This window comes from Kribbella yunnanensis, from assembly GCF_039529655.1.
In the GTDB taxonomy this organism is placed as follows: Bacteria; Actinomycetota; Actinomycetes; order Propionibacteriales; family Kribbellaceae; genus Kribbella; species Kribbella yunnanensis.
On record NZ_BAAANF010000004.1, the window covers coordinates 154664 to 380972 of the forward strand.

A 226309-nucleotide genomic window follows, 5' to 3' on the forward strand; every position below is an offset into this window, starting at 1 on the left:
CGGCACAGCAGGAACCTCGGGCAAGCTACCCGACCCGGGCCGATCCCCAGCCCAATCCGCGCGATGTGCAGCCTCACCCGCAAGCCCCGCCCCGGCCAGGCCCTCAACCCCCGTGTGGCTAACGCTTGACCCCGAGTCGACCTCACCCTCAGCTTTAGCGTCAGCCTCCGGACCGGCCGAGCGGGCCACCAGTTGGTCGATCAGCAGGTCGCGCGACCGCCCGCGCAGGTGGAGCAGCACGAACGGGTCGGAGTCGAGCAACCAGGCAACCTGGTACGCCAGCCCCGCAGCGTGCTGGCATGGCAGCTCCCACGCGTCGCACGTGCAGCTTGGGTCGAGGTCGCCGATCCCCGGCAGCAAGCCGATGCCGACGTCCTCCGCCGCCTCGACCAGGTCGTGCGGCATCTCACCGTCTAGTAGAGCTGCAATGTGCCCGGCTCGTGCCGCGATCTGCTCCAGGAACTGGTCCCACTCGGCCTCGCTGAGCTCGTCCACTCGAACGGCGACCTCGTAGGTGTCATCGGGGGAGTAGACCGTCGCGCCGATCCGCCCCGGGCTGATCGTGATCGTGCCGACGTGCCCGGAGTTCGCGTACCGGCGGCCTTTCTTGAGTTGGGTGTTGTCGAGCGAGGTGTCCTCCAGCGCCTGGACCCACGCCCGCGCCCACCACGACTGCCCGCGCGTACTCCGCCGCTGAGCCGGAAACGCCGGATAACCCTGTGCCGTACTCATCGCAGACCTCCCCGCAGCTCGACCAGATCAGCAAGCTCAGCATCCGAGAGCTCGGTCAGCGCCGCCTCACCGCCGGCCAGAACGGCATCGGCCAGCTCCCGCTTGGCGGCGAGCATGGCCGCGATTCGGTCCTCGATGGTGCCTTCGGCAATCAACCGGTGCACCTGCACCGGCTTGGTCTGCCCGATCCGGTACGCCCGGTCGGTCGCCTGATCCTCGACCGCCGGATTCCACCACCGGTCGTAGTGCACGACATGATCGGCCCGCGTCAGGTTGAGCCCCGTTCCAGCCGCCTTCAATGACAACAAGAACACCGGTACGTCGCCCGCCTGGAACCGCTCGACCATTTCCTCCCGCTTCCGCACCGGCGTCCCGCCGTGCAGCAACTGGGTAGCGATCCCACGCCCGGCGAGATGACGCTCGAGCAGTCGCGCCATCGCGACGTACTGAGTGAAGACGAGCACGGCGCCGTCTTCCGCGACGATCGTCTCGAGCAGTTCATCCAGCAGTTCGAGCTTGCCCGAACGCCCGGTCAGCCGCGCGTCCTCGCCTTCCTTCAGATACTGCGCCGGGTGGTTGCAGATCTGCTTGAGCCCGGTCAGCAGCTTCACGATCGCGCCGCGGCGCGCCATCTGGTCGCTGGCCGCGATTGCCGACATCAGCTCGCGCACGGTCGCCTCGTAGAGGACAGCCTGCTCCCGCGTCAGCGAAACGGTCTGATCCGTCTCGGTCTTCGGCGGTAGCTCCGGCGCGATCCCCGGATCGGACTTCTTCCGCCGGAGCAGGAACGGCCGGACCAACTTCGCCAGCCGATCGGCGACCTCTTCGTCCTTGTCCGCCTCGATCGGTGTCGCCCACTGCGTCCGGAAGGTGCTCAGCCGACCAAGCAGCCCAGGCGTCGTCCAGTCGAGCACCGCCCAGAGCTCGGACAGATTGTTCTCCACCGGCGTACCGGTCAGCGCCACGCGTGCCTGCGACGGAACCGTCCGCAGCGCCTTCGCCGTACCCGAGGATGGATTCTTCACATGCTGTGCCTCATCGGCGACCACGAGCCCCCACCGATGCGCGCCCAACCGAGCAGCGTCGCGCCGCAACGTCCCGTACGTCGTCAGCACGAATCCGTCCTCGGCCCCTTCGAGCGACCGCGCCGACCCGTGGAAGCGCCGCACCGCGGTCCCAGGCGCGAACCGGTTGACCTCCCGCTCCCAGTTCCCAAGCAAGGACGCCGGGCAGACCACGAGCGTCGGACCGGCCGTCCCGGCGGACTCCTGCCGATGTAGGTGCAGCGAGATCAGCGTGATCGTCTTGCCAAGACCCATGTCGTCGGCGAGACAACCGCCGAGACCGAGCGACGTCATCCGCGCGAGCCACCGCAGACCGCGCAGCTGGTAGTCGCGCAGCGTGGCCTGCAACCCGGCCGGTACGTCGATCAGGTCGTCAGCGCGCTCGGGATCAGCGATCCGGGTCCGCAGCTCGGACAACCAGGCCGTGGGCTCGACCTTGATCTGCCGCCCATCGACCTCGGTGGTCCCGGTCAACGCCGCGCTCAGCGCATCGATCGCGGTGACCGGTTTGAGAATGCGCTCCCGCGCCTTGCGCGCAAGCTCAGGGTCGATCAACATCCACTGATCACGCAGCCGGACCACAGGCCGGGTCGCCTCCGCGAGCTTGTCGAGCTCGGCCTCGGTCAGCGGATCGTCGCCCAGGGCGACTTGCCAGCGGAAGTCCAGCGTCGCGTCGCCGCCGAAGAAGCTCGGCAGATCACTCGGCCGGTGCTCCGGAGTGGTGATCGCCGCCCGCGCCTTGAGGTCGCGCCCGAGACTGCGCGGCCAGTGCAGGTCGATCCCGGCAGCAGTCAGCCGCTGCCCAGAACCAGCCAGCAGATCCGCGACCTCTTCGTCGGCCAGCTCCAACTGATCCGGTACGGCGGCGTCCAGCAACCGCGCGAGCGGTGACCAGCCCCGCCCGGCCCGGCGGATCGCCAGCGTCGCGTCGATCCGCGCTCGCGGTCCGAACCCCGGTACCTCGGCGGCCCAGACGTCGTCCGCATCCCGCACCAGCGTCGGATCCTTCAGGCTGTGCAGCTGGACGACGGCATGAAAGGTCTGGGACTCCGACATCTCGATCCGCAGCGAGACCCGCACGCCGCTGTCGAGCCCGACCGACACCTCATCGGCCCAGCGCCGCAGACCTTTAGCCGGCTGCGGAGCCTTCGCCGCGAACAGCCCAACCCCCTGCGCCTTCGCCGCGGCGGGGGAGCGCGGCATCCCGTCCGCCACCGCATCCCAGAACGCCCGCACCAAACCCTCGGCCGCGAGCTCGCCGCTGAAATCGGTCGGCGGCATCGCCTCGGCCAGCGCGACCAGCCGCGTCACGTCGGCCGGCTCCAACGGCCCCATCCGCCAGGCGTCGTACCCCTCGGGTGAGACGCCCGGCAACAACTTGCCGCGGGCAACCAACTGCAGCGCCGCCACCGCGGCCGAACCCCAGAACGCCGCCGACGGATGCGCACCCGGCTCCCGCCGCATCCGCCCGAGCATCGGTACGGCGTCCGCCACCGGCACGCTGATCGCGCGCACCGAGCTCACACCCGCCCCGGCCATCGTGCTCGAGCCCGGCGCCCCGCCCGACCCGACTGCTATGTCGAGCCGGACCTGCTCACCGACCCCGAGCGGCAACTCGCCGCCCTCGGGATCCCAGAACACCACCCGACCGTCCCGCGGTGGATCCGCAGGCTCGAACCCGACCGCACACCCCGACAACTCAGACAACCGCACTCCCAACCGTCCCGACAGCCTTGACCCCGTCACCGCAGCTATGTCAGACCGTGAGCACCTCCGCGTCGCTCGGCCCGGCGCCGGGCTGCTCGAACTGAGTTCGGTAGAGCTCTTCGTAACGGCCACCGGCCGCGAGCAGGCTGGTGTGCGTACCTTGCTCGACGATGCGGCCGTCCTCGATCACGAGGATCTGGTCGGCGGCGCGGATGGTCGAGAGGCGGTGCGCGATGACGACCGCCGTACGTCCGGCGAGCGCCTCGGTCAGCGCAGCCTGGACCGCGGCCTCGTTGGTGGAGTCCAGTGCTGCGGTCGCCTCGTCGAGGATGACGACCCGCGGCTGAGCCAGCAGCAGGCGCGCGATCGTCAACCGCTGCCGCTCGCCACCGGAGAGCCGGTAGCCGCGCTCACCCACGACGGTGTCGAGGTCGTCGGGCAGCGACCGGATCAGGTCCTCGAGCCGGGCCCGCCGCAGCGAATCCCACAGTTCGTCCTCGGTCGCCTCGGGACGCGCGAGCAGCAGGTTCTCGCGGATCGAGTCGTGGAAGAGGTGACCGTCCTGGGTGACCATGCCGAGCGTCTCCCGCAACGACTCGGCCGACACATCCCGTACGTCGACATCCGCCAACCGCACCGACCCCGAATCCACGTCGTACAGCCGGGGGATGAGCTGGGCGATCGTCGACTTGCCCGCACCCGAGGAACCGACCAGTGCGACCATCTGACCGGGCTCGGCCCGGAACGTCATGTCGTGCAGGACCTCGACCCCACCGCGGGTGTCGAGCTTCGCGACCTCTTCGAGTGAGGCGAGCGAGACCTTGTCGGCCGACGGATACGCGAAGTGCACGTTGCTGAACTCGACCGAGACCGGGCCCTCGGGGACCTTGCCGGCGTCCGGCTTGTCTTGGATGAGCGGTTTGAGGTCGAGCACCTCGAAGACCCGCTCGAAGCTGACGAGTGCGGTCATCACCTCGAGTCGCGCGCTCGCCAGTGCGGTGAGCGGCGCGTAGAGACGGGTGAGTAGCAGTGCCATCGCGACCACGGCGCCGGCATCGAGCTGGTCGCGCAGCGCGTAGAAGCCGCCCAGTCCGTAGACCACGGCGAGCGCCAGTGCGGACACCAGCGTCAACGAGGTGACGAAGATCCACTGCACCATCGCGGTCCGCACGCCGATGTCGCGCACCCGACGAGCCCGCGACGCGAACTCCGCCGACTCGCGTGCCGGTCGCCCGAACAACTTCACCAGGGTCGCACCAGGCGCCGAGAACCGCTCGGTCATCTGCGTGCTCATGGTGGCGTTGTAGTTGGCCGCCTCGCGCTCGAGTGCGGCCAGCCGGCTGCCGACACGCCGGGCCGGAATCACGAAGATCGGCAGGATCACCAGCGCGAGCAGCGTGATCTGCCACGAGACGCGCAGCATCACGACGAGGGTCAGCGCCAGCATGACCAGATTGCTCACCACGCCGGACAGCGTGTCGCTGAACGCGCGCTGCGCGCCGATGACGTCGTTGTTCAGCCGGGAGACGAGCGCGCCGGTCCGCGTGCGGGTGAAGAAGGCGATCGGCATCTTCTGGATGTGGTCGAAGACCGCAGTCCGGAGATCGAGGATCAGCCCTTCACCGATCCGGGACGACAGCCAGCGGGTGAGCATGCTGATCCCGGCCTCCGCCACCGCGATCACCGCGATCAGCACGGCCAGGCGCAGCACTGTCCCGACGGCCTGGTGATCGACGATGGCGTCGACCACGCGGCCGGCCAGCACCGGCGTCGCGACCGCGAGCACCGCCGCGCCGACGCTGAGCACGAGGAACGAGATCAGCTGCCGCTTGTGCGGGCGCGCGAACGCGAGGATCCGGAGCAGGGTCTCCTTGGAGAACGGGCGTCGGTCGTCTGAGGCGTGCATGGCGTGGTACAGCGAGTTCCACGCGGTCATTTCCATACTCACAGCGGGCTCCACAGCATCGGTCGATCGGGTGAGTCGATGATTCCGTACCTCACCGACAGTTTCCGACCGTATGACCTCAACAAACCTTGAGGTCAATCTCCGATCGAACTGAGTACAGTGTACGAAGAATAGCTTAGACTATCCGGTCCGGGAGAATCACGCACATGAGCCAGGAGTACAGCGGGAGCGGGGATCCGGCGAAGAGCCTGGAACTGCTCTGGCGCCGACGCCCGCAGCCCACCCGCGGCCCGAAGCCGGCCCTGACCGTCGAGGGCATCGTGGAAGCCGCGCTCCGGATCGCCGACGCGGAGGGGATTGCCGCGATGTCGATGCGCCGGGTCGCCGATGAGCTCGGCGCCGGCGCGATGACGCTGTACCGCTACATCCCCGGCAAGGGCGAGCTCCTCGACGTCATGCTCGACACCGTGTACGGCGAGCTATCGAAGCGCGTCGTACCGGGAGACTGGCGCGCCAAGCTCGACGAGGTGGCTCGGGAGAATCGGGAGCTCTACCTGAAGCACCCCTGGATGCTTCAGGTCGCCGTCAGCCGGCCGCCACTCGGTCCGCAGGTCATGGCGAAGTACGAGTACGAGCTGGCCGCGGTCGAGGGGATCGGGTTGACCGATGTCGAGATGGATGCGACGGTCGCGCTGATCAACGGCTATGTGCATGGCGCGGTCCGGGCGGCGGTCGAGGCGCGGCAGGTCATCCAGCACTCGGGGATGACCGACAAGCAGTGGTGGCTGGCGCATGTGCCGCATTTGGACCGGATCGCCGACATCGACAGCTACCCGCTGTCGACGCGGGTCGGAAGTACGGTCGGGGAGGAATTCGACGCGCCGTACGACTCGGATCACGCTTTCGAGTACGGCCTGGCCCGGCTGCTCGACGGGGTCGCGGCGCTCGTGGAAGATCGCTCGTAAATACAGTTGTGAGTGAGTACTCACTCAGTTAATGTCGTTCGGGTGACACCACGAGCTACGCCTTTGCCGCCGGACGAGCGCCGGGCCGCGATCATCGCGGCGGCTTTGCCGTTGCTCGAGGAGCACGGATCGGACGTGAGTACCAAGCAGATCGCCGAGGCGGCGGGGATCGCCGAGGGGACGATCTTCCGCGCGTTCGGCAGCAAAGAGTCGCTGATCGACGCGGCGATGGCCAAGGCCTTCGACAGCAGCGGCCTGCTCGAGGAACTGCTGGCCGTCGACCCGGCGCTGCCGCTGCGGGAGCGGATGATCGCCGCGGTCGAGGTCGGCCAGCGGCGGCTGCGCGGGGTGTTCCGGTTGATGTTCGCGATGCGGATCGCCCGGCCGCCGGACCCGAAGCTGCAGACGCCGATGGACGAGGCACGGCGTAAGCGGCAGTCCGATCTGGTGAACCTTGCCTTCGCCGACCTGCTGCGCCCGGACGCGGACCAGTTGCGCTTCTCGCCCGAGGAGGTCGTGCGCCGGCTGCACATGATCACCTTCTCCGCGACCCACCCAATGATTTCCGGCGGCCAGGTGCTGACCGCCGAGGAGATCGTCGACTTCGCGCTCGACGGTGTCCGCACACCACTCAGGGGATGATCGATGTTAGTTCGACTCTTGCGTACGCACCTGCGTCCGTACGCGGGATACCTGTCCCTGGTGGTCGTCCTGCAACTGGTCGGGACGATCGCCTCCCTCTACCTCCCCAGCTTGAACGCCGACATCATCGACAACGGCGTGGCCAAGGGGGACACCGGTTACATCATGAGCACCGGGGGCTGGATGCTCGGTGTCAGCCTGATCCAGATTCTCTGTACGGTCGTCGCGGTGTACTACGGGGCCAAGACGGCCGCGCTGTTCGGGCGTGACGTCCGGGCCGCGGTGTTCCACCGGGTCGGCGAGTTCTCCGCGCGTGAGGTGAACCAGTTCGGCGCGCCGACACTGATCTCGCGCAGCACGAACGACGTCACCCAGGTGCAGATGCTCGTCGTCACCACCTGCACGATGCTGGTCGCCGCACCGATCACGATGGTCGGCGGTCTGTTCATGGCCATCCGTGAGGAGGCCGGTCTGGCCTGGCTGGTCGCCGTCGCGGTGCCGCTGCTGGCAGCATCGATCGGGCTGATCGCGAGCCGGATGGTGCCGCAGTTCCAGCGCATGCAGAAGTACGTCGACGGTGTGAACCGCGTGCTGCGTGAGCAGATCACTGGTATTCGGGTGGTCCGGGCGTTCGTCCGCGAACCGCACGAGACCAAGCGTTTTGCCTCGGCCAATGCGGATCTGACCGACTCCGCGACGCGGGCCGGCCGGCTGATGGCCCTGGTCTTCCCGGTCGTGATGCTGATCCTGAACGTGTCGAGTATCGCGGTGCTCTGGTTCGGCGCCTCCCGCGTGGAGAGCGGCGCGATGGAGGTCGGCGAACTGACGGCCTTCCTGAGCTACCTGATCCAGATCCTGTTCTCGGTGATGATGGCGACCTTCGTGATGATCATGGTGCCGCGGGCCTCGGTCTGTGCGGACCGGATCTCCGAGGTGCTGCAGACCGATTCGTCGGTGCGTCCGCCGGCCACGCCGATCAAGTCGTTCACCGGACGCGGTCAGCTGAGTCTCGAGCACGCCTCGTTCAAGTTCCCGGGCGCGGCCGAGCCGGTACTGCGTGACATCAGTTTCGTGGCATCGCCGGGGCAGACGACCGCGATCATCGGGAGCACCGGCGCCGGTAAGACGACGCTGCTCTCGCTGGTACCGCGGTTGATGGATGCCACCGAAGGCCGGGTGCTGGTCGACGGGATCGACGTACGGGAGATCGAGCCGGAGGCGCTCTGGGAGCGCATCGGGTTGGTGCCGCAGCGTCCGTACTTGTTCTCCGGGACGGTCGCGAGCAACCTGCGGTACGGCAATCCGGAGGCGACCGACGAAGAGTTGTGGGCTGCGCTGGAGATTGCCCAGGGCAAGGGCTTCGTCGAGGCGATGCCGGCGGGACTGGAGTCGCCGATCGCCCAAGGCGGTACGAACGTGTCCGGTGGTCAGCGGCAGCGGCTGGCGATCGCGCGGGCGCTCGTTCGTAAACCCGAGATCTATCTGTTCGACGACTCGTTCTCGGCACTCGACCTGGCCACCGATGCCCGCCTGCGGGCGGCACTGCGGCCGGAGACCCGGGAGGCGTGTGTGGTGATCGTGGCGCAACGCGTCTCCACGATCGTCGACGCCGACCAGATCATCGTGATCGAGGACGGCGCGATCGTCGGCAAGGGCCGGCATGACGAGCTGCTCGACACCTGTCCGACGTACGTCGAGATCGTCGAGTCCCAGCGTTCTGCGGAGGAGGCAGCATGAGCGAGGAAGCGGCTGTCCCTGAGGGGAAGCAGACTGTGAAGGCGACCGATCGGCCGAATACCGGCCGGGCGTTCGGGCCTCCGGGAGGTATCCCGGGGGACAAGTCGATGAACTTCGGTCCGTCGGCCAAGCGGCTGCTGAAGCGGCTGCGCCCACACCGCCTGAAGGTGTCCGGCGTCGTCGTACTGGCGATCTTCAGCGTCGGCCTGGCGGTGCTGGGGCCGAAGATCCTCGGTCGCGCGACTGACATCATCTTCGCCGGTTTCATCGGCAAGAGGTTCCCGAGTGGAATGACCAAAGAGCAGGTCATCGAGCAGACCCGTGCCTCCGGCAACGGCCGGCTCGCCGACCTGCTGCAAGGTGTCGACCTGATCCCGGGGATGGGGATCGACTTCGATGCCCTGCGCAACGTTTTGATGCTGGTGCTGGCGCTCTACATCGGTGCGTTCTTCCTGTCCTGGATGCAGGGCTACATCCTGAACGGCGTCGTCCAGCGGACCGTGTTCGACCTGCGGTCCGAGGTCGAGGACAAGCTGAACCGGCTACCGCTGAGCTACTTCGACGGTGCGCCGCGCGGTGAGCTGCTGAGCCGGGTCACCAACGACATCGACAACATTTCGACCAGTCTCCAGCAGACGCTGAGCCAGCTGCTCACCTCGCTGCTGACGGTGATCGGCGTACTGACCATGATGTTCGTGGTCTCGCCGTTGCTGGCGCTGATCGCGCTGGTGTCGATCCCGATCTCGATGATCGTCACCGCGGTGATCGCGAAGCGGTCGCAGGCGAAGTTCGTCGCCCAGTGGCGGCACACCGGCGCGCTGAACGGCCAGATCGAGGAGGCGTTCACCGGGCACGAGCTGGTGAAGGTCTTCGGCCGGCAGAAGGAGATCGAGGCGTCGTTCAAGGTGAAGAACGACGAGCTGTACCAGGCCGCGTTCGGGGCGCAGTTCATCTCCGGTCTGATCATGCCGCTGATGATGTTCGTCGGGAACCTGAACTACGTGGTGATCGCGGTCGTCGGTGGTCTTCGGGTTGCGTCCGGCCAGCTGTCGCTGGGTGACGTGCAGGCGTTCATCCAGTACTCACGCCAGTTCACCCAGCCGCTGACTCAGGTCGCCTCGATGGCGAACCTGCTGCAGTCGGGCGTCGCTTCGGCCGAGCGCGTCTTCGAGGTCCTCGACGCCGAGGAGCAGGTGCCGGAGGACGCAACCCCGGAGACCGTCACACAGGCCCGCGGCAGGGTCGAGTTCGAGCACGTCTCGTTCTCCTACAACCCCGAGTCACCGCTGATCACCGACCTGAGCCTCGTCGCCGAACCCGGCATGACAGTCGCAATCGTCGGCCCCACCGGCGCCGGCAAGACCACCCTGGTCAACCTGATCATGCGCTTCTACGAGCTGAACGGCGGCCGCATCACCCTCGACGGTGTCGACATCACCGAGCTGACCCGCCACGACCTCCGCTCGCGCATCGGCATGGTCCTCCAAGACACCTGGCTCTTCGGCGGCACCATCCGCGACAACATCCTCTACGGCAACCTCAACGCCACCGAGGACGACATGCTCGCGGCCGCCAAAGCGACGTACGTCGACCGTTTCGTCCACAGCCTCCCCGACGGCTACGCCACGGTGATCGACGAGGAAGGCAGCAACGTCAGCGCCGGCGAGAAGCAGTTGCTCACCATCGCTCGCGCCTTCCTGGCCGACCCCCAACTGCTGATCCTCGACGAAGCCACCAGCTCGGTCGACACCCGCACCGAAGTCCTGGTCCAAAGGGCCATGGCCGCCCTCCGCTCCGACCGAACCAGCTTCGTCATCGCCCACCGCCTCTCCACCATCCGCGACGCCAACCTGATCCTGGTCATGGAGAACGGAGCCATCGTCGAACAAGGCAACCACCGAGAACTCCTAGCCATCGACGGCGCCTACGCCCGCCTCTACAACGCCCAGTTCAGCGGCGCCGTAGCCGACATAGACGCCGCCCCCGTCCCCGCAGGCCCAGCAGGAGCCCTCCGCAGCTGAGGACCGACGCGCTCTCGCCGTTCATGACCAACCGGAGTCATGAACGGCGCGACGCGTCCGGCCCGTGCAAGAACTAGCTCATGGCTTGGTACGCCGCTGCATTCGCGTGGTGAGTGATCCATTCGCGGAAGGCGGCGGGGGCGGAGAACATGGGCATGTGGTCGGCGTGGGGGAGGACCGACAGGGTGGCGGTGGGGGCCTGGGCGGCTAGGCGGTGGGCCCAGAGTTGGGTGCCTTGGAAGTCGTGTTTGCCGACTAGGACGTGGATCGGGGGTTGTAGTTCGGCGAAGCGGGTTTTGATGGGTGGGTCCAGTTCTTGGTTGTGGGCTACCGGCATGGTCAGGATGCGCGCGTTCGCGACGGCCAGGGCGGTGAGTAGGCGGCGGTCGGGTTCGGTGACTTGGGGGCACCAGCCGTCGATGTCGTGGGCGGCTGCGGCGGGGATGCCTTCGGTTTCGAGGAGGTCGGCGATCTCGGCGAAGTGGGTTCGCATGATGACGCGGGCGGCCTCCTCCTCGGGCGTCGGGTCGGGGAACTCACCGAACGACGGCGCTAGCGCGCACACCCGTTCCACGCGTTCGGGGTGTCGGTGTGCGAACGCGAGGGCGCGACGACCGCCGTCCGACGAACCGATCAGGACGGCGCGGTCGATCTCGCCGGCATCCAGTACGGCGAGCAGGTCCGCGATCTCGTCGTACGGGCCGCACGACACGGATGACAGGCCGTTGTCGCGGTAGTCCCAGGTGGTCACGCGGGCGAACTTGGCCAGCCACGGGACGGTCGAATCCCACATCCGCGTGTCGGCCAGGCCGCCGTTCAGGAGGACGACGTCGGGGCCGCCATCGCCGTGCTGTTCGCAGTAGAGGTAGCCCTCAGAGACCTCGACGTAATGTCCGCGCATGCCCCGCAGTGTGGACGCCCACGGGGCAGGCGCGCATCGGGAAGATTCCCTAGATGCCGCGGGCCAGACGCCGTACGGCGAGTTCGGCCAGCAGGGCTGCGGCGTCGGGGAGGACGGAGTCGTCGAAGTCGGCCAAGGGGGAGTGGTTGTCGGCCGCCTTGTCGGGTTCGGCGGAGCGGCAGGCACTGAGGTTGACGTAGACGCCGGGGACCTCGTTGAGGACGTAGGAGAAGTCCTCGGCGCCGCAGCGCGGGTGGGCGCGTTCGCGGAAGCGGTCGGCGCCGAAGAGGTCGATGATGGTGTCGCGGGCGAAGGCGAATTCGTCGGGGTTGTTGACGGTGACGGGGTAGCCGATCAGGTACTCGACCTCCGCGACCAGCCCGTGCGCGGCCGCCATCGACTCGACCAGCTGCGTCGACGTCTGCTGAATCTTGGCCCGGGTCTCCTCCGAGAACGTCCGCACGGTCGCGTCGAAGAACGCGTCGTCCGGAATGATGTTCTCCTTCGTACCGCCCGCGATCCGCCCGACGGTCAGCACCACCGGATCGAACACATCGAACTGCCGCGTGATCATCGTCTGCAGCGCGGTCACCATCTCGCAGGCCACCGGAATCGGGTCCTTGCCGCGGAACGGCGTCGACCCATGCGTCCCCGCGCCGACGACACGCACGTGGAGCTGATCGGCCGCGGCCATGAACGAACCGGGCCGGCTGCTCCACATCCCCAGCGGCTGCACCGCGGAACCGACGTGCAGGCCGTAGGCGGCATCCGCCCGCCGACCCGCGGCGTCGAGGACGCCCTCGCGGATCATGATCGGCGCGCCGCCGCTGGTCTCCTCGCCGGGCTGGAACATGAAGACCACGTCACCGGTCAGCTCAGCCTGCATCGCCGACAGGACCTTCGCGGCGCCGACCAGGCCGGCCACATGCAGGTCGTGGCCGCAGGCGTGCATCATGCCTGGGTGCTGCGACACATACGGTACGTCGACGCGTTCGGTGACCGGCAATGCGTCCATGTCGCCGCGGAGCAGGACGACTGGTCCGGGACCGCCGCCTCCTCGCAGTACGGCGGTGACCGAGGACAGCTCCTTGCCGAGCGTAATCTCGAGCGGCAGACCGGCGAGCGCGTCGAGGATGAGCTGCTGACTCTTCGGCAAATCGAGGTCGTACTCCGGCACCTGGTGCAGGGCGCGGCGCAGGGCGATGATCTCGTCGCCGAAACTCCGGGCGAGATCCTGAGTGGCCGTCACGACTTCGGGCCGAGGTTGAGGGCGGTCATCACCCGCTGGGCGCTGCTGCCCAGCTCCAGCAGCTCGACCAGGTCCAGCCAGCGCTCGGGGTCCTGCACCTGCCGCGGGATCGAGAAGTTCGCGACGGTCACCGGCGCGTCCTTGGCGACCGCGACCACCTTCGGCGCGACATCGAGGTAGTCGGCCGCGTCCAGGATCTTCCGCTTCACCGACGCCGACATCGGCGTACTGGGGTCGGCAGCGGCCGCGCGGATACTGTCCAGATCCCCGTACGCCGTGATCAGCGACGCGGCCGTCTTCTCGCCCACCCCCTTGACGCCGGGCAGCCCATCGGAGGCGTCACCGCGCAGAGTCGCGAAGTCGGCGTACCGGTTCGCGGGGATCTCGTACTTCGCGAGCAGCGCCTTCTCGTCGTACACCTCGGCCCGCCCGACCCCCTTGGCCGCGGTGTAGACGACCCGCACGCCACGGCTGTCGTCGATCAGCTGGAACAGGTCCCGGTCACCGGTCACCACATCGACCGGCATCTGCGCCTGGTGCGACAGCGTTCCGATCACGTCATCGGCCTCATGGTCGGCCGCGCCGACGATCGCGATCCCGAGCGCGTCCAGGCAGGCGCGGATGTACGGCACCTGCACCTCCAGGCGGTCCGGAACGTCCTCGACCTGATCACCCTTCGGCGACACGTACTCCACCCGCTGCGCCTTGTACGACGGAATCAGGGCGACCCGCCACGACGGCCGCCAGTTGTCGTCCCAGCAGGCGACCAGATGGGTCGGACGGTGGTTCTCGACCAGGCGGGCGATGAAGTCCAGCAGCCCGCGGATCGCGTTCGTCGGCGTACCGTCGGCGGCCTTCATCGTGTCCGGCACGCCGAAGAACGCGCGGAAGTACAACGAGGCGGTGTCGAGCAGCATCAGCCGCTGTCCTGTCCCAGGATCCATCTCAGCCATGAGGGGATGCTTTCATGCCGGGGTCTCGCGGCAGTAGGGTCTCCAGGATGGAGGACCTGGACCGCAAGATCGTCGGCCTGCTCGCATCCGACGGCAGGATGAGTTTCACCGACCTGGGCAAGGCCACCGGCCTGTCCACCTCTGCGGTGCACCAGCGGGTGAAGCGCCTCGAGCAGCGCGGCATCATCCAGGGGTACGCCGCCCTGATCGACCACACTGCCCTCGACCTGCCGCTCAGCGCCCTGATCGCGATCCGCCCGATCGACCCCTCCCAGCCCGACGACTCACCCGAACGCCTCCGCGACGTCCGCGAGATCGAGTCCTGCTACTCGGTCGCCGGCGACTCCAGCTACGTCCTGATCGTCCGCGTAGCCTCACCCGCGGCCCTCGAGAACCTCCTCGCCGTCATCCGGGCCCGCGCCAACGTCTCCACCACCACAACCATCGTCCTCAGCACCCCATACGAACGCCGCCCCCCAGCGCTCTAACGATCCCGCGCGGACCGGTCGCCGAGATCGTCGACCCATTCGTCGGCGCTCCGGTGGTCGGGGAGCGGAACGCCGGCCTCGGACCGCCAGAGCGCATCCGCGAGGACCGTGCGCAGGTGCCACGCCATGATGACGGGGTGGACGGGCGCGTGCGGTGGGGGCGGCGGGGGTGGGGAGGTGACGTAGGGTCTGGGGATGCGTCGGGTGCTTTTGAGTGATTTGTTCAGCACGTTGATTCCGGGTGGGGATGCCGAGCGGGGGGTGCTGAATGAGGCGATGGCTCGGGTGCTGGGGGTGGATGCGGCTCGGTTTGTTCGGGAGTTCGATGCGGCTGCTTATGAGCGGTTTACCGGCGTGTACGGCGACCTGGAGACGACCGTTCGGTTGATTGCTGAGCGGGCCGGTGGGGATCCCAGTGACGAGCAGGTGCTGGAGGCAACTAATCTTCGGCGCGGGCTTACTCGGCGGCTGATGCAGGGGCCGCCGGCGGCGACTCTTGGGACGCTGGCGAAGTTGCGTGCTGAGGGGTGGCGGATCGGGTTGGTCAGCAACATCACCACGGAGACTCAGCTGCAGTGGGGCGACAGCCCGCTCGCGCCGTACTTCGACACGACGGCCTTCTCGTCTGAGCTTGGTGCGGCCAAGCCCGAGCCGGCCATTTACCTCGCCGCGTGTATGGCGCTCGGTGTTGCGCCCTCCGAATGCGTTTACGTCGGCGATGGGCGGGACAACGAGTTGTCGGCTGCGGCGGCGCTCGGTATGCATACGATCCGCACGCTGGAGCACTCCAACAGCCACCCGGCTTGGCCTGGTGAAACCATCAACACGTTTGCCGAGCTACCTGCTCTCATCGTGGCGTGAGGCGGCTCGCCGTCGGTGCCAGGTGAGGAGGGCTATGAAGAGCAGCAGGGCCGCGAGGGAGCCTGCGCCGGCTGCCAGGCCGAGGCGGGTACCGGGTGGGCGGTAGGTGCAGGCGATCTCGGAGGCGCGTGGTCCTACGGCGACGGTCAGGAGACCGGCGTGGTTGATCGGGGTGGTTGGTCTGCCGTCGACGCTGCAGCGCCAGCCCTTGATGCTGATGACGGCGACGGTGACTGTTGCAGCGCGGCCCGGTAGGCGCTGGATGCGGATGTTGTGGCCGCCGACGTCTACGACTCCCGGCGCGGATTCCGTGAGGTCGCGTACGGCGGCGGTCAGGCGAGCACGGTCTAGGCAGGCCAGGGCGCCGCTGGGAATGGTGGTCCGCTGGTGCGCCTTGATGTCGACGCGGACGTTGCCGCTGGTGTCGGCTGTGCCGACCCTGGTCACGGGAGCGCCGCTGTAGATACCAGGGCGCCGGTCGCGCAGGGTCGGTTTCCAGGTCCCGTCGATCAAGAGGTCGACGTACTGGGGCGCGGTGAGGTAGACCTCGGCACCAGGCTGGCACGAGGCGACGAGACTCGCAGTGGCGCCAGGTTCGATCTTCAGCGGGGACACCGGAGGCACGGTGTAGACGTCGGCTCCGAGAGCGGTTTCCTGAACGCCGTACGGACCGGGATCAGACGACTTCCACGGGGAAGCAGGGCGGATCGTGACCAGCGGCGCCACCGCGTCCTGCGTTACCAGCTTCGGACCGCGGAGCACACGGCCGCGGATCGCGAAGACGGCGTCGACGACGGGGTTCTCAGGATCATAGAGAGCGCGTCCGTACGACGTGTAACCGAATCCCAGCGCGATCAACGCGCGCGTGGTCGTGTGAGGGATGGTGCTCGAGTAGTACTGCGATCCCTGCCCACCCACCAGCATCGGATCGTTGAACGTCAGCGACTGCCCCGGCGATGTCCGATGCCGCGGCCAGTCATCCATCGACTGCACTAGCGACCGCACCTGCTCGTGATCAGCACCCCAGAACGCCGCATTCGACAGCCGCGGGTACCGAGCGGCATCGATGGCCACCGACGACGCCGTCACCTCCGCCAGCACAGCGGCGATCAGAACCGCGACCGCACCCCACCGCAACCGTCCAGGTGAGCGACTGAACCACCAAGCCACCACCGCGACACCGATCAACACCGGTACGACGACGCGCGTGGTCGGCGTGATGTGCCCGACGTCTCGCGTCCACACGTAAAGCCCGAGAACGAGCACCGGGGGAGTGAGAGAGATCACGAGAGAGCGCGATCTCGTGATCTCACTCGCGGACATCCAGCCGAGGATCACGAGCATCCCCGCGATCACGAAGGCCTGCCGGTACGAACTGCCTTGGGGCGTATCGAACCCGTGCCAAGCCCGATGCGTGAACGTCACCTGCATGCTGACCACGGTCAGCACAACCGTCAGCGTCCAGACCAGCCGCTGTCGTACCGCGATCGCCCGGTTGAACGGGAAGCTCAACGCGAGCAGCAGCATCACAGTACCCACGGCGAAGCTCGGGCTAGTGCCGACACCCTCAGTGCCGGCCAGCAGCCGCGACAGGAACTCCCGCATCCCGGCCCGCTGGAACTCCTGCGGCGGACTCGGCGTCGCAGCCTGCACCAGAGCGAACGTCGGCACCAGCAACGGCGCCGCCAGACCGATGCCCAAGGCAACCGCTACGACACATCGCACGCCGCCGGTCAGCCGATCCCGCCAGGTCGATGAGGTCGTCAGGAGACGTGCCAGGGTGACGATCCCGGCCCCGATCGTTGCCATGTACACCGTGTAGAAATGCGAGGTCCACAGCAGCGCGACGACGATCGGCGTGACCACCATCGCGACGATCGACCGCTTCTGCAGGATCCACTCGCACAGCAGACACAACACCGGGAACGCGACCATCCCACTCAGCCAGATGGTCATGTACGCCGCATCGTCGATCGACCACGAACAGGCGCCGTACGACGTCCCGGCCGTCACCGCGATCCAGACCGGCCCGCTCGGCCGGATCATCCGCAAGTACGCCGTCATCGCGCCGGCCCCGATGCCGATCGCGGCCGTGGCGATCAGGAACAGGGCGAGGTCGATCCGGTCGCGCGGCAGGACGAACGCGATCCAGGAGAGCGTGGAACCGACGTACGCCATGAAGTCGCCGATGAACGGTACGCCGAAACCGCTCTGCCAGTTGAACACCAGATCGCCCGCGGCCTGGCCGGTGACGACGTCGCGCAGGTGCGCGGCCATCGGGATGAACTGCTGACCGAGGTCGTTGGTACTGCGGGTCCGATCGCCGAACGGGTAAGTTCCGCGGATGATCCCGCTGAGGACGAACGTGGCGGAGGCCGCAGCACCCGCAACCATGGCTGGCCAGTAGCGCCGGGCCCGCATCCTCAAAGATCCCCCTCGATCGCCTTGTGCCAGACAAATGCAATGGAGGCACCGAGAGGTTGCAGGAGCCACGGAAGTGATCGCAGCCGCTCGGTTGAGCCTGCCGCCGGGTGCCCGGGAGATCGCTCTCCGTGACGTTTCCAGGATGCTTGTCAGGACCAGAGACGGTCGACTAGCGTGGTTATTAAAGCCGGTTAGATAATTGGTTGGGGTCGATGGAGACTGCTCCTGGGGCCGCTCATGCCGAGCGGTCCGCGAACCAGGTCGCCTGCCTGCGATGGCTGGCCGAGGCCGGGGTCGCGCAGACGGTCGGCGTGATCGCCGCCGAGACGGGGTTGTCCCGTCCGACGGTGCACGCCGTACTCGACGATCTCGTCGAAGCCGGACTCGTCGAGCCCAGCAACGCCGCGTCCGCCGGACCCGGACGACCAGCGAGATCGTTCCGGTTCGTCCGCGAAGCCGGTCTCGTCGCCGGCGTCGACATCGGGCCGCGAGGCGTGCGGGCGGTGCTCTGCGACCTTGCGGGGGACAGGCTCGGGTACGCCGAGCTCGCTCGCAACAAAAGCACTGTCGACGTCGTACGGAACGCGGTCGAGGCCGCGGCCAAAGAGTCCGGGACCGATCTCGACCGGCTGCGCGCCGTCGGAGTCGCACTGCCCGGTGTCGTTGAGGAGAGCGGTCGCCTGCGAGCCAGCCTCGTGCTGCCAGAGGTGGTCGGTGAGCCGATCGCAGCAACCGTCGCGACCGAGCTCGACTGCCTGGTCACCGTCGACAACGACATCAAACTCGCGGCCCTGGCCGAGCAGCGCGGTGGCGCCGGCCGCGGGCACTCCGACGTTCTCTATCTGCAAGTCGGCAACCGGCTCTCGCTGTCGATCGTCCTCGACGAGGAGATCCGGCAAGGAAGCCATCGCCTGGCCGGCGAGCTCGGCGCCCAGCGCGGCATGCGCTGGACCCGCAACGCGCAACGCGGCCAACTCGTCTGGACGTCACACCCGACCGGAGAGGCCGTGCTGCAGGCAGCCGCCACCGGTGATGCCGACGCCAAGGCCGAGATCAAGGATTTCTGCGGGCAGATCGCCGGCCGGATCGCGACGGTACTGCTGGTCGTCGACCCCGATGTCGTCGTCGTGCGCTGCGGCGGCGCCGCCGAGAGTACGGCGCTACTCCGCCCGCTGGAAGCAGCTGTCGCGAAGGAACTCGTCGTTCCGGAGCGATCGCCGTTCGTCGCCGCTGCCTTGGGCCGTGAGGCAGCGGTGCTGGGGGCAGCCGGTCACGCGTTCGACCGGTTCGGCCCCGCCATCTACGGCGTCCGGAACTATCCGAGTCCCTGGCACAAGCTCACGCATGACGAAGAGAGGAACTACCAGTGAAACTGGGAGTCAGTTCGTACAGCTTCAGCAAGCTCATGGCCCGCGGCGAGATGGACCTGGTCGGGGTCGTGGACTGGGTGGCGGCCTCCCCGGCCGAGCACCTGGAGATCGCCGCCCTCGGCGATGACCTGCTGACCGACGACAAGCTGGTCGAGACCGTGGTGAAGGCCGCGGGCGACCGCGGTGTCCCGATCCTGAACTACCTGATCGGCGCCGACTTCCGCGAAGGCGACAGCAGCGAGATCGACCGCGTCCGCCGGCACGTGGACGTCGGGCACCGGCTCGGCGCGCGGCTGTTCCGTCACGACGTCCTGCCGTGGGGTTGGCGCGAGGCGAACCAGGCCGAGTTCGAAAAGGTCTTCCCGCAGCTGGTCGAGGGCGCCCAGGTCATCGCCGACCACGCAGCCGAACTCGGCATCACCACCACGGTCGAGAACCACGGCATGTCCATGAACGGACACGAGCGGATCGCCCGCCTGGTGCACGCTGTTGGCCGCCCGAACTTCCGCGTCACCCTCGACCTCGGCAACGGCCTCTGCGTCGGCGAGGTCCCCGGCCGGACCGTGTCCGGTCTCCTCGATGTCGCGGCCGCCGCGCACGTCAAGGACTTCCACATCCGCCGCTCGATCCCCAGCGACGGCTGGCTGAAGACCCTGGCCGGCGACTACCTGCTCGGCACCATCCCGGGCCACGGCGACCTCGACCTGCGCGCCCTGCTCGCACTCGTCGCCACCAAGCCCGACCTGCCCGTCACCCTCGAGTTCGAAGGACTCGAAGCGGCTCCCGGCGCGGTCGAGCTCGGCCTCAAGAACGTCCTCGCACTGGCCGAAGGAGCCTCCTGACCATGACCACCAAGATTGCCGTGATCGGCCTGGGCACGATCGCCCAGGAACACGTGAAGGCCTACCAGAAGAACCCCGGCGCCGAGGTGGTCGCGCTCTGCGACATCGACATCGAGCGGGTCAAGCAGCGCGCCGAACAGTTCGGCGTACCGCGCGCGACCGGCAACGTCGACGAGATCCTCGCGGACTCCGAGATCGATGCCGTCAGCATCTGTGTCCCGAACAACCTGCACGCCCAGATCGCCGAGGCCGCTCTGCGCGCCGGCAAGGACGTGCTCGTCGAGAAGCCGATGAGCGTGTCCGTCGCCGAGGCCGAGTCGTTGGTCAAGGCAACCACCGAGACCGGCCAGGCCCTCCAGATCGGCTATGTACGGCGGTATGCGCCGAACGCCCTGGTCGCGAAGCGGTTCCTGGACGAGGACGAGTTCGGCAAGATCTATGCCGCCCGTACGACGATCCTGCGCACCGCCGGTAATCCCGGCGGCTGGTTCGGCGACAAGGACGTGGCCGGCGGCGGACCGCTGATCGACCTCGGCGTACACGTCGTAGACCTCTGTTGGTACCTCATGGGTCAGCCGGCCGCAGTCGCCGTGTCGGGCGCGACCTTCGACCCGATCGGTGCCCGGGACAACATTCAGAACCTGTCGCGCTACCGCGCGGCCTCGGCCACCCGCGTCAACAACGTCGAGGACTACGCCACCGCGCAGATCCGGTTCGACGGTGGCGCCGTACTGAACGTCGACGTCTCCTACTCGCTGCACACCCGCAACGAGACCGCCGTGCAGTTGTTCGGCGAGAAGGGCGGTGTGGAGATCGAGCCGGCCCTGCACATGGTCACCGAACGCCACGACACCCTGCTGCACATCGAGCCGCAGATCGACTCCCTCGGCTTCGACTTCACCGTCGGGTTCGCGAACCAGATCGAGAACTTCCTGCGCATCTGCCGCCGCGAGATCCCCGCCGACGCCCCCGCCGAACACGGCCTCGAAATGGCGCGCATGCTGACCGCCATCTACGAGTCGGCGGCTACGGGATCAGAGGTGAAGATCATCCACTGACGAAGAGAACGCCTTCGGTGCCACCCCCTGCATTGATGGCACCGAAGGCGAGTCAGATCAGCGGGAGGAGCTTCTGGGCTTCGGCTGCTTCGCGGGAGGCGGCGGCGCGGGACTCGGCTTCGGCGAGGGAGTTGCCGGCGTGCTGGTTCCACCAGGCCTGGCCCTCGGCGGGGAGGGTGTCGATCGGGTCGTAGTACTCGTAGGTGCGGTTCAGCGCTTCCGGGTCCTGCTGCTCGATACCGGTGCGGTAGTTCTTCTTCCAGTACGAGATGCCGCGGACCTCGTCGTACTCCGACAGTTGGTGCACCCAGCGCTTGCCGACGTACGGGACGTCGCAGACGATGCGCGGGGTGGCGAAGCCGGGGAGGTAGCCGAGGATGCCGTGCTGCAGGTGCTGGGCTTCCTTGACCGAGACGCGCCAGTGCTCGGAGAACGGGATCATGTCGCACATGTAGAAGTAGTACGGCGTGATGGTCGCTCCGTCGAGCAGTGCGAAGCAGAGGTCCAGCAGCTCGGGGATCGAGTCGTTCACGCCGCGCATCAGGACGCCCTGGTTGCGGACGTCGCGCAGGCCGGCCTCGAACATCGCCTTGGTTGCCTCGGCCACCAATGGGGTGACGGACTGGGCTGCGTTCACGTGGGTGTGCATCGCGATCATCACGCCACGCTCGCGGCCCAGCGTCGCGACCCGCTCGACGCCGGCCCGGACGTCATCGGACAGCCAGTGCTGCGGCATGCCCATCAGCGCCTTGGTGGCCAAGCGGATGTCGCGGATGTTCTCGATGTCGAGCAGGCTGGTCAGGAAGGACTCGAGCCGCGGCCAAGGCATGTTCGCCACGTCGCCGCCGGAGACGACGACGTCACGCACACCCGGCGTACGGCGCAGGTAGTCGAGCATGTCCTCGACCCGCTGACCCGGCTTGGTGACGAACTTCAGCTTGTCGATGACCGGGGTCGAATTCCCGACCAGGTCCATCCGAGTGCAGTGACCGCAGTACTGCGGACACGTCGGCAGCAGCTCGGCAAGGACCTTGGTCGGGTATCGGTGGGTCAACCCCTCCGTGGCCCACATCTCGTGCTCGTGCAGCGAGTCGCGCGTCGCATGCGGGTGCGACGGCCAGTCGCTGCGGCGGTCCGTGAAGACCGGCAGCATGTAGCGGCGCACCGGGTCGGCGTAGAACGCCTCGGTGTAGTCGGCCGCGCCGTTCGGAACGATCGTGTTCAGCATCTGCGGCGGGAGCAACATCGACATCGTCGCGCGCTCGGCCTGGTCCCGGGTGAGGTCCTCGTAGAACCGCTCGTCGACCAGGTCGCCCATCACGTCGCGCAGCTGCTTGACGTTCTTCACGCAGTGCGAACGCTGCCACTGCACCGAGCGCCACTCCTCGGCCGTGACGGCCTTCCAGCCGGGCAGCCGGGTCCAGTCCGGCTCCACGAGCTCGGCCCGCCGATAGGCGTAGGGCTGGCCCGCAGCACCGTCGGGGTCGATCAGGTCAGCCGGGCTGATCAGGTCGGTCACGAGTCCTCCGGGGGTTTCCGCGCGATGTGGTCAGATGTGAGGATAGCGATAGAACTTCCCCTAGAAGCAACAGTACGCCGTAAGAATTCTCGTCACACTGATCTTTCAGTAGTATTTTGCCCGACCGTTCAGAGGAGGACAGGTGCCGTCGAGCCCGGTAGGACTACACCGCGTGATCACCCCGTACGGCGTGTTGCCGCAAGCCGCCGAGCGGTTGGATGCGCGCGCCGAGATCTGGCCGGACGAGGTCCGGATCGCGATCGAGCGGCTGAACCTGGACGCAGCGTCGTACCGGCAGCTGTCCGGGGCTCATGACGGCGATGGTGATGCCATCCGCCGCGCGGTGCTCGAGATCGTCGAGGCTCGCGGCAAGATGCAGAACCCGGTGACCGGCTCGGGCGGGATGCTGGTCGGTGTCGTGGACGAGGTCGGACCAGAGTCGCCGCTGGGGCTCGCGGTGGGTGATCGGGTCGCTACTCTCGTGTCGCTGACGCTGACTCCGCTGGCAATCACCGACGGGCTAGAAGGCTGGGATGGGCAAGGGGAGCAGGTTCCGGCGGCCGGGCACGCGATTCTTTTCGCCCGCTCGATCGTCGCGAAGTTGCCGGATGACCTGCGGCCGGAGTTGTCGCTGGCGGTGATGGATGTGTGTGGAGCGCCGGCGCTGACCGCGCGCGTGGTCCGCTCGTATGTCGACAAAGGCACTAAGCCTGTCGTGTCAGTAATTGGCGGCGCAGGTAAATCCGGCTCGCTGTCGCTGGCGGCTGCTCGTGACGCCGGTGCTGCTCGGACGATCGGGATCGTGCCGGTTCAGCACGAGGCCGACACGTTGAACGCGGCTGGTCTGGCTGATGTCGTCGCCCTCGCCGATGCGCGGGATCCGGTCGCTTTGAACGCGGTGGTCGAGGCAGCCGGGGGACCGGCTGACATCACGGTCGTGTGCGTCGATGTCCCCGGGTGCGAGCATGGCGCCGTACTGTCGACGGCTGCGGGCGGGACGGTCATCTTCTTCTCGATGGCGACGTCGTTCTCGGCTGCTGCGCTGGGTGCGGAGGGGTTGGCGGCGGACGTGACGATGCTCGTGGGGAACGGGTATGTGCCCGGTCACGCGGACTACGCCTTGCAGTTGTTGCGGAACGAGCCGGGTGTCCGCGGTCTGTTCGAGAGCAGGCTGGACGAGGATTAGCCCGTGCGCACACTTCTGACGAACGGTTCCGTCTACTCGCCCGCCGACCCGCATGCCACCGCTATCGCCTTCGACGACGGGGTGGTGACGTGGCTCGGCGACGACACCGGAGCCACCTCGTACGCCAACGGTGCCGACGAGGTGATCGACCTCAACGGCAAGCTCGTCACCCCCGCCTTCGTCGACGCCCATGTCCACACGGTCGGCACCGGCTTCCTCCTCAACGGCCTCGACCTGACCGGCGCCCGGACCTTGACCGAAGCGCTCGACCGGCTGGCGGCTCACGCGGCTGACCTGCCGGCGGGCGCAGTCATCGAGGGTTCGAACTGGGACGAGACCCGCTGGCCCGAGCACCGCCCGCCGACCGCCGCCGAGCTCGACCGCGCTGCGGGTGGTCGCCCGGTGTACCTGTCGCGGGTGGACGGTCACTCGGGTGTGGTGTCGTCCGCGCTGGTCGCGGCGGTCCCGGGGCTTGCGAGCCGTGAGGGGTACGACGAGAGCGGGCGCGTCGAGCGAGCCGCGAACCACGCCGTACGGGATGCGTTGTCTGAAAGTGTCACCACTGAGCAAGACGTACTGAAGGATGCTCGTACTGCCGTCCAGGCAATGGCTTCACAAGGCATTGGAGCCTTCCATGAGATGGCGGCTCCCCACATCGGGCCGCGGTGGGAGCTTCCGCTCGTGCGACAGGCGGCCGACGAGATCGGCTTGCACTCCACTTTGTACTGGGGTGAGCCCGGCGTGTTCGAGGTGCTTGACGAGTACGGCGTCGTTGGGCTGGCCGGGGACTTGAACGCTGACGGCGCACTCGGGTCGCGGACTGCGGCTCTGCGCGAGGCGTATGCGGACCAGACCGACCACCGTGGGCACGCCTACCTGACGCCTGAGCAGATCGCCGAGCACGTCATCGCGTGCACCGAGCGGGAGATCCAGGCCGGGTTCCACTGCATCGGCGACCAGGCTCTCGACAACATCGCGCGCGGGTTCGAGCTCGCCGCCGAGAAGGTCGGTGCGCAGGCGCTCGTCGCCGTACGGCATCGGCTCGAGCACGTCGAGATGCCGAGCCCGGAGGCGATCGCGACCTTCGCCCGGTACGGCGTCGCTGCGAGCGTGCAGCCGATGTTCGACGGACTGTGGGGCGGCCCGGACGACATGTACGCCGAGCGTGTCGGCGACCGCTGGCAGGGGATGAACCCGTTCGCGTCGCTGGCCCGGGCTGGCGTCGTACTGGCGTTCGGTTCGGACTCGCCGGTGACGGAGCTCGGCCCGTGGGACGCCGTACGGGCGGCAGCGTTCCACCACAACCCGGACGAGCGCATCACCGTGCGAGCCGCGTTCCAGGCGCATACCCGGGGCGGCTGGCGGGCGGCGGGTATCGACGATGCGGGGGTGCTCGCGCCGAATATGCCGGCGACGTACGCGATCTGGCAGAGCGAGGCCGACCTCGTCGTCCAGACCCCGGATCAGCGGGTCGCGGCGTGGTCGACCGACCCGCGCGCCGGCGTACCGGTGCTGCCTGATCTGTCCGAGGGCTCGCCAGTGCCCACTTGTTTGCGGACCGCGGTCGGCGGTCGCATCGTGTACGACTCCGAAGGATGGACCCAGTGACACGTGCGGTGAAGAAGCTCGACCTCGATCCGGTCACCGTCCGGAAGGCTCGCAGTCTGGCTCGCAAGGCCGGGCGGCCGATCGTCAACCTGGCCAAGCAGCACACGACGGTCTCAGTCGAGCGCGCCGTACTGCGGTTGGCCGGATTGGCCGGCGCGGACTCGGAAGGCATCCCGTGGGTGAACCGCCTGGCGGACACCGTCCGGGCGGATGTCGGGCTGGAGCACGGGTTCGCGCTGCCGGTCTGGGACGCGTTGCTGCGTGGCGAGGCCGAGGACCTGAGCGTGCTCGCACAGAAAGCGGCCTCGGGTTCGGTGACGTTCCGCCTGCCCGAGGGCCGCGACGCCGTACGAGCGAGAGCCGCGGCGCGGAAGGCCGCGGCCGGTGGACTGAAGCTGATCGACGGGCGGCGGCGGGAACGCGACCGGCTGATCAAGAAGCACGGTGATCCCGAGCAGCGGCCGTGGATCTACCTGATCGTTGCCACCGGCGACATCTACGAGGACATCCCGCAGGCCCAGGCCGCGGCCCGGGCCGGCGCGGACATCATCGCGGTGATCCGGTCGACCGGGCAGTCGCTGCTGGACTACGTGCCCGAGGGCGCGACCCGCGAAGGGTTCGCCGGGACGTACGCGACCCAGGAGAACTTCCGCCTGATGCGCGCAGCGCTCGACGAGTCGTCTCGCGAACTCGGCCGCTACATCCGGCTGACCAACTACGCGTCCGGCCTGTGCATGCCGGAGATCGCGACGCTGGCCGGTCTGCAGCGGCTCGACATGATGCTGAACGATTCGATGTACGGGATCCTGTTCCGCGACATCAACCCGATCCGCACCTTCGTCGACCAGCGGTTCAGTCGGCAGATCCACGCCCGCGCCGGGATCATCATCAACACCGGCGAGGACAACTACCTGACCACGGCCGACGCGGTCGAGGCCGCGCACACGGTGACGGTCTCGCAGTTGCTGAACGAGTACTTCGCCAAGGAGGCCGGGCTTGAGGACTGGCAGCTCGGGCTCGGGCACGCGTTCGAGATCACCCCGGAGATCCCGGACTCGTTCCGGATGGAGCTGGCGCACGCGATGCTCGCCCGGCAGTTGTTCCCGGACGCGCCGCTGAAGTGGATGCCGCCGACCCGGCACATGACCGGCGACGTGTTCCGCGGCTACCTGCTGGACGGTTTCTTCAACCTGGTCGGCGCGATGACCGGGCAGGGCATTCTGCTGGTCGGCATGATGACCGAGGCGGTCGTGACGCCATGGATCTCCGACCGCGACCTGGCCCTGCAGAACGTCCGCTACGTGTTGGGTGCCGCCGGCAACCTTCACGAGGACTTCCACCCCGCACCGGACGGCTTCATCGCGAACCGCGCCCGCCAGGTGCTGGGGGAGTCGGTCGACCTGCTGGAGGAGATCGTCGACGACGGTCTGCTGAACGCGATCGGCGACGGCACCTTCGGCCTGATGAAGCGCCCGCAGGACGCGGGTCGCGGTCTCGACGGTGTGGCTCGGCGTTCGAGTGAGTACTACAACCCGGCCATCGAACTCCTCGAGGAGGCGCAGTGAGCATCATCCGGCCGTACGGAGACACCACCGGGGACGGGATGGTGCAGATGTCGTTCACGCTGCCGATCCCGCATGACAAGCGCGCTGAGGGTGCCGCGATCCAGCTCGCGAACAAGATGGGTATGGACCCGGCGCTCGTCGTCCACGCCAAGCCGATGGGACCGGACTTCACCTTCTTCGTCGTCTACGGCCCGGTCAACCACCTGGTCGACACCGACAAGGTCGAGGTGATCGAGCGCGACTACCCGCTGCTCTCGCCCAAGGAGGTGAACCTGTCGGTCCGCAAGCACCTGCGCCGGCGGCTCACCATCGTCGGCGCCTGTATCGGTACCGACGCACACACCGTCGGCATCGACGCGATCATGAACATCAAGGGGTTCGCGGGGGAGAAGGGCCTGGAGTACTACCGCGAGCTGAAGGTCGTGAACCTCGGCGCCCAGGTCGCCGTACCGGAGCTGGTCCGGCGGGCCAAGGCCGAGAAGGCCGACGCGATCCTGGTCTCGCAGGTGGTCACGCAGCGCGAGGCGCATGTGCTGAACACCAAGGAGATGTCGGCGGCGTTCCGCGAGGCGTACGCCGAGAACGCGCGACCGGTGTTGGTTGCCGGTGGCCCCCGTTTCACCGAGCAGATGGCTGGTGAGCTCGGCGTCGACCGGGTGTTCGGGCGCGGCACCACACCGGGCGAAGTGGCCAGCTACCTGGTCGATGCCCTCGTCACCAAACGTCAACCTGTGAAGCGGAGTGCATAAAGGTGTCAAAGGCAACTACCGGGCTGACTGTCACGCATCGCCGCTACGTCCCGTACAGCCACGCGCACTATGCCGGGAACCTGGTCGACGGCGCCTACGTGCTCGCGTTGTTCGGTGACGTGGCAACCGAGGTGTGCATCCAGGCCGACGGCGACGAGGGCCTGTTCGCGTCGTACTCCGACGTCCAGTTCCTGCAGCCGCTGCGGGCCGGTGACGTGGTCGAGGTGCAGGCCACCATCACCCGCGTCGGCACCCGCAGCCGCGACCTCGAGTTCAGCGCGTACGTCGTCTGTCGCGGCCGGCCGGACCGGTCCGAATCGGCCGCCGAAGTGCTCGCCGAACCCCTTGTGATCACGCGCGCGAAGGGCACTGTCGTCGTACCGGTTGGGTGACGAATAGTTGCCCTAGGTAACAGTCACGTGGAGTGACACAGGTGTAACTCTTTGCACGACAGGCGAAAGTGTTACAACGACCCAAAGAGGCCGACGGAGAGGTTGACACCATCGTCGGCAGCGAGCATCGTTTTGGGAGTCGTCAGACCCCGTTGGGCCATTGGTCACACGGAGTTCGGCCACCGGATGATCCCGCGACGCTGACCAGGCCAGTGCCAGGCTTGAGTCGACGGGGGCTGAGATCGCCGGTGGTTAGCCCCCCGCGGGGGCAGAGGTGGAAGAGGTTCGGCGCCCAGTAGACAACAGCTGCGCGGTTCGCATCCAGTGATCCGGCAGTTGGTCCGAAGGGCGCCGAGCCTCTTTCCTCTTTTGTGTCCCGATAGAGTTGTCGCGGCCGGTGGTGCCGGTGGTGAGGACTAGGGAGACGGCGTGGACCGGTTGAAGGCTCTGGGGCGGTTGCTGCCGCGCATCGTGGTGGCTGTGGCGGCGGGTATCGCGCTCGGGTACGCCTTCGAACCCCACACCCATCCATGGCTCGCGTTCATCGCCCTGCCATTGTTCTTCGCCGCCCTCAGCGGCGCTCAGCTCTCCTCGAAGGCCGGGTTCCTGATCGGAGCCGGCTTCGGGATCGCGTACTACGCGACGCTCGTTCCCTGGCTGAGTGTCATCGGCGGCGACGCCGCGATCGCGCTGTCGATCCTCGAGGGTCTGTTCTACGCGGTCTTCGGCGCCTTCGCCGTACGGGTCTTCCGGCACAAGCTGTGGGCGCTGTGGATCCCGTGCCTGTGGGTCGCGACCGAGTTCGCGACCGCGTCCGTACCGTTCGGCGGATTCCCGTGGGGTCGGCTCGCCTGGGCGTTCTCGGATTCCCCGCTGGGCAGACTTGCGGCGTACGTCGGAATCCCGGGCCTGAGCTTCGTCATCGCCGTACTGGGTGTCCTCGTGTACGTCGTGTTCCGGCAGGCGACGCGGTTCCGGATCCGGGTGCTGGCCGTGATTGCCGGCGTGGCGATCTTCGGTGGCAGTGCGCTGATCAACCTGTCCACCGACGGCAACGGCAAGACCGTGACCGCGGCGATGGTCCAGGGCAACGTGCCGGGCAAGGGGCTGGAGTTCCTCGGCCGGGCCCGGACCGTCACCAAGAACCACCTGACCGCGACCCTCGAACTCGAGAAGCGCGTCCAGGCCGGCGCCGAGGCGAAGCCGGACATCGTGATCTGGCCGGAGAACTCGACCGACATCGACCCCTTCAAGGACGACGAGACCCGCGCGGACATCGAGCAGGCCGTGAAGGCCGTCGGTGTACCGATCCTGGTCGGCGCGGTCCTCGAAGGCCCCGGCCCGAACGAGCGGCAGACCACTGGTGTCGTCTGGGACCCGCAGACCGGACCCGGCCAGGTCTACGCGAAGCGGCACCCGGTGCCGTTCGGTGAGTACATCCCGTTCCGCGAGCAGCTGCTGCCCTACATCAAGCGGCTGGAGATGGTCGGCCGGCAGACGGCCCCTGGCAAGGTTCCCGGCATCGTGCCGATCCGCGGCGTCACCTACGGCGACGTGATCTGCTTCGAGCTCGCCTACGACAACGTGATCGCGGACGTCCTCAACGGCGGGGCGCAGGTCCTCGTCGTACAGACGAACAACGCGACGTACGGCGGCACTGGTCAGCCGGAGCAGCAGTTCGCGATCACGCGGATGCGCGCGATCGAAACCGGCCGGACCGTACTCATCGCGTCCACGAGCGGCATCTCCGGTGTCATCCAGCCGAACGGCAAGGTCGAGCACAAGTCCGGCCAGTTCGTCTCGGATGTCTATGTCGCGAAGGTCCCGGTCCGCGACGGCAAGACGCTGGCGATCCGGCTCGGCGCCTGGCCGCAATGGATCCTGACCGGCCTCGGCCTGCTCGGCATCGTGCTGGCGCTCGCAACCCGCCGCCCGGCCCGCCCGCACGAGCCGCCGGCGGCCAAGCCCGCACGGCAGAAGGTTCCCGTCTAGCGCTTGGTCCGACTCCGTATCCTGGGCTGAAGCAGGAGAGGGGTAGAACATGGGCTGGTTGGTGGCGCTCGCGCTGCTCGTGGTGCCGATCGTGGAGATCTACGTGATCATCCAGGTCGGCCAGGTGATCGGTGGCTGGCCGACGATCGCCCTCTTGGTCGCCGAGAGCGCCTTCGGCGCCTGGCTGATCAAACGCGAAGGCCGCCGCGCCTGGGCCGCCCTCCAGTCCTCCTTCGAGACCGGCAAGATGCCCGGTCGCGAACTCGCCGACGGCGCCCTCGTCCTGATCGGCGGCACCCTGCTGCTCACCCCAGGCTTCGTCACCGACATCTTCGGCTTCTTCTTCGTGCTCCCGTTCACCCGGCCGCTAGCCCGTCGCGCCCTCACGGCCTTCCTAGGTCGCCGCGTCACCCAGCTGGGCGCCAACGGCCTAGGCGGCCTGGGCGGAGTCCCCGGCTTCGGCCCCGGAACACCCGGCTCCAACGGCCCAGGCTTCGTCGGCTTCGGCCCACCGACCGGTCCCACCGGACCACGCTCGTCGGCCGACAACGTCGTACAGGGCGAAGTCATCGACCCCGACCCGCCGAAGTAGCCCAACCCCCTTCCCAGCACCCCCTGCTATCCCAAGCCGCCCCGGCCACCAGTGGTGGCGCGAGACAGGAAGTGATGGCGTGAGACCTGTGGCATTGGGTCTCCGGCCAACGGAAGGTGTCTCCGGCCACCAGTGGTGGCGCGGGCGGGCGGGGTGCCGGAGCTGCTCAGAGGACGGCGAGGTCTACCGAGATGTGGAACGGTACGGCGGTTTTGATCTCGCCGGTGAAGACCTCGGTGTCGCGGTAGCTCTGGCTCGCCGGATCGAGCACGTAGGTGTAGACGATCGGGAGGCCGGTGGCGGCTTGCTCGATCCGCCAGTAGAAGCCGATACCGGCCTTCGCGTACTGGTCGACCTTGACGATGCGGTCGGTGGTTTCTGAGCCGGGGGAGACGACCTCGACGACCAGGAGCACGTGCTCGGGTCGGGTGGGGGAGATGTCGATGGTGTCTGCGCGATAGACGACGACATCCGGGCGCCGGTTCGTCAGCGGTGAGTCCTGCAGCCGGACATCGAAGTCGGTGTCCGCATTCCACTCCGGACCGGCCGCCTGATCCAGCGCGTTCGCCAGCAGACGAGCGATCCGGTTGTGACGTTTGGAGGCACTCGGCGCCACAGCGACTATCCCGTCCACGATCTCGATGCCGGCGCACTGCTCGGCGGTCCACGAGTCGTACTGCTCGGCTGTGATCTGCGTGTGCATCCACGCCGGAGCGACCATGTCAACGGCCACGGCGCACCTCCCTCGGATCCGCGACGGCAACACCACTACCTTCCTTAGCGTACCTGGGGAGGTACGGCGAAGGGGCCTTTCCCGGTGAAGGCGAGCTCGGTGAAGCGGGTCGCCATCAGCCGGTGGGATTCCGCGTCGGGGTGGAGGTCGTCGGGGAGCGGGTGAGCGGGGGTGTCGGCGTCGCCGTACAGGTCGCGGCCGTCGAGGTAGTGCAGGTTGGGGTCGGTGGTGGCGCGCTGGGCGACGATGGTGGCGAGGGCGGCGCGGATGGTGGTGAGGGTGAGTTTGCCGGCCGGTACGTCGGCGGGGTCGCCGTCGGCGGTGAAGGCCAGGCGGCCTTCGGCGAGGGCGGCCAGGTCCCAACCAGTGGGGCCGGGGGTGTCCTCGTGGATCGGGCACAGGATCGGCGAGATGACGAGCAGCGGTGTCGTCGGATGGCCGTCGCGGATCGTGTCGAGGAAGCCGTTCACCGCCGGGATGAACGTGCGCAGCCGCAAGGCGTCGGTGTTCACGACGTTGATGCCGGGCTTCACGCTGATGAGGTCGGCCGGGAGGTCGCGGATCGTGCGCGCGACGAACGGCTGGACGAGCGCGCTGCCGCTGAACCCGAGGTTGATCAGCTCCACCTCACCCTGCGCCGCGGCCAGCGCCGGCCAGGTGCCGGTCGGACTGGCGGCGTTCGACCCGTGGCTGATCGAGCTGCCGTGATGCACCCAGGTACGACGACCATCAGCCGCGACGGGTGAGATCGGAGCGTCGGTCCGCAGCGCGACCAGCTCGGTGGTCTCGTCATGCGGCAACCAGAGCTCAACCGTCTTGTCCGCGTCGCCCAGGTTGGCGAAGCGGACGGTTGTGGGCTCACCCCGGCGTACGTCGGCGGTTCCGGCCAGCAGGTCGACGGTCATCACGTCGCCTGCTTCGGCGGTTTCCTGGGCGGTGAGCGTGCCGTCGATCACTAGGTCGTAGACGCCGTCTGGGCGTGGGGGAGCGCCCACGTAGTCGCGTTTGGTGGCGACCACGTCGAGCTCGATCACACTCGCCTGGGTGCGGAACGCCAGCCGCACGCCCGACGGCTGCGACTCCGCACCGGCGAGCTGCGGGTCGTCGTACTGGCGTCGCGCCCAGCCAGGCAGCCGGTGCGGTACCAGACCACGGTCGGACTGCGTGAGCTCAACTACGCCACGCAGCAGGGAGAGAGTGATGGGGGTGGTGATCATGACGTGGTCCAGCTCCGGAGAAGTAGGTCGAGGGCGTCGAGAATGCGCGGCCAGCTCTCGTCGCTGGCAGGGGAGGAGTGAGCGAACGAGCCGCCCAGCTCAAGGCCGATATAGCCGTTGAAGACACTGCCGAGCAGCCGGATCGCGTCCGTCTGAGCCGGCTCATCCAGGTGGTAGCCACGCAGTACGGCGCGGGTCAGCTCGGAGTGCCGTCGCCCGGCGTCCACCGCGGGTGAGCCGGGATCGACCCGGTACTGCGAAGCGGCGTACCGGCCGGGGTGTTCGCGGGCGTAGTCGCGGTAGGCCGTGGCCAGCGCCACCAGCGCATCGCGGCCGGCTCGCCCGGCCACCGCCTCAGCCGCGCGATCGGCCATCTCGTCGAGGGCCACCTGAGCGATCCGCGACCTGAGGTCGTGAGCGCCCCGGACATGCGCGTACAGGCTCGCGACCTGGACGTCGAACCGCCGGGCCAGCGCCGACGCGCTGACCTGGTCGAAGCCGATCTCGTCCGCGAGCTCGGCGCCGGCCCGGGCCAGCCGGTCCGGAGTCAAACCCACTCTTGCCATAACTCATTATGGGCAAACCTAAAGGCTTTAGGCAAATGAGTTCATGAAGAAGCCCGGATCGCGCCATTGCGACCCGGGCTCCTCAGCAGTACGTCAGGCGGTGCGCTTGGTCCGGTGCAGGTGCGCCGGGCCGATCTCACCCTTGCGGAGCAGGTCCACGCGCTCGGCGAGCAGCTCCTCCAGCTCCGAGATGCTCCGGCGCTCGCGCAGCATGTCCCAGTGCGTGCGGGCCGGCTTCTCCTGCTTCGGCTCCGGCTTCTCACCGGTCGAGCGAGCGGCCTCGCTGCCGCAGTGCGGGCACTCCCAGATCGCGGGCACCTCGGCGTCGTGCGCCATCGTCACCTCGACCACGTGACCGCGCGGGCAGTCGTACGTGATCATCTGGCGCGGCGCGAACTCGACACCGCGGTCATCCTCGAAGCTGACCCCACCCAGCCCCGAACCACGCAGTACGCGATTAGACATGTCAAACCTCCGAGATCGTCATCCGTGCCAACGGTCGGCCGGCCCGGATCATTCCCATTTTGGCATGCCCGAGCGATATGTACGCACCTGACAGCACCGTCATGACCCGCTGTCATCAGGCGTGCACAGATCACGGTGTGTCGCGGGCACCCGTACTACTGACGCGCGAAGTTCACAGTCAGTTGCCAGGAAGCAGGCACTACTTCCTCAGCAACCGTCTCTAGCTTCAGGTCCCATGGTGCTACCCCGCCACAAACTCCGTGGCCTCAGTCTGCTCAATGTGGCCCTGGTGGCCATCGTCGCCGCCATCGCCGTCACGGCGTACTTCCTGTTCTTCCGCAGCGATCAACCTTCCGCGGCAGCGACCCGCCCGAGCGTGGCAGTGACCCGCGGCGACGTGATCGCGAGCGTGAGTTCCAGTGGGACGCTGGCCAGTTCGCAGACGGCCTCGCCGCAGTTCGAGACCTCCGGCACGGTCACCCAGATCCTGGTCAAGGTCGGCCAGGTGGTCGCCAAGGGGGCCGCGATCGCCAAGGTCGACCCGGCCTCGGCCGAGCGGCAGCTGCGGATCGCCGAACAGAACCAGATCGCCGCGGCCAACTCCGTCACAGCGGCCGAGGAGTCGCTCGACGACGCCGAGGACGCCAAGGAGGCCGCCGACGAGGCGTCCGCCTCACCCACGCCGACAGGTCAAGCTCAGGCACAGGGTCAGACCCAGACGCAGAACCCGGAAGTTGCCGTCAGCAACGCCGAGGCGTCGCTGGCCCGGGCGAAGGCAGACAAGGAGCAGGCCGACCAGGACGTCGTGGCCGCCAAGTCCGCGGTCGCCGCGACCACACTGAAGGCGCCGATCGCCGGCACCATCACCGCGATCAACGGCTCGGTCGGGTCGGTCGCCGGGTCGAGCAGCGGTTCAAGCTCAGGCAGCACCGGCGGCTCGGGCTCTGGCTCGACCTCAGGTCAAGGGTCAACCTCCACCAGTACGACGTCCGCCGCCGGCACGGGCTTCGCCGACATCTCCGACTTGAAGGCCCTCCAGGTCTCGGCCGCGTTCCCCGAAGCCGACGCGATCAAGATCAAAGCCGGCCAGTCCGCCACCGTCACCCTGAACGCCGAACCCGGCACCAACCTCACCGCGACCCTGGCCTCGGTCTCGCCGACCCCGACCACCACCAACGGCGTGGTCTCGTACTCGGCCACCTTCTCGCTGGCCAAGCTCCCCGCGAACGCCCGAATGGGCCAGACCGCGAACGTCACCGTCCAGACCGCCAAAGCGACCAACGTGCTCTACGTCCCGAGTACGGCGGTCGTCACCAGCGGTACGACGAACACCGTGACGATGGCCGACGGCACCAGCCGCGAGGTCGAGATCGGCATCAAGGGCGGCAGCTTCACCCAGATCAAGACCGGGCTGAACGAGGGCGACCAGGTCGAGCTCCTGCAGGGCACGATCGGCGGCGGCACCGGGCAGACCGGCCAGGGCCGCACCGGCCAAGTCCCCGGCCAGTTCCCGGCAGGTGGCGGTCAGTTCCCGGTTCAGCGCAACGCCGGTGGCAACCGGTGAGCGCTGACGCCCTGATCGACATCCGTGGGGTCACCAAGACGTACGGCGCGGGGGAGACCGCCGTACACGCTCTTCGGGGTGTCTCGCTGCGGGTCGAGGCCGGCGAGTACGTCGCCGTGATGGGCTCGTCCGGTTCCGGCAAATCGACTTTGATGAACATCCTCGGCTGTCTCGACGTGCCGACTCGCGGTGAGTACTTCCTCGACGGCAGCAACGTCGCCGGGCTGACCGAGGATCAGCAGGCTCTCGTCCGCGGCCGCAAGATCGGTTTCATCTTCCAGTCCTTCAACCTGATCCCGCGCACGACCGCGCTGGCCAACGTCGAGCTCCCGCTCACCTACGCCCACCTGCGCCGCGCAGAACGCCGTACGCGAGCCAACCGTGCCCTCGAACTCGTCGGCCTCTCGGATCGAGCCGGTCACCGCCCGAACCAGTTGTCCGGCGGTCAGCAGCAACGGGTCGCGATCGCCCGCGCCCTGGCCACCGGCCCGCGGATCCTGCTGGCCGACGAGCCGACCGGCAACCTCGATGCGCACTCGACCGACGAGGTCCTCGGCATGTTCGACGAGCTGAACGCCGAAGGCCGGACCGTCGTGGTGATCACCCACGAGAACGACGTCGCCGCCCGGGCGCGCCGGCTGATTCAGGTCGCCGACGGCCGGATCGTCGTCGACGAGGTGACCCGCTGATGTCACCTCGCGATCTCTTCGGGGCCGCCCTGCGCGGCCTCAGCGCCAACAAGCTGCGCTCCCTGCTGACCGTGCTCGGGGTCTCGATCGGAGTCGGAGCGGTCATCGTGCTGGTTGCGGTGGGCAACGGTTCCGGGAAGGCGGTGCAGAGCCGCCTGGAGGCGATGGGCACGAACCTGCTCACGGTCTCGACCTCCGGTGGAGGCGGAGGGTTCGCCCGCGGCCAGGCTGGTCCGTCGGCGCAGCAGTACGCGCTCACGCTCGACGACGCCACCGCGCTCGCCGATCGCCGCCTCGCCCCGGACGTGGCTTCGGTCGCCCCGGTGATGACCAGTTCCGGTACGGCGACCAACGGCGACACCAATTACACGATCAACCAGGTGATCGGTACGACGCCGGCGTACCTCCCGGCCACCAACACGCCGGTCGGTTCCGGGGAGTCGTTCACCCAGGAGGACGTCGACGCGACCGAGCGCGTGATCGTGCTCGGGCAGACCACCGCGACCGAGCTGTTCGGACGCGCCCAGGCCGCGGTCGGTCAGACGGTCAAGCTCGGCGCGGTCGACTTCGTCGTACGGGGTGTGCTCGCCAGTAAGGACAGCACCGGGTTCAACGACCCGAACGCAACCGCGATCGTCCCGATCAGCACGCTGCGCGCGACCCAGGCCGGGTACGGCGCGCTGAGTCAGATCGTCGTCCAGGCCGCCGACAAGGATCGAGTCGACCTGGCGCAGGCCGAGGTCACGCAGTTGCTGACCGCGCGGCATCAGGTTCCGGCGACCACGACCTCACCGTTCCGGATCACCAACTCGGCGCAGATCCTGCAGACGAGCCAGGACACCGCGGCGACCTTCACCGCGCTGCTGGCCACGGTCGCCGCGATCAGCTTGGTGGTCGGCGGGATCGGGGTCACGAACATCATGCTCGTCACCGTCACCGAGCGGACCCGGGAGATCGGGATCCGGAAGGCGCTCGGTGCCCGGCGGCGGACGATCCTCGGTCAGTTCCTGATCGAGGCCACCCTGCTCAGCCTGATCGGCGGCGCCGTCGGAGTGGCGGCCGCGCTGATCATGACCCAGTTCCAGCTGGCCGGAGTCACCCCGGTCCTGGTCCCGTCGTCGATCGCGCTCGCCCTCGGCGTGTCCGCCGCGGTCGGCCTGTTCTTCGGCAGCATGCCGGCGCACCGAGCCGCCGGTCTTCGTCCCATCGACGCACTACGTCACGAGTGAGAGGCACTACCCGATGAGTAACCAGACGCCCGATGAGTTCGCCCAGATCGGGTCCGACGAAGAGGTCGACGCGGCACTGCAGCCGAAGAAGACACTCAGCCTGCCGACCGCGACCGCCGTACTGGCTGGTGTGGTGGTTCTCGCGATCGGCCTGGCCGGTGGTGCCGGGCTGCACGCGGCCTTCGCGTCCGACAGCACTCCGCAGCAGACCGCGGCGGGTCGCGGTCCTGGGGGCGGGTACGGCGGGGGATTCCGCGGCCAGGGCGGTCAGGGAGCTGGGGCCACCGTCGGCACGGTCGTTTCGGCGACCGATTCCCAGCTGGTCGTGAAGACCCAGAGCGGTGACGTGACGGTGAAACTGACCGGCGAGACCGACTTCGAGATCACCGCCAAAGGCAAGGCTAGTGACCTCAAGGCAGGCGAGCAGGTCGTCGTCACCGGCCAGAACACCGACGGTTCGGTGACGGCCAGTTCTGTCCGTCAGGGCGGCACCTTCCCGGCCGGCGGCTTCCGTACGCCGGGCGCGACACCCTCGCGCTGATCTCGGCCAGTCATTGACCCACTCCCTTGGAAAGCGCTATCTTCCGACGAAATGAGGTGCAAAAAGTACAAATTTGGGAGTGGGCGGGATGTCTAGGACGTTGAAGTGGGTGGCGGTCGGGCTGGGGGCAGCCCTGGCCGTCGGGGGTTGCGGGAACACCGGCGCGGCCAAGACCGAGCAGGATCCGAAGGCCGCGCTGGAGCTGTGGACGCGGACGACCCCCGGTGGTGACGGCGAGAAGGGGATGAAGAAGCTGGCCGCCGCCTTCGAGCAGGCGACCGGCCAGAAGATCGAGGTCACCGCGATCTTCGACGACTTCGAGACCAAGCTGTCCCAGCGCGCCGCGCAGAAGGACCTGCCGGATATCGTCATGAACGACTCGTCCCAGCTCGGCACGATGGTCACCCAGGGCATCGTCCGCGAAGTCGACCCGGCCGCCATCAAGAACAGCGACCAGCTCCTCGAGTCCGCCCTCGCCGCGGCCAAGTCCGGCGACGGCAAGATGTACGGCGTCCCGTACTCCGCGCAGGCGTCCGCACTGCTGATCCGCAAGGACTGGCGGGCGAAGGTCGGTCTGCCGGCTCCGACCGACCTGACCCAGTTCGTCGCGCTGGCCAAGGCGTTCACCACGAAGGACCCCGACGGCAACGGCAAGAACGACACCGCCGGACTCGCCGTACCGGGCTCGACCAAGCGCGGCTATGCCTCCTGGTACTTCTCGAACTTCCTCTGGGGCGCAGGCGGCGACTTCATCGCCAAGCAGGCCGACGGGAAGTACAAGCCGGCGATGTCCACGCCTGAGTCGGTGGCCGCGACCAAGTGGTTCCGCGACCTGGCCTGCACCGAGAAGGTCATCCAGCCCGGCGCGGCGACGATGGACACGCCGCCGACCAATGAGTCGTTCGAGTCCGGCCGGGCCGGCATGTACGTCGTCGGTCCGTACTTGATGCCGCGGTTCGACGGGAGCCTCGGCAAGGACAAGTACGAGGTGGTCCCGGTTCCCAAGGGTGTCAGGGACTCGACGGTGCTGGCCGAAGGCGGTAGCGCCTACCTGATGGCCGGGTCGAAGAACGAGGCCGGGCAGAACGCGTGGGCGTCGTACATCATCTCGCCGGAGGCGCAGAAGCTCGGGATGGCCGGCGAGAAGGCCTTCAACGTGCAGTTGCCGGTGAACAAGAGCGTCGACGTCACCTCGGTGCGCAAGGACCCGCGCTGGAAGGTGTACGCCGACGTCTACCGCGAGCACAGCCGGTACGCGCCGAGCATCCCGAACTGGACGCCGGTCCGGCAGGCGAGTGCCGACACGGTGAACGCGCTGATCGCCGACTGCAGCCTGGATGTCGCCGCCGAGCTGACCAAGCTCGACGGCAAACTCGCCGAATCCCTGAAGCAGCAGGGCATCGGCGCATCGTGAGTGTCCGTGAGGCGGAGGCCCGACCGGCGGGGCGGGAGCCGCTCGCGGCAGGAGGGGTGGCGCGGCGGACTCCGTCGCGCCGCCTCGGCCGCAGCACTGGTTCCTGGTGGATCCCGTGGCTGTTCCTGGCCCCGGCGCTGATCCTGTTCCTCTGCTTCAAGTTCATCCCGATGGCCCAGGCCATCTCGATGTCGGTGCAGGAGGTGCGGCCCTACCTCGGCAACCTGTGGGTGGGGTCGGCGAACTACAGCGAGATCCTGTCGTCGGAGGGCTTCCGGTCGGCGACCTGGAACACGATCGTGCTGGCCGTCGGGCAGACCGCCGGATCGATGGTGCTCGGGTTCGTGCTGGCGCTGCTGGTGGAGGGCCAGACCCGCAAGCTCAGTTTCATCCGATCGGCGGCGTTCTTGCCGGTCGTCGTACCGATCGCCGTGGTCGCCGAGCTCTGGCGGATCATGTACCACCCGACCGGGGACGGTCTGCTCAACCAGGTGCTGGGGCTGGTCGGGCTCGGCCCGTCGGGGTTCATCAACGACCCGGACACCTCACTCGCGTCGATCGTGGTGACCGGGGTCTGGCGAGGCGCGCCGTACGACATGATGATCTTCCTCGCCGGACTGGCCGGGATCGACCGTGGCTTGTACGAGGCGGCGGTCGTCGACGGCGCCTCGACCAAGCAGCGCATTCTGCACGTCACCTTGCCGGGGCTGCGGCCGGTGTTCGCGATCCTGTTCGTGCTTGCGGCTGTGCGCGGGTTCCGAGCCTTCACCGAGGTCTTCCTGCTCACGAACGGCGGGCCGAACGGCTCGACCGAGGTCCTGATGACGCTGATCTACAAGCTCGGCTTCGAGCAGAACCGGCTCGGGATCGCGTCCGCGGGCGCCGTACTGCTCTTCCTCGCGACGCTCGTCCTGACTGTCTGCGTCCAGCTGCTCCGAAGGAGGCGAGTCGCATGACCGACACTGCTCTCGGCCTCACTGAAAGCAAGAGGCCCGCGGCCCGCGTGGCGCGGACGGTGATCTACACCGGCCTGTTCGTCGTGTTCGCCGGACCGCTGCTCGCGCTGCTGGTCAGCTCGTTCAACCACGTCTCGGATCCGACCCAGCTGAGCGTGATCCCGAAGAGCCCGACGCTGGAGAACTTCAAGGTCGCGTTCGATCACGGCGTACTGAAGTATCTGCTGAACTCGTTCTTCGTGGTCGGCTTCGGGCTGCTGCTGCAGGTCGCGGTCTCGGTACTGGCCGGGTACGCGCTGGCCCGCAAGATCTTCCCTGGGATGACGCTGGTGATGGTCGCGATCCTGGCCACGATGATGCTGCCCGAGGAGATCCTCGCGCTGCCGCTGACGTTGGTGCTGGCCGACGTACCGCTGGTCCACCTCAACCTGATGGGCACGCTGGCCGGGATGATCGTGCCGCTCGGGGCGTGGGCGTTCTCGATCCTGGTGATGACCGAGTTCATGAAGGATGTGCCGCGCGAACTGGAGGAGGCGGCCCGGATCGACGGGGCCGGCGAGTTCCGGATCTTCGGGCAGATCATCCTTCCGCTGTGCAAACCGGCGCTCGGTGTGATCGGGGTCTTCGGTTTCACGATGATCTGGGATCAGTACCTGCTGCCGTTGCTGGTGGCAACGAATTCCGACTCGTACACACTGCCGCTGGCACTGCGGACGCTGCGGATCGACCCGGTGGTCACCCCGGGTGTGGTGATGGCGGCCTCGCTGCTCGCCCTGCTGCCGTCGGTGACGGTCTTCCTGTTCTTCCAGCGTTCCTTCGCCCGCGGCCTGACCGCTGGCGCATTGAAAGGGTGAGACTCGCATGAATCGCCGTACGTTTCTGGCTACCGCCACTGCTGGAGTCGCTTTGAGTACCGCCGGTGTCCGCCCCGCCGCAGCGGTGGACCGTCGGCACGTCCGTTCACTTGACGAACTGCGCCGAGCCCTCGGTACGGCGGGACCGGGCACCGTGATCACCGTTGCCGACGGCATCTACCAGGTACCGGCCGGGCAGCCGATCGCGATCACCGGCCTGCGCGGACGCCCGCACCGGCCGATCGTGATCCGCTCGGAGTCGACAGGTGGCGCCGTACTGACCGGTGAGAAGAGCTTCGTACTCACCGGCGCGTCGGACATCACGATCGAGGGGTTCGCGTTCCGGCAGAGTACGACGTTCGAGCTGCCGCCGGACTGTCGCCGGATCCGGCTCACCCGCAACGACTTCCAGCTGGCCGACATCGCCGGTGTGCACTGGGTGATGGTGCGGGCCGACCACACGACGCTGGACCACAACGCGTTCCACGGGAAGACGACGCTCGGGATCTACCTTGGCATCGAGGGCGCCGGGTCCGACCAGATGGCGCAGGGTGTGCATGTCTACCGCAATCATTTCAGCGACCACAGCTTTCCTGGTGACAATGGCGGTGAGCCGATTCGGCTGGGCGTTAGTCCGCGCGCGCTCTCGACGGCGGGCGCGCTGATCGAGTCGAACCTGTTTGAGCGCGCGAACGGCGATCCCGAGGCGATCTCGGTCAAGTCGTCGGGGAACGTGATCCGGCACAACACGATCCGCAACAGTTTTGGCGGGATCGTGCTGCGGCACGGGAACGGCAACCGGGTCGAGGGCAACTACCTACTCGCGGGCAAGAACGGGATCCGGATCTACGGCAACGACCACCAGATCGTGAACAACTACCTGGAGAACATCGCCGGTACGGCGGTCGTGCTCGGGAGCGGGAACGTCCGCGACCACTACCCGGGTGAGCCGCCGACGTCGCGGACCGGCAACGACGCGCCCGACGGCGTACAGATCGCATTGAACACGGTTCTCGACTGTGACAACGCGGTGAGCGGGGAGAGTCACCGGACCCTCCCGCCGCTGGGTTGCACGATCACCGACAATCTTCTGATGGGCGATCGAGGGCAGTTGATGAACATGCCGTTCCCGGACGGCGTCACCTGGTCGGGCAATCTGCACTGGGGCGCGGCTACGGACGGGAACGCGCCTGTCGGCGGGTTCCGCCGGGCCGATCCGCGGCTGGTGGCCGGTCCGGATGGCATTCGGCGGCTGGCCAAGGGGAGTCCGGCGATCAACGCCGCCACCCGCAGCTACCCCGATATCGACACCGACCTTGACGGCGACCGCCGTACCGGCCGGGCTGATGTGGGGGCCGACGAGTACTCGCGCCGGGCGCACTGCCGCCGTCCGTTGACCGCCGGCGATGTCGGACCGCACTCCGCATGAGTACGACGCCCTCGGCCGAGACCGTGGCGAGCCGCCGGGACGAGGAGTTGATCCGGACCCAGCTGGATCGGCTCCGGCTGGATCTCGTTGTCGCGGCCCGGATCACCAAGGTGCATCGGGGCTGGTCGCGGCCGCTGGTGCCGGACCCGTTCTCGCGGCTCTACCTGATCCTCGAGGGCGAGGGCCGGCTGGTCGTGGGGGACCAGGAGCTGTTCCCGAAGCCGGGGGAGCTGTGTTATCTCCCGGCCGAGGTGCCGGTGTCGTACGAGACGATCAGCGACAACGTGTTCCGCAAGCACTGGCTGCACTTCTCGGCGCAGATCGGTGAGCGCGATATCGGCGAGGTGCTGACGTTGCCGTACATCGTGCCGAGTAAGTCGCCGGACGAGGCCGCGTGCCTGTTCGAACAGGTCGGCGCGGCCGATCGCGACCCGCCGGGGTTGGCCACGCCGTTGCGGGTGCGGTCCGCGCTGACCGCGCTGTTCGCGCACTACCTGGACAGCGCGCCGCCCGGGTCGATCCGGCTCGCGCACCAGGAGACCAGCGAGACCAGCGTTGTGCAGTACATCCAGCAGAACCTCGGCAACCCGCTGACGGTCGAGTTGCTGGCCGCTCAGTTCGGGCAGGATCTGGCGACCTTCGTCCGCCGGTTCCGGACCGAGTTCGGTCTGTCGCCCAAGCAGTACATCAAGCGCACCCGGATCGAGTGGGCTCAGCGTGAGCTCACCACCACGAACCGCCCGATGGAAGAGATCGCCGCCGCGGTCGGAATGGACCAGTCGTATTTCTCGAAGGTCTTCCGTCAGGTCAGCTCGGTCACCCCGAGCGCCTACCGAAAGCTGTACCGCCCACGCAGTTGAGGAGATCTGTCATGAAACGTCGCACCTTCCTGGCCGGCGCCGTCGGCGCGATCGGCGCCACGGCCGTCGTGGTCAGATCGGCCGAAGCCGCTACGGTGACCTCGCTGGCCGCCCTGCAGTCGGCCATCAACGCGGCTACCGCCGGGACCACGATCACCCTGGCCAACGGCTCGTACGCCGTCGGCTCCAGCGGCATCACGATCACCGGCCGCAACGGCACCACCACCTCGCCGATCACCATCCAGGCCGAGAGCCGCGGCGGAGTGACGCTGACCGGCTCGAAGAGTTTCGTGTTCTCTCATTCGTCGAACATCACGATCAGCGGGTTCGTGTTCAAGCAGACCAGCTCCTTGGATCTCGCCGCCGGCTCGAATCGGATCCGGCTGACCCGCAACGAGTTCGCCCTCGGCTCGGCCGCGAGCCACTCGGTCGTCGTACGAGGTGACGACGTGAAGATCGACCGCAACATCTTCCGCGACAAATCCACCGTCGGCTGTTACCTGGTGATCGACGGTCCCTCGAACAACGACCCGCAGAACGAGACCATTGCCCAGCGCACCTACATCCTGCGCAACCACTTCCGCGACCACACCTTCAGCGGTCTGAACGGCGGCGAGCCGATCCGCCTCGGTACCAGCGGCCGCGCCCTGGCCGACGCCGACGCGACCGTCGAGTACAACCTGTTCGAGCGCTGCAACGGCGACCCCGAGGCGATCTCGGTGAAATCGTCCGGCAACACGATCCGCTACAACACCGTCCGGTCGTCCGTCGGCGGCATCGTGCTGCGCCACGGCAACAACAACCGCGTCGAGAGCAACTACATCTTTGCCGGTGACAACGGCATCCGCATCTACGGCAACGATCACCTGATCGTGAACAACTACGTCGACAGCGTGGACAGCGCCGGCATCATCCTCGGCTCCGGCAGCGAACGCGACCACACCCCCGGCGAGTCCGAGGACGATCGCAAGGGCAACGACGCCCCCGATCGCGTCGTCATCGTCCTCAACACCGTGCGCAACAACGGCTCCGGCATCGACGGCGAGAGCAACCGCACCGTCCAGCCGCTCGCCTGCCAGATCCGCGACAACCTCCTCGTAGGCACCAGCGGTTCGCTCACCAACCTGCCTTACCAGTCCGGCATCACCTTCTCCGGCAACATCCTCTGGGGCTCCGCCTCCAACGGCACCATCCCGACCTCCGGCTTCACTCGAGCGGACCCCAAACTCACGTCGAACTCCGACGGCGTCTACCGCCTCGCCTCCGGCAGCGCCGCCATCAACGCGGTGAGCGCGAACCACTCCACCCGAGTAACCGACGACCTAGACGGCCATCCCCGCACCGCGCCGTACGACGTAGGCGCCGACGAATACTCAACCGCCACCCCCACCCGCCGCCCCCTAGCGGCGGCGGACGTAGGCCCCACCGCGGTCTAGTACGTGATCTCGGTCGTCGCCGCCCCGAAAGCCCTCAGGACGGCGGCACCGAACTCGGCCGCGTCACGCCAATCGGGCACCACCACCGGATCGTCCTGCCCTCGGACGATCTCCGGCGTGCCGTAGTTCGCCTTGTGAATGACATAGAGCGAGATCTCGTACGAGTCCGGGCTACCGTGCAGCCCGATCTCGAGCGACTCGCGGTAGAAGGTGGTCCAGTCGATGCCGCCCGCGAAAGCGAGGAACTTCTCCAGCTCGTGCCGAGGGTCGTCATCAGTTGTGCCCGACAAGCAATCGAGCGCTTTCGCCACCGCCACTCCCATTGCGTAGGCCCCAGCCTCCGCCGAAACCCTGGCGAAAGGCTCAGTCGTGGCGATACCACTCCGGTCCGCCAAGTACCGACCGGAATGCCAGAAGAACTCGCCCCGGAAGAGATACCCACTCAGCATGACGCGCGCCGGCGGCTCAACCTCGTCCGGCCCGAACCCACCAACCTGCGTCCGCCACGAACTGCCGGCGCTGTCGTCCAGGCTCGCCCCCAGCAGCGGCCCAGCCAAGTCCTGCGCCGCCCGCGCCCGCCGATCCCGCAACAACATGATCGACAGGACGTGCTCCGCAAAGATCCCCCGAAGCAGCTCATCCGGACTCCCCAGCCCAAGCTCCACCACCTCGAACCACGCCGTCAGCAGAGTCTCGTCGTCGCTCTTCAGCCCATCCGCGAAGATCTCATCCACGAACACCTCGCCGATCAGCTCATCCGCGGTCGCACCCTCGGAGTACTTCAATACCCGGACAGCCCAGATCGCGATCAGGTAGTCCGGAAACCGCTGCTCCAGAAACTCAGGAAGCGACCGGCAGGTCAGTGGTTCACTCATACAGTGCCGGTGCTGTGGGACTGTAACTCCAAATCGATGAGAATCTCCGCGACCTGCCCATCGGCATCAGATCACGGTGGGTTGGGTGTTGCCGGCCTCGTCGATGCCTCGGCGCATGTCGACGCGGGTGAGGAGGATTAGGCCGACTAGGAAGAAGAGGCCTAGGGCGACGATTGCTGGGCGGTAGGAGCCGGTGATTTGGTGGACTAGGCCGAAGACGAGGGTGCCTAGCCAGGAGGTGCCGCGTTCGCCTGCTTGGTAGAGGGAGAAGTACTCGGCTTCGCGGCCTTCCGGGATGAGTTGGCTGAAGGCTGAGCGGGACAGGGCCTGGGTGCCGCCGAGGACGATGCCGATCGCGACGCCCATCGCGAGGAACGGGACGACCTGGCGTTCGGGGAGCAGGAAGCCGGCGATCACGATGACCATCCAGAGCACCAGGCCGCCCATGATCGTGCGCTGGCTGCCGAAGCGGCGGGCGAAGCGGCCGAAGGCGAGGGCGCCGAAGAAGGCGACGAACTGGACGAGCAGGATGGTCATGATCAGGATCTGCGTCTCGAACCCCAACTGCTTCTCGCCGTACGTCGAGGAGACCGAGATGACCGTCTGGATCCCGTCGTTGAAGAACAGGTAGGCGACGAGGAACAGCAGGGTCATCGGGTAGGCGCGCATGTGGGTGAGCGTGGCGGCGAGTTGACCGAAGCTCTGCTTGAACAGACTGCCGCTGCGCACCGGTACGACGTTCGTCGGCGGCCGGTTGCGGAGTTTGAGGAACGGGAAGAACGTGAACGCGCCCCACCACAGGCCGGCGCTGAGCAGACTGAGCCGGACTGCGGTTCCCTGGCTGAGGCCGAGGGCGTCGTGAGCGGTGACGACGCCGAGGTTGATCGCGAGCAGGATGAAGCCGCCGAGGTACCCGAACGCCCAGGCGCGCGACGAGACGTCGTCGCGGTCGTCGGGCGGTGCGATGTCGATCAGGATCGAGTCGTACACAACCATCGACGAACCCAGACACAGGTTGCCGATGAACAGCAGCAGCGCCCCGAGCTCCCATCGACCGCCGCCGACGAAGACCATGCAGCACGCCGCCAGCGCACCCGCCCACGCGAAGCCGCACATCAGCAGCTTCTTGCGCTCAAGCCGGTCCGCGATCGCGCCGACCACCGGCAGGAACAACGCCGAGATCAGGGTCGCGACCGTGACCACGTAGAAGGCGAGTGAGCCGGGGGAGATCCCGAGCCCGAGTACGTCGAGATTGGTGTGACACGGCTTGTCCGACGTACCGACGTACCCGCAGGCTGCTGTCTCGGCGACCGACGTCAGGTACGGCGCGAACAGCACCGTGCCGACCGTGGTGACGTACCCGGAGTTGGCCCAGTCGTAGAGGCTGAAGCCCCAGTACTCCCGCTTGTCGACTCCGGCGGGGGCGGAGAGAAGTCCCATGCGCAGAGTGTGGCAGCTTCCCGGGACCAAGAAGAGGACCTTGTCAGGAACGTGACCCTGCCGCGTCAGCCGCCGCCAGCCCGCCCTGGTTATTGCGATGCACAAGGACAGGACGTAGTTGTCTACGCATACGCCGCCGCACGCCTGTGTCCGGGGCCGGTGGCCCCGAATCGGGGACACCTCCTGTCGTTAGGGCCATTGGCCTCGTTCGGTGAGGACGTCGCGGAGGAGGTCGGTGCGGTCGGTGATGAGGCCGTTGATGCCGGCGTCCAGGAGGCGGCGCATGGTGGCGGGGTCGTCGACGGTCCAGACGTGGATCTGCTTGCCGGCGGACTGGGCGCGGTCGATCAGGCCGGGGGTGAGGACGCGGAGGGACTTGTACTTCTCGGGGATTTGCAGGCAGGCGCCCTTGGACGGGAGCGCGATCGGGAGGAACCGCAGGAGTGCGGTTTCCAGGTCGCCGTAGCCGGTGCAGAGGCGGGGGCCGAGGAGTTTGCGGATGCGGCGGACGCGGGACTGGGAGAACGACGAGACGCAGATCCGGTCGATCGCGTTCGCGGACCGCAGTACGTCGGCCGCCGGGGCGAGGCCGTTCTCGGCCTTGATGTCGAGGTTGAACCGGATGTCGGGGAAGTGTTCGAGCAGGTCGTCGAGGCGGGGGATCGGCTCGTGGCCGTTGATCTTGGCCTGGCTGACCTCCGACCACGGCAGCTCGGCGATCACGCCGGTCCGGTCGGTGACCCGGTCGAGGACGTCGTCGTGGAACGCGATCACGACACCGTCGCTCGTCGCGTGCAGGTCGGTTTCCAGGTAGCGGTAGCCGAGGCCGACGGCGTGCTCGAAGGCGTGCAGCGAGTTCTCGTAGCCGATCAGGTCCGGGTGCTTGGCGCCGCCGCGGTGCGCCATGGCGATCGGACCGTCGTGGTCGAGGTAGGGGTACACGTCAGGAATTATGTACCGTTTGGCTGGTGACGGTACTCAGCCCCCGCCCAGACCTGTGGACCCTCGACCCCGACGTGGTGCACCTGAACCACGGCTCGTGGGGCGCCGTCCCGCGCCGTACCCAGGAGGTCCTGAGCGCGCTGCGCGCCGAGGCCGAGGCGAACCCGATGGTGTGGTTCCGCTCCGTCCCCGCCCGGCTGACCGCCGCCCGCCTCGAGCTCGCGGCGTTCCTGGAGGCCGATCCGGACGGCTTCGCGCTCGTCCCGAACGCGAGCGCCGGCATCACCGCCGCGTTCGCCACGGTGCCGATCCCGAGTGGTAGCCGGATCGTCACTACTAACCATGTGTACGGCGCCTCCCGGTTCGCCGCCGAGCGAGTTGCGCGGGCACGGGGTGCGGAGCTGCTGGTGGTCGACCTGCCGATGCAGGCGGACGTCGACACGGTGATCGCGCTGATCGAACCCGCGCTGGTGGGCGCGTCGGCGCTGCTCGTCGACCACATCAGCGCTGCGACCGGGACGATCCTGCCGGTTGCACGACTGGTCGAGCTTGCGCACGATCGCGACGTACCGGTCATCGTGGACGGTGCGCACGCGCCTGCGCTGATCGACGCACCGACCGGCGATGGAGCTGACTTCTGGACCGGCAACTTCCACAAGTGGCCGGCTGCGCCGCGGGCGACGGCCGGGCTGGTGGTGGCCGAGCGGTGGCGCGAGGCGTCGTACCCGTTGATCACTTCATGGTCCGAGTACGACGAGCGGTTGCCGGAGCGGTTCGACATGCAGGGCACGCAGGACTACGCCGCCTGGATCGCGGCGCCGGAGTCACTCCGGGTGCTGGCCGATCTGGAATGGTCGGTACGGCGGCCGCAGATCACCGCGATGCTCGAGGAAGGGGCACGTCTGGTCGCGAAGGCGCTCGGTACGTCGGTCGGTGAGGTGGCCAACCCGGCCCCGACCCTGCGACTGGTCGAGCTGCCGATGGTGGTCACCGACGCCGAACCCTTCAAGGAGCACGTGTCGCGCGAGCTGCAGATCGAGATCACGCTCACTGGCTTCGAGGGCCGCTCGTACATTCGGCTCTCCGCGCACGCCTACAACACTCCCGAGTGCTACCGGAAACTGTCGGAGGGCCTACCTAGAGTCCTCGGGTGAACGATATCCAAGCTTCGTACAACGCCGCGGCCACCGACTACCACGAACGACTGAAGGACTTCGTCGCCAAGGGTGTCGCCGAGCGCATGATGCTCAGCTACTTCGCCGAAACCGTGCAGCCCGGCCCGATCGGAGACCTCGGCTGCGGCACCGGCCGCATCACGGCCCATCTCGCGGCGGCCGGTCTGGACGTGTTCGGCATCGACCTAACTCCAGGCATGATCGCGGTAGCCCGCGAGGCCTACCCGGACCTGCGGTTCGAGGTCGGCTCGATCTTCGACCTGGACCTGAAGGACGACGAGCTGGCTGGCGCCCTCCTCTGGTACTCGCTCGTCCACACAACCCGCGACGAGCTGCCAACCGCGTTCGCCGAGGTATACCGGGTGCTGCAGCCGGGTGGACACCTGGTGTACGGCTACAAGGCGGCCCCCGGCGCCGGATCTGGGGCGGGCGCCGATCGCCTCACCACCGGGTCTGGGTCGGGTGCCGCGAGCTACCACCTCGCCTCGGCTTATGGCCATCCCGTCGACCTCGACGTTTACCTGCAGGAGCCGGCGGACGTGGCGACGCTCCTGGCTGATGCTGGTTTCGAGGAGGTGGCCACCCTCACCCACGCGCCTGAGTGGGGTGAGAAGCAGCCGCAGGCTTATGCGCTGGTGCGCAAACCGGTTAGGCCGTGACGAGGTCTATTGAGTCGAGTTCGGCGAAGCAGGTTCGGAAGGTGAACTTGAAGGTGTTGGCACCAGCCTTCAGGTTGACGTCGAGGGCTCGCTGAGTCCACGCCTCCCACCCGTACGACGGGTAGTCGACCACCACCGCGGCTGCGCCGTTCACGCTCAGGTTGTGTGAGCACGGACCACCCGTCCCGTTCCCACCACGGATGAACACCCGGAAGTTCCCGGCGTACGGCGCGTTGACCGTGACAGTCGCGGAACTCGTGGCGTCGTCGATCCACCCCGCCTTGCCGTTGTTCGAGGCCAAAGGAGTCACCGCGCTGTGTGCTTTCCCGGCGAACACAGCGGTCTCGGCCTCGAAGCGGATGATTGGTGAGCCGTGGAGAGCGGCGTACCACTGCGCGGCCAGCTTGGTGTTGCCGCTGTGGGTGAGGTGGATGCCGTCGCTCATCACGTCAGTCGCGGCGAGCGCGCCCCGGCTGTCGACGAAGTGGACCTTCTTTCCCTCGGCGGCCAACTTGCCGACCACAAACGGGAGCTGGTTGTTGAAGGCGGCCGCCCGCGCGTTGGCCCCCGCCTCGGTCATCGGCCCGACAGTCGACACATAAACCGCCAGATCCGCACGTACGGCGTACAAGGTCCGGATCAGGTTCTCGAGCCGGGCCGGCGCGGTCGCCAGGTTGAGGTTCTGCAGCACGTCGTTGGCGCCGGCGTGCAGCAGGACGGTGTCCGGCTGATAGGTCTGCATCCGCTCGGTCGCGACCTGGGTGAGCTGGTCGATCACCCACCCACCGTGACCCTCGTGATTGCGGTCCGGCAGATTCGCAGGCGTCGCATCGGTGATCGAGCCGACGAGGTCCACCGGCTGCCCCGAACTCGTGAGCATCCAGTACAGATCCGTCCGATAACCGCCCGGGATGCTGCCCGCGGTCGTCGACGATCCCAGCGGCATGATCTTCACCGGGTCGGCGGCCACCGCCGTCTGCGGAGCGGCGGCAGTGAAGGGGAGGAGAGCGGGCAGCATCAACAGCCCGGCCAGGAAGCGTCGCATGCGAGCACTGTCCCAGCCGGGCGTCGCTCCCGGTACACCTTCGATCGACGTCGAATGGACTCAGCCCTTGACAGCTCCGGCCGTCATCCCGGCGACGATCTGGCGGTTGAAGAAGAGGAACATGATCAGCGGCGGGATCGTGATCAGCAGGATGTTCATGAACAGCAGGTTGTACTGCGTGGAGAACTGACTCGAGAAGTTGTAGAGCGTCAGCTGGACAGTCGCGTTCCGGTCGCCGGGCAGGAAGTAGAGCGGGTTGGTGAAGTCGTTGAAGACGTTCACCGACTGCACCACCACAACTGTCACCACGACCGAGCGCAGCAGCGGGAAGATCACCCCGAAGAACAGCCGCAGCGGCCCGGCGCCGTCGATGATCGCAGCCTCGTCCAGCTCACGCGGAATCGTCGACACGAACGCCCGAAACAGCAGGATGCAGAACGACAACCCATACGCGATCTCGATCAGGATCAACCCAGGCATCGTCCGGAACAGCCCGAACTGCTGCAGTACCCAGATCGTCGGTACGACGGCCGGCGGGATGATGAGTCCGGCCAGCACCAGGAAGTTGATGAAACCGTTCCATCGACTCTTCCGGCGTTGCAGGACGAACCCGGCCATCGCCGCCAGCACCACCATCCCGGTCACGCTGGCCACTGTCAGGATGGTCGAGTTGATGAACGCGATCACCAGCATGTAGTCGCGGGCCTCGACCACTTCGATGAAGTTCTGCACGAACCGGAACTGGTCCGGCCAGGAGAAGTCGAGCAGTGCCGACTGCTGCCGGTCCTTGACCGCGGTCAGCACGATGAACGCGAACGGGACCAGGAACACGACCACCGAGGCGACGATCGCGACCGCGCTCAGCGCGAGCTTGCGACCCGGCCGGTGGTTGACCAACTCCGCCGTACTCACAGCTCCACCTCCCGTCGATTCAGGAACCACGACAGCGGCAGCACGACCGCGGTGACCACGACGAACAGAACGACGTTCCCGGCCGTCGACAGCCCGTAGAAACCGGCCTGGTACTGCTTGTAGATCACCGAGGCGATCACGTCCGAGGTGAAGCCGGGACCACCGCGGGTCATCGCCCAGATCAGGTCGAACGACCGCAGCCCACCGATCAGCGACAAGATGATCACGGTCACCGTGGCCGGGCGGGACAGCGGGAGCACGATCCGCCGGAACGTCTCCCACGAACCGGCCCCGTCGACGCGCGCAGCCTCGACGTACTCGCGGGGGATGGAGACGATGCCGGCGATGTAGATCAAGGTGGCCAGGCCGACGCCCTTCCAGACGTCGACCGCGGCCACCGAGAGCAACGCCCACTTCGGATCGGTCAGCCAGCCCGGTCCGTCGATGCCGATCACGCTCAGCGCGCCGTTGATCAGACCGCGTTCCGGGTTCATCAAGACGGTGAAGGTCAGTCCGACACCGATCGTCGAGACCAGCACCGGGAAGAACACCACCGACCGAAGGTAGCCGCGGGCAACGATCTGCGAGGTGAGCAGTACCGCGAGCAGTAGCCCGAGCACGACCTTCGACCCGGACGTGACGACCGCGTAGATCAGCGTGTTGGTGAAGCCCTTGACCAGCGCCGGCTCCTGGAAGAACAGCTTGAAGTTGTCGAACCCGATGAACTTCGACTCGAACAGACTCCACCGGGTCAGGCTGAAGTAGAGCGAGGCGAAGGTCGGGACCAGGAACAGCACACCGTAGATCAGTGCGGTCGGCAGGTAGAACCAGTTCGAGTAGGGGCGGTACACCCTCACCATCCCGCCAGCCCCAACTGTTGCGCCTGCTTCTTCACATCGTCGTCGTACCGGGCCGCGCCGTCCTTGGCCTTCCGGATGCCGGAGCCGACCTCGACGGTGATCTGTTCGAGCGACGGGCCCTTGACGGGTGAGAGGAACTCCAGCGCGAGGCTGGATGCGCCCGGCTTGTCGAGGTACGGCTGCATGTCCTTGATCGCCTGCGGTACGTCGGTCGGCAGCGTGCACCCCTTGACCGCGTACGGCCCGGTCGGGGGCGCGGCCTTGGACAGGGAGGCGCACCCTTCGGGACTGGCGAAGAAGGCGAGGAACTTCTTCGCCGCCTCGAGCTTGTCGCCGGTGGTGGTCTTCGGGATGTAGTTGCCGTTCGGCGTCCAGACCGTCAGACCGTTCTTGCTCGCGTCGTCACCAGGCAACGCGAACAGGCCGACGTTCTTGGCCGCCTCCGGATAGGTGCCGACCATGTTCGCGATCGCACCGGACAGCATCGGGTAGTGCGCACCCTTGCCCTGGGCAAGCATCCGCAGGCCGTCGGGCAGTTTCGCGGAGGCGAAGTCGGTGTTCTCGTAGCCGGCGTCGTGCACGGCCTGGGTGTGCTCGAAGCCCTTGAGGGCCGCGGGGGAGGTGGCGTACTTCGCCTGGTTCTTGGTGTACCGGTCGGCGAAGTCGGGCTCGGCGGCGGACACGTTGTGGAAGTCGCCGAGCACGAACAGCTGCGACGTCCAGGTCTCACCGTAGGTCTGGATGACCGGCGCGACCCCACCGGCCGCCTTGATCTTGGCGTTGTTGGCCATGAACTCGGCCCAGGTCGTCGGGATCTTCAGCCCGAGCTTCGTGTAGACGGGGATGTTGTAGAGCACCGCGCCGCCCTGGTAACCGCCGGTCGGTACGCCGTACACCTGGCCGTCGGCGGTCACCGTCTTCTTGAAGTTGTCGTCGAGGTCGTTCACGTACGGCTGGTCGCTGATCGGCACCAGGTTCTTCTGCGGCGCGATCGCCTGGAACAGCGATCCGGTGTTGTAGCCGAACACCTCCGGCATGTCACCGGTCGACAACCGGGTCTTCACCAGGTTGTCGCCCTCGGCGCCGGCCGGGCGAGTCTCGGTCTTGACCGTGATCCCGGGGTTCTTCGCGGTGAAGTCCTTGATCAGCTGATTGGCTGTCTTGATGTCCTGATCCTGATTGCCGATCAGGTAAGTGATCGTGACCGAGCCCCCACCCGAGTCGTCACTGGAACCGAGACTGCCCGCGCTGCACGCGGTCAGGGCGAGAGAGCCGGCCACCAGTACGGCGGCTACTCGCATGTCTGGGCGGAACGTCATCATGACCTCCTAGGGGATTGGTGCGATGAATCAGTGATTGAGAAGGGCCTCGAGAGCGGCCCTCACGGCGGCGGGATCACCCGCTGCCTCGGCGAGCCCGGTGGCGGGCTGATCGAGATAGCGCTCCAGCCGCGCCGCCAGAACGGCGTCGTCAGCCGAGAAACCGCTCTCTAGTGATCCGGTCACGACTGCGCCCCAGGTCGCCTCGTGATCGATCAGCTGCCGAACGGTCGGATCCGCCGGCAGCTCCGCGTTCCCGACGTACGGGTCGGCGGCCGTCCACTCGTGGGTACCGTGCCCGACCTCGACCGGCTCACTCGACCCCGGTACGTCGACCTGCGCGCGAGCGCCGACCGGAACGGTCACGGAGAGCGCGATCTCGCCGTTGCTCCGACGCCACGCCACCGCGGCCTCGCCGTACGGCGTGAGGTGCTTGGCGGACGCGTTCTCGAGCTGTCCCGTGATCAGCGGCCTGATCGCGAGAGAGCGGTATCCCGGATCTTTCGGCGCGAGACCGGCGACCCGGCGATGCATCCAGTCGGCGACCGCGCCGAGGGCGTAGTGGTTGAACGACGTCATCTCGCCGGGGTTGATGCTGCCGTCGGGGAGCATGCTGTCATAGCGCTCCCAGACCGTGGTCGCACCCATCGTCACTGCGTACAGCCAAGACGGGCAGTGTGTCTGCAGCAGAAGGCGGTAGGCGAGGTCGGGATGTCCGGTATCGGCCAAGGCATCGGCGATCAGCGGAGTACCGACGAAACCGGTACTGATCCGGAAGCTCGCGGTACGGACCAGGTCCGCGAGTCGCTCACCGGCCCGCAGCCGCTGGTGCTCGGTCGGGAGCAGCGCCCACTGCAGAGCAAGCGCGTAGTTGGTCGCGGCATCGCTCAGGACGCGTCCGCCTTCGGTCGTGTACTCGGCGGCGAATGCCTGCCGCACGCGCGCCGCCAGGTCGGCGTACTGCGCGGCGATCTCGGCGTCCCCGACCACCTCGGCGGCCTGGGCAACGACCTCGGCCGACCGAGCCAGATGCGCAGTCGCGAGTACGTCGGGATCGGCCTTGGCGCGGAACGGGTTCTCCGGCGGCGCGGTCGGGTCGAGCCAGTCGCCGAACTGGAAGCCGCCCGACCACAGCAGGTTGCTACCGGCCAACGCCGTCAACTTGTCCACCCAGGCCCGCATACTCGGCAACTGCCGAGCGAGCAGTCCCGCGTCACCGGTCCGGTGGTAGAGCACCCACGGCACGATCGTTGCCGCGTCACCCCATGCGGCGGTGGCCGGTTCCGGATTGCGCAGGACGTCCGGGATGACGAACGGCACCGAACCGTCCTTCATCTGCTCGGCCGACAGATCGGCCAGCCAGTTGCCGAGGAATCCGGCGGTGTCGAACAGGAAGCTCGCGGTGGGGGAGAAGACCTGGATGTCGCCGGTCCAACCCAGCCGCTCATCGCGCTGCGGGCAGTCGGTCGGAACATCGACGAAGTTCCCGCGCATACCCCACACGACGTTCTCGTGGAACTTGTTCAGCAGCTCGTTCGACGACTCGAACCATCCCGTCCGGCGCAGATCGCTGCCGACGACGACCGCGGTCAGATCCTCGAGGCGAAGGTCCGGTACGACGGTCACCTCGGCGTACCGGAAGCCGTGGAAGGTGAGCGGGGAGTCGAGCACGACCTCGTCCGGGCCGGCCAACACGTAGGTGTCAGTGGCCTTGGCCGTGCGCAGCGGCCGCACACCGAGCTCGCCGTTCTCAAGAACCTCGGCATGCCGAACGACGATCTCGTCGCCGGCCACACCACCTCGCACGGTGAGCTGGACGCGGCCGACGAGGTTCTGGCCGAAGTCGATCAGCGTCTTCCCGCTCGGAGACACAGAGAGCGCTCTCGCCGGGAGTTTCTCGGTGATCCGAACCGGCGGCCCGTCCGGGGCCACGAGCAACCCGAGATCGGCATCGAGAACGTCGACAGGAGAGGCGGTTCCCGGTGCCCGGCGCAGGTCGGTGCGCTGACCGTCGTACAGATCATCGGCCAAGATCGCGCTCTCTCGGGCGTTCCAGGTGTCATCGGTGCCGAAGGTGTGAACGCGGCCGTCGCCAGTGGTGACCTCAAGCTGCGCGAGAACCGCGAGCCGCGTGCCGTACACCTGAGACTGATCACGAAAGCCGAGCCGCCCGCGATACCACCCGTTGCCGACCAGGAACTCAAGCTGGTTGTCGCCGGCCTGGACCAGATCCGTCACGTCGTACGTCTGATAGCGCAGCCGATGCTCGTACGCCGTCCACCCGGGCGCCAGCTCGTCGTCGCCGACGCGACTGCCGTTGAGCTCCGGAATGTAGATGCCGTGCGCGGTGACATAGAGCCGGGCCGCGGTGATGTCACCCGGAAGGTCGAGGGAGGCGCTGAGCAGGGGAGCGGGAGAGCCGAGAGCGTTCTCTCGCGGGCTGATGAAGCGCGCACTCCAGTCATCCGGACTGAGCAAACCGGCCTCGACACGAGCCGACTCACTCCACGGACTCCAGCCGTCGGCACCACGCACCCGGATCCGGACACCCACGCGTTCCCGCGGGGCCAGTGGCTCACCAGGCCACGGGACAAGCACTTGCTCGGCGGACTCCACGACGTACGACTGCGTCGTCGTACCGGTGATCTCGACCTCGTACGCCGTCTGCGCGTAGTCGGCGGGTGCGGTCGCGATCTGCCAGGACAGTCGTGGGGTGGCAGTGCCCAGTCCGAGCGGGACGTCGGTCCGGTGTTCGAAGCGGATGCTGCTCGGTGCGGCGAGATTCGGCATGAGGCTCCAACCGTTGCGAATGAAACGATTCAGAGCCAGCTTGCTGTGGTCCGGCGCGGAGAACTAGCCCGGAGTGCACGAGACCTAGCACGAAATGAACCTCGGCCCCTATGGTGAGGCATGGGCGACGAGCCGGTGCGGCATCGCGGCACCCTGCTGCACTTCATCGACGGGGCGATCGTGCACGCGGGCCCGCATCTGCACGCCGAATCGCACCCCTTGCACACGCACAGCTTCTTCGAGGTCGCGCTGGTGATCGGCGGCACGGGTGTGCATCACAGCCAGGCCGGGCGGCAGCGGCTGGAGCTAGGTGACGCGGTCCTGTTGCGGCCCGGGGTGTGGCACGAGTACGTGCAGTGCGACGATCTCGAGGTCTACAACTGCTGCTTCTCGGCAGACCTGGTACGGCGTGAGCTGGCCTGGACCCGGGAAGATCCGCTGCTCGGGTATCTCCTGTGGACCGGACCGTTCTCCGAGCAGCGCCGCGGCGTGCTGAGCACACACCTGGAGGGCGAAACCTTCGCCGAGGCGAAGCGGCATCTGGACGGACTCCGGTCGTTGCGCAACCAGCCGCTCGGCCGGCATCGCGGTGATCTGATCGGCTGGCTGTCGCTGTACCTGAGCTGCCTGGCCCGGACGGTTGCCGAGCGCAACGATCTTCGTCCGCAGACGCATCCCGCCGTACTGGATGCGATGCGGTTGCTGGAGGCCGACCCGGCGCGGCCGTGGACGCTGACCGATCTGGCCCAGGAGCTGCACCTGGCGCCGGGCTATCTGGTGCGGCTGTTCAAGTCGGCGACCGGACTGCCGCCGATGGCCTATCTGTCGCGGCATCGCGTGGAGCTGGCAGCGGTCCAACTGCTGCACACTGACCTGCCGGTGAGCCGGATCGGGGAGGCGGTCGGCTGGCCGGATCAGAACTACTTCGCCCGCCGGTTCAAGTCGCACTTCGGGCTGAGCGCCAGCACGTATCGACAACGTTTCAATACGCCGAAGCGGTTCGTCACGTCGAAGGTCAGCTCCTCCGGCTCGTGATCAGCAGCTCCAGGCCGTCCAGGATGCGCTCGAGACCGAACTCGAGCCCCTGGTTGCTCTGGCCGGCCGACTGCAGAGCGGTGGCCAGGCTCGGGAAGCGATCGGCGTGGGTCGTGAGGATCTCCGCGAAGGCCCCGACGAACGCCTCCTCGGTGAGTCCCTGACGACCGCCAGGCTGTGAGGTGGTCTGCAAGGCGAGCGTGCGGACATGGCCGGCCAGCACCAGGATCGCATCAAGCTGCTCACTGCCGTTCAGGCCGGAGTCGGTCAGCGCCTGGACGCCGCGCTCCATCCAGGTCAGCTCGTTCGGACCGACCAAGCGACGGCCGATAGTCGACAGCAGTAACCAGGGATGCCGCGTGAATCCCTCGTAGAGGTCCATCGACCAGGCGTGCAGCGCCTCGCGCCAGGGGAGCTCGGGGCGTTCGGGTGGGGCGCCCATCGCAAGGTCGCTCATCACCGCGACCAGCTCGGCCTTGCCGGGGACATGCCGGTAGAGCGCCATCTTGGTGACCGGCAGGTCGTCCGCGACCCGCTGCATCGACACCGCGTCGAGCCCCTCGGCATCGGCGATCCGGATCGCGGCCTCGGCGATCCCGGCCAGCGTGACCGCCGGCTTCGGACCGCGACTCGGCGGCTGGGCCGTGCCCCACAGCAACTCGGTCATCCCGGCGGTGCCCTTCCCTGATCGGTTGATCTGTGTCTACCATACACATTATTGTGTCCACCGGACACAGTTAACTGTGAGGAGCAGATGCGATGAAGATTCTGGTGTCAGGAGCGAGCGTGGCCGGTCCGTCGGTCGCCCTCTGGCTGGGCCGCGCGGGACACGACGTCACGGTCGTCGAGATCGCCCCCGCACTACGCAAGGGCGGGTACGCCGTCGACTTCCGGGGCGAGGTGTTCCTCACCGTCCTCGAGCGGATGGGCGTCCTCAAGGATCTTCGCGAGCGACAGACCGGCGGTACGGCGATGCGGTTCGTCGACGAGTCGGGTCGGCAGCTGATGCGGTTGCCGGCCGAATTCGCGGGCGGCGAGCTCGAGGTCCTGCGCTCCGACTTGTCCCAGGTGCTGTACGACCACGGCCGCGACACAGCGGCGTACCGGTTCGGTGACTCGATCGCGAGCCTGCACGAGACGCCGGGCGGGGTGGACGTGACGTTCGAGAGTGGGCTGGAGGAGACGTACGACCTGGTGATCGGTGCCGACGGCATGCATTCGGTGGTGCGCAGGCTCGCGTGGCCGACTGAGCAGGTGACCGAGCGTCATCTGGGGTACTACGTGGCTGGCTGGGAGGTCCCGAACACGCTCGGCTCGGTCGAGGACTCGTTGCTCTACAACGTGCCTGGCCGGATGGCCGGTGTTGGTGCGGACAGGCGCGATCCGTCGCTGGCGGGGACGCTGTTCGTCTTCAAGTCGCCGGTGCTGACCTATGACCGACGCGATCGCGACCAGCAGAAGGCGATCATCCACCAGCACTTCGCCGACCTCGGCTGGCGCGTTCCGGAGCTGCTCGCGGCGTTGCCGTCGGCAACGGAGTTGTACTTCGACTCGATCAGCCGCGTGCACGTGGACCGCTGGTCGACGAACCGGGTCGTGCTGCTCGGTGACGCCGGGTACGGCGCAACCTTCGGAGCACTCGGCACCGGTACGGCGGTCGTCGGGGCGTACGTCCTGGCGGGGGAGCTGGGCGTAGGTCGCGAGGGTGCGTTCGAGCGCTACGAGGCCAGGTTGCGCAAGGCGACGTCGACGACCCAGGACGGCAGTCAGTCAGGTCGGTTCATGGCACCGCCGAGCAAGTTCGCCATCACCGCCCGCAACCGGATGCTGAACAACCCGTTCCTGTTGCGGCAGATGATCAAGCTGGCTCAGAAGATGAGCACGCTGATCGAACTCCCGGACTACTCAGTGGAGCAGGGGCAGCTTGTGCAGGAATGACTCCCACGAATCCGGCAGCCAGCCGGGAACGCCGAGCACGGCCATGTAGAGCCAGATCGCGATCAGCACGCAGCAGAACAACGCGATGGTGCCGAGCGTCTTCAGCCAGGCGGGCTGCTTGCCGGTCCAGGCGGTCAGCGCCTTGACCCAGTCCTTGACCTTGTAGAGCAGCCGTTGGGCCCACTCGAACTCGCTCGCCAGGACCGCGAGACCCGCGATGAACAGCGGGATACCGCCCGGTCCGGGCAACCAACCGGTCAGCGGAGCCGCGATGATCAGCACACCGCCGACCACGCCCACCACGATGCGGTAGATCAGATGCTTCTTCGGATTCGCCCGGATCCGGCGCCGCCACTCCCACCGGTCGTCTTCAGCGTCCAAGGTGATGTTGTGATCAGTGCGGTCGGGACTGTCGTGCTGCTCGGCCACGGAACCACCCTACGTGCTGACCCGGCCGAAATCCCGGAAATAACGCTGACGAATCAGGCGCGCGCGGCGCGGCCGAACTCCCAGTGCCACGGCTCCTCGCGGCTGCCACCTTGCTCGGCCCATGACGGGTGCACCCAGCCGAATGCGGAGGCCTGGGCCTTCATCCAGCGGTACTGCGTGGTGCCGAACTTGTCGATGCCGCCACAGAGGTCGATCGCGACGCCCCAGCCGTGGTTCGACGTACCAGGAAGGGCGGCCAGGGACGGCTTGCGTGCGTACAGGCTGACCTGGGCCTGGTACGAGCGGTAGGAGTCGGTGATGCAGAGCGACTTGCCGAAGGCCTTGCGGTACGACCCGGCGAGCTGCAGGTAGGCCGCGGCGGCGTCGCAGCGCAGCATGTGACCGTTGCCGATCGCACACAGTTTGCTGGACGGGATCATGCCGTTGCTGTAGCCGCCCCAGCCGGTCGTCGCGGAGCCGGTGGCCAGGAACGGCATCGGGTTGACCGGGTCGCCGCCGATCCGGACCTCGAAGTGCAGGTGCGGGCCGGTGGAGTTGCCCTCGCTGCCGACCGCGCCGATCCGCTGACCGGCGACGACCTGCTGACCGTCGGTCACGTTGACCTGGCTGAGGTGGGCGTAGAGGGTTTCGAACCCATCGCCGTGATCGATCCGGACCAGGTTGCCGGCCCAGCTCGGGTGCTCGACCCGGACAGTGCCGGCGGTGACCGCACGGACCGGCGTACCGATCGAGGCCGGGAAGTCCTGGCCGGTGTGGAAGCCGCTCGACCACATCGCGCCGGACTGACCGAACGGCGTACCGATCTCGTAGGTCCCGTCGGCGAGCGGCCACGTCCACGCACCGGTGCCGACATTGACCGACGTACCGGTGTTGCCGCAGCGGAAGTTGACCGCGTTGGTGCCTGCCGTCGGCGCGACCTGCGCTTTGGTGGGGGCGCCGAGGGTCGGGCGCAGGGCGGCCCAGAGGTTCTGCGGGACCGGCGTCACGACGACCGAGCCCTTGGACTCGTCGGACGCGATCATCTCGTCGTTGTCGAGGGCGATGCCGATGTGGACCAGGCCGAGCGACCGGCTGCCCATCAGCATGATGTCGCCGGGCTGGATCTGGTCCGGCGGGACCTGCTGGTAGCCGGGGTAGACCTTGCTGATCGTGTTCGGCAGTTTGGCGAACGGCGCCCACGCGGCGCGGGTTGCGCCAAGACATCCGTACTGGTCGGGGCCGCTGGCATCGATCGCGTACGCGCGGCCGACCAGGTTGAAGGCCTGGTTGACTGCGCGGATCGTCTCGGACGACAGCACCCGAAGGGTCTTGCCGCCGACCGTCACCGATGCTGCCCCGGGGACCGGCTGACCACCGGCGACGAGTGGGCTCAGGCCGGCCGGGAGCGTGGCGGGGTTCTTGATCGTGGCGGCGGGCGGTAGCGCCACCTTGGCCGTGGTGAGCTCGCTCAGGTAGGCCTGCCAGCGCAGAAGCGCCTGCTGGTTGCGGGCCAGCTGGAGCTGCCTCGACAGCTCGGACGCGCCGTCCAGCTCCGGGAGCTGGTCGATGGCACGCGACGCGGCATCGGCCGCCTTCTGCTTCACCTCGTTGCCGAGTTGCTGTGCCCGCTCCGCCGCGGCCTTGGCAGCGCCGCGCTTGCTGCCGGCCTCGGCCTTGGCCTTGTCGGCCTCCGCGCCGGCGTTCATGGCCTTGTTGTACTGCGAGGTCTGCGTCGTACCGAGCTGCTGGATCGCGGTCTGCCGGTCGGCGATCTCCTGCAGGTTCTCCGCGACCGGCGCCAGCGACCACAGGATCGACTCCGCACCGAGCTGAGTCGGTACGCCGAGCTGGTAGGCCTGCGCGGTGATCACACCGAGCTTGCGGCGCTCCTCGTCGGCCCGGCCGGTGGAGCTGTTCGCCGTGGTCTCGGCCTTCTTGGCGGCGGCCTCAGCAGCCTCGGCCGCCTTGAGCGCGTTCGTGTAGGCGATGGTCGCCTTGGCGAAATCAGCCTGCAGTACGGCGGCCTCGGCCTGGAGCTGCTCGAGCGAGCGTTTGACGTCCGTGACGGAGGCAGGTGGGGGAGGCGTGGGCGTGCCGGCATAGGCGGGCAGCGCCACCACTGCCAGCACCGTGCCGAGCGCCGCGAACCGCAGCCCCCGACGGTTCCCCAGAACCATCAGGCTCCCCATTGTCGTCTCGCCTCACTTGCGCAGGCCGGACGAGCCCCCGCGCTGCCCCAGCGTAAGCCGCGAACGGTCCTGACGAAACCCCACTTCACGCAGTGTGACCAATTGGACCACCAGCCTGCCCGATCGTCACTGTGCTGGGGCGACCGACTAAAGTTCAGGTCATGGCCTCGCACTTTGACGTTGTTGTCCTCGGCGCAGGTCCGGGTGGGTATGTCGCGGCGATCCGCGCGGCTCAGCTCGGGCTCAAGACCGCCATCATCGAGAAGAAGTACTGGGGCGGTGTCTGCCTGAACGTGGGGTGTATCCCCAGTAAGGCGCTGCTGCGGAACGCGGAGCTCGCGCACATCTTCCGGACGGAGGCGAAGACCTTCGGTATCAGCGGTGAGGTCAGCTTCGACTTCCCGACCGCCGTCCAGCGCAGCCGCAAGGTCGCCGACGGCCGGGTCAAGGGCGTCCACTTCCTGATGAAGAAGAACAGCATCACCGAGTTCGACGGGTGGGGCTCGTTCACCGACGCGAACACCATCGACGTGACGCTGAACGACGGTTCCTCGGAGACCGTCACCTTCGGCAGCTGCATCATCGCCACCGGCGCCACCACCAAGCTGCTGCCGGGCACCCAGCTGTCCGACCGTGTGGTCACCTACGAGGAGCAGATCCTCACCGAGGACCTGCCGGGCTCCATCGTGATCGCCGGTGCCGGCGCGATCGGTGTCGAGTTCGCGTACGTCCTGGCCAACTACGGCGTCAAGGTCACCATCGTCGAGTTCCTCGACCGAATGGTCCCGCTGGAGGACCCGGACGTCTCCAAGGAGCTCGCCCGCGCCTACAAGAAACTCGGTGTCGACGTCCTCACCTCCACCCGGGTCGACTCGATCGACGACTCCGGTTCGTCGGTCAAGGTGACGGTGACCGGCAAGGACGGCGCGCAGAAGACGATCGAGGCCGACAAGGTCATGCAGGCGATCGGCTTCCAGCCGCGCGTCGACGGCTACGGCCTCGACAAAACCGGCGTACAGCTCACCGAGCGCGGCGCGATCGGTATCGACGGTCTCTGCAAGACCAACGTGCCGAACATCTTCGCCATCGGTGACGTCACCGCGAAGCTGATGCTCGCGCACGCCGCCGAGGCGATGGGCGTGATCGCCGCCGAGACGATCGCCGGCCACGAGACCATGGAGCTCGACTACGCCATGATCCCGCGCGCCACCTTCTGCCAGCCGCAGATCGCCAGCTTCGGGTACACCGAGGAAGAGGCGAAGAAGCTCGGCCACGAGGTGAAGGTCGCCAAGTTCCCGTTCACCGCCAACGGCAAGGCCCACGGCCTGAACGACCCGAACGGTTTCGTCAAGGTCATCAGCGACGCCAAGTACGGCGAACTCCTCGGCGCGCACCTGATCGGCCCCGAGGTCACCGAGCTCCTCCCCGAGCTCACCCTCGCCCAGAAGTGGGACCTCACCACCAAGGAACTGGCGCGCAACGTCCACGCCCACCCAACCCTGTCCGAGGCCCTCCAAGAAGCCTTCCACGGCCTCGAAGGCCACATGATCAACTTCTGATCACCCCCGACCGGGCGCCCGCGGATCCCTCCGCCGGCGCCCGTTCGCACACCCCACCACCGCCTAACGTCCGAAAGACCGGAGAGCCCGTCTCCGGACGCTCGGACATTAGGGAAGTCACGAGAACGCGGCTGCCGAATCCCCATCCCCAAACCGTTTTGGGGTGGATCTGCGACGGATTCGGGGGGTGGTTCCTCCCCACATCCTCCGCGGACGGTGCGATCCCCTCCCCGAACCGGTTTGGGGAGGAAACTGGGCCGGTCAGGGCGAACATCCACCCCACTCTCCAGCGACGGTCACTTGTCAGGCGACGGGAACTCAACTTCCCCAGCCATAGCCCGGCAACCCCAGGCAACGTGGAGCCGCGGTCGCCGACCTCGCCATCCACCTCGGCCACCGCGGCGCCCAGCCATGCTGTCTTTGTAGTCGGCCGGAAGTGGTGATCAGCCACAGCGCACGTCCCCGGCCGAGAACCTTTCGGCCTGCACCCCCGACTCGACCGCCAAAGGCGGCCGACAAAAACCACAGGGCGAGCCGAGTAGATGGCTGGGCGGGATGGCGAGGTCGGCGACCGCGGTTCCACGTTGCCTGGGGCTGACGGGCTCTGGCTGGGGTGCGGGATGGTCGAGATCTGCGCTGTCCGATGGATTTGGGGGACTCGGTGACGAGAATCCATCGGATAACGCATCCGGGCAGCCCGGGACCCCGAGATCGCGGGCGCGAGTCAGTTTGAGCACCCATCAACCACATGACCCCCGTCGAGACGGTTGAGCCGTGCTCAAGGTTGGCCGGCTGGCTCACCTTGAGCACTCGTTGCCCATTGTTTGGCGGCGTGCATGGTTGAGCCATGCTCTAGGTCGGCTGGCTGGGGCACCTTGAGCACCGGTCGACCATCGTTTGGCCGCGTACGTGGTTGAGCCGTGCTCAACGTTGTACTGGGTCGGGACTTGGTGGGGTGCGGAGGTGGCGGGCGGTTAGGGCGGCGGTGGCCAGGAGGAGGGCGGCGCTGACGGCGGCTGAGAGGTGGAAGGCGTCGGTGAAGGCATCGCGGGCCGCTGGTACGGCGAGGGCTTCGCGCGTGAGGTCGGTTGCGCCGGTCTGGTGGCGGTAGGCGACGGTGATCAGGCTGCCGAGCAGGGCGATGCCCAGTGCGCCACCGAGCTGGGGAGCTGTCGAGGCGATGGCTGCGGCGGTGCCGGCGCGCTCGGTGGGGGCGGCGCCGATGATGAGGTCGGTGGCCAACGCCATGGTCGGCGCGAGACCGGCCGAGATGATGATCGAGCCGGTGACGAGTAGGGGGAGTGGGCCGGTTGCGATCAGTACGCCGAAACCTGCGACCGCCAGCGTTAGTCCGCCCGCGATGACTGTGCCCGGGGCAATCCGGCGAGCCAGTCGTGGCGCCAGGAGGGATCCCGCGATCGTGCCGACGGCGGAAGGTGCAGTCCAGAGACCCGCGGTGAGCGGATCGAGTCCGTGCACGAGCTGCAAGAACTGGGCGATCGCGTAGTTGACCGCCCAGAGAACGAAGATCGCCAGACCGAGCGCGATCGACGCCGTACTGAAGACGCGACTGGTGAAGAGTTGCAGGTCGATCATCGGATCGGGCAGCCGACGCTGCCGGACGACGAACACGACGCCAAGGATCACTCCACCAGCGACAGCGGCCAGCCATTGCCAGGCGAACCCGTCTGCCGCCAGGTGCTTGAGCCCGTAGACGATCGGCAGGATCGCAGCCATCGACAGCACCGCGCTCAGCGGATCGAGTCGCTTGCCGCCCGGAGCGCGGTACTCTGGCAGCAGCCGTGGACCTGCGATGAGCAGCGCGACCATGATCGGGACGCCGATCAGGAACACCGCTCCCCAGTGGAAGCTGTCGAGCAGCCAGCCACCGACGAGCGGCCCGATCGCGGTACCTCCGGAAACGCTGGCGACCACGATCCCGATCGCGACACTGCGCTGGGCCGGGTTCTTGAACATCGCGGCGACCAAGGCGATCACCGAAGGCATCAGCGTCGACCCGGCGACACCCATCAGAGCCCGGGCCGCGATCAGTACGCCGGGTCCGTTGGCGAATGCGGCCAGCACGGAGGCGACGCCGTACAGGGCAGCGCCTCCGAGCAGCAGTCGGCGCCGGCCGATCCGGTCGCCGAGTGTGCCCATCGTGATGAGCGAGCCCGCGAGCAGGAACGCGTAGACATCGACGATCCAGAGCAGTTCGGAACCGCTGGGGTGCAGGTCGGCCGCGATCGAAGGGAGGGCGAGATGGGTCACGGTCAGTTCGAGCGACGCGAGCAGGGCGGGCAGCGCGAGCACGCCCAGCCCGACCCACTCTCGTCGCCCGGCACGGACAACCTCAACGTTGGTTGATGTCATGCCGACGAGCATCAACCCTCAACTTAAGTTGAGGTCAAGGCCGCGCGGAGTTTCGGGTACCCAGGCGCGAGGTCGGCGAGAATTTCGGCGGCCTGGGGAAATTGGCGTGAGGTGAGGGCGAATTGCAGACTTCCGAGCGTTCGGGAAAGATCGGCGGCAACAATTGCGGCCTCGGCCTGACCGATCGCAGCCAACCAGATCGACGCATCGTTGAGACGCCGTACGCCGGCCGGTCCCGCGAGACCGGCCAGGTGGCCGCGGATGCCGTCGTCCTCGGCGGCGAGCAGCGCGGCCATCTGTTCGACGGCTTGCTGTGAGTCGCGAGCCAGCCAGTCGCGAGCGTGTGGAAGCGACGCGCGCAGGGCGTCCTCGACGGAGACTTCGCGCTGGCGCTCGAAGTCGGTGCGGAGGATGTAGGAGCCTTCTACCGAGGTGATCTCGTCCGCTCGCCAGGCTTCGAGAAACTGCCGGATCGGTAGCGTGGCATAGGGAAATCCGTCCGGATCGTGGAAGACAACCACGTCATCCGTGACCTCGACGACGACCACCCAGTGGTCACCGCCGACGGCCTTGCCCGGCGACCACGGCTGGTGCGTGAGGAGGCCGATGTCGACCGGGCCGACGAGCGCTGGGCAACTCTCGCGCAGCCTGGCCAAGGCCTCCTCAGCAGATCCGCCGGACGTCCGCTGGCAGGTCCAGCCGAGCAGGTCGATGGCTCGGTCGAGGCCGAGGTCAGGCTGCCAGCCGGGCGGATCGAACCAAGGCAGCCCGGTGTCCTCGATCTGCGCACCGAACGGCGAACCGGTCAGCACCTCGACCGCTGTCATCGGTACGTCGCGAATGATCATTGCCAGGGAATTCGCATAACAATAGGCGCCGGAGCCCAGATAATTCGTCGTCATGCGCAGATAGTGGCATTCTCGGAATTCATTGTCACGGGAAGCGGTAGAAGGTCTGCAGTGGCTCACCGGGGTAGTGGATGTGCAGCGCGAGTCCGGGAGCGGCGTCGGTGTCGACGATCGTCCCGCTGGCCGGGGCAGGCTCGAAGGGGAGCGTGACGGTCGACCGGATGCCAGGTGCGCCCAGGACCGGGTGACCGGCGAAGGTGGTGACGACCGGGTTGTGCACATGGCCGGTCAGGATCGCGGTGACGGTCTTGTCGACGAGGACGGCTTCGAGCGCTTCCTGCGAACGCAGCAGCCACTGGTCCATCACCGGGTGGTGCATGACGAGCGGCGGGTGGTGCATCGCCACGAACACCGGGCCGTCGAACGGCTCCCGCAGTACGGCGTCCAACCAGGCCAGCGAGTCCTCGGAGAGCAAGCCGTGGTCCTCACCAGGCACCGTGCTGTCGACCAACACGAACCGCGCACCGGCAGCCTCGCGCAGCTGATGAATCGGGTGCCCGTCACCGGGGGAGTCCAGGTAGTCGGCAAGCCCGACCCGCAATGGCGAGCTGACATCGTGGTTCCCCGGCAGCACGAACACCGGTACGCCGGTCGGCAGCTCGGCCGCCAGTTCGTCGTACTCGGCCGGCAGTCCGTGATCGGCCAGATCCCCACTCACCAGTACGACGTCCACCGGCGTACTGAACTCGCGCAGGTACGCCGTGATCCGTCGCAGCCGATCGCGGGGCGTGGAGGTCCCGTCCAGATGAGGGTCACTGAGGTGTGCGATGACGATCATCTTTCGACCCTAACCGCAGAACCCGGTCGGCAGATCGCTGCACGGGACGAGTCCGCCGCGCTCCAGGACCGGACGAGCCTGCGTCGAGCCGATGTAGTCGAGGAACGCCGCGGTGAGCGACTTCGGGTCGGGCGTCTTGTAGGTGTAGGCGTGCTCGACCTCCCAGAACCGGTACGACCGGTCTTCCACCTTCGCGGTGTCCGGTGCGACCTTGTCGATCGTCGCGATCGAGATCTGCGGATACTTCCGCGCGCTGCCGAGTTCGGCGTACCCGATGCCGCCGTCGATCTCGTTGACCCGGGTGAGCAGCTCCTCCGTCGTACCGACCTCGCAGCGGTGGTACTTCGCGACCGCGTCGTCGTCGCGAGCACAGTCGTCGGACGAGATCCCGAGCTCCTGATCACCGGCGAGAACCTTCTCCCGGAACACCCGGCGCGATCCCGAATCCGGACCGACCCGGCTGACCATCCGGATCGGCAGGTCGCGGCCGCCGAGCTGCTTCCAGTTGGTGAGCTTGCCGCTGTAGATGTCGCGCAACTGCGTCGTACTGACCCCGGTGACATCGGCCGATCGGTTGACGACCACGGCGAACACGACCACCGCGACCGGTTCGCCGCGCAGCTCGGGCGCGCTCTCGGCAGGGCCGTCCGACATCGCGATCTGCCGGCTCGCCTGCTCTGCATCCTTTGAGCCGAGTTCGGCGAGGCTGCGGACGCCGCTGCGGCTCCCGTTCGCGGCGATGGTGATGTCGGCGTTCGTGCACTCGGCGGCATAGGCCGTCCGCAGCTCGCGCATCGTCGGCTCCACCGCGGTCGAGCCGATCACCCGGAGCTGACCGGACGAGCAGTCGTCCGGCGGCTTGAGCACGTCGACGAGGAAGAACGCGACGAGCGCCCCGACCAGCATCAGCGACAGCGCGCCGAACAGCAGCGTACGGCGACCCGGTCCGCGCGGCCGCGGTTCGTGGTACACCCCGCCACCGGTCGAGCCGCCGGCCAGGTAACCCGAGTGGCTGACGCCCTGACCGGTCCCCGACAGCACCAGCAGGAACTTGAAATGGTCGCCCCGATTGATCGCGATCCGCGGCAACACGAGCTTGCTGGTGTCGACGAAGTTCGCCGGTGACAGCCGCCGTTCGAGCATCTCGCCGAGCGAACTCGGGTGCGCCTCGGTCACCTTCAGCCCGACGATCTTCCGGTCGGGGAACGCGAAGGCGACCTTCTCGTGCATGTCCTGCGGGCCGATGTCCATCCCACCGGCGTTGTCCAGCCGCAGCAGGACGATGCTCGGATCCGTCACCACCGACCCCTGGTGACGGACCTCGACATCCACCATCCGCTGGGTCTGATCGGCCCGCGGATAGACCCCGATCCGCGCGTCCACCTGCACGCGGTAGACCAGCCGCTTGCGCCGCAGGACATAGCGGTCGACGAGCCAGGCGATCGCCGTACCGATCAAGGCAACGGCAGCGATGACGGTTTCGAGATTGACGGACGCGAAACCAGAGAAGTCGAACAACGTGCCCCCACTTCAGCGAAGGCAGGACGCTACTCGCCCGCGGTGAACGCCCGCTTACCGCGCGATGACGCGGAGGCGCTCGATCGTCTGGGTCAGCACGGTTTCGAGTGGGGTCGCCGAGACGCCGAGGACGGCCGAGGTGTGGGTGGCGTCGAGCAGCAGCGGATCGTTGTCGAGGTACTGCATCTCGATCAGCTCGGCCATGATCGGGTCGTCCTGACCGAGCCGTTCGAGCTCGGCCGGCGAGATGCTGGTGAGTTGCGGAGTCGGCGCCTCCGCGAGCCTGGCCAATTCCACCGTCAGAGCGCGGACCGGCAAGGTCGAGGTGGACGGGACATGCCAGGCGCGTCCCCAGGCATCGTCATGGCGAGCAGCGGCAATCATCGTGCGCGCGGTGTCCTCGACGTACGACCAGCTGTGCTCGACGTCGAGCTCGCCGGGATAGGCGGCGGCGACACCTGCCAGCACGGCCGGCGGAACGATCAGGTTGTAGACCGACATGGTGTCCGGGCCGAGGAAGTCGCTCGCGCGGATCTCCGTCACTCGGGCGTCACTGGCCAAGGCGTCGTCCCACATCCGTGCGCGAACCGAACCCTTGACCGTGGTCGGCGCCGAGGGCTGGTTCTCGGTGATCGGGCCTGCGACCGGACCGTACGCGTAGAGATTGCCGAGCATGACGTAGTCCGCGCCGGTGCGCTCGGCGGTGGTCAGCATGCCGGCCGCGAGTGGTGGCCAGTCGCTCGGCCACCGGTCGTACGACGGCATCGCGCAGTTGTAGAGCGTGGTTGCGCCCTCGCACAGGCTGGTCAGCTGGTCGACTGCGGTGGCGTCGGCGGCGACACGTTCGATTCCCGGGTGGTCCGGGCCGGAGCCGCTCCGCGTGACGAGCTTGACGCGCTCACCATCGTCCGCGAGCAGCCGAGCCAAGGCCCGGCCGGTCCCGCCGGCGCCGACCACGACAGAGAAGGTCATGTGCATCTCCCGAAGAGTTGTTGGAGCTCGACCCTACGAAGGCAACTCACGCCACGGACATGGTCACAACGCTCCGCGACATATCCAGCCGTCTAAGCTGAGGACGTGGACGTGCTGAGCGACGTACTGACTGCCCTGCGAACCGGACGTCCGCACGCGGCTCGAACCGAGGAGCAGGCTCCGTGGGGGATCCGGTTCCCGCCGAGCGATGGTGCCGGGTGCCACGTGTTGCTCGAAGGGTCGTGCTGGCTGCTTCCGGCGCGTGGCGAGCCGATCCGATTGAGCGTCGGCGACGTGGTGTTCGTGCCGCACGGTGCGGGCTATGCGTTGGCCGACCACCCGGACAGCTCGCTGACCGAGTTCCAGTTCGACACCGCGCCGGCGGCCGATGCGGTCGGGGCGCAGGGCCCGGCGATCAAGCTGCTGTGCGCGGCGTACTACTTCGACCGATCGAGCAGCCATCCGCTCCTCGACGAACTGCCGGAGGTCGTGCATCTGTCCGGCCGGCATCCGTCCTTGCGCGCGGCGATCGACCTGCTGGCGAGCGAACTCAGCGATCCCCGAGCGGGCTCGTCCGCGATCTTGGCGGGACTCGTCGACATGCTGCTGATGTTCGTGCTGCGCGCCTGGTTCGCGGACGAACGGGCCACCGAGGGCTGGGCGACAGTGCTGGCCGACCCGGTGCTGATGGCGTCGCTGCACGGTATCCACGGCAGTCCGCAGCATCCCTGGACGGTGGCTGAGCTCGCCTCGCTGTCCGGGTTGTCGCGGTCGAGTTTCGCCAAGCGGTTCACCGACACGGTCGGCCGGACGCCACTCGGCTATCTGACCTGGTGGCGGATGACGCTGGCCGCGCGCCGGCTGCACGATTCCGATGCGCCGCTGCGCGCGATCGCCGCGCAGATCGGGTACGGGACCGAGTTCGCACTCGCCAAGGCGTTCAAGCGCGAGTACGGCGTCGCTCCCGGGGAGTACCGCCGTACCCGCCTTACCGCATGATGACGCGCCGGGGGAGGGCTTGGCCGGGGGCGAGGCGTCTGCAAGATTGGCGGCATGGCTGAACAGGTTGACGTGGTCGTGATCGGGCTGGGTGTGGGCGGCGAGGAGGCCTCCGGGCGGCTGGCCGAGGCGGGGCTGAACGTGGTGGGGATCGAGCCGCGGCTCGTTGGCGGTGAGTGCCCGTACTACGGGTGCATCCCGAGCAAGATGATGATCCGCGCGGCCAACCTGATCGCCGAGACGCGCCGTGTCGACGGCATGGCCGGTACGGCGTCGGTCCAGCCGGACTGGGCTCCCGTGGCGAAGCGGATCCGCGACGAGGCGACCGACAACTGGAACGACCAGGTCGCGGTCGACCGGCTGGTGAAGAAGGGCGTCACGTTCGTCCGCGAGCACGCCACGATCACCGGGAAGCGCACGGTGAAGGCGGGCGACCGGGAGTTCGAGGCGTCGAAGGGCATCATCGTCGCGACCGGCACGGTCCCGCTGGTGCCGCCGATCGACGGCCTCGCCGGTACGCCGTTCTGGACGAACCAGGACGCGATTCGGGCCGAGACGTTGCCGGCCTCGTTGGTCGTGCTCGGCGGTGGCGCGATCGGGGTCGAGCTCACCCAGGTGTTCGCCCGGTTCGGTGTGGCCGTGACCGTGGTCGAAGGCGCCGAGCGAATCCTGTCGATGGAGGAGCCGGAGTCGGGCGACCTCGCCCGCGAGGCGCTCGAGCGGGACGGCGTCGTCATCAACACCGGCGTACACGCGTCGAAAGTTGCGCACGACGGCAACGAGTTCACGATCACGTTGGATGACGGCCGCACGGTCAGCGGCGAGAAGTTGCTGGTGGCAACCGGTCGGCGGGTCGACATCAAGGGCCTCGGCCTGGATCAGGTCGGGATCGACGCGGACGCGCGCAAGATCGAGGTGGACGAGCACGTCCGGGCCGCGGACGGTGTGTGGGCCGTCGGTGACGTGACCGGGGTCGGCGCGTTCACGCACACCGCGATGTACCAGGCGAACATCGCCGTACACGACATCCTCGGCACGCAGGATGCGCCGCTTGCCCGGTATCACGCGATGCCGCGAGTCACCTTCACCGATCCGGAGATCGGCGCGGTCGGGCTCACCGAGAAGCAGGCTCGCGAGCACGGGCTGAATGTCGCGACCGGTTCGACGCAGATCCCGTCGTCGTCGCGCGGCTGGATTCACAAGGCCGGGAACGAGGGTTTCATCAAACTCGTGGTCGACACGGATCGCGGCGTACTGGTCGGTGCGACCAGCGCGGGGCCGACCGGTGGCGAGGTGCTCAGCGCGCTCGCGATCGCCGTACATGCCGCCGTACCTGTGCACTCTCTGCAACAGGTCATCTACGCGTACCCGACGTTCCACCGCGCGATCGGTGATGCCCTGAAGGATTTATAACGATCCCTGTTGCGATTCGATCGCAAAAGGACGAAGAATGTGCGCGTGCATGTTCCTGATGGGTTCTTCAACGCCCCGACGTCCGTCGCCACCGGCCTGATCGCGGCCGGTGCCGTCGGTTTCAGCCTGCAGCGCGCGAACCGCGAGATCCGGGAGACCGGTCCCGCGCTGGCCGGGCTGACCGCGGCCTTCGTGTTCGCGGTGCAGATGGTGAACTTCCCGGTCGGCGCCGGCACCAGCGGTCACCTGCTCGGCGGTGCGCTGGCGGCCGCGCTCGTCGGCCCGTGGACCGGCGTACTGGTGATGTCGACGGTGCTGCTCGTGCAGGGTCTGCTCTTCGCCGACGGCGGCCTGACGGCACTCGGTACGAACATCACGCTGATGGGCCTGATCACGGTGCTCGTCGGGTACTTCCTCACCCGCGCCCTGCTCCAGGTGCTGCCGCGCCGGACCGGGAGCGTCGTACCGGCCGCGACCGTCGGTGCACTGGTCTCCGTACCGGTCGCAGCGCTGGCCTTCACCGGCCTCTACGCGATCGGCGGCGCGGTCGACATCCCGCTCGGCAAGCTTGCCACCGCGATGGTCGGCTGGCACATCCTCGTCGGCATCGGTGAGGCTGTCATCACCGCGGCCGTCCTCGGTGCGGTGGTCGCGACCCGTCCCGACCTCGTGTACGCCGCTCGCCACCTTCAGCAGGACCTGATCCTGGTCGATGCCGATGGCAACACTTCCACGGTCTCGCCGGATAAGCCGATCGCCGCCAAGCCGGCCGGTCGTTCGCTCGGTATCGGGGTCGCCATCACGCTTGTTGTTGCCGGTGGCGTCAGTCTGCTGGCCAGCGCCCATCCTGACGGGCTCGAGTTCGTCGGCGCCAAGCTCGGCTTCGAGAGCGCGGCCAAGGACTCCGCGGTCGCGGGCAGCCCGCTGGCCGACTACGGCGTGAGTGGCATCGGCAACGCGCAGGTCTCCGGTGCGCTCGCCGGCATCATCGGCGTACTGGTCACGATCGCGGTCGGCCTGGCCATCGCCAAGGTCGCGTCGCTCCGCACGAACAAAGCGTCGTGAGCGGGGACGGCCTGCTCGTCGCGGTCGACAGCAAGGTTCACCGGATCCCGGCGCAGGTGAAGATCGTCGCCCTGTTCGTCTTCGTCCTGGCCGTCGTCTCCACCCCAGCCGCCAACTTCTGGGCCTTCGCCCTGTACGCCGCCTTCCTCGTCGCCGCACTCGTGGTTGCGAAACTCCCGGCGCTCGTGGTCTCCCGGCGGCTGGCGGTGGAGACGCCGTTCATCGTGTTCGCGCTGCTGCTCCCGTTCGTGGCGACGGGACCGACGGTCGACGTACTCGGCGTGCAGTTGTCGCAGTCCGGCGTACTCGGCGCGTGGAACGTCCTGGCGAAAGGCACGCTCGGAGTGATCGCCGCGATCCTGCTGTCGGCCACGACCGGCCCGCGCGAACTGCTCGCCGGACTCGAACGCCTGCGGTTGCCGTCGACCCTCGTGGCGATCCTGTCGTTCATGGTTCGCTACCTGAGCGTCGTCTCCGACGACCTGCACCGAATGCGGATCGCCCGGGAGTCCCGTGGGTACGTCGGCGGCCGAGCCGGACATCTGAAGGCGATCGCCGGGGGAGTGGGCGCACTGTTCGTCCGCAGTTTCGAGCGTGGTGAGCGGGTGCACCTGGCGATGCGGTCGCGCGGTTACACCGGCCGGATGCCGCTGCTCGGCGAGGTCGGTGCGACGCGGGCCCAGTGGCTCGAAGGGTTGACGATCTCCCTGGCTGCGGTGGCCGTCGCGGTGGCGGCTAGGGTTGTCGGCTTGTGAGCGGTCCCGCGATTCATGTCGAACGTCTTGTCTTCGCCTACCCCGACGGGCGGCAGGCCCTGTACGGCGTCGATTTCACCGTCGAACGCGGTGAGCGCGTGGCGCTGCTCGGCCCGAACGGCGCCGGCAAGACCACCCTCGTCCTGCATCTGAACGGGATCCTCGGCTCGGTCGCCGGTGGTTCCGGCAGCGGGCGGATCGAGATCGGCGGGACCGGGCTGCATCGCGACCACCTGCGCGTGATCCGGCGGAAGGTCGGTCTGGTCTTCCAGGATCCGGACGACCAGCTGTTCATGCCGACCGTGCGTGACGACGTCGCCTTCGGACCGGCGAACCTCGGTCTGCGCGGCGCCGAGCTCGACGACCGAGTCCGTGAAGCACTGGTCCAGGTCGGTATGCAGGATCACGCGGACCTCGCGCCGCATCACCTGTCCTACGGCCAGCGCCGCCGGGTCGCGGTCGCGACCGTGCTCGCGATGCGTCCCGAGGTGCTCGTCCTCGACGAACCGTCGAGCAACCTGGACCCGGCCAGCCGGCGCGAGCTCGCCGACATCCTGACCGGTCTCGATGTGACCCTGCTGATGATCACCCACGACCTCCCGTACGCCCTGCAACTGTGCGAGCGGAGCCTGCTGATGGACAGCGGCCGGATCGTCGCGGACGGCCGGACCCGGGACCTGCTCGGCGACGCGGACCTGATGAGCGCGCACCGGCTGGAACTGCCGTACGGGTTCGACCCGCTCTCGGTGCCCGGACCCGAAGGCCGCTGACCTACTCCAGAAATACGCGGCCAGTTTCTTACCAAGACCTTGTCTGTTACCCGCGAGTCGGCCATCGTGACTTTGAGTACTTCAGTCGCCACCCCTCGCACCCAAGGCGGTCCGCCCATGAAGTCCATCGTCAGTGCTCTGTCCGCCGCGGCCCTCGGCGCCGCGACGCTCCTCGTCCCTGGTGTCGCCCACGCCGCGGTCAACTACGTTGCCCTCGGCGACTCCTACGCCTCCGGAGTCGGCACCCGTACGTACATCTCCAGCAGCGGTTCGTGCCAGCGTTCGACCAAGGCCTATCCCTACCTCGACGCCGCCCGGCTCGGCGCGAACCTGACCTTCGTCGCCTGCTCCGGCGCGCGCGTCGCCGACGTCACGAACAACCAGCTCAGCGCGGTCACCAGCGCGGCCAACCGGATCACCGTCCAGGTCGGAGGCAACGACGCCGGCTTCTCCTCAGTGATCACCGAATGCGCCAAGCCGGCCTGGCTCGGTGACTGCGACACCGCGATCAACAACGCCCAGGCCACGATCAACAACACGATCCCTGGCCGGCTGAACGGTCTCTACGGCTCGATCAAGAGCCGCGCATCCTCGGCCAAGGTCATCGTCGTCGGTTACCCACGCCTGTTCAACGGCACCGACTGCAACGCCGGCACCTTCTTCAGTCCCGCCGAGATGACCCGCCTGAACCAAACCGCCGACCTCCTCAACTCGAAGATCGCCAATGCTGCGAGTGGAGCCGGCTTCTCCTTCGTCAACCCGACCTCCGCCTTCATCGGCCACGCCGTCTGCGGCAGCCCCGAATGGATCAACGGCCTCTCCAACCCCGTCAGCGAGTCCTACCACCCCAACATCGCCGGCCAAGCCGCCTACGCCAACCTCGTAGCCCCCGCCCTCACCAAGGACTGACCCACAACGTCCGAAGGACCCGCAGGCCTGGTCTCCGGATCGTCGGACGTTAGCTCCCCCTTCCACGTAACGTCCGAACGATCCGCAGGCCTGGTCTCCGGATCGTCGGACGTTGCGCGGGTGGCGGTTACTCGGTGGCGACGTATTCGCGGAGGTGTTCGGCGGTGAGGGTGGGGCTGGACTCGACCAGGTCGGCGGGGGTTCCGGTGAAGACGACTTGGCCGCCGTCGTGGCCGGCGCCGGGGCCGATGTCGATCAGCCAGTCGGCGTGCGCCATCACGGCCTGATGGTGCTCGATGACGATCACCGTGTTGCCGTCCTCGACCAGCTTGTCGAGCATCGTCAGCAGCGCGTCGACATCAGCCAGGTGCAACCCGGTCGTCGGCTCGTCCAGGATGTAGATCGAACCACTCTTGCCCATGTTGATCGCGAGCTTCAGTCGCTGGCGTTCACCACCGGACAGCGTGGTCAGCGGCTGCCCGAGCCCGATGTAGCCGAGCCCGACGGCCGACAACCGGTCCAGGATCGTCCGGGCCGGCCCCTTCACGAAGAATTCCCGGGCCTCGGTCACGGTCATCCGCAGTACCTCGCTGATGTTCTTCCCGCGCAACTTGTACGCGAGCACCTCGGCCGTGAACCGCGCCCCGTTGCAGACCTCGCAGACCGACGCGACCTCGGCCATCATCGCGAGATCGGTGTAGACCAACCCAATGCCCTTGCACGACGGGCACGCGCCGACCGAGTTCGCGCTGAACAGACCCGGCTTCACGCCATTCGCCTTCGCGAACTCCGCCCGGATCGGATCGAGCAGTCCGGTGTACGTCGCCGGGTTGCTGCGCTTGGAACCGCGAATCGGCTCCTGCCCGGCCACGATCACCCCCGGCCGACCGGCCAGCGAGCCGTGGATCAGCGAGCTCTTGCCCGACCCCGCCACCCCGGTGACCACGGTCAGTACACCCAGCGGGATGTCGACGCTGACATCGCGCAGGTTGTGCAGGTTCGCGTTCTCGATCACGAGCTTCCCGGTCGGACGCCGTACGTCGTCCCTCACAGCAACGCGGTGATCCAGATAGCGGCCGGTCAACGTGCCGGACCGCTTCAGCCCGTCCAGGTCACCGGAGTAGCAGAGCCGACCGCCGGACAGACCGGCTCCCGGACCGAGGTCGACGACGTGGTCGGCGATCCGGATCGTCTCCGGCTTGTGCTCGACGACCAGCACGGTGTTGCCCTTGTCGCGCAACTGGATCAGCAGGTCGTTCATCCGCTGGATGTCGTGCGGGTGCAACCCGACCGTCGGCTCGTCGAAGACATAGGTGACGTCGCTCAGGCTGGAGCCGAGGTGCCGGACCAGCTTCACTCGCTGCGCCTCACCACCCGACAGCGTGCCGGATTCGCGATCGAGGCTGAGGTAGCCCAGCCCGATGGTGACCATCGAGTCGAGCGTCTGCCGCAACCCGTCGAGCATCGGACCGACACCGGGGTGCTCGACTCCGGCCACGAACTTGGCGAGATCGCTGATCTGCATCGACGAGCAGTCGCCGATCGTGCGGCCGTTGATGGTGACCGACCGAGCCGCCTCGTTCAACCGCGCACCGCCACACGACGAGCAGGTCTCCTGCCGAACCGCGCGCTCGCCGAACGCCCGAGCTGGGGCCTGCATGGTGTCCAGATCCTTACCGACGTACTGGCGCTTGACCTTCGCGGCGAGTCCTTCGAAGGTGAGGTTGCTCTTGCCGATCTTGACCTTCATCGGTTCCTGCCAGAGGAACTGCTGCCAGGTCTCGGCCGAGTAGTCGCGCAGCGGCAGCTCGGGATCGAACAGACCTGACTGCGAGAACAGTTGATACCACCAGGTCTCGGGCCCGTACCCCGGCACCTTGATCGCGCCATCCTTCAAACTGAGGTCCCGGTCGACGAGCTCGTCGATGTCGAGCTCGGTGGTCCGGCCGAGACCCTCGCAGACCGGGCACATCCCCTCGGCCCGGTTGAAGCTGAACGCCGAGGGCGGCCCGACGTACGGCGTACCGGCGCGACTGAACAGGACCCGCAGCATGGTGTGTGCGTCGGTGGCGGTGCCGACCGTGGATCGGGAGCTGGCACCGATCCGCTCCTGGTCGACGACAATGGCTGCGGACAGGTTCCGCAGGGCGTCCACGTCCGGCCGGGCCAGACTGGGCATGAAGTTCTGGATGAACGCGGTGTAGGTCTCGTTGATGAGTCGCTGGGACTCGGCGGCGATGGTGTCGAAGACGAGCGACGACTTCCCGGACCCGGAGACTCCGGTGAACACCGTCAGACGGCGTTTGGGGATGTCGAGCGAGACGCCGGCGAGGTTGTTCTCGCGGGCCCCGCGGACCTCGATCAGGTCGTGGCTGTCGGCGGCCGGGTGACCGGCTGGAGCGGTCGAATCGGTGGCAGGCATCCTTCAATCCTCCCATTGAACCGCCGATGAAGACTTTCTGCGCGAAGCCATCGCTCACCCGGGCCGGAAAGTTTCGACACAGCGTGAAGGATGTGAGAATGTCCGGCATGCGAGCCACCGTGAAAGACGTCGCGAAACTGGCCGGGGTGTCCCCGAAGACGGTCTCCAATGTCATCAACGGTGTGGTGTTCGTCCGGCCGGAGACCCGGGCCCGGGTCGAGCAGGCGCTGAGCGAGCTCGACTACGTGCCGAACATGAGCGCCCGCGGCCTGCGCAACGGCCGGACCGGCATGATCGCCCTCGCCCTCCCGGACCTGCTCCGGCCGTACTCGGCCGAGATCGTCCACCTCGTCGTCGAGCTCGCCCACGAGCGCGGCTGGGGCGTCCAGATCGAGCAGACCGCAGCCGAGCCGCGCCGCGAATTCGAGCTGCTGTCGAAAGCCCGCGCGTACCTGGTCGACGGCCTGATCCTCAACCCGGTCAACCTCGACGACAGCGCCGTACTGTCCGCCGGGCCGCTGCCGCCTCTCGTCCTGATCGGTGACGTCGATCAGGACCTGGTCAGCCAGGTCGCGATCGACAACGTCGCCGCGGCCCGTGACATGACCCGGCACCTGATCGCCCGCGGCTGCCGCAGGATCGTCGCCGTCGGTACGCCGGAAATCCCGCGCGGATCCAGTGGAGCCGGCGTACTGGGCAGTGCCGCCGAAGCCCCCGGTACGGCGGCCTCCCGGCTCCGAACCGCGGGTTATCGCCAGGCGCTCGAGGAGGCCGGCATCCCGAACGACCCGGCCCTGGAGATCGGCCTGGACCGCTGGCGACCCGAGGGCGCGGCCACGGTCGTGGGGAAGTACCTGGCCGAGCGCGAACTCCCCGATGCGTTCTTCTGCTTCACCGACACCCTCGCTTCGGGCGCGCTGTCCGCGCTCTGGAGCGCCGGCGTCGCCGTACCCGATCAGACGCTGGTCGCCGGGTTCGACAACGTGCTCGAGAGCCAGTTCATGATCCCGCCGCTGACCACGGTCGACTTCGACCGGCGCGCGTTCGTCGGCGCCGCGCTCGAGCTGCTCGAGGAACGGATGGCCGACAAGAACGCCGCACCCCGCCGCGTGATCGTCCCGCACCGGGTGATCGAGCGGGTCAGCACCACCCGCTAACTCGAACACGTTCCGGCAAAAACACACACAAACACTTGTCAACGTATTCCAACGATGTAATCATCCAGAAATCCCTGCGAAGGAGACTGGATGAGTGCGTTGGAACGGCGGTTCTCCCGCCGTCGGTTACTCGGTACGGCGGCCGCGGTCGCCGGTGGTGGCGTCCTGGTCGGATGCTCGCCCGGAGCGTCCCGGTCGGCCGCCGACCTCAGCTACTGGCACCTGATGACCGGTGGAGACGGGATCGTGATGGCCGGCCTGGTGGACGCCGTCAATGCCCAGCACCTCGGCTTCAGTGCGACCCAGACCGTGCTGGCCTGGGGCCCGCCGTACTACACCAAACTCGCGATGGCCTCGGCCGGCGGCCGGGCCCCGGACCTCGCGATCATGCACGCGTCGCGGATCGCGGGCTATGCGCCCGGCGGCCTGCTCGAGCCATGGGATCTCGACCTGCTGGCGGAGGTGGGGTTGCGCGAGAGCGACTTCCCGCCGCTGGTCTGGCAGAAGGGCCTGTACGACGGGAAGCTGTACTCGATCGCGCTCGACACCCACCCGTTCGTGCTCTACTACAACACCGAGCACGCCGAGAAGGCCGGTGTCACCGACGCGCTGCAGACGATGAAGTCCCCCGAGGAGTTCACCGAGACCGCGCGCAAGCTGCAGAAGGTGACCGGCAAGCACGGTCTGTCCTACGGATACCTCGGCGACGGCTCGCAGATGTGGCGGCTGTTCTATACCTTCTACCGCCAGCAGAACGCCGAGATGAAGCTCGTCCCGGGGCAGAAGGCCCAGGTCGACGAGGCCGCCGCGGTGAAGGCGCTCAAGTTCGTGCAGTCCCTCCTGGACGACACGATCGCCACCAAAGCCGGCGACGGCGGTACGGCGACCAGTGAGTTCCTGCACGGTGAGAGCGGGATGCTGTTCGGCGGTGTCTGGGAGCTTCCGACGCTCAAGGAATCGAAACTGCAGTTCGACGCGCGTCCCATTCCAACGTTGTTCGGGACCGATGCGGCGTACGCGGACTCGCACACGTTCGTGCTGCCACGGCAGTCGAAGCTCGATCCGGAACGACGGCGGCACACGTACCAACTGGTCGCCGAGATCCTCAAGCGGTCGGTCAAATGGGCCGGCGCCGGCCACATCCCGGCGTACCAGCCCGTGGTGAAGAGCCCGGAGTACCAGGCGCTGAAGCCGCAGTCGAACTACGCGGACATCCCGGAGTACGTGAACTACGACCCGGATGCGTGGTTCGGGGGTGCCGGGAGCGACTTCCACCGGTACTTCGCGGAGAACGTCCAGAACGTGTATCTCGGCAGCGGTGATCCCGAGGCGGGGTTCGCCGGATTCGTGAAGCGGCTGAACGTGCTGCTCGACCGCCCACAACCGGTATGAAAGGCGATCTGACGATGTCGAACCGACGTGGCGAGAGCCTCACCGGATGGGCGTTCGCGGCACCGTTCGCCGTACTGTTCGCCCTGTTCCTCGTGGTGCCCGCGATCTACGGGCTCTACCTCAGCTTCACCGGCGAGACGCTGACCGGCTCGGGTGGCGATCTGCTCGGGTTCGCGAACTACGCCGAAGCACTGACCGATCCCGACATGTGGCGGTCGCTCGGCAACACCTTGTGGTTCACGGTTCTGAGCACGGTTCCGCTGGTCGTGTTGTCGCTGGCGTTCGCGTTGCTGGTGAACCTCGGGCTGCCGGGGCGCTGGCTGTGGCGGTTGTCGTTCTTCCTGCCGTACCTGCTCGCCTCGACCGTCGTGGTGATGTTCTGGTCCTGGATGTACAACCCGAAGCTGGGCCTGATCAACGGCGTGCTGGCGGAGTTCGGGATTGCGCCGGTGGCGTGGTTGCAGGATCCGAAGGTTGCGATGATCTCGGTCGTGGTCACCACGTTGTGGTGGACGATCGGCTTCAACTTCCTGCTGTACCTGGCGGCATTGCAGAACATTCCGGAGCAGCAGTTCGAGGCGGCCGCGATCGACGGCGCCGGCAAATGGCGGCAGCTGTTCTCGATCGTGATCCCGCAGCTGGCGCCGACGACGGGCCTGATCCTGACATTGCAGATTCTCGCGTCGCTGAAGGTCTTCGACCAGATCTACATGCTGACCAACGGCGGTCCGGCCGGATCGACCCGTTCGGTCGTGCAGTACATCTACGAGTCCGGCTTCACCGGCTACCGCTTCGGCTACTCGTCGGCCATCTCGTACCTGTTCTTCGCCATCATCGTGCTGGTGTCGCTGGCGCAGTACAAACTGATCAACCGCAGGAGCGCCGTATGAGCACCTACACGTTGTCACGTGGCATCAAGCGCGGACACAAGCCCGGCGAGAATCCTTGGAGCATCTCGCGGATGGTTGCCCTGCTGGTGCTGGCGTTCCTGGCCGCGACCTGGCTGGTGCCGTTCGCCTGGGCGGTACTGACCTCACTGAAGAGTGAGGCGGACGCCGGTGCCTCGTCGATCAGTCTGAGTCCGCCGGACGGGTTGGGTTTCGATGCCTACCGCAAGGTGCTGGAGGCCGGCAACATCCCGGCCTGGGCGTGGAACAGCCTGCTGACCTCGGTCGCGATCACGCTGATCACGGTCGCGACCTCAGCGCTGGCCGGCTATGCGTTCTCGCGGATCTCGTTCCGCGGCAGGCGCTGGCTGTACGCCGCGATCATTGCGGCGATCATCATTCCGCCGCAGCTGCTGATCATCCCGCTGTTCCGCCAGATGCTCACGTTCAATCTCGTCGACACCTACTGGGGCATCATCCTGCCGCAGGCCTTCGCGCCGGCGATGGTGCTGATCCTCAAGCGCTTCTTCGACCAGATCCCGATCGAACTGGAGGACGCGGCGAGAGTCGACGGCGCGAACCGGTTGCGGGTGTTCTGGTCGATCGTGCTGCCGTTGTCCCGCCCGATCCTGGCCGCGGTCGCGATCTTCGTGTTCATCGGTGCTTGGAACAACTTCCTCTGGCCGTTCATCGTGACCACCGACGCGGACCTGATGACGTTGCCGGTCGGGTTGCAGACGGTGAAAAGTGCGTACGGCCTGCAGTATGCACAGAACATGGCCTCGGCAATTCTCGCCGCACTACCGCTGGTAGTGGTGTTCCTGTTCTTCCAGCGCCAGATCATCAAGGGCATCGCGACCACCGGATTCGGCGGCCAGTAAAGGGTTGCGAAGGTTTGCATGACAGAACAACGTCCGTACGGAAACTGGACAACAGTTCCGGAACCCGGGATTCCTGAACTCATCCCTTGAAAACCTCGTCACTCTCAGCAAGGCTTCACGGATCACTTCCGCGTCGTTTCCGGGTGCGGACAGGACGGGGGAGTGTGCGGCTGCATGGAAACACGGGCCGCGCCAACTGTCACTCGGGGGTTGTAACGACAAGAAGGGGGAAGCGTGTCAGCGATGACAAGGCTCGCCGAGCAGTGCCGTGATGTGAGGAGTCACGGCAACGGAGGACTCGGACGGGCTTCGATCCAACCAGCGGTCTGCACCGGCATCCACGAGGTGAACTCGTCGATCCCGTCGGTCCGGCCGCGACGCGTGGCGGTGCTCAGACTGAGCAACGGTATGACCACCACGCTGCGGCTCGGCGAAGGCGCCACGGCGCCGGAGCGAGGCGCCACCGTGTTCGTCCGGGGAGGCCGGGGGATGGGCGATTCGCCTGCCTCAGGTGGGGTCATCCTCGCGTCGGCCGCACCGCACTGAACACACACAAGGTCCAGATCACTGGGCTGAATCAGTGACTCGCCGGTCTCAGGTCCCAACGCCGAGCTGAGGCCGGCAAGTCCCTGCCGAGGCCCAGAGGCGTGGCCTGTAAGGGTTTCTGACCGCTCACTCGGGGATCGGAGCGGTCAGCGCACGGATCTCGATGGGGGAGAAGCGCGCCTCCGGAAGTTTCGCCGCCAGTTCGGTCGCGCGCTCCAGCGAACACTCGACGAGGTAGTAACCGGCCAATACCTCCTTGGCCTCGGTGAACGGACCGTCCGTCACCGCCGGTACGCCGTCCTGCAGCTGCACGACTCGTGCGCCGGCGGTGGTCAGTCCGTCCGAGGCGACGAACTCCCCGGCCGCCCGCATCTCGGCCAGGAGAGCGCGATGAGCGCCGTACACCGCGTCCATTCCCTCGGCGCGCATCGCTTCCCAGGTTTCGGTGTTCCCGTAGATCAGCAGCATGTACTTCATGCCACCAAGCTACTGAGTCACCAGGTCGCGCCGGCCGGGGCCCGGGTGACGGCGTTCAGGCGGTTGAACAGGTTGGTCAGGCTGATCATCAACAGGATCGCAGCCAGTTGCGTCTCGTCGTAGTGCTCGGAGACAGCTGCCCACGTTGCGTCGGACACCGGGTCCGGCCGGTCCGCGATCCGGGTCGCTTCCTCGGCGAGTGCGAGTGCGGCGCGCTCGGCGTCGGTGAACAGGTCGGACTCGCGCCACGCGACGACCTGGTGCAGGCGCTCATCGGTTTCACCGTTCTTCAGCGCCGACTTGATACCGCCGTACACGCAGGCGGAGCAGCCGTTGATCTGGCTCGCCCGCAGGTGGACGAGCTCCAGGACCGCGCCCGGCGCCCCGCCTTGGTGGACGGCCTTGAAGATGTTCTGGATGCCCTTCATGGCGTCCGGCAGCAGAGCGGTCGGGTTGGTCAGACGAGCAGTCATGGTGGTAACTCCTGGTTCCGTTGGGGTGTCTTCACTCCCTCGACGGATCCCGGCGCCAGGATGTGACAGCGGTCTGCAGATCTTTTCGGACGCGGTCCTCGACCGATACGGTCACGTCCGAATACTGAGCCGTCAGGCAGGCCGGTCCGGAATATTCCGCCCGCACCAGCGCCGCGTGGACGGCCGACCAGTCGGACAGGCCTTCGTCGGCCTGCCCGAACTGCGTCTTCCCGTTGTCGAGATATTTCGCGTTCTTGAGATTCACGATGCCGAGCCGGGCGGCTCCGAGCTCGATCGTGATCGCCGGATCGTCGCCGGCGAGCGCGTCATGTGCTGCGTCCCAGACCAGCCGGAATCGCTCCGGAAGCCCGTCCAGCAACTGCATGACACCAAGGGTCGACGACACGAACCTGCCGTGATGCGGCTGGACGCCGACCTGGACGTCATACCGCTCAGCCAGTACGACGGAAGCTTCGAGCTGCGCGCGATTCCGCCGTACCGACGCCGCGTAACCGTCGTCGCCGAGCGGCGCCATGATCCGGATCATCGGAACCCCGGCCGCCGCGCAGGCGGCGAACACCGGCTCGGTGAGGTCCGAGGCCACGCTGATCGGCTCGATGCCCTCGTCGCGCAGTTGCTTGGTGAACGTCGGCAGCTCGGCCTCCGCGGTCGCCGTCGTCACGTACGCCGTGTCCCGGACCGGGACCTCCGCGCCGGCGAACCCGAGCCCGGCGATCAGCCGGCCGAGTTCGTCGCCGGGCAGCCCGGCCCAGGGTTTGGTGAAGACGGACCAGAGATACGTCATACTCAGCGGCCTCCCAGCCCACTCATGGTGATACCTCGGACGAACCATCGCTGTGTCAGGAAGAACAGCACGATCAGCGGCACGGTGGTGACGGTGGCGGCCATCAGCAGCAGGTTCCACTGGGTGCCGTTGGTGTCCTGGAACACCTGCAGCCCGACCGACGCCGTACGGGTCGCGTCGCTGTTGGAGATCACCAGTGGCCAGAGCAGGTTGTTCCACTGACCGATGAACTTGAAGACTGCCAGCGTCGCGATCGCCGGGACTGCCAGTGGCACGATCACGCGGACGAACGCCTGCCATCGGTTCGCGCCGTCCAGCCGGGCGGCCTCCTCGTAGTCGCGGGGGATGCCGAGGAAGAACTGACGCAGCAGGAAGACGCCGATCGCGGTGAACGCGTGCGGCAGGATCATCCCCGGCCAGGTGTCGATCCCGTGCAGCTTCGCGACCAGCACGAACTGCGGGATCAGCGTCACCTGGGACGGAATCATCAGCGTGGCAAGGTAGATCCCGAACAGCCAGCTGCGGCCGGGGAAGTTCAGCCGGGCGAACGCGTACGCCGCCAGTGCAGCGGTCAGGGTCTCCAGCAAGGTGGTGCCGGCAGCGAAGTAGATGGTGTTGAGCAGGTACTTGCCAAGCGGGACCAGGTCGAACGCGCGGGTCAGATTCTCCGGGTGCCAGGTGCTCGGCCAGAACGATGGTTTCGCCGCCATCGACTCGGCATCGGACTGGAAGGCCACGAGCCCCATCATCACGACTGGAACCAGTGTGATCGCGGTGACGATGAAGCAGGTGAAGATGATCAGCTTCTTCTGGATCTGACTAGTTGTCATAGTGCACCAGCTTTCGCTGCATGGTGAACTGGGCCGCGGTGATCAGCACGATGAACGCGAACAGCACCAGCGACTGAGCGGCGGCGTACCCCTGGTCGTAGTTCTCGAAGCCGGTGCGGTAGATGTACATGACGAGGGTGGTGGTGCGGGTGCCGGGACCGCCGTTCGTCATGATGAGCGCCTGGTCGAACACCTGGAACGAGCCGATGATCGACGTCACGATCACGAAGAACAACGCCGGTGACAGCATCGGCAGCGTGATGTTGCGGAAGCTTTGCCAGGCCGACGTCCCGTCCACCCGGGCGGCTTCGTAGAGCTGTTGCGGGATCGCTTGCAACCCGGCGAGGAAGACGACCATGCCGAAGCCGAAACTCTTCCAGACGCTCATCACGATCAGCGCCGGCATCGCCCAGGTGTCCGAGATCAGCCACTGCGGCCCGCTGATACCGAACCATCCGAGCACGGCGTTCACCAGGCCGTCGTGCGGGATGTAGAGCCAGATCCAGACGAACGCGACCGCCACCGTGATCGTTGCGTACGGCAACAGCAGCAGCGAGCGGAAGACCGCGACCCGCTTCAGACCCTGATGGAGCAACAGCGCAAGCGCGAGACTGATCAGGATGGTGAGCGGGACACTCAACAGCGTGAAGTACGCCGTATTGCCGAGCGCGGACCAGAATGTCGGATCGGGACCGAGCCGGGCGAAGTTGCGCAGCCCGGCCCAGGTCGGTGCGCTGAACAGGTTCCAGTCGAGCAGCGAGATGACGCCGGCCGCGACGACCGGTCCGGCGGTGAAGATCAGGAAGCCGATCAGGCTGGGCAGGATGAACAGCCAGGCAGTCAGCGACTCACGGTTGCGCCAGCGCGGGGTCGGTTTCGAACCGGTGGTGCTCGTTGTGGGCGGTGCGGCCGCGGGTGGTGCGGTGTCGACGGCCATGGTTCACCCCTTCCTGGCGGTGGCTTGGCGGATGGTGTCCTGGTGCTGACGCATCAGGATGTCCAGGCGGGGAGTGAGGCCGGCGATCGCGTCGCTGACCGGGACTTGGCCGAGGAAGGTTCGCGGCAGGTCCTGGCCGAGCAACTGCTTGACCTGGTTCCAGTTGGTGGTGACGTCGAACGCGTGCCCGCCGGCGAGCTTGCCGGCCAGGATCTCCTGGACGATGCCGAGGTTGTCCGGTGGCGCCTGGAACGCGCTGCCGGCGCTGCGCCGGGCCGGATTGTTGCGGCCGGCCTTCGCGTAGATGTCGAGGGCGCCGGTGCTGGTGAGGGTCTTGAGCAGCTTCCACGCGAGGTCGAGTTCGGCTCCCTCGCGCACCCCCGATGGAATCGCGAAGCTGGATCCTGACACCCGCGGCGTACTCCCGGCGGCTCCGGCCGGGAACGGGATCACGTCCCAGTCGAACTTCGCCTTCCGGACGTTGACGACCTGCCACGGGCCGTTCTGCATGAAGGCGACGTTGCCCTGGATGAAGTTGGACAGCGAGCTCTCGGTGACCAGGTTCTTGATCGGCGGCGTGACCTTGTCCTTCACGAACAGGTCGATGACGAACTGGATCGCCTCCATCGCCTCCGGCTCGTTGAGGATGCTGCGGTCGGCCGCGTCGTTCATCACGTTGCCGCCGGCGCAGTAGATCCAGGAGACGAGGTCGTCGATCGCCGGGGCGCAGGTGAAGCCGTACTGCTCGCCCGGCTTCGTGAGCTCCCTGGCCAGCTCCCTGAACGTTGCCCACGGCATCGGCTCGGTACGGGACGGCAGCGGGATGCCTTGCTTCTGCAGCAGCGTCTTGTTGTAGTACATGACGGTCGGCGCGACGTCGAAACCGATCCCGTACGTCTTCCCGTTGAACGTCGAGATCCGGCGGCTGGTCGGATAGAAGTCGTCGAGATCGAAGTCCGGGTCGGCCGCGATCAGGTCGTCGAGTGGCCGGTGCGCACCCCGGGCCGCGTACGTCGGGATCAGGGTGCCGTTGATCGCGGTGACCAGGCTCGCGGTCCCGCTGACGAGTTGCAGGTCGAGCTTGGTCGGGTAACCGCTGGACGGGGTGAGGGTCGGGACCGACTTCACGCCGAGCTGCTGCTCGACGTACTGGCTGAAGTCCTCCCAGACCTTCTTCTCCGCGGCGCTGCTCGACCACATCGCCCAGGTCGCAGTCCCGGCCGGTGGACCGGTGGAACAGCCGGTGACGGCCGCCCCCAGGCCGGCCAGTCCGGTGAGTTCGAGAAAGCTGCGGCGGGACAGCTTGGCTGGCATGGCTCTCCTCGATGCTTCTGACTAGTGGAAGGCGAGGTCGATCGACTCGGCGCGGATGCGCTCCTCGTCGACCTGAACGCCCAGGCCTGGGGCGGTGGGGACCGTTGCGACGGCCTTGGTGATGGTGAGCCCTTCGACATACAAATCGGAGAGCAGTTCGGGACCGTTGAGCTCGGCGGGCAGCGCGAGGTCGAGCTGGCTGAATACGTGGAGCGCCGCGGAGAACGCGATCCCGCAGTCGGTGAGCCCGCTGGCGAGAATCTCGAGACCGCCGGAGAGCGCTGTCTGGGCGGTCTTGAGCGCGTTGCGCAAGCCGCCTGCCTTGCAGACCTTGACCACGACCAGGTCGGCCGCCTCCAGGCGGATCGCCCGGGCGAGGTCCTGCGCGGAGAAGCTGCCCTCGTCGATCGCGACCGGAAGATCGATGAGACTGCGCAGCCGGGACATCGCCAGCGTGTCCGTGCTCGGAACTGGTTGCTCGACGCAATGGATTGTGTGGACGTCGCGGGTGCGGTCGAGGAGCTGCTTGAGCGCACTCGGCCGGTAGGACTGGTTGGCGTCGAGCCACAGCGGTTTGCCGCCGGCGACCTCGGCGACTGTCCGGATCGCCGCGGCATCAGCGTCCAGATCACCACCGATCTTCACCTTGTACGCCGCATAGTCCGAGGACTGGATCGCATGATCGCGAACCGTGTCCTGGTCACCGACCCCGATCGCTGAGCAGAGGGGGATCTCGTCGTGCACTTTGCCGCCGAGGAGAGCGTGCACCGGGATCCCGGCGAGCTTGCCGGCTGCGTCGTGCATCGCGACGTCGACGGCGGCGCGGGCGAACGGGAAGCCGTTCGAGACTGCCGGGCTGAGTCGCTTGGCGGCGCGCTGGTGGAAGAGCTCGACGTCGAACGGCGTGAGGTCGAGCAGGATCGGCGTCAGATGCCGGCGGATGATGACGGCCATCGTCTCGGCGGTCTCGTAGCTCCAGCTGGGGAGCGCTCTCTGCTCTCCCCAGCCGACCACGCCGTCCTCGGTCGTCAGCTTCACGAAGACGACCGCAGCGGCTTGATCCGGCCGGGTGTCCGGTGCGCCGACAGCGCCGCTCCCGAGGACGAACTTCCGTGCGAACGGCACGGCGACCGCAAAGACCTCGACCTGTCTGATCTTCGACATGACAGTCCTCTCAGGCCCTTAGGCCGCGATCGACCAGACGGCCGGGTCGACGAAGCTCGGTCCGCGCGTGCCGTGGTCGATCCACTGAACGGCGTCGCCGAGCACGTAGCCGGCGAGAGCGAGGTGACCTTCGGCGGTGTCGCCAGCGATGTGTGGGGTGAGCAGGAGGTTCGCGTTCTGGAGAACGCTCTCTCCGAAGCTCGGCGGCTCGGGGTCGTAGACGTCCAGAGCGGCGTACAGGCGGCCGTCGAGAACGTGGTCCAGCAGAGCCTGCTGGTCGATCGCGGGTCCGCGCGAGGAGTTGACCACGACCGCGCCGTCGGGGATCCGGCCGATCAGGTCTCGGGTGATCATGCCCTTGGTCTCCGGGACATTCGGGACATGAACGCTCAAGAAAGCGCTCTCTACCGTCTCTCCGAGGTCGGCCGTCCGCACGCCGAGCTCGGTCGCGCGCTCGGGTTTCAGGTAGGGGTCGTAGACGACGACATCGCAGCCGAATGGCTTGAGCAACGTGATGAGTGCTCGCGCTGTACTGCTCGCACCGATGATCCCGACCTTCGCACCGGCCAGCTCATGACCGCGGAACCCGGTCTGCTTCCAGCCGCCGGCCCGGATCGCGCCGTCGAACCGGGGGAGCCTGCGCGCTTGGGTGAGCATCGCCGCGAGGCAGTACTCGCCGACCGACCACGCGATCCGCGGTCCCGCCGAGAACACGGCGACGCCCTGGTCGAGGATGGCCGGGTCGATCAGGTTCTTGACCGTGCCGGCTGCGTGCGCGACCGCCTTCGGTCCGGTTCCGCCGGACCACAGTTCCTTGCTGAGTGTCGGCGTACCCCAGCTGGTCAGGAGCACGTCGGCACCGGCGGCCAGTTCGGGAACCGCGGCCGGATCGAGAGCGGCCGGCTTGGCCGGGTCATCCGGGCCGGCCAAGTGCTGCTGGGTGGCCCAGACCACCTCGAACCGCTCGTCGAGCAGGCGCCGGGTCGCGGCGTCCACTACATCGGCGGCGCGCGCCGGGGACATCAGCGCGGCGAGTCTCAGGCCGGAGTCCGGCACAGATTCAGGCACAGGGTCAGCTCCTCAGCTTGGTCGGTAGCTCGACGGTAGGCGCTTTCCGTTATGCAGGTCCAAGCCCGATTTCGCATGAACCGATACCGTGCCGGTATGGATCTCTCGCTCCAGCAGTTGCGTGGCTTCGTCGCCGTCGCGGAGGAACTCCACTACGGCCGCGCCGCCCAGCGCCTGAATCTGACCCAGCCGCCGTTGACCCGGCAGATCCAGGGCTTAGAGCGCTCTCTCGGTGTCCGGCTCTTCGATCGGACCGGCAGGGGAGTGCGGCTGACCGCCGCCGGCGACGCGTTTCTCGACCACGCCCGGCGCGTCCTCGCGTTGCTCGAGGTCGCTCCGGAGGCTGCCCGTCGTGCGGCGGACGGTCACACCGGAACGCTCCGGATCGCGTTCACCGCGATCGGGGCGTACGCCGTACTGGCGGACTTCCTGACCACCGTCGGCAAACACGCGCCGGCTGTGACGGCGGAACTCACCGAGCTGGTCAGTCCGGATCAGTTCGAGGCGCTGGCGAAACTGGAGATCGACATCGGGCTGGTGCGTCCGCCGATCCCGGATCAGTTCGCGTCGGTGCTCGTGCACTCCGAAGATCTGGTGCTCGCCGTACCGGCGGATCATCCGCTGGCGGTCGGCGACTCGGCGGTGACGCTGGCCGATGTCACCGAGGAATACATCGGGTACAGCCCCGAGGGATCGCAGTACCTGCATGACATCTGCGCGGCGATGATCGGCATGGATCGGTACGCCGTGAGTCAGTTGGCCTCGCAGGTTCCGACGATGCTCGCGCTGGTGCGGGCAGGGTTGGGATGTGCGCTGATCCCGCGGTCGATCATGGCGATGCGGGTCGAGGGGGTCAGCTACCGTGAGCTGGACGCGTCCGACGCGCACTCGGTGACGTTGCATGCTTGCTGGAGTCCCGACAATCCGAACCCAGCTCTGCAACGACTGACGGCAAGCTTGACTTCGAGTGCGCTCTAGCTCGTAGGCTCGAGCCATGACTGGACAGCACGCGATCGGCTCGGGATTCGGGCACGACAGCACCGCGGACGACGTACTCGCCGGCATCGACCTGACCGGCAAACTGGCCGTCGTCACCGGTGGATACTCCGGCCTCGGCCTGGAGACGACCCGCGCCCTGGCGAAGGCCGGCGCACACGTGGTCGTCCCGGCCCGCCGCCCAGACGCAGCCAAGGAAGCGCTCTCTGAGATCTCCGGAGTCGAGATCGAAGAGCTGGACCTTGGTGATCTCGAGAGCGTTCGCGCCTTCGCCGACCGGTTCCTCGCGTCGGGTCGCAGCATCGACCTGATGATCGACAACGCCGCGATCATGGCCTCGCCGGAGACCCGGATCGGTCCCGGCTGGGAGGCCCAGTTCGCGACCAACCACCTCGGGCACTTCGCGCTGGTGAACCGGCTGTGGCCGGCGCTTGCCGCCGATGGCGGTGCGCGGGTGGTCTCGGTGTCGTCGACCGGTCACCGGCGTTCGGACATCCGATGGGACGACCTGAACTTCGACCAGGGCTACGACAAGTGGGAGGCGTACGGCCAGGCCAAGACCGCCAATGTCCTGTTCGCCGTGCAGTTGGATGCCCTGGGCAAGGATTCCGGCGTGCGCGCGTTCGCACTGCACCCGGGTGGCATCCTGACCCCGCTGCAACGGCATCTGCAGCACGAGGAGATGGTTGGCTACGGCTGGATCGATGCCGACGGCAACCCGGCGCATCCGGCATTCAAGTCCCCCGAGCAGGGCGCCGCAACCACAGTCTGGGCGGCGACCTCACCGAAGCTCGAGGGTCTCGGCGGGCTGTTCTGCGAGGACTGCGAGATCGCCGAAGTCTCCACCGACGACACCCCGGGTGTCCGTCCGTACGCCATTGACCCGGCGTCGGCCGCACGGTTGTGGACGCTCTCGGCGGAGCTGACCGGAGAGAACGCGTTCCGGTAAGGTCGGTCGAAGGGGTGCTGTGACCGTCGCTTCTGTTCCATCTGCCGACCTCGGCGCGATCATCAGCCGGCTGCGCGCGGCCGGCTGCGTCTTCGCCGAGGACGAGGCCGCGCTCGTCGCCGAGACCGCGCGCGACGCGGCCGAACTCGACGTACTGACTGATCGCCGGGTCTCCGGGGAGCCGCTGGAATACGTCCTCGGCTGGGCATCGTTCCGCGGACTGCGGATCGCTGTCGACCCCGGCGTGTTCATCCCACGCCGCCGTACCGAGTTCCTGGTCGCGGAGGCGCTGCGAGTAACCGAGCCGGGTGCGGTCGTCGTCGACCTGTGCTGCGGCTCGGGTGCGCTGGGCGCGGCTGTCGCTGCTGAACAGCAGGTGTCACTCCACGCTGCCGACATCGAGTCGGCCTCAGTGCAATGCGCCATGCGCAATCTCGCGCCATCGGGTGGAGCGGTCTACCAAGGCGACCTGTACGACGCGCTGCCCGCCGAGCTCCGCGGCCAAATCGACGTACTGCTGGCGAACGTGCCGTACGTGCCGACCGAAGAGATCCGCCTGCTACCGGCAGAGGCTCGCCTGTACGAACCGCACGTGACGCTCGACGGGGGCCCGGATGGGCTCAGCTTGCTGCGGCGGGTGGTCGCGCAGGCGCATGAGTGGCTGTCGCCTGGCGGGCATGTCTTCGTCGAGGTGAGTGAGCGCCAAGCGCCGTTGGCTTGTGGGGTGTTCGTCGAGCACGGTCTGGCCGCCGAGGTCACGGTCGACGAGGAGCTCGGCGCGAACGTTGTCCACGGCACCTATCTCGGCTAGGGCGCGCGTCGAGCACCTTGTGAGCGTGGTTGCACTCTCATGCGTTGACAGATACCTTGTATCGCAAGGTAGTTGACGAGGGAGACCCGAAATGAGCGCTGACCGGCTGGTCGAGGCGTACCTGAAGGAGCTGGCCACGGCCGTCGAGGCGTTGCCGGCGGAGCGCCGTACTGAGCTCATCGCCGATATGAGGACGCACATCGCAGAGGCACGCGCCGAGGGGGCGACCTCGGACGGCGACGTGCGCGCTGTGTTGCAGCGACTCGGTGATCCCTCCGAGATCGTCGCCGCAGCGACCGACGGCCTGGTCCAGGTCGAGGTCCCGCCGCGCCTTCGTCCCCGGGACTTCGGCGCGGTGGCGCTGCTGCTCATCGGGCCGTTCGTCCTGGTGATTGGCTGGCTGGCCGGCGTCTGGCTGCTGTGGACCTCCGACCGCTGGACTCGCGGCGAGAAGGTGATCGCCACCCTGGGCTGGCCGCTCGGGTACGGCGCCGCGATTGGCATCGAGATGACCGTGGCCTTCCCGCTCATGCTGACGCTCGCGATCGCGACCGTGATCACCATCGCGCCGGTCGTCCTGCTGCTCAAGAACGGCCGCGCGGGACGCTCCGCCACCCGGACCCGACTCGCCGGTGCCACACCAGCAACCTCCTAGTTGCCCAGAGGGGCAAAACCTGTTCCTGGGTTCTGGGGTGAGCCGGAATGATGGGTGCGCTATGGGTAAACACATCGCGTTCCTGACCATCCCGGCCGCCGGGCACCTCAATCCGACCCTGCCGCTGGTCGCCGAGCTGGTCCGGCGAGGCCACCGCGTCAGCTATGCGACCGGACCGACGTACCGGAGTGCGGTCGAGGCTGCCGGCGCGACGATGGTGGAGCTCGATTGGGTGCCGCGGCCGCTGAAGGTGTCGCCGGGCGGGCAGACGACGGCTGACCTCAGCGCGATGCTGACCGGGTACGTGCGGGCCGCGCGGCCGTTGATGCCGGTGCTCGAGAAGTGGCTGCGCGACGATCGGCCGGACCTGTTCTGCTACGACATGATGACGTTCATCGGCTCGATGCTGGCGGACAAGCTCGGGTTGCCGGAGGCAACGACGGTCGCGAACTTCGCCACCAACGAGCACTTCGATCTGACTCCGTCGCTCATCCCCGCGGACTTCGATCCGGGGCATCCGGCGTTCCAGGAGTTCCTGGCCGAGCGCTCTGCGTTCGCTCGGGAGTTCGGCGTACCGGTGGACAAGGTGGCGGCGGCGGGAGCGGTTGCTCCGCTCAATCTGGTGTTCATTCCGCGTGAGTTCCAGATCGCGGGGGAGACGTTCGACGAGCGGTTCCACTTCGTCGGGCCGGCTATCGGCGCGCGGGTACCGACGGCGGACTGGGAACCGCCGGGCTCGCCGCTGCTGTTCATCTCCCTCGGTACGGCGGTCAACGACCGCCCCGACTTCTTCGCAGCCTGCACCGAAGCCTTCGCCGGAACCGACTGGCAGGTCGCAATGGCCATCGGCGACCAGGTCGACGTTGCCTCACTCGGTGAGCTCCCACCGAACTTCGACGTCCGCCCATACTTCCCGCAACCCACGGTCCTAGCGCACGCCGATGCCTTCCTCACCCACGCCGGCATGAACTCGGTGATGGAGTCCCTGCTCAACCAGGTGCCGATGGCCACCTACCCCCAAACCCCAGAGCAGCAAGCGAATGCGCGCCGGGTAACCGAACTAGACCTAGGCCAGCAACTCCCCGACCTCACCCCCACTTCACTCCGCTCCACAGTCGACGCCATCGTCGCCGACCCAGCCATCCGCAAGTCCCTAGCCGACATGCACGCCCACCTCACAACAGCCGGCGGCCCAACCCAAGCCGCCGACGCCATCGAGGCACAGCTAGCCCTCTGATCTGGCACCCCACCGACAACCGCACCATCACCCCGGCGCAGGTCCGCCGCGCGCGACCGAAGCCACCGTGGCGAGTGCGACAAGTGTGCTGCCGACTGTGACCTTCGGGTCGCTGGCAATCGGTTGCCGACGACACGGTCCGCACAGTCGGCGATGGGCGGCCGCCCACCACTCCTCCGCCTGGTCACTCCGGTGGGGGCGGAGACCGGCGACTGAAGCCACCGTGCCGGCGGCGGGTTCTGCCGCGAGCCGACGCATGTCAGGCGGGCGAGTTGCGGGTTTAGATGCGGCGTTGGGTGTGGAGGAGGTAGTCGCGGCGGTTGAGGGGGTTGTGGTCGGTGCGGGCGCGGTGGGGTGGGGTGCCGACGACGGGGTAGTAGTGGGAGAAGGTGGATTCGAGGACGCCTTCGCCTCGGGTGAGGCCGGGGAGTTGCTGCTCGAGTTGGTAGACGGCGGCTGCGGGGATCGCGCCTTCGAGGATCGAGGTGCCGGCGGCGAGGGCCGGTACTTGGGGGATTGCTCGGAGACGGGCGAGGGCGGCCAGCACTGCACTCGTGGAGTCGGTGGGGACCTCGAGTTGGAAGCGGTGCATGGGCTCGTGGACCGACGTACCGGCTTGTTGTAGGGCGGTCATCAGGACCAGGGGAGTGAGGTTGCGGAAGTCCCCGGCTGTGCTGGACATGCTCTTGTCGAAGACGGCGTGGGAGTGACTCTGCCGAGCCGAGTATCCGGAGTGCGTCAGGAACACCCGCGCGTCCGGGATCTGCCAGCCGTGCAGACCTTGAGAGAGCGTTTCCCGGACGGTCTCTTCGACTGCCTTCATGAAGGCGTACGGCATCGACCCGAGTTCGACTTCCAGTTCGAAGGTGACGCCGGCATCTACCGGCGCGGGCTCGATCCGCAGTCCGATCGTTGCGAGGAACGGGTTGCCGTCCTTCTTCTTGATCTCGAACGCCGAACCGGTACCGCTGACGCGCTCGACGCAGATCGTGGTGGTCTCGTGGAACCCGACCTCGATGCCGAACTCGGCCGCGAGCGTGGTCTGGATGACCTCCTTCTGGACCTCGCCGTAGAGCGAGACCGAGGTCTCCTGACGCAGGTCGTCCTGTCGCACGTTGATCAGCGGATCCTGCTCGGCGAGCTGAGAGAGCGCTTCCCGAAGCTTTCCCTGATCGCCGAGCCGCTTCGGCGTCACCACGGTCTCCAGCGTCGGCGGCGCGAAGAATCCACCGGCGTCGGCGTGGGCGGGTGGCTCGTCGGTGTAGAGCTGGTCGCCGATCCGTACGTCGGGCAGTCCCCAGACCCGGGCGATCTGGCCGGCCGCGGCCTCGCTGGCGATGACTGCTTCGCCCTCTTCGAAGACGCGCAATCCGGTGACCTTCGCCTGGCTGGCGCCGTACCGGACGCGGTCGCGGATCCGCAGTGCGCCCGAGAACATCCGGACGTAGGCGATCTTCTCGCCGGCTGCACCGCGCTCGACCTTGAAGATCTTGCCGTGGAGCGCTCTCCCGGCCGTTCTTGCGGTCGGCAACAGTTCGCGGATGCCGTCGGTGAGTGCCTGCGCGCCGGTTCCGGTGATCGCGGATCCGAAGAACACCGGGTGCACGAGTGCTTGTCCGGTCTGCTGGATGAGTGCTCGTCGGAGCGTGTCCGGAGAGAGCGCTTTCTCGTTCTCCACGAATGTTCTCAGGAGGGCGTCGTCGTTCTCGGTCAGTACCTCGAGCAGGGCACCTTGCGGATCGGCGGCCGTGAATGACGCGGTGCGGGTACCGAGGCCGGTGACTGACCCCATCGGTACGACGGACGGCGAGAGTTTGTCGGTGATCGCTTTCAGCACACCGTCGTACTGGGCGCCGGAGCGGTCGATCTTGTTCACGAAGATCAGGGTGGGAATGCGGAGTCGCTGCAGGGTGCGCATCAGCACGCGTGTCTGCGCCTGCACGCCTTCGACTGCGGAGACCACCAGTACGGCACCGTCGAGCACACTCAACGCCCGCTCGACCTCGGCGATGAAGTCCGGGTGACCGGGGGTGTCGATCAGATTGACCGTCACCGGATCGACGTCGCCGATCGTGAACGACACGACCGCCGACTTGATCGTGATACCGCGCTGACGTTCCAGCGTGAGCGAGTCGGTCTGGGTACTGCCGTCGTCGACGCTGCCGACCTCGTCGATGACTCCGGCGGCGTGCAGCAGCCGCTCGGTCAGGCTGGTCTTACCGGCGTCGACGTGCGCCAGGATGCCAAGATTCAGTACTTTCACGCGACCTCATGTCCTCAGAGCGGATGTCCTTTCCTTCCACGACAGACATGAAGCGAGCTCGCACAATGCACTCCTTGACTAGGGTTTCTCGAACATCCCGAGTACACCAACGACACCGACGATCGTCCAAACGTTTTAGCCCGCGGCTAAAGGAGCGCCTATGCAGACAGCTGAAGCCGGCACGTACGCCGCCGCAGTCCTCGGACCGATCGAGTCCGTCGAACCCGTGCAGGGTTTCGTCGGCAACCAGACCTTCCGCATCCACGCCGCGTCCGGTGCCACCGCCTACCTGAAGACCGGTACCGCGATCGCCGCCGAGGCACACGCCATCCAGCAGGCGGAGGCGGTCGGCGTACCAGTCCCCGAGATCCTCGCAACCAGCCTCGGCCAACCCCAGTACCTGATCCTGGCCGAGGTCTCAGGCGAGCCGTCCGACGATCCGAAGGTGCTGATCCAAGCCGTCCACGCACTCCGCACCCTGCACGAAATCCACTACCCCGAGGCGGACGCGGGTGGTGATGCCGGTGCCGACTGGGCCGGCCGGCTGAGCCTGCTGATCGACGACCTCGACAAGCTGAAGGGCGTCGTCCCCGACGAACTCGCCCACCGTCTCCGCGTGACGATGCCACAGTTCATCGCCGAAGTGGCCGACGTACCGGCGTCGCTGCTGCATGGCGATCTGCATGCGCGGCACCTGTATGCCGTTGATGGCAAGCTCACCGCGATCCTCGACTGGGGAGATGCCTGCTACGGCGATCCGCTCTACGATCTCGCCCGGCTCACGATGACAGCCAACCCGGCAACCGTTGTCGCGACCTACGGTGGGATGCAGAACGAGAACCTGCAGAGAACGCTCTCTTGTTACCGGATCTTGTGGTCGCTTGCAGCACTGCACGCGGAGCATGCGGCTGGTGGGGACTGGTTTGAACCGCATGTACGGCGGATCGCCGCGGAGCTCAGTTGATCAGGGTGCCGATGTGTTTGCCGTTGCTGATGGATGCCGCGGCCGCGGGGCGGTCGATGTCGAACACGTGGAGAGGCAGGCGGTGGTCGCGGGCCAGGATGAACGCGGACTGGTCCATCACGCCGAGACCGCGTTCGATGACCTCTTCGTAGCTGAGGTGGTCGAAGCGGGTCGCGTCGGCGTTGGTGTTCGGGTCGGCGTCGTACACGCCGTCGGCGCCGTTCTTGGCGACCAGGAGGGCGTCGGCCTCGAGTTCGACGGCGCGCTGGACGGCCGGGTAGTCGGTCGTGGTGAACGGCTGACCGTTGCCTCCGGCAAGGACTACGATCGAGCCCTTCTCCAGGTGCCGGAGTGCGCGCATCCGGATGTACGGCCCGGCGATGTTGTTGATCGGCACCGCCGTCATCAGCCGGACGCCGTGCGTACCGAGCGCCGACAGTCGGCCGCGGAGCAGGACCGCGTTGATGACGGTACCGAGCATGCCGATGTTGTCGGCCTCGACGCGATCGATACCCCAGTCCTCGGCGCGGTTGCCGCGGAACACGTTCCCGCCGCCGACGATCACCGCGACCTGTACGCCGGTGGCGCGCAGCGCGATCACCTCGTTCGCCAGATGGGTGAGCCGGTCGCTGTCGAACCCGAACTCGTCACCCCCGGCGATCGCCTGGCCGGACAACTTGAGCACGAGCCGTCGGTACATGCTGCTCCGTTCAGAAGGCGGTGCTGCAGATGTACCACACCAGGACGGATATTGTCGGCGGATGGTTCTAGCCTGCTCGTAAGCAGAATGTTGGGAGCGGGAAATGGACGTGTTGAGCGTGCAGGCGATCCAGGATGCCGGGTTGGCGGACTGGAGCAAGCTTGCGTCGGCGTTGCATGCGCGGTTCTTGGTCGGGTCGTTCGCGGACGGTGTGGCGTTTGCGCAGGCGGTGGGGGAGGTTGCGGACGGCCACGACCCGGACGTGCGGGTGACGTCGTCGTTCGTGGATCTGAAGCTGCTCACGCCGGGCTCGGTGTATCGCCAGAAGGATGGGACCGAGTTCACCTGGTCGTCCGTGACGCAGCTCGACCTCGATCTCGCGCGGGAGATCAGTGCGTTGGCCGCGGAGCGTGGTTTGAAGGCTGATTTGGACGGACTCTGCGTGGTGGAGCTTGGCCTGGATACCGCCGATGCCGCGGAGATCGGCCCGTTCTGGTCCGCGCTGCTCACTGGTGACCCGGCGAACTACGACCACCCCGAGGTGGTCGACCCGACCGGACGGACGCCGGCCATCTGGTTTCAGAAGACGACCCCGCACGAGACTCCGCGTCAACGCTTCCACTTCGACATCTGGCTGCCGGTCGCACAGGCCCCCGCCCGTATCGAGGCTGCGCTCGCCGCCGGGGGCACCCTCGTGTCCGACGAGGATCCGTCGTTCACCGTGATTGCGGACGCCCAGGGCAACCGGGCCTGTGTCTGCACGATCAAAGGCCGTTAAATGGGTGGGCTGACGATGCTGGAACTAGCTACTGTTTGAGCGAGAGCCGCTTCTGAATGCGGCACCAAGGAGGTGCGTCATGGCTTGCATGGCTATCCGGTTGCGTGCCAACTCCTCCTGCTGATCTACCGGACCGGTTGGTACGTCGCGGCGTTCGCCGCGGGTCCCGTGCGCTCTGCGCACCCCGTACCAGCCGAACCGGAGCTTTCTCATGTCCTCCGTGGACACCCAACTGCATGCTGTCCTCCTGCGCGCGCTCAACGGCATCAAGTACGACGTACTCCGCACGCGCGCTAATGAATTGTCCGCCCGCTACCGCAACGCGGCGGTCGCCGACGCGTCACCCGGTCTGCGGGACAACCTCGACTGCCTCGCGTACGCCGTGGTCCGGATGCCCGCGACGTATCGGGCGATCCAGGCTGCGCTGCGAGCCGCCGACCTCCATGTCGGCGCTGCCGGTACGCACCTCGACCTGGGTGGTGGAACCGGTGCTGCCGCCTGGGCCGCCACCTCGATCTGGCCGGGCATCGAGACCCAGATCGTCGAACGCCAACCGGCCGCGATCGCACTGGGTCGTCGGCTGGCCGCAGACACGCCCTGTAGTCCGTCGCCGCAGTGGTCGCCTGGCGATCTCCGCGACTGGCAACCGGCCGATCTCCGCGGCTGGCCGTCGGCAACTCCCGTGGATCTCGTGACGGTCGCGTACGTCCTCAATGAACTGACGGCACCGACTCGCCAGCACGTGATTGCTGCGGCAGCGGTCTCCGCGGACACGATCGTGCTGGTCGAACCTGGCACACCACGCGGGTATCGCCACATCCTCGAGGCCCGGGACCAGCTGATCAGCCTGGGGCTCACGATCGCCGCTCCCTGTCCACATCAGCTCGACTGCCCGCTCGTCGAGCGGGACTGGTGCCACTTCGCCGTACGGCTGCCACGCACCGAACTGCATCGGCGGTTGAAGGACGGCGTCCGCAACTACGAGGACGAGAAGTTCAGCTACCTGGTCGCGACCCGGAGACCGGCGAGGCCGGCGGCCGCCCGGGTCCTCACACCGCCGGTCCGTCCGAAGAACCAGGTGCTGCTCACCTTGTGTACGGCGGATGCCCGGCGCACCCAGGCCCGGATCCCCAAGTCGAGCCCGGAGTACCCAGTCGCCCGAGCCGTCGCGCAGGGAGGTTCCTGGCCGGCTCAGAGGTCGTAGCCGCCGGAGGCTTCGAGGGTTTGGGCGGTGATCCAGCGGGCTTCGGGGGAGAGGAGGTAGGTGATTGCAACGGCGACGTCTTCGGATTCGCCGATGCGGCCGAGGGCGGTGTTGTCGGCGATCGGTGGGATGAGCTCGGGGTGTTGGGCGAAGGCGTCGCCGCCTAGGCGGGTTCGGGTGACGCCGGGGGCGACGGCGTTCACGCGGATGCCGCGGGTGCTCAGTTCCTTCGCCAGGTAGCGGGTGAGGACGACCTGAGCGCCCTTGACGCTGCCGTAAACCGAGTAGCCGTTGGACGGCCGCGAGGTGAGCAGGCCTGCCGAGCTGGTGGTGAAGACGACGGATCCGCCATCGGCGATCAGGGGAAGGAGGGTTTGGGTTAGGAAGTACGGGCCTTTCAGGTGGACGCCGATCATCTGGTCGAACAGCTGCTCGGTGGTCTCCTCGAACGGGACTGGCGGCTGGCCGACTCCGGCGTTGTTGACCAGGAAGTCGAACGTGTCGCGTCCCCAGCGGTCCTGCAGTGCGGCCGAGATCGCCTTCCGGAAACCGGAGAGCGCTCTCTGGTTACTCACGTCCAGGGGCAGGGCGATCGCCGTACCGCCGTCTTTCTCGATCCGGTCGGCTGTCTCCAGGCCGCGGTCGGGGCTGCCGTGGTAGGTGAGGATGACGCCGGTGCCGCGTTTGGCGAGCTCGAAGGCGGTGGCCTGGCCGATTCCGGAGCTTCCGCCGGTGATGACTGCGATTTGCATGATTGCGCCTGTCTCCTGCAACGTCGTGGTTGGTTACCACTCCAGTGAACGTTGCGGGGCAGGTGTTTCCGTAGACCAATGCTCGCCAGGCTTTGCACGATCCTGTCAGGAGGGTCGGCGCGCGACGAATCCCGTCTTTTCGTCCGCGACGAATCCGCAGGCTCGGTAGTAGGCATGGGTCGACTCGCGCTTGGAGCCGGTCAGCAGCATCACCTTGTAGCAACCGGCATCCCAGGCGGCGTCCAGCGTGCCGGCCATCACCGCCTTGCCGATCCCGGTCCCGCGGCGCGGCGCGGCCACGATCACGTTCTCCACGACGCCGTACGGCGCTGCTCCGCGCGTGAGGTTCGGGATGATGTTCAGGTACGTCGAGGCGATCGCCACGCCGTCCTCCTCGAACAGGAACAGGCGCATCCCGGGCGTCGCCAGGATCTCGTCGTACACCGCCTGCGCGCGGTCATCCGCAACGACTGGGTCGCCCGGATGCAGCTCCCGATAGAGCTGCATCACCCGAGCAAAGTCCGCTGCCCCAGCCTCACGAAACATGGGCCTGAGCCTACTCAGCACAGAGTCGACTCGAGAGGATGAGCGGCTCCCAACCGGCCGCCGTGCGATGGTGGGACGCGCTCAGGTGCAGGACAGAACGGTTGCCCGCAGCAACATGCTGGATCACCGGCCAGCCCAGCGCCGAGGTGTCTTCGGGAACAAGGTCAGCCGGATCGATCCACGCAACCTCCTTGATCCGAGAATCCGTCGTACGCAACTCCGCCGACGGCTGCGGCACAGCCTCGAAGTACACGATCCCCACACCACGACCCCGCCAGCGATGCACGCAGTCGGCGACGATCCGCCCAGGCGTGACCAGTACGCCGGTCTCCTCGACCGTCTCGCGCATCGCGGCTTCGGCTGCCGACTCGCCGGGCTCAACGTGACCGCCCGGGATCTCCCAGCGAACAACGCCCAGCCGTTCGTGCCGAACCATCAGGAGCCGTCCAGCCGCGTCAACAGCGCAGCTGAACGCCGTAAGGCGCAGCGGCAGGTCAATCGGGCGGGCAGGCAAAGCGGTCAGTCGGCGTCGAGGAACGTGATCACGGTGTCGAGCACCAGCGTGGTCCGCCCCAGCCCGTTGAAGTGCGTGGTGCCGGGGAACACGGCCAGCTGCGACTTCGGTACGCCGATGAAGTCCCCGTTGACGTCGCCACCGCGCAACTGCTGGAAGCGGACGACGTGCTCGAGTTTCATCGCGTCGCAGTCGCCGGCCGTCATCAGTGTCGGTGCCGCGATCCCGCTGATCTCCTCGTCGGACCAGCCGTCGACATCGCCGATGAACGCGCCGAGCTTGTTCAGCAGCTCCTGCAGATGCTCGTGATCCGGATGCGGCGACTTGGCCAGGTAGTCCGACTCCATCGGCGTACCCGCGATCATCTCGACCTTCATCTCGCCGACCGCCGCGTTCTCCGGCCGCATGCCATCGGGGCGGAACGACGTCGACGAGATCACCGCCTTGCGAACCAGCTCCGGATGCTTGATCGCGAGCTCCAGCGCAACCGCTCCACCGACACTGAACCCGAACAGATCCACCTGCGGTACGTCGAGTTCCCGCAGCAGGCCGACCACGTCGGACGCGAGAGCCGCCGTACCGAGGGGTCGGTCGATGTCGTTCGTCCGCCCGTGCGCCTGGAAGTCCAGCGCGATGACCTGGCGGCCCTCGGACAGCCCCGGCAGCAGTGGGCCGAACTGCAGGTCGATGTTGAACAATCCACCGTGCAGCAGCAGAAGTGGCGTACCGCCTGAGCCGTGGATCTCGTAGTACAGGTGCAACCCGTTGACGTCTGCATATCCCGTTTCCATGCTCACAGCACCCCCACCAGAAGACAGAACGGATGTCCGGCCGGATCGGCCAGCACATACAACGGTTCGGACCCTACCTGGGTACGGTCCAGCAAGACCCGCGCTCCGAGCTGCTCCGCGTGCAACCGGTGCAGCTCCAGCGCCTCGGCCGTCGGTACGGCGAAGTCGAGGTGCATCTGCATCGGAATCTCGGGCGACGGCCAGGTGGACCGCGGGAGCACGTCTGTGCGCTGTACGGCGAGTTGCCGCCGGCCATCGGAGTCGACAAGCACGAGCCAGCTGTCATCATCCGCCGTACCGTCCGTCGGCGGTTCGTCGCCCGGCCGGTACTGCAGACCCATCAGCTGCCGATAGAACTCCGCGAGCCCTCGGGCGTCCTCAGCGTCCAGCGCAGTGTGCATGCGCTGCGGACGCGTCACCTCGTCGATGTCGAAGCGGACGATGACCAACTCGTCCTCCGGTTCGAGCGCCGGATAGTAGTCACGCAGCCCAGCCAGTACGGCGTCCGCCCCGGGGAAGCCGTCTTCGCGGGCCTCGTCGTCACTCACCGTCGCGACGGTCTTCGCCAGAACCGAGGTGATCACCCCCGGCAACCGGACCTCCGGCTCCGATTCGAACACCAGCACCGCCGGTCCGACCTCGACAGGGTCCTGGAAGCGCATCGTGATCCGCTTGGCTCCGCTCAGTACGGCGCGTAGGTGTGCCGCCCGGAATCGCAGTTCCTGGATAGCCATACCGCCCACCCTGCCAGATCGAGGTGGTTCCGCAGCAGCCGTCGGCCGTGACAGGATCTCGGTATGGCGGGGAACTTGAGCTCATCGAGGAAGACGGCGGAGGAGCAGAGGCTGGAGGACCTGGTCCGGCTACGGCGCGTGCGGGACCGGATCGACCGGGAATACGCGCAGCCGCTGGATGTCGACGCGCTGGCGCGGGGCGCCGGGATGTCGTCGGGGCACCTGAGCCGGGAGTTCAAGCGGGCGTACGGGGAGTCGCCGTACAGCTACTTGATGACGCGGCGGGTGGAGCGGGCGATGGCGCTGCTGCGGCACGGGGAGATGAGCGTGACCGACGTGTGTTTCGCGGTCGGCGGTTCGTCGCTCGGGACGTTCAGTACCCGGTTCACCGAGCTGGTGGGGATGTCGCCGAGCGCCTACAAGCGGGAGGTCAGCGCGGCCGCGGCGGGGTTGCCGTCGTGTGTTGCCAAACGCGTGACCAGACCGATCAGGAATCAAGAAGCAGACCAAGCTGCACCGCACCTACTGTGATCGACATGACTCCTACTGCAGACATCAAGATTCAGCACAGCTTCCTTCCGCACACCGACCCGGACGCCTCCGCGGCCTTCTTCCGGGACCTGCTCGGCTTCGAGATCCGGATGGACGTCGGCGGCGGCGCGATGCGGTGGATCACCGTGGGGCCGGTCGGTCAGCCGGACACCTCCGTCGTCCTGCACCCGCCGTTCGCCGACCCCGGGATCACCGAGGACGAGCGCAAGACCATCACCGAGATGATGGCCAAGGGCACCTTCGCCACCCTCGTGCTGTCCAGCCCGAACCTCGACGAGACGTTCGAGAAGATGGTTGCCGGGGGCGCCGAAGTCGTCCAGGAGCCGACCGACCAGCCGTACGGCGTGCGCGACGCCGCGTTCCGTGACCCGGCGGGTAACCACATCCGCATCAATCAGCAGGCCTGAGACCCCCCGCCTGAGACGGCACTGACCTGGAGAACCGCGAATGACCGAGCATGTTGCCGACAGCCACGATCTGATCCGGGTCGTCGGCGCCCGCGAGAACAACCTGAAGGACATCAGTGTCGAGATCCCGAAGCGCCGGCTGACGGCGTTCACCGGGGTGTCGGGCTCGGGCAAGAGCTCACTGGTCTTCAGCACGATCGCCGCGGAGTCGCAGCGCCTCATCAACGAGACGTACAGCGCGTTCCTCCAGGGGTTCATGGCCAACCAGTCCCGCCCGGACGTCGACGTACTGGACGGGCTGACCACCGCGATCATCGTCGACCAGGAGCGGATGGGTGCGAACCCGCGCTCCACGGTCGGTACGGCGACCGACGCGAACGCGATGTTGCGGATCCTGTTCAGCCGGCTCGCGAAACCGCATGCCGGCCCGCCGACGGCGTACTCGTTCAACGTGCCGCGACGGATCGCGACCGGCGCGATGGTGAGCGAGAAGGGCGCCGGGTCGAAGCAGGTCGTCCGCGAGGCCGTGTACGCCGGCGGGATGTGCGCGCGTTGTGAGGGGATGGGGTCGGTCACCGACTTCGACCTGACCGCCTTGTACGACGCGGAGAAGTCGCTGAACGAGGGTGCGTTGACCATCCCGGGGTACAGCATGGAGGGCTGGTACGGGCGGATCTTCCGCGGCGCCGGCTACTTCAACCCGGACAAGCCGATCAAGAAGTACACGAAGAAGGAACTGCACGACCTGCTGCACCGGGAGCCGACCAAGATCAAGGTCGAGGGGATCAACCTCACCTACACCGGGATCATCCCGCAGATCCAGAAGTCGTTCCTGAGCAAGGACGTCGATGCGATGCAGCCGCACATCCGGGCGTTCGTGGAGCGGGCGGTGACGTTCACGACCTGCCCGGACTGCGGCGGTACGCGACTCAGCCAGGACGCGTTGGCCTCGAAGATCAACGGCAAGAACATCGCCGACCTGTGCTCGATGCAGATCAGCGACCTGGCCGACTGGATCCGCAAGCTGAAAGCGCCGTCGTACGCGCCGCTGCTGAACGCGCTGGGCGACACGCTCGACTCGTTCGTGTCGATCGGGCTCGGGTACCTCTCGCTGGATCGACCGGCCGGCACGCTGTCGGGTGGTGAGGCGCAGCGGACCAAGATGATCCGGCACCTCGGGTCGTCGCTGACCGATGTCACCTACGTCTTCGACGAGCCGTCGATCGGCCTGCACCCGCACGACATCCAGCGGATGAACGAACTGCTCCTGCAGTTGCGCGACAAGGGCAACACCGTCCTGGTCGTCGAGCACAAGCCGGAGATGATCGCGATCGCCGACCACGTCATCGACCTCGGCCCGGCGGCCGGGAGCGAGGGTGGCGAGGTCGTGTTCGAGGGCACGGTCGACAAGCTGCGCACGAGCGACACGCTGACCGGGCGGCACCTCGACGACCGCGCTGCGGTCAAGACCGAGGTGCGGACGGCGAACGGCGTACTGGAGGTTCGCGGCGCGGATACGAACAACCTGCAGAACGTCGATGTCGACGTACCGCTCGGGGTTCTTGCGGTTGTGACCGGGGTTGCCGGGTCGGGGAAGAGCTCGCTGATCCACGGGTCGATCGCGGATCGGGACGGCGTGGTGACTGTCGACCAGACTGCTATCAGGGGATCGCGGCGGAGCAACCCGGCGACGTACACGGGGATGCTCGAGCCGATCCGGAAGGCGTTCGCGAAGGAGAACGGCGTCAAGCCGGCGCTGTTCAGCGCGAACTCCGAGGGCGCGTGCCCGGCGTGCAACGGGGCCGGCGTGATCTACACCGAGCTCGGCGTGATGGCGACGGTCGAGTCGACGTGTGAGGAATGCGAGGGCAAGCGGTTCCAGGCGTCGGTGCTCGAGTACAAGCTCGGTGGGCGGAACATCTCCGACGTACTGGAGATGCCGGTGACCGAGGCGGTCGGGTTCTTCGCGGACGGTCCGGCGAAGGTACCGGCGGCGCACAAGATCCTGGACCGGCTGGACGATGTCGGGCTGGGCTACCTGAAGGTCGGGCAGCCGCTGACGACCCTGTCCGGTGGTGAGCGGCAGCGGTTGAAGCTGGCGACGCAGATGGCCGACAAGGGCGACGTCTACATCCTCGACGAGCCGACGACCGGTCTGCATTTGGCTGACGTCGACAACCTGCTCGGTCTGCTCGACCGCCTGGTCGACTCCGGCAAGTCGGTCATCGTGATCGAGCACCACCAGGCCGTGATGGCTCACGCCGACTGGATCATCGACCTTGGTCCGGGTGCTGGTCACGATGGTGGGAAGGTCGTGTTCGAAGGTACGCCGGCCGCGCTGGTGAAGGCGGCGAAGACGCTGACCGGGAAGCATCTGAAGGAGTACGTTGCCGCTCACTAATCCCTGGTTGGCGGGTCCGACTCCTGAGGGTGTGCTGTCGCGGGAGGTGCTGGAAGAGCGGATCCTCAACCTGTTGTCGACGCAGAACCTTGCTGTGGTGGCGACGGTGAACCGCGACGGGTCCCCGTCGGCTACTCCGGTGCGCTACTACAGCTTGGGTTTCGAGATCTTCTACACCTCGTGGGACGCGTCGGTGAAGTCGCGGAACCTGCGCCGCGATCCACGGGTGTCGGCGGGAATCGTCGTACCGTATGTGGGTTTGGCGTCGAGCCGGGGTGCGCAGTTGTTCGGGACTGCGCGGACGTTGGCGCCGGGTGATGCTGTGGAGTATTGGGAGGCGTTTCGGTGGCAGTCCGACTATGCCGAACGCGGGCGGTCGGTGGATGAGCCGCCGACGGATCCGCTGACGGTGATCACGCCGTCGCGGATCCTCTATACCGATCATTGGCTCCGCCGGACGGGCCATGCGCCGCGCCAGACTTGGCGGCCGTTGCCAGACCAGCGGTAGCAGCGGCTGCGATCAGTACGACGGGCGTGAGTCCACTCGGTACGACGTGGGCCGAGTACGTCGTACCGTCGGTCAGCTCGCAGTCGAATCGCAGCGGTAGGTAGCCGGCCTCGTGCCCGATGACATGGGGTGCTTTGCTTGGGTCGGCTTGGCGGCAGGCCGGGGCGGGGGATGATTCGGTGCCATGGTCGGACTCGCCTTGTGCGAGGCCGACCATGGCGATGCCGAGTGCGTAGCCGCCGACGGCGATGGATCCACAGATGAGCGCGAGTCCGCGGTAGACGACGCGCGGGCGGCTCTTGACCAGGCCGAGGATCGTTTTGCCGAGGCCCCACAGGGCGACGAGCAGGCTGGCTATGACGAGCAGGAGCGCGACGAGGAACATCATCGGCGGCCAAACGCGTCGAGCAACCGGTGTTGCGCCGGAGCGTCGGACGCGACCTTGCCGCTCGGACCATCGCCGTACGATCCGAAGGCGAGCATCTCGGTGAGCCGCGGTTCGACGACTGCCCAGAGTTGCTCAGTCACGGTGGTGTCCAGGGTTTCGTCCAGGTTTGCTGCTCGGAGCAGGTCCCACGCGTGGACGACCACGTCGACCAGCCGGTACCGGAGGAACGCCTCGGCCGAGATGTCGCCGCCGGGGTGGTGCACAACCTGGTCGGCGGACGCTGCGCGGAACGCCTCGATCTGCTGGGTGGCTGACTGATGTAGGTCGAGGTCCTGGGCTCGCGCCGCCGCCAATGCCTCCCGGCCGCTCACTCCAGTGAGCACTGCAGCGGCAAACCGGTTCCCCTCAACCACGTGCTCGACGAGCTCGCGCACATCGACCTCACATGAGGTCGGCAACCCCCAAACCCCCTCCGGCAGCTCGCCCACCACCCGCTCGAACTCAACTGAGGCAGCCGCCAGCAACTCCACATCCATGCGGACACCGTAACGACAGGACATATACGCCCACGACAGCCCGCGCGCCGCACCTCCAGGTGCGCGAACCGGTCTACGCATACGACTACGTCCTGTCCTACCGACGAAGGCGTCGAGCGCGGACAGGAATTCGTCGAAGTGCGAGTACCAGATGCTGTGGTCGGCTCCGGGGATCGCGCGGACTTGGAAGCCGAGTGACTGGAGCTCCGCCGCCCGGGCCGCGGACACGTACCGGCTGGGGTCGGCATGGATGACGAGCGATGGGATGTCGGCCACCGGAGTCTGCATGCGGTTGTCGGCGAACTCCAGGGCGACGGCTGTTGGAACGTCGAACTGGATGGCGGCTGCTGCTTCGACGTCGCGGTCGGTGTCGGACCAGGCCGGCTTGGTCCGGCGCAATGCGTCGACCGTCCGGCTGGCTTGTGCCGCGGTGAACTTAGCTGTCAGATCAACGGCTGCGCGGCTGGCTCCTGCTGCGGTGAACTTGGTTGTCGGCTCCACAGCGGCGGTCGTGGTCAGTGGGATGCGCCAGAACTGGTGGGACGAGCCCATCATCCCGTGCAGGAGGACGGCGACGCGATCGCCTTCGCCCCAGGTCGTCGTACGGAGGGTGTCCACGTGCTCCCTGACGACTCGTGGCGGCGAATAGTTGATAGGCAAGTGGTTGCTTGCCTATAGTGGGGGCTGTGACCACGGTGTTCCGGGCGTTGGACGACGAGACGCGGCGGGTGATTCTCGACGAACTGGCGGCTCGCGACGGCCAGACGTTGTTCGAGATTTGTTCGACGTTGACGACTCGGCACGGGTTGTCGTCGACGCGGCAGGCGATCTCGCAGCATCTTGGGGTGCTGGAGGCGGCGGGGCTGGTCGTGACGGAGAAGCGTGGACGGTCGAAGTTCCACTATTTCAATCCTGCGCCGCTCGCGGAGATCGCGCGGCGGTGGCCGGTCGGAGAGAGGTCCGGAGAATGAGAATCAACCTGGTGAGTGTGTTCGTCGACGATCAGCGGGCAGCGCTCGCGTTCTACACCGACGTCCTTGGGTTCACGAAGAAGCACGACATCCCGCTCGGTGCCGCTTCGTGGCTGACTGTCGTGTCACCCGAGGCGCCGGATGGCGCCGAACTGCTGCTGGAGCCGGCGGGTCACCCTGCGGTCAAGCCCTACCGCGACGCACTCGTTGAGGACGGGATCCCGCTGGTGCAGTTCGCTGTGGACGACGTCGAGGCCGAGCACGCCCGTCTGACCGCGCTCGGCGTCGAGTTCACCCAGCCGCCGACCGACGCCGGCACCGTGATGATGGCCGTCCTCGACGACACCTGCGGGAACCTCGTGCAGATCGTCTCGCCGAAGTCAGCCGGCTAGTACGACGAACTCGTTGCCATCGGGATCGAGCAGCGTATCGCCCTCGCCCTGCGTCGCGCCGAGGGCCACGAGCCGATCGACCTCGACCTGACGATCGCCTTCTGCCACCAGCGTCAGCTGAAGGCGATTGACACCCAGCTTCGGACTCACCGGCGGACCACCCCAGGCGATCTTGGTCCCGCCGTACGGCGCTTGGATCGCGGTCTCGTCGTCCTGGTCCCAGACCAGCGGCCAGTCGAGCGCCTTGCTCCAGAAGTACCCGACAGCCTGGCTTCCGTCGGACGACAATGCGCCGATCGCGGCGGTGTTGGCGAGGAAGTTGTTGGTCGGCTCGATCACACAGAACTCGTTGCCTTCCGGATCGGCCATCACGACGTGCGGCTCGTCATCCGACTGGCCGATGTCGAGGTGCTGACCGCCGAGCTCGAGGGTGCGGTCGACCTGGCGTTGCTGGTCTTCGGGTGACTTGCTCGTCACGTCGAAGTGCATCTGGTTCGGTCCGAGCTTCGGCAGGTCGCTCGCCACGAACCGGAGCCGGAAGGCCCGGTCGTCGGCCGGAGCCAGTACGGCGTCGTCTTCGAACGTGAACTCGAGCAGCCCGGCCCAGAACCGCGCCAGCCCGGCCGGATCCTTTGCTGCGTAAGAGAGTTCCTGCAGACGAACACCCATGGGTCTCACATCCCAACACTCGGTCGGCGCATTACGTGCACCCTAGACCGGCGCCCTGCCCCGGAGCACCCGAATTACGCTCCAGGGCGGGACATCGCCGACCTACCGAGACACCCGCAGATGCTTGCGTTCCGCCAACTCTTCAGCGCTCACCGGCACCAGAACCGGCGTACCGGGCAATGCGAACATCGTCAGCACGATCTGCGCCTGCTGGTCGGTCCGGTTGTTCGAACCCTCGATGTGGATCACGTCCCCGCCCGGCTCGAACAGAGCATCGCCGGCCTTGAGTATCCGCGGTGCCTGTCCCTCCAGCTCGAACAGAATCTCGCCCTCGGTCACATACCCGAACAAGGGCCCCGGGTGCCGATGCGGCGGTGCCCCCGGATCACCCGGACCCAACGTCACCCGAACACTCCGGGCCTCCGCCCCAGCCGGAATCCAGTGTGTGACATCGGCCCGCGTCTCGATGATCTCGACCCCAGGCGGCAACTGTCCTGCGCTCATGCCCGTCCTCTCACTCGTTGACTCCTACACCCTCAAGACAGGCCGATGGGCGTGTTTGTGACGATTCCTCACTTTTAATCCGGCTGCACGGCACTGCCCGGGTGCGGAATCATCGGCGTCGTGAACGACAGACCGTACGTTCGGATCCAGGTGGAGTACCGCGGACGCCTCGGCGTCGAAGTCGGAGCCCTCGTCGCGGTGGACCATCTGCGTCGAGCGGGCCGGCTGTCTGCCGCCGACGAAGCGCGCTGGCTCGATATCGACGACTGGTTCATCGAGCACCTGCCGAACCCGGACTTCTATGCCGACGGCAACAGCATCGGCGCGGTCACCTGGTTCAAGGCGCCGCTCCGCCCCGACATGCACGCGCTCGTCGACGAGGTGTGCAGAATCCTGACCACGTCCGGCGTTGCGCACCACCGCGTGACGTCCGACGACCCGGGCACGATCGTCTACGAGGACGAGTTCCAGGTCGGAGTCGTGCCGTACGAGCGCGGTTTGCCGACACCGATGCCCGAGGGCGTCACGCTCACGCCGTCGGCTCCGGGCTCGAAGCGTGCGGTGGCAGCGTCTCCCGTTCGGCATGTGTTGCTGGACGCGGATGGGGTGCTGCAGGAGTTGCCTGGTGGGTGGTACTCGGCGATGGAGCCCTATCTCGGAGAGCGCTCTCGGGAGTTTCTGCATCGGACCTGGAAGGACGAGTTGCCGATGCTCGCCGGGCAGGGTGACTACCTGCCTCTCCTCGCGGCAACCTTGCAGGAGTTCGGGGTCGGCGTTCCGGTGGGTGAGGTGTACGACGCGGTGTGGAAGAACATCGTGGTCGTCGAGGAATCGCTCGAGGTGGTACGGCGACTACGGCGGAACGGGTACGGCGTCCACCTGGGCACGAACCAGGAGCAGTACCGCGGCGGCTACATGCGGACGAGTCTCGGGTACGACGAGTTGTTCGACGTGAGCTGCTATTCGCACGAGCTGGGCGTGGCCAAGCCTGATCCCGGGTTCTTCGTGGAAGCCGGTCGGCGGATCGGTGCTGAATTGGGGAGCGTGTTGTTCATCGACGATGTCGCGCGCAACGTGGATGGAGCGCGGGCGGCCGGGATGCTAGCTGAGCAATGGGATCTGACGCAGGGACACGACGTGCTGCACGAGCTCTTGGCGAAGCACGGAGTGTCGGCGCGCTAGATCTCCCAGCGGGTGCCGTCGTCGGGGATGACGTGCCCGTGCTTCTCGACGGCTCCTGACTTCGGTCGCCTTTGTCGCGTTCGCAACGGTGCGCGGTGCTGGCGTTCGACGATGCGTGTCCGTGCGGACCAACTGAGGCTCTAACGAGGTCGGATTCGCCTGGTGAACCGCCTCATCAGGTCCGGGTGGGTGTGGCGTGCGGACCTGCCCCACTCACCAACCCGCTTCTGGGCGGTCCGGGCAGGTTGCGCTGAGCGTGGACCGAGCAGGCTCCGCAGAGTTGGTGAGTGGGGGCGGTCCGCCCATGCCCTCCCACCCCCTGTCCCGTCTCATTCCCCGGTCCACTGTTCGGCACGGTGGCTTCGGTCGACGCGCCACCAGTAGCCCGCCTCGACTGTGAGGAGATTGCCGCCGGTAAACGATGGAGAACGGCACGGAGGTCACACTCGACCGCCCACTGCCCGCACTCGCCGACCACACCGGGGCCAAGAGCCACCCGGCGGGCCTGGTCACCCGGCCCGCTGACCCCGACCGGCTGATCCGCCGCGCGCTGAACTGCGGGAATGCGACTTGAACGCTGCCACCGACTGCACGACTCAGGCCCTAACCCAAAGGGCCGAAGGCAGGTTGGTTGAGCAGTGGGATCTGACGCAGGGACATGAGGTGCTGCACGAGCTCTTGGCGAAGCACGGAGTGTCGGCGCGTTAGATCTCCCACCGGGTGCCGTCGTCGGGGATGACATGCCCATGCTTCTCGACGGCCGCGCGCTCGGGTGAGTTCGGGTCGATCACCGGGTTGGTGTTGTTCAGGTGCGTGAACGCGAGTGGCAGATCGAGGTGCTCGACCGTCGTGGCGATCGGCAGGTGACCCATCACGGTTTGCCCGGGCATCTCGTCGGCGCTGTGGAAGGTGCCGTCCAGTAAGACGTACGTCGCTCCGGCGGCGAACTGCTCGAAGCCGTCGGGGAGTTGGGCGACGCACGGGGCGTAGACGAACGAACCGCCGTGGTGCTCGAAGCGGTACGCGACCACCCACGGTCCGGGCGCGGGATTATCGGCGTACCGGGGTCGTTTGTCGCTGACGGCCAGTGTCTTGATGGTGATTCCGTCGAGCTCGTCCGGGACGGGGGACCAGGTCCACGCGTGGTAGCGATCGGTGATGTCGCGGAAACGGGAGAGCGCGTTCAGTACCGCTGGTGGAGCGTGGATCGCAAGTGTCTCCGCCTCGCGGAGGAGGAGCAGTCCGAGGGTGTGGTCGAGTTCCGCGTCGGTGAGGAGTACGCCGCGGATCGGTGTGTCGCGCAGGCCGGGGCCGGCGCGTAGCTCGGGGGTCGCGAGGATCTGCGCGCGAAGATCCGGGGAAGCGTTCACCAGGTACCAATTGTTGCCGTCGGCACTGATCGCGAGGCCGTCCTGAGTGCGCGGCTCGAGATCGGGGTTGCGGCAGGTCGGGCAGGCGCAGTTCCACTGTGGGAAGCCGCCACCGGCCGCCGTACCGAGCACGATCACCTTCATCGGCTCGGGCTCCGCATCACGAAGCCGGTACGCCGGGGTTCGGCCAGGATCAGGTCGACGACACCGCGATCGGGCGACTTGTGGCAGACCGGGTCGGTGGCCGCGGCGTCGCCCGTGAGGAGGAACGCCTGGCAGCGGCAACCGCCGAAGTCGAGTTCGCGCCGGTCGCAGGTGCGGCAGGTGTCGCTCATCCAGTCGTCACCGCGGTAGGCGTTGAAGGCGCTGGAGTCGTACCAGATCTCGGCCAGAGAGCGCTCCCTGGCGTTCTCGAGCTGCAGCGTGGTGATCGCGCCGGCGGCGGGACACGGCAGCACCGTGCCGTCCGGAGCGATCGTGATCTGACGCGCGCCCCAGCCGTAGGTACAAGGCTTGGGGTACTTCTCTGGGTAGTCCGCGATCACATAGACGATCTGCATCTTGCCCTTGAGTCGAACCAGCGCGTCCTGGACGATCGGCTCGGCCGAAGCGAGCTGCTCCGCGGTCGGCATCAGCTGAGAGCGGTTTCTCAGTGCCCAGCCGTAGTACTGCGTGTTCGCAAGCTCGAGCCGATCCGCGCCAAGTTCCTCGGCGAACGCGATGATCTCGGCCAGCTGATCATGGTTCTCGCGATGCAGTACGACGTTGACGCTCAGCGGCAGGCCGGTACGGCGAACCAGGTCGGCGGCGATCGTCTTGTGGTGATGGGCGCGGGTCCCGGCGATCCGGTCGGCGGTTGCCGCGTCGGCTCCCTGAACGGACAGCTGCACATGGTTGAGTCCGGCACCGACCAGCCTCTGGAGCCTTGCTTCGGTGAGACCGAGGCCGCTGGTGACGAGGTTGACGTAGGCGCCGAGGCCGGCGGTGTGCTCGATCAGCTCGGCGAGATCCCGTCGGCCGAGTGGTTCCCCGCCGGAGAAGTGCACCTGGAGAACGCCGATCTCGCGCGCCTGGGTGAGGATGTCGCGCCAGGCGGCGGTGTCGAGTTCGCTGTCGCGGCCGAGGAGTTCCAGGGGGTTGGAGCAGTACGGGCAATGCAGAGGGCATCGGTGGGTGAGCTCGGCGGTCAGGCTCAGTGGCGGGACCGCGTTCTTGGGATTCGTCACGTCCACTCCACCACCTGTTTGTCGACGAGCCGGTCCAGCAGGCTGCGAATCTGCTCCGGCCGGACGGCGGCGTACTTCTCGTTCAGGAGACGCGTGATCTCGGATAGAGAGCGCTCTCCGTCGCACAGTTCGAGAACCGCGGTCGCCGTCGCGTTCGGGATCAGGACGCCCTCGGGATGCAGGATCACCGGGGTGTTGCGGACCGCGTCGTGACTCAGCCGCACGCCGCGACGGATCCGCGGCCGCGGATCGGGAGTCGCTGCGTCAGAGAGCGCTTTCTCGGGGTGGGTGGTCATTTCTTGCTCGCTGCGTGATCGATTGCGTCGAGCAACGACCACAGCACGTCGCACTTGAAGGAGAGCGCGGAGATCGCGGCGTCCTGCTCGGCTCGGGTGCGGCAGTGTTCGACGACCAGGTCGAGGGTGGCTTGGCCTTCGCCGGCGACCGTGTCGATCCGGTTCGTGAAATAGGCGAGGTCGTCGGGGCGGATCCAGTCGTACTGCGCGAGCATGTCGGCGACTCGTGCCTTCATCAGGTGGCCGGAGAACATCTCGGTCAGCCCGGAGGCCACTGCCTCGATCCACGGTTTGGCGCGCGCGAACCCGACGTACGCGTCAACGGCGAAGCGAGCGCCGGGCGCGACGTGGCGTTCGTCGACGACCTCGTCGCGGCTGAGGCCGACCGCTTCACAGAGGCGGAGCCAGCGTTCCATGCCGCCGGTCCCGGGCTCGGTGCCGTCGTGGTAGACGATCCGTGGCAGCCATTGGCGGCGTACCTCGGGAAGTGGGCAGTTGCTGATGATCGCGGCGTCCTTGCGCGGGATCGCGCTCTGGTAGTACCAGCGGTTCGCGGCCCAGACCTGCAGTTCCGGCTGCGAGAGCTCGCCGGCATGCATGCGGTGGTGGAACGGGTGCGTTCCCCAGTACCGATGGGAAAGACCGCGGAGTGCACCGGTGAATTCGTCCACGCTCATCGGCTGCATTGAACCTCCCGAGTCATCGAAGCGATTCATGGAACATTTTCCAGATGTCGCCCACAGGATGGAACTCAGGGGAATTGCAGTCTCAGTACAACCGCACCTGCCCGGCCCGCGACCGTTGCCGCAGGCCCGGACAGGGCTGTTCACCGGACGGGGGCGGAAGTCCGATGATCACTTTGCTGTACAGGGGATACGGGAGTGATCAGTTAGGTGATCAGTTCACTCGTCCGGCGTATCCGGTGACCTCGGTAGGGGTCTCGAACTCGGTGAAATCCGGGGCGATCCACTCTTCCCGGGCAGTGTTTTCGACCATGGTTTTTCTCCTTGCGATCGTGGCGGGGGGCGCCGTCCTCGATTCCCGGTCCCAGTGGTCCGGGAATACGCACCCTAGAGTCTAGGAGAAGGCTTTCCAAGAGGTAGCCCGCGATTCGATCATTTCAGATCTCGCCGACCGGGTCCGACCGCGACAAACAAGTGGTCGCCCCGCAGCCCTTCAACTAGCCTCCAACAGGTGCAGAGATATGAGCTGGCCGGGGCGGACGCGGTTCGGGCGATGCAGGAGTTGGTGCAGCGGACGTGGAGTCCGCGGTCGCGGCTGCATGTCGGGGATGTGGCGTGGGAGCGGGCGGTGAACTCCGGTCGGCGTGGGGACACGTGGCGTACGGCGTTCTGGGAGGACGGCGGGCAGGTGGTTGCGTGGGGCTGGGCGGAACCTGATCATCTGTCGCTGGTGGTGGATCCGGGGCGGGCGGAGGTCGCGGGCGACGTAATCAACTGGTTTCAGGACCTCCACCCGGACGGCGCCTGCAGTGTGCTGGAGGACGAGACCCAACTCGTGGATGCGCTCGAGAAAGCCGGCTACCAAGCGGACGACGAGGCTCCCTTCTTCACTCATCACCGCATCGAGCTGAGCGACCTCGGGACACCGGTCGTCCCGGACGGGTTCATGCTGCGGCACGCAAAGCCTGACGAGGTGCAGAAGCGGGCCGCGGCTCACCGGGCTGCGTGGTCCGACTTGGGGCCGTCGAAGGTGACCGACGAGGACATGGCCGCAGTGATGTCGACCTGGCCGTACGAGTCCGAGCTCGACTGGGTTGTCGAAGCTCCGAACGGCGAGTTCGCGGCGACCGCCTTGATCTGGCATGACAAGGTCCATGGGATCGGTCTGGTCGAACCGGTCGGCTGTGCACCGGCGTACCGGCGTCAAGGTCTGGCCGCAGCCGTCAACCTCGCTGCCCTGCACGCCCTCCGCGACGCCGGCGCCAAAGCCGCGATGGTCTGCCCGCGCGGCGACGACGCGTACCCGACAGCTCGGGCGCTCTACCAATCCATCGGCTTCCGCCCAGGTGCGAGAAGCAAGCTCTACGTACGCCGCTAGTCCGGGTAGCCGAGTTGGCGGGTCCACGGCCCGCCGACAGCAGACCGTACGGCGGATTGGCCGCGAGGCAGGTCCAGTACGTCGATGAGAGTCGGGTCCTCGTCGATGGCGTGGCTGAGGTGGCCGAGTTTGCCGTCGGGGCCGGCGTCCGACGTACCGATGAGTTGCCAGATGCCGTCGTCTTCGTCGTGGCCGACGAGGAGGACCGGTTCGCGCATGTCGAAGACCTCGGCGGTCTGGATGCAGTTCGTCTGCAGGAGCCAGTGGAGCAGCCACCAGGCGCGCCGGTCGGTGGCGAGGGCATTGTCGGCGACCCACCACATGAAGGGGAGGTCTTCGTGGGCGCGGGCTTGCTGAGCGGTCAGATGCGGGCCGCCGATGAACTCGCCGAACGCGCGGCGATCCATCCCGCGTGCATCCGCGGTCGGTACCTCGGCAAACCGGCCCTGGATGACCTGAACGTTCATGCGCGAACGTTAACTCACCGATCCGACACCGAAGTCCTTCAGCACGAACGGCGGAATTCGATCCACGATGCCGCTGAGCAGTGGAACCGTGGCCAGCGTGTGCGGGACGGTCCATGGCTTGGGCGTGTAGGCGACGAGGAGGTTGCCGACCAGGCGGAGGTCCTGCGGTGGATGGGCCAGGATCCACTCGATCATGCGGGGATGCAGCATCGCCGAGGTATAGCGAGGATCGAGGCTGGCCGCGAAGTAGCGCTGATTGAACGCATCGCTCTCGGTGTCGCTGGTCTGCAGGACGGGTTCGAGCGGCGGCAATGAAGGGGGAGTGACCTGGTCGTGGCTGATGCGGAGTTCGGGGAGACCGGCCGGGAGCTCGATGGCGACGAGATTGTTCACGACCGTCGTCGGGAGCTTGCCTCCTTCGACGGTGACGAACTCAGCCATCTCGATCCGGCGGCCCTCGTACTCGCCGACGAGCAGGCGGCGCAACTCGCCGTCGTCCTCGAAGCAGCGGGCCCCGGCGGCAGCGAGCCGGCCGCCGATGTCTTCGCCGGGCTGCCATCCGTAGCGTTCGGCTCCGGCCTGGAGGCGGGCGAGCTTGGCTGCTTCGCGGTCGAGCGAGGGTGAGACCAGCTTGGCGAACACCCAGCCGACCAGGGCGACGAAGCCGATGAACACGGCCGCGCCCATCTGCATCCCGACGAGGGCATCGAGCCAGGTCGGTACGTCGAGAGCGTGCACCCCGGCAACCTAGCCGACCGCATGGTCAAACTGGTTCGGTCGACTCGCGGGGCTCGAATATCGTCGTGAGATGGAGTTGCTGGCCTGCGGTCACCTGGCGAACGAGGGTCCGTTCCGGACCTGCCTTCACCTGTGCGTCGAGGAGCCGGAGGACATCTCGCGGCTCTACACCGGTGTCGGCGGCGAGTACCACCTGGTCTGCGAGACCTGCGGCAAACTCGACGATCCGTGGTCGCAGCTCGCGGTCGTCTGCCTCGGCTGCACCGAACGGGCCGACGACGAGAAGGTCACCCACATCAGCGGTCGGCCCGAGATCCGGTACGACGATCGCCCGCTCGCCGGGACCTTCCACGAAGAACCGGCGTACGCGCAACCGGTCAACGACCGCTGCCTCGCGCCGTCGGGCGACGGGTGGCTGGTGTACACCGGGAAATACCTCGTGCAGCTGGGCGGAGCGTCGTACCGGCTGAAGATGCGCAAGGACCAGGAGGACGACAACGCCTTCGGTACGCCGGGCCCGACCGTGCACGCGTCGTCGGACGGACGGTTCGCGGCGGTCGTCTGGGATCACGGCCGGTACGGCGAGGTCGTGGATCTCGCCAAGGGGCAGATGACCGTGACGCTCGACCGCGGCGACTACCGCAACTACACGACGCCGTTCCCGTTCGCGTTCCTTGCCGACGGCACCTTCATCACGGCGACGAGCTGGAACCGCCTCGACCGCGTCAACTCAGCCTCCGGCAGCCTGCTGACGCCACGCGACACCAAGTGGCGCAAGGGCGACGAGCGGCCGGAGAACTACCTCGACTACTTCCACGGCCGCCTGACCGTCAGCCCGACCGGAGCCTGGCTGGTCGACGACGGCTGGGTCTGGGCGCCGGTCGGCATCCCCCTGCTCATCGACGTAGCCGCCTGGCAGAACGGCACCACCTACGCCGCCGAACAAGGCCGCCGCCTCACCTACCGCGACTACGCCTGGAACCAGCCAGTCGCCTGGCTCACCGACAACGTCGTCGCCATCCAGCGAATCGGCGAAGACGACGCCGCGATGGTCGACGGCGTCCAGCTGTACGACGCTCCGAGCGGCGAGCGCGTCGGCACCCTCTTCGGCCCAAAAGGGCAGATGTGGGCAGTCGACGGCCAACTCGCGGTCGCGGCCGAGCACGGCCTCGAGTTCTGGGACCCCGCCGAGGGCGCGCGCGTCGGCGTACTGCCTGGCTTCCGGCCGACTGCCTACAACGCGCGGACGCGGACGTTTGCTGCGCTCGAGGACTGGGTTCTGCGGACGTACCACCTCCCGGTCGTGGCGGCTGCTAACTTGTGCAGCGATGGATGACCTTGAACTTGCCCTCGGTACGTCGGACCTGGCCGCGCAGCTCGCGCTTGCCCACTACGAGGCCGGGGTCACCGTCTCGGTGAAAGCTGACGGCTCACCGGTCACCGAGGCAGACCGGGCCGTCGAGCGATTGCTGCGGGACGCGCTGTCGGAGGCGCGGCCGGGCGATGCGTTCTTCGGCGAGGAGCTCGGTGAGCTGGGCGAGTCCGAGCGCGTCTGGATCCTCGACCCCATCGACGGCACCAACTTCTTCAGCCGCGGCGACCCGAACTGGCGGATCCAGCTCGCTCTGGAGATCAACGGGATCACCGAGCTCGCGGCCGTCACCGCGCCCGCGCTCGGGATCCGCTGGTGGGCAACCCGCGGGGGTGGCGCCTTCGAGTCACCGTGGCCGGGTGCTGAACCCCGGCGGCTTCAGGTCAGTACAACTGTCGAAGACGCCACGATCGATGCCCTAGGCAATGATCCCCGGCTTCCCACCGCAGGTCCACCCGGCAGCCCCCTCCCGCTGGTCGAACTCGTCCGCGGCGAGATCGATGCGTTCCACGTCGAGCGCTATTACAAGTGGGACCACGCGCCCTGGATCCTGCTCGTCGAAGAAGCCGGCGGCCGCTTCACCAACCCGATCGGCACCAACACCGGCGACCAAGGTGGCGGTCTCTACTCCAACGCCAACCTCCACTCCGGCCTCCTGGCGCTACTCGGCTATCCAGGCGGCTCGGCGTAGCGGGTGGTAAGGGTGGTGGCTCGGGTGTGGAGGGCGGCGCGGAGCCAGGGTGGGGAGAGGGCTTCGGCGTTGGTGGAGAGTTGCCAGAGGGCCCACTCGGCGTGGCGGCGGTCTTGGAAGGTGACTTCGAGGCGGAGCCAGCCGTCTTTGTCGGTGGTCTCGGTGAGGATGGCCAGGGCGGTGCGGGCCAGGTCTTCGCGGCGGACGGGGTGGACGCGGGCGAGGACTGTGACCTGGTCGCCGCTGGTGCGGAAGCGGGTGCTGCGGTCTTGCCAGGCTTGGTCGAGGTCGACGCGGTCGGGTCGCTCGGCTGGTTCGGGGAGTTCTTCGGTGGCGAGGATGCGGTCGAGACGGTAGGTGCGGTCCTCGCCTGATCTGGTGGCGAGGAGGTAGCCCTGTTCGCGCACTGTCACGACGCCGATCGGATCGATCGTGCGCCACTTCGCGGGCTGGTCGGTTGCGGCGTAGTGGATGCGGAGCTTGTGGCCGGCCAGTACGGCGCGCAGGACCTCGGCGGTCGTGGTGTCGGGCGACTCTTCGGTGACGAGGCGTCGGGAGAGCAGGTCGGTTTCGGGGTCGATGAGGAGGCGTTGGGACGCGCCGGCTGCGGTGTTCCGGTAGCTCTCGGGGAGGGCGTCGACGACCTTCAGCATGGCTGAGGCGAGGGCCGAGCCGAGCCCGAAGACTTGCGCGCCGCGACGCGATCCGGCGACAACCAGGGCGAGCGCTTCGTCATGGTTGAGCCCGGTGAGCTCGGTCTGGAAACCGGGGAGCAGCGCGAATCCACCGAGCCGGCCGCGTTCGGCGTACACGGGGACGCCCGCGGCGGACAGCGCCTCGATGTCGCGCAGCACGGTGCGCGTGGACACTTCCAGCTCGCGCGCCAGCGTGACCGCGGACAGCTGACCGTGCTGGCGCAGCAGCAGAACCAGCGAGACCAACCGGTCGGCACGCATGCGGAAAACCCTACCGGAATACACGACACAGGATGTCGTGATTCGCTGAGAGGCTTTCCCTACAACCTCAAGCGAAGGGAAACGAAGTGGCAGTGGAACGAACGGCGGTCAACCCCTGGACCTGGTCGCAGCAGCTGGGCTACCACCAGGGCGAGATCGTCACCGGCAACAGCCGCACCCTGTACTGCGCCGGCCAGACCGCCATGAACGCCGACGGCAAACCCGAGCACGCTGGCGACATGGCAGGGCAGCTAGAACTGAGTCTCACCAACCTGGAGTCCGTCCTCGCCGAGGCCGGAATGTCGCTGGCCAACGTGATCCGGCTGAACGTCTACACGACCGACGTCGACCTCCTGTTCCAGCACTACGGCGTACTGGCCTCCCGCCTCGGCGCCGCCCAGGTAGCCCCACCCACCACCATGCTCGGAGTGAGCCGGCTGGCGATCCCGATCCTGCTGGTCGAACTAGAGGCAACCGCCGTGGCGTGACCGTGTCGAGAATCGAGCGGCTGCTTCGACGCAGGGATAACCACACAGCAAGGGAGCTCCCGGATGCCACGCAAAGTAGTTGCCTCGTACTTCCTGTCACTCGACGGAGTCGCCGAGGACGCCGACAAGTTCCTCACCGGCTGGGACGATGAGACAGACGCTGTCGGCGCCCGCCTCATCGAAACCCAGGACGCGGTCGTTCTCGGCCGGCGGACGTACGACGAATGGGCCGGGTTCTGGCCCACCAGCGACATCCAGCCGTTCACCGCGTTCATCAACGCCGTCCCGAAGTACGTCGCGACCTCGAAGCCGCTCGAATCCGCCTGGTCCAACGCGCAGGTCATCGACAGCGACCTCGCCGAGTTCGTCCGGCACCTGAAGGAACAGCCCGGCGGTGACATCGGCGTCCACGGCAGCATCTCGGTCACCCAGACACTGCTCGCCGCCGGGCTCGTCGACGAACTCAGCCTCGTCATCGTGCCCACAATCGTCACCACCGGCCGCCGCCTACTCGACGGCCTGCCCGGCATCCGGCTCGAGACGATCACCTGCACGACGTCAGCCAGCGGCCACCTTCTGGTCGACTACCGCGTCGTCCATTAGTCGACTACGGCTGCCGACGGAATCGGACCGCGTCTGCGATCACGAAGCCGTCGGCGGCGTCGGTTAGTTGGACGTAGTTGGTGAGGCCGGCTTTGAAGGTGTAGGTGCCTAGGGACTTCCATTCGCCGGTGCGGTCGTCGGGGGTGGCGCGGGTGCGTTGGTTGACGGTGATTGTGGCTGTGCCGGTGGCGTGGTGGATGGCGTATTTCGCGTTGCTGGCTCGGTTGGGGTCGGCGGTGTAGGAGACCAGGACCTCGTAGCGGCCGTCGCCTGGGATGGCGGGACGGAATCTTGCGTAGTTGGTTCCGGTGCCCTTCGGGTGCGTGAGGTAGTTGAAGCCGTAGTAGCCCGGGATGCTGCGCGCGTCGTTCCAGGTGCCGACCAGCTCGAAGCCGAGGCCGTCGTTGTCCACGGTGATCTCTTCGCGGACGTCGGGTTTGGCCGGTGCGGTGATCAGAGTCAGCTGGTCGAGGAAGATGCTGTTGCCACCACCTCGACCGGGACCGACGAGGGTGACGCGTAGCGTATGCCGGCCGGCGGTGAGCTGACGCGTGTCGACCAGTACGACGTCGTACCCGTCACCTCTGAATGAGGTGAGGTCGATGGCCGAGTTGCGCGGCGTTTGACCGTCGACTGCGAGGTTGACCAGAGCACCGTCGGGTGTGCGGTAGTAGCGGAGCCAGAGCTCGTACTGGCCGTCGCGGTTGACCATGAACGGGTACTCGATAGACCCCGACTGCGGAGGACCCAGCGGGAAGGTCTGCGTGGTGAGCCCGGGTCCAGTCGCGATGGAGTCGCGGCCTTGAGTCAGCCACTCCAGGTTGAAGCAGGCGACAGCCACACTCCGCGGGAATCCGTCCAGATCGCCGTCCCGCCCGTACAGCAGAACGATCGTGCCGTCGGACAACCGGCCCAGGTCCGAGTAGTAGCTGCGGCCCGGGCTGACCACGCGGCTGTAGCGGAACGAGTTGCCCTCGTCGTAGCTGACCGACACCGTCATGTTCCGGCGCATCGGAGCGTCCGGCCGACTGAAGAGCACCCGATCGCCGGGGTAGCGGAGGAAGCCCGTGTCCACGCCGTTGAACAGACCAGCACCGAAGTCGAGCGCAGGCCGCGACCAGCTCAGCCCGTCATCAGTACTGACCGCCACCCCGCGCGTCCAGTCGTTGCCGGAACCAGGCCGGCTGTTCAGGATCACGCTGCCGTCCGCACGCTGAACCAACCGCGCCTCGCCGAACCCCGGCAGCCCCGGACCCATCGGAACCTCGCCACCCGAACGCCAGGTCCGCCCATGGTCGTCGCTGTAGATCGTCGAGACGCCATAGTGCCGGTCAGCAGTCGGTACGCCGGTAATGATCGTGCGGTGGCCGACCGTCAGCAGGAGCCGGCCGGAGGCGAGCTGGATGCCGTGCCCGGGGCCAGGTCCATGCATCGCCCAGTTGTGCGGGAAATGGTCGAACAGCGACGTGATGTTGCGCGACTGTCCCCAGGTCACCCCGCCGTCCGTACTGGAGATGACGTGAACCGTGCTCGAGTCCGACGAGCAACTCGTGTTCTCAGGCAGCCGCACACACAGACCGTGGAAGAGGAAGACCTCACCAGTCGTGTTGTCGATGACAAAGGCCGGGTTGGCCCAGCTCTGGCCGTTGACCGACGGCACGACCGCAACGGTCGGCGTCCAGGTCCGGCCCTTGTCGGTACTGCGCCGGATGAGCAGGTCATGCGGACCCGCGTCACACACCTCATGCCGGCCTTCGGTGCACGCGATGATCGTGTCATCCGGCAGTACGGCGAGCGCGTGCACGTGGTAGTTCGCCAGCGGGTCAACGGTGTTGTCCCACAGGATGTTCTCGAAGAAGGAAGGTGCCGCGACCTCAGCCGGCGTGGCCGCCAAGGCGGGTTGGACAGAGACGGGCAAGGCGGCGGTGATGAGTCCGGCGGTGAATGCGCGACGGCTGACGGGCGGGGTCATGCGTCTGCTCCTCAGGGCGGGGGGATCCGCCAGCGACGCTACCGACCGGAGATGAACCCAGGCCGATTCCTCAACGGCCAGATCTGGACTCTGGCAGGAACCTGAACCCGTCGAGCATCGCCGCGAGCTCAGCCGGCCGACTCAGAGCCGGAGCATGCCCACTCGCGATCTCGTCCGGAGTGATCCCAAGCCGCTCCCGCACGAACTCCCGCTGAAACTCGGCGGGGAAGAGCCGGTCCTCAGTACACAGGATGTACCGCGTCGGTGTCGCCGGATGCGCGTCGAGCGGCCAAGGTTCGTAGTACGCGGTGTTGGATGGCGGGCTCGGCTCTCTCGCCGGCACCTGGTCGGCGAGATGCTTCGGTACGTCGTGGAAGTAGCAAACGGATGGATCGTCGGAACCGGTCAGTCCGCCGTCCCGGGCAGCCTGGATCCGCACGGCCTCCGAATACCCGGTGTTGGTCCACCACTCGTCCGGTGATTCGCCAGGCTGAGGAACCATCGCGGTGACATAGACCAGCCCGGCCGTCGGGGTCCGCGCGGCAACCAGGGGAGCGGTGAACCCGCCGAAAGAATGGGCAACCACGACCAGTTCTTCCGGCGTACCGACCAGGTCGACCACGGTGTCCGCATAGCTCGACAAGGTCTCGCTCTCGTCGCCGGCCCACAGGGTCGGCGCGACAGTCGTGTGACCAAGCGCCTGCAGCTCGGCTTCGACCAGGTGCCAGAACCAGCCGCCACCGACACCGGCCCCGTGGATCAACGCGAAGGTGCTCATTCCTCGACGCTATCGACGGACAGCCATCATGTATAACGATGCTTCGCGATGAACACGATCGCCTCAGGTAATCACTAGTTGATGTCGAATTCGTTCCCCTCCGGGTCAGCCATCCCGACCGCGTAGTGATCCAGCCCCGGCTCAGCCAGCGTCCGTAGCCGGGTGGCGCCGAGCTCCTCGAGCCGCTTCGCCTCCGCCTCGACCCGCTCACGCCGTACCTCGAGGGATGATCCGCGGCCGCCGCTGGCATTCACGTCGATGTGGATCCGGTTCTTGATCGACTTGGTCTCATCGACGACCTGGAACCAGATCCGTGGGCCCTCGCCGTTCGGGTCGTTGATGCTGTCGGCGCCGCCACCGAGCTCGTCCTCGGGCACACCGATCGACCGATAGAAGTCGTCCCAGGTGTCGAACCCGGCCGGCGGTGGCTCGATGACATAGCGCAGGGCGGCAGCCCAAAAATTCGCCAGCAGATCGGGTGACTTGCAGTCGATCACCAGTTGGTACGACACGGGCATTGGAGTCCTCCAGGAGTTCGGATGACGATCACCCTGTCAGGTCCCGCCGACAGTTTCAGTTGACCAACAAACCGTGGGCGACGAGATCGGTCGCGACCCGGAGCAGCTCGGCCAGTTCCTCATCACTGCGCGACAGGCCGTCGGACCGCCAACCCAGGCTGATGATCCCGTTCCACGCCGCCCAGAGAACAGTCGCGGTCTCCTCGGGGTCAACCTTGCGCAGTACGCCGGTCTCGATGCCGAGCTTGATCGCCTCGACCATCCGGGCGTTCTGCTCGCGCACCGATTCCGCCAGCCGCTCGGCGAGTTCGCGGCCGGCCGGATAGCTGCCCGGGTCGGCCGGGAAGGCCAGCATCCGGAAGAACTCGGGGTTGGCGAGATAGAAGGCCAGGTACTCCGCAGCGGCCGCGTAGAGCTGATCGATCGGGGACCGGCCGGGGGCATAGGCGAGGTCCATGAAGTACCGGTCGGTGTCGAGGGCTCGATCGACCAGGGCGGCGTGCAGCCCAGCCTTGGAGCCGAAGTGGTTGTACACCGAGCCGACCGCGACACCTGCGGCGGCGGCGATCTCCTCCAGCGTCACCTCGGCGAACGGCCGTCGGTTGAACAGCTGCTCGGCTGCTCGCAACAACGCTTCGATCGTGCGTTCTGCCCGGGGATCCACTCGGCGCGCGACCTCTCTTCTAATGATTGCAAGAAGTACGGACGACAGCTACCTTAGCCAAGAACTTCGTGCAACTGTTGCAAGAGAGGACACCGCATGGATGCGGTCGGATCGCCCGCCTGGGTCGCCCGGACCGACGGAGCCCTGAGCGCGGTCGACTCCGTGCGGTTCGCCGTGACCGCGGCCGCGCGGGAGATCGCCGTACTGGTCGCACGCCTGCGTGCTCCTTCGGCCCGCTCGCTGGACGCTGGTCGCACCCCGCCGGACACCCTGCTGGCCACCCGCATGACCTCACTCGCCGCCGAGCTCCCGGGACCGCTGCTGCAGCACAGCATCCGCACCTGGCTATGGGGGTCGATGCTCGCCGAGCTCGACGGCATCCAGTACGACGACGAACTGCTTTACGTGGCGGCGCTTTTACACGACCTCGGTCTCGGCGAGGCTCATCGCAGCGGCGTCTGTTTCGCCGTACACGGAGCTGGCCAAGCGCGCACGGCGGTCCTCGAGGCCGGTGCGGACGACGCGTTCGCCCGCAAGGTCTTCGAGGCGATCGCGGCACACTTCAACACGTCGGTGCCGTTGTCGTGGGGCGCGGAAGCGCACCTGCTGAACGGCGGCGCATACCTCGACGTGGTCGGCCGACGCCTCGGCGAGATCGCTCCGGCGACGGTGGCCGACGTACTGCGTCGCGCGCCTCGAACCGGGTTCGACGACTGCATCGTCGGCGCGATGCGGGAGGAGCGGCGACTGCATCCGCGCTCTCGTGCGGCGCTGCTGCACCGGCTCGGGATGGAGCGCTCGATCCGCCGGGCCGGGTTCCCGTCAACGCTCTCGGAAGGAATCCAGTGACCCAGCTTGTTACCCGCGCGACCGCCTTCGTGGCCGAAGCCGAGCGGATGACCAACGAACGCGATGTCGACGGCATCCGCACCGTCTTCGCCGCCAACGGCCACCAGACGGCAACCCTCGACGGCCTGATCATCGAGGCGAACGGCATCGACGAGATCCACCGAGCCTGGCGGACGATGTGCGCGTTCATGGCGAAGCGGCAGATGTTCGTGACCAAGACGCTCGCGACCGCCGACGAGACCACGATCGTCAACGAGTGGATCGGTACCGTCGCCGGCAAGCAGTCCGCCCGCGGTATCGAGGTCTGGAAGCTCGATGACGCAGGGCTGGTCGTCGACCAGCACCTCTACGGCTTCCTGGACGCGCGCCCCGAGACCAGCCCGGTGCAGAACCTGCGGATGCTGCTGGCGCACCCACTCTCCGCGATCGCGTTCGCCCGCGTACGAGGCCGCGGATGAACCTCGCTGTCATTGTCGTCGCGGTCTTCTTCGCCGGCATGGGTATCGCGGCGCTGGTGAAGCCCGCGTTCATCTGGGCACCTTTCGGCGTGGCACCGACGACACCAGCGGCGCGCAATGAGGTTCGTGCCGTGTACGGCGGGTTCGGACTCGCGCTCGCCGCACTGCTCTTCGTGGCCGACTCACAATCCGCCGGCTTCCGCGACGGCGTACTGGTCGCGGTGGCGGTCGCGCTAGCCGGGATGGCCGTCGGCCGACTGCTCGGCGCACTCGTCGAACCACGGCCGCTACTCGGCTGGCCCGGCATCTTCTTCCTGATCGAAACCGCCCTCGCCGTACTGCTGCTCATCGCCCGCTAGATGCAGTCGCATGACCGCTCTGGCACCGGGGGAGCGGATGCTGACAAAGCCGCGAGCCTCGTACGACGCGCGCCGCCCCATCCAGCTGTCGTTCTCCTCGGCTCGCGGGTTGCTCAGAGTGTGTGGGGCGAGGTTCGTCTTCGGGAACGCGTCGAGTGCTTTGGCGCCGGATGCTCGTGCGTGCTCGATCGCCGCGTCCAGCAGAGCGCTGGCCACGCCGGTTCCGCGGAAGTCGCGGTCGACGTAGAAGCACGTGACGGCGAAGACACCCTCGTCCTCAGGTTGAGGTCCATACTTCCGCGACTGCTCAAGCCGGACGTGATCCTCCCGCGGCGCCGCGGCAACCCAGCCGGCGGGCCGACCGTCGACGTGCGCGATCAGCCCAGGGGAGTGGTCACCGTCAACCGCAGCCTTAGGCCCGGCCTTGCAGCATTCGAGCGAGTCCAGCGATCCGTGCGGACGACCTCGATGTCCACTTCAGGGTTTCCATTCCCGCCTGAGCAGGCCGTAGACCCACGAGTCGGAGACGTCGCCGTTGACGATGCAGTCTTCGCGCAATGTGCCCTCGTGAACGAACCCGAGCTTCTCGAGGATGCGTGCAGACGCCGCGTTGCGGGTGTCGGCCTCGGCCTGGACGCGGTTCAGGTCCAGCGTGTCGAACGCCCATCCCAGCGCAGCACGCGCGGCCTCGGTCCCGTAGCCGTGACCCCAGGCCGACTCGTTGTAGCAGTAGCCGAGTGACGCGCTCCGGAACTCCGGATTCCACTGGGTCAGGCCGCACCAGCCGAGGAACACTCCGTCGCGCTCCACAGCCAGCCGCGCGCCGGTACCTTCGTCGGCCATCTGCCGGCATGCCGCGATGAAACGGTCGGCCCTCGCCGGCTCGGTCCACGGCGGCGAATCCCAATAACGCAGTACGTCGGCATTGCTGTGCAGCGCGAACAGATCCTTCGCATCCGAGTCGTCGAAAGGACGCAGTCGAAGGCGGTCGGTGTGCAGCGTTGGAGTCGGCAGCGACATGCCGGTCATCCAACCGCGTGTTCTCTGTTGCTCGCAACGGGGTATTCGTCAGTCCGACAGCCACTGCAGCTCATGCGCCAGGGTTTTGGCGATGGCACGGACGCGTCGATGTAGTGGCGACTGTTCGCGCGGAAGGACCAGGTGGAGCGTCAGGCTGGGTGCGCCCTGCAGTGGTCGCCAGGTGATGCCGGGTGGTGCTGTCGCGACGGCGGCCTCGCCGACCGGGGCGAGAGTGAGCCCGTCGCGCAGGTCGCGCTGTGCCATGTCGAAAGAGACTGTGGGCGTGAGAAATCGCGGATGTGTGTCGCGGAACAACGCAGCCAGCTGGTCGTGGATCACCGGGTTGGCCGCACGATCCGGGAGTCGCAACGGATAGGCGGCCGCGGCGGCGATCTCGATCTCCGCGTGTTCGGCCAGCGGATGGTTCTCAGCCAACTGGACCCCGATGCGTGCACGCCGCAGCAGGTACCGGCGCACGCCACGACCCGGCTGTTCACCGCGGGTGATCCCGGCATCGATGCGGCCGTCCGCGACCGCCGGCGAGATCTCCGGAGTCGCCATCGGAACCGCGCTCACCTCGAGTCCAGGACTGCTACGAACCAGCTCGTCCACCAGCGCCGGAGCCGTCTCGGCCCCGGCACTGAGGCTGTACCCGATGCTCAGCGTGCCCAACTCACCCGCTCCCGCCCGCCGAGCGGTGTCCCAAGCCCGATCCAGCGCCGCCAACGCCGGCGGCGCGGACTCCGTTAACGCCGTACCGGCCGGAGTCAGTACGACGTTCCGCGTGTCTCGTACGAGCAGCGCCGTACCGAGTTGTCTTTCCAATCGGCGCATCCGGGCGCTGAGCGCAGGCTGCGCGATGCCGATGCGGGCGGCCGCCCGGGTGAAGTTCAACTCCTGCGCGAGCACCAGGAAGTACCGCAGGCTGACCGTATCCGGTGCCACGTTCCCTCCTGCCGATTGATAACCATCCGTTCTGAGTCTAGCCCGAACCGGTCTTTCCCCCGGCCGCACGTCGAGCCATAGCCTCCACCTATGCACAAGTTGTTGGTCCTCTATCCCCAGCCCGCCGACCCTGACCACTTCCGCGACTACTACGTGACCAAGCACCTTCCCCTGGCCATCCAGATGCCCGGCCTGCTCGCGTGGCGCTACAGCTTCGATATTGCGGCGACCGGCGACGAAGCGCCGTACTTCGCAGTCTTCGAAGCCGACTTCGCCGACGCCGCCGCTATGACCGCCGGCCGAGAGTCACCAGAAGGCCAGCGAGCCGGCGCCGATGTCCCCAACTACGCCACCGGCGGCGTAGTCATCCTCAACTACCCGGTACAAGACGGCACTCGTTGAGCCTCACCCGGCCAGCTGCGCCACGACGGGTGCGAAGGTGTCGGCGAAGTCGGCGCCGATGACGAAGTAGGAGAAGCCGATCTCCTCGCGCCGGCGCTGGATCTCTTCGGCGGCTGCTGCTGGGTCACTCGGCAGGACGACGAGCGAGTCGGCTGCGTGGAGCGCCGCGGTGTCGAGGTCGGGCGGTGCCATGAACGGAGCGACACTGTCACCGATGACGGCGATGTGCTGGGCGAGTTCGAGATCCCGTCCGGCCGCGAAGTCGCGTACCCGTTGCGTGGTCTCGACCCGATCGTCGTCGGGTGGGAGTACGAACGTGGCCGCGTCAGCGACCTCGAGCGCCAGTGCCTGCGACTTCGGTCCGCTCACTGCCATCACCACCGGCGTGTGCAGCTCAGGACCGTCGAACTTCCGCAGGTTGGCCACGGTGTCGCGCATTCTGGTACGACGCTCAGCGGGGGAGACCGCGGGTAGTCCCAGCTCGACCTCGATCCCGGGCCGGCCGGCGCCGATGCCCATTTCGAAGCGGCCTTCCGAGAGTACTGAGAGTGAGTGAGCCTCCCAGGCGGTGCTCAACGGGTCGCGCAGCGCGGCGGCATAGACCCACGAGCCGATCCGCAGGTCAGTGAGCGCCGCCGCGGTCGCCAGCGTCGGGCCGAGTGTCGGCTGCCACGTAGGTACATCGGGCATCAGTAATGTCGAATATCCGCTGTCGGCAATACGGCGTACGCGATCGCGCCACGTCGGCAGATCAGAACGGATCGGCGCAACGACTCCGAAGCGGAATGGCCTGGTCCGGTCGTTCATTGTGGTTCTCCTCGAGTCTGGGGCCCACTTCGGTCCCGTTGCCCTGTCTACGAACTCGCCACGCAGAATTCGACAACGCCGTACAAGAAGGTTGGCACGTGTGACACAGCCCTCCAGGGATCTCACTCTCACGGGTGAGCTGGTGGTGGGCGGAGGGCGAGAAACTGATCAGGTGATGACAGGCAACGGTCTTCCACCAGGACAGCGCCGGGTCGAGGGGTTCCCCCGGTTCGGTACGCACCTCTCCCGGCCCGCGCCGGCGGTTCCGCTCGCTCCGGTGATCGAGGTCCGCGGAGCTGTGACCGCCCACGTCGACCTTCCTCTCGCCGTACTCTCCGACCTGCCGCGAACCGAGATCACGGCCGACTTCCACTGCGTGGCCGGCTGGTCAGCGACCGGGCTTCGCTGGGAGGGTGTCTCGTTCGAGACGTTCTACCGCGCGCTCATCGAACCGGCACTGTTGCCGGGAGCAACGATCACGCATCTGCTCTGTCGCGGCCTCGACGGATGGAAGGCAGCCGTGACCATCGAGGACGTTCTGGCTGCCGACGTACTCCTCGCTCAAAATCTCAACGACCGACCACTCGACAGCGATCACGGGGCACCGGTGCGCTTGGTCAGTCCGAGCCAGTACGGCTACATCAACATCAAACACCTCTGCCGCATCGACGTCCTGACGGCCGCACCGGCCACCACCGAAGGCCCACTGATCCGGAGCCATCCCAGAGGTCGGGTCTGGGAAGAGGAACGCCACGGTTTCCTCCCCGGCCGAGTGGTCCGCCCGATCTACCGCAGCTTGATTCGCCCCATCAGATTCCTGAGCTCCCGCGGCTCCCGGAGCTAGTTGTAGGCGGACCGCCCCCACTCACCAACCTCGCGGTGGGCGGACGGTTCACGCTCAGCGGGGGGTGTTGGTAGGGGTGATTTGGGGGTTGGTGAGTGGCTCAGGTCCGCTTCCCACATCAGCTGGCTGCGGCGGTGGGGGTTTAGCTGAATCCGGGTGATGTTTGTTGGTGGAGGGCTTCTCGGACGTCGAGGGTCGGGTCGGCGACCGTCATCGGGAAGGGCGTGGCGTCGTGGACGCGAATCCCGAGTTCCTCGAGGCACTCCCGCCGTACCGCATCCTGGGGTAACTCGCCCGCCTCGACATGCCGGCGGGCTACGGTCGGTACGTGACGATCGAACTCAGGCCGCTGACGGGGGCGGACGCGGAAGCCCACTGTGCGGGGGAGGACGAGCTCACCGTTCGGTGGCTGACCGGGGGATACGGCGACGTCGACGGGACCATCGGGTACTTCGAGTTGCTCGCGGGGAACGCCGACAGGGGAGTCGGCAAGCGCGGGTTCGGCATCTGGAAGTCCGGGCGACTTGCCGGATACATCGACTACACCCCGGATCTCGACGACGGCCTCGAGCCCGATGACGTGGCACTGGCTTACGCGGTGCACCCGTGGGCTCGCGGCCAAGGCGTTGCAGTTGAGGCTCTCGGGCTCCTCTGCGACATCCTTCGAACCGACAACATCGGAACGCGCGCGGCCATCCGTGTCGAACCGGACAACGTGGCGTCGGTCCGCGTAGCTCAGAAGGCCGGGTTCAGATACGTCCGGGACTTCCCGTCCAATCGAGACACCCAGCCGGACGGGACGCCGACGACCTTCAGCCTCTACTTGCTGGATCTGTAGTCAGCCTGGAGCGAGGAGGCAGAACTCGTTGCCTTCGGGGTCGGCGAGAACCTTCCAAGGAACATCGACATCGATGGGGGAGGCACCGAGGGTTTGCAGTCTGGCGGCCTCTGCCTCCAGGTCGTCGCCTGGGTACGGGCGGACGTCGAGATGGACTCGGTTCCACACGGTCTTCACGTCAGGCGTGCGCAGGAACTGCAGATAAGGACCGACGTCCTTGGCAGAACGCAGTACGGCGTTCTGGTCGGTCACCTTGAGCAGTGTCCAGTCCATGGCCGCACCCCAGAAGTCGGCCAGCACTCGCGGATCCGCACAGTCGACGACCACCGTCGCGATCGGTCCGGTGACTTCATAGAGTGAATCCAGCACACAGAACTCGTTGCCTTCGGGATCGGCCATGACCGTCCACGACACGTCATCGCCCTGGCCGACATCGGCGAGCGTTGCGCCGAGACCTTCGAGGCGCGTGACCAGCTCGGCCTGATGAGCCGCCGACTTGGTGGCGAGGTCGAGGTGCACCCGGTTCTTCACCGTCTTGGGTTCTTCGGAGGCGACCAGGTCGACGACGACAGCGACAGGATCGGGATAGACGAAACCCTCAGGTTCGAGGTTCGTCACGCCGGGTCCTTCGCTCGAGATGTTCCAGCCGAGCGCCTCCGCCCAGAAACGTCCCAGCGCGGAATCGTCCCGAGCTTTCATGTTGATCTGCACCAGCCGCGTCGCCATGCCGACGATGCTAACCGCAGTCATGACCCCTCAAATCAGCCTTACCGCAGCTGGCGAAGCGACGGATGTCACGTCGGCGGTGTTTCGAGGGCCTGCTTGACCAGGGCGTCGACCATCCATTGCTGGAGGGCGCTGACTTCTGCAGGTGGTAGTCCGGCGACATCGCTCAGCCAGACGCGGGTCTCGATGCCACAAGCGGCGCGCAGTGCCAGCGCGAGCCGGTGGACGCCTTCTTCGCCGATCGACTCCGCGATGGGCGCGAGCGCCTCGAGGAACCACGGGATGGCACGGCCCTGGCGCAGCGGCAGTTCGTGCGGCACCTCGCCCAGCGAGAGGCGCAGCATCGCACGCTGCTGCGGCTCATTCTCCTGCACATGGTCGATGACGAAACCGGCGACGGCGGCCACGCGTTCGTCCAGGGCTGTCGGAGGCGGGTCGGGAAGGACCGACGCGGCTCCTGTCTCCGGGTATGCCGCGGCGAGAAGTTCGGCCTGTGACGCGAAGTAGCGGTAGGCGGTGGGGCGAGAGATCCCGGCGGCCGCGGCGACCTCCTCGACGCTGGGCGTGTCGCCCGAGGTGATCAGGTCGCGCGCCGCTGCGATCAGTTGGTCGCGGGTGCGTTGCTTCTGCCGCCTGCGACCCGACTCGAGGTAGTCCGTTGACATGTCCTTCATGATATGCAAATCTCATGAAGAGACTCAAGTCTCATAAACTGATCGGAGTGTCAGATGACTGAAAGGACGACGCTCGCGCCGGTGATCCGACGGGCAGGCGAGGGGGAGAAGCGATGGTTCTTCGGCGGTGGCGTCTTCACCTGGAAGCTCAGCAGCGTTAACGAGGACATCGGCCTGTGGGAGGTCGACATGGTGGAAGGCAAGTGGACCCCGATCCACACCCACCCGGTCTCGGAGTCGCTGTGGGTTCTCGACGGCCACATCCTGTACCGCATCAACGACGATGAACACGAGCTCGGCGCCGGCGACTTCGTCATGGTGCCCGCAGGCGTGCCGCACGCCTTCATCGTCAAGAGTGCAACGGCCAAGGTGCTCGGCATCCAGCCAACCTGCGAGTGCGAGCCCTTCTACCGCGGCGCCAGCGAGCCATTCGAAGGATCGGCGTGCGTCGTGGACTTCGCCAGGATCGCGCTGAGCGCTGAGCAAAACGGGGGCATCACCATTGTCGGACCGCCACCCTTCTAAGTATGTCGCGGTTCAGTCCGGTGCGCAGACGTAGAGTTGGAGCGTCGCATCTGCGGTGAGCGGCGCACGGGACCAGTCGCCGAAGCGTTCAACGACCCGAAGACCGCCGAGCGAAAGCAGCAGCGGCAACTCCTGGGGGAAGATGTTCCTGATCTCGAGCGGCGCGACACTGAAGTCGGCCTCGGAATCGGTCGAGAAGTACCACCTGCCACGAGTCACCTGCGCGGCCGCGTCGTAGGTCTCCGCGACATCGACCTGGACTACGCCACGATCGGGATCCACGAACGACAAGGCATCGCGCCTGCGTCGAACGCCGTCAGCCTGGGCAAGCATGCGCACGCTCGGGTTGAACACGTCGAAGATGAGCCGCGCCCCGGGCGCCAGGTGCTTTCGCACCGACCGGAAGCAGTCCACCAAGTCCTCGGCGTTATGCAGATGGAGCAGTGAATTCGCAGTGATGAACACGAGATCGAATGTTCTTCCCAGGTCGAACTCGCGCATGTCGCCCTGCACCCACTGGACCTCGACGCCGCGCTCGTCTGCCTTGCGCTGTGCCTCGGCAAGCATGTCCGGCGAGAGCTCCAGGCCGATGCACGGATGCCCGTCGGATGCGATCGGGATCAGCTTCTGTCCGGTGCCGCTGCCGAGTTCCAAGACGGACCCGCCTTGCCGATCGGTCTCGGTCCTGTAGAAGTCGACGGCCTGTTCGCCTCCGGGGAACAACCGGTCGTACAACCTCGCGTCGGAGTAGAACTGGTCGCTCATGAGACGCACACTCCTCTACTTCTACCTTCGTGATTCAAGCGCCGATAAGCGACATTATGTCAACTAGTGGCTGCTTGCTCCTTGCTCGCGACCACCGTGTAGTTCTCGGACACACGATCGAACGTGCTTGTTTCCGTCCGGAGTCCGACTCGCTGTAGGCCGACTTCGAGTTCCTCGTATCGGTAGGGCCAGCAGGACAGCAGTTCCGAGCGGACACGAACCGACCCGGTCGCATCAACTTGCGCGATCGCAATCTCGATGTGGTGCTCGTCGTCCCACTGCGGCGCAATGTCCCAGCGGTAGACCACGACGGCATCGCGACCGTTCCGGCGGACGAGTCGGTCCCTGATGTCGAGCCTGGAACCTCTGGCCCGCACGAGTTCCCAGGTGCGGGATGTGAGTACCAGGCGCCCGCCAGGCCGCAGAAGCCGTGACATCGACTCCAGGGCAGCTCCCCTGCCTGTTGCGCCCCGGGCGTGGTGAAGCGAGTTTCCGACGCAGAACACCAGGTCGAACGTGCCGTCCTCGAAATGCTCGGGTAACTCTTCCCAGTTCGCCCGCATGGTCTGGACGGACGCCCCGAACTCCGCAGCCAACTCTGCAGTACGACGAACCATCGCTTCGCTGGCGTCAGTTGCGACAACCCGCATGCCACGACCGGCGAGGCCAACCGCCAACTGTCCGGTTCCACACGAACAGTCGAGGACGTGAGCGTTCGACGGCAGGCTACCGAGGACGTCATCGAACGACGCAGCGAACTCGGCCGGCGGCAACTTTGCATCCGAGATGAGCCATTCGTACACCTCGGCAAGCACGTCATACTCCGTCACAACCACTACCTCCATCCGGTGGGACGTCAGTCCATCAGCGGAGCAAGCCGGGCACCAATGGTTTTCGCAACGACAACCCGGAGCGGCATCAAGGAAGAAGCAGCTGGAGGTCTGGAAGTCGGGCGAACAGGTCGGGCAGGCCGTGGATGCCGTCGCGTGCGGACTCGTGCGACAGTGCGAGATCTGGGCCGGTGTTCGCCTCGACGCCGGCGAGGCAGCGGAGGATGTTCCATCTCGTGTGGCCCAGCCAGCCGCCGATCATGAACGCGAACCAGCTCGGGCCCGACGATGGCAGCACTCCCCCAGCTGCGACGTACCCGTCGAGCACCGCCCGAAAGATCGCGGGCTCGATGGTGTCGAGACCAGGTCCCTTCGCGATACTCAGCGCGGTCGAGCCGAGTTCGCCGGACAGGTCGAGCATCCCCGAGAGCTCCCAGTCGAGCACGACCGGGCGGCCGTCTTGAGCGAGCAGGTTCCACGGCTGGATGTCCTTGTGCGTCAGTACGACGGGGCCCGGGCGCGGGCAGGTGTCGACGAACTGGGCAATCGCGAGGAACGTCTCGACACGGCACGCGAGCTCGTCGGCCCACGGCTGTCCGCTCGTCACCGCCCGCTCCGCGAGCTCGCGCCAGTCCCCCGGCGTCGGCTCCTCAACCGGCCCGTGCGGCCACTCGACGTTTAGCGCGTGCAGCCGCGCGAGGATCTCGCCGATCTCGAACGCGTACGCCGCCGACACCGGTGCCTCAGGCACCTTCTCCCCCTCGACCCACCGGTGGACGAGTGTGTTCCGGTCGGCCGAGATCGGCTCGGCCATCGGGATGCCGGCCGCGAAGGCCGCGCGCTCGAACCGGAACACGTCCTCGACGTGGTACGGCGACCGCCGGTCGGCGAGGTTCAATTCCTTCACCGCGAACGACCCCTGGTCTGTGTCGAGCCGATACATCCTGTTGGCGTACCCGCCATGAACGCGGGTGATCGGCCCGACCGGCGTACCAAGATGTGAAAGGTTCAAGCCGGATCCACTGTCTTCACCATGACGCAGTTCTTGAGGCCTTTGGGTCGGTCGTACGTGAAGCCGAGTCGCTCGTAGAGTCGACGGGTGCCGTTGTAGAGGAACGACGACGACATCTTCTTGGTCTCGTTGGTCAGGTCGTGCGGATAGCTCTCGACCACCCCGCCGCCGGCCTTCGCAATCTGATCGAGTGCACCGGTGATCGCCAGTTCCGTCACGCCTTGGCGCCGATGGCGCTTGTCGACGAAGACGCAGGTGATTCGATAATCAGGATCCGCAGTCTTCGTGGCGTTGTATTGCTTGAGGTGCTGCAGCGTCGGCAACTCAACCGGAGTCCCGTATTCAGCCCACGCAATGGCCTCGTCGCCGTCCATCACCAGCGCGGCGTGCGCCTTACCCTGCTCGACATAAGCCTTCTTCAGCGCGCGATTGGCCTCCGCGCCCTGACCACGCTCAGGCCCGTCCGGGTGAAACCAAATGCACCAGCAACCCCCGAAGATGCCGTTGTGCCGCTGCACCATTGCATCGAAAGCCGGCCAAGTCTCAGGGCTGAGCGGCTCGACCGTGTACGACGACTCGTTAGCCATATCGCACGGTATCCCGCGGAGCCCATCGAGCGCTTCAGTTGAGGATGAGGTTCTTCAGTTCTGCCAAGGTCTTGATTCGGTAGGTGGCCTGGCTGAAGTCCTGGGTTTGGGTGAAGGCGTTGTGGACCACTGCGCAGTCGATGCCGGCTGCCACCACTGACTTCAAGCCCCTGGCCGAGTCCTCGACAACGAGAGTTTCTGCCTTGCCGGCTCCGAAGCGCTCCAATCCGGTCAGATAAGGCTCGGGATGCGGCTTGGACAATGTGTAATCGTCGCGAACCAGTACGAATTCCATGAATTTCGTGATGTTGCGCTTTTCATGAATCAGCTCGAAATCAGTCCGCTTCGCAGTCGTCACGATCGCCATCCGGACGTGTTGTGACAACTCGGCCAGCGTGTCGACGACACCGTCGATCTCGATGGCCTCGGTTCGCAGATACTCCTGGTAGTAGGCGTCACGGACTTTGCGTTGCCTGTCGATGGTTGGTTCGTCGACCCCAGCGACCCTGGCCTGTGCCCAGGTGCCTACTGCCTGGCTCATGTCCCGAAGATATTGATCCAGATCCAGCGTCACACCGATCTCCGCCAGCGCGCGTTCGCCAGCTTTGAAATACCAGAATTCGGTATCCACCAGAACACCGTCATGGTCGAAAAGTATGTACTTCTTCACGCTCTCGATCCTATAAGGTCCGGCCGTGAGCAACGCAGATGCATTCGAGGCGGCGGCGCGGGCCGAGGCAGCCAACACCGAAGCGAGACCGGTTGTCATTGCAGATGGTCTAGTGACGCGTCCAGCCGGTACGGCGGCCGCGACGGTCCAGCATTTTCTGCGCTTCCTGCGTTCGCAGGGCCTCGATTGCGTCGCTGAGCCGGTCTCCCTGGACGGCGAGGTCGAGACTCTGCGGTACATCCCGGGAGCCAGTGGCGGCGAGGCGTGGTACCACCAGCACACCGACGAAGGGTTGGCGTCGGCCGCGCGCCTGCTGCGCAAGATCCATGACGCCAGTCAGGCCTGGATCCCGCCGTACGACGCTGTCTGGACGGCTCGTCCGATCGCGGCCGACGACCTTGTCTACTGCCACGGCGATCCCGGCCCGTGGAACTTCGTCTGGGACGACAGCACCGCGATCGGCCTCATCGACTGGGACTACCTCCATCCCGGTCCGCGCATCGACGACATCGCGTACGCGTTGCACTGGTTTGTGCCGCTGCGCTGTGACGAGTTCGCGCTGCAGTGGCACCACTTCCCCGAGGTGCCCGATCGCCGGCATCGCGTCGCGGTCTTCCTCGAGGCGTACGGCGATCTGCCGGCGTTCGATGTGGTCGACGCAGTGATCGCGCGGTTGGAGGCAGTGTGTGACCTTGTGAACGAGCTTGCGGAGAGCGGGCAGGAGCCGCAGCGGACGTGGGTTCTCGATGGAGCCCTTGACCGGGAGCGGGAGGAGATCGAGTGGGTCCGCGAGCACCGCGATCTGCTGTCCCCGAGGTGAGGCTGCGAGGATGGCGGGCATGCGCGAGTGGTTGGACAGGACGACCGATACGTGGGCGCCGCCGACGGCCAAGGATCTCGCCGGACCGTTCCGGTTCCTGTTCTGGTTAACTCGATCGCAAGCGCGACGGGTTGCCCAGGGCGCGTTCCTCGGGACGGTCTGGATGGTCGGCCTGGCGGTTCCGCCGTGGGTGCTGTCGCGAGCGGTTGATGAAGGTCTCGTTGGGCGAGATTCAGCCGCGCTCATCAAGTGGGCGCTTGTCCTGCTCGGCGTCAGCGTGTTGATCGCGTTGCTGGCGATCGCGCGGCATCGCACGATGACCAAGATCCGGATGGACGCCTCGTTCCGTTCGGTGCGGGCGACGGTCTGGCACACCTCGCGACTCGGCGCGTCGCTGGCCAGGCGGGTGAGCGCCGGCGAGATCGTGACGGTTGGCATCGCCGATGTGCACACCGTCGCGATGGCGCTGACCGTTACCGGGCCCGGCGTCGGCGCGATCATCGCGTACGCCGTGGTCGCGGTCATCCTCTTCACGACGTCACCGTTGCTGGCCGCGGTGGTCCTGGCGGGCGTTCCACTCCTGGTTGTTGCCGTCGGCCCGTTCTTGCACCGGATCGAACGCACCGGCGGCGAGTACCGCGTTCACCAAGGACGGCTGACAACCCGACTGGTCGACGTACTGGCTGGGCTGCGGGTTCTCAACGGGTTGGGCGGCAAGCAGTTCGTGGCCGACCGGTACGACGAACAGTCGCAGCGGCTGGTGAGACGTGGGTACAAGGTCGCCGTACCGGCTAGTTGGGTCGGGGCGTTGTCGACGGGACTGCCTGCGTTGTTCCTGGCCGCGGTCGTGTGGTTGTCGGCGCGGATGGCGGCAACCGGGGTGATCACGATCGGCGAGGTGGTCGCCGTCTACGGGTACGTCGCCGTCCTGGTCGTCCCCGTGTCGAACTTCATCGAGGGCGGTGGCGACATCGCGCGGGCCCGCGTCGCCGGCCAACGGATCATCGACCTGCTCAACCTGCCGGTCGCTCGCGACGACGAGCGCGATGGCGGCCCACTCCCCCACGGCTCCGGTCCGCTCACCGACCCCGCCTCAGGAGTCGTCGTTCGCCCCGGCCTGCTGACAGCGCTGGTCGCGGCCCGCACGGCGGAGGCAATCGAGGTGATCGAACGACTCGGGCGCGTCGGCGGCACCCGGACGGGATCTGCTGATACGGCGGTGACCTGGGCGGGCATTCGGATCGATGAGGTGACCAGCGCCGAGTTGCGGAGCCGATTGGTTGTCGCCGACAACGATGCTGAGGTGTTCGCCGGCACTGTCCGGGAGATCGTCGCGGGTCGCCTCGAGCCCGACGACAGCCGCATCCACCAGGCTCTCCAAGTAGCGGTGGCCGAGGACATCGTCGAGGCACTGCCCGACGGTCTGGATACGGCGATCGCGGCCGGCGGAACCGATCTGTCCGGCGGGCAGCGGCAGCGGATCCGGCTCGCGCGGGCCGTCTACGCCGCCCCCGACATCCTGCTCGCCGTCGATCCGACCTCCGCCGTCGACGCCAACACCGAAGCGGCCATGGTCGACCGCATCCGCGAGGCCAGGCGCGACACAACGACGGTGATCACCACGATGTCGCCGCTCGTCCTCGACCGCGCCGACGAGGTCATCGTTCTGATCGACGGCAAGGTCTCAGCAGTCGGGAAACACGCGGAGCTCCTGCACACCGACTCCTCCTATCGCGAGCTCGTGTCGCGCGCTCAGGAGGGCCGATGAACAGACAGTTGCCGGTGGCAAGCAAGGCCGAGGTCCGTACGGCGGCACTCCGCGACCTGAGCGCGGACCGTTGGGCCGTGGTCGCGGTCGTCGTGGTCAACGGGCTCGCCGCAGCGGCCGGGTTGGTCGGTCCTTGGTTGCTCGGCCGCATCATCGACACGATCCAGACCGGTACTGGCGATGTGCTCAGCGCGGTGGACCGACTGGCGTTCGGCGCGCTGCTGTTCACCGTCGTACAGACCGTACTGGCGTGGTGGGCGCTCAAGATCGGCTACCGGTTCGGGGAACGGACCGCGGCTCGCGTCAGAGAGCGCTTTCTCCAGCGGACACTGGCGCTACCGCCGCGAGTGGCGGATCATCTGCCGGCCGGTGATCTCATCGCGCGCGGAAGTACCGACGCGTCACTCGTGGCAACGACGTTGCGGTCGGCGGTGCCCGAGGTTCTGGTGGCGACCGTCCATGCGCTGTTCCTGGTAGTCGCGGTGCTAATCCTCGACCTGCGGCTGGGCGTGTGCGGGCTCGTCTGTCTGCTCGGGGTCGGCGCGGCTCTGCGCTGGTACATGCGTCGTGCGCGGCCGGTGTACTTGGCGGTCGCCGCGACTGGTGCGGAGGTGGCCGATGTCGTGGCCAGCACGGCCAAGGGCGCTCGTACCATCGAGCTGCTCGGTTTGGAGGAGCGTCGGCACCAGGTATCCGAGGCTGCGATTGCCGAGTCCCGGTCCGCGCGGTTGGGAGCGCTGTGGTTGCGGTCGGTGCTGTTCCCCTGGTCGGAGATCGCCCTCGGCGTTCCGGTGGTGGGAGTGCTGCTGATCGGTGGCGCGCTGTATGCGAATGACCTGATCAGCCTCGGGGTCGTGGTGACGGCGACTGTCTATCTCCGTCAGCTCGTCGGCCCACTCGACACCCTCATGCTCTGGATCGAGCAACTGCAGGGCGCCGGCGCGTCATACGCTCGCGTCGAAGGACTCGCGGACATCCCGACCGCGGAACGCGCGCCGGCGCCGACCATTGGCGATCACGGTGACCGGATCCGGGTGACCGATGCTCACTTCAGCTACACCGGAGCTCGCGACGTACTGCGTGGGATCGACCTGCTCGTGCAGCCCGGCGAACGACTGGCGATTGTCGGTACGTCAGGAGCTGGGAAGTCGACGCTCGCGCGACTGCTCGCCGGGCTCGATCGACCGCGCGCGGGTTCGGTCACGATCGGCGGTAGGCCGGTTGCGGATCTGCCACCGGACGAGCTGCGCGAACACGTCGTACTGATCACTCAAGATCATCATGTCTTCCATGACTCACTGCGCGACAACCTACTGATCGCGAAACCGGACGCTACCGATGAGGAGTTGTACGACGCCTTGGCCGCAGTCGGTGCGGAGTGGCTGGAGGACCTGCCGGACGGTCTGGACACGGAGATCGGAGTCGATACCGATCTGGCCGATGCGAGTGCACAACAGCTCTCGCTCGCCCGGGTCGTGCTGGCTGATCCGCACACGCTGATTCTGGACGAGGCCACGTCACTCCTGGATCCCAAGACAGCGCGGCAGACCGAGCAGTCCTTGGCCGCCGTACTGCGGGGTCGGACAGTGATCGCGATTGCGCACCGTCTCCAGACCGCTCATGACGCCGACCGCATCGCTGTGATGGAAGCAGGTCAGCTCGTCGAGCTGGGTACGCACGACGAGCTCGTTGAAGCGGGCGGCGTCTACGGCACGCTGTGGCGGACCTGGAACGCGGACTAGCGCGGGGCGCCGTACCCCCAGGTCGGTGGAGTGGCGTTGGTGACAGCTCGGAGGACGCCTTCGACCGGTCCGTAGGTGCAGCGTGCCATCCACCAGTGGCTGATCGCGACCTGGGCTGCGTAGATGGCGATCGCGAAGGTGAACGTCTCCAGCGGAGAGACCTGCCCGACCATGCCGAGACCGACGCCGGTGAAGATCAGCAGAGTCGCCAGTGATTGGCCCAGGTAGTTCGACAGCGCCATGCGCCCCGCCGGCGCCAGGAGACTGCCCAGCGAGCGACCGGCGTCCGAATGCATCAGTCGGAGCAGAGTGGCGGCGTACGCGGCTGATAGCAGCGGGGCGGTCATGACGCCGACCAGGACGCTGATGGTGCTGCCGTTGCCACCCGCCGCGTAGACGACACTGCCCAGGAGTCCGATGGGGAATCCGACGAGCTGAAGCTTCCGCAGTACCGGCTCCTGCCCGGTCACGCCGGCGAGCAGTCGGCGCCGCCCGGCAACCATCCCAAGCAGCATCACGGCCAAGGTGGTCGGTCCCTGCACGGTGACCTGCGCAAGCCCGAATGTCGGCAGCGCCCGGAGGTGCTCGCCGATCACGTCTCCGAACGAGCCGCCCAGGTTCATCGTGGTCTGCTGAGCGGCAGCCACGGCCCCGGCCGGATCGAGAAGTGCGGAGGTGTCGAGGAACAACACCGTCGATCCCAACGTGACGAACAGGTACCCGTAGATTCCGGCGGCCACGATCAGCGCTGTCTTGTCCCGCACACCCCGCATCGCCAGCAGGACCAGCCCGATCAGCGCGTACACGGTGAGGATGTCGCCCGTGATCAGGAAGATCGCATGCAGCGCGCCGATGATGAACAGCCCGCCGAGCCGCCGCAGCATCCGCGGCCTGAACTGTGCGCCGGCCCGCTGCGCAGCCTCGATCTGCAACTGAAAGCTGTACCCGAACAGGAACGAGAACAGCAGGTAGAACTTCAGATCCACCAACGCATGCCCCAGCCAGTTCACGGCGTGATCAAGACCCGAGCTGTACGACGGGTCCTCCGCGATGTGGATCGGGAATCCGGAGGCGGCGTAGGTGATGTTCGCGATCAGGATGCCGAGCAGGGCGAACCCGCGCAGCGCATCGATGTCATGGATCCGGGTCCGCAGCGTGCCAGGCTGTTGGCTCATGCGCCAAGTCAAGTGGCGGCAATCCCGCGACGCAGGCGTGCTGGCACCTCAGCCGTGGTGGAACTTCCACCACCTTCGCTTGACTCTCCTACGAAGGGAGAGTCAAGACTGGAGCACATGCGACCTACGTGGAGTATCGGCGCTGTGGCGCGGCAGACCGGGCTGCCGGTGAAGGTGGTCAGGCACTGGTCGGATGTGGGCGTGGTGGCACCGGTGGGGCGGTCGACCGGCGGTTATCGCCGCTACGACACCGCTGGGGTCGCTCGTCTGCGGCTTGCCCGCACGTTGCGGGATCTGGGGATGGGGCTCGGCGAAATCCGGGCTGCCTTGGATCGCGAGGACGGGCTCACCGAGGTCGCGGCCGCACACGTCGAGGCTCTCGAGGCGCAGATCCGGCGCCTGCGGACCCATCAGGCCGTCCTGCGCACGGTCACCCGTCGCACGACTCACGAAGGGCTTGCTCTGATGACCCGTACCGCGCAGATGTCCCCGGCCGAGCGTCGCGAACTGGTCCATGACTTCCTCGCCGACACTCTCAGCGATGTGGATGTCCCTTACTTCCGTGACGGCCTGCTGGCGGCCGGAGCTGAGCTGCCGGACGATCCCACCGACGAGCAGGTCGAAGCGTGGCTGGCGCTGGGCGAACTCGTCGCCGACGGCGAACTGGGTCCCGCCATGCGGCGGATCGCGGAGTACACCGCCCGTCACGGTCAAGGAGCGCAGGACGACGCCGCGGCAGCGGAGATGCGCGAGCTCACCGACGTCTGGGTCGGCCGCGTCCGTGCAGCGATCCAGGACGGTACGGCGGCGGACTCCCCCGCTGCCGATCAGGTCGTTGCCGATGTCATGGCCGCCTGGCTGCCGAGCCGTGCGAACACCGACCCTTCGGTGACTTCCGACGGCACCTCGGCACGCAAGCTCTTGCACGAGCAGCTCAGCGCAGCGTCCGAGCCGTCCGTCGAACGCTTCTGGCAGTTGCTGTGTGTCCTCGCCAGCCAGCCCGCACCGGCCGGCATCGCCTCGGAGGGCCAGTGGCTCACCACCGCCCTGCACGCCAATCCGTCTCCCGGCGCGCGCGATGCTCAGCTCGAAGCGCTCTACACGAACGACACCGACCCGTGGCCGGGCGGCGTCCTGGAGGCATTCACGCGTGTGCAGGACAGCGTCGGCGTACTCGTGCGCGCCGCAACGCCGGACCAGTTCGGCCTGCCGACCCCCTGCGACGACTGGACCGTGCGGGAGCTGCTCGACCATCTGGTGTGGGAGAACCTCATCTGGGGCGGTCTAGCTCAGGGCACTCCTCCCTCAACCGCCCACACCGACGACCACCTCGGTGACAACCACATCACCGCCTTCGAAACTGCCGTCGCCGAGGCCCGCGAGTCTTTCCAGCAGCCGGGCCTCCTTGATCGCTCCTTCGGTCCCGCCCCCGGCCGTCGCCTCGTCGAACAGTTGCTCATCGAGCTGCTAGTCCACGGCTGGGACCTCGCCACCGCCCTCGGCCACGACCGCGACCTGGTTCCCGACCTCGCCCGCGCCGCGCTCCCCGTCGTACGAGAAATCTATGGCGACCTCCCTCGAACCGCCGGCGGATCCATCGCCGCGGCGCAAGCCGCTCCCGATGACGCTTCCGACCTCGATCGAGTCGCCGCATTCCTGGGCCGCCGCATCCCGGCGGAGGCTCCCCTGTGTGGGGACCCTTCGGGTTTGGTGTTCAACGATTGTTCACCCTCAGTCGACCAGTGGTAGACGGAGGGTGACCCGAAGGCTTTCCCTTGTGCGACCCTGCGGGTTGGGGTGCGGGCTTGTTAGGTCATGGGCTTACCGACAACGATTCCCAAAATCGCGGCCTTGAGGCAGGCCGCCCCAGAGGAATCGGATGTGACCTATGCGCTTCCCGCCCCGCCCCCGTAAATCCCTCGCTGGTGCTGTTCTCGCGCTTGGACTCGGTGCCGCCGCCCTGGCACCGATGCAGACTGCGACGAGCGCGCCCGTTCCCGCCCCGGCCGACGGTGTGTACGACGTACTCGGCAAGAGCTGGGGTGTCAGCCCGGCCGAGGCGAAGGTGCGGCTCGATGGTGAGCACACCAAGGCTGCTGCGTTCGAGACGGCGAAGGCCAGTCTCGACGGAGCGTTCTTCAACGCCGACCGTCAGCTTGTCGTGAACGTGCACTCGGCCAAGGCTGCTCAGGTAGCCCGCGAGCACGGACTGGCCCCGCGGTCCGTTGCTCGTGGTGAGAAGGCCCTGGCCAAGCTGCAGACGCAGGTCCAGGCGCTGGCTGACAAGTCAGGCTCGCTGCAGGTTCAGTCGATCGGCGCCGATCTGCCGACCGACCGCTTGCAGGTTGTTCTCCAGCCCGGGAAGCAGTCCGCGAAGACTGTTGCCCTGGTCAAGCAGTTGAAGGCGATCCCGGGTGTCGATGTCAGCACCAACAACACGACGCTGGCGATGACCGCTGACGTGATCGGCGGCCAGATCATGGACCTGGTCCCGGGCACGAACTGCTCGCTCGGCTTCTCCGGTACGCGCAACGGCGGCGACAACGTCATGCTGAGCGCCGGCCACTGTGTCGAGGGCAACCCGATGGTGCAGAACCGCTCGGGTGTCCGCCTCGGCGCGGGTGTCGCCAGCCGGTTCCGTACCGGCTCGCCGAGCGTCGACATGGGTCTGATGGACATCGACAGCAACAACGTCGGCCGCGGGTACATCGACAACCGCAACGGTCAGACCACTCGGGTCACCGGGTCGTCGAAGGCTCCGGTCGGCTCGACCATCTGCAAGGCCGGTAACACGACGGGCTGGACCTGCGGCTCGATCACGCAGTACAACCTGACCGTCAACTACGGCGGCGCAGGCGGCAGCGTCACCCGCACCAGCGGCCTGGCCCGTTCGACCGTCTGCACCGAGGGCGGCGACTCGGGCGGTGCCTACATCTCCGGCACCACCGCCCAGGGCATGACCTCCGGCGGCCCGAGCGACGGCCACGACTGCGGCTGGAACCAGGGCGGCAACGCCACCGGCTCGTACTCCTTCTACCAGCCGGTCGTCGACGCAGCCCAGTACTACGGCGTCACCCTCACCCTCGGCTGATCCGTCAGCCACGCCACAGCCCTCTCGCCGTCATCGGCGAGAGGGCTGTCCGCGATCATGCCCACTGCAACATAACTGGATAGCAATACTGATCTTGGACAAGATAGCTCGCGGCGCATAGCTTTCAGTGGACGGCACACCACCACGAAAGGAAGACTGCGATGCCCAGCGAGCGTGCGGCGGACGAAGCCCGGATCAGGCAGCAGATCGACGTGATCGTCGAGTCGATCCGGGCCAAGGATCTCGAGGCACTGATGGCGGTCTACACGACGGACGTCGTGTCGTACGACGTCGAGCCGCCGTTGCAGCATCTCGGGACCGCGGCGAAGGCCCGCAACTGGGCGAATGCGTTCGCGTTCTTCGAGACCGTGAGCTACGAGATCCGGGACCTGACCCTCACCGTCGGCGACGACGTTGCCTTCGGCTACGCCTTCGCCCGCCTCAGCGGAACCGGCCGGAACGGCGCTGCCATGGCCGGCATGTGGGTCCGAGTCACCTACGGCCTGCGCAAGATCGACGGGACCTGGCTGATCGCCCACGACCAGGTCTCGGTTCCACTGGACATCCTGTCCGGCAAGGGCGTCACCGACCTCGAGCCCTGATCGCCCCATCGGGCAGAGTCGGGCTCTGCGCGGGCAGACCGCGCGGGCTCGCGATTGATCGTCGGCGGCGGGCGCGCGACAGTGCCAGGAATCGTCGATTCCTGGGGGGACCATGTTCATCGGCTCGTTGTTCAAGCTCTGGTCACTGAGCTCGCTGCGGTTCGGGCTGGAAGGGGTCGGCAGCCCGACCGAAGAAGAGGACGAGAGTCTCTACGTCCACCAGGCCATCACCGGCGACGCGTTCAGGAACCTGGCGGTGGAACCCGGCGGGCAGTGGAACGCCGACGCCGCGCGGGTGATCAAGTGGCACGTCGACTACGTGGACAGCTACCTCTACAACCCGTTGTTCTGGGTGGGTGGCGTCTTCAGTGACAAGTCGATCCGCCGGATCAAGGCCGCCGCGAGCATGCATGACGACCTCGTCCAGGTGCACTTCGACGACCTGACCTCGGTGGGACAGATCGAGAAGATGTGGCATCGCTACCTGTCCGGCTCGGTCGCCGGCGTGCTCTGGGCGGCCGACCGCGGCGATGTCGAGGCTGCGCAGAACATCATCGGCGTCACCCTGCACGCCATCCAGGACTTCTACGCGCACTCGAACTGGGTCGACGACCCGTCGCGCCGGATGAAGCACTACTTCCACCCCGGCATCGATGCCGACGTACGGCGGTCGATGTACTTGTACTCGGGGTCGTACGAGGTGGACGAGCACCACAGCCAGAAGCCGCACGGCAAGGTGTCATTCGAGTGCGCGATCATCGAGGCGGTCAACGTCGCCGACGTGATGAGCATCGCCTGCTCCGCGATCTCACCGCTGAACAAGATGACGCCCTGCCAGATCTACGACCGGTGCAAGAACGCCGAGCCGGTCAGTATCGAGGTACTGGGCATTCCCCTCCCGAAGGGCATGGTCTACGTCAACCCGCCGGGGATCGCGCTCGACAGCACCTGGCAGGCGAAGATCGCGCACCAGATCAGAGAGCTTCCAGACCGTACGGCGGTCACTCCGGAGGCACTGTTCGGCGCAGCCCGGCAGCTAGCCGTCGACTCGTCGGTCTGGTGGTTGCGCGAGCTCGGCAACCTGATGGCGGCCGACCCGGTCACCAAGGCGTTCTGGGACCGGGTCAAGCAGACGAGCGACGCGTACGAGCGCCGGCACGAGCAGTTCGAGGACTTCGCGCGCTTCCCGTACACCTTCGTCTCAGCCGGGAACTACCCGCCGACCGCCGCGGACGAGCCGTGGGACTGGTACGTCCGGCTGCTGATCAAGACGAGCGACGACGGCGAGGCGGGTACGGACGGTACCGTGCACGTCCGGTTCGGGGACAAGGAGTTCCCGCTGGACTACATGAAGACCTCGCCCGCGATCCTCGAGTACAACGACTTCGAGTCCGGCGACCTCGCGACGTACACGATCGGCCCGTTGAAACAACTGCCGCGGGAAGTGACCTTCCGGGTCGAGTCGAAGGACATCGGTGACATCGCCGAGGTGATCTGGGACGGTTTCATCGGCGCACTGGAGAGCCTGATCGACTCCATCGGGGACTTCCTGCTCTCGATCTTCGGCGGGCACGCGGACCTGGTCGGTTCGCGGCAGCTCGTCTGGAACGCGGCAGATCTCGAGAACATCGGGTACGAGCCGGTCGCGTTCAGCCAGTTCATTGACGGTGACGACGAGGGCCAGCACCATATCCACGGACACATCCGGCGGACCGACGAGGCGAGCGGCCCGGGGGTTCCGTACGAATGGCGGGAGTTCGAGGTCTACCTCGACCGGCTGGAGTGCTGGGAGGAGAGCACCTGGGACCGGGGCAGCGATGAGGACGAGCCGTTCGTTCTTGCGCTGCTCATCAACCTGTCCGACGACCAGCCCGAGACCAGGACCCAGAAGTGGCGCTGTGAGCCGGGTAGCGTCGACGACCGCGGCGACAAGGTGTGGTTGCGGCACACCTTCAACAGGATCCGGGTGCCGAAGGGCGCAGGTGGCATCGCGCTGCCGCTGACCGTCTTCGAGAGCGATGACGAAACCTCCGACGCCCGGGACGAACTGCTCGACGCCTATGCGGGCAAGGGCGACGGCGACACCCAGTCCTGGTCCGATCGCTTCATCGAGACCGTCGGCGCGTCGCTGTGGTCCGGCTGGAAGATGGAGTCGGTCGAGCTGCAGGCCTTCAACCGGGCGCCCGCTCGGGCTGCCTCGGCCACGGTACTGCGGAGCCGGCCGGATCGCTGGGTCACCGATGACGGTCCGGTCACCCTGGCGCTGGATCCGAACCCGGTATGGCGGCGCTGGAGCCTGCCGATGGACATCATCCGGTCCCGGGCGATCGCCGACTCCCTCGTGGAGCGGTCCCAGAAACTGGCCGGTTCCGACAGCGCCGAGTCGGTCGCGTGCGCGGAGGAGGCGGTCGTCATCTCGCGGGCGATCGTGGCCGCGGACCAGGCCAAGACGGAGAAGCTGACCCGGCTGGTGTGGACGATCCACTTCCTGTCGAGCCGGTACCACGGGACCGGGCGGGCGGCCGACAGCGCCGGGCTCGGTGACGAGGCGATCGGGGTCTCCGAGCAGGCGGTCGATGCGTCCGGCACGGATCCCGGCGTACAGACCGGCGTTGCCGTGGACCTGGCGCACATCTCCGGATATGTCACACCTGGCGACGAGGCTGTCCGGACTGCTGAGTACGCCGTGGAACTGCTGCGCGAGGTGGCCGACGACGATCACAGCGTCCACGCGCATCAGGCGCGGCTCGTCTGGGGGCTTCACGTCCTCAGTGGGCGACTGCATTCGGCGGGCCGTGCCGCCGAGGCTGCTGGGTTGGGCGATGAGGGGATCAAGGTCGCCCGTCGGTTGGCGACTGCGACTCCAGACCTCCGCTCCGATGCTGCCTACAACCTGGCACACGTCTCGGGGTATGTGCCGGCTGGTGCCGAGGCGGTGCGAGCGGCGCAGCATGCGCTGGCGACCTACCGCGAGTTGTCCGCCGCTGATCCGGCAGACAACCTGTCGGCGCAGCGACTGATGTGGGTGCTGCATGTGGTGTCCTCACGCCTGTACACCGCCAAGCGCCAGGCTGAATCCGCCGGGTTGGGTGACGAGGGAATCGCCGTACTGCCGCGTCTCGCCACGGCGCCGCCGGAGATCCGTTCCGATGCTGCGTACAACTTGGCGCACGTCTCGGGCTACGTACCGCCCGGTGATGAGGCGGTGCGGGCAGCGCAACAGGCGCTCGCTGTGTACCGCGAGTTGTCGGCGGCGGACCCTGCCAACCACTTGTCGGCGCAGCGACTGGTCTGGGTGCTGCATGTGGTGTCCTCACGCCTCTACACCGCCAACCGGCAAGCTGAATCCGCCGGGTTGGGTGACGAGGGAATCGCCGTACTGCCACGCCTCGCCGGGGCTGCAGCCGCCACCCGCTCCGATGCTGCCTACAACTTGATGCACGTTTCGGGGTATGTACCGCCGGGCGATGAGGCGGTGCGGGCAGCGCAGCACTCGCTCGCTGTCTATCGGGAGCTGTCGGCGGCTGATCCGGCCAGCAGCTTCGAGGCGGCTCGTCTCATTTGGGCACTGCACGGACTGGCTGGTCGCCTGTACAACGCCGCACGCCAGGGCGACTCGGCAGGGCTGGGTGACGAGGGCGTCGCCGTACTGCAGCGTCTTGCCGCAGCTCCGCCGGAGGTCCGGTCCGAGGCTGCCTTCAACCTGGCTCATGTCGCCGGATACCTCGTCGCCGGCGAGGAAGGTGTGCGGGCCGCACAGGGGACGGTCGGGGTCTACCGGGAGCTCTACGCGGCCGCACCGACGAACAGCGGCTACCGCAGTCGGTTGGCCTGGTCGCTGCGCAAGCTGGCCGAGCGCCTGCGGTCAGCAGGTCATCAGACTGAAGCGCAAGCGGCCGACGACGAGGCCAAGACGTTGGAGGGCTGAACCTCAGGTGGTCAGACCGGCGCTCGTCAGCCAGATGTGTTCGCAGGTCGCCGACGTGTCTTGGAGCTTCTCGCGGGATTCCTGTGAGGCGTGGTAAAAGTTCCGTTCGATCATCCAGCACAGGGCGCGCGCCATCGCCGAGGCCTGGTCCGGCGCGGCGCCGGCCGGTACGTCGGCGCGTTCCAGTACGGCGGTGATCGCCGCGATGAACAGGTCAGCCGTGTGGTTCCACAGCTCGCCGATCTCCGGCACGGTCAACGACAGATCGATCGCCGTACGCATGACCAGGCCGTGCTCGTTCCACAGCTCGACCGTGCGCTGCATGGCTGCCGCGATGGCCAGGCGCGGCTCTTCGGCCTCCGCGGTGGCCCTCGACCGCTCCCACAGGTGCTCGACGGTCCGGGCCACGAGTGCCGTGACCACTTCTTGCTTGGAACCGTAGTAGAAGTACAGCGCGCCGCGGGTGATGCCGGCACCCTGGGCGATGTCGTTGACGGTCATCGCGTCGTAACCCTTGTCCGCCAGCAGTGCCTCACAGGTGTCGAGAATGGCCCGCTCCCGGACGTCGCCCTTGCGTTCGCCGGCGCGACGACTCCGCGCGGGATGCCGGCCGGGCATCAGAGCTGCGCGCCTTCGGCGAAGTCCGTCGTACGGGACAGTGCCTCCCACGCGCGGATGTCCTCGTCAACGGCCGTGCGGGCGGCGGTCACCAGTCGCAGCGCGTCCGAGCCCAGGACGAGGTGGGCCGGCGGGCGCTCAACCGAAGCGATGTGCACGAGGGCATCCCCCGCTCTGGCTGGATTGCCCAGCTGGTTGCCGCTGGCCTTCTGCCGCGCTTCGCGGATGGGGGTGAACAACTCGTCGTAGTCGTCGACGGTCCGTACGGCGCGTGTCATGGACCGTCCGGCCCAGTCGGTGCGGAAGGAGCCGGGCGCGATCGCCGTCACGTGGATGCCGAACTGCGCGACTTCCTGGCCCAGCGACTCCAGGACGCCTTCCATGGCGAACTTGCTGCCGCAGTACGCCGACATACCGGGAAAGGCCCTGAGCCCGCCCATGGAGGTGACGGCCATCAGGTGCCCGCGGCGGCGACGGCGCATGTGGGGCAGCGCCGCCTGCAGCACGGCCATGGTCCCGAACACATTGACCTCGAACTGCCGACGTACGTCGGACAGCGGGGTCTCCTCGAAGGTTCCCTCCAGGCCGTAGCCGGCACTGGCGACGACGACATCCAAAGGACCGACGTTCTGCTCCACCTCCGCGACCACACCGGGCACAGCGGCATCGTCGGTCACGTCCAGCAGGCGACCGTGAGCGCTACCGGGGCTGAGTTCTTCGAAGGCCCGCAGGTCCTGCTCGGAGCGGACTGTGCCGACAACGGTATGGCCTGCGGCCAGGGCGGCCTCGGCGGCAGCACGACCGAGGCCCGAGCTGACACCGGTGATGAGCCAGTTCTGCTTTTGCACTGCTCCTCCAGAGAGAGGTCTTGCGAGGAGCCGGACTGCTCCTCGCAGCAGAAAGTCTACACCGTGTCGAGTTTTACCATCACCATGTCGATTCTAGGCGGTTGCAGGTTCTTCGGGGGTGGGTACTGCTTGGGCGGCCGCGAGTTGGTCGCGGAGCGCATCGGTCGTCTGCTCGGCGGCTCGCTGAGCGGTCGTCGCTGCGGCCACTCGGTCGGCGGCCGCCTGCCGGATGTCGGCCAGTTGGGCCTGGTGGTCGGTGCGCAGCTGGTCGCGGTCGGCGCGGTGTTCGGAACGGAGGGTCTCGAGCTCCGCGCGGTGCTGGTCGCGTAGTTCGCGGAGTTCGGTACGAAGCTGGTCGGCGGTCTGCTGGGCGGTCTGGCGCTCGGACTCGGCGGTGGCTTGAGCGATCCGGGAGACCTCGGCGTCGGTGCGCGCCTGCTGGAGCTGCGCCTCGGCGGCGGACTGGATCTCGGCGATTCGGCGCTCGGTCTCCAGGCGTAGCTCTTCTGCTTGTGCTGTGGCGGCTTCCTGAGCGGCCTGGGCTTCCTGGCGGGCCTGGTCGATCTCGGCGGCGGCGCTCTCGCGGGCGCTGACAGCGTCTTGTCGGGCCTTCTCTGCTGCTGTTAGGGCAGCCAGTGCTTCGGCGCGGGCCGACTCGAGCTCCTCGAACGCGTCTTGGGCTGCGGCGTCGGCCTCCTCGCGGGCGTCTTCGGCGTCGGCGGCCTGCTGCTCGGCTTGGCGCCGGCGGTGTTCCTCTTCACCACGCTGGCGCTCGACCTCGGCCACCTGTGCGCGCGACGAGGCTTGGAGCTGCTCAACTTCAGCGGCCACGGCTTCGGCATCGCCGTACGCGCGGACTGCGGCAGTGATCCCGGTCAGGAACTCCTGTAGCTGGTCGAGCCGCCGCGGCAGCTCGAGCATCTGGTTCTCCAGGGTTGTCCTGGCGGTCGTCACCGGGCCTGCAGGCACAGACTCCGGTCCCCCGGATGCGCGCACGGGACGTCTCTCAGCGGCCTTCTTAGCCGACCACGCGGTCGCCTTGTTGTGGATGACCAGCTTCCCGTCGATCCCAGGGCCCTCCAGGCCGCAGTACTTCGGCGGCCGGCCCGATGCGCCGGCGTCCTGCAGCTTCGGGTTCGGGCAGTTCACGCCAGGGAACTCGCAGAGCCCGTCGCGGGCCGGCGAGATCGCTTCAGTTTCGGTCGCGGTCATAGTCGTCACCCTACCCTATTTTCGTCATTAAGTTCTTGGTTACGTTAATTTAGTTACGTCAGATCTGACTGAACTATGAGAACTAAACTGAACGTGGAAGGAGCGCATAATCCCCGTTATGCGCTACTCTTTCTGCTGTGGACGATGAGCGCTCGGACGGTCTGGAACGGCATTACGAAGCAACGGTCGTCGAACAGCCGAGACCAGATGCCTCGACGGAGGCCGCCGTACGGCGCTCGCTGGGAGCCCGCCGCCCAGTCGGAGCACCCCGCGCTGCCGAGGCTGTCGACCGGCTGGATCTGCTGACCGAAGCGCTGTCCCCCGAGCTGGCTGCGCTGGCCGTCCTGTGGCTCGGCGGGACTCGTCGGTCGAGCCCGCAGACGCGGATCGCGTACGCCGACGATCTGCTGCTCTGGGCGGAGTGGGCGCGCCACGCCCTCGGCTGCGAACGGTTCGCGCTCGACCTGCATCGGGCGGAAGTGACCATGTGGTTGTCGCAGCAACAAGACGCGGGCGCGACCGAGTCCTCGATCGCCCGCCGGCTCTCAACCCTGTCGAGCCTCTACCGGTACGCCGCGAGCTGGGGCCTGCAGGTGGTCTCCCCCATCTCCGACGACGACCACCGGCCCAAGTTCCACCGCGGCCGCCGCGCCACCTCGGCCCGTGTGCTGCAGGCCGATGACATCTCAGCGATTCTCGCCGCCGCGACCGACGTCCGCGACGCTCTCGTCGTCGGCCTGCTCTTCACCGGCGCGCTGCGAGTCTCCGAGCTGTGCGCGGCCGACGACAACGACCGGCAGGACGAAGGTCGCCGTACCTGGCTCGTCATCACCCGCAAAGGCGGCGCAACCGTCCGCGTCCCCCTCGAGACCACTGTCGCCGAGCTCCTCGACCTGTACGTCGCCATCCGTCCACCGTGGACCGGCGCCGGCCCAGCACCTCTCGTTGCAGACGCCGCCGGCAACCGCCTCGACCGGCACGACGTCACCCGCCTGCTCCGCCGCCTCGCCAGGACCGCCGGCATCCCCCGACCCGAGAAAGTCACCCCACACTCCCTGCGCGCGACCGCCATCACCGACCAGAAACGTCGCGGTCTCAACGCCGAAGACATCCAGGAACTGTCCGGCCACGCCGACGTCCGCACCGTGATGATCTACATCGACGACGACGGCCGCAGCGAACGCGTGTCCGCGATCACCGACGACCTAGGCCGCGTCATGCGAGCCGTCCCCCGCCACCTCCGCCGTACCGTCTGAGCGCAGGACCGCGGTTGCGCCGTACCGCATTCTCGCGGTGACCCGTCGCATCAGGCCATTATCTGTGGTCTCGGATTGCAGGTTGGTGCAACGGGCTAGTACCGGGCGAGCGCCGCGCACCACACTGAGTTAGATGAGACGACTTTGTGTTCTGGTGGGCGTCCTGGTGCTGATGCCGCTCGTGCCGGGCACCGCTCATGCTTACGACCGGGTCGCCTACGCGACGCCGACAACGATGGTCGAGTCGCCGAAGGGCTCTGAGGGATCGGTGCGCGCGACACTCGCGCTCGGCACCGTTGCTGCGGGTACGTCGCACAACCTGCGTAGTGAGGTCGTGGTCGGCGACGGGCGCAACGATGGAGCGGTCTCGCGGGTGGCCGTCGGGCACAAGATCACTTGTCAGGCTGTCGGCGGGACGACGCTGGCGGGCGGGCAGATCTGGAGCGGGCAGAACCTGCTCGAGAACCAGCAGAACGTCAAACTCGTCGTACGGATGGTGTTCACGCCCGCCACCACGGGCAACTACCAGTGCCTGCTGCGCGTGTACCTCAACGACGGCCTCGCGAGCGGCCGCGAGACCGCGAAGCTGGTCAGCGGTTTCATCGCGGACATCGACGGCCCGGTCGCGCCCGTCGTGCAGACGTTCGGTGCGAACTCGAACACCCACTTCGCCCTCGACGCGCCAGGCAAGCAGCTGCACCCGGTGACCTACCAGCCGTTGCCTGGAGCCACGTCCTTCCTCGCCACCACTGACGTCTACGTGACGAGCTGCTACGGCACCGGCGGCAACGCATGCGGCCCCGGTTCGTACCCGGCGAGCGGCACCGCCCGGGTACGCTTCCGCACCGTCGCCACCCCCAGCTCCACCGCGCCCGGCTGTGTAGCGCAAGCGAGCCCGTCCACGACCACGCCGGTCTCGAACCGGGTGCACCATCTGCGCATCCTCGGGCAGCTGACCGTCACGCAACCCGCGGGCGGTTGCGGGACGTGGCGGGTCAATGCGTTCGCCGAGGACAACGGCGGCACGCTCCCGTTCGTCATTCACGGCACCCCGTACGGCGTCACCTACGTCCGGCCGCCCGTGCGGAGCTAGCTGGTGAGCGGGTGGCTGTAGATGATGAAGCCGCGGTTCTCGGCGACCTGGTCGTAGAGGCGGCGGGCCGTCGCGTTGGACTCGTGGGTCGACCAGTAGAGACGGCCGCAACCGCGTTCCGTGGCCGCCTCGGCGACGGCCGCGATGAGTGCACGGGCGACGCCTTTGCCGCGTGCTTCAGGTGCGGTGAACAGGTCCTGCAGGTAGCAGGCGTCGGCTGACGTCGTGCTGGCGTGGGTCAGGAAGTGGGCGATCCCGACCAGGCGGTCGTCCAGGTGAGCGCCGAGCGCGTGCAGCTCCACGTTGCGCTCGAACCTGGCCCAGGCCTGGTCGTAGAAGCCGTCCGGCATGGTCGGCCGGCCGTAGAACGCGTTGTACCCGGCGAACAGTTGTTCCCAGGCATCACGATCGGACGGCTGTAGTGGTCCCAGTGTCAGCACAGCCAGCACTCTGTCACGTCGGACCGGTCAGCTGAGGGTGGCCAGGTCTCGGGTGGCGTAGCGGAGGTGTTCCCACTCCTCTTCGAGGATGGTGTGCAGACAAGACAGCACAGTCTCGGGATACTCCGGGGACCACGGGTTCTTGCGAGCGGCGCTCAGTTCGGCCGAGGTGACGGTCGCTAGGTAGTCGCGGACCTGGGCCACGTGGTCGGCGCGCACGGCCAACACCTCGTCGTACGTCGGTTTGGTCGGCGCGAAGACCGACATGTCGAGGCCGTCGGTCTCGTATTCCGCGTGCGGCTGGCCGATGGGATGGAACGGGTCGGCGATGCCGAGGATCGCTCGGCCGAGCCAGGTGTTGGTGGCCAGCACGAGATGCCGGAGGGTTTGGGCGAAGGACCACTCGCCGTCGACCGAGATGTCCTCGGTTCCGGGCGACATGGCGGCGACCCGGGCGGTGGTGTCAGACCAAGCGCGTTCGACTGCGGCCCACGCCGTACGGAGGTCGTCGGGTGTGTCGGCGCGGCGGAGTTCGCGGCCGGGGAAGCGGCGGTTCAGTTCGGCGTCGACGAAGGGGGCTACGTTCACGCCGTTCACGAGGAGGGTGTTGTCGCCCGCGAGCAACCAGGGAGCGTCGATATCGGCGCCGGCGACCTCGGCGGCGCGCAGGATCACTCCGGACAGGTTGGAGCGGACGAAACGCGCACCAGTCAGATTCACATCGGTGAACGTCGCTGCCTGCAGATCGTCGGACTCGGTGAAAGCGGCCATGCCGCTCAGTCTCACACCTGCCGCTCGCCCGCACGAACACCGGCACGATCCGGCCACACCGCGGTGAGGAAGACCCAGAGGTAGATGGTCTCCGCAGCCAACCGCTCGGTGAGACCGACGGGCCCGTGGCCGGTCAGAGCGGCGATGAGGCCCAGTACGCCTACCAGGGACACGACGGCGGTGACTGTGGCCGCGCGGGCGGCGAATCGTGCGGTTTGGCTCAGTGCGCGGGCGCTGGCGAACAGTACGGCGACGGTACCCAGGAAGACCGGGATCGCGAGCAGCGCGTGGAGGGCTGGATTCACGTCACCTGGAACGAGACAGGTGGCGATGCCGAACCCCGCGATGACCAGCCATCCGGCGATGACCCGGCGGGTGGCTGCGGCGTACAGAGGTTTGAGGAGGATGCCGCCGGCGGCGAGCAGGATCCGGACCGCGATGCCGCCGAGGTTGAACCAGGCGTGTCGTGGCGAACAGGAGGCGAGGGTTCCGCTGAGGCGTTGCTCAACTGTGCAGGTCGTCCAGCCGAGATCGCTGATGGTGTGATGCAGGAGCTCGTACGGCACCGGCCAGGCACTGGCGACGAACACCTGGAGGCTGAAGTACAGCAGGGGTGCCAGCGTCCAGCAGACCTTCGCGGTGCGAACCATTGAAGGAACCTAGGCCGCGACGCTCGGCGCAGACTGCCCGTTGCAGCAACCTGCAACGGGGCACGCTGGGGGCGGTTCGTCCGCACGGTGATTGAGGTTGACCCGGTTGCCGCGGCAGCCGACCGGAGACCGTCGTGGCGCTGGGCAATCCGGTGCCTGAGAGTGTCGCCTCGGGCTGGGAGCACCCGGGCACCCGGGTGTGCCGGCCGGGATGCGAGTGTCGCTTCGGGATGGGGGTATCGCTCCGGGATGGGGCCTCGTCTGGGGGTGACGGGCGGCGGTTGCCGTCGTGCCGGTAGTGCTGGGCGTGGGCTCGGCCGGTGACGTTCGCGGTGGTTGATCACCGCTGCGGCCGACCAAAAGCAGCGTGGCTGGGCGGTGCGATGGTTGAGGGGGATGGTTGCTGCAGGTGACCGGTGCCTGCGTCGTCTGGGGCTGACGGGCTGTGGTTCCTGCTCCGAGATCACGTGACTTGCAGTTGACCCGCCGCTCTCTAGTTGCTGTCGCGGGATCGGTGGATTTGCTTTGCAGCAGGAGCATTGGTGTAGGTGCTGCTTGGTATCAGGTGGTTGGCGGCTGACTCGGTGGGGTGGTCGGTGCTTGGGGATCGTGTGGCTGGCGGTTGTTGGCTGACCGGGGGGTGTGGTTCGTGGCGGTGGTTGTGCGGTGGGCGTGGGTAGTCCGCGGGCCGGTCTGGGGACCGGCTGCCGCGGTGGGGTGATGGGTGGTGGAGCGTTGGGGGCGATGGACCGGGTGGTGGGGTTTATGGGCCGGCTGTGGGGGTGGTGTTGGTGCCCCAGGGGTCGGTGTAGTTGGGTGCCACTGCGGTGAGCCAAGTCCGGAGGGCTTCGCGGGCGGCGGCCAGTGTCGGGTTGGGGAGGGTGCTGGCGGCGGGGAGCCGTTCTGGTTGTTCGTGGGTTGGGTTGCTGGTGACGCCGCGGGGGCCACTCCAGTCGGCACTGGTACTGCTGGCACCGGCCGGGTTGGTGCTGTCGTCGGTGGTGTTGTGGGTGTGGGCAGGGGTGACCCAGCCGACTAGCTCGGCGAGTGCGGCGGGATCGGTGCGGGGTGGGTCTGCCCAGGTCGGGCGGGTGACTTGGGCGATGCCGTCGACGATCGTGATGCTCCATTGGCCGTCGTGGACGGCGCGGTGGTGGAAGGCGCACAGCAACGCGAGATTTTGCAGGCTGGTCGGACCGCCGGCGGCCCAGTGGATGAGGTGGTGGGCGTGACACATCCAGGGTGGTGCTTTGCAGACGACGCAGCCTTTGTCGCGTTTGTTCAATGCGCGGCGGATGTAGCGGTTGACGAACCGCTGCTCGCGGCCCACATCCAACGGTTGCGAATCGCCGCCCAGCACGATCGGCAGGACCGCGGCGTCACAGGCTAGGAGGCGGACGGCGCCGGCGGACAGGTTGCCGCCGAACACCAACTCACCTACTCCACCACCCCGACCTCCCGCATCGAGACCGGTCGCACCGTCCTCGACGGCACCGGCCCCGACCACTCCGGCTCGGCTCGTGTCGCCCGCGACTGCATCTGCCCCGCTCGCATCGGCCCCGCTCGCGTCGGTGCCGGCCGCGCCAGCGGCGCCGACCGCACCGGCTCGGCTCGCGTCTGCGTCGGCCGTGCCGCCGAAGGCGGCGTGGGTGGCGGCGGCGAGGTCGTTGAAGTCGATGGTGACGGTCAGGTGCGGGACGCCGGGATGGTCGGGGTTGCCGGCGGCCGAGTTCATGACGATCGTCAACGCGTCGGCTTGGCGCTGGTCGCGAGTGCGGGGGTCGCGTTCCCCGTCGATGGTCTTGTGCGGTTTGGACAGGGTGTGGATCTGGGTTTCGAGCTGTTCGCCGTCGGCACCAGGCAGGAACCCCGAGAACTTCACACCACCGTCAGTGCGTCGCAGCCGCAGTGACCTATTCGCGTGAGCCTGGTCCTCGGCCGGTTCGGGGCCGTCGGTGTCCAAGGTGGACAGGACCTTGTGACCGAACCTGGTCAGTTCGCGGGGATTCGCGAGCCGGGCTGCCTCGACCAGCTGCTCCTCGGCGACCGTCAAGTGCTCGACCGGCACTGTCGAAGGGGCCTTCTCCAAGGTCTTCACGATGACCTTGGCCTGGTCCGGAGACACGACCGCGGGCCGCGCGGGGTCTGCGGGGTCGGGCAGGGCGGCGGTCACGGCCGGGTACTTGTGCAGGGCGGTGGTGAAGGCGAGGTCTTTGCGGACCTCGACCGGGTCACGAAGGTAGCGTTCCGCGACCAGTTCGACAGTGTCACGGGCACCGAGTTCCTTGGCTGTGCCCATTTCGTTCAGGCGGCCCAGGATTTGGAGTTCGTAGGTTTTGAGGAGGGTAGCGGCGGCCTGCAGGGTGTCGAGAGTGGACAGCAGTTCACTGCCGCTCAGCGACCACACCGGGGGCAACGCCAACATCTCCATACCTAAGAGCTTAGACATGGGCACCGACAGTTTTCGAGGCCAGAACCCCTTATTTACAAGGGATGTGTGGGCTGTTTGGGGGCTGGTTGCGCACTCAATCTGCCCACGGGTGGGGTGCGGCCGAAGTGGGCTAGGCAGTGCCAGAGGTGTTTTAGGTGTTGGGTGGGGATGTGCGTGGTTCGGGCTGCTTGGCCGATTAGGGCTGGGGTGATCAGTGGGCCTAGGGACTTGGCTAGGGCGACGATGTGGGGGCCTCGGTAGGTGGGGTCGATTGCGTCGGCGTGGACCTGGAAGCCGGGGTGGTATTCGACGGGGCAGCCGAGTTGGTTGGCGGCGGTTGCGGTTGGGGTGTCGGCGAAGGAGGGGTCTAGTACTACGGCCTCTACGTCGGTGGTGAAGCGGACTGGGCCGTGGATGTGGGCCTCGACGGCGTCGTCCAGGTCGCCTAGGTCGGACGCGTCGGCTAGTGCGCAGAGAGCGGAGAGCGCTCTCTGGTCGCCGAAGTCGGTTGGTTCGTAGACCGAGTCGGGGAAGCAGAAGGTGGCGCGGTCGACGAGTTCGGGACGTAGGCGCACGTAGGAGGAGCCGAAGCGGACCGCTCCCCCGTACGGGTCGGCCCGGCGGTTCCAGGCGCCGTAGACGGGGCGGGCTGTGGCGGGAGCGTCGTCGTACCGGCCGGCGAAGAGGCGGGATTCCCAGTGCCAGCGGTCGCCGCCGGGGTGGGCGGTCAGGCCGCCGTTGGAGATGCCGGTACTGAACTGGGAGCGGTAGGTGCCGTCGGCAACCATTGACTCGATCTCGGTGCCGGCTTGGTAGGGCCAGTCCGGGTGGAACTGGAGGGTGATCACCGGCAGTGGGCGACGACGCGGACCAGGCCTAGGAGTTCGCCTTGATCGGCCTCGAGCATGGTGGCGTCGGGGGCGTAGCCGCGGTCGACAAGGTCGCAGGCGCGGAGCCATTGCAGCCAGTCGTCCCAGCCGCCGGGGACCATCTCCGCGGCGGCGATGTTGACGAGTTCGGTGCGTTGCCAGTGGTTGCGCCACCAGTCGGGGGTCTGCCAGGTGAAGAAGTCCGGGGTCCAGCGTTCGGCCAGGTACGGCGGGAGCGTCGAGCCGGGGTCGTAGGCGAGGCCGGGAGCGACGAAGCCGACCGCGCCTTGTGGTTTCAGGTACTCGAGGAGGTAGGCGAGGTACCGGGCCTCGGTGCCGAAGTAGTGGTAGGCGCCGATGCTGACCACCGCGTCGAAGAATCCGTGGGCGAATGGCAGTTCGCGCGCTTCGGCGCGGATCGGGTGTACGCGGTCGGCGATGTCCCAGGTACGGATCCGCTCCCAGTTCTCGGTCGGGTCGGTCCACAGGTCGGCGGCCCAGACTTCGACGCCGTACTCGCGGGCTAGGAAGATCGACGAGACCGCTGCACCGCAGCCCAGGTCGAGAACGCGCATGCCCGGTTCGAGGGTCATGAGTTCCATCAGGGACTCGACGCACCACAGCGGGTGTGGACCCATCGGTACGTCGACGATCCAGGCTGGGTCGTAGCCGGAGCTACGGGGATAGCGCTCTCTCGTGAGCGCTGCCTGAAGTTGTTGCGAGGTGGTTGGTGGCATCTGTTAGAAGATGACAGGACGCCGGTACGGCGGCAACGCATTTCCGAGAGGGCAACTGCATGACGACGTACGACGGCAAGGTCGCGCTGGTCACCGGGGGTGCGCGCGGTATCGGGTTCGAGGTTGCGCGGCAGCTCGCGCAGTCGGGGCATCTGGTGGTGATCGGTGCGCGGGATGCGGTTCGCGGACAGCGGGCGGCCGCTGAGCTGCAGGTGGAGTTCGTCGTGCTCGACGTGAGTGATCCGATCAGCGTTGGTGCGGCGGCTGCGGAGATTCAGCAGCGGTTCGGGCGACTCGACGTACTGATCAACAACGCGGCTGTTGCGCCGGCCGAGCCGGCGCCGAGTGAGTTGGCGCTCGACGTGTTGCGGGCGACCTACGAGACGAATGTGTTCGGGGTGTTCAGCGTGACGAAGGCATTTCTGCCACTGCTGCGCGAGGCCGAGGCCGGTCGCATCGTGAACGTGTCGTCGGGATCGGGTTCGCTCGCCACGGTGAGCCAGCCTGACTGGCGACCGGAGTGGAACGGGCTCGCCTATAACACGTCCAAGTCGGCCCTCAACGCGCTGACGGTGGCGTTCGCTGTCGAGCTCCGCGACACCGCGATCAAGATCAATGCCGTCAATCCCGGCTACACCGCCACCGACATGTCCCCCGAGGCAACGCGCTCCCCGGTTCTGGCGGCGGCCTTGATCCACCGCTTTGCGACGCTCCCAGAGAGCGCTCCCTCCGGATCTTTCCACGATGACAACGGCGAGGTTCCGTGGTGAGCGGTCGGCTGATCGCCCTGATCGGTACGTCGAGTGCCGGGAAATCGAGTACCGCGAAGCAGCTGCAACTCGTGCTGCCTGAGCCGTATCTGCTGGTCGGGCTGGATCACTTCTACGACATGTTCCCGTCGGACTGGGGCGGTCATCGGGGCGGGCCTGGGCCTGGGTTCTGGCAGGAGACGCTGACCGATCCAGACGGGAAGCCGCGGATCGTGACGCACTACGGCGAGGCCGGCCGGCGGATGTTCGAGGGGATGCGGGCCGCCGTACTGGCGCTGCTGGATGCGGGGAACCACGTCATTCTCGACGAGATGCCGGTGGACGCATCGATCATGCCGGCCTGGCGGCGGGCGCTGCATGGGAGAGCGGTCTATTGGATCTCGGTCGAGGCGCCGCTTGAGGTGATCGAGGCGCGCGAGCCGGAGCGCAACCACGGGCGGCATCTCGGCAATGCCCGCGGGCACTTCGGTCTGGGGCTGGAGGGTCACTTCGATCTGCGGCTGGACTCGGCCGCGCTCACGCCGGAGGAGCGTGCCGCGGCCGTCGTCGCAGCTGCCGAAGCCTACGGATTCCTCAGCCGCGGGCGCGGTAGCGGGTCATCGCTCGGAGAAGCAGCTGGTTGATCGGGCCGGGGAGAGCGCGCTCCCATTCTCCGACCGTTTGGACTAGCTCGCCGCCTGTGCCCAGCTTCCAGCGCAGCAGGCCGAAAGCGCGATCTTCGGGATCGAGTGAGTCGGACACCCCGCGCATGTCGTACCGATCGGCGCCCAGTTGCTGCGCGTCCGTCATCATCTTCCACTGCAGGACGTGGCTCGGGCGGACGTCGCGGCGGTGGTTGGCCGAGGCGCCGGACTGGTACCAGACTCGCCGGCCGACCACGTTCATCGTGTGCGCGGCCAGTACCTCGCCGTGCCACGTGGACAGGTAGAGGCGCATCCGTCCGGGGCGCTCGGCGTTCATCACGCGGTACTGGCGCTGGTAGTAGGCCAGGCTCCGGCCGAGCCGGAAGCCGTTGCGGCGCTCTGTTGTCTGCAGCAACTCGAAGAACGCCGGGAGATCGCTCTCTGAGCCTTGCAGGATCTCGATCCCGGACTTCTCGGCCTTCTGGATGTTGCGCTTCCACTCCTTGCTCAGACCGCTCCACAACTCGGCATGCGTTCGGCCGCCGATCGGGACCTGGAACAGATACCGCGGCTGCGCATCGCCACCCGTCCCCTCCTCCCCACCGCGATTCCAGCCGAGGTCGCGTAGCCGTTCGGCGACCGACGATCCGACCGGTTCGACGACGTCCGGAAGTACGTCGTCGACGCGACACCCACGCCGTACGGAGGTCTTGAGGGTGGTCGCCTGCCAGCGCTTCAGTACGGCGGGCGGTCCCAGCCGGACGGCGAACACCTGGCGGCGATCCAGGTGCTCGAGGAGCGGGTCCAGCCACCGCTCGAGTCGCGGATCTGCCCAGTCGATGTCCGGGCCTTCTGGGAGGTAGGCGTACCAGCGGGAGACGCCTGGGAGCCGGCGGTACAAGACGAGCGTGGTGCCGACGACCTCGCCGTCGCTGTTGCGCCACGCGAGTAATTCAGAACTCCACTCCGCTTTCACGGCCGCCCAGGATGCCACTTGGAGATAGCTCCGGCCGCCGTGGATATCGGCCAGCGCGTGGTATTCCGGCGGAGCGATAACTCCGATTTCGAGTACTTCCGAACGCGTCCGGACTTCGGTCCTCACAGTGCCCTCCCCAGCGATCGCCTCTACCTATAGAGACGCGACGAAGCGCCGAAAAGTCACAAGTGGGCTGGGGATCCGCCGGCCAGGGACCGGGCCGGGACCGAGCTGGGGCAAGAAAAAATCCACCTGTCAAAGGTGGACCGGAATCAATTCTTGGTTTATTCTGAGCGAATGCCCAAATGGAATGGAAATGCATTCCTATCAATAAACATATCAGCTGAAATTGCGAGGTGCAAGTCCGTGGAGTTTTGGCAGGGTGTGCGGCGGGTCGGGTTCGGTACGAAGCGGCTGGCGGGGTCGGGATCCGGGAGCGAGGTCCGGGCGAGCGCGGTCGCGCTGGTCCGGCGGGCGGTGGAGCTGGGGGTGAATCATCTGGACACGGCGGCGTTCTATCCGACGACTTCGCCGTCCGACGACGTGCGGGCGATGGAGTCGTTGCGGTGGGCGAACGAGGTTGTGCGGGAGGCGTTGACGTCGTACGACGGGGACGTGGTGATCGCGACGAAGGTCAGGGCACTGGACGGGCCGTTGGCTCGGCCGGACGAGTTGCCGGGACTGGTGGAGCGGGAGCTGCGTGATCTCGGACGGGAGACGCTCGATGTGGTCTACCTGCGCCAGCAGGGACTGGAGTCGGTCGCCGAGCACTTCGGCGTACTGGCTGAGTTGCGGGACAAGGGACTGATCCGTGGACTCGGACTGTCGAATATCAAGGTGCACCATCTTGCCCAGGCGCAGGAGATTGCGCCGGTGGTCGCCGTGCAGAACCGGTACGGCGTGGGGTTCGGACGGGTGAATGACGAGCTCGTCCGGCTGTGTGGCGAGCAGGGTGTCGCCTACGTCCCGTACTTCGCACTGGCCGGTGCGTCTCGGGAGACGGGTGGGGTCGACTCACCTGACGTGGTTCGGGAGATCGCCGAGGCGCATGAGGCGACGCCGGCGCAGATCCGTCTCGCGTGGACGTTGAGCCGGGGTGAGCACATGCTCGCCATTCCCGGTACCAGCAGTGTCCCGCACCTGAAGGAGAACCTGACCGCCGAATTCATCCACCTCTCCCCCGCCGACATCGCCACGCTCGACGCCGTACCGTCTAGCTAACCGAACCGGAGGTCGCCGCGTGCTCAAGGTTGTGTTGTTCGATCTGGACGGGACCCTGGTCGAGCAAGAGGGCGCGGCGGCCCGGGCGGTCGTCGAGTGGGCTGCGCAGTATGGGATCAAGGGGCCGGATGTTGCTGAGCGCTGGGCTGCGGTGTCTGAGCGGCACTATCGGAGGTATCAGCGGCGGGAGTTGACGTTCGACGAGCAGCGTCGTGCTCGGGTGCGGGAGTTCCTCGGTCTGCACGCCGATGACACGGAGATCGATGCGATCTTCGACGGGTATCTGTGGCGGTATGAGGCTGGGTGGCGCTTGTTCGACGATGCCATCCCGGCGGTACGACGGGCTCGCGCCGCCGGGCTGCGGGTGGTGATCTTCAGCAACGGGAACACGGCGCATCAGCAGCAGAAACTCGATCGCTTCGGGCTGACCGCGGAGATCGACCGTTTCATCTCGTCGGAGGAGTTGCCCGCCGGCAAGCCCGACCCGCGGGCGTTCCAGCAGGCGTTGACGCTGATCGGGGTTGAGCCCGATCAGGCGCTGATGGTCGGCGACTCCCTGACGAACGACATCGACGGAGCACTCGCTGTCGGTATGGGGGCTGTCCTGCTGGCGAGGTCCGGTCAGCACGCCGATGTCGGTGTGCGGCGGATCGCCAGCCTGGACGAGCTCAGCTGGTGAAGGACAGTTCCGCGGCTGATTGGATGCCGGCCGTGCGGCCTGGTGCTCGGTGGTACTGCCAGTACAGGTTGGTGTGCGCGATGACCTTGTCCGGCGTCGGAGCGCCGTACTCGGACATGTCCTCGGTGGTGTGCGCGTCGGAGATGAGGGTGACGTCATAGCCGCGCGTGATCGCGCCGTGCAGCGTTGAGCGGATGCACTCGTCGGTCTGCGCGCCGGTGAGGAAGACCCGACCGATCCCGCCGGCTGCCAGGACGGACTCAAGGTCGGTCTCCTCGAAGGAGTCCGGGAACGTCTTCGGCACGAGTGCCTCGGAAGCCTCCCGCTTGAGCTCAGGCACGAACTCCCACTCCTCGCTCTCCTTCACCAAGTGCTCACTCGAGTGCTGGATCCAAACCACCGGTACGCCGTTCGTGCGGGCCGCGTCGATCGCCGTGTTGATGTTCGCAACAACCTGATCCCGCTCATGCGCCCCGGCCACAACTCCGTTCTGCACATCAATCACCAACAGCGCCGCATTCGGCCGGTCAGACAGCGTGGTCATCTCAACTCTCCTCAAACTCGAGCAAGTAGTGCATGTCGGAGACGGTAGCTGGGAGGTCCGACAGTTTTTCAGGCGCGGATGCGGAGGCGGACTAGGGGGGTGTCGCCGTCGTCGAGGGATTGGGCTCGGCGGATGGCTGCCTTGATGGGGACTATGTAGTTGCCGTCTTTGGGGAAGAGGGAGGTGTCCCAGGTGCTGGTGCCGATTTCGGCGGTGACTGGGATCATTCCCCAGCCGTAGCTGACGTAGCCGGACTCGGATTCGAGGTAGGCGCATTCTTCGTCGGGGACGGTGATGAAGTACCAGGGGGCCGGGCCGCGCCAGAACCAGATCTCGCCGGTGAACTCGAGCTCACGCACTGTTACTTGCCTCCAGCAATCGTTGGCCCAGGTTCCGGGAGGCTTCCTGCATTTCCGGGGAGCCGAGGATTCGGAAGGGGGCGTCTATTTCGGCGAGTTTGCCGATGTACCACGCCGGCTCGTCGGTGCTGGCCAGTAGGCGGGTTTGAGTTTCGGTGATCGCTTCCAGCCGGCCCATGCTGCGGGCGATGCGGTGACGGACCTGGTCGATCGGGGCGTCGATGATGACCTCGATCGGGTATTTCCAGTTCTTGGCCAGGTGTTCTTCGACGACGGCGAGTGGATCCAGGTCGTCGGGGGCGCAGAAGTCGGCGCCGGTCTCCGCTACACCTTGGACCTTGTCTATGCGGAGGACACGCTGCGCATCCTTGGCGTGGGACCAGCACAACAGATACCAACGACCTCGCCGTACGACGACTGCCCACGGGTCGACCTCCATCGGGGTGACCCGGTCGGGGGCGAGGGCGTAGTCAACGACGACGCGGCGGCGTTCGGTGCTGGCGGCGACCAGGGCTGCGGTGATGGCCGGCTCGGGGGTGCGGATGCCGGGGTCGGCGGCGCGGGCACTGACCTTGCGGACGGCGTCGGTGGAGCGGGCGATCGGTTCGGGGAGAACGCGGATGATCTTGCCGAGAGCGCTCTCCACGGGATCATCGGCGCCGCGCGGTCCTTCGAGGACGGCCATCACCAGGCCGAGAGCCTCGGTGGTGCTGAACATCAGCGGCGGTAGCCGCAGACCGCGGCCGACGCGATAGCCGCCGTACGGGCCGCGGACGGACTCGATCGGGATCTCGGCCTCGCGCAGGATCGCGACGTACCGGCGGGCGGCACGTTCGGAGACGCCGAGTTTGTCGCCCAACTGCTCGGCGGTGATGCCGGGGCGGTTCTGGATCAGCTCGAGCACGGTCAGTGTCCGCGCCGTGGGGCTCACGTCGTGTGCCATCGCGTCCCTTCGACAGCAGACCGCCATTCCGGAAGGAGGTCGTCCGGTGCAAAAGCCTAACCGAGAAGGTAAGTGGACTCCGGCAGTGAGTAAGGTTCGGGAGTTCGTTTTCAAGCTTCTAGTCCCAGGAAGTTTTCGTGACCACATCCCCTCCCCAACCACCCCAGAACCCGTACCCGGGTCAGCCCGGCAACTACGGCCCCCCGCCGGAGCAGTTCCCCCAGTACGGACAGCCCGGTCAGCCCCAGCCCGGTCAGTACGGACAGCCACAGGCGCCGTACGGACAGCAGCAGCCGGGTCCGTACCAGCAGCAGTACGCACAGCCGGGAGCGCAGCAGCAGTTCCCGCAGCAGGCGCAGTACCAGCCGGGCACGTGCCGGTTCTGCGGTGGCTTCCCGGCGGTCGACGCGACCGTGCGCGGTCACCAGGGCATGCTGATCGTGATGCGCTGGCTCAAGCTGACCGGTCCGCTCTGCAAGACCTGCGGTACGGCGACTGTGCGCGACATGACCGCGAAGACCATGGTCCAGGGCTGGTGGGGTATCGGCTCGGCGATCGTGACGCCGTTCGTGATGCTGTCCAACCTCGGCCCGGCGCAGAAGTTCAAGCAGCTGCCCGAGCCGCAGCCCGGTCAGCGCCCGCCGATGGACCCGGGCAAGCCGCTGTTCAAGCGACCGCAGGTCTTCGTGCTGCTCGTCCCGATCGCGATCATCGCGGCGATCGTGATCGGCAACATCACCACCACGTCGACGAACGAGGCCGCCGTCGGCCAGTGCGTCGTCAACAGCGGCTCCGACTCCGACCCGGACGTGGATGTCGTCGACTGCGGCGACGCGAAGGCGCAGTACCGGATCGTCGGCAAGCTGGACAACACCACCGACGACAGCCGATGTGAGCAGTTCCCCGGCTACGAGGCGTCGTACACGGTGCGGGAGCGCTACACCCGCTACACGCTCTGTCTCGGCGCGAAGTGACCTGACGGGCCCGGCTGAAAAGGCCGGGCCCCCAAGGCGCCGATGTGTCAGGGTGACCCGCGTGAGAGCTCTCGGTATCGACGTCCCGCCGTCACTCCTCGACAAATGGGCCGGCTGGCTCGCCCCTGACCAGCAACCGTTCTTCCTCACCCCGGAGCAGGCGCAAGCCTGGGGGTTCGAGAACGACGACCGCGAGCCCAGCCGCGAGGACCGCGACACCTTCCAGACGTACGCCGTCGACTCGACCGCGACCGTGATCGCGTGGCTGAGCGAACCGCAGTTCGCCGCCCTCGACAAGCCGATTCGCGCTCAGCTGGTCCGGGCGCAGGTACGGCACGGTCGCAACTCGGTGCCGACCGTCCGCAAGTGGCAGGGGTTGCTCGGTCCCGAGCTCAAGGCCCAGGCCGACGGTCACCGCTTCGTCTGGTGGAAGTCCCTGCTCGCCGAGCACAAGGCCGAGGTCCTGCTCAAGATCGTCAACGAGGAGTACGACGCGAGCCGGCACACCGAGGTGACCAACTGGCCCGCCTCGCTCCCCCGCGTCAAGGAACTCGCCGGCACCTTCCCCGACGGCAGCGGACCGAACTGCTTCGGCACCGTGATGGCCGCCACCGGAGTCGAAGGTGCGGAGTCGGTCTGGATGCAGCGCGAACCGTTCGAGGAGTGGCTCGCCGCCCACACGGTCCGGGGCGGCCGCGACAACGATCCCGGAACCGTCTTCGTCTGGCGAACCCACGAGGGTCTCGTCCAGCACGCCGCGATCACCATCGGCGACGGCTGGATCTTCCACAAGCCGTCACAGGTGTGGTGGGGGCCGCGCAAGATCCGGACTGTCGCGGAAGTCCGCCGCTCCATGCGAACCGTCGGCTGGCGGTTGGAGCGCCATAAGCTGAGCTGATGAGGCTCCTGGTCACCGGCGCGGCCGGCCTGCTCGGACGCGAAGTCGTCCAGCTGGCGGACCACGACGTCGTACCGACCTATCACTCGACGCCGGTCGACGGCGGCGTACGCCTCGACGTCCGCGACCGCGCCGAGGTCGCGGCAGTGATCCAGCGAGTGCGGCCGGACGCGATCATCCACACAGCGTTCAAGCAGGACGACTGGGTCACGACGGCAGACGGTCCCGCCAACCTCGCGGTCGCCGCGCGCGACATCAGGCTCGTCTTCGTCTCAACCGATGCGGTGTTCGGCAGCGGACCCGACCGGTACGACGAAGATGCCGCGCCCTGCCCGACCAACCCGTACGGCGCCGCGAAGGCCGCAGCCGAGACCGCGATCCGCGCGATCCACCCGAATGCCCTGATCGCCCGTACGTCGTTGATTGTCGGCTCCGAGGGGCAGTCGGAATCGGAGCGGCTGACTCACGCGCTGGCCGGTGGAGCGCCCGGAGCGTTGTTCGCCGAGAACATCCGCTGCCCCGTCCATGTCACCGACCTCGCAACCGCGTTGCTCGAGCTGATGCCATCGGAGCGCACGGGCGTCGTACACGTGGCCGGGCCTGAAGCGGTCAGCCGGCTGGAGCTCGGGCGATTGATCGCGATCCGGGACGGCCTCAACCCCGAAGCACTTCCGGCGGTGCCGGGTGCGGTCTCGCACATCCGGCTCGACAGCGCGCGGACGCAGCAGGTGCTCAGCACCAGGCTGCGTCCGGTGAGTGAATTCCTCAGACCGCCTCGGTCGTGACCGGCGTGCCGAGCTCGACGGTGCGGCTGACCGTGCAGAGCCGGTCGTGCGACATCTTCACCGCGCGCGGCAGCGCCTCGCGGGCCTTGTCGCCGTCCTCACCCTCGGGGAACCGGATCGTGAACTCGACCGCCAGGTTCTCCATCCGGTTGCCCTGTTCGGCGTCACGGATCTTGTCACCGCGAACCACCGCGCTGAACTCGGTCGGCTCCGCCCGCCGGCTGACCACGACGTCGACGTCGATCGCCGAACACGTCCCGATCGCGGCCAGCAGCAGCTCGACCGGCGTGAAGTCCGTGTCCTCCCCGCCCGAACCGACGGTGATGCTGCCGCCGCGGTCGTTGGTCACCCGGTAGCTGCTGTTCGCCAGGCGCTCGAAGCCGACCTGACGCAGAGAGTCGCCCATAGCCATCACAATCTGTTGCCCGCGGCAACGTCAGAGGTTCGCGAGTGCTTCGTCGACCGGGGTGTCTCCGGTCACGAGTTCGAGGATGCGGCCGATCGAGGCCGTCGCCGTACACAGCCCGGCCAGGGTCAGCGCCACGTCGTCCCGGCTGATGCTGCCGTTACCGGTCTGGTCGGCGATCAAAATCTGCCCGGTCCCGGGGTCGTTGGTCAGGTGCCCCGGCCGGAGGATCGTCCAGTCCAGGTCGCGGCCGCGCAGATCGTCCTCGGCCGCCTTCTTCGCGCGCAAATAGATCGTGAACGACTCGTCACCGGTCAGCGTGTCCGCCCGGTCGGCGCCCATCGAGCTGACCTGGATGTGCCGCCGTACACCGGCCTGCTCGGACGCATCCGCGAACAACGCGGCCGCGCCTCGATCCACGGTGTCCTTCCGGTCGTTCCCGCTGCCCGGACCCGCGCCCGCCGAGAAGATCGCGACATCAGCCTGCGCCAGTACGGCGGCGACTGCGTCGGTCTCGGCCTGCTCCAGATCCAGTACGGCGGCCTGTCCGCCGGCCGCGGCGATATCGGCCTCGTGATCGGGGTTCCGGACCAGCCCGACCACCTCGTGTCCGTCGCCACTCAGCAGCTTGGTCAACCGCAAAGCGATCTGCCCGTGTCCACCTGCAATCACGACTCGCATGCCCGCAGCCTAGCTCGCATCGGGCAGACTGGGCGGGTGCCGTATGCAACAGCACTTGATGGTGTCCGGATCGGCTACCAGGTCAGTGGCGCAGGGCAACCACTGGTCCTGCTGGCCGGTCAGTCGAACAATCACACCTGGTGGGACCCGGTTCGCGGCGACTTCGAAGCGGCGTACCAGACGATCACACTGGACTGGCGCGGTACCGGGATCAGCGACAAACCCGATGAGGTCTACAGCACCCCCGGTTTCGCCGAGGACGTGATCGCGGTCCTCGACGAACTCGGTCTGCCGAGCGCGCACGTGTACGGGACCTCGATGGGCGGGCGGGTCGCGCAGTGGGTTGCGATCAACCACGCGGATCGGCTCGACCGGCTGATCCTCGGCTGTACGTCGCCTGGTCCGGCGCACGGGTATGAGCGCAGTCAGGAACTTCGCCGGGCGCTCGCCGACCCGGTTCGGGGTGGGCGGGTGCTCGTCGACCTGATGTACACGCCGCAGTGGCGGGCAACGAATCCCGGTCCGTACCCGGTTCTCGGTGATCGCGACATGCCGCCGTACGCGAAAGGTCGGCACTTGGTCGCGAGCAACAAGCACGAAGCCTGGGAGCAGCTGCCGGAGATCACCGCGCCGACGCTGATCCTGCACGGCTCCGAGGACATCTTCAGCCCGGTCGCCAACGCCCAGCTCCTGGCCGACCGCATCCCGAACTCGCGCGCCGAGATCATCCACGGCGCCCGCCACGCGTACTTCCACGAGTACCGAGCGGTGGCTAGTCCGCTCGCGCTGGCGTTCCTGCAGGCTGGGTAGCGGACCCCAAAGGCCATCACAATTGGTTGCCGCGCGGGTGCTCCCGCGGGTGCCGGCCGGTGAGGGTCAGTTGTGATGGGCCTGGTGTCCGCCTACCCCCGGAGGATGGGGCGGAGGGCGTCGAGGACGGTGGGGTCTTCGATGGTGGAGGGGACGGGTTCGTCGCGGCCGTCGGCGATACCGCGCATGGTTTTGCGGAGGATCTTGCCGGAGCGGGTCTTGGGGAGACCGTCGACGATGGAGACGTCGCGGAAGGCGGCGACCGGGCCGATCTCGCGGCGGACCGCGGCGACGAGTTCGGCCTGGAGGACGTCGGGGTCGATGTCGGCGCCGGCTTTGAGGACGACGAGACCTCGTGGGAGCTGACCCTTGAGGGCGTCGTGGACTCCGATGACCGCGCACTCGGCGACGGCGGGGTGCGCAGCCAGGACGGCCTCCATGGCTCCAGTCGAGAGGCGGTGGCCGGCGACGTTGATGACGTCGTCGGTGCGGCCCATCACGAAGACATAGCCGTCCTCGTCGAGGTAGCCGGAGTCGCCGGTGAGGTAGTAGCCGTCGTACCGGGTGAGGTAATTGTCGACATAACGCTGATCGTCACCCCACAGCGTCGGGAGCGCGCCGGGTGGCAGCGGCAGCTTGATCGCGATCGAGCCCTCCTCCCCCGCCGGCTGCCGCTCGCCGGCACCGTCCAGGACCTGCACGTCCCAGCCGGGGACCGGGACGGTGGCCGAACCGGGTTTGGTGGGTAGCGGTTCGAGGCCTCGGGGGTTCGCGGCGATCGGCCAGCCGGTCTCGGTCTGCCACCAGTGGTCGACGACCGGGACGTTGAGGTGCTCATGGGCCCAGCGGTAGGTCTCTGGGTCGAGGCGTTCCCCGGCGAGGAAGAGGGTGCGCAGGCGACTCAGGTCGTAGCCGGCAGCCAGCTTGGCTTCCGGGTCGACCTTCTTGATGGCGCGGATCGCGGTCGGCGCGGTGAAGAGAGCGCTGGCTCCGTGCTCGGCGATGACCCGCCAGAACGCGCCCGCATCCGGCGTACCGACGGGCTTGCCTTCGTACAGGACAGTCGTCGCGCCGACCAGGAGTGGCGCGTAGACGATGTAGGAGTGGCCGACCACCCAGCCGACATCGGAGGCGGTCCACCACACGTCACCCGGGCCGATGTCGTAGATCGCGCGCATCGACCAGGCCAGGGCGACCGCGTGGCCGCCGTTGTCGCGGACAACGCCTTTCGGCTTCCCGGTCGTACCGGACGTGTACAGGATGTACAGCGGGTCGGTCGCCGCGACGGGGACGGGATCGGCCTGCGAAGCGTCTAGCGCGGCCCAGTCGAGGTCGCGTTCACCGAGCTCAGCCTGTACGGCGGGGCGTTGCAGGATGATCGTGTGGTCGGGCTGATGGGTGCTGAGTGTCAGGGCCTCGTCGATGATCGGCTTGTACTCGACCACGCGCGTCGGTTCGATACCGCAGGAGGCGGACACGATCACCCGCGGTGTCGCGTCGTCGATGCGGGCGGCGAGTTCCTTCGGGGCGAAGCCGCCGAAGACGACTGAGTGGATCGCGCCGAGCCGGGCGCACGCGAGCATCGCGATGACTGCCTCGGGGACCATCGGCATGTAGATGATTACCCGATCACCCTTGCCGACCCCCAGCCCAGCGAGCACTCCGGCGAACCGGGCGACCTTGTCGCGAAGTTCGGCGTACGTGACTGAGGTCGAGCTGTCGGTGACCGGTGAGTCGTGGATGAGCGCTACCCGGTCGCCGTGGCCGGCTTCGATGTGCCTGTCGAGGCAGTTGTACGACGTGTTGAGCGCCGCGTCGGGGAACCATCGGTAGAGCGGTGCGGCTCGGTCGTCGAGCGCGCGAGTGGGTTTCGTCGTCCAGGTGATTGCCCCCGCCGCCTCCAGCCAGAAGGCTTCCGGGTCGTCCAGGCTCCGCCGGTAACTCTCGTCATACGCACCCATGCCAGCATCGTGGCAGGGTTGACGCATGACGGTAAATGTCGAGGACGTGCGGGCGGCGGCAGAGCGGATCAGCGGACGGGTACGGCGTACTCCGGTGATCGAGGTGTCACCGGGGGTCGTGTTCAAGCTCGAGTTGCTGCAGCACACCGGTTCGTTCAAGCCGCGGGGTGCGTTCAACCGGTTGCTGCTCGCGAAGGAGAACGGGCAGCTGACCGGGCAGGGCGTTGTCGCGGCCTCGGGTGGGAACGCGGGCCTGGCGTCCGCGTACGCCGCGCGCGAGCTCGGCGTACCGGCGCGGATCTTCGTCCCCGTCAATGCGCCGGCGCCTAAGGTCGCCAAGCTGCGCACTCTCGGCGCGGAGGTGGTTCAGGTCGGGAACGAGTACGCCGAGGCTTACGCGGCTGCGTTGATTGCTCGCGACGAGACCGATGCGCTGCTCGTCCATGCCTTCGACCAGCCGGAGATCGTCGCCGGTCAGGGCACGATCGGACTCGAACTGCTGGAGCAGGTTGACGCCTTCGACACCGTGCTGGTCGCGGTCGGCGGTGGTGGTCTCGTCGCCGGGATCGCGACCGGGGTTGGCGACCGGGCCAAGGTGATCGGGGTCGAGCCGGTGCTCGCGCCCGATCTGCATCGCGCGCTGGAGGCTGGTCAGCCGGTCGACGGGCCGGTCGGTGGTGTCGCGGCAGATTCGCTTGGCTCGCGTCGGCTTGGGGATATCGCATTCGCGGTTGCGCAGCGGGAAGGCATCGGGTCCCTGCTGGTCGAGGAGGAAGCGATCATCACAGCCCGCCGCAAGCTCTGGCACGACTACCACCTGGCAGTCGAGCATGGTGCTGCCACAGCCTTTGCCGCCCTCGACTCAGGCGTCTACCAACCCGCCGCCGGCGAACGCGTCGTCGTACTGGTCTGCGGCGCGAACACCGACCCCGCAACCCTAGGCTGAACGCCCCACCTTTGGTTTGTCGTCGGCTAGGAGCCAGGCGGCGAGGATGCCGGCTACGGCGCCGAAGAGGTGGCCTTGCCAGGAGATGCCGTCTTGGGGCAGGAGGCCGCCTAGCAGGGCGCTGCCCCAGACGCCGATCACCAGGACGCCGACGAGGACCTGGGTGAGGCGGCGGTTGAAGATGCCGCGGGCGACCAGGTAGGCGGCGTAGCCGAAGACGACGCCGCTGGCGCCGATGGTGATCGTGTTGGGTGGTGAGATCAGCCAGGTGCCGAAGCCGCCGATCACTGCGACGACGGCGGTGACTGCGGCGAGGCGGGCGGCGCCGCTGAGAGCTATCAGGGCGCCGAGGGTGACGAGCGGAAGCGTGTTCGAGATCAGGTGGCCGAATCCGAGGTGCAGGAACGGCGAGGTAATGATGCCGACGAGTCCCTCGGGGTCGCGGGCGATGATCCCGTACTGATCGAGGCGGCCGTTCAATGCCGTGTCGACGATCTCGCTGAGCCACATCAGCCCGATCAGCGCGGCAAGCAGCTTCAGTCCACTCCCGATCCGGGAGGTGTCGACCGTCCGCCCGGTCCGCTTCGCCGGTGTCTGAAAGCTCATGTCACCACGATGCCGTACTGGACCAAGTCTCAGGACTCGGCGGGCGCGGCGACAGCGCAGCGTGATCTCTGGGATACTCAAGGTGGCTGACGAGTGGGGCTTGGGGGAAACGCGATGCCGGTCGCTGTCTACGTGCTTGGGTTGAGTATTTTCGCGCAGGGAACGTCCGAGCTGATGCTCGCCGGACTGTTACCCGAGCTGTCCAAGGACCTCGGGGTATCGATCCCAGCCGCGGGATTGCTGATCTCGGCGTTCGCGTTCGGCATGCTGCTCGGCGCACCGATCCTCGCCGTACTGACACTCAAATGGTCCCGCCGTACGGCGCTCTTGCTGTTCCTCGGCATCTTCGCGCTGACCCACATCGCCGGCGCGCTCACCCCGAACTACGCCGTCCTGCTCGCCACCCGCATCATCGGTGCCTTCGTGTACGCCGGGTTCTGGTCGGTCGCCGCAGTCACAGTCGTGGCACTGGTTCCGACCAACCGCCGGGCGCGCGCGATGAGCATCGTCACGGGTGGTCTAACGATCGCGACCATCGTCGGTCTGCCGATCGGGACCGTGCTCGGTCAGCACCTCGGTTGGCGGGCCGCGTTCTGGACGGTCGCCGGCTTGTGCCTGCTCGCGATGGTCGGCATCGTCCGGACGATTCCCGCCGGCCGACCGGATCCGGCCGCCGCGCCTCGGCTGCGAGAGGAGCTCAGAGCTCTACGAAGCCCGCGGTTGTGGCTCGCGTTCGCAACGACGGCACTGGTCACGGCGTCGATCCTCGTCGTGTTCAGCTACCTCGCACCGCTGCTCATCCAGACCACCGGGCTGCCGCCAGGCGCCGTACCGGGTGTGCTCGCGCTCTACGGGCTCGGGTCGTTCATCGGGATCGCGCTCGGCGGCCGGACCGCAGACGCGATGCCGTTCCACACGCTCTTCACCGGGATCAGCGGGCTGGTCGTGCTGTCGGCCGTGCTCGCGCTCACCGCCGGCAGCCCGGTCGTGGCGGTCGCGACCATCTTCCTGCTCGGCGGCTTCGGCTTCGCGGTGAACCCGGCACTCAACGCCCGCGTGTTCAGCCTGGCCGGCAACGCACCGACCCTGGCGACCGCGACGAACTTCTCGTCGTTCAACATCGGCATAACGCTCGGGCCGTGGCTCGGCGGGATCGCGATCAACGCGGGGGCCGGGTATCGCTCCCTCGGCTGGATCGCGGTCGGCACCGGGCTCACGGCCCTCGCGACGGTCGTGGTGGCGGCCTATCTGCCGGTCAGTTCACCGGACCACTCGGGTCAAGGTGTGACGGGTCGAAGTCAGCCTTCCGCTTGAACACGTACTTGTTCAGCAACCAGGTGACCGCCCACAGCGCGATGCCGAGCAGCATCAGCCAGCCGGCGATCTTGTAGTCCTTCGTCGCCCGCCCGGACAGCGGGCTGGCCAGATAGACGCACAGGACCGCGCCGATCACCGGCAGCACAGTCGGTGCCTTGAAGTGCTTGTGCTCGACCTTGTCCCGGCGCAGCACCAGTACGGCGACATTCACGATCGCGAACACACACAGCAGCAGGAACGCCGTCGTACCGCCGAGAGCCGTCAGGTCGGCGTACCCGATCAGGACGAAGGCCAGCGCGGTGGTGAAGAAGATCGCGATGTACGGCGTCCGGCGCTTGGGCAGGACGCGGCCGAGCGGGCCCGGCAGGACCTTCTCGTGGGACATGCCGTAGAGCAGGCGGCTGGCCATCAGCATGTTGATCAGCGCCGAGTTGGCCACCGCGAACATGGTGATCCAGGCGAAGATCTCGAGCGGGAAGCCCGGCGCACCGGCCTTGATCACCTCGAGCAGCGGCGCGTCGCCGGAGCTCAGCTTGTCCGGCGGCACCAGCGCGATCGCGGAGATGGCGACGGCCACGTAGATGACGCCGGTGATGCTCAGGCCGATCAGCATCATCTTCGGGAAGATCTTGACCGGGTCCTTGGTCTCCTCGGCCATGTTCACCGAGTCCTCGAAGCCGACCATCGCGAAGAACGCCAGCGCGGTCGCGGCCGTCACCGCACCGAACGCCGTCTCCCCCTCCGGCACCTTGAACTCGGTCAGCCGCGCGGTGTTGCCGTCGCCGTTGAGCAGTGCCCAGGCGCCGACCGCGATCACGATCAGCAGACCGGTCAGCTCGACACACGTCAGTACGACGTTCGCCTTCACGCTCTCGCCGACACCGCGCAGGTTCACCAGCGCGATCAGCGTCATGAACGCGAGCGCGGTGATCATCAGCGCCGTACCGTGCCCCTTGCCGATGCCGGCGGCGACGAAGAAGTTCGCCGAGAACGCCTTCGACGCGCTGGAGGCCGAGGTCAGACCGGAGCACATCACCGCGAAGGTGAGCAGGAAGGTCAGGATGTGGATGCCGAACGCCTTGTGCGTGTAGACCGCCGCACCACCGGCCTTCGGGTACTTCGTGACGAGCTCGAGGTAGGCGGTCGCGGTCAGCAGCGCCACGACGAACGCGCACAGGAACGGCAGCCAGACCGCGCCGCCGACCTGCCCGGCCACCTTCCCGGTCAGCGCGTACACGCCGGTGCCCAGGATGTCGCCGACCACGAACAGCAGCAACAGCCCGGGGCCCATCACCCGCTTCAGTTCCGGACGGTCGGATACCGCCGTCGTCTCACTCATCGTGCCTCCCTGAGATCGGAGCGTAGAGGACATGCTCCCATCAAGAAGGCCAAAGTGGGCGTGCACGCGCGTAATGGCCTGAAGACGCCAGTCAGCAGGTGGCGAGCATGCTCTGCAGTGCGGTCTTCTCGGTGGACTGCAGCGACAGGCCGTAGGTGTGCTTCACCCAGATCCATTCGCGGGCGTAGACGCAATGCACCGAAGAGTTGGTCGGCTTCCAGGAGGCCGGATCCTTGTCGCCCTTGGAGCGGTTGCTCGAGGCCGTGACCGCGATGAGCTGCGCGATGCTCAGATCGTTGGCGAACTGCTCGCGCTTCGCTGTGGTCCAGCCGCTCGCTCCGGACTTCCAGGCCTCGGACAGCGGGACGATGTGGTCGATGTCGATGGACGAGTCATCGGTCACCCAAACCGCGTCGTACACGCTGTACCAGCGGCCGCCGGTCGGTTCGCATTGGCTGTCCACGGTGACGTTCGTGCCGTCGCGTTTCAGGACTTCGTCGCGGGTGTCGCAGGTGCCGGACACGGTGTGCCAGTGCGGGAACTTGTCCCGCGAGTACCCGGAGCTCGAACCCTCGGCTTTCACGGTCAGGCCGTTCAACTGGGTGGTCGCCGTACCGGCACTCGGTGGGGTCGGCGGAGAGGCGAAGGCTGGGATCGAAGAGAGCACCCAGACCGCGATGGCGGAGATGAGTAGGGCGGTAGGACGTCGCATCAGTCAGGCCTTCCGAAGGGCGGATCCCCCCTGACGTGCTGCCCTCAAGCCTTCCCCGGCGCGCCTGCACCGGAAACCACCGTGCGATGAAAGACGAATGAACGCTCAGTCGCGCTCGACCACAGTCAGCGTCCAGCCCGACGCCGCCGGCTCGAGCTCGGCGTTCCAGCGCTCACTCACGAGCTTGTGCAAAGCCTTCGGCGTACCGGGGTCCTTGCCGGACTCCAGCAGGTGCCGGGCGACCAGGCCGCGTGTGTGCTTGGCCATGTGCGACACAACCGTCCGTACGCCGTCTCGTTCGCGCACCACGTTGACCGACACCCACTTCGTGGCATCGGCGGGCCGCCAAGCTGCCACATAGGTGGAGGAACGGCAGTCCACGATGACGCCGTCGTGGCCGAGCGCCGTCGACAGCGGGCCGCGCCAGACGCCGGCGAGCGGTCCGTGGCCGGGGAGCGTCGTACCCATGGAGAGCCGGTACGGCGGTACGCGGTCAGCCGGGCGCAGTGCGCCCCATGCCGCGGACACGACCAGCAGGCGGTTCGCCGCGCGGCGCTTCGTGCCGGCGGACAACGTCGAGTAGCCCAGAGCGTCGTACAGGACACCGGAGTAGAGCTCAGAGACCGGTACGGCGGGCTCGGTGCGCCAGCGCGTATTGCGATCGACCTCGGCCTGGAGCGACGCGCCGACACCCAGCACGCCGTACGCGTCCTCGGAGGCGGACACTTTGGCCAGCGTCTCCAGGACCTGCTCGCGGACCGGATTGAGCTCGGGGAACGACAGCGAGCCGAAGTCGACGGCACGGCCGCGGGACCGACCGGTCTTGCCTTCGGACGGTGGCAGGAGGATCAGGGTCACGTCAGGTCGTCCAGTACGGCGAGGTCCTCAAGTGTGGGGTCCCAGGTACCGGCGGCGACGTTCTGAGCGATCTGCTCGGGTGTCGTGGCACCGGCGATCACCGAGGCGACCGCGGGCTGAGCGGCCAGGCCGCCGATCGCGACGTCGATCATGGTCAGGTCCCGCTCGGCCGCGAAGGTCTCGAGCGCCTCGATCTTGTCGAAGTCGGCGCGTGCCAGCCGCTCGGGCTGCGTCGCCAGGCGGGCGCCTTCGGGAGCGTCCTCGCCACGCTTGTACTTACCGGTGAGCAGGCCGGAGGCGAGCGGGAAGAACGGCAGGATGCCGATCCCGAGATGCTCACAGGCGGGGACGAGTTCGTCCTCGATATCGCGTTCGAGCAGCGAGTACTGGTTCTGGGCGCTGATGAAGTGCGCGTGACCGCCGGTCCGCGCGGCCCAGTCGGCGTCGACTACCTGCCAGCCGGCGAACTGCGAGCTGCCGACGTACCGGACCTTGCCCTCGGCAACGAGCTCGGTGAGCGCGGCCAGCGTCTCCTCGATCGGCGTGACCGGGTCCGGGAAGTGCAACTGGTACAGATCGATCCAGTCGGTCCCCAGCCGCCGCAGGCTCGACTCCACCGCACGCCGGATGTAGCGCCGCGAACCGCGCACGCCCCAGTCGGGGCCGTTCTCGCCGTGCATGTCGCCGCCGAACTTCGTCGCCAGCACCACCTGGTCACGACGCGAGCCGAGCGCCTTGCCGAGCAGCTCCTCACTGAAGCCGTGCTCGCCACGGTAGATGTCGGCGGTGTCGAACAGCGTGATCCCGGCGTCGATCGCGGCGTTCACCACCGCGTCGGTGCGCTCCGCGTCCAGCCTGCGCCCGAAGTTGTTGCAGCCCAACCCGACCACACTCACCGTGAGGCCGGAGTCACCCAGTTGCCGGTACTCCATCGTGCTCATGTGCAGAGCCTAGCTACCGCATACAGTTGCCGACATGCCGAGTCTCTCCGTCGACGGCGCCCGTACCCGGGCCGCCGCACTCTCCGTCCAGTCGTACGACGTCGATCTCGACCTCACCCGGGGCGAGCGAACGTTCGGCTCCACCACCACCGTCCGGTTCACAGCGACCGAACCGGACAGTTGGGTCGATGTGAAACCCGACGAACTGCTGTCGGTCACGCTGAACGGCGTACCGGTCGACGTGGCCGGGCTGAACGACGGACGGCTCGAGCTGACCGGGCTGCAGGCCTCGAACGAACTGGTCGTCGTCGCGACGATGGCCTACACCCACGACGGTGAGGGCATCCACCGCGCGGTCGACGCCGCCGACGGTCTCGTCTACACCTACGGGATGTCGTTCCTGGACGCGGCACCGCGGGTCTTCGCGTGTTTCGACCAGCCCGACCTCAAGGCGCCGTACCGGGTGAAGGTGACCGCGCCGACCGAGTGGCTGGTGCTGGGCAACGGCGCGGCGACGCAGGTCTCCCCCGGTCGCTGGGAGCTGGCCGAGACGATGCCACTGTCGACGTACTTCGTCACGATCGTGGCCGGGCCGTACCACCAGATCACCGACGAGCACGACGGGATCCCGCTGAGCGTGGTCGCGCGGCAGTCGCTGAAGGAAGCGCTGGACCGCGAGGCCGCGGATATCTTCCGGGTCACCAAGCAGTCCTTCGACGAGTACCACCGGATGTTCGGCTACCGGTACCCGTTCGGTGAGTACCACCAGGCGTTCGTGCCGGAGTTCAACGCCGGCGCGATGGAGAACCCGGGCTGCGTGACGTTCCGCGACCCGATGGTGTTCCGCTCGGCCGCGACCGACCAGCAGCGCAGCGGCCGGGCCCGGACGATCGTGCACGAGATGGCTCACCAGTGGTTCGGCGACACGGTCACCATGAAGTGGTGGAACGACCTGTGGCTGAACGAGTCGTTCGCCGAGTACATGGCGCACCGCGTCTCGACCACGGCCACCGACTACCAGGACAACTGGATCGACTTCGCCTATATCCGCAAGTGGTGGGGTCTGCAGGCCGACCAGCGCTCGTCGACGCATCCGGTCGCGGCCGACCCGGTCAAGGACGCGCTCGCCTCACTCGACGACTTCGACGGCATCTCGTACGCCAAGGGCGCGGCCGTGCTCAAGCAGCTGGCCAACTACCTCGGTGATGACGTCTTCCTGTCCGGCGTCATCGCGCACATCCGGGCCAACGAGTTCGGCAATGCGACCTTCGGCGACCTGCTCGCCAAGTGGACCGAGGCCGGCGCGACTGACATCGAGACCTGGGCGCAGCACTGGCTGCGGACACCGGGCCTCGACACCATCCGCGCGGTTCGGACGCCGGACGGCATCAAACTTCGCCGTACGGCGCCTGAGCAGTTCCCGGCGCAGCGGCCGCACAAGCTGACGGTCGGCGGGTACGACGCGGATGGCAACGCCACGATCGTCGATGTCGTGGTCGACGCGGACGAGGTCGACGTACCGCTGGATCCGTCGACGCTCGTGGTCATCCCGGACGCGGGCGACGACACCTGGGCCAAGATCCGGCTCGACGCCGACAGCCTGGCGAACCTCACCGCGGTACTGCCGAAGATCACCGACGGCGTCACCCGGGCCGTCGTACTGAACAGCATCCGCGACTCGGCCGCCGACGGCGAGCTCGACCCTCGGCTGGCTTTCGACATCCTGCTCGGGATGCTGGCCGGCGAGAGCAGCGACATCGGCGTCGGCACGATGACCGAGTGGGCCCGCTCGCACCTCCTGGGCGGCTACCTGCCGTACGAGGAGAACCGCGCCCGCCTCGAGAAGGTCCTCGCGGACCGGCTGCCCGATCTGCCGGCCGGTTCCAGCCTCCAGCTGGGAGTCGTCCGTGCGTACGCCCGCCAGAGCGCAGACGTCGCGCGACTCCAGGGTTGGCTTGCGGGTGACGGCGTACCGGAGGGCGTGACGATGGACGCGGACCTGCGCTGGCTCGTCACGCTGCAACTGGCCCGGCTCGGCGCGATCGGCGACGCCGAGATCGACGCGGAGCTTCAGCGCGACGCGTCCTCCGAAGGTCGCGAGCACGCGATCCGCTGCCGCGCGTCGCTGCCGACGCCGGCCGCGAAGGAGAAGGCGTGGGCGCTGATCATGACCGACGGCGACCTGACGAACTACGAACTCGACGCGGCCTGCGAAGGGTTCTGGCACCCGGCGCAGCGCGAGCTCACGGCGTCGTACGTCGATCGCTACTTCGCCGAGATCGCCGGTACCGAGAAGTTGCGCTCCGGTTGGGTCGTGGCCTCCTCGGCGAGCCGGAGCTTCCCGCGGTTCGAGATCGACGAGCAGGTCGTCGCGCGGTCCGCGGATCTGGTCGCTGACGACTCGGTTGCGGCGGGGATCCGGCGTTCGGTGGGCGACCGCGCTGACGATGTGAAGCGCGCGCTGGCCGTGCGATCGGCGTACGGCGTCTGATTCGTAATGTTGACCAGGGTCCCGTGTCGTCGCAGTCACGGCGGGTTGTGACTAATGTGACTGATGTGACGATAAGGGCCCTGGTGAGCAGCATGAAGGTGATTTCGTGACGTAATCTCCACAATGACCGACCGGTACGGCGTGCCGGTCTTTGGTCAGGCCCCCGTCCCGGGAGAGACTCTAGAGAACCGCACAGGAGAACAAAGGCAATGCGCGAGGCGAGGCTCGTCGGTCTGAGCCAGGACGGCACACAGCTGATCCTGGCAATGCCCGAGACGGGTGAGGAGTTCGCCGTCCCGGTCGACGACCGGTTGCGTGCGGCCCTGCGCGGCGACCGTGCCCGACTCGGCCAGCTGGAGATTCAAATGGAGAGCGCGCTGCGCCCACGAGACATCCAGGCTCGGATCCGTGCCGGGGAGAGTCCCGAGGCGGTCGCGGCCGTTGCCCAGATGCCGATGGAACGGGTGATGGCGTTCGCCGGCCCGGTCCTGGCCGAGCGCGACCACATCGCGAACCTCGCCCAGCGTGCCTCAGTACGACGTCGCGGTGGAGCCGACGCGCCGACCCGCAATCTCGGTGCGTGGGTGACCGAGCGGTTGCGCACCCGGCACGTCGACCCGGCCACGGCCGACTGGGATGCCTGGCGGCGCGACGACGGCCGTTGGCAGGTCCGCGTCTCGTACTTCGTCGAGGCCGAAGACCTCTCGGACCCGGATTCCGAGCAGAAGGAAGAGAAGATCGCGCTCTTCGCGTACGACGCTCCGGGTCGCTACGCGGTCCCGGACGACGACGAGGCGCGCTGGCTGGTCGGCGAGCAGGCGCAGGTGTTGCCGCCGCCGGTGCAGCCTGTTCACCAGGTTGGTGAGCGACGACTGGCGGCTGTCGCCGACATCGATCTGTCGGTCGCGCCGGATCATGGTGCGGATTCTTACGAGGCCGGGTTCGAGGACACGATCAGTCTTCCGCGCCGCGCTGGAAACCAGCCGGTTTCGCGGGAGGCGGAGCGTGGTCCGCGGCGGGTGCACTCGGTGCCGAACCCGGATGAAGAGCCGACATTGATCGACGTACCGATCGAGCAGCCGCCGGCGTTGCACCCGACGGTTCGCGCGGTCGAGCGGCCGGCGCAACCGCCGGCGGAGTCTGCGGCTTTTGCTCCTCCGGAGGAGCGCGCCGCACCCCCGTCGAACCCGTTCACCGAACGGCGAGATGCGCCTCCTGCTTTCCCGGAGTCCCGCAACGCACCCGAGCGCCCCGCCGGTCCCCCGCCGACCCGGCACGTACCCGAGTTCGAGCCGGAGCTGCCCCGCAATGAGCAGCCGTCGGCCCCGCCGTCGTACGAGCGTCCGGCTCCTGCACGCCCAGCCGACACACGACCTGCACCTGCGCCGACGCGTCCGACCGAATCGCGTCCCGCCGAGCCTCGGCCGACCGAGCTGCGGCCGCCTGCGCGCCCGGTTGAGGAGCAGCCGCCAGCCCCGGCGCCCAGCCAGCCTGCTGCTCAGGAGCAACTGCCTGAGGAGCCAGCTGCCGAGGCGGCACCTGTGGAGGAGCCCAAGAAGAAGCCCGCCCGGCGCGGTTCGAAGCGTGCGAGCGTGCCGAGCTGGGACGAGATCATGTTCGGCAAGAAGGCCGACTGACCCGAACACCCGACGAACCCGCACCCTCCAAGGGGTGCGGGTTTGTTGTTCTTACGGACAGTTGTCCCAGATCGCGGACGGTGTTGTCGTCCGGCGCAGGCTCTGCCATGATCGTCCGCATGCAGAACCTGCTGTGTTGTTGCTGTTGTTGTCGCTGACGCGCGCCGTCTCCGGCGCACGAGGCCCTGCCCTTTCCGAGGCCCGCCCGCCGACACCAGCACCCACAGGATCCTGCACCCATGAATCTCCCGGCCTTCGCCGATCTTCTCGCGTCCCGCGGCCTTCGCCTGCTGCCCGGCTCCCACGCCGTGCCGGTCGAACTGCTCGTCCAGCTGCCTGACGCCACGATCGCCCGCTTCACCGCGCGCGGCACCACGCTGCAACTGCAGCACTACCCCGCCGAAGCGCTGACCGCGATCACCATCGCCGCCGAATGCGGCTGCGGCGACCACCACCCGCAGACCGGCCCGGCCCGCGTCACCCTCAGCCGGTACGCCGTACCCACCGACGAGCGCACCATCGACGGCGAACTCCAGTTCGGCTGGCAGCACCACGAAGCCGGCCTTCTACGCCTGGCCGACGCCGCCACCCACTTCTTCACTCTCCTCGAAGACCTCCAGGCCCCGGCCCGCGAGCTCGTCGGCGTCGCCTGACCCCGGACCTGCACGCCATCACAATTGGCAGATCAGCGACGACTCAGGCGTGCGGTCGTCCTACTCGCGCAGTTGTGATGGCCGTGGGGTCCGAGCCCCGGCCAGCGGCAGGAAGACGTCGTCGACCAGCGTCGTGAGCGTTGCGGGGTCCAGCGGTTCCCGGGTCAGCAGCATTTGATGACGCAGCAGGTTGGTTGGCGCCAGCAACACCGAGGGCGGTAGCTCGGCCGAGGGGAGCTCACCGCGCTCCGCCGCCCGCTCCACGATCGTCGTCATCACGCCGCTCATCCGGCCGATGATCTCCGGGCTCACATCGGGAGCCTCCGCCAGCAAGCCGTGGATCACCTCCGGCCCGAGTGCCGCGAAGCGGTCTGCCATCCGTTGCAGCACGGCGAGGACGTCGCCGCGCAGACCGCCGGTGTCCGGCACGTCCTCGACGATCGAACCGGTCCGATACCGCATCGCCGCCACCACCAGCTCCGCCCGGTTCTGCCAACGCCGATACAGGACCTGCTTACCGGTCTGCGCCCGCGCGGCGACTGCCTCCATCGTCAGCCGCGCATAGCCCGACTCCAGCAGCTCGTCCCACGCGGCATCCAGCAACGCGCTCTCCAGCGCGGCACCGCGGCGCCGCTGCATCTGGTCCATGAGCACTCCTCCACAAGAGACCTTGCGTCTCTTATTCACGCAGCCTACCGTGAAGACCATGAGAGACGCCACGTCTCTTATTGAGGAGGACTCATGACACCCACCGATCGCCTCGACCCGGCGGTCCTGAAACTCGCCGCCGTCCTGGTTCTCGGCGCCCTGGCACCACTGCTCGACAGCACGATCGTGAACGTCGCCATCCACACCCTCGGCGCCCAACTGCAGGCCGGTGTCGCCACGCTCCAATGGGTCAGTACGGCGTACCTGCTGGCCCTGGCCGTCGTCATCCCGGCGACCGCGTGGGCGTCGACCCGCTTCGGCGCCAAACGACTGTGGATCGTCGCACTGGCACTGTTCCTGCTCGGCTCAGTCCTGTCCGGACTGGCCTGGAACGCCGGCGCACTGATCGCGTTCCGCATTGTGCAAGGCGTCGGCGCCGGACTGATGTTGCCAACCCTGCAGACCCTGCTGATGCGAGCGGCGGACCGCGAACAGCTCGGCCGCTTGATGGCCGTCGTCACTCTGCCCGCACTAGTCGGGCCGATCCTGGGACCCGCGGTCGGCGGACTCCTCGTCGGCCACCTTGGCTGGCGGTCGATCTTCTACATCAACATCCCGATCTGCCTCGCCGCCATCGCCCTCGCTATCCGTGTACTCCCGGCCGACGAGCCAGCAGCCGTCCGCCGACTGGATCTGACCGGCCTGTTGCTGATGTCTTCAGGCGTCGCCGCCCTGATCTACGGCCTCACCCGGACCGGACCAGACGGAGGCTTCGCGCTTCTCGACGTACTCGTCCCGATGATCACAGGCGCGGCCTTGCTCATCGCCTACGTCGCACGCAACCCCCAGCATCCGCTGATCGACCTGAACCTGTTCCGGACCCGCTCGTTCGCCGCCTCGACAGCTCTGCTCTTCCTGACCGGCGCTGCCCTGTACGGCGCGATGTTCCTGCTGCCGCTCTTCTATCAGCAGGCGCGCGGTGCGTCCGTCGTTGCTGCCGGCCTGCTCCTGGTGCCGCAGGGACTGGGCAGTCTGCTCGCGCGAGCCGCAGGCGGGTTGTCCGACCGCCTCGGACCCCGACCGGTCGTCCTGGCCGGCGTCACCCTGACCGTGATCGGCACACTCCCGTTCGCGATACCCGGTACGGCGTACTGGGTCCTGGCGATCGGCCTGGTCGTGCGAGGCGCCGGCCTGAGCGCGGTCAACCTGTCGGTCATGGTCGGCGCCTTCGGCGATCTGCGACCGGAGCAGATTCCGGACGCCAGCAGCATGACCCGCATCGTCCAGCAGCTCGGCGGTGCTGTCGGCGCGGCCGCGCTGGCCGTCATCCTGCAGACGTGGCTTTCCGGGCACAGTCCGGCGAGCGCCTATGCCGGCAGTTTCGCTTGGGCGATCGCCTTCACCGCCCTGGCCGCCGTACCGGCGCTGGCCTTGCCGAGGCGGATCAGGGCGGCCTGATTCCGAGGTCTTGAATTAGTAACACGCTTGGTTTAACTTATCGGCGCCTGCCCCTGTGCGCTTCCGGACCGCCACCTGGAGACCAGCATGACCAGACGTCTGCTTGCCCGGTTCCTGCCCGCTCTGCTGCTCGCCGGGTCCATTGCGGTGCCTGCTCACGCGGCGACCATGTATCCGAGCGGGGTCGGTGCCGATCTCGGTCCGGCGCCGACGACGCTTGGCGTGAAACCGGCTGCCGGTGACGACCCGGCCGGGTTGCGTACCGGGACTGAGCAGGGTCGCGGCTACTGGCAGACCGACCAGGCGGCCGGGACCGGGTACCTGGAGTTCGACGTCGATCGCGACTACGTGGACGAGATCGGCACCGACGACGTCCTGGTGACGGTGACGTATCTCGACCGTGGAACCGGCAGCCTCGAGCTCCAGTACGACGCCGCTGACAACCCGCCGGCCGATGCGACCGACCTTCAGCTGACCGGCACTGGCCAGTGGAAGACCGGCATCTTCTCGCTGACCGGGATCGGTTTCACCAACCGTCTCGGGAACGCCGATATCCGGTTGTTCGGCAGCGCGGATATCACGGTTGCTGGTCTGCGGATCAGTACGGCGGGTGCTTCGGTTCAGCTCGGGGCGTCGCCGATCCAGTCGGGGATCAGCCCGCGGGCGGGTGACCGCGCTGAGAATCTGGTGACCGGCGTACAGGACGGGCGTCCGTACTGGCAGACCGACCGCACTGCTCCGGCGCCGGGCACGAACTTCTTCTACATGAACGTGTCCGACACCTACCTCTACAACAACCGCAATCTCGTGCTCGTGAGCATCGACTACTTCGACGCGGGCAACGGGCAGTTCGGACTGCACTATGACTCGCCGGGTTCGACGATTCCGGAGATGTTCAAGAACTCCGAGGTTGTTCGCTATGGCGATACCAAGACCTGGAAGACCTACACGTTCGCGTTGCCGGACGCCGTGCTGACGAACCGGTCGAACGGTGGCGACTTCCGCATTCACAACGGTGATGGCGCGGTTGATCTCAAGGTTGCGGCGGTTCGGGTGGCCAAGGTTGCGACCACGTTGAACGTGACTGAGGGGCTGCTTGATCTCATCGGGTCGGCGACTCGGGTTGAGAAGGCGGCTCGCGAAGGGACGCGTGACGGGCAGTATCCGGTCGGCAGTCGTGCGGCTCTGCGGCAGGCGATCTCGGACGCGCGCGCGGTGGCGAGCACGCCGGGTGCGACCGACGTACAGGTCAAGCAGGCACTCCAGACGCTGCAGACCAAGCTCGACGCGTTCACTGCATCGGCTGTGGACACGAACTTCGCTGACGCCGGTACGGCGTCCGCCAGCGGTGGGACCGGGGTCGCGAACGTCAACGACGGCGACCATCTGAGTGCGTGGACGAGTGGACCGGGCGACTCGTGGTTACAGCTCGATCTTGGTAAGGCTCGACCGGTCAACGACGTCCGGGTCGAGTGGGCGGAGGCCTACTCCCCCGACTACACGGTCCAGGTCTCGAACGATGGGCAGAGGTTCACGACTGCCGGCCGGACCGGTTCGCCGGGTGGGAACCAGTTCAGCCGGACCCGGTTCGCCACGACCAGCGCACGCTATGTCCGGGTCGCGATGACCGGTGCCGAGTCGTACATCATTCGCGAACTGCAGCTTCGGGTCGCGCCGGTCGTCACCCCGCAGCCGCGGTTGGTGCCGACGGTGAACCCGACCGAGGACGGTGTGATCGCCGACTTCGATGCCACGGCATTCGGTGCGGATCGCAGCGGACGGAAGGACTCGACCAAGGCGATCCAGGCCGCGATCTACGCCTGCCAGGACGCCGGAGGTGGCACCGTCTGGCTGCCGACCGGCCGCTACAAGGTGACCGACACCATCGAGGTGCACGCCTTCTGCACCCTCCGCGGCGACCGCCGAGACCCAGACAAGGGACGGCGCACGGGCAGCGGCTCCGAGTCAGGCACCGGCTCCCCCACGCGTTCCGGCGGCGACTACGGCACGGTTGTTGTCGCGGACCTCGCGTCTGGTGACGACGGGCCGAGCTTGTTCCGGGTCGGCGGGAGTGCTGGGGTGCTCGGCGTTACGACGTACTACCCGAACCAGTCCGCGACCAACCCGGTGCCGTACAACTACACGTTCGAGGTGCCGGGCGGTGCGTGGATCGGCAACGAGAACTACATGATGTCGACGATCGCTGACATCACGATGCTCAACTCCTACCGCGGCATCGGAATCAGCACGATGCCGAACGACCGGGGCAACGCGCCGAGCTCCGGCCAGGTGCACGAGTCGACAACAGTCCGGAGCATCCGGGGAACCGCTCTCCTCGAAGGGGCTCGCGCCTACAACGGCGCCGATGTCGGCACCTGGGAGAACGTTGCCTTCAGCAACTCCTACTGGGCGACCGCTCCAGCCGCCTACAAGCCGCCAGCACGCGCGGCGCTGGACGCCTGGACCCGGGCGCACGGAACCGGGCTCGCGCTCGGCGATCTCGAGTGGGATCAGTTCCACAAGATCGCGCTCTCCGACTACAAGATCGGGATCCACGTGGTGACCGGTCAGCGGGCACAGTTCACCGGGAGCTTCCTGCAGCTGGACATCCGTCGTACCGACACCGGCGTACTCGTGGACGAGATGGACAGCCGGTGGGGCTGGCAGATCGCGGGTGGGCGGATCGAGGGCAGCGAGCACGCGATCGTCAACAACTCGCAGGGCTACGTGAAACTCACCGAGACAGCGCTCTCTGGCGCTCTCTCCGGCGTCATCCACCAGATGAGCGGCAAGGCGCCGAGCTACACCAAGAGAGCGCTCCCCAAGCCGACCCAACACCTGTACGTCGTCGACGCGCCCCACGGGATCGGGTATCTCCCGGCAGCCGACGCGACCAGCGCCGTACAGAAGGTGCTCGACACGGCCGGGCGGTCCGGCGGCGGGATCGTCTATCTGCCCGCGGGTTGGTACCGGATCAGCACGCACCTCCGCGTTCCCGCGAATGTCGAGCTGCGCGGCGCATCCGCCGTACCGAATCGCGACCAAGGCGGCGCCAGCTACGGAACCGTCCTGCACGCCTTCGAGGGCCGCAACAACGCCGACGGCACCCCGCTCATCACCCTGGGCAAGAGTGCGGGAGTCCGCGGCCTGCGTGTCTTCTACCCCGACAACAACCCGGGCAGCGCCGACGGCGTGGTCCCCTACCCGTACGCGATCCGCGGTCATGCCGGTGGTAACTACGTGATCAACTCCGGCTTCCCGAACACCTGGAACGGTATCGACCTGCGCGGTGACCACACCGTCGTCCGCAAGGTCGCCGGAGCGTTCTTCGACCACGCCATCCACCTCGGCGCCGGCCGCGACGCCCGGATCGAGGGTGTGCTGTCGAACGGAAACGCGGTCACCCGCACCGGCTACCAGCAGCCGTACTGGATGAACGAGGGGCGGATCTTCGAACTCGTCATCGACAAGTACATGCGCAAGACCGCCAAGATCGTCACCGTTGACGGCACAACGGACGTGACACTACTCAACGTGTTTGCCTACGGCTTCCACGACGGGTTGATCGTCAACAGTGGTCAAGTCAAGGCAATCAACCTGGGTACAGACAACCTCGGGGTTGACGGGTTCACCGTCAAGGTTGATCAAGGTTCGGTCGAGGTCACGAACATCGCCCGCTACAACGGCTCGACACTGTCCGGACCGGCAGTCTTGCGCAACGTGATGGCGATCAACATGGTGCAGCGGAGTGTGAGCGTGGCGGCGAACGGGAACGGTCTCGTCCGGATCGCCGGCAACGAGTCCGAGCCTGGGAAGTACGAACCGGGCGCGCAGGTGACCGTGACGGCAGCGCCAACATCGGATAGCGTTTTCCAGAACTGGACCGTGGCCGGCGAGGTCGTCTCGACCGATCCGGAGTACCGCTTCACCGTGACCACGGACCAGGTTCTGACCGCGAACTTCACTGCCAAGTAGGAGCGAGATGGCTGACACAGACCAGCGCGTCGCGATCGTGGGATGCGGCATCATCGGCCGCACCCACGCGGACACCATCGCAGCACGACCGGATGCGACCATCACGGCGCTCGTCGACAACGACCCCGACGCCCGTGCCGCGCTGGCCGCCCGGCTGAAGGAGTCCGGCCAGCCGGAACCACAGGTGTACGACGACCTGTCCGGAGCGCTCGCCGGGTCCGACGTGACGCTGGTCGCGATCTGCACCCCGAGCGGCACGCACGCTGCCCTGGCCGAGCAGGCACTCGACGAGAAGAAGCACGTGGTGATCGAGAAGCCGCTCGACGTCGACCTGACCCGGGCCCGGCGGCTCGGCGCGGCGGCGGATCGGGCGGCCAACCACGGCGCGGTCGCGTCCGTGATCAGCCAGCACCGCTTCGATGCCGGAAGCGCGCAGGTGAAGCAGGCGATCGACGCCGGCCGGTTCGGTGAACTGACGTCAGCCGTCGCGACGGTCGCCTGGTGGCGGAGCGACGAGTACTACGCGTCCGCCGGCTGGCGGGGTACCTGGGCGCAGGACGGTGGCGGCGCGCTGATGAACCAGGGCGTGCATACCGTCGACCTGCTGCTGTGGTTCATGGGCCGCCCAGTCAGCATCTACGCCCAGGCGATCCGCGCCACGCACCAGGCGATCGAGGTCGAGGACACCGTCGTCGCCACGATCACCTTCGAGAACGGCGCGGTCGGCACCCTGCACGCGACCACCGCGGCCTTCCCCGGGGGCCGGACGCGAGTCGCCGTCCACGGCACGCAGGGTGGCGCCGAGATCGAGAACGATCTGCTCGCCCGCTTCAACGCCGACGGTCTCAAGGACGACCAGTCGATCGACGCCGGTCCCCCCGGCGGCCACAAGGCGCAGTACGACGACATCCTCGGCGCAATCGCGAACGGCGAACAGCCCGGCATCACGGTCCAGCACGCGATCGACGCCCTGGCCACGGTCAAGGCCGTCTACATCGCGTCGACCCTGCAGCGGCCGGTGAAGTTCATCGACGTGCTAGAGGGCCGGTACGACGACGTCGACGTCTCCCGCGGTATCGGCCTCCCACCCACCTAACCCCCACCCCTCCCGCCTAACTTCCCACCCCCTCCCGCCCAAAGAGCAGCCCGCCCACCTTTGTGCACGCGCCACGTCTTTGTGCACCCACCAACCACGCAGAGCCCCGAAAAACGGTCGGTGGGTTCTCAAAGTGGGTATTCGTGCACAAAGAGCAGCGGGCCCACCTTTGGGGCGTTGGGCGCCGGGGTCGGTGGGGCGGTGGGGGGTGAGGGGGTGGGTTAGGTGCCGGGGGCTCGGTTGTTGAGGATTCGCTGGAACAGGTTGGAGTCCTGCCAGCGGCCGCCGATGTAGAGGTAGTTCGGGGCGAAGCCGATCTTGATGAAGCCAGTGCGTTCGAGCACAGCGTGCGACGCGGCGTTGTGCACGAACACACTGGCTTGGAGGCGATGCAGCTTCAGCTCGGTGTCTGCGATCTCGGCGGCGGCGTTGACAGCCAAGGTCATCAGCCCGCGACCAACAGCCTCGGCGGCAAGCCAGTAACCGAGGTGCGCGTTGCGGAACGGTCCCGGCACGATGTCGCTCAAGGTGACCGCGCCGACGATCCGATCGCCCGAGGCGAGCAACCACGGCACCGACCGACCGCCGGCCAAGCCCTCCAAAGCGGACGTCAGCCGCTCGCGCTGACCGTCGGCAGTGAACCAATTCGACGGCCGGGCCGGCTCCCAACGCTCCAGGTGATCCCAGCTGCGGGTGTACGCGTCGGCCAGCGCGGCAGCGTCATCAAGAGCAGCCAAGCGGAGTTCAACTGAGGTCGTGAGGTGGCGGGGCTTGATCACTTCGGCAGCCTACGAGCCTGACTTGAGCCGCTGACTCGCGGGGTGAACGCGTCGTGGAAGATCGTCGACGCCGCTCCGACCGCGGCCGCATCCGCCTGCAGCATCGACTCCTCGACGACCACCGGACGGATCTCCCGTGCCACCGGATGCAGGTTCACCGCGCGACCGATCTCGGTCAGCAAGATCCGCGAGATCTCCGGCGCATACGCCGGCCCGCCCACCACCACAAGATCGATGTCGAGCAGGTCGACCAACCCGACCGCGCCCTGCCCGATCACCTGGCCGACCCGGGTGGCTGCGCGCAACGCTGCTTCGTCACCTGCGGCCGCGGCCCGGCAGACCGCCTTGTAGCGCTTGGCCTCATCGGTCGCGTCGAGATCGGTCTCGACATACCCGTACGACGCCGCGATCACCGGCAGCGACGCGGTCGGGTTGCACTCCGGCACCATCTCCGGGCCGGTCGAGACGTCCCACTCCCCCATCCGCAGCGCGGCGACCTGCCCGAACTCACCGGCGTTGGCCGTCCCACCGCGATAGATCGAGCCGTTCAGAATCAGCCCGCTCCCGACACCGGTCCCGAGATACAGGTAGGCGAAATCACGTGCCCGGGCCGAGCGCCCGATCCAGCGCTCGCCGATGGCGGCCGCCGTACCGTCCTTCTCGACCAGAACCGGATGGTTCAGCTTCTCCTGCAACAGATGCCGGATCTTCAGCCCGCGCCACGCCGGCTGCAACGGCAGCGCGAGCAGGGACCCATCCGCATCGATCGGACCCGGTACGGCGACGCCCACGCCCAGCATGGACTTCGGATCGACCTGGCTGATGCTGAGCGCCGCGGTCACGGTCGCCGCGGTCAGGTCGATCAGCTTGTCGGTCGGCAGGTCGTCAGCCAGATCAACCGTCTCGCGGCGCACGATCGTGCCGTCGAGGTCGACGACGGCGACGGTCAGCAGCTCAGGATCGAGGTGGATACCGACCGCGTGTGCGGCGTTCGACCGCAACCGCACCGGCGTCCGCGGTTTGCCTAGCCGCTCGGCGCGCTCCTGCGCCTCCTCGACCAGCAGTCCCTGTTGCAGCAGGATCCGCAGGATGCGCGAGATCGACTGCTGGGTCAGCCCGGTCCGCCGGGAGATCTCGGTCCGGCTGATGATGCCGGCCAGCCGGATCGTCTCGATGATCACAGCCTCGTTGAAGGACCCCAGGTCCAACTGGTTCGCGCCTGAGAATCCGTCGTCCGCCGTCACCATCGTCCACCTCCCCGTCGTATCAGCCGTGATCGTACTGCGAGAACACCCCGCTCACGGTGCTTCTAGTGCACCGTCGATGCGCCGTACTCCCGCCGCCCACTCGTCGTGGCCGGACAACTCCGCCGGATAACGGGCCGCGGCCTCGAGATCGAGGTCGATCCCCCAGCCCGGCGTGTCGTTCGGGGTCAGCCAGCCGTCGGTGATCCGGAGGGTTCCGGGGAACACCTCGTGCACGGCGTCGTCGTACAGATGGCCCTCTTGGATGCCGAAGGCAACAGAACTCACGTCGAGGGCGACGTTCGCGGCCGCACCGATCGGCGAGGTGTCGCCGGGGCCGTGCCAAGCAGTCCGTACGCCGCACAGTTCGGCGAGGTCGGCGAGTTTGCGCGCCGGTGTGAGCCCGCCGATGTCGGAGACGTGCGAGCGGATGAAGTCGACTCCGCCGTCACGGACGAGCCGTACGGCGTCGCTCATCGAGGTCGTGAGCTCACCGACGGCCAGCGGTACCGGCGAGGCTGCCCGCACCTCGGGCAGCCGGTCCCAGTGTTCCGGCGGTAGCACGTCCTCGAGGAAGAACAGCCCGTACTCCTCCAGCGACCGCGCGAGCAGCACAGCCTCCTTCGGCGTCAGCCGCGAGTGCACGTCGTGCAGCAGCTCGATGTTGTCCGGCAGCACGTGCCGGGCCTCCGCGAACAGCTCGGGCGTCGCGCGCAGGTAGTCGCGCGCCGACCAGCCGTTGCGGTACGGCGCGTCCGGGTAAAGCGTCGGTACGGCGGGAGCGCCGTAGCCGCCACCACCAGGTGTCGAGATCTGCAGGCGGATGTGTCGCTGCCCGGCCGACACCAGCTTCTGCGCGTGGTCGAGCGCGTCCTCGATCGTGCGCCCACTGGCATGCAGGTAGGTGTCGGCGGCCGCCCGCACCTTGCCGCCGAGCAATTCGTAGACCGGCATCCCGGCGCGCTTGCCGGCGATGTCCCACAGCGCCTGGTCGATCCCGGAGATCGCGTTGTTCGTCACCGGCCCGCCACGCCAGTAGCCGGTGAATCCGGCCAGCCGGGTCAGGTCGCCGATGTCACCGGGGTACCGGCCGATCAGCAGGCGAGCCAGGTGCTCGTCGACGAACGTCTGCACGGCTTTCCAGCGCTGAGTGAAGGTCGCACAGCCGAGTCCGTAGAGTCCCGGCTCGGTGGTGTCGACCTTCACCACCACCAGCGGAATGCCCTGCGGTGCGGTGACGATCGCCTTCACCTCGCGGATCCGCACGTCGTCGCGGACCGGCCACGGCTGGTCGAAGTTGGAAGGCATTCACAGCTCCAGAGTCGGAAGGTCTAGTTCGTGCTGGGCCTGGAAGCCCAGGACGGTGCGTACGGCGGTCAGGTCGATCGGGACCTCGCGTCCGATGAACCGCCGGAGCCGCGGAACATCCGGCGCCAACGCGTCCAGCAGGGACTCGGTCGGGTACGGCGCATTCGTCGTACCGGCCGCAAGCAAGAAGGTGTGTGCACCTGTCAGCGGCACGGTCAGCCCCAGCTCGATCGCGTACGCCGCGTCCCGGTTGTCGAGGTAACTCCACGCCTCGCGCAATCCGCCGGCCGGATCGTCGCGCATCCCATCGGCCTGCGCCTGCAGGATGTCGGCCGCGTTCGTGTGCGGGAACCGCAGCGCGACCACATCGATCCCCCAGCGCCGCCACGCCATCCGGGCAGTGTTCTCGTCGTTCTGCTTCGACAGCGAGTACGGGTCGGCGATGTCGGCCGGGGTCCGCTCGTCCAGCGGGTAGTACGCCGGGCGCACCTCGTGCGGGTTGAAGATCAGGCCGGTCGCGTTGATACTGCTCGCGATCACCGCCCGCTTGATCCCGAGCTCACCGGCCTGCGCCAGCACGTTGAACGTCGACACGACATTGATCGAGTACACGTCGTACGGCGTACCGGCTCCTGGATGAGCCAACGCGGCCAGATGTACGACGAACTCGACACCGTCGAGCGCATCGGCCACATCGGCCTCCGACCGCGCGTCACCCACGAGCACCCGATCCGCCTTCAGATCGGGATGCTCAGCGTGCGACAGCGTCGTCACCACGGCGCCCAGCTCGTTGAGCCGTTGCACGGTGACCAGACCGATCCGGCCACTGGCCCCCGTAACCAGCACCCGTCGGCCATTGAGTGCAGAACTCATTCCTTGATACCGCCTGACATACCAACACCTCTCAGGAACTGCTTCTGGAAGACCAAGAAGAGCACGACCGGGATCAGCACCGCCAGGAATAATGCGCTCATCTGCAGGGAGATCTCGGTGGTCTTGGCCACCCGGGGCAGGGCGACCGAGATCGGCTGCAGTTTCGGGTCCGGCAGCACGAGCAGCGGCCAGAGGTAGTCCTTCCAGGAGCCGATCACGGTCAGCAACGCGACGACTCCGACGATCGGCTTCGAGAGCGGCAGGATCAGTGCGGTGAACATCCGCAGGTTGCTCGCGCCGTCGATCCGGGCCGCCTCGATCAGCTCGCGCGGGATCGAGTCGAAGTACCGCTTCATCACCAGCACGTTGAACGCGCCGGCCGCGGACGGCAGCCAGACCGCCCAGAAGGTGTTCTGCAGGCTGATTCCGAGCACCGGCATCTTCAGGATCGTCATGTAGAGCGGCACGAGCGAGATCACGCCGGGCAGGAAGAGCGTCGCGAGTACGGCGCCGGTGACGATCGGACCCCATTTCGGGCGGAGCACGCTCAGGACGAAGGCTCCCGTCGTACAGACGAACAGGGTGGAGACCATCGAGCCGATCGCGATGAACGCGGTGTTGCCGAGGTAGGCGCCGATCTGGACTCGGTTCCACGCGTCGGGGATGTTCTTCAGCTGGATGCCCGACGGCCAGAGCTGCATCGGGCCGCTGAGGATGTCCTGGCTGGTCGAGACCCCGGACTTGAGCAGCCAGAGCAGCGGGCCGACGCCGGCGATCAGTACGCCGATGAAGATCAGTACCTGGATCGCGGGCAGGCCGAAGCGGACCGCCGTACGGCGTCGGTCCTGGGTCGAGATGATTCCGCGCTCATGTGTCATGTCGTGCTCCAGCGGCGGGTGACGAAGTGGTAGGCGACCGACAGCAGGCAGAGCACTCCGGCGAGCAGGACGCTGAGTGCGGTCGCGGCGCCGAAGTCGCCGTTGACGAACGCGTAGCGGTAGATGAGCAGCAGGATCGTCGTGGTGGCGTTGTTCGGGCCGCCGCCGGTGAACAGGAACGGTTCGGTGAAGACCTGGAACGTCCCGATCAGCTGCAGCAGCATCATGATGAAGATGATTCCGCGGATCTGCGGCAGCGTGACGTGCCAGATCCGGCTCCAGATCCCGGCCCCGTCGAGCTCGGCCGCCTCGTACAACTCTGTCCGTACGCCGGTCAGCGCGGCCAGGTAGATGATCGAGGTGGCGCCCGCGCCGGCCCAGGTCGCCTCGAGCACGATCGCCGGCATCGCCAGACTCTGCGAGTTCAGCCAGGCGAACGGCCCGATCCCGAACCAGCCGAGGATCGAGTTGAACACACCGGCCGCGCTCGGGTCGTAGAAGAACGTCCAGAGCAGGATCGCGGCTACCGGCGGTACGACGGCCGGCAGGTACGACAGCACGTTGTAGAGCCAGCCGGTGGTCCGCAGCTCGCTGACGAACACGGCCAGGAACAGCGGCACCGGGAATCCGAAGACGAGTGCCAGGGCAGCGAAGTACAGGGTGTTGAGGGCGGCTTGCGGGAGTTGCGGGTCGGTGAGTACGTAGCTGAAGTTCGCCATCCCGACCCACTCCGGGGCGGCGACCAGGTTGTTCTTCTGGAAGCTGAGCACCAGACCGCGAACGATCGGGCCCCAGGAGAAATACAGGAAGGTCAGCACCAGCGGTACGGCGAAGATGACCGCGCTGAGCCCGCCGGAGCGGTACCAGGTCAGGAGGGACCTGGTACCGCCACGGCTCTGCTTAGTTGTCTGGAACATGGGCTACCGCGCGAGGCGTGCGTCGATCTTCGCGGCGGTCTCGCTCAGCAGCTTGTCGATGTCCGCGTCCTTCTTCGTCAGCACCTGCTGGACGACCGGGTCGAGCAAGGAGTAGACCTCCTGGCCCTTGTTGCCCGGCTCAGGCAGCAGCTTCAGCGAGGTGGTCGAGTCGATGTAGCCCTGGAACTGCTTCACCGGCACGTTCACGTACGGCTCGCGCCACTTGTTGTACTGGTCGTACGTCGACTGGCTCAGCGGCGTGATCCCCGGCCGGCCGACGAAGCCCTTGTCCGCGATCGTGGTCTTGGCGTCCTTGACCGCGACCGCCTCGTCGGTGAACTTGTCGAACTGGTCGAACTTGATCCACTTCAGCGCGGCGACGATCTCGTTCTTGGTCGCCTTCGGGCTGATCATCTTCAGCGAACCACCGGTCAGCGTCCCGTGCGGCCCGCCGTCCTGCGGCAGCGCCGCCTCACCGAAGTCGGCCGGCTTCATGCCGAAGTTCTTCACGCTCATGTCGAACGCGTCCGGCGCCTGCATGACCATGCCGATCTTGCCGGCCGCGAAGTCCTGGCGGACCTCCTCCTGGTTGTAGAGGAACCGGCTGCCCATCGAGTTGTCGGTCCAGCGCATGTCCTTGAGGAGCTGCAGCCCCTTCTTCGTCGGCGCGTCGTTGAACGTGCTCTTCTTGCCGTCCTGGCTCTGGACCGTCCCACCCATGCTGTAGGTCATCGTGGTCAGCATCCAGCCACCGGTGTTGTTGGTGGTCAGCTGCGCGTAACCGGCCTTACCGGTCTTGTCTGCGATCTGCTTGGCGTACTGCCGCACCTCGTCCCAGGTCGTCGGCGGCTTGTCCGGGTCGAGTCCCGCCTGAGTGAACAGCGCCCGGTTGTAGGCCAGCCCGACCGAGAACACATCGATCGGTACGCCGTAGATCCGCCCCTTGTCGTCCTGGACGATCTTCAGCACGTTCGGGTTCAGGTCCTTGGTCAGGTCGACCAGCTTCAGCTCGTCGGTGATGTCCGGCAGCTGCTTGTTCGGGATCATGTTGGCCGGCTCGGTGAAGCTGATGTTCATCACCGTCGGCAGCGTCCCGCCGGCCACCTGCGCCTGGAACGTCTGCGCCTGCCAGGCGGTCTCGGTCGACTTCACGGTGATGTTCGGGTACTTCGCCGTGAAGTCCTTGATCTTCTGCTCGAACGCCTTGATGTCGTTCGGCTTGTCCGGGGTCGGGCGGTCCCCGATCGTGATCGTCACCGGCGCCTTCTCGTCGATCGCTCCGGCACCGTCCGACGGCGTGGTCCCATCGGCGCACGCCACCAGGCCGAGCGCCAGTCCCGCCACGCCCAGTCCGGCGCCCAACCTGTTCACTCTCGTCATGCGGAACTCCTCAGGTTTCCGAATTTCGAGTAAGTTAAACCAAGCGTGTTACTAATTCAAGAGCTGCCCGATAACTGCTGGCACCCGCCACCTCCCAGGCGGCAGGATGACCGCATGCTGCTCCGACCGGCGACCGCCGACGACCTCGACTTCCTGGCCGCGATGATGCTCGAGGCCTGCAACTGGACCGGCGAAACCTGGTTCACCCTCGAGAAGGCCCGCGCCGACGACAACGTCTGGCGCTACCTCGCCGACTGGCCACTCCCCCGCGACTTCGGAGTCATCGCCGAGATCGACGGCGTACCGGCCGGAGCGACGTGGGCTCGCCTGCTCACCGCCTCGCGCGCGGGATACGGGTACGTCGCCGATGACGTACCTGAGCTGACTCTCGGGGTGGCCCCGGCTTACCGCCGACGCGGAGTCGCACGCGCGCTCCTCAACACGCTCGCCGACACCGCGCGAGCGGCGTCGTACCAGCGGCTGTCCTTGAGCGTCGACCCGAACAACCCCGCGGCCGCCCTCTACAAGTCCCTCTACCAGTTCGTCGAAATCAACGGCACCTCAGAAACCCTCGTCCTGAACCTCTAGCCGAAGCCTCGGATTCGGAACTGCATGGAGCGGTAGGGCCAGCCGGCGTCGGTGTTCCATTGGCTGACTGAGAGGTGTAGGTCGGACAGGGTGGAGCCGGGGATGATGTAGCCGCCGTAGAGCTGGGCTACGTGGTTGTCGTTCTCCTGGCCCCAGGCGCCGCCGTAGATGAGGGTTTGGCGGTACGCCGTGTAGAGGTTCGAGGTGGGGGTGTCCATGATCATGCCGTCGATGCGGTAGTCGCCGGCGTTGAACCAGGTGAGGATCCATTTGCCGCCGAGCGGGCGGAGGCAGAGTTCGCCGAAGCTGCCGTTCAGGATGGGGGTGGCGGGGTTGCCCCAGCCCCAGGCGTTGTTGCGGAAGCCCCAGGGCTCGTACGCCGCTGGGTTCGCGATCTGGTTGCTGCGGACGCGCTTGAGGATGATCGGCTTGTTGCGCTGGAAGCCGGTTGAGTACACGTAGACGTAGCCGTCGTTGCCCTCGCCCCAGGTGATGCACTGGAACAGGCCACCGTCGATGTTCGGGTCGAACTTGGCGCCGGTGTGGTACCAGTTCGCGCCCGAGTTGTCGCTGCGCCAGATCTCGGTCCAGACGACGTTGCCGAGGCCCTTGTTCACCATCACGTGCAGGTACATCGACCCGCCGATCGTGATCACATCGGACGGCAGCACGGTCGAGAACGTCGGGTTGTCGTGCGGGTAGTCCCACAACTGCTGAGCCGCCGCACCACCCACGGCACCCGACCACTCCACTCCCCCGGCCAGGTTCGTCGTGTTCGACCACAGCGCCACCGGCGACCGCCACCACCCACCGCCGACTCGGGGTTCCTCGAACGTGTCTCCGAAGACGAACACCATCCGCCCGTCCGGCGCCCGCGCCGGAATCCCCAGGTCGGTCGCCGCCATCCGGAACCGGTCGGTCAGCCCGGGGCCGGTCAGATCCTTCACCTTGTTCGTGACCAGCGCCTGCGGCCCGGCGAACGCCGTACCGGGCAGGGCGACCGCGGCGCCAACGCCTGCCGTCGCACTCAGGAACGTTCTCCGCGAAAACTCCATCGACTGACTCCCAGTTCATGAGGGGCGGGTGTGGGAAATCGATTTCTGCTGTCAGCCTCCAAGACCGGACGAGGGAAGTCAAGGCGTACCGAAGAACTGTTAGTAGTTGCAGCCGTCAGCTACTCCGCCCATGGTCCACGCCTGCCGCATCGGTCGCGGCGGGAGTAGGACCAGTCGGTCGGTACGCCTGTGGATAACTGCCGCCGCGGTTCACGGAAAGTCGGCACGATGATCGGATGAGATCGGTCGCCGAGGTTGTGGCTCAGTTGGGTGGCAGCGCCACCTTCGCTGAGCTGGTTGCGGCAACCTCGCGACGCGCGCTCGCCAGGGCTGTCAAGAGCGGCGACGTCGTCCGGCTGACACGCGGGGTGTACGGCCATCCGCAACTCGGCGCTGACCGGTCCACAGCGCTGGCTCACTCCGGCGTGCTGTCGCACACCAGCGCGGCTTTGGCTTGGCGGCTGCCGCTCCTGAGCGCGCCGCCGAAGCCGCACGTCACGCTGCCGACACACCGCAAGGCCCGAACCGGCCCGCCTGCTGTTCTCCATTGGACCGACCTTCCTGCCAGCGACCTACGGCGGGGACTGACCTCCCTGGAGCGAACGGTGATCGACTGCGCCCGGATTCTTCCGTTCGGCGAGGCGCTCGCAGTGGGGGACGCCGCTCTGGCCACCGGCCGGCTGACCTCGGAGGAGCTGCAGATGGCAGCCGCCGGCTCACATGGCCGAGGTCGGGCCAATGCTGTAGCCATGGCCGCCGCGGCTGACGCTCGCTCGGCCAGCTTCCTGGAGTCGATCCTCCGCAGCCTGCTGCTCGCGGCCGGTATCGACGATTTCGAACCACAGGTGGTCGTGACCACAGCAGGACGGCCGGCCCGCGTTGATCTGGGAAACCGGCGGCTGCGGATCGCACTGGAGGCAGAGGGCTACGAGTTCCACGGCTCCGCGCCAAAGTTCGCCGACGACTGCCGACGCTACGACGACCTCGTCGCCGCGGGCTGGCTGGTGCTTCGCTTCACCTACCAACAGGTTCTCGGCGACCCGGCCTGGGTCATCTCCACCGTGCGGAGTGCCATGGCCCAGCGCGCTGTACCGACGGACTGTTGATAGTGGCCGCACTGGGCCTCCGTGCGGCCGACCGACGGTGGAGGGTGACCACGAATGCGGAGTACTAACAGTTCTTCGGTACGCCGAGCGTCAGTCGCGGCCGGTGGCGATCGGGCGGGTGGGGTCGGTGATCCAGTCGGACCAGGAGCCGATGTAGACGGGGGCCTCGATGTCGACGGTGGCGAGGGCCAGCGCGGTGTGGGTCGCGGTGACGCCGGAGCCGCAGTAGGTGGCCAGCTCGGTGTCGGGGGTGACGCCGTGCTCGGTGAAGTAGGTGTCGAGGTCGGCCGCGGGCTTGAAGTGGCCGTCGGGGGTGAGGAGGTCGGCCATCGGTGTGTTGACCGCGCCGGGGATGTGGCCGGCGACCTTGTCCATCGGCTCGACCTCACCGGCGAAGCGTTCGGGGGCTCGGGCGTCGAGGAGTACGCCGGACTCGGCGACCTTGGCCGCTCCTTCGGCGTCGACGAGGGGCAGGTGGCCGGGGGTTGCGGTGAAGTCGCTGTCGGCGTCGGCTGGGACGTCGGTGGTCACCGATCCCCCGGCGGCGCGCCAGGCGGCCAGTCCGCCGTCGAGCACCCGGACGTCGGTCAGACCGAAGTACCGCAGGATCCACCAGGCACGGGCTGCCGCCAGCGAGTTCGCCGCGTCGTACACGACTACCGGCGTATCCGCCGACGCCCCAGTACGCCGTACCAGCGCGGTGACTGTGGTTGCGTCGGGCAACGGGTGGCGGCCGGGGCCGGGTGGGCCGGCGAGCTCGGTGTCGAGATCCACGAAGTGTGCGCCGGGGAGGTGGCCGGCGTCGTACGCCTCGCGACCGGGAGGGCCGGCCAGGTTCCAGGTGGCGTCGACCAGCAGCGGCTGCGGCTCCAGGGCACGCAGCTCGGCGACGGTGATCAGCGGGCTAGTCACGATGCAGCTCCTCCAAAGGGCAGGACTTCGGGTGACAGGGTGGCGCGGGCTCGGGCCTGGGTGAGGCGACGGCGGTGGTGGCGACGGCAGAGCACCTCGTACGCCATCTCGGCCGCGTTGCTCTCGATATCGCCCACTGCCAGCTGCTCGCCCTCGGTCACCATCTCTCCACCGATCGTACGTGCGTTGTGAGTAGCCCTCTCACCGCACCAGCAGAGCGCCTCGACCTGAAGCAGTTCCATCCGGTCGGCGAGCTCGACCAGCCGCGCGGATCCGGGGAACAACGTCGCCCGGAAGTCGGTCAGGATGCCGAAGCAGAAGACGTCGATCTGCAGCTCGTCGACCAGCCGGGCGAGCTGCTCGATCTGCAGAGCGCTGTAGAACTGCGCCTCGTCACAGACCACGTAGTCGACCCGCCCACCTTGCGTGAGCTCGTTGACCACATGATCCCAGAAGTCGAACTCCGGCCGCACCTCGATCGCCTCGGCGACGAGTCCGAGCCGGGACGACAGCACCGACTCACCCGCCCGGTCATGGCTGGTGAAGATCCGCCCCCGGCGCCCACGCGCCTTGTGGTTGTGATCCATCTGCAGCGCCAGCGTGGACTTACCGCAGTCCATGGTCCCGGTGAAGTAGAGCAGCTCAGCCACGGGCGATCATCCTGCCAAGTCAGCCGGTCGGCTCGCACCCCGGGGGTGTGTCGGCTCAGGTGCGGGTGCGCTTGCCGAGGCGTCTGGACACGGCATACGCGATCTCGTCGACGATGCAGATGAGGATGAACAAGGCCAGACAGACGAAGAAGGTGATGAATGCGGGCCACATCCATGGCGGCCGGGGTCTCCAGGTCGGGTCTTCGCCGTGTTGGCGTGGCCAGACCGGCAGCCACCTCGGGTACCAGGTCACCCAGGCGACGGCGATCTGCCGGCCGGTGTAGGTGACGTCGGTTCGGGCCGTTGCCATGTCGTCGAGCCAACCACCGGCGCCCGCCCGGGCAGGCGCGTTGACCGCAACCTGCCGACCTTCCGTGGACCGCGCTTGGGGAATGCACCTCCGGGCGGGTTGAATGGATCGTGCGCAAAGCTCTCTTGCTGGTTCTCGCGGTCGTGCTGACGGTCGCCGCCTCGCTGACGACGCCCGCTGTGGCGGTGCCGACGGCCGGGCTTCGGGCGTACTTCGTGATCACCGAACCTGGGAAGTCGGTCCAGGCGGCCGGCGCGATCACGCAGAACGGTGGCACGGTTTATGCGGCGTACGACGCGATCGGGGTGATCGTCGCGCACTCGAGCAACGCCGATTTCGCCTCGAAGTTGCGCGGCACCGCCGGTGTCCAGAAGGTCGGCGCGACGCGCACGGGCGATCTGCCCGGTGAGGTGGCGAACCCGCCGCTCCCGCCGGCCGGCACCGAGACACCCACGACTGAGCCTGAGACTGACCGCGGTGACATGACCCAGATCGGTGCCGACCGGGCCTGGACCAAGACCCTCGGCGCCAAGACAATCACCGTCGGGGTCCTGGACACCGGCGTCGACGACCAGCACTCCGACTTGAAGGCGAACTTCGACGCCAGCAAGTCGGCGTCGTGCGCCTATGGCAAGGCCGACACTCGGCCGGGTGCCTGGCGGGCGATCGCCGATCATGGCACCCACGTGGCCGGGACGATCGCCGCCGCGAAGAACGGGACCGGCATGGTCGGGGTGGCGCCCGGGGTGAAGGTCTCGTCGATCCGGGTCGCCGAGAGCGGCAGTGACCTGTTCTTCCCGGAGAACACCGTTTGCGCGTTCATGTTCGCCGCCGACAAGGGGGTCTCGGTCACCAACAACAGCTACTACGTCGACCCGTGGCTGTTCCTGTGCCCGTCGAACCAGGACCAGGACGCGATCTCGGAGGCGGTCAAGCGCTCGGTCGCGTACGCCGACTCCAAGGGTGTCGTGAACATCGCCGCGGCCGGCAACGACAGCTACGACCTGTCCAACAAGGCGTCCGACGACTCGAGCCCCAACGACACCACCCCGGCGCCGCGCCAGGTCACCAACGATTGCCTCAGCCTGCCGACCGAACTGCCGAACGTCGTCGTGGTCGCCTCCGTCGACGCCAGCGGCTCCAAATCGCGCTTCTCGAACTTCGGCGAAGGCAAGATCCACGTCGCCGCCCCGGGCGAGAACGTGTACTCGACCGTCCCCGGCGGCGGCTACGCAGCCATGAGCGGTACGTCGATGGCCTCGCCGCATGTGGCCGGAGTTGCCGCGCTACTGCGCAGTGCGAACCCGAAGCTGACTCCGCAGCAGGTTCGCGACAAGCTCGCTCAACAGGCCAACGACCTCGCCTGCCCGTCCGGTGCGTCGGTCGGCTGCAAGGGCACCGCGGCCAACAACTCGTACTTCGGTGAGGGTCTGGTCGACGCGGCCGAGGCCGTCGGTGCGGCGGCCGCTCAGCCGAAGGGAGCGATCTCGGTGACGAAGCCCGCTGAGCAGCTCGGCTTCGGTGGCGCACCGGCCTTGCCGCTGCTCATCAAGGGCATGGGCGGCAGCGGCGAGATCAGCTACTCCGCGACCGGTCTGCCCCCGGGCCTCGAGATCGACCCGGCGCGCGGCTGGATCACCGGCGTACTGACTCCAGGCGCCGGCCGCTACAAGGTGACCGTCATCGCCCGCGACGGCGACGCGAAGACCGCCAGCGAGAGCTTCTTCTGGAACGTCTGGAGCTTCTAGTGACCGGGGTCTACGAGAAGCGGGATCTCCATCTCGTCGGCCGTCAGCGACCCGTGCAGCCCGATCAACCCGGCCTCTTGCGGGTACCGGCGGCTCGCCACCACTGACAACGGCCCGAGCGCGGCCACCACGACATCGCCGATGCGCGGCGCCACCCGGTCCTCGACCGCACCGAACCACCCCAGCGCAACCGCCTCGTCCCGACTGAGCACCAGAGCCCGGTCGCCGAGCCGCTCCCGGTACGTCGCCAGTACGTCGTCCTGCGCCCCATCGACGCAGTACAGATGCCGGAACCGCGACTCGCCACCGATCAACCGCAACCCGTCAGTGAGCGCCGGCTCGTTGTCCAGATCGACCCGGTTCTCCGGGGCGACGTCGATCATCCCGTGATCGGCGATCACCACCAGTACGGCGTCGCGTGGCAACGCAGCGCGGACCTGGAACGCGAACGCATCCGCGGCCACCAGCTCCTTACGCCACTGCCACGAGTCGCACCCCTGGCCGTGACCGGTGTAATCCAGCTGGGAGTCGTACACGTACGTCAACGACGACTTGCCCTCACGACTCGCGAACCGCGTCGCGTCCAGCCGGTCCTCGACCGTGTCCGCGCCCCGATGGATGCTCCCCCGGAACGCAGCGCGCGTCAGCCCGGACTTCTCGAACCGGGCCTTGCTCACGTTTCGCGTGACGACACCGGCCGCTGCCACGCGATCGAAGACCGTGGTGTGCGGCTGCCACTTCCACGGATCGACCGGCGCATCCCACTGCAGCGCGTTCAGCAGCGCACCCGTCTCCGGGACGATCGACGTGTACCCGATCATGCCGTGCGCGCCCGGCGGTAGCCCGGTCCCGAGGCTGGTCAGACTGACCGCGGTCGTCGACGGCACTCCGGCGGTCAGACTGCGCCCGGTCGACAACAGCGAGGACAGGTACGGCGCTGACTCCGCATAGCGTTGGAGCAGATTCCAACCAAGGCCGTCGAACAGCAGAACGGCGTACCGGGCGGCGGGAGGTAGTCCGAGCGCGTTCTTGAAGTCGGGGACGGACAAGGCGCCGGCCACCGAGGGCAGTACGTCGGCGAGCGCACCACCGCCGTACTCCGGGTTGATCGGCGCGATCATGGCACTACTTCGTGGTCGCGAACGACAACGCGCGAGCGAAGTCCAGCACCTGCTGGATACCGGCCGGGCCATCGGCGGCCGCGCTGATCCGCAGCGAGATGTCGTCGGCGGCGACCGAGCCGGTGTAGCCGTGGTCGGCTTCGCAGTTCGGGTCGGCGCAGACGGCGGGCTCGAGATCGATCCGGTTCACCATCCCCCAGCCGATCGTCAGCACGACCTCGCCGCCACCGGCCACCGCCGGGTCGGACTTGCCCGAGGCATAGCCGGCGGGGTTGGGAACCACCCGGTTCACGACCACCGCGTTCACCCGGGACAGCGGGATGGCCTCGGTCGAGGTCGACGCGTACGGCGCCCGGATCAGATCGTCGGCGGCGTGTTCGTCGGTGTGCCCGACGATCAGCCGGGTCGGGGTCAGCGCCAGGATGGTGATGTGCCGCCGGACCTCGTCGCGATCGAACGTCGGCTCGTGCTGCAGCACGAAGGCCCGGATCGGCTCGCTCGCGATCGCAATCGCGAGCGAATCCGTCACCACATCGGGGTAGTAACCGCAGTGGTCGATCGCCGCGCGGAGCTCCGGCGAAGCGTCCACGAGCTCCGGTGTATTCAGGTCACGCATACCCTCATCCTTGCACGACCCGCGCCTGCGGCGATTCAGCCTTGTGGACAATGACACTGTTGCCCTGCGGTCAAGCGCGATCAATTCGCACTTGCCTTCCGCAGGACCGGTGCGCCCGCCATCCCGGCGGCCGCGACCAGGACGAGCCCGACCACGATCTGCCCGACCAGCAGCAGGATGCCGGAATTCCCCTCGGTGAAGATCTGTCCGCCACTCAGGGCAAGACCGCACAGCGCGCCGAACCCGACCACCGGCAGCCCGACCCCGACCACCGGGACCAGTGCGGCTACTCGCGCGGACCGTTCGATCACTGACAGCGGTACGCCGGATCGCCGCAGCGCTTTGGCCGGTCCGGCCTGGTCGAGCGCCGTACCGACTGCACCGGCAGCCGTGGAGGCGGCCGCGGTCAGGAACACCAGCCCCATCAGCAGCGCGACACCGATCCGCATGTCGTTCCAGCTCGGGTCGTCGTCACCGCCCGGCATGAAGACCGAGATGAACCCAGTGACGAATCCGCTCAGGACCAGTGCGGCGACCGGCCGGAAGGCGGCCTTCGGGTCGTCCGCGAGCCGGCGCCCGGCCAGCAGCGCGACTGGACCGTTGGCGAGGTTGGCGAGCATCTTGCCGATCACCTGTACCGCGAACGGTCCAAGGATCCGTACGGCGAGTGCTGCGAACCCGATCGCGATCAGGAGCGGTACCACCGCGGCCCCCATGCCCAGACTGGCCAGTGCGATCGGTCCCACGAGCAGCGGCAGCAGCCTGAGCGCAGTGGTCGACTTGCGCGTCTGACCCCGTACGACGCCCAGCGGCGTGATGCTGACCCGGCCGAGCCCGATCAGCGCGCTGATCACCGACAGCACCGGTACGGCGGCCAGCACGATCAGGACGGCCCACCAGGGCGGTGCGATGTCCGAAACGAACCAGCGGCCGCCGCCGAGCGGGATCTGCGCGATTAGTGGGGTCAGAACGACGTACCCGAGCAGTCCGACCACTGTGCCCGCCAGACCGAGCACTGCCTGTTCCACTGCGCTCAGCCAGAGCACCTGGGACCGGGTGGAACCTGCGAGTCGCAGAGCCGCCAGTCGGTGCTCACGGCGCTTGGCCGCGACTCCGGCGGCCTGACCGACCAGACTGAGGATTGGGAACAGCACCAGGATGATGCCGAACGCCACTGCGATCAGCAGAGCGGCCATGCGGCTGTCCATCACCGTGGTCTGCCAGCTGTCGACGTAGTGCGGGTACTTGCTGTCGATCTTGTCCACACCGTGGATCAGGACCAGCTCCTCGGGTGAGGACAGTCCCTTGTCGGTGATTACGCCGGTCGGCTTGTCCATCCCGCCGAACTCGCCTTTGAGGCTGGCCCAGTGCTTGGCGACCTCGGGCGAGACGAACACCTCGCCTGGCGTCGGTGTGTGGTCGAGCCCCGGCGGAGGTGGCTGGTTGTTGGGTTTGAGTGTCGCCAGCTCGAGCTGAAGCAGCGGCTTCCCGTCGAGCTTCTTGCCGTCGACCTCGTGCAGTTGGCCGATCGCGTTGGTCGCGTCGGCCCGATCGGCACCCCGCCAGCCGATCCGGTCCGAGCGATGCGAAATCCCGAGTGAGCCGGCGATCAGGAAGGTCACCAGCAGCGCGACGATCGCGGTCGCCCCGACTGCGGCGAGGTTCGCGGCACGCCCGCCGGGGCCTGGGCGCCGTACAAAGCGCAGCCCTAGGTCGGTCATCGGGTTCATCGGGTGGCCCCCAGCGACTCGTGCACGCGGCCATCGACGATCGTCATGACGCGGTGGCACCGAGCGGCGACCGAGTTGTCGTGGGTGACCACGACGACTGCCGCACCACGATGCGTGGCCGCGCCGATCAGCAGGTCGATGACCTGCGAACCGGTGGTCGCGTCGAGGGCACCGGTCGGCTCATCGGCGAACACCACCTGTGGCTCGCCGACCAGCGCGCGGGCGATCGCAACGCGTTGCGCCTGGCCGCCCGACAGCTCACCGGGCCGGCGACCGGCCTCGTTGGCCAGCCCGACCTGGGCGAGCATGGTCCGCGCCCGGCCGATCGCGTCGCGGCGGCTGAGGCCGTCGACCATCAGCGGGAGCGCGACGTTCTCGTCGGCCGGAAGTTCGGCCAGCAGTTGGTTGTCCTGGAAGACGAACCCGAGCCGCCGACGCCGCAGTACGGTCCGGGCGGCATCGTTCAGTTGGTCGACGCGTTCGCCGCCCAGCCACACCTCCCCCTGGTCCGGAGTGAGGATGCCGGCCAGCACATGCAGCAGCGTGGTCTTGCCGTTGCCACTGGGGCCCATCACGGCCAGCGCTTCGCCGGACCGAACGCCGACATCGACACCGGCCAGGCCGACGACATCTCCGTAGTACTTGACCAGGCCATGTCCACTGAGGACGACCTGCGGGGCGAGTTGGGGACTCTGAAAGCTCATGGTGACGAGCTTTCCGCTTTGTGGGCCGTGATTCGTCGGCCTGTGGGCCCGTCTTCGCATCGCCTTCCGGTGGCCGTTCGGCGATCGGACGTAGTACTTGAGTCGTACGGCTAGGTCAGTGTTTGGATCAGTTCGCTGCGGGTTGCGGTGTGCACGACGCGGCCGTTCGCGCCGTTGACGATCGGGAGGTACGGCGGCACGTGGCCGCACTCGACGTCGGCGATGATCGGGATGTTCAGCGGGCCGAGCGCGTCCATCACGGCCTCGTGCTGGGTGAGGGAGTCGGCGTCGGGTGCCCGTGTGCGGCCGACGAGGATCGCGTTCGCGTTGTCGAAGAATCCGGCCAGCCGCATGCCGTGGAGGTTGCGGCAGATGGTGAACGCCTGGTCCTCGGCGGCTTCGACGTACATGATTGATTCGCCCAAGCGCTCGGGATCCAGGTACGGCGTACCGGTGAGGTTGCTGAGGGTTTCGATGCAACCGCCAATCAGGCGGCCCTCGACGTCTACGTCGCCATCGGCGTCGAGTCTGGTCCAGCGGCCGGGGGTGTCGAGCGTGAACTCACTGACGTCGGGCTGAGTGCGGTACTCGTCCCAGCCGGTCGCTCGGTAGCGGTTGGGCGGGGTCTGGGTGAACTGGTGTCCCGTCGGCGCGGCGACGATGTCGAGCCACGTGGCTAGACCCTCGGGTGCCCGGTACGGCGTGTCCATCAGGTTGTTGCCGTGGATGGTCGCTGTGCCGGTGACGAGGGTCAGCGGGGTGATGATCGTGGACATGTCGGAGAATCCGACGAGCCAGGTCGGTTCGGCTGCCCTTAGCCGGTCCCAGTCGAGCACCGGGAGCAGGTCGATCGCCGTCTCACCGCCCCACGGTGGGACAACCGCGCGGATGGTGGGGTCGGTCAGCATCGCCATCAGCTCGGCGGCGCGGTCCTTCGCCGGTGCGCTCACGTGACCGGTGCCGTCCATGCAGTCGCCGACCACGACGTCGTACCCACGAGCCTTCACCGTCCGAATACCCGCGTCGAGACGCGCACGCAACTCCTTCGACACTCCACTCGAAGGAGACGTAACGCCAACGCGGTCACCCGGGCGCAACGGACGCGGATATCTCACCAACATGAACCGGATTCTGGCACGTCCGACGCAGCCAACGCCCAGAGTTTCCCAACGCCGTCCCGGGCAGCCCTTACTCGACTCGCCCGGTCGGCCCGTGGGGTTACTTGTCTTGGAAGGCTGAGGGGTAGGCGTCTCGGTAGCTTGGCATTGGGCCTGCGGGGGTGTCGACGCTCTCGGCGGTCAGTACGGCGTGGACGATTGCGCGGGTGAGTGTGTGGGCGCCGGCGGCGTAGATCTTCTCGAGTGGGAGTAGGGCGGCTGGGTCCGTGACGCTGAGGCGGGGGCGGTCGTCGTCTGGGCGACGGGTTGAGAGCGCGAAGATGCTGTCGCCGTCGACGAGCGTGTGGATCGGGTCGATGGCGCGGGCGAGACCGTCGTGCGCGATCATCGCCATCCGCTTCGTGGCGGCCTTGTCGAGTGCCGCATCGGTGGCGATCACCGCGATCACGGTGTTCATGGCATCGCTCAGGCTGGGGCCGGCGGGAGCTGGTGGGGGCGGCTCGGTCGGGGGCTGCAAGTGCGCGAATTCGTCGCCGACTCCGTAGCGAGCGCCGTACAGGATGCCGTTGGCATCGACTGCCGAGCCGGCCGCGTTCACCACGACGAGCGCCCCGACCGTCGTACCGTCGTCCAGCACCAGGCTGGCCGTCCCGACACCGCCCTTCAACGACCCGACCCGGGCTCCGGCGCCGGCCCCGTGGTTGCCTTGGGCAACTGGACCATCGGACGCCACTGCGATCGCCTCGCCACCCCAGGCCGGCTCCGGCCGGGCCTGGAACCCGCCGCCGCGACCGAGGTCGAACAGGACTGCCGTCGGCACGATCGGGACCACGTCATTCGTGCCGGGCCCGACGCGCACACCTTCACCGCGTTCCTCCAGCCAGCGCATCACGCTGCCGGCCGTGTCGAGACCGTAGGCGCTACCGCCCGTCAGCACGACCGCGTTCACACCTGGGTTCGAGTTGACCGGGTCGAGCAGGTCAGTCTCGCGAGTACCCGGCGCACCACCTCGCGCGTCCACGCCGGCGACCGCCGTGGTCGGTACGTAGACGACCGTCGTACCGGTCAGGTAGGGCGCGTCGACACGCTCCACCTGCCCGACCAGCACCCCCGGCACGTCGGTGATCGCGTTGTGCGGACCCGGCTGCATCCTCGCTCCTCCCGCAGAAAATCTGGTTGCCAACGACATTAGCTTGGAAGGTATGAACACCGATCAGCTCTGTGGTCTGCTGGCCGAACCGTCCCGCCTGCGCACCTACTCCGCCGTCGTCCTCGGCGCCACCACCCCCGACCAGGTGGCAGGCTCCACCGGCCTCCCCACCGCCACCGTCGGCAAAGCCCTCCAGAAGCTGATCAAGGCGGGTCTCGTAACCGCCGCCCCCGCTCTCGCCGCCGACGAGGACGCGTTCAAGAACGCAGTCCGCGACCAGCGCCCTGCGTGGACCCCGCTAGACCCGGACCCCGACCGCGACGCCGTCCTGAAAGCCTTCATCCGCGACGGCCGCCTCACCCACTTCCCGACGTACCCAGACAAACTCCGCATCGTCCTCGAACACGTCGTGAAGTCCTTCGACCCGGAGCGCTCCTACCCCGAGCGCGAAGTCAACGAGACCCTCAACCACTGGCACCCCGACCACGCCGCCCTCCGCCGCGAACTAGTAGACGCCCGCCTCCTAACCCGAACCAACAGCATCTACCGCAGAGCATGACCACCCCACCCGCGGCTGCGGTTGATGGGGGGCTTGAACAGGAAACGGTGGGCTGGGACAAGGCATAGCTTGTTCAAGGCCCCGGCGTGGTGTTGTCGCCCACGTACGCTGGCTCGATTCGGCCGCTGGCGGCAAACGCGCCGAGAAGCTGACCCGCCGCCTCCCGAGCCGAGGACACTTGAACGGACAACCCCTGAAGTTGACCCTTCTCCCCTGAAGATTCGAGCGGAGAAGGGTCGGTTTGAACGGGTACCCGGTCAAGTGCCGCACAGGCGGGGCGGCCACGGGTGGGGCTGGACGGGTTAGGTGAGGCGGCGGGCGGGGGTGTCTTGGCGGGGTTTTTCGTTGGGGGCGATTCGGATGGCGGCGTCCAGGACCGTGGCGCCTTGGACTGCTACCAGGACTGAGCGGAGGTCTAGTTTGACGACCTCTTCCAGGTCGAGGGTCAGCCTTGACACTCGGTGGAGGAGGTTTTCGATGGCGGCTATGTCGGCGGGGTCGGTGCCTCGGTAGCCGTACAGGAGTGGCGCCGCGCGGACTTCGCGGACCATTTCGGCAGCGTCGCGGTCGGTCAGCGGGGGCATGCGGTAGGAGCGGTCGCCTAGTAGGTCGGTGGCCACGCCAGACAGGCCGAACGTGACAACCGGGCCGAAGGACACGTCTTCCAAAGCCGAGATCACCACTGGCACCCCGGGCGGGGCCATCTTCTGTACGACGAATTGCGCCCGAGCCGGATCCGCGGCGACCCCGAAGGTCTGGGTCATCTCGGCCCACGCGGCCCGCATGTCTTCCTCGTCGTGGATGTGGCGCCAGATGTCAGCCAGGTCCGGCCGCATCCGCCACTGGTCGGCCGTCGCCTTCAGGATCACCTCGAAGCCGAGATCGGCTGCCCGGGCGACCGCCTCGTCCGCGCTCAGCACCGGGAACGCGGGCAACACCGAGATGCCGTAGAAGTTCAGCAGCAGTTGGCGATCCGAGTCGTCCAAATCAGCACCCTTGGGATGCCGCTGCAGGTACTCCGTCACGAAGGCCTCGGCACCGAAAGTGTCGACGTCGGGCAACTCCGGTACGCCGCTGTCCGACCGCCGCCGCCATTCGGCGTACTGGGTCGCCTTGGCCAGCGCGCCCACGGCGTACTGCGGGTTCAGGAACGACGGAATCGACCCACGAGCCGCCCCACCGTCGTCATCGGGAACCTGCAGCTCCTTCGGCACACTCCGCGACGCAAGGAACGTCGACACGACCGGCTTGTCCGACCCAGCCGCCGCAGCAGCCAGTACGGCGGCCACCTCGGCGCCGCTGGATTGGACCGGCGGGGTGTAGATGACCACGACCGAGTGGACGCGGTCGTCGGCGAACACCTCGGCCAGAGCGGCACCGAAGTCGGCGGCGGACGCGTCGGGGCTGAGATTGCGCGGATCGCCGGCGACCTGGAGACCGACCCCGGCCATGGTGTCCAAAGCGAGCAGCGTCAGCGCATCGGAGTTGCTGACGATCGCGACCCGGCGGCCCTTCGGCAGCGGCTGGTGCGCGAGCAGCTGAGCAACATCGAACAGCTCACCGGTCGTGTCGACCCCGATCAGACCGCTCTGCCGGAACATCGAGTCGATCGTTGCACCCGGCAACTTGCTGCGCCGGACCAGCTGACCCACCGGCACACCCTGCGTGGCGCGACCCGACTTCAGCGCGATCACCGGCTTACGCCCAGCGAGCCGCCGTGCGACCCGGCTGAACTTGCGGGGGTTGCCCAACGACTCCAGGTAGAGCAGGACGACCTCGGTCGACTCGTCGGAGTACCAGAACTGCATCAGGTCGTTGCCCGAGACATCGGCCCGGTTCCCCGCCGAGACAAACGACGACAGCCCGACACCACGCGCGGCCATATCGGCCAGGATCGGTACGCCGAGTGCACCCGACTGGCAGAAGAACGCGACCCGCCCACGACTCGGCATCACCGGAGACAGCGTCGCGTTCAGCGACACACCAGCCGCGGTGTTGATCAGCCCGAGCGCGTTCGGCCCGATCACTCGCATCCCATAAGACCGAGCGAGACCGACCAACTGCCGTTGCCGCCGACGCCCCTCGTCACCGATCTCCGCGAACCCACTCGACACCACGACCAGACCGCGCACACCCTTCGCGGCACAGTCCAGTACGACGTCGGACACCATGTCGGCCTTGACCGCGACGATCACGAGGTCAACCGTGTCCGGGACATCACGAATCGTCGGGTACGCCGGAACGCCCTCGATCTCGGAAGCCGACGTGTCCGCGTTCACGGCGTACATGCGCCCAGGGAACCCGCTGTCCCGCAGGTTCCGCAGCAACGCGTTCCCGATCGTGCCCTCGCGTCGGCTGGCCCCGATCACCGCAACGCTCGACGGTGTCAGCAGCCGCGCGATCGACAGTGCCTCGGAGCGCTGTTCGCGGGCCTGCATCACCCCGAACGACGTGTCGGTCGGCGCGATGTCGAACTCGACCATGATCACGCCGTCCTCGAACTCGCGCGCGACCTTGTAACCGGCCTCGGTGAAGACGGTGATCATCTTGCGGTTGTCCGGCAGCACCTCGGCGACGAAGTGAGCGATCCCGTTCTCGCGGGCTGCCTGGGCCAGGTGCTCGAGGAGCAGTTGCCCGAGGCCCCGGCCTTGGTGCGCGTCCTCGATCAGGAACGCGACCTCCGCCGTACGGCGGCCTGTCCGTTCGTACCGTCCGACGCCGATCATTTCGTTGCCGACGGTCACGATCAGCGCGAGGCGGTCGTGGTAGTCGACCTGGGTGAAACGCGCCACGTCGCGGTCCGAAAGTTGCGGGTACGGCGCGAAGAACCGGTAGTACTTCGACTGCTCCGACACGCGTGCGTAGAACTGGACCAGCAGGTCCGCGTCGCTCGGGGTGATCGGGCGCAGGCGGGCGGTAGCGCCGTCGCGGAGGACCACATCGGCCTCGAAGTCCGCCGGGTAATCGGCCGGGGCCTGCACGGCATACTGTGCAAGCTGTCCAGCAGACGTGTCATCCGGCGAGGTCACCCCGCCAGCGTACTCAACCGATTGAGAAGGAGACGGGGAATTTGGTCGCGCGGATCGCACCGGTACTGGTGTTTCTGATCGCAGTGACCGTCATCGCCGAGCTGGCCGACAAGGCCAAGGTGTTCGACGTGGCAGCCCGGGAGGCCGCTCACCTGGCGCGTGGCCGGGTCTGGCGGCTCTGGTTGCTCGTGGTCGTTCTGGCCACCGGGCTGACGATCGTGCTCTCACTCGACACCTGCGCGGTGCTGCTCACCCCGGTCGTCCTCGCGATGGCGCGACAGCTCGACATCCCGCCGAAACTTTTCGCGTTCACCACGGTCTGGCTGGCCGGTACGGCGTCCCTCCTGCTGCCGGTGTCGAATCTCACCAACCTGCTCGCGCTGCACCACTTCCGCCAGCTCGACACGTCGTACCTGAGCGTCAGTTGGCGGCCCGCGATCGCGGCGATCCTGATCACGGTCGTCGTGCTCGCGGTGCTGTTCCACCGCGACCTCGGCCGGACGTACGACGTACCGGCGACTCCCGCGGTTGACGACAAAGTGTTGTTCTGGGGCTCGACCGCGGTCTGCGTACTGCTCGGTCCTGCCTTCGTGTCCGGTATCGAGGTGGCGTGGCCGGCCAGTATCGGGGCGCTCATCCTGGTCGTCCTGTTCGCGATCCGCCGCCGCAGCGAACTCCGCTGGTCGCTCATCCCGGCCAAGCTGGTCGTCGGGGTCGTCGTCCTGTTCGCCATCGTCGCGTTCCTCACCGACCACGGCCTGGAGGAGGTGCTCAGGCAGGTCGCCGGAACCACCTCCGACCTGCGTCTCAGCGCGACCGCGGCCCTCGGCGCCAACCTGTTCGACAATCTCCCCGCCTACCTGGCAATGGAACCGGTCGCCGCCTCCGACCCGCACCGAATGACCGCGCTCCTGATCGGCGTCAACACCGGCTGTCTCCTCACCCTCTGGGGCTCGCTGGCGACCCTCCTCTGGCGAGCCCGCTGCCGCGCCGCCGGCGTCACCATCACCTGGTGGTCCTTCCTCTGGCGCGGCCTCATCCTCACCCCACTCGTGATCACGGGCTCGGTCCTCGCCCTGAATGGGTAATGTGCCGGGCATGAGCGAAGCCGACAGCACCGAGCAGAGCACGGCGGAGGTTACGCGGGAGTTCCGGGCGGCCCGGGACTTCCTGGTCGCGCATCGGGAGGACTACGACACGGCGTACCGGGACTTCAAGTGGCCGGTGTTCGAGCGGTTCAACTGGGCGCGGGACTGGTTCGACGCGCTGGCGGTCGAACAGGGCGAGGTGGCGGCGCTGACGATCGTCGAGGAGGACGGCGAGGTCAACTCGCGCACGTACGCCGAGCTGGGCGAGCGTTCGCGCAAGATCGCCGGCTGGCTGACCGAGGCCGGGCTGAAGCCGGGCGACCGCGTGCTGATCGTGCTCGGCAACGTCGTACCGCTGTGGGAAACGATGCTCGGCTGTATCCGCGCCGGCGCGGTGATGATCCCGGCAACGACCTTGCTCACCGATGCCGACCTCGCCGACCGGATTGCCCGGGGCAACGTTCGCGCGGTGGTGACCGCGAGCGGCGAGACGAGCCGGTACGCCGGGATCGCGGACGACTGTCTCCGAGTCGCGGTCGGCGAGCCGGTCGACGGGTGGCTGCATTACGACGACTTCGCGCAGTACGACGGTCCTGTGCCGGACGTGGACACCGCGGCCGACGACTCGCTGCTGCTGTACTTCACCTCCGGTACGACGAGTCAGCCGAAGCTGGTCGAGCACACGCAGGTGAGTTATCCGGTCGGCCACCTGTCGACCATGTACTGGATCGGTCTGCAGCCCGGAGACGTCCACCTGAACGTCTCGTCGCCAGGCTGGGCCAAGCATTCGTGGAGCAACGTCTTCGCCCCCTGGAATGCCGGCGCCACCGTCTTCCTCTACAACTACAGCCGCTTCGACGCGGAGAAGATGCTGCGCGTCCTCCAGACGTACGGCGTGACCACGTTCTGCGCGCCGCCCACGGTCTGGCGGATGCTGATCCAGGCGGATCTGTCCGCCGTCGAGGTCGCGATCCGCGAATGCATCTCGGCGGGTGAGCCGCTCAACCCCGAGGTGATCGAGCAGGTCCGCAACGCATGGGACGTCACGATCCGCGACGGCTACGGGCAGACCGAGACCACCGCGCAGATCGGCAACTCGCCCGGCCAGCCGGTCAAGCTCGGCTCGATGGGCCGCCCGCTGCCTGGGTACGCGATTGCGCTGATCGACCCGAGCACGGACGAGGTCGGCGACGACGGCGAGATCTGTATCGAGCTCGCTCCCCCGCCGGTCCCGCTGATGCGCGGCTACCGCGACGCCGACGAGCTGACCGCCGAGGCGACCCGCGGCGGTTTCTACCACACCGGCGATGTCGCGAGCCGGGACGAAGACGGCTACATCACGTACGTCGGCCGCTCGGACGACGTGTTCAAGGCGAGCGACTACCGCATCTCGCCCTTCGAACTCGAGTCGGTGCTGATCGAGCACCCCGCAGTCGCCGAAGCGGCCGTGGTCCCGTCGCCGGATCCCGTCCGTCTCGCGGTCCCCAAGGCGTACGTCGTCCTCGCCGCCGGCCACGAACCGTCTCGCGAACTCGCCGGGGAGATTCTCCAGTTCTGCCGCGACCACTTGGCGCCGTACAAGCGGATCCGCCGGATCGAATTCGCCGACCTGCCGAAGACGATCTCCGGCAAGATCCGCCGGGTGGAGTTGCGGACCGACGAGGCAGCGAAGGCCAACAGCGGCGAGCACGCCTACGACGAATCAGACTTCCGGACGGAATGAACCTCGACACCGGGCTGGGCCCGGCCGCGCTGATCGTCCTGCCACTGCTGATCGCGATCGCCGTGGCCGGATCCCGGTACGCCGGTCTGCGGCACGACAAGGGGATTGTCACCGCGGCGCTGCGGGCGATCCTCCAGTTGGCCGCCGTCGGCCTGGTCGTCGGGTTCGCGCTCCAGCACACCCTCGGGGCGATCGGGTTCGTGCTGCTGATGTTCGGTGTCGCGACCTTCACGAGTATGCGGCGACTGCACCAGACCGCGGTGATCCGCCATCAGTGGCTCTACTGCGGTGCCGCGATCGGCGCAGGCGCACTGACCGTCCTGCTCATCCTTCTCCTACCCGGCGTCGTCCCGCGAAACCCAGCCACCATCCTGCCGATGGGCGGCATCATCGTGGGCGGTGCCATGACCGCCACCACGCTCGCCGGCCGCCGGGTGCTGAGCGAGTACGGCACCCGGTTCGGCGAGTTCGAGGCCGGTCTGTCGATCGGCCTACTCCCCCGCGAAGCCTTCAAACTCGTCGTCGGCCCGGTCGCCGGAGACGCGCTGCTCCCCGCCCTCGACCAGACCCGAACCGTCGGCCTCGTCTCGCTCCCCGGCGCCTTCGTCGGCATGGTCCTCGGCGGGGCGTCCCCCGCAGCCGCGGCCGCGCTCCAACTCGTCGTACTGATCGGTCTGATCGCCGCCGAGACGATCGCCATCCTGACCATCACCGAGCTGCTCTCCCGCTCCCGCCTACCGGACGGGCGTACGGTTTCCTCATGACCGATGACAACAACATCTTCACCAAGATCGACGCCCTGGTGGCGGAGGAGCACGAGCTCCGGAACAAGCACGCGGCCGGCGAGATCGGTGACGGCGAGGAGCGCGACCGGCTGAAGGCCCTCGAGGTCGAACTCGACCAGTGCTGGGACCTGCTCCGCCAGCGCCGCGCCAAGCGCGAATTCGGCGAGAACCCCGACACCGCCGAGGCCCGCCCCGCCTCCACCGTCGAGGGCTACCTCAACTAGAACCCCCGGAGTTTGTCCGGGGTGATGCGGATGACTACCGAGTACTCCGAGTGGAACTGCTCGGTGGTCATTCCGAGGCCGACGATGTCGTCGCCGTACTTGGCGTTGTAGATCGCGAGGGCTTCGCCGGACAGAGGGTCGGAGTCGATCGTCGCCGTACCGGAGATGACGCCGACGTCGCCGCCGCTGTGGGTTGCGTTGAAGTTGACGGCGACCTGCGGGTGGGCGGTGACGTTGTGCAGCTTGGCCTTGTGGCGCTGGCTGCTGATCAGCAGTTCACCCTCGTGCCAGAGGAACCACACCGGGTTCGGCGCCGGTGTCCCCGACTTCCCGACCGTGGTCAGCCAGACCACGCGTTCGTCGTCGAGCTGCCGAGTGATGCGCTTGCCGAAGTCGTTGGACGTGTCGATCGAGAACATTCATAGCCCCTAGGTCGTCACGAAGGACCTAGGCGTCCCCACTCGATCGCCGGGCAGCGGTTCATCACCATGGTGAGTCCCGCCGCGGTCGTGCGTGTGTAGGCGTCCTGGTCCATTACACCCAGTTGGAACCACACCGCGCGCGCATTGATTCCCACCGCCTGGTCGGCAATCTCGCCCGCCAGCTCGGACCGGACGAACACGTCCACACAGTCCACCGGGAACGGAATGTCGGCCAGGCTCGCATACCCCTGCTCGCCGTGCACGGTCTCGGCCGACGGATGCACCGGCACGATCCGCTTGCCACGTCCCTGCAGGAACCGCGCCACGCCGTACGCCGCCCGATCGGTGTTGTTCGACAACCCGACCACGGCCCACGTGTCGCAGTCCGCCAAGATCTTCCGGATGTCCGCTTCCATACTCAAATCGTCCCTCAGCCACGCAAATACGTGAGGACGGCCGAGACCCGGCGATCCAGGCCGTCGTCCAGCTGAAGCTTGGCGAAGATGTTGCCGACATGCTTCCGTACGGCGGCCTCGCTCACCACGAGCTGTTCCGCGATCGCGCCGTTCACGCGCCCCTCGGCCATCAGCGCCAGTACTTCGAGCTCTCGCGGCGTCAGCGCGGACAGCGGACCGTCGTTCCGCCGCCGGGCCAGCAACTGCCGGACCACCTCGGGGTCCACCACCGTGCCGCCCGAGGCGACCCGGTCGAGCGATTCGAGGAACTCGGCGACGTGACCGACCCGGTCCTTGAGCAGGTACCCGATCCCGCCGGTCGTTGACTCGAGCAACGACGAGAGGTACGCATCGGCGACGTACTGCGAGAGCACCAGGATGCCGATCGTCGGGTACTCGGCCCGGATCGCGGCGGCCGCGCGCAGACCCTCGTCGCTGTGTCCCGGCGGCATCCGTACGTCGGTGATGACGAGGTCCGGCGGCTCCTTGCGGACCACAGCGAGCAGGGTATCGCCGTCACCGACGCTGTCGCGGACTTCGTGCCCGGCGCGATCCAGAATGCTGGCCAGGCCCTCGCGCAACAGCAGCGAGTCTTCGGCCAGCACGATGCTCAGTCGCCGAGTCGGCACGGGCACTCCATTCGCAGTCGAGTAGGCCCACCGGGTGGGCTGTCGACCACGAGTGTGCCGCCCAAAGCGTCCAACCTGGTCACCAGCCCGGTCAAACCAGTGCCGCCACCGACCGTCGCGCCGCCGATCCCGTCGTCGGTGATCGTGATGATCAGCTGCTCCCCCGCCAGCCAGCCCGACACCTGACACATCGTCGCCTGCGCGTGCTTGGCGGCATTCGACAACGCTTCGCTGACCACGAAGTACGCCGCCGCCTCGATCGGCGGAGGCAGTCGCGAGCCCAGTGCCATCGACACCTCCACCGGCATCGGGCTGCGGTCGGCGACCTCCCGGATCGCGGCCTCGAGCCCGAGGTCGACCAGGACCCGCGGATGGATGCCGCGCACGGCCTCGCGCAGATCGGCCAACGCCGCCTCCGCCTCGGAGTGCGCCTTCACCACCAGCCGCCGCCCCTCCCCCTCGGGCAGGTCCAGCTCGGCGAGACCGAGCGTCATCGTCAGACCGACCAACCGCTGCTGTACGCCGTCGTGCAGGTGCCGCTCGATCCGCGCCCGCTCGGTCTCGAACGCGTCGACCAGGTCAAGCCGGGAGCGCCGCAACTCGGCCACGTTCCGCTGCAGCTCCTCCTGCCGCGGTCCGAGCATCGCCTTCGCCAGCGACGCCTCAGCCGCAGCCAGTACGCCGACCAGATACGAGCTGACCACGTAGAACACCGGCCCGAACGTGACCAGGAAGAAGAGACCCTCCCACGCGGTGTCCAACGTCCATGGCCCCATGCCCATCTCGTCACCATCGGCGATGACCGGCGCCATCAGAGTGACACCGAGGACAGTCGCGCTCAGTCCGCCGATCGCGGCGCTGAACGGCCAGACCACCAGCCCGAGCAGGAACCCGTAGCCCAGCGACCGCATCGACGCCTGCTCGCGGCGGCGGAACTTGAGCTTGTCCCGCAGGCTCAGCGCGCGGGGCATCGCCGCATGTGGGCTCTTGATGCCGTCGATCAGCATCAGGCCGGCCCGCCACCGCTCCGTCGTACCGATCAGGACGCCCAGCATCGGGAACAGCGGCAGTAACAGGATGCCGATCACGATCGGGCTGAGGATCGCACTGGTCGCGGCGAGTCCGATCAGCACACAGGTCCACATCACCCCGAGAGGGATCGAGGTGAACAGGTAGAAGTACGAGCGCCAGGGCCACGACGACACCAGGAAGCGCGGTGACGCCAGCGCTTGCCAGCCCGTCATTGGTCTTTCCACTCCGCCAACCCTAGGTCCGGCAAGGCCAGTACGGCGGTAGCGTGCGCGCTACTCCAGGTCTCTTCCCCAAGCCCGCGTGCTGCAGGCGGTTGACCTGTTGGCTGGTGCCATGACCGCAACCGCGCCCTACTACACCAGCGTCGTACCGGACTCAGCACCTGCGCTGGTGCTCGACGGGATCACCAAGACCTACCGCTCCAACGCCGGTAGGGTCGATGCCTTGCGAGGCGTCACCTACCACTTCCCGCGTGGTTCGTTCACTGCTGTGATGGGCCCGTCCGGCTCCGGCAAGTCGACGCTGCTGCAGTGCGCGGCCGGACTGGATCAGCCGACGACAGGCGTCGTCGTACTGGGTGGTGTGAACCTGCACGGGCTCAGCGAGGTCGCTCTGACCAAACTGCGCCGCGAGGAGATGGGTTTCGTCTTCCAGGCGTACAACCTGCTGCCGTCGCTGACCGTGTACGACAACGTGGCGTTGCCGCTGCGGTTGACCGGCAAGCGCCCGCAGCGTGGCGACATCCACGGCGTACTGGAGCAGGTCGGGCTGGGAGACAAGGCCAAGCGGCGGCCTGCCGAGTTGTCCGGTGGGCAGCAGCAGCGGGTCGCTATCGCTCGCGCATTGATCACGAGGCCGTCGGTGTTCTTCGCCGATGAGCCGACGGGCGCGCTCGACAGCAACAGCAGTCGCCAGGTGCTCACCCTGTTGCGCGAGGCAACTGATCGGGCCGGACAGACGGTGGTCATGGTCACCCACGATCCGGTGGCGGCGGCGTACGCCGAGCGTGTGGTCTTCCTGTCCGACGGACTGATCGCCGGTCACCTCGACCGTGGAACGCCCGGCCAGATCGCTGCTGCCATGAGTGACCTGGAGCGCTGATGCTCTTCCTGAGCAGGCAGACAGTCGGCCGGCATCGACACCTGTACGCCGGTTCGTTCGTGGCGCTCGCGGTGGGCGTGTTCCTGCTCGGGTTGGCCGCGACTGCAACCGCCGCCACGATCGCCTATCGCGGACCGAGCGCCGGGCATATCGGGGTCACCACCCTCGGCGGCCCGGATACGGAACCGCAACGCGTCAGCGTGTCGACCTCCGACCAGGACGTCTCCGGACTGCAGACCGTGCTGAGCATGGTCGGGGTGATCAGCGGCTTCATCACGATCTTCGTCATCGCCAGTACGTTCGCCTTCGCGGTCGCCTCCCGACGGCGCGAGCTCGGCCTGCTCCG

The 226309-nt window shown here is 67.3% G+C and carries 223 protein-coding genes (2 of these 223 cut by a window edge); 105 read left to right on the forward strand and 118 right to left on the reverse strand.

The annotated features are described in order from the left end of the window. The 3 genes in view from ABD231_RS07630 to ABD231_RS07640 are tightly spaced (at most 49 nt apart) and all read right to left on the reverse strand, a layout consistent with a single transcriptional unit that may run on beyond the window. Window positions 1-732, reverse strand: the 5' portion of a protein-coding gene (locus ABD231_RS07630; RefSeq protein ID WP_344147166.1) for an SWIM zinc finger family protein. It extends 543 nt beyond the left edge of the window; 732 of the gene's 1275 nt are visible here — the first part of the coding sequence; its start codon is at window positions 730-732; its stop codon lies beyond the left edge, outside the window. After that, window positions 729-3503: a DEAD/DEAH box helicase gene (locus ABD231_RS07635; RefSeq protein WP_344147169.1), complete on the reverse strand. Its 2775-nt coding sequence runs from the start codon at window positions 3501-3503 to the stop codon at window positions 729-731. Before ABD231_RS07635 ends, ABD231_RS07630 begins: the two co-directional genes overlap by 4 nt. Before the next feature lie 49 nt (window positions 3504-3552). Further along, entirely contained in the window at window positions 3553-5439 is a 1887-nt protein-coding gene (locus ABD231_RS07640; RefSeq protein ID WP_344147845.1) for an ABC transporter ATP-binding protein, read from the reverse strand. A 176-nt stretch (window positions 5440-5615) separates the two neighbouring features. Between ABD231_RS07640 and ABD231_RS07645 the strand changes: the two genes are divergently transcribed. Genes ABD231_RS07645 through ABD231_RS07660 form a run of 4 tightly spaced genes read left to right on the forward strand, consistent with a single transcriptional unit; the run spans window position 5616 to window position 10774 of the window. Further along, window positions 5616-6374: a TetR/AcrR family transcriptional regulator gene (locus ABD231_RS07645; RefSeq protein ID WP_344147171.1), complete on the forward strand. Its 759-nt coding sequence runs from the start codon at window positions 5616-5618 to the stop codon at window positions 6372-6374. Window positions 6375-6416: 42 nt separating this feature from the next. Next, window positions 6417-7016, forward strand: coding sequence for a TetR/AcrR family transcriptional regulator (locus ABD231_RS07650; protein ID WP_344147173.1), 600 nt, complete (start codon window positions 6417-6419; stop codon window positions 7014-7016). A gap of 3 nt (window positions 7017-7019) precedes the next feature. Then, window positions 7020-8753, forward strand: coding sequence for an ABC transporter ATP-binding protein (locus tag ABD231_RS07655; RefSeq protein WP_344147175.1), 1734 nt, complete (start codon window positions 7020-7022; stop codon window positions 8751-8753). Beyond that, on the forward strand, window positions 8750-10774 hold the full coding sequence (locus ABD231_RS07660; RefSeq protein WP_344147178.1) for an ABC transporter ATP-binding protein: 2025 nt from the start codon (window positions 8750-8752) through the stop codon (window positions 10772-10774). Before ABD231_RS07655 ends, ABD231_RS07660 begins: the two co-directional genes overlap by 4 nt. A gap of 73 nt (window positions 10775-10847) precedes the next feature. Here the strand turns inward: ABD231_RS07660 and ABD231_RS07665 are convergent, their stop codons facing one another. Genes ABD231_RS07665 through ABD231_RS07675 form a run of 3 tightly spaced genes read right to left on the reverse strand, consistent with a single transcriptional unit; the run spans window position 10848 to window position 13841 of the window. Continuing rightward, a complete protein-coding gene (locus ABD231_RS07665; protein WP_344147181.1) occupies window positions 10848-11675 on the reverse strand; it encodes an alpha/beta fold hydrolase in 828 nt (275 codons plus the stop codon). A 49-nt stretch (window positions 11676-11724) separates the two neighbouring features. Next, window positions 11725-12924 carry a M20 metallopeptidase family protein gene (locus ABD231_RS07670; RefSeq protein ID WP_344147184.1) on the reverse strand — a complete coding sequence of 400 codons (1200 nt, stop codon included), beginning with the start codon at window positions 12922-12924 and terminating at the stop codon, window positions 11725-11727. Beyond that, the gene (locus tag ABD231_RS07675; RefSeq protein ID WP_344147848.1) at window positions 12921-13841 is read right to left on the reverse strand and encodes a 5'-3' exonuclease; all 921 of its coding nucleotides are present in this window, start codon (window positions 13839-13841) and stop codon (window positions 12921-12923) included. The genes ABD231_RS07670 and ABD231_RS07675 overlap by 4 nt, the downstream gene beginning before the upstream one ends. An 83-nt stretch (window positions 13842-13924) precedes the next feature. Between ABD231_RS07675 and ABD231_RS07680 the strand changes: the two genes are divergently transcribed. Continuing rightward, window positions 13925-14365 (forward strand): Lrp/AsnC family transcriptional regulator, encoded by a 441-nt coding sequence (locus ABD231_RS07680; protein ID WP_344147187.1) that lies wholly within the window; start codon window positions 13925-13927, stop codon window positions 14363-14365. Here the strand turns inward: ABD231_RS07680 and ABD231_RS07685 are convergent. Next, window positions 14362-14493 (reverse strand): hypothetical protein, encoded by a 132-nt coding sequence (locus tag ABD231_RS07685; RefSeq protein WP_344147190.1) that lies wholly within the window; start codon window positions 14491-14493, stop codon window positions 14362-14364. The two genes, ABD231_RS07680 and ABD231_RS07685, sit on opposite strands and share 4 nt — an antisense overlap. A 67-nt stretch (window positions 14494-14560) precedes the next feature. On the opposite strand from ABD231_RS07685, the gene ABD231_RS07690 reads away from it, so the two are divergent. Further along, window positions 14561-15226 carry an HAD family hydrolase gene (locus ABD231_RS07690; protein WP_344147193.1) on the forward strand — a complete coding sequence of 222 codons (666 nt, stop codon included), beginning with the start codon at window positions 14561-14563 and terminating at the stop codon, window positions 15224-15226. On the opposite strand, the gene ABD231_RS07695 is transcribed toward ABD231_RS07690, so the two are convergent. After that, on the reverse strand, window positions 15203-17647 hold the full coding sequence (locus ABD231_RS07695; protein WP_344147196.1) for a YfhO family protein: 2445 nt from the start codon (window positions 17645-17647) through the stop codon (window positions 15203-15205). The two genes, ABD231_RS07690 and ABD231_RS07695, sit on opposite strands and share 24 nt — an antisense overlap. Before the next feature lie 215 nt (window positions 17648-17862). Between ABD231_RS07695 and ABD231_RS07700 the strand changes: the two genes are divergently transcribed. Genes ABD231_RS07700 through ABD231_RS07710 form a run of 3 tightly spaced genes read left to right on the forward strand, consistent with a single transcriptional unit; the run spans window position 17863 to window position 20920 of the window. Beyond that, a complete protein-coding gene (locus tag ABD231_RS07700; protein ID WP_344147198.1) occupies window positions 17863-19020 on the forward strand; it encodes an ROK family transcriptional regulator in 1158 nt (385 codons plus the stop codon). After that, complete coding sequence (locus ABD231_RS07705; RefSeq protein WP_344147201.1) at window positions 19017-19862, forward strand: sugar phosphate isomerase/epimerase family protein; 846 nt, start codon at window positions 19017-19019, stop codon at window positions 19860-19862. The genes ABD231_RS07700 and ABD231_RS07705 overlap by 4 nt, the downstream gene beginning before the upstream one ends. A 2-nt stretch (window positions 19863-19864) precedes the next feature. Further along, entirely contained in the window at window positions 19865-20920 is a 1056-nt protein-coding gene (locus tag ABD231_RS07710; protein WP_344147204.1) for a Gfo/Idh/MocA family protein, read from the forward strand. A 52-nt stretch (window positions 20921-20972) separates the two neighbouring features. Here the strand turns inward: ABD231_RS07710 and ABD231_RS07715 are convergent, their stop codons facing one another. Continuing rightward, window positions 20973-22439, reverse strand: a complete 1467-nt coding sequence (locus ABD231_RS07715; RefSeq protein ID WP_344147207.1) for a KamA family radical SAM protein — start codon at window positions 22437-22439, stop codon at window positions 20973-20975. 142 nt (window positions 22440-22581) lie between these two features. On the opposite strand from ABD231_RS07715, the gene kdd reads away from it, so the two are divergent. From kdd to ABD231_RS07750, 7 genes are all read left to right on the forward strand, one after another. Then, window positions 22582-23625, forward strand: coding sequence for an L-erythro-3,5-diaminohexanoate dehydrogenase (gene kdd, locus ABD231_RS07720; RefSeq protein WP_344147210.1), 1044 nt, complete (start codon window positions 22582-22584; stop codon window positions 23623-23625). 3 nt (window positions 23626-23628) lie between these two features. After that, the gene (locus ABD231_RS07725) at window positions 23629-25233 is read left to right on the forward strand and encodes an amidohydrolase (RefSeq protein WP_344147212.1); all 1605 of its coding nucleotides are present in this window, start codon (window positions 23629-23631) and stop codon (window positions 25231-25233) included. After that, complete coding sequence (kamD, locus tag ABD231_RS07730) at window positions 25221-26798, forward strand: lysine 5,6-aminomutase subunit alpha (protein WP_344147214.1); 1578 nt, start codon at window positions 25221-25223, stop codon at window positions 26796-26798. The genes ABD231_RS07725 and kamD overlap by 13 nt, the downstream gene beginning before the upstream one ends. Continuing rightward, window positions 26795-27547, forward strand: a complete 753-nt coding sequence (kamE, locus tag ABD231_RS07735) for a lysine 5,6-aminomutase subunit beta (protein ID WP_344147217.1) — start codon at window positions 26795-26797, stop codon at window positions 27545-27547. Before kamD ends, kamE begins: the two co-directional genes overlap by 4 nt. Before the next feature lie 2 nt (window positions 27548-27549). Then, window positions 27550-27939, forward strand: coding sequence for a 3-aminobutyryl-CoA ammonia lyase (kal, locus tag ABD231_RS07740; protein WP_344147220.1), 390 nt, complete (start codon window positions 27550-27552; stop codon window positions 27937-27939). Between the two features lie 429 nt (window positions 27940-28368). Further along, window positions 28369-29931, forward strand: coding sequence for an apolipoprotein N-acyltransferase (gene lnt, locus ABD231_RS07745; RefSeq protein ID WP_344147223.1), 1563 nt, complete (start codon window positions 28369-28371; stop codon window positions 29929-29931). A 49-nt stretch (window positions 29932-29980) separates the two neighbouring features. Continuing rightward, window positions 29981-30523 carry an FxsA family protein gene (locus ABD231_RS07750; RefSeq protein ID WP_344147226.1) on the forward strand — a complete coding sequence of 181 codons (543 nt, stop codon included), beginning with the start codon at window positions 29981-29983 and terminating at the stop codon, window positions 30521-30523. A 166-nt stretch (window positions 30524-30689) separates the two neighbouring features. Here the strand turns inward: ABD231_RS07750 and ABD231_RS07755 are convergent, their stop codons facing one another. The 4 genes from ABD231_RS07755 to ABD231_RS07770 form a co-directional block, all read right to left on the reverse strand. Next, on the reverse strand, window positions 30690-31256 hold the full coding sequence (locus ABD231_RS07755) for a Uma2 family endonuclease (RefSeq protein WP_344147229.1): 567 nt from the start codon (window positions 31254-31256) through the stop codon (window positions 30690-30692). Between the two features lie 44 nt (window positions 31257-31300). Then, complete coding sequence (locus tag ABD231_RS07760; protein WP_344147232.1) at window positions 31301-32473, reverse strand: GDSL-type esterase/lipase family protein; 1173 nt, start codon at window positions 32471-32473, stop codon at window positions 31301-31303. Beyond that, a complete protein-coding gene (locus tag ABD231_RS07765) occupies window positions 32470-33039 on the reverse strand; it encodes a TetR/AcrR family transcriptional regulator (protein WP_425554154.1) in 570 nt (189 codons plus the stop codon). The genes ABD231_RS07760 and ABD231_RS07765 overlap by 4 nt, the downstream gene beginning before the upstream one ends. Before the next feature lie 93 nt (window positions 33040-33132). Then, the gene (locus tag ABD231_RS07770; protein ID WP_130385606.1) at window positions 33133-33504 is read right to left on the reverse strand and encodes an RNA polymerase-binding protein RbpA; all 372 of its coding nucleotides are present in this window, start codon (window positions 33502-33504) and stop codon (window positions 33133-33135) included. Window positions 33505-33739: 235 nt separating this feature from the next. On the opposite strand from ABD231_RS07770, the gene ABD231_RS07775 reads away from it, so the two are divergent. The 10 genes from ABD231_RS07775 (at window position 33740) to ABD231_RS07820 (ending at window position 44476) form a co-directional block, all read left to right on the forward strand. Beyond that, entirely contained in the window at window positions 33740-35068 is a 1329-nt protein-coding gene (locus tag ABD231_RS07775; RefSeq protein WP_344147243.1) for an efflux RND transporter periplasmic adaptor subunit, read from the forward strand. Further along, entirely contained in the window at window positions 35065-35757 is a 693-nt protein-coding gene (locus ABD231_RS07780) for an ABC transporter ATP-binding protein (protein WP_344147246.1), read from the forward strand. Before ABD231_RS07775 ends, ABD231_RS07780 begins: the two co-directional genes overlap by 4 nt. Continuing rightward, window positions 35757-36986, forward strand: coding sequence for an ABC transporter permease (locus tag ABD231_RS07785; protein WP_344147249.1), 1230 nt, complete (start codon window positions 35757-35759; stop codon window positions 36984-36986). The genes ABD231_RS07780 and ABD231_RS07785 overlap by 1 nt, the downstream gene beginning before the upstream one ends. 13 nt (window positions 36987-36999) lie before the next feature. Continuing rightward, window positions 37000-37527: a hypothetical protein gene (locus ABD231_RS07790; RefSeq protein ID WP_344147253.1), complete on the forward strand. Its 528-nt coding sequence runs from the start codon at window positions 37000-37002 to the stop codon at window positions 37525-37527. A gap of 88 nt (window positions 37528-37615) precedes the next feature. Then, window positions 37616-38941, forward strand: coding sequence for a sugar ABC transporter substrate-binding protein (locus ABD231_RS07795; RefSeq protein ID WP_344147256.1), 1326 nt, complete (start codon window positions 37616-37618; stop codon window positions 38939-38941). Further along, window positions 38938-39897 carry a carbohydrate ABC transporter permease gene (locus tag ABD231_RS07800; protein ID WP_344147259.1) on the forward strand — a complete coding sequence of 320 codons (960 nt, stop codon included), beginning with the start codon at window positions 38938-38940 and terminating at the stop codon, window positions 39895-39897. The genes ABD231_RS07795 and ABD231_RS07800 overlap by 4 nt, the downstream gene beginning before the upstream one ends. Continuing rightward, a complete protein-coding gene (locus ABD231_RS07805; protein WP_344147262.1) occupies window positions 39894-40751 on the forward strand; it encodes a carbohydrate ABC transporter permease in 858 nt (285 codons plus the stop codon). The genes ABD231_RS07800 and ABD231_RS07805 overlap by 4 nt, the downstream gene beginning before the upstream one ends. Window positions 40752-40758: 7 nt before the next feature. Beyond that, window positions 40759-42180, forward strand: a complete 1422-nt coding sequence (locus ABD231_RS07810; RefSeq protein ID WP_344147265.1) for a polysaccharide lyase 6 family protein — start codon at window positions 40759-40761, stop codon at window positions 42178-42180. Then, window positions 42177-43040, forward strand: a complete 864-nt coding sequence (locus ABD231_RS07815) for an AraC family transcriptional regulator (RefSeq protein WP_344147268.1) — start codon at window positions 42177-42179, stop codon at window positions 43038-43040. Before ABD231_RS07810 ends, ABD231_RS07815 begins: the two co-directional genes overlap by 4 nt. A gap of 11 nt (window positions 43041-43051) precedes the next feature. Continuing rightward, a complete protein-coding gene (locus tag ABD231_RS07820; RefSeq protein WP_344147271.1) occupies window positions 43052-44476 on the forward strand; it encodes a polysaccharide lyase 6 family protein in 1425 nt (474 codons plus the stop codon). Here the strand turns inward: ABD231_RS07820 and ABD231_RS07825 are convergent. The 3 genes from ABD231_RS07825 to ABD231_RS07835 form a co-directional block, all read right to left on the reverse strand. Next, entirely contained in the window at window positions 44473-45351 is an 879-nt protein-coding gene (locus ABD231_RS07825; RefSeq protein WP_344147274.1) for a hypothetical protein, read from the reverse strand. The genes ABD231_RS07820 and ABD231_RS07825 overlap by 4 nt on opposite strands. 66 nt (window positions 45352-45417) lie before the next feature. Further along, window positions 45418-46791 (reverse strand): MFS transporter, encoded by a 1374-nt coding sequence (locus tag ABD231_RS07830; protein WP_344147276.1) that lies wholly within the window; start codon window positions 46789-46791, stop codon window positions 45418-45420. Between the two features lie 189 nt (window positions 46792-46980). Beyond that, complete coding sequence (locus tag ABD231_RS07835; RefSeq protein WP_344147279.1) at window positions 46981-47733, reverse strand: glycerophosphodiester phosphodiesterase family protein; 753 nt, start codon at window positions 47731-47733, stop codon at window positions 46981-46983. Window positions 47734-47759: 26 nt separating this feature from the next. Here ABD231_RS07835 and ABD231_RS07840 point away from each other — a divergent pair, with 26 nt between their 5' ends. Both ABD231_RS07840 and ABD231_RS07845 read left to right on the forward strand, forming a co-directional pair. Beyond that, window positions 47760-48887 (forward strand): aminotransferase class V-fold PLP-dependent enzyme, encoded by a 1128-nt coding sequence (locus ABD231_RS07840; RefSeq protein ID WP_344147282.1) that lies wholly within the window; start codon window positions 47760-47762, stop codon window positions 48885-48887. Then, window positions 48884-49567 carry a class I SAM-dependent methyltransferase gene (locus ABD231_RS07845; RefSeq protein WP_344147285.1) on the forward strand — a complete coding sequence of 228 codons (684 nt, stop codon included), beginning with the start codon at window positions 48884-48886 and terminating at the stop codon, window positions 49565-49567. The genes ABD231_RS07840 and ABD231_RS07845 overlap by 4 nt, the downstream gene beginning before the upstream one ends. On the opposite strand, the gene ABD231_RS07850 is transcribed toward ABD231_RS07845, so the two are convergent. The 5 genes from ABD231_RS07850 to ABD231_RS07870 are packed head-to-tail and all read right to left on the reverse strand — an operon-like array spanning window position 49557 to window position 56493. Beyond that, window positions 49557-50612: a GDSL-type esterase/lipase family protein gene (locus ABD231_RS07850; RefSeq protein WP_344147288.1), complete on the reverse strand. Its 1056-nt coding sequence runs from the start codon at window positions 50610-50612 to the stop codon at window positions 49557-49559. The two genes, ABD231_RS07845 and ABD231_RS07850, sit on opposite strands and share 11 nt — an antisense overlap. Before the next feature lie 60 nt (window positions 50613-50672). Then, window positions 50673-51524 carry a carbohydrate ABC transporter permease gene (locus ABD231_RS07855; protein ID WP_344147291.1) on the reverse strand — a complete coding sequence of 284 codons (852 nt, stop codon included), beginning with the start codon at window positions 51522-51524 and terminating at the stop codon, window positions 50673-50675. Beyond that, window positions 51521-52384, reverse strand: a complete 864-nt coding sequence (locus ABD231_RS07860; protein WP_344147294.1) for a carbohydrate ABC transporter permease — start codon at window positions 52382-52384, stop codon at window positions 51521-51523. The genes ABD231_RS07855 and ABD231_RS07860 overlap by 4 nt, the downstream gene beginning before the upstream one ends. Then, window positions 52378-53703 (reverse strand): ABC transporter substrate-binding protein, encoded by a 1326-nt coding sequence (locus ABD231_RS07865; RefSeq protein WP_344147297.1) that lies wholly within the window; start codon window positions 53701-53703, stop codon window positions 52378-52380. Before ABD231_RS07865 ends, ABD231_RS07860 begins: the two co-directional genes overlap by 7 nt. A gap of 30 nt (window positions 53704-53733) precedes the next feature. After that, window positions 53734-56493, reverse strand: coding sequence for a family 78 glycoside hydrolase catalytic domain (locus ABD231_RS07870; protein ID WP_344147300.1), 2760 nt, complete (start codon window positions 56491-56493; stop codon window positions 53734-53736). Between the two features lie 120 nt (window positions 56494-56613). Here ABD231_RS07870 and ABD231_RS07875 point away from each other — a divergent pair, with 120 nt between their 5' ends. Next, the gene (locus ABD231_RS07875; protein WP_344147303.1) at window positions 56614-57528 is read left to right on the forward strand and encodes an AraC family transcriptional regulator; all 915 of its coding nucleotides are present in this window, start codon (window positions 56614-56616) and stop codon (window positions 57526-57528) included. On the opposite strand, the gene ABD231_RS07880 is transcribed toward ABD231_RS07875, so the two are convergent. After that, complete coding sequence (locus tag ABD231_RS07880) at window positions 57509-58195, reverse strand: TetR/AcrR family transcriptional regulator (RefSeq protein WP_344147306.1); 687 nt, start codon at window positions 58193-58195, stop codon at window positions 57509-57511. The genes ABD231_RS07875 and ABD231_RS07880 overlap by 20 nt on opposite strands. 92 nt (window positions 58196-58287) lie before the next feature. On the opposite strand from ABD231_RS07880, the gene ABD231_RS07885 reads away from it, so the two are divergent. Beyond that, complete coding sequence (locus ABD231_RS07885; RefSeq protein ID WP_344147309.1) at window positions 58288-59466, forward strand: FAD-dependent monooxygenase; 1179 nt, start codon at window positions 58288-58290, stop codon at window positions 59464-59466. Here ABD231_RS07885 and ABD231_RS07890 read toward each other — a convergent pair. Both ABD231_RS07890 and ABD231_RS07895 read right to left on the reverse strand, forming a co-directional pair. Beyond that, complete coding sequence (locus ABD231_RS07890) at window positions 59434-59895, reverse strand: PGPGW domain-containing protein (RefSeq protein WP_344147313.1); 462 nt, start codon at window positions 59893-59895, stop codon at window positions 59434-59436. The two genes, ABD231_RS07885 and ABD231_RS07890, sit on opposite strands and share 33 nt — an antisense overlap. A 53-nt stretch (window positions 59896-59948) precedes the next feature. Further along, window positions 59949-62072: a peptidoglycan DD-metalloendopeptidase family protein gene (locus tag ABD231_RS07895; RefSeq protein ID WP_344147316.1), complete on the reverse strand. Its 2124-nt coding sequence runs from the start codon at window positions 62070-62072 to the stop codon at window positions 59949-59951. 173 nt (window positions 62073-62245) lie between these two features. Here ABD231_RS07895 and lpdA point away from each other — a divergent pair, with 173 nt between their 5' ends. Continuing rightward, complete coding sequence (gene lpdA, locus ABD231_RS07900; protein ID WP_344147319.1) at window positions 62246-63643, forward strand: dihydrolipoyl dehydrogenase; 1398 nt, start codon at window positions 62246-62248, stop codon at window positions 63641-63643. 924 nt (window positions 63644-64567) lie between these two features. Here lpdA and ABD231_RS07905 read toward each other — a convergent pair. The 5 genes from ABD231_RS07905 to ABD231_RS07925 are packed head-to-tail and all read right to left on the reverse strand — an operon-like array spanning window position 64568 to window position 70192. Continuing rightward, complete coding sequence (locus ABD231_RS07905; protein WP_344147322.1) at window positions 64568-66016, reverse strand: MFS transporter; 1449 nt, start codon at window positions 66014-66016, stop codon at window positions 64568-64570. Between the two features lie 23 nt (window positions 66017-66039). After that, window positions 66040-66918, reverse strand: a complete 879-nt coding sequence (locus ABD231_RS07910; protein ID WP_344147325.1) for a hypothetical protein — start codon at window positions 66916-66918, stop codon at window positions 66040-66042. Between the two features lie 31 nt (window positions 66919-66949). Then, window positions 66950-67702, reverse strand: coding sequence for a metallophosphoesterase (locus tag ABD231_RS07915; protein ID WP_344147328.1), 753 nt, complete (start codon window positions 67700-67702; stop codon window positions 66950-66952). 9 nt (window positions 67703-67711) lie between these two features. After that, window positions 67712-69220, reverse strand: a complete 1509-nt coding sequence (locus ABD231_RS07920) for a PstS family phosphate ABC transporter substrate-binding protein (RefSeq protein WP_344147331.1) — start codon at window positions 69218-69220, stop codon at window positions 67712-67714. Between the two features lie 54 nt (window positions 69221-69274). Further along, window positions 69275-70192, reverse strand: coding sequence for an NAD-dependent epimerase/dehydratase family protein (locus ABD231_RS07925; protein WP_344147334.1), 918 nt, complete (start codon window positions 70190-70192; stop codon window positions 69275-69277). A 105-nt stretch (window positions 70193-70297) separates the two neighbouring features. Here ABD231_RS07925 and ABD231_RS07930 point away from each other — a divergent pair, with 105 nt between their 5' ends. The 6 genes from ABD231_RS07930 to ABD231_RS07955 all read left to right on the forward strand — a co-directional run bounded on the left by ABD231_RS07930 (window position 70298) and on the right by ABD231_RS07955 (window position 76103). Next, a complete protein-coding gene (locus tag ABD231_RS07930; protein WP_344147337.1) occupies window positions 70298-71191 on the forward strand; it encodes an AraC family transcriptional regulator in 894 nt (297 codons plus the stop codon). 54 nt (window positions 71192-71245) lie between these two features. Beyond that, window positions 71246-72604, forward strand: coding sequence for a dihydrolipoyl dehydrogenase family protein (locus tag ABD231_RS07935; protein ID WP_344147340.1), 1359 nt, complete (start codon window positions 71246-71248; stop codon window positions 72602-72604). Between the two features lie 45 nt (window positions 72605-72649). After that, a complete protein-coding gene (locus tag ABD231_RS07940) occupies window positions 72650-73669 on the forward strand; it encodes an energy-coupling factor ABC transporter permease (RefSeq protein WP_344147343.1) in 1020 nt (339 codons plus the stop codon). Continuing rightward, complete coding sequence (gene cbiQ / locus ABD231_RS07945) at window positions 73666-74424, forward strand: cobalt ECF transporter T component CbiQ (protein ID WP_344147346.1); 759 nt, start codon at window positions 73666-73668, stop codon at window positions 74422-74424. Before ABD231_RS07940 ends, cbiQ begins: the two co-directional genes overlap by 4 nt. Further along, the gene (locus ABD231_RS07950) at window positions 74421-75194 is read left to right on the forward strand and encodes an energy-coupling factor ABC transporter ATP-binding protein (protein WP_344147349.1); all 774 of its coding nucleotides are present in this window, start codon (window positions 74421-74423) and stop codon (window positions 75192-75194) included. Before cbiQ ends, ABD231_RS07950 begins: the two co-directional genes overlap by 4 nt. 117 nt (window positions 75195-75311) lie before the next feature. Next, on the forward strand, window positions 75312-76103 hold the full coding sequence (locus ABD231_RS07955) for an SGNH/GDSL hydrolase family protein (RefSeq protein ID WP_344147352.1): 792 nt from the start codon (window positions 75312-75314) through the stop codon (window positions 76101-76103). Between the two features lie 127 nt (window positions 76104-76230). Here ABD231_RS07955 and ABD231_RS07960 read toward each other — a convergent pair whose 3' ends face one another. Beyond that, a complete protein-coding gene (locus ABD231_RS07960; RefSeq protein ID WP_344147355.1) occupies window positions 76231-78525 on the reverse strand; it encodes an ATP-binding cassette domain-containing protein in 2295 nt (764 codons plus the stop codon). Window positions 78526-78623: 98 nt separating this feature from the next. Between ABD231_RS07960 and ABD231_RS07965 the strand changes: the two genes are divergently transcribed. The 5 genes from ABD231_RS07965 to ABD231_RS07985 all read left to right on the forward strand — a co-directional run bounded on the left by ABD231_RS07965 (window position 78624) and on the right by ABD231_RS07985 (window position 83388). Beyond that, a complete protein-coding gene (locus ABD231_RS07965; RefSeq protein WP_344147358.1) occupies window positions 78624-79682 on the forward strand; it encodes a LacI family DNA-binding transcriptional regulator in 1059 nt (352 codons plus the stop codon). 90 nt (window positions 79683-79772) lie between these two features. Continuing rightward, window positions 79773-81074: an extracellular solute-binding protein gene (locus ABD231_RS07970; RefSeq protein ID WP_344147361.1), complete on the forward strand. Its 1302-nt coding sequence runs from the start codon at window positions 79773-79775 to the stop codon at window positions 81072-81074. Window positions 81075-81088: 14 nt separating this feature from the next. Next, window positions 81089-81964, forward strand: coding sequence for a carbohydrate ABC transporter permease (locus tag ABD231_RS07975; protein WP_344147364.1), 876 nt, complete (start codon window positions 81089-81091; stop codon window positions 81962-81964). Beyond that, window positions 81961-82842 carry a carbohydrate ABC transporter permease gene (locus ABD231_RS07980; protein ID WP_344147367.1) on the forward strand — a complete coding sequence of 294 codons (882 nt, stop codon included), beginning with the start codon at window positions 81961-81963 and terminating at the stop codon, window positions 82840-82842. Before ABD231_RS07975 ends, ABD231_RS07980 begins: the two co-directional genes overlap by 4 nt. Window positions 82843-83085: 243 nt before the next feature. Further along, on the forward strand, window positions 83086-83388 hold the full coding sequence (locus ABD231_RS07985) for a hypothetical protein (RefSeq protein ID WP_344147370.1): 303 nt from the start codon (window positions 83086-83088) through the stop codon (window positions 83386-83388). A 126-nt stretch (window positions 83389-83514) separates the two neighbouring features. Here ABD231_RS07985 and ABD231_RS07990 read toward each other — a convergent pair whose 3' ends face one another. The 8 genes from ABD231_RS07990 to ABD231_RS08025 are packed head-to-tail and all read right to left on the reverse strand — an operon-like array spanning window position 83515 to window position 90456. Next, window positions 83515-83865, reverse strand: coding sequence for a YciI family protein (locus ABD231_RS07990; protein ID WP_344147373.1), 351 nt, complete (start codon window positions 83863-83865; stop codon window positions 83515-83517). Between the two features lie 17 nt (window positions 83866-83882). Next, a complete protein-coding gene (locus ABD231_RS07995; RefSeq protein ID WP_344147376.1) occupies window positions 83883-84338 on the reverse strand; it encodes a carboxymuconolactone decarboxylase family protein in 456 nt (151 codons plus the stop codon). Between the two features lie 31 nt (window positions 84339-84369). Further along, window positions 84370-85143, reverse strand: a complete 774-nt coding sequence (locus ABD231_RS08000) for a sugar phosphate isomerase/epimerase family protein (protein WP_344147379.1) — start codon at window positions 85141-85143, stop codon at window positions 84370-84372. A gap of 2 nt (window positions 85144-85145) precedes the next feature. After that, a complete protein-coding gene (locus ABD231_RS08005; protein ID WP_344147382.1) occupies window positions 85146-85973 on the reverse strand; it encodes a carbohydrate ABC transporter permease in 828 nt (275 codons plus the stop codon). Continuing rightward, the gene (locus ABD231_RS08010) at window positions 85963-86910 is read right to left on the reverse strand and encodes a carbohydrate ABC transporter permease (protein WP_344147385.1); all 948 of its coding nucleotides are present in this window, start codon (window positions 86908-86910) and stop codon (window positions 85963-85965) included. Before ABD231_RS08010 ends, ABD231_RS08005 begins: the two co-directional genes overlap by 11 nt. Window positions 86911-86913: 3 nt before the next feature. Beyond that, complete coding sequence (locus ABD231_RS08015; protein ID WP_344147387.1) at window positions 86914-88224, reverse strand: ABC transporter substrate-binding protein; 1311 nt, start codon at window positions 88222-88224, stop codon at window positions 86914-86916. Window positions 88225-88245: 21 nt separating this feature from the next. After that, window positions 88246-89388, reverse strand: coding sequence for a mandelate racemase/muconate lactonizing enzyme family protein (locus ABD231_RS08020; RefSeq protein WP_344147389.1), 1143 nt, complete (start codon window positions 89386-89388; stop codon window positions 88246-88248). 18 nt (window positions 89389-89406) lie between these two features. Next, on the reverse strand, window positions 89407-90456 hold the full coding sequence (locus ABD231_RS08025) for a hydroxyacid dehydrogenase (protein WP_344147392.1): 1050 nt from the start codon (window positions 90454-90456) through the stop codon (window positions 89407-89409). 96 nt (window positions 90457-90552) lie between these two features. On the opposite strand from ABD231_RS08025, the gene ABD231_RS08030 reads away from it, so the two are divergent. The 5 genes from ABD231_RS08030 (at window position 90553) to ABD231_RS08050 (ending at window position 95104) form a co-directional block, all read left to right on the forward strand. Further along, window positions 90553-91434: a LysR substrate-binding domain-containing protein gene (locus tag ABD231_RS08030; RefSeq protein WP_344147395.1), complete on the forward strand. Its 882-nt coding sequence runs from the start codon at window positions 90553-90555 to the stop codon at window positions 91432-91434. A gap of 16 nt (window positions 91435-91450) precedes the next feature. Then, the gene (locus ABD231_RS08035) at window positions 91451-92401 is read left to right on the forward strand and encodes an SDR family NAD(P)-dependent oxidoreductase (RefSeq protein WP_344147398.1); all 951 of its coding nucleotides are present in this window, start codon (window positions 91451-91453) and stop codon (window positions 92399-92401) included. Window positions 92402-92420: 19 nt separating this feature from the next. Beyond that, complete coding sequence (locus tag ABD231_RS08040) at window positions 92421-93212, forward strand: putative protein N(5)-glutamine methyltransferase (RefSeq protein WP_344147401.1); 792 nt, start codon at window positions 92421-92423, stop codon at window positions 93210-93212. 91 nt (window positions 93213-93303) lie between these two features. After that, window positions 93304-93867: an HAAS signaling domain-containing protein gene (locus ABD231_RS08045; RefSeq protein ID WP_344147404.1), complete on the forward strand. Its 564-nt coding sequence runs from the start codon at window positions 93304-93306 to the stop codon at window positions 93865-93867. 61 nt (window positions 93868-93928) lie between these two features. Continuing rightward, window positions 93929-95104, forward strand: coding sequence for a macrolide family glycosyltransferase (locus ABD231_RS08050; RefSeq protein WP_344147408.1), 1176 nt, complete (start codon window positions 93929-93931; stop codon window positions 95102-95104). A 280-nt stretch (window positions 95105-95384) separates the two neighbouring features. Here the strand turns inward: ABD231_RS08050 and ABD231_RS08055 are convergent, their stop codons facing one another. Beyond that, window positions 95385-97367 carry a GTP-binding protein gene (locus tag ABD231_RS08055; protein WP_344147411.1) on the reverse strand — a complete coding sequence of 661 codons (1983 nt, stop codon included), beginning with the start codon at window positions 97365-97367 and terminating at the stop codon, window positions 95385-95387. A 160-nt stretch (window positions 97368-97527) separates the two neighbouring features. On the opposite strand from ABD231_RS08055, the gene ABD231_RS08060 reads away from it, so the two are divergent. Next, entirely contained in the window at window positions 97528-98331 is an 804-nt protein-coding gene (locus ABD231_RS08060; protein ID WP_344147414.1) for a phosphotransferase family protein, read from the forward strand. Here ABD231_RS08060 and pyrH read toward each other — a convergent pair. Next, complete coding sequence (gene pyrH / locus ABD231_RS08065; protein ID WP_344147417.1) at window positions 98324-99031, reverse strand: UMP kinase; 708 nt, start codon at window positions 99029-99031, stop codon at window positions 98324-98326. The two genes, ABD231_RS08060 and pyrH, sit on opposite strands and share 8 nt — an antisense overlap. Window positions 99032-99134: 103 nt before the next feature. On the opposite strand from pyrH, the gene ABD231_RS08070 reads away from it, so the two are divergent. Beyond that, window positions 99135-99809: a VOC family protein gene (locus ABD231_RS08070; protein WP_344147420.1), complete on the forward strand. Its 675-nt coding sequence runs from the start codon at window positions 99135-99137 to the stop codon at window positions 99807-99809. A gap of 211 nt (window positions 99810-100020) precedes the next feature. Further along, window positions 100021-101013, forward strand: coding sequence for a small ribosomal subunit Rsm22 family protein (locus ABD231_RS08075; protein WP_344147423.1), 993 nt, complete (start codon window positions 100021-100023; stop codon window positions 101011-101013). Here the strand turns inward: ABD231_RS08075 and ABD231_RS08080 are convergent. The 5 genes from ABD231_RS08080 to ABD231_RS08100 all read right to left on the reverse strand — a co-directional run bounded on the left by ABD231_RS08080 (window position 101001) and on the right by ABD231_RS08100 (window position 104350). After that, window positions 101001-101765, reverse strand: a complete 765-nt coding sequence (locus tag ABD231_RS08080) for an SDR family NAD(P)-dependent oxidoreductase (protein ID WP_344147426.1) — start codon at window positions 101763-101765, stop codon at window positions 101001-101003. The genes ABD231_RS08075 and ABD231_RS08080 overlap by 13 nt on opposite strands. A 105-nt stretch (window positions 101766-101870) precedes the next feature. Next, a complete protein-coding gene (locus ABD231_RS08085) occupies window positions 101871-102311 on the reverse strand; it encodes a GNAT family N-acetyltransferase (protein ID WP_344147429.1) in 441 nt (146 codons plus the stop codon). A gap of 10 nt (window positions 102312-102321) precedes the next feature. Further along, window positions 102322-102825, reverse strand: a complete 504-nt coding sequence (locus tag ABD231_RS08090) for an NUDIX hydrolase (RefSeq protein WP_344147432.1) — start codon at window positions 102823-102825, stop codon at window positions 102322-102324. Window positions 102826-102830: 5 nt separating this feature from the next. Further along, a complete protein-coding gene (locus ABD231_RS08095) occupies window positions 102831-103616 on the reverse strand; it encodes an alpha/beta fold hydrolase (protein ID WP_344147435.1) in 786 nt (261 codons plus the stop codon). 2 nt (window positions 103617-103618) lie between these two features. Further along, entirely contained in the window at window positions 103619-104350 is a 732-nt protein-coding gene (locus ABD231_RS08100) for a VOC family protein (RefSeq protein WP_344147438.1), read from the reverse strand. A 63-nt stretch (window positions 104351-104413) separates the two neighbouring features. Here ABD231_RS08100 and ABD231_RS08105 point away from each other — a divergent pair, with 63 nt between their 5' ends. Genes ABD231_RS08105 through ABD231_RS08120 form a run of 4 tightly spaced genes read left to right on the forward strand, consistent with a single transcriptional unit; the run spans window position 104414 to window position 108218 of the window. Beyond that, window positions 104414-104881, forward strand: a complete 468-nt coding sequence (locus ABD231_RS08105; protein WP_344147441.1) for a helix-turn-helix transcriptional regulator — start codon at window positions 104414-104416, stop codon at window positions 104879-104881. A gap of 5 nt (window positions 104882-104886) precedes the next feature. After that, a complete protein-coding gene (locus tag ABD231_RS08110; protein WP_344147444.1) occupies window positions 104887-105309 on the forward strand; it encodes a VOC family protein in 423 nt (140 codons plus the stop codon). 40 nt (window positions 105310-105349) lie between these two features. After that, window positions 105350-107710 (forward strand): ATP-binding cassette domain-containing protein, encoded by a 2361-nt coding sequence (locus ABD231_RS08115; protein WP_344147447.1) that lies wholly within the window; start codon window positions 105350-105352, stop codon window positions 107708-107710. After that, window positions 107697-108218 (forward strand): pyridoxamine 5'-phosphate oxidase family protein, encoded by a 522-nt coding sequence (locus ABD231_RS08120; protein WP_344147450.1) that lies wholly within the window; start codon window positions 107697-107699, stop codon window positions 108216-108218. The genes ABD231_RS08115 and ABD231_RS08120 overlap by 14 nt, the downstream gene beginning before the upstream one ends. On the opposite strand, the gene ABD231_RS08125 is transcribed toward ABD231_RS08120, so the two are convergent. Both ABD231_RS08125 and ABD231_RS08130 read right to left on the reverse strand, forming a co-directional pair. Next, entirely contained in the window at window positions 108124-108606 is a 483-nt protein-coding gene (locus ABD231_RS08125) for a hypothetical protein (RefSeq protein WP_344147453.1), read from the reverse strand. The two genes, ABD231_RS08120 and ABD231_RS08125, sit on opposite strands and share 95 nt — an antisense overlap. Further along, entirely contained in the window at window positions 108603-109760 is a 1158-nt protein-coding gene (locus ABD231_RS08130) for a maleylpyruvate isomerase N-terminal domain-containing protein (protein WP_344147455.1), read from the reverse strand. Before ABD231_RS08130 ends, ABD231_RS08125 begins: the two co-directional genes overlap by 4 nt. A 68-nt stretch (window positions 109761-109828) precedes the next feature. Between ABD231_RS08130 and ABD231_RS08135 the strand changes: the two genes are divergently transcribed. Continuing rightward, window positions 109829-110113 carry an ArsR/SmtB family transcription factor gene (locus tag ABD231_RS08135; protein ID WP_344147459.1) on the forward strand — a complete coding sequence of 95 codons (285 nt, stop codon included), beginning with the start codon at window positions 109829-109831 and terminating at the stop codon, window positions 110111-110113. Next, the gene (locus ABD231_RS08140; RefSeq protein ID WP_344147462.1) at window positions 110110-110505 is read left to right on the forward strand and encodes a VOC family protein; all 396 of its coding nucleotides are present in this window, start codon (window positions 110110-110112) and stop codon (window positions 110503-110505) included. Before ABD231_RS08135 ends, ABD231_RS08140 begins: the two co-directional genes overlap by 4 nt. Here ABD231_RS08140 and ABD231_RS08145 read toward each other — a convergent pair. Together ABD231_RS08145 and ABD231_RS08150 are read right to left on the reverse strand one after the other, a co-directional pair. Further along, complete coding sequence (locus tag ABD231_RS08145) at window positions 110494-111174, reverse strand: VOC family protein (RefSeq protein WP_344147465.1); 681 nt, start codon at window positions 111172-111174, stop codon at window positions 110494-110496. The two genes, ABD231_RS08140 and ABD231_RS08145, sit on opposite strands and share 12 nt — an antisense overlap. Before the next feature lie 102 nt (window positions 111175-111276). Beyond that, entirely contained in the window at window positions 111277-111678 is a 402-nt protein-coding gene (locus tag ABD231_RS08150) for a cupin domain-containing protein (protein ID WP_344147468.1), read from the reverse strand. A 120-nt stretch (window positions 111679-111798) separates the two neighbouring features. Between ABD231_RS08150 and ABD231_RS08155 the strand changes: the two genes are divergently transcribed. After that, window positions 111799-112860, forward strand: coding sequence for an HAD family hydrolase (locus ABD231_RS08155; RefSeq protein WP_344147471.1), 1062 nt, complete (start codon window positions 111799-111801; stop codon window positions 112858-112860). Window positions 112861-113281: 421 nt separating this feature from the next. Next, on the forward strand, window positions 113282-113434 hold the full coding sequence (locus tag ABD231_RS08160) for a hypothetical protein (RefSeq protein ID WP_344147474.1): 153 nt from the start codon (window positions 113282-113284) through the stop codon (window positions 113432-113434). A 130-nt stretch (window positions 113435-113564) separates the two neighbouring features. On the opposite strand, the gene pqqB is transcribed toward ABD231_RS08160, so the two are convergent. From pqqB to pqqA, 5 genes are all read right to left on the reverse strand, one after another. Then, window positions 113565-114374, reverse strand: a complete 810-nt coding sequence (gene pqqB, locus ABD231_RS08165; RefSeq protein ID WP_344147477.1) for a pyrroloquinoline quinone biosynthesis protein PqqB — start codon at window positions 114372-114374, stop codon at window positions 113565-113567. Next, on the reverse strand, window positions 114371-115456 hold the full coding sequence (gene pqqE, locus ABD231_RS08170; RefSeq protein ID WP_344147480.1) for a pyrroloquinoline quinone biosynthesis protein PqqE: 1086 nt from the start codon (window positions 115454-115456) through the stop codon (window positions 114371-114373). Before pqqE ends, pqqB begins: the two co-directional genes overlap by 4 nt. Further along, entirely contained in the window at window positions 115453-115752 is a 300-nt protein-coding gene (gene pqqD / locus ABD231_RS08175) for a pyrroloquinoline quinone biosynthesis peptide chaperone PqqD (RefSeq protein ID WP_344147483.1), read from the reverse strand. Before pqqD ends, pqqE begins: the two co-directional genes overlap by 4 nt. Then, entirely contained in the window at window positions 115749-116429 is a 681-nt protein-coding gene (gene pqqC, locus ABD231_RS08180; RefSeq protein ID WP_344147486.1) for a pyrroloquinoline-quinone synthase PqqC, read from the reverse strand. The genes pqqD and pqqC overlap by 4 nt, the downstream gene beginning before the upstream one ends. 220 nt (window positions 116430-116649) lie before the next feature. Continuing rightward, entirely contained in the window at window positions 116650-116748 is a 99-nt protein-coding gene (gene pqqA / locus ABD231_RS08185) for a pyrroloquinoline quinone precursor peptide PqqA (protein ID WP_344147489.1), read from the reverse strand. A gap of 198 nt (window positions 116749-116946) precedes the next feature. Between pqqA and ABD231_RS08190 the strand changes: the two genes are divergently transcribed. Beyond that, window positions 116947-117813: a GNAT family N-acetyltransferase gene (locus ABD231_RS08190; RefSeq protein WP_344147493.1), complete on the forward strand. Its 867-nt coding sequence runs from the start codon at window positions 116947-116949 to the stop codon at window positions 117811-117813. Here ABD231_RS08190 and ABD231_RS08195 read toward each other — a convergent pair. Together ABD231_RS08195 and ABD231_RS08200 are read right to left on the reverse strand one after the other, a co-directional pair. Next, complete coding sequence (locus tag ABD231_RS08195) at window positions 117810-118280, reverse strand: hypothetical protein (RefSeq protein ID WP_344147496.1); 471 nt, start codon at window positions 118278-118280, stop codon at window positions 117810-117812. The genes ABD231_RS08190 and ABD231_RS08195 overlap by 4 nt on opposite strands. Before the next feature lie 9 nt (window positions 118281-118289). Next, entirely contained in the window at window positions 118290-119018 is a 729-nt protein-coding gene (locus ABD231_RS08200; RefSeq protein ID WP_344147499.1) for a hypothetical protein, read from the reverse strand. 70 nt (window positions 119019-119088) lie between these two features. On the opposite strand from ABD231_RS08200, the gene ABD231_RS08205 reads away from it, so the two are divergent. Further along, on the forward strand, window positions 119089-120354 hold the full coding sequence (locus ABD231_RS08205) for a WD40 repeat domain-containing protein (RefSeq protein ID WP_344147502.1): 1266 nt from the start codon (window positions 119089-119091) through the stop codon (window positions 120352-120354). Beyond that, complete coding sequence (locus ABD231_RS08210; RefSeq protein ID WP_344147505.1) at window positions 120347-121081, forward strand: inositol monophosphatase family protein; 735 nt, start codon at window positions 120347-120349, stop codon at window positions 121079-121081. Before ABD231_RS08205 ends, ABD231_RS08210 begins: the two co-directional genes overlap by 8 nt. Here the strand turns inward: ABD231_RS08210 and ABD231_RS08215 are convergent. After that, window positions 121060-122037, reverse strand: a complete 978-nt coding sequence (locus tag ABD231_RS08215; RefSeq protein ID WP_344147508.1) for a helix-turn-helix transcriptional regulator — start codon at window positions 122035-122037, stop codon at window positions 121060-121062. The two genes, ABD231_RS08210 and ABD231_RS08215, sit on opposite strands and share 22 nt — an antisense overlap. 92 nt (window positions 122038-122129) lie before the next feature. On the opposite strand from ABD231_RS08215, the gene ABD231_RS08220 reads away from it, so the two are divergent. Next, entirely contained in the window at window positions 122130-122525 is a 396-nt protein-coding gene (locus tag ABD231_RS08220; protein WP_344147851.1) for a RidA family protein, read from the forward strand. A 63-nt stretch (window positions 122526-122588) separates the two neighbouring features. Continuing rightward, window positions 122589-123128: a dihydrofolate reductase family protein gene (locus ABD231_RS08225; protein WP_344147511.1), complete on the forward strand. Its 540-nt coding sequence runs from the start codon at window positions 122589-122591 to the stop codon at window positions 123126-123128. Between the two features lie 4 nt (window positions 123129-123132). Here the strand turns inward: ABD231_RS08225 and ABD231_RS08230 are convergent, their stop codons facing one another. The 4 genes from ABD231_RS08230 to ABD231_RS08245 all read right to left on the reverse strand — a co-directional run bounded on the left by ABD231_RS08230 (window position 123133) and on the right by ABD231_RS08245 (window position 127060). Beyond that, window positions 123133-125100: a golvesin C-terminal-like domain-containing protein gene (locus ABD231_RS08230; RefSeq protein ID WP_344147514.1), complete on the reverse strand. Its 1968-nt coding sequence runs from the start codon at window positions 125098-125100 to the stop codon at window positions 123133-123135. A 70-nt stretch (window positions 125101-125170) separates the two neighbouring features. Then, on the reverse strand, window positions 125171-125878 hold the full coding sequence (locus tag ABD231_RS08235; protein WP_344147518.1) for an alpha/beta hydrolase: 708 nt from the start codon (window positions 125876-125878) through the stop codon (window positions 125171-125173). A 74-nt stretch (window positions 125879-125952) separates the two neighbouring features. Beyond that, window positions 125953-126396, reverse strand: coding sequence for a VOC family protein (locus ABD231_RS08240; protein ID WP_344147521.1), 444 nt, complete (start codon window positions 126394-126396; stop codon window positions 125953-125955). A 55-nt stretch (window positions 126397-126451) separates the two neighbouring features. Then, complete coding sequence (locus tag ABD231_RS08245) at window positions 126452-127060, reverse strand: TetR/AcrR family transcriptional regulator (protein WP_344147524.1); 609 nt, start codon at window positions 127058-127060, stop codon at window positions 126452-126454. 96 nt (window positions 127061-127156) lie between these two features. Here ABD231_RS08245 and ABD231_RS08250 point away from each other — a divergent pair, with 96 nt between their 5' ends. Genes ABD231_RS08250 through ABD231_RS08260 form a run of 3 tightly spaced genes read left to right on the forward strand, consistent with a single transcriptional unit; the run spans window position 127157 to window position 128726 of the window. Next, a complete protein-coding gene (locus tag ABD231_RS08250; protein WP_344147527.1) occupies window positions 127157-127909 on the forward strand; it encodes an HD domain-containing protein in 753 nt (250 codons plus the stop codon). Beyond that, on the forward strand, window positions 127906-128367 hold the full coding sequence (locus ABD231_RS08255) for a nuclear transport factor 2 family protein (protein WP_344147530.1): 462 nt from the start codon (window positions 127906-127908) through the stop codon (window positions 128365-128367). Before ABD231_RS08250 ends, ABD231_RS08255 begins: the two co-directional genes overlap by 4 nt. Further along, window positions 128364-128726, forward strand: coding sequence for a DUF4345 family protein (locus ABD231_RS08260; protein ID WP_344147533.1), 363 nt, complete (start codon window positions 128364-128366; stop codon window positions 128724-128726). The genes ABD231_RS08255 and ABD231_RS08260 overlap by 4 nt, the downstream gene beginning before the upstream one ends. Here the strand turns inward: ABD231_RS08260 and ABD231_RS42135 are convergent. From ABD231_RS42135 to ABD231_RS08275, 3 genes are read right to left on the reverse strand one after another with little or no spacing between them, the layout of a single operon-like run. Continuing rightward, complete coding sequence (locus tag ABD231_RS42135; RefSeq protein WP_425554158.1) at window positions 128655-129173, reverse strand: GNAT family N-acetyltransferase; 519 nt, start codon at window positions 129171-129173, stop codon at window positions 128655-128657. The two genes, ABD231_RS08260 and ABD231_RS42135, sit on opposite strands and share 72 nt — an antisense overlap. A 30-nt stretch (window positions 129174-129203) precedes the next feature. Next, window positions 129204-129746: a GNAT family N-acetyltransferase gene (locus ABD231_RS08270; RefSeq protein WP_344147539.1), complete on the reverse strand. Its 543-nt coding sequence runs from the start codon at window positions 129744-129746 to the stop codon at window positions 129204-129206. A 48-nt stretch (window positions 129747-129794) separates the two neighbouring features. Next, the gene (locus ABD231_RS08275) at window positions 129795-130691 is read right to left on the reverse strand and encodes a LysR family transcriptional regulator (RefSeq protein ID WP_344147542.1); all 897 of its coding nucleotides are present in this window, start codon (window positions 130689-130691) and stop codon (window positions 129795-129797) included. Window positions 130692-130781: 90 nt separating this feature from the next. On the opposite strand from ABD231_RS08275, the gene ABD231_RS08280 reads away from it, so the two are divergent. Continuing rightward, window positions 130782-131093, forward strand: coding sequence for an EthD family reductase (locus ABD231_RS08280; RefSeq protein WP_344147545.1), 312 nt, complete (start codon window positions 130782-130784; stop codon window positions 131091-131093). 3 nt (window positions 131094-131096) lie between these two features. Here the strand turns inward: ABD231_RS08280 and ABD231_RS08285 are convergent, their stop codons facing one another. Next, window positions 131097-131900 (reverse strand): LLM class flavin-dependent oxidoreductase, encoded by an 804-nt coding sequence (locus tag ABD231_RS08285; protein ID WP_344147548.1) that lies wholly within the window; start codon window positions 131898-131900, stop codon window positions 131097-131099. A 175-nt stretch (window positions 131901-132075) separates the two neighbouring features. Between ABD231_RS08285 and ABD231_RS08290 the strand changes: the two genes are divergently transcribed. Then, complete coding sequence (locus ABD231_RS08290; RefSeq protein WP_344147854.1) at window positions 132076-132744, forward strand: molybdopterin-dependent oxidoreductase; 669 nt, start codon at window positions 132076-132078, stop codon at window positions 132742-132744. A gap of 142 nt (window positions 132745-132886) precedes the next feature. On the opposite strand, the gene ABD231_RS08295 is transcribed toward ABD231_RS08290, so the two are convergent. Beyond that, entirely contained in the window at window positions 132887-133120 is a 234-nt protein-coding gene (locus ABD231_RS08295) for an NUDIX domain-containing protein (protein ID WP_344147551.1), read from the reverse strand. On the opposite strand from ABD231_RS08295, the gene ABD231_RS08300 reads away from it, so the two are divergent. Continuing rightward, window positions 133073-133582 (forward strand): GNAT family N-acetyltransferase, encoded by a 510-nt coding sequence (locus ABD231_RS08300; RefSeq protein WP_344147554.1) that lies wholly within the window; start codon window positions 133073-133075, stop codon window positions 133580-133582. The two genes, ABD231_RS08295 and ABD231_RS08300, sit on opposite strands and share 48 nt — an antisense overlap. On the opposite strand, the gene ABD231_RS08305 is transcribed toward ABD231_RS08300, so the two are convergent. Both ABD231_RS08305 and ABD231_RS08310 read right to left on the reverse strand, forming a co-directional pair. Beyond that, the gene (locus ABD231_RS08305) at window positions 133583-134308 is read right to left on the reverse strand and encodes a VOC family protein (protein WP_344147557.1); all 726 of its coding nucleotides are present in this window, start codon (window positions 134306-134308) and stop codon (window positions 133583-133585) included. 68 nt (window positions 134309-134376) lie between these two features. Then, the gene (locus ABD231_RS08310; protein ID WP_344147560.1) at window positions 134377-134973 is read right to left on the reverse strand and encodes a TetR/AcrR family transcriptional regulator; all 597 of its coding nucleotides are present in this window, start codon (window positions 134971-134973) and stop codon (window positions 134377-134379) included. Between the two features lie 63 nt (window positions 134974-135036). On the opposite strand from ABD231_RS08310, the gene ABD231_RS08315 reads away from it, so the two are divergent. Continuing rightward, window positions 135037-135507 carry a cupin domain-containing protein gene (locus ABD231_RS08315; RefSeq protein ID WP_344147563.1) on the forward strand — a complete coding sequence of 157 codons (471 nt, stop codon included), beginning with the start codon at window positions 135037-135039 and terminating at the stop codon, window positions 135505-135507. Between the two features lie 12 nt (window positions 135508-135519). On the opposite strand, the gene ABD231_RS08320 is transcribed toward ABD231_RS08315, so the two are convergent. The 5 genes from ABD231_RS08320 to ABD231_RS08340 all read right to left on the reverse strand — a co-directional run bounded on the left by ABD231_RS08320 (window position 135520) and on the right by ABD231_RS08340 (window position 139371). Then, window positions 135520-136272 carry a class I SAM-dependent methyltransferase gene (locus tag ABD231_RS08320; RefSeq protein ID WP_344147565.1) on the reverse strand — a complete coding sequence of 251 codons (753 nt, stop codon included), beginning with the start codon at window positions 136270-136272 and terminating at the stop codon, window positions 135520-135522. A gap of 59 nt (window positions 136273-136331) precedes the next feature. Then, entirely contained in the window at window positions 136332-137102 is a 771-nt protein-coding gene (locus ABD231_RS08325; RefSeq protein ID WP_344147567.1) for a class I SAM-dependent methyltransferase, read from the reverse strand. Between the two features lie 88 nt (window positions 137103-137190). Beyond that, complete coding sequence (locus ABD231_RS08330; RefSeq protein ID WP_344147570.1) at window positions 137191-138114, reverse strand: phosphotransferase family protein; 924 nt, start codon at window positions 138112-138114, stop codon at window positions 137191-137193. Next, window positions 138111-138701 (reverse strand): N-acetyltransferase, encoded by a 591-nt coding sequence (locus ABD231_RS08335; protein ID WP_344147573.1) that lies wholly within the window; start codon window positions 138699-138701, stop codon window positions 138111-138113. Before ABD231_RS08335 ends, ABD231_RS08330 begins: the two co-directional genes overlap by 4 nt. A gap of 34 nt (window positions 138702-138735) precedes the next feature. Next, window positions 138736-139371: an HAD family hydrolase gene (locus ABD231_RS08340; protein ID WP_344147576.1), complete on the reverse strand. Its 636-nt coding sequence runs from the start codon at window positions 139369-139371 to the stop codon at window positions 138736-138738. Between the two features lie 25 nt (window positions 139372-139396). Here ABD231_RS08340 and ABD231_RS08345 point away from each other — a divergent pair, with 25 nt between their 5' ends. From ABD231_RS08345 to ABD231_RS08355, 3 genes are read left to right on the forward strand one after another with little or no spacing between them, the layout of a single operon-like run. Then, window positions 139397-140191 (forward strand): phosphotransferase, encoded by a 795-nt coding sequence (locus tag ABD231_RS08345; RefSeq protein ID WP_344147579.1) that lies wholly within the window; start codon window positions 139397-139399, stop codon window positions 140189-140191. 19 nt (window positions 140192-140210) lie between these two features. Next, window positions 140211-141959, forward strand: coding sequence for an ABC transporter ATP-binding protein (locus tag ABD231_RS08350; protein ID WP_344147582.1), 1749 nt, complete (start codon window positions 140211-140213; stop codon window positions 141957-141959). Further along, window positions 141956-143701: an ABC transporter ATP-binding protein gene (locus tag ABD231_RS08355; RefSeq protein WP_344147585.1), complete on the forward strand. Its 1746-nt coding sequence runs from the start codon at window positions 141956-141958 to the stop codon at window positions 143699-143701. Before ABD231_RS08350 ends, ABD231_RS08355 begins: the two co-directional genes overlap by 4 nt. On the opposite strand, the gene ABD231_RS08360 is transcribed toward ABD231_RS08355, so the two are convergent. After that, complete coding sequence (locus ABD231_RS08360) at window positions 143698-144876, reverse strand: DUF418 domain-containing protein (RefSeq protein ID WP_344147588.1); 1179 nt, start codon at window positions 144874-144876, stop codon at window positions 143698-143700. The genes ABD231_RS08355 and ABD231_RS08360 overlap by 4 nt on opposite strands. 117 nt (window positions 144877-144993) lie before the next feature. Here ABD231_RS08360 and ABD231_RS08365 point away from each other — a divergent pair, with 117 nt between their 5' ends. From ABD231_RS08365 to ABD231_RS08380, 4 genes are all read left to right on the forward strand, one after another. Then, on the forward strand, window positions 144994-146625 hold the full coding sequence (locus ABD231_RS08365; protein WP_344147591.1) for a TIGR03086 family metal-binding protein: 1632 nt from the start codon (window positions 144994-144996) through the stop codon (window positions 146623-146625). A 220-nt stretch (window positions 146626-146845) separates the two neighbouring features. Continuing rightward, complete coding sequence (locus ABD231_RS08370) at window positions 146846-147967, forward strand: S1 family peptidase (RefSeq protein ID WP_344147594.1); 1122 nt, start codon at window positions 146846-146848, stop codon at window positions 147965-147967. Between the two features lie 161 nt (window positions 147968-148128). Then, a complete protein-coding gene (locus tag ABD231_RS08375; RefSeq protein ID WP_344147597.1) occupies window positions 148129-148569 on the forward strand; it encodes a YybH family protein in 441 nt (146 codons plus the stop codon). Window positions 148570-148681: 112 nt separating this feature from the next. Continuing rightward, window positions 148682-152497, forward strand: coding sequence for an ATP-binding protein (locus ABD231_RS08380; RefSeq protein ID WP_344147600.1), 3816 nt, complete (start codon window positions 148682-148684; stop codon window positions 152495-152497). 3 nt (window positions 152498-152500) lie between these two features. Here the strand turns inward: ABD231_RS08380 and ABD231_RS08385 are convergent, their stop codons facing one another. From ABD231_RS08385 to ABD231_RS08395, 3 genes are all read right to left on the reverse strand, one after another. Further along, a complete protein-coding gene (locus ABD231_RS08385) occupies window positions 152501-153115 on the reverse strand; it encodes a TetR/AcrR family transcriptional regulator (protein WP_344147603.1) in 615 nt (204 codons plus the stop codon). After that, window positions 153115-153963 carry an oxidoreductase gene (locus ABD231_RS08390; RefSeq protein WP_344147606.1) on the reverse strand — a complete coding sequence of 283 codons (849 nt, stop codon included), beginning with the start codon at window positions 153961-153963 and terminating at the stop codon, window positions 153115-153117. Before ABD231_RS08390 ends, ABD231_RS08385 begins: the two co-directional genes overlap by 1 nt. A gap of 93 nt (window positions 153964-154056) precedes the next feature. Next, window positions 154057-155175, reverse strand: a complete 1119-nt coding sequence (locus ABD231_RS08395) for a coiled-coil domain-containing protein (RefSeq protein ID WP_344147609.1) — start codon at window positions 155173-155175, stop codon at window positions 154057-154059. A gap of 137 nt (window positions 155176-155312) precedes the next feature. Between ABD231_RS08395 and ABD231_RS08400 the strand changes: the two genes are divergently transcribed. Next, window positions 155313-156431 (forward strand): tyrosine-type recombinase/integrase, encoded by a 1119-nt coding sequence (locus ABD231_RS08400; RefSeq protein ID WP_344147612.1) that lies wholly within the window; start codon window positions 155313-155315, stop codon window positions 156429-156431. Window positions 156432-156564: 133 nt separating this feature from the next. Then, a complete protein-coding gene (locus ABD231_RS08405) occupies window positions 156565-157524 on the forward strand; it encodes a hypothetical protein (protein ID WP_344147615.1) in 960 nt (319 codons plus the stop codon). Here the strand turns inward: ABD231_RS08405 and ABD231_RS08410 are convergent. The 6 genes from ABD231_RS08410 to ABD231_RS08435 form a co-directional block, all read right to left on the reverse strand. Further along, on the reverse strand, window positions 157521-157964 hold the full coding sequence (locus ABD231_RS08410; protein ID WP_344147618.1) for a GNAT family N-acetyltransferase: 444 nt from the start codon (window positions 157962-157964) through the stop codon (window positions 157521-157523). The genes ABD231_RS08405 and ABD231_RS08410 overlap by 4 nt on opposite strands. A gap of 27 nt (window positions 157965-157991) precedes the next feature. After that, a complete protein-coding gene (locus tag ABD231_RS08415; RefSeq protein WP_344147621.1) occupies window positions 157992-158735 on the reverse strand; it encodes a DinB family protein in 744 nt (247 codons plus the stop codon). Between the two features lie 11 nt (window positions 158736-158746). After that, entirely contained in the window at window positions 158747-159385 is a 639-nt protein-coding gene (locus tag ABD231_RS08420; protein ID WP_344147624.1) for a DUF998 domain-containing protein, read from the reverse strand. A 763-nt stretch (window positions 159386-160148) separates the two neighbouring features. Continuing rightward, on the reverse strand, window positions 160149-161816 hold the full coding sequence (locus ABD231_RS08425; RefSeq protein WP_344147627.1) for an HNH endonuclease signature motif containing protein: 1668 nt from the start codon (window positions 161814-161816) through the stop codon (window positions 160149-160151). A gap of 53 nt (window positions 161817-161869) precedes the next feature. Continuing rightward, the gene (locus ABD231_RS08430; protein ID WP_344147630.1) at window positions 161870-162664 is read right to left on the reverse strand and encodes a DUF3626 domain-containing protein; all 795 of its coding nucleotides are present in this window, start codon (window positions 162662-162664) and stop codon (window positions 161870-161872) included. Further along, window positions 162661-163422, reverse strand: coding sequence for an SAM-dependent methyltransferase (locus ABD231_RS08435; protein WP_344147633.1), 762 nt, complete (start codon window positions 163420-163422; stop codon window positions 162661-162663). Before ABD231_RS08435 ends, ABD231_RS08430 begins: the two co-directional genes overlap by 4 nt. A 59-nt stretch (window positions 163423-163481) precedes the next feature. Here ABD231_RS08435 and ABD231_RS08440 point away from each other — a divergent pair, with 59 nt between their 5' ends. Both ABD231_RS08440 and ABD231_RS08445 read left to right on the forward strand, forming a co-directional pair. After that, a complete protein-coding gene (locus ABD231_RS08440) occupies window positions 163482-164192 on the forward strand; it encodes an SDR family oxidoreductase (RefSeq protein ID WP_344147636.1) in 711 nt (236 codons plus the stop codon). Further along, window positions 164189-164815, forward strand: coding sequence for a phosphotransferase-like protein (locus ABD231_RS08445; protein ID WP_344147639.1), 627 nt, complete (start codon window positions 164189-164191; stop codon window positions 164813-164815). Before ABD231_RS08440 ends, ABD231_RS08445 begins: the two co-directional genes overlap by 4 nt. Here ABD231_RS08445 and ABD231_RS08450 read toward each other — a convergent pair. Then, window positions 164766-165917, reverse strand: coding sequence for a lipid II:glycine glycyltransferase FemX (locus ABD231_RS08450; protein ID WP_344147642.1), 1152 nt, complete (start codon window positions 165915-165917; stop codon window positions 164766-164768). The genes ABD231_RS08445 and ABD231_RS08450 overlap by 50 nt on opposite strands. Window positions 165918-166157: 240 nt before the next feature. Between ABD231_RS08450 and ABD231_RS08455 the strand changes: the two genes are divergently transcribed. Next, entirely contained in the window at window positions 166158-167012 is an 855-nt protein-coding gene (locus tag ABD231_RS08455; protein WP_344147645.1) for an aldo/keto reductase, read from the forward strand. A gap of 19 nt (window positions 167013-167031) precedes the next feature. Continuing rightward, window positions 167032-167691 (forward strand): HAD family hydrolase, encoded by a 660-nt coding sequence (locus ABD231_RS08460; RefSeq protein ID WP_344147648.1) that lies wholly within the window; start codon window positions 167032-167034, stop codon window positions 167689-167691. Here ABD231_RS08460 and ABD231_RS08465 read toward each other — a convergent pair. From ABD231_RS08465 to ABD231_RS08475, 3 genes are all read right to left on the reverse strand, one after another. Next, complete coding sequence (locus ABD231_RS08465) at window positions 167681-168235, reverse strand: cysteine hydrolase family protein (RefSeq protein ID WP_344147651.1); 555 nt, start codon at window positions 168233-168235, stop codon at window positions 167681-167683. The genes ABD231_RS08460 and ABD231_RS08465 overlap by 11 nt on opposite strands. 68 nt (window positions 168236-168303) lie before the next feature. Next, window positions 168304-168594, reverse strand: coding sequence for a DUF1905 domain-containing protein (locus ABD231_RS08470; RefSeq protein ID WP_344147654.1), 291 nt, complete (start codon window positions 168592-168594; stop codon window positions 168304-168306). Beyond that, window positions 168587-169537 (reverse strand): helix-turn-helix transcriptional regulator, encoded by a 951-nt coding sequence (locus ABD231_RS08475; RefSeq protein WP_344147657.1) that lies wholly within the window; start codon window positions 169535-169537, stop codon window positions 168587-168589. Before ABD231_RS08475 ends, ABD231_RS08470 begins: the two co-directional genes overlap by 8 nt. 137 nt (window positions 169538-169674) lie before the next feature. On the opposite strand from ABD231_RS08475, the gene ABD231_RS08480 reads away from it, so the two are divergent. From ABD231_RS08480 to ABD231_RS08490, 3 genes are all read left to right on the forward strand, one after another. Next, window positions 169675-170511: an LppU/SCO3897 family protein gene (locus ABD231_RS08480; protein WP_344147660.1), complete on the forward strand. Its 837-nt coding sequence runs from the start codon at window positions 169675-169677 to the stop codon at window positions 170509-170511. Between the two features lie 61 nt (window positions 170512-170572). After that, window positions 170573-171409: a hypothetical protein gene (locus tag ABD231_RS08485; protein WP_344147663.1), complete on the forward strand. Its 837-nt coding sequence runs from the start codon at window positions 170573-170575 to the stop codon at window positions 171407-171409. Further along, the gene (locus tag ABD231_RS08490) at window positions 171409-172194 is read left to right on the forward strand and encodes an SDR family oxidoreductase (RefSeq protein ID WP_344147666.1); all 786 of its coding nucleotides are present in this window, start codon (window positions 171409-171411) and stop codon (window positions 172192-172194) included. The genes ABD231_RS08485 and ABD231_RS08490 overlap by 1 nt, the downstream gene beginning before the upstream one ends. Here the strand turns inward: ABD231_RS08490 and ABD231_RS08495 are convergent. Beyond that, window positions 172175-172600 (reverse strand): OsmC family protein, encoded by a 426-nt coding sequence (locus ABD231_RS08495; protein ID WP_344147669.1) that lies wholly within the window; start codon window positions 172598-172600, stop codon window positions 172175-172177. The two genes, ABD231_RS08490 and ABD231_RS08495, sit on opposite strands and share 20 nt — an antisense overlap. A 30-nt stretch (window positions 172601-172630) precedes the next feature. After that, window positions 172631-173281 carry an SDR family oxidoreductase gene (locus tag ABD231_RS08500; RefSeq protein ID WP_344147671.1) on the reverse strand — a complete coding sequence of 217 codons (651 nt, stop codon included), beginning with the start codon at window positions 173279-173281 and terminating at the stop codon, window positions 172631-172633. 36 nt (window positions 173282-173317) lie between these two features. On the opposite strand from ABD231_RS08500, the gene ABD231_RS08505 reads away from it, so the two are divergent. Then, on the forward strand, window positions 173318-174091 hold the full coding sequence (locus ABD231_RS08505; protein WP_344147674.1) for an alpha/beta fold hydrolase: 774 nt from the start codon (window positions 173318-173320) through the stop codon (window positions 174089-174091). Window positions 174092-174183: 92 nt separating this feature from the next. On the opposite strand, the gene ABD231_RS08510 is transcribed toward ABD231_RS08505, so the two are convergent. Beyond that, the gene (locus ABD231_RS08510; RefSeq protein ID WP_344147677.1) at window positions 174184-176052 is read right to left on the reverse strand and encodes a propionyl-CoA synthetase; all 1869 of its coding nucleotides are present in this window, start codon (window positions 176050-176052) and stop codon (window positions 174184-174186) included. 25 nt (window positions 176053-176077) lie between these two features. On the opposite strand from ABD231_RS08510, the gene ABD231_RS08515 reads away from it, so the two are divergent. Next, window positions 176078-176998, forward strand: coding sequence for a threonine/serine dehydratase (locus tag ABD231_RS08515; protein WP_344147680.1), 921 nt, complete (start codon window positions 176078-176080; stop codon window positions 176996-176998). Here ABD231_RS08515 and ABD231_RS08520 read toward each other — a convergent pair. Beyond that, the gene (locus ABD231_RS08520; protein WP_344147683.1) at window positions 176990-177604 is read right to left on the reverse strand and encodes a rhomboid family intramembrane serine protease; all 615 of its coding nucleotides are present in this window, start codon (window positions 177602-177604) and stop codon (window positions 176990-176992) included. The two genes, ABD231_RS08515 and ABD231_RS08520, sit on opposite strands and share 9 nt — an antisense overlap. Before the next feature lie 114 nt (window positions 177605-177718). On the opposite strand from ABD231_RS08520, the gene ABD231_RS08525 reads away from it, so the two are divergent. Continuing rightward, window positions 177719-178918 (forward strand): Cmx/CmrA family chloramphenicol efflux MFS transporter, encoded by a 1200-nt coding sequence (locus ABD231_RS08525; RefSeq protein ID WP_344147686.1) that lies wholly within the window; start codon window positions 177719-177721, stop codon window positions 178916-178918. On the opposite strand, the gene ABD231_RS08530 is transcribed toward ABD231_RS08525, so the two are convergent. From ABD231_RS08530 to ABD231_RS08545, 4 genes are all read right to left on the reverse strand, one after another. After that, window positions 178860-180260, reverse strand: coding sequence for an APC family permease (locus ABD231_RS08530; RefSeq protein WP_344147689.1), 1401 nt, complete (start codon window positions 180258-180260; stop codon window positions 178860-178862). The genes ABD231_RS08525 and ABD231_RS08530 overlap by 59 nt on opposite strands. Before the next feature lie 91 nt (window positions 180261-180351). Continuing rightward, window positions 180352-180972 carry an HNH endonuclease family protein gene (locus ABD231_RS08535; RefSeq protein ID WP_344147692.1) on the reverse strand — a complete coding sequence of 207 codons (621 nt, stop codon included), beginning with the start codon at window positions 180970-180972 and terminating at the stop codon, window positions 180352-180354. Window positions 180973-181077: 105 nt separating this feature from the next. Continuing rightward, window positions 181078-181830 carry a YaaA family protein gene (locus ABD231_RS08540; RefSeq protein ID WP_344147695.1) on the reverse strand — a complete coding sequence of 251 codons (753 nt, stop codon included), beginning with the start codon at window positions 181828-181830 and terminating at the stop codon, window positions 181078-181080. Continuing rightward, window positions 181827-182771 carry an aldo/keto reductase gene (locus ABD231_RS08545; RefSeq protein ID WP_344147698.1) on the reverse strand — a complete coding sequence of 315 codons (945 nt, stop codon included), beginning with the start codon at window positions 182769-182771 and terminating at the stop codon, window positions 181827-181829. Before ABD231_RS08545 ends, ABD231_RS08540 begins: the two co-directional genes overlap by 4 nt. 34 nt (window positions 182772-182805) lie before the next feature. Between ABD231_RS08545 and pepN the strand changes: the two genes are divergently transcribed. The 3 genes from pepN (at window position 182806) to ABD231_RS08560 (ending at window position 187552) form a co-directional block, all read left to right on the forward strand. Continuing rightward, window positions 182806-185262, forward strand: coding sequence for an aminopeptidase N (pepN, locus tag ABD231_RS08550; RefSeq protein WP_344147701.1), 2457 nt, complete (start codon window positions 182806-182808; stop codon window positions 185260-185262). 209 nt (window positions 185263-185471) lie between these two features. Beyond that, on the forward strand, window positions 185472-186899 hold the full coding sequence (sepH, locus tag ABD231_RS08555; protein ID WP_344147704.1) for a septation protein SepH: 1428 nt from the start codon (window positions 185472-185474) through the stop codon (window positions 186897-186899). Between the two features lie 239 nt (window positions 186900-187138). Further along, the gene (locus tag ABD231_RS08560; protein ID WP_344147707.1) at window positions 187139-187552 is read left to right on the forward strand and encodes a hypothetical protein; all 414 of its coding nucleotides are present in this window, start codon (window positions 187139-187141) and stop codon (window positions 187550-187552) included. A gap of 60 nt (window positions 187553-187612) precedes the next feature. On the opposite strand, the gene ABD231_RS08565 is transcribed toward ABD231_RS08560, so the two are convergent. Beyond that, window positions 187613-188200, reverse strand: coding sequence for a TetR/AcrR family transcriptional regulator (locus ABD231_RS08565; protein WP_344147710.1), 588 nt, complete (start codon window positions 188198-188200; stop codon window positions 187613-187615). A gap of 93 nt (window positions 188201-188293) precedes the next feature. On the opposite strand from ABD231_RS08565, the gene ABD231_RS08570 reads away from it, so the two are divergent. From ABD231_RS08570 to ABD231_RS08580, 3 genes are all read left to right on the forward strand, one after another. Then, the gene (locus ABD231_RS08570) at window positions 188294-189658 is read left to right on the forward strand and encodes a DHA2 family efflux MFS transporter permease subunit (RefSeq protein WP_344147713.1); all 1365 of its coding nucleotides are present in this window, start codon (window positions 188294-188296) and stop codon (window positions 189656-189658) included. Window positions 189659-189745: 87 nt separating this feature from the next. Then, a complete protein-coding gene (locus ABD231_RS08575) occupies window positions 189746-193633 on the forward strand; it encodes a discoidin domain-containing protein (RefSeq protein WP_344147716.1) in 3888 nt (1295 codons plus the stop codon). 7 nt (window positions 193634-193640) lie between these two features. Continuing rightward, window positions 193641-194729 (forward strand): Gfo/Idh/MocA family protein, encoded by a 1089-nt coding sequence (locus ABD231_RS08580; protein WP_344147719.1) that lies wholly within the window; start codon window positions 193641-193643, stop codon window positions 194727-194729. 221 nt (window positions 194730-194950) lie between these two features. Here ABD231_RS08580 and ABD231_RS08585 read toward each other — a convergent pair whose 3' ends face one another. From ABD231_RS08585 to ABD231_RS08615, 7 genes are read right to left on the reverse strand one after another with little or no spacing between them, the layout of a single operon-like run. After that, window positions 194951-195508 (reverse strand): GNAT family N-acetyltransferase, encoded by a 558-nt coding sequence (locus ABD231_RS08585; protein WP_344147721.1) that lies wholly within the window; start codon window positions 195506-195508, stop codon window positions 194951-194953. After that, window positions 195505-196755: an ROK family transcriptional regulator gene (locus tag ABD231_RS08590; protein ID WP_344147724.1), complete on the reverse strand. Its 1251-nt coding sequence runs from the start codon at window positions 196753-196755 to the stop codon at window positions 195505-195507. Before ABD231_RS08590 ends, ABD231_RS08585 begins: the two co-directional genes overlap by 4 nt. A 51-nt stretch (window positions 196756-196806) precedes the next feature. Further along, window positions 196807-198060 carry an enolase C-terminal domain-like protein gene (locus tag ABD231_RS08595; RefSeq protein WP_344147727.1) on the reverse strand — a complete coding sequence of 418 codons (1254 nt, stop codon included), beginning with the start codon at window positions 198058-198060 and terminating at the stop codon, window positions 196807-196809. Beyond that, the gene (locus tag ABD231_RS08600; RefSeq protein ID WP_344147730.1) at window positions 198061-198933 is read right to left on the reverse strand and encodes an NAD-dependent epimerase/dehydratase family protein; all 873 of its coding nucleotides are present in this window, start codon (window positions 198931-198933) and stop codon (window positions 198061-198063) included. Beyond that, window positions 198930-199811 (reverse strand): carbohydrate ABC transporter permease, encoded by an 882-nt coding sequence (locus tag ABD231_RS08605; RefSeq protein WP_344147733.1) that lies wholly within the window; start codon window positions 199809-199811, stop codon window positions 198930-198932. Before ABD231_RS08605 ends, ABD231_RS08600 begins: the two co-directional genes overlap by 4 nt. Then, window positions 199808-200728, reverse strand: coding sequence for a carbohydrate ABC transporter permease (locus ABD231_RS08610; RefSeq protein ID WP_344147736.1), 921 nt, complete (start codon window positions 200726-200728; stop codon window positions 199808-199810). The genes ABD231_RS08605 and ABD231_RS08610 overlap by 4 nt, the downstream gene beginning before the upstream one ends. Before the next feature lie 3 nt (window positions 200729-200731). Next, window positions 200732-202108, reverse strand: a complete 1377-nt coding sequence (locus tag ABD231_RS08615) for an ABC transporter substrate-binding protein (RefSeq protein ID WP_344147739.1) — start codon at window positions 202106-202108, stop codon at window positions 200732-200734. Window positions 202109-202222: 114 nt separating this feature from the next. Between ABD231_RS08615 and ABD231_RS08620 the strand changes: the two genes are divergently transcribed. Further along, window positions 202223-202696 (forward strand): GNAT family N-acetyltransferase, encoded by a 474-nt coding sequence (locus ABD231_RS08620; RefSeq protein WP_344147742.1) that lies wholly within the window; start codon window positions 202223-202225, stop codon window positions 202694-202696. Here the strand turns inward: ABD231_RS08620 and ABD231_RS08625 are convergent. Then, on the reverse strand, window positions 202693-203751 hold the full coding sequence (locus tag ABD231_RS08625; RefSeq protein ID WP_344147745.1) for a glycoside hydrolase family 183 protein: 1059 nt from the start codon (window positions 203749-203751) through the stop codon (window positions 202693-202695). The genes ABD231_RS08620 and ABD231_RS08625 overlap by 4 nt on opposite strands. Window positions 203752-203987: 236 nt before the next feature. On the opposite strand from ABD231_RS08625, the gene ABD231_RS08630 reads away from it, so the two are divergent. Continuing rightward, the gene (locus ABD231_RS08630; RefSeq protein ID WP_344147748.1) at window positions 203988-204857 is read left to right on the forward strand and encodes a type IV toxin-antitoxin system AbiEi family antitoxin domain-containing protein; all 870 of its coding nucleotides are present in this window, start codon (window positions 203988-203990) and stop codon (window positions 204855-204857) included. A gap of 90 nt (window positions 204858-204947) precedes the next feature. Here the strand turns inward: ABD231_RS08630 and ABD231_RS08635 are convergent, their stop codons facing one another. The 3 genes from ABD231_RS08635 to ABD231_RS08645 are packed head-to-tail and all read right to left on the reverse strand — an operon-like array spanning window position 204948 to window position 206729. Beyond that, window positions 204948-205769 carry a sulfurtransferase gene (locus tag ABD231_RS08635; protein ID WP_344147751.1) on the reverse strand — a complete coding sequence of 274 codons (822 nt, stop codon included), beginning with the start codon at window positions 205767-205769 and terminating at the stop codon, window positions 204948-204950. Then, on the reverse strand, window positions 205766-206419 hold the full coding sequence (locus ABD231_RS08640; protein ID WP_344147754.1) for a thymidine kinase: 654 nt from the start codon (window positions 206417-206419) through the stop codon (window positions 205766-205768). Before ABD231_RS08640 ends, ABD231_RS08635 begins: the two co-directional genes overlap by 4 nt. 55 nt (window positions 206420-206474) lie before the next feature. Continuing rightward, on the reverse strand, window positions 206475-206729 hold the full coding sequence (locus tag ABD231_RS08645) for a hypothetical protein (protein ID WP_344147757.1): 255 nt from the start codon (window positions 206727-206729) through the stop codon (window positions 206475-206477). A gap of 110 nt (window positions 206730-206839) precedes the next feature. On the opposite strand from ABD231_RS08645, the gene ABD231_RS08650 reads away from it, so the two are divergent. Beyond that, on the forward strand, window positions 206840-208477 hold the full coding sequence (locus ABD231_RS08650; protein WP_344147760.1) for a S8 family peptidase: 1638 nt from the start codon (window positions 206840-206842) through the stop codon (window positions 208475-208477). Here ABD231_RS08650 and ABD231_RS08655 read toward each other — a convergent pair. The 6 genes from ABD231_RS08655 to ABD231_RS08680 form a co-directional block, all read right to left on the reverse strand. Further along, entirely contained in the window at window positions 208474-209598 is a 1125-nt protein-coding gene (locus tag ABD231_RS08655; protein WP_344147763.1) for an alkaline phosphatase family protein, read from the reverse strand. The two genes, ABD231_RS08650 and ABD231_RS08655, sit on opposite strands and share 4 nt — an antisense overlap. A gap of 4 nt (window positions 209599-209602) precedes the next feature. Then, entirely contained in the window at window positions 209603-210214 is a 612-nt protein-coding gene (locus tag ABD231_RS08660) for a DUF5998 family protein (protein ID WP_132403650.1), read from the reverse strand. A gap of 80 nt (window positions 210215-210294) precedes the next feature. Continuing rightward, entirely contained in the window at window positions 210295-211935 is a 1641-nt protein-coding gene (locus ABD231_RS08665; protein WP_344147771.1) for an FtsX-like permease family protein, read from the reverse strand. A gap of 5 nt (window positions 211936-211940) precedes the next feature. Continuing rightward, window positions 211941-212648: an ABC transporter ATP-binding protein gene (locus tag ABD231_RS08670; RefSeq protein ID WP_344147773.1), complete on the reverse strand. Its 708-nt coding sequence runs from the start codon at window positions 212646-212648 to the stop codon at window positions 211941-211943. Between the two features lie 110 nt (window positions 212649-212758). Beyond that, window positions 212759-213769 carry a S66 family peptidase gene (locus tag ABD231_RS08675; protein ID WP_344147776.1) on the reverse strand — a complete coding sequence of 337 codons (1011 nt, stop codon included), beginning with the start codon at window positions 213767-213769 and terminating at the stop codon, window positions 212759-212761. A gap of 97 nt (window positions 213770-213866) precedes the next feature. Beyond that, window positions 213867-214916 carry a P1 family peptidase gene (locus ABD231_RS08680; RefSeq protein WP_344147779.1) on the reverse strand — a complete coding sequence of 350 codons (1050 nt, stop codon included), beginning with the start codon at window positions 214914-214916 and terminating at the stop codon, window positions 213867-213869. 52 nt (window positions 214917-214968) lie between these two features. Here ABD231_RS08680 and ABD231_RS08685 point away from each other — a divergent pair, with 52 nt between their 5' ends. Then, window positions 214969-215475, forward strand: a complete 507-nt coding sequence (locus ABD231_RS08685) for a DUF2087 domain-containing protein (protein WP_344147782.1) — start codon at window positions 214969-214971, stop codon at window positions 215473-215475. A gap of 302 nt (window positions 215476-215777) precedes the next feature. Here the strand turns inward: ABD231_RS08685 and ABD231_RS08690 are convergent, their stop codons facing one another. Continuing rightward, window positions 215778-218504 carry a bifunctional acetate--CoA ligase family protein/GNAT family N-acetyltransferase gene (locus ABD231_RS08690; RefSeq protein WP_344147785.1) on the reverse strand — a complete coding sequence of 909 codons (2727 nt, stop codon included), beginning with the start codon at window positions 218502-218504 and terminating at the stop codon, window positions 215778-215780. Between the two features lie 41 nt (window positions 218505-218545). Here ABD231_RS08690 and ABD231_RS08695 point away from each other — a divergent pair, with 41 nt between their 5' ends. From ABD231_RS08695 to ABD231_RS08710, 4 genes are read left to right on the forward strand one after another with little or no spacing between them, the layout of a single operon-like run. Next, window positions 218546-219592 (forward strand): ArsB/NhaD family transporter, encoded by a 1047-nt coding sequence (locus ABD231_RS08695; protein WP_344147788.1) that lies wholly within the window; start codon window positions 218546-218548, stop codon window positions 219590-219592. A 10-nt stretch (window positions 219593-219602) separates the two neighbouring features. Then, window positions 219603-221315 (forward strand): AMP-binding protein, encoded by a 1713-nt coding sequence (locus tag ABD231_RS08700; protein ID WP_344147791.1) that lies wholly within the window; start codon window positions 219603-219605, stop codon window positions 221313-221315. Further along, on the forward strand, window positions 221312-222079 hold the full coding sequence (locus tag ABD231_RS08705) for an ABC transporter permease (RefSeq protein WP_344147794.1): 768 nt from the start codon (window positions 221312-221314) through the stop codon (window positions 222077-222079). The genes ABD231_RS08700 and ABD231_RS08705 overlap by 4 nt, the downstream gene beginning before the upstream one ends. Further along, window positions 222076-222324: a DUF2630 family protein gene (locus tag ABD231_RS08710; protein ID WP_344147797.1), complete on the forward strand. Its 249-nt coding sequence runs from the start codon at window positions 222076-222078 to the stop codon at window positions 222322-222324. The genes ABD231_RS08705 and ABD231_RS08710 overlap by 4 nt, the downstream gene beginning before the upstream one ends. Here the strand turns inward: ABD231_RS08710 and ABD231_RS08715 are convergent. Genes ABD231_RS08715 through ABD231_RS08730 form a run of 4 tightly spaced genes read right to left on the reverse strand, consistent with a single transcriptional unit; the run spans window position 222321 to window position 225074 of the window. Continuing rightward, entirely contained in the window at window positions 222321-222743 is a 423-nt protein-coding gene (locus tag ABD231_RS08715) for a TIGR03667 family PPOX class F420-dependent oxidoreductase (RefSeq protein WP_344147801.1), read from the reverse strand. The genes ABD231_RS08710 and ABD231_RS08715 overlap by 4 nt on opposite strands. Window positions 222744-222760: 17 nt before the next feature. Then, window positions 222761-223162, reverse strand: coding sequence for a CoA-binding protein (locus ABD231_RS08720; RefSeq protein ID WP_344147804.1), 402 nt, complete (start codon window positions 223160-223162; stop codon window positions 222761-222763). A gap of 14 nt (window positions 223163-223176) precedes the next feature. Then, complete coding sequence (locus ABD231_RS08725; protein ID WP_344147807.1) at window positions 223177-223830, reverse strand: response regulator; 654 nt, start codon at window positions 223828-223830, stop codon at window positions 223177-223179. Then, window positions 223812-225074, reverse strand: a complete 1263-nt coding sequence (locus ABD231_RS08730) for a sensor histidine kinase (protein ID WP_344147810.1) — start codon at window positions 225072-225074, stop codon at window positions 223812-223814. Before ABD231_RS08730 ends, ABD231_RS08725 begins: the two co-directional genes overlap by 19 nt. A 121-nt stretch (window positions 225075-225195) precedes the next feature. Between ABD231_RS08730 and ABD231_RS08735 the strand changes: the two genes are divergently transcribed. Both ABD231_RS08735 and ABD231_RS08740 read left to right on the forward strand, forming a co-directional pair. After that, entirely contained in the window at window positions 225196-225963 is a 768-nt protein-coding gene (locus tag ABD231_RS08735; RefSeq protein ID WP_344147813.1) for an ABC transporter ATP-binding protein, read from the forward strand. Beyond that, window positions 225963-226309, forward strand: the beginning of a protein-coding gene (locus ABD231_RS08740; protein WP_344147816.1) for an FtsX-like permease family protein. Its footprint extends 1606 nt past the window's final position; the window shows 347 of its 1953 coding nt (coding positions 1-347); its start codon is at window positions 225963-225965; its stop codon lies beyond the right edge, outside the window. Before ABD231_RS08735 ends, ABD231_RS08740 begins: the two co-directional genes overlap by 1 nt.

Excerpts from the sequence above, each read along its gene's own strand:
- ABD231_RS07865 (WP_344147297.1), bottom strand. The coding sequence starts at position 53,703 with ATGACGTTCCGCCCAGACATGCGAGTAGCCGCCGTACTGGTGGCCGGC.
- ABD231_RS07795 (WP_344147256.1), top strand. The coding sequence starts at position 37,616 with ATGTCTAGGACGTTGAAGTGGGTGGCGGTCGGGCTGGGGGCAGCCCTG.
- ABD231_RS08310 (WP_344147560.1), bottom strand. The coding sequence starts at position 134,973 with ATGTCAACGGACTACCTCGAGTCGGGTCGCAGGCGGCAGAAGCAACGC.
- ABD231_RS07905 (WP_344147322.1), bottom strand. The coding sequence starts at position 66,016 with ATGACATCAACCAACGTTGAGGTTGTCCGTGCCGGGCGACGAGAGTGG.
- ABD231_RS08195 (WP_344147496.1), bottom strand. The coding sequence starts at position 118,280 with ATGAACGTTCAGGTCATCCAGGGCCGGTTTGCCGAGGTACCGACCGCG.
- ABD231_RS08715 (WP_344147801.1), bottom strand. The coding sequence starts at position 222,743 with ATGTTCTCGATCGACACGTCCAACGACTTCGGCAAGCGCATCACTCGG.
- ABD231_RS08285 (WP_344147548.1), bottom strand. The coding sequence starts at position 131,900 with ATGAACGACCGGACCAGGCCATTCCGCTTCGGAGTCGTTGCGCCGATC.
- ABD231_RS08005 (WP_344147382.1), bottom strand. The coding sequence starts at position 85,973 with ATGACAACTAGTCAGATCCAGAAGAAGCTGATCATCTTCACCTGCTTC.
- ABD231_RS08380 (WP_344147600.1), top strand. The coding sequence starts at position 148,682 with ATGTTCATCGGCTCGTTGTTCAAGCTCTGGTCACTGAGCTCGCTGCGG.
- ABD231_RS08645 (WP_344147757.1), bottom strand. The coding sequence starts at position 206,729 with ATGGCAACGGCCCGAACCGACGTCACCTACACCGGCCGGCAGATCGCC.
- ABD231_RS08490 (WP_344147666.1), top strand. The coding sequence starts at position 171,409 with ATGAGGCTCCTGGTCACCGGCGCGGCCGGCCTGCTCGGACGCGAAGTC.
- ABD231_RS07830 (WP_344147276.1), bottom strand. The coding sequence starts at position 46,791 with ATGGGACTTCTCTCCGCCCCCGCCGGAGTCGACAAGCGGGAGTACTGG.
- ABD231_RS08655 (WP_344147763.1), bottom strand. The coding sequence starts at position 209,598 with ATGATCGCGCCGATCAACCCGGAGTACGGCGGTGGTGCGCTCGCCGAC.
- ABD231_RS08030 (WP_344147395.1), top strand. The coding sequence starts at position 90,553 with ATGGATCTCTCGCTCCAGCAGTTGCGTGGCTTCGTCGCCGTCGCGGAG.
- ABD231_RS08580 (WP_344147719.1), top strand. The coding sequence starts at position 193,641 with ATGGCTGACACAGACCAGCGCGTCGCGATCGTGGGATGCGGCATCATC.
- ABD231_RS07820 (WP_344147271.1), top strand. The coding sequence starts at position 43,052 with ATGAAACGTCGCACCTTCCTGGCCGGCGCCGTCGGCGCGATCGGCGCC.
- ABD231_RS08495 (WP_344147669.1), bottom strand. The coding sequence starts at position 172,600 with ATGGGCGACTCTCTGCGTCAGGTCGGCTTCGAGCGCCTGGCGAACAGC.
- ABD231_RS08610 (WP_344147736.1), bottom strand. The coding sequence starts at position 200,728 with ATGTTCCAGACAACTAAGCAGAGCCGTGGCGGTACCAGGTCCCTCCTG.
- ABD231_RS07935 (WP_344147340.1), top strand. The coding sequence starts at position 71,246 with ATGGCTGAACAGGTTGACGTGGTCGTGATCGGGCTGGGTGTGGGCGGC.
- ABD231_RS07710 (WP_344147204.1), top strand. The coding sequence starts at position 19,865 with ATGACCACCAAGATTGCCGTGATCGGCCTGGGCACGATCGCCCAGGAA.
- ABD231_RS07810 (WP_344147265.1), top strand. The coding sequence starts at position 40,759 with ATGAATCGCCGTACGTTTCTGGCTACCGCCACTGCTGGAGTCGCTTTG.
- pqqD (WP_344147483.1), bottom strand. The coding sequence starts at position 115,752 with ATGACCACCCACCCCGAGAAAGCGCTCTCTGACGCAGCGACTCCCGAT.
- ABD231_RS07750 (WP_344147226.1), top strand. The coding sequence starts at position 29,981 with ATGGGCTGGTTGGTGGCGCTCGCGCTGCTCGTGGTGCCGATCGTGGAG.
- ABD231_RS08600 (WP_344147730.1), bottom strand. The coding sequence starts at position 198,933 with ATGAGTTCTGCACTCAATGGCCGACGGGTGCTGGTTACGGGGGCCAGT.
- ABD231_RS08250 (WP_344147527.1), top strand. The coding sequence starts at position 127,157 with ATGGATGCGGTCGGATCGCCCGCCTGGGTCGCCCGGACCGACGGAGCC.
- ABD231_RS08510 (WP_344147677.1), bottom strand. The coding sequence starts at position 176,052 with ATGGGTGCGTATGACGAGAGTTACCGGCGGAGCCTGGACGACCCGGAA.
- ABD231_RS08535 (WP_344147692.1), bottom strand. The coding sequence starts at position 180,972 with ATGCGACGTCCTACCGCCCTACTCATCTCCGCCATCGCGGTCTGGGTG.
- ABD231_RS08260 (WP_344147533.1), top strand. The coding sequence starts at position 128,364 with ATGAACCTCGCTGTCATTGTCGTCGCGGTCTTCTTCGCCGGCATGGGT.
- ABD231_RS07895 (WP_344147316.1), bottom strand. The coding sequence starts at position 62,072 with ATGGTTCTGGGGAACCGTCGGGGGCTGCGGTTCGCGGCGCTCGGCACG.
- ABD231_RS08530 (WP_344147689.1), bottom strand. The coding sequence starts at position 180,260 with ATGAGTGAGACGACGGCGGTATCCGACCGTCCGGAACTGAAGCGGGTG.
- ABD231_RS08360 (WP_344147588.1), bottom strand. The coding sequence starts at position 144,876 with ATGAGCCAACAGCCTGGCACGCTGCGGACCCGGATCCATGACATCGAT.
- ABD231_RS08565 (WP_344147710.1), bottom strand. The coding sequence starts at position 188,200 with ATGGACCAGATGCAGCGGCGCCGCGGTGCCGCGCTGGAGAGCGCGTTG.
- ABD231_RS07760 (WP_344147232.1), bottom strand. The coding sequence starts at position 32,473 with ATGATCACCACCCCCATCACTCTCTCCCTGCTGCGTGGCGTAGTTGAG.
- ABD231_RS08095 (WP_344147435.1), bottom strand. The coding sequence starts at position 103,616 with ATGGAAACGGGATATGCAGACGTCAACGGGTTGCACCTGTACTACGAG.
- ABD231_RS08700 (WP_344147791.1), top strand. The coding sequence starts at position 219,603 with ATGAGCGAAGCCGACAGCACCGAGCAGAGCACGGCGGAGGTTACGCGG.
- pqqA (WP_344147489.1), bottom strand. The coding sequence starts at position 116,748 with ATGGTCGAAAACACTGCCCGGGAAGAGTGGATCGCCCCGGATTTCACC.
- ABD231_RS08520 (WP_344147683.1), bottom strand. The coding sequence starts at position 177,604 with ATGAGCTTTCAGACACCGGCGAAGCGGACCGGGCGGACGGTCGACACC.
- ABD231_RS08270 (WP_344147539.1), bottom strand. The coding sequence starts at position 129,746 with ATGTCGCTGCCGACTCCAACGCTGCACACCGACCGCCTTCGACTGCGT.
- ABD231_RS07675 (WP_344147848.1), bottom strand. The coding sequence starts at position 13,841 with ATGCTGCTCGACACCGCCTCGTTGTACTTCCGCGCGTTCTTCGGCGTG.
- ABD231_RS08370 (WP_344147594.1), top strand. The coding sequence starts at position 146,846 with ATGCAGACTGCGACGAGCGCGCCCGTTCCCGCCCCGGCCGACGGTGTG.
- ABD231_RS07885 (WP_344147309.1), top strand. The coding sequence starts at position 58,288 with ATGAAGATTCTGGTGTCAGGAGCGAGCGTGGCCGGTCCGTCGGTCGCC.
- ABD231_RS07955 (WP_344147352.1), top strand. The coding sequence starts at position 75,312 with ATGAAGTCCATCGTCAGTGCTCTGTCCGCCGCGGCCCTCGGCGCCGCG.
- ABD231_RS08425 (WP_344147627.1), bottom strand. The coding sequence starts at position 161,816 with ATGGAGATGTTGGCGTTGCCCCCGGTGTGGTCGCTGAGCGGCAGTGAA.
- ABD231_RS08060 (WP_344147414.1), top strand. The coding sequence starts at position 97,528 with ATGCAGACAGCTGAAGCCGGCACGTACGCCGCCGCAGTCCTCGGACCG.
- ABD231_RS08225 (WP_344147511.1), top strand. The coding sequence starts at position 122,589 with ATGCCACGCAAAGTAGTTGCCTCGTACTTCCTGTCACTCGACGGAGTC.
- ABD231_RS08405 (WP_344147615.1), top strand. The coding sequence starts at position 156,565 with ATGAGACGACTTTGTGTTCTGGTGGGCGTCCTGGTGCTGATGCCGCTC.
- ABD231_RS08665 (WP_344147771.1), bottom strand. The coding sequence starts at position 211,935 with ATGACCGACCTAGGGCTGCGCTTTGTACGGCGCCCAGGCCCCGGCGGG.
- ABD231_RS08045 (WP_344147404.1), top strand. The coding sequence starts at position 93,304 with ATGAGCGCTGACCGGCTGGTCGAGGCGTACCTGAAGGAGCTGGCCACG.
- ABD231_RS08010 (WP_344147385.1), bottom strand. The coding sequence starts at position 86,910 with ATGGCCGTCGACACCGCACCACCCGCGGCCGCACCGCCCACAACGAGC.
- ABD231_RS07655 (WP_344147175.1), top strand. The coding sequence starts at position 7,020 with ATGTTAGTTCGACTCTTGCGTACGCACCTGCGTCCGTACGCGGGATAC.
- ABD231_RS08315 (WP_344147563.1), top strand. The coding sequence starts at position 135,037 with ATGACTGAAAGGACGACGCTCGCGCCGGTGATCCGACGGGCAGGCGAG.
- ABD231_RS07785 (WP_344147249.1), top strand. The coding sequence starts at position 35,757 with ATGTCACCTCGCGATCTCTTCGGGGCCGCCCTGCGCGGCCTCAGCGCC.
- ABD231_RS08375 (WP_344147597.1), top strand. The coding sequence starts at position 148,129 with ATGCCCAGCGAGCGTGCGGCGGACGAAGCCCGGATCAGGCAGCAGATC.
- ABD231_RS08670 (WP_344147773.1), bottom strand. The coding sequence starts at position 212,648 with ATGAGCTTTCAGAGTCCCCAACTCGCCCCGCAGGTCGTCCTCAGTGGA.
- ABD231_RS08235 (WP_344147518.1), bottom strand. The coding sequence starts at position 125,878 with ATGAGCACCTTCGCGTTGATCCACGGGGCCGGTGTCGGTGGCGGCTGG.
- ABD231_RS08215 (WP_344147508.1), bottom strand. The coding sequence starts at position 122,037 with ATGCGTGCCGACCGGTTGGTCTCGCTGGTTCTGCTGCTGCGCCAGCAC.
- ABD231_RS08675 (WP_344147776.1), bottom strand. The coding sequence starts at position 213,769 with ATGTTGGTGAGATATCCGCGTCCGTTGCGCCCGGGTGACCGCGTTGGC.
- ABD231_RS08595 (WP_344147727.1), bottom strand. The coding sequence starts at position 198,060 with ATGCCTTCCAACTTCGACCAGCCGTGGCCGGTCCGCGACGACGTGCGG.
- ABD231_RS07640 (WP_344147845.1), bottom strand. The coding sequence starts at position 5,439 with ATGACCGCGTGGAACTCGCTGTACCACGCCATGCACGCCTCAGACGAC.
- ABD231_RS08395 (WP_344147609.1), bottom strand. The coding sequence starts at position 155,175 with ATGACCGCGACCGAAACTGAAGCGATCTCGCCGGCCCGCGACGGGCTC.
- ABD231_RS07695 (WP_344147196.1), bottom strand. The coding sequence starts at position 17,647 with ATGCGGGCCCGGCGCTACTGGCCAGCCATGGTTGCGGGTGCTGCGGCC.
- ABD231_RS08110 (WP_344147444.1), top strand. The coding sequence starts at position 104,887 with ATGACTCCTACTGCAGACATCAAGATTCAGCACAGCTTCCTTCCGCAC.
- ABD231_RS08630 (WP_344147748.1), top strand. The coding sequence starts at position 203,988 with ATGAGATCGGTCGCCGAGGTTGTGGCTCAGTTGGGTGGCAGCGCCACC.
- ABD231_RS08720 (WP_344147804.1), bottom strand. The coding sequence starts at position 223,162 with ATGGAAGCGGACATCCGGAAGATCTTGGCGGACTGCGACACGTGGGCC.
- ABD231_RS07985 (WP_344147370.1), top strand. The coding sequence starts at position 83,086 with ATGACAAGGCTCGCCGAGCAGTGCCGTGATGTGAGGAGTCACGGCAAC.
- ABD231_RS07990 (WP_344147373.1), bottom strand. The coding sequence starts at position 83,865 with ATGAAGTACATGCTGCTGATCTACGGGAACACCGAAACCTGGGAAGCG.
- ABD231_RS08160 (WP_344147474.1), top strand. The coding sequence starts at position 113,282 with ATGGAGAACGGCACGGAGGTCACACTCGACCGCCCACTGCCCGCACTC.
- kamD (WP_344147214.1), top strand. The coding sequence starts at position 25,221 with ATGGACCCAGTGACACGTGCGGTGAAGAAGCTCGACCTCGATCCGGTC.
- ABD231_RS08620 (WP_344147742.1), top strand. The coding sequence starts at position 202,223 with ATGCTGCTCCGACCGGCGACCGCCGACGACCTCGACTTCCTGGCCGCG.
- ABD231_RS07880 (WP_344147306.1), bottom strand. The coding sequence starts at position 58,195 with ATGACCGAGTTGCTGTGGGGCACGGCCCAGCCGCCGAGTCGCGGTCCG.
- ABD231_RS08020 (WP_344147389.1), bottom strand. The coding sequence starts at position 89,388 with ATGTCGAAGATCAGACAGGTCGAGGTCTTTGCGGTCGCCGTGCCGTTC.
- ABD231_RS08290 (WP_344147854.1), top strand. The coding sequence starts at position 132,076 with ATGACAGGCAACGGTCTTCCACCAGGACAGCGCCGGGTCGAGGGGTTC.
- ABD231_RS08590 (WP_344147724.1), bottom strand. The coding sequence starts at position 196,755 with ATGGTGACGGCGGACGACGGATTCTCAGGCGCGAACCAGTTGGACCTG.
- ABD231_RS08735 (WP_344147813.1), top strand. The coding sequence starts at position 225,196 with ATGACCGCAACCGCGCCCTACTACACCAGCGTCGTACCGGACTCAGCA.
- pqqC (WP_344147486.1), bottom strand. The coding sequence starts at position 116,429 with ATGAGCGTGGACGAATTCACCGGTGCACTCCGCGGTCTTTCCCATCGG.
- ABD231_RS08680 (WP_344147779.1), bottom strand. The coding sequence starts at position 214,916 with ATGCAGCCGGGTCCGCACAACGCGATCACCGACGTGCCGGGGGTGCTG.
- pyrH (WP_344147417.1), bottom strand. The coding sequence starts at position 99,031 with ATGTACCGACGGCTCGTGCTCAAGTTGTCCGGCCAGGCGATCGCCGGG.
- ABD231_RS08350 (WP_344147582.1), top strand. The coding sequence starts at position 140,211 with ATGCGCGAGTGGTTGGACAGGACGACCGATACGTGGGCGCCGCCGACG.
- ABD231_RS08545 (WP_344147698.1), bottom strand. The coding sequence starts at position 182,771 with ATGAGCACGATGGAGTACCGGCAACTGGGTGACTCCGGCCTCACGGTG.
- ABD231_RS08440 (WP_344147636.1), top strand. The coding sequence starts at position 163,482 with ATGACGACGTACGACGGCAAGGTCGCGCTGGTCACCGGGGGTGCGCGC.
- ABD231_RS07980 (WP_344147367.1), top strand. The coding sequence starts at position 81,961 with ATGAGCACCTACACGTTGTCACGTGGCATCAAGCGCGGACACAAGCCC.
- ABD231_RS08560 (WP_344147707.1), top strand. The coding sequence starts at position 187,139 with ATGAATCTCCCGGCCTTCGCCGATCTTCTCGCGTCCCGCGGCCTTCGC.
- ABD231_RS08570 (WP_344147713.1), top strand. The coding sequence starts at position 188,294 with ATGACACCCACCGATCGCCTCGACCCGGCGGTCCTGAAACTCGCCGCC.
- ABD231_RS08150 (WP_344147468.1), bottom strand. The coding sequence starts at position 111,678 with ATGAGCGCAGGACAGTTGCCGCCTGGGGTCGAGATCATCGAGACGCGG.
- ABD231_RS07765 (WP_425554154.1), bottom strand. The coding sequence starts at position 33,039 with ATGGCAAGAGTGGGTTTGACTCCGGACCGGCTGGCCCGGGCCGGCGCC.
- ABD231_RS07770 (WP_130385606.1), bottom strand. The coding sequence starts at position 33,504 with ATGTCTAATCGCGTACTGCGTGGTTCGGGGCTGGGTGGGGTCAGCTTC.
- ABD231_RS08320 (WP_344147565.1), bottom strand. The coding sequence starts at position 136,272 with ATGAGCGACCAGTTCTACTCCGACGCGAGGTTGTACGACCGGTTGTTC.
- pepN (WP_344147701.1), top strand. The coding sequence starts at position 182,806 with ATGCCGAGTCTCTCCGTCGACGGCGCCCGTACCCGGGCCGCCGCACTC.
- ABD231_RS07775 (WP_344147243.1), top strand. The coding sequence starts at position 33,740 with ATGGTGCTACCCCGCCACAAACTCCGTGGCCTCAGTCTGCTCAATGTG.
- ABD231_RS08710 (WP_344147797.1), top strand. The coding sequence starts at position 222,076 with ATGACCGATGACAACAACATCTTCACCAAGATCGACGCCCTGGTGGCG.
- ABD231_RS08105 (WP_344147441.1), top strand. The coding sequence starts at position 104,414 with ATGGCGGGGAACTTGAGCTCATCGAGGAAGACGGCGGAGGAGCAGAGG.
- ABD231_RS08140 (WP_344147462.1), top strand. The coding sequence starts at position 110,110 with ATGAGAATCAACCTGGTGAGTGTGTTCGTCGACGATCAGCGGGCAGCG.
- ABD231_RS08575 (WP_344147716.1), top strand. The coding sequence starts at position 189,746 with ATGACCAGACGTCTGCTTGCCCGGTTCCTGCCCGCTCTGCTGCTCGCC.
- ABD231_RS08705 (WP_344147794.1), top strand. The coding sequence starts at position 221,312 with ATGAACCTCGACACCGGGCTGGGCCCGGCCGCGCTGATCGTCCTGCCA.
- ABD231_RS08605 (WP_344147733.1), bottom strand. The coding sequence starts at position 199,811 with ATGACACATGAGCGCGGAATCATCTCGACCCAGGACCGACGCCGTACG.
- ABD231_RS07875 (WP_344147303.1), top strand. The coding sequence starts at position 56,614 with ATGGGCGACGAGCCGGTGCGGCATCGCGGCACCCTGCTGCACTTCATC.
- lpdA (WP_344147319.1), top strand. The coding sequence starts at position 62,246 with ATGGCCTCGCACTTTGACGTTGTTGTCCTCGGCGCAGGTCCGGGTGGG.
- ABD231_RS08035 (WP_344147398.1), top strand. The coding sequence starts at position 91,451 with ATGACTGGACAGCACGCGATCGGCTCGGGATTCGGGCACGACAGCACC.
- ABD231_RS08050 (WP_344147408.1), top strand. The coding sequence starts at position 93,929 with ATGGGTAAACACATCGCGTTCCTGACCATCCCGGCCGCCGGGCACCTC.
- ABD231_RS07665 (WP_344147181.1), bottom strand. The coding sequence starts at position 11,675 with ATGCGCGGACATTACGTCGAGGTCTCTGAGGGCTACCTCTACTGCGAA.
- ABD231_RS07925 (WP_344147334.1), bottom strand. The coding sequence starts at position 70,192 with ATGACCTTCTCTGTCGTGGTCGGCGCCGGCGGGACCGGCCGGGCCTTG.
- ABD231_RS08625 (WP_344147745.1), bottom strand. The coding sequence starts at position 203,751 with ATGGAGTTTTCGCGGAGAACGTTCCTGAGTGCGACGGCAGGCGTTGGC.
- ABD231_RS07970 (WP_344147361.1), top strand. The coding sequence starts at position 79,773 with ATGAGTGCGTTGGAACGGCGGTTCTCCCGCCGTCGGTTACTCGGTACG.
- ABD231_RS07660 (WP_344147178.1), top strand. The coding sequence starts at position 8,750 with ATGAGCGAGGAAGCGGCTGTCCCTGAGGGGAAGCAGACTGTGAAGGCG.
- ABD231_RS07645 (WP_344147171.1), top strand. The coding sequence starts at position 5,616 with ATGAGCCAGGAGTACAGCGGGAGCGGGGATCCGGCGAAGAGCCTGGAA.
- ABD231_RS07860 (WP_344147294.1), bottom strand. The coding sequence starts at position 52,384 with ATGGTGAGGGTGTACCGCCCCTACTCGAACTGGTTCTACCTGCCGACC.
- ABD231_RS08525 (WP_344147686.1), top strand. The coding sequence starts at position 177,719 with ATGCCGGTCGCTGTCTACGTGCTTGGGTTGAGTATTTTCGCGCAGGGA.
- sepH (WP_344147704.1), top strand. The coding sequence starts at position 185,472 with ATGCGCGAGGCGAGGCTCGTCGGTCTGAGCCAGGACGGCACACAGCTG.
- ABD231_RS08730 (WP_344147810.1), bottom strand. The coding sequence starts at position 225,074 with ATGACGGGCTGGCAAGCGCTGGCGTCACCGCGCTTCCTGGTGTCGTCG.
- ABD231_RS08080 (WP_344147426.1), bottom strand. The coding sequence starts at position 101,765 with ATGCAAATCGCAGTCATCACCGGCGGAAGCTCCGGAATCGGCCAGGCC.
- ABD231_RS07915 (WP_344147328.1), bottom strand. The coding sequence starts at position 67,702 with ATGATCGTCATCGCACACCTCAGTGACCCTCATCTGGACGGGACCTCC.
- ABD231_RS08465 (WP_344147651.1), bottom strand. The coding sequence starts at position 168,235 with ATGACCACGCTGTCTGACCGGCCGAATGCGGCGCTGTTGGTGATTGAT.
- ABD231_RS07680 (WP_344147187.1), top strand. The coding sequence starts at position 13,925 with ATGGAGGACCTGGACCGCAAGATCGTCGGCCTGCTCGCATCCGACGGC.
- ABD231_RS08365 (WP_344147591.1), top strand. The coding sequence starts at position 144,994 with ATGCGACCTACGTGGAGTATCGGCGCTGTGGCGCGGCAGACCGGGCTG.
- ABD231_RS08420 (WP_344147624.1), bottom strand. The coding sequence starts at position 159,385 with ATGGTTCGCACCGCGAAGGTCTGCTGGACGCTGGCACCCCTGCTGTAC.
- ABD231_RS08475 (WP_344147657.1), bottom strand. The coding sequence starts at position 169,537 with ATGGCACACGACGTGAGCCCCACGGCGCGGACACTGACCGTGCTCGAG.
- ABD231_RS08100 (WP_344147438.1), bottom strand. The coding sequence starts at position 104,350 with ATGGCTATCCAGGAACTGCGATTCCGGGCGGCACACCTACGCGCCGTA.
- ABD231_RS07690 (WP_344147193.1), top strand. The coding sequence starts at position 14,561 with ATGCGTCGGGTGCTTTTGAGTGATTTGTTCAGCACGTTGATTCCGGGT.
- ABD231_RS08000 (WP_344147379.1), bottom strand. The coding sequence starts at position 85,143 with ATGACGTATCTCTGGTCCGTCTTCACCAAACCCTGGGCCGGGCTGCCC.
- ABD231_RS08230 (WP_344147514.1), bottom strand. The coding sequence starts at position 125,100 with ATGACCCCGCCCGTCAGCCGTCGCGCATTCACCGCCGGACTCATCACC.
- ABD231_RS08355 (WP_344147585.1), top strand. The coding sequence starts at position 141,956 with ATGAACAGACAGTTGCCGGTGGCAAGCAAGGCCGAGGTCCGTACGGCG.
- ABD231_RS07815 (WP_344147268.1), top strand. The coding sequence starts at position 42,177 with ATGAGTACGACGCCCTCGGCCGAGACCGTGGCGAGCCGCCGGGACGAG.
- ABD231_RS08415 (WP_344147621.1), bottom strand. The coding sequence starts at position 158,735 with ATGGCCGCTTTCACCGAGTCCGACGATCTGCAGGCAGCGACGTTCACC.
- ABD231_RS07700 (WP_344147198.1), top strand. The coding sequence starts at position 17,863 with ATGGAGACTGCTCCTGGGGCCGCTCATGCCGAGCGGTCCGCGAACCAG.
- ABD231_RS07960 (WP_344147355.1), bottom strand. The coding sequence starts at position 78,525 with ATGCCTGCCACCGATTCGACCGCTCCAGCCGGTCACCCGGCCGCCGAC.
- ABD231_RS07910 (WP_344147325.1), bottom strand. The coding sequence starts at position 66,918 with ATGACGACGAATTATCTGGGCTCCGGCGCCTATTGTTATGCGAATTCC.
- ABD231_RS08615 (WP_344147739.1), bottom strand. The coding sequence starts at position 202,108 with ATGACGAGAGTGAACAGGTTGGGCGCCGGACTGGGCGTGGCGGGACTG.
- ABD231_RS08085 (WP_344147429.1), bottom strand. The coding sequence starts at position 102,311 with ATGTTTCGTGAGGCTGGGGCAGCGGACTTTGCTCGGGTGATGCAGCTC.
- ABD231_RS08075 (WP_344147423.1), top strand. The coding sequence starts at position 100,021 with ATGTCCTCCGTGGACACCCAACTGCATGCTGTCCTCCTGCGCGCGCTC.
- ABD231_RS08660 (WP_132403650.1), bottom strand. The coding sequence starts at position 210,214 with ATGCGTGACCTGAATACACCGGAGCTCGTGGACGCTTCGCCGGAGCTC.
- ABD231_RS08115 (WP_344147447.1), top strand. The coding sequence starts at position 105,350 with ATGACCGAGCATGTTGCCGACAGCCACGATCTGATCCGGGTCGTCGGC.
- ABD231_RS08435 (WP_344147633.1), bottom strand. The coding sequence starts at position 163,422 with ATGCCACCAACCACCTCGCAACAACTTCAGGCAGCGCTCACGAGAGAG.
- pqqB (WP_344147477.1), bottom strand. The coding sequence starts at position 114,374 with ATGAAGGTGATCGTGCTCGGTACGGCGGCCGGTGGCGGCTTCCCACAG.
- ABD231_RS08515 (WP_344147680.1), top strand. The coding sequence starts at position 176,078 with ATGACGGTAAATGTCGAGGACGTGCGGGCGGCGGCAGAGCGGATCAGC.
- ABD231_RS07825 (WP_344147274.1), bottom strand. The coding sequence starts at position 45,351 with ATGAGTGAACCACTGACCTGCCGGTCGCTTCCTGAGTTTCTGGAGCAG.
- ABD231_RS08385 (WP_344147603.1), bottom strand. The coding sequence starts at position 153,115 with ATGCCCGGCCGGCATCCCGCGCGGAGTCGTCGCGCCGGCGAACGCAAG.
- ABD231_RS07790 (WP_344147253.1), top strand. The coding sequence starts at position 37,000 with ATGAGTAACCAGACGCCCGATGAGTTCGCCCAGATCGGGTCCGACGAA.
- ABD231_RS08205 (WP_344147502.1), top strand. The coding sequence starts at position 119,089 with ATGGAGTTGCTGGCCTGCGGTCACCTGGCGAACGAGGGTCCGTTCCGG.
- ABD231_RS08335 (WP_344147573.1), bottom strand. The coding sequence starts at position 138,701 with ATGGCTAACGAGTCGTCGTACACGGTCGAGCCGCTCAGCCCTGAGACT.
- ABD231_RS07995 (WP_344147376.1), bottom strand. The coding sequence starts at position 84,338 with ATGACTGCTCGTCTGACCAACCCGACCGCTCTGCTGCCGGACGCCATG.
- ABD231_RS07805 (WP_344147262.1), top strand. The coding sequence starts at position 39,894 with ATGACCGACACTGCTCTCGGCCTCACTGAAAGCAAGAGGCCCGCGGCC.
- ABD231_RS08145 (WP_344147465.1), bottom strand. The coding sequence starts at position 111,174 with ATGGGTGTTCGTCTGCAGGAACTCTCTTACGCAGCAAAGGATCCGGCC.
- ABD231_RS07850 (WP_344147288.1), bottom strand. The coding sequence starts at position 50,612 with ATGCGACGCTTCCTGGCCGGGCTGTTGATGCTGCCCGCTCTCCTCCCC.
- ABD231_RS08070 (WP_344147420.1), top strand. The coding sequence starts at position 99,135 with ATGGACGTGTTGAGCGTGCAGGCGATCCAGGATGCCGGGTTGGCGGAC.
- ABD231_RS08240 (WP_344147521.1), bottom strand. The coding sequence starts at position 126,396 with ATGCCCGTGTCGTACCAACTGGTGATCGACTGCAAGTCACCCGATCTG.
- ABD231_RS08280 (WP_344147545.1), top strand. The coding sequence starts at position 130,782 with ATGCACAAGTTGTTGGTCCTCTATCCCCAGCCCGCCGACCCTGACCAC.
- ABD231_RS08685 (WP_344147782.1), top strand. The coding sequence starts at position 214,969 with ATGAACACCGATCAGCTCTGTGGTCTGCTGGCCGAACCGTCCCGCCTG.
- ABD231_RS08125 (WP_344147453.1), bottom strand. The coding sequence starts at position 108,606 with ATGATGTTCCTCGTCGCGCTCCTGCTCGTCATAGCCAGCCTGCTCGTC.
- ABD231_RS07975 (WP_344147364.1), top strand. The coding sequence starts at position 81,089 with ATGTCGAACCGACGTGGCGAGAGCCTCACCGGATGGGCGTTCGCGGCA.
- ABD231_RS07965 (WP_344147358.1), top strand. The coding sequence starts at position 78,624 with ATGTCCGGCATGCGAGCCACCGTGAAAGACGTCGCGAAACTGGCCGGG.
- ABD231_RS08500 (WP_344147671.1), bottom strand. The coding sequence starts at position 173,281 with ATGCGAGTCGTGATTGCAGGTGGACACGGGCAGATCGCTTTGCGGTTG.
- ABD231_RS08015 (WP_344147387.1), bottom strand. The coding sequence starts at position 88,224 with ATGCCAGCCAAGCTGTCCCGCCGCAGCTTTCTCGAACTCACCGGACTG.
- ABD231_RS08210 (WP_344147505.1), top strand. The coding sequence starts at position 120,347 with ATGGATGACCTTGAACTTGCCCTCGGTACGTCGGACCTGGCCGCGCAG.
- ABD231_RS07870 (WP_344147300.1), bottom strand. The coding sequence starts at position 56,493 with ATGCCGAATCTCGCCGCACCGAGCAGCATCCGCTTCGAACACCGGACC.
- ABD231_RS08305 (WP_344147557.1), bottom strand. The coding sequence starts at position 134,308 with ATGGCGACGCGGCTGGTGCAGATCAACATGAAAGCTCGGGACGATTCC.
- ABD231_RS07685 (WP_344147190.1), bottom strand. The coding sequence starts at position 14,493 with ATGGCGTGGCACCTGCGCACGGTCCTCGCGGATGCGCTCTGGCGGTCC.